General features: G+C 62.0%; 154 protein-coding genes (1 of these 154 only partly in view). 94 read left to right on the top strand and 60 right to left on the bottom strand.

Annotated elements, in window-relative coordinates; all coding sequences use genetic code 11:
• Window positions 1–110: 110 nt before the first annotated feature.
• The 9 genes from ACYVHT_RS07215 (at window position 111) to ACYVHT_RS07175 (ending at window position 7,048) form a co-directional block, all read left to right on the top strand.
• Window positions 111–1,025, top strand: a complete 915-nt coding sequence (locus ACYVHT_RS07215; RefSeq protein WP_460549483.1) for a helix-turn-helix domain-containing protein — start codon at window positions 111–113, stop codon at window positions 1,023–1,025.
• Window positions 1,026–1,094: 69 nt separating this feature from the next.
• On the top strand, window positions 1,095–1,556 hold the full coding sequence (locus tag ACYVHT_RS07210; protein WP_460549481.1) for a hypothetical protein: 462 nt from the start codon (window positions 1,095–1,097) through the stop codon (window positions 1,554–1,556).
• A 3-nt stretch (window positions 1,557–1,559) separates the two neighbouring features.
• Complete coding sequence (locus ACYVHT_RS07205; protein ID WP_460549479.1) at window positions 1,560–1,889, top strand: DUF3817 domain-containing protein; 330 nt, start codon at window positions 1,560–1,562, stop codon at window positions 1,887–1,889.
• Window positions 1,890–2,063: 174 nt separating this feature from the next.
• Window positions 2,064–2,921: an ABC transporter ATP-binding protein gene (locus ACYVHT_RS07200; RefSeq protein WP_460549477.1), complete on the top strand. Its 858-nt coding sequence runs from the start codon at window positions 2,064–2,066 to the stop codon at window positions 2,919–2,921.
• Window positions 2,905–3,672, top strand: a complete 768-nt coding sequence (locus tag ACYVHT_RS07195; RefSeq protein WP_460549474.1) for a hypothetical protein — start codon at window positions 2,905–2,907, stop codon at window positions 3,670–3,672. The genes ACYVHT_RS07200 and ACYVHT_RS07195 overlap by 17 nt, the downstream gene beginning before the upstream one ends.
• A 15-nt stretch (window positions 3,673–3,687) precedes the next feature.
• Window positions 3,688–4,077, top strand: a complete 390-nt coding sequence (locus tag ACYVHT_RS07190) for a GntR family transcriptional regulator (RefSeq protein WP_460549472.1) — start codon at window positions 3,688–3,690, stop codon at window positions 4,075–4,077.
• Window positions 4,077–4,793, top strand: coding sequence for a hypothetical protein (locus tag ACYVHT_RS07185; RefSeq protein WP_460549470.1), 717 nt, complete (start codon window positions 4,077–4,079; stop codon window positions 4,791–4,793). Before ACYVHT_RS07190 ends, ACYVHT_RS07185 begins: the two co-directional genes overlap by 1 nt.
• 105 nt (window positions 4,794–4,898) lie before the next feature.
• A complete protein-coding gene (locus ACYVHT_RS07180) occupies window positions 4,899–5,690 on the top strand; it encodes a DUF2490 domain-containing protein (RefSeq protein ID WP_460549468.1) in 792 nt (263 codons plus the stop codon).
• Window positions 5,691–5,788: 98 nt separating this feature from the next.
• Window positions 5,789–7,048: a hypothetical protein gene (locus ACYVHT_RS07175; protein ID WP_460549467.1), complete on the top strand. Its 1,260-nt coding sequence runs from the start codon at window positions 5,789–5,791 to the stop codon at window positions 7,046–7,048.
• A gap of 36 nt (window positions 7,049–7,084) precedes the next feature.
• Here ACYVHT_RS07175 and ACYVHT_RS07170 read toward each other — a convergent pair whose 3' ends face one another.
• Window positions 7,085–7,735 carry an outer membrane beta-barrel protein gene (locus ACYVHT_RS07170; protein WP_460549465.1) on the bottom strand — a complete coding sequence of 217 codons (651 nt, stop codon included), beginning with the start codon at window positions 7,733–7,735 and terminating at the stop codon, window positions 7,085–7,087.
• A gap of 229 nt (window positions 7,736–7,964) precedes the next feature.
• On the opposite strand from ACYVHT_RS07170, the gene poxB reads away from it, so the two are divergent.
• Window positions 7,965–9,689 carry a ubiquinone-dependent pyruvate dehydrogenase gene (poxB, locus tag ACYVHT_RS07165; RefSeq protein WP_460549463.1) on the top strand — a complete coding sequence of 575 codons (1,725 nt, stop codon included), beginning with the start codon at window positions 7,965–7,967 and terminating at the stop codon, window positions 9,687–9,689.
• 131 nt (window positions 9,690–9,820) lie between these two features.
• The gene (locus ACYVHT_RS07160; RefSeq protein WP_460549460.1) at window positions 9,821–10,654 is read left to right on the top strand and encodes a transglutaminase-like domain-containing protein; all 834 of its coding nucleotides are present in this window, start codon (window positions 9,821–9,823) and stop codon (window positions 10,652–10,654) included.
• Between the two features lie 69 nt (window positions 10,655–10,723).
• Here ACYVHT_RS07160 and ACYVHT_RS07155 read toward each other — a convergent pair whose 3' ends face one another.
• Together ACYVHT_RS07155 and ACYVHT_RS07150 are read right to left on the bottom strand one after the other, a co-directional pair.
• Entirely contained in the window at window positions 10,724–11,305 is a 582-nt protein-coding gene (locus tag ACYVHT_RS07155; protein ID WP_460549459.1) for a redoxin domain-containing protein, read from the bottom strand.
• A gap of 40 nt (window positions 11,306–11,345) precedes the next feature.
• On the bottom strand, window positions 11,346–12,020 hold the full coding sequence (locus ACYVHT_RS07150; protein WP_460549456.1) for a 4'-phosphopantetheinyl transferase superfamily protein: 675 nt from the start codon (window positions 12,018–12,020) through the stop codon (window positions 11,346–11,348).
• Between the two features lie 135 nt (window positions 12,021–12,155).
• Here ACYVHT_RS07150 and ACYVHT_RS07145 point away from each other — a divergent pair, with 135 nt between their 5' ends.
• The 4 genes from ACYVHT_RS07145 to ACYVHT_RS07130 all read left to right on the top strand — a co-directional run bounded on the left by ACYVHT_RS07145 (window position 12,156) and on the right by ACYVHT_RS07130 (window position 16,533).
• Window positions 12,156–13,127 (top strand): WD40 repeat domain-containing protein, encoded by a 972-nt coding sequence (locus tag ACYVHT_RS07145; protein ID WP_460549454.1) that lies wholly within the window; start codon window positions 12,156–12,158, stop codon window positions 13,125–13,127.
• A gap of 92 nt (window positions 13,128–13,219) precedes the next feature.
• A complete protein-coding gene (locus tag ACYVHT_RS07140) occupies window positions 13,220–14,275 on the top strand; it encodes a DivIVA domain-containing protein (protein WP_460549452.1) in 1,056 nt (351 codons plus the stop codon).
• A 191-nt stretch (window positions 14,276–14,466) separates the two neighbouring features.
• Window positions 14,467–15,462: an aldo/keto reductase gene (locus tag ACYVHT_RS07135; RefSeq protein WP_460549450.1), complete on the top strand. Its 996-nt coding sequence runs from the start codon at window positions 14,467–14,469 to the stop codon at window positions 15,460–15,462.
• Between the two features lie 156 nt (window positions 15,463–15,618).
• Window positions 15,619–16,533: a helix-turn-helix domain-containing protein gene (locus ACYVHT_RS07130; RefSeq protein WP_460549448.1), complete on the top strand. Its 915-nt coding sequence runs from the start codon at window positions 15,619–15,621 to the stop codon at window positions 16,531–16,533.
• Between the two features lie 121 nt (window positions 16,534–16,654).
• Here ACYVHT_RS07130 and ACYVHT_RS07125 read toward each other — a convergent pair whose 3' ends face one another.
• Window positions 16,655–17,704: an aldo/keto reductase gene (locus tag ACYVHT_RS07125; RefSeq protein ID WP_460549446.1), complete on the bottom strand. Its 1,050-nt coding sequence runs from the start codon at window positions 17,702–17,704 to the stop codon at window positions 16,655–16,657.
• Between the two features lie 166 nt (window positions 17,705–17,870).
• Here ACYVHT_RS07125 and folB point away from each other — a divergent pair, with 166 nt between their 5' ends.
• The 4 genes from folB (at window position 17,871) to ACYVHT_RS07105 (ending at window position 24,554) form a co-directional block, all read left to right on the top strand.
• Window positions 17,871–18,251 carry a dihydroneopterin aldolase gene (folB, locus tag ACYVHT_RS07120; RefSeq protein ID WP_460549444.1) on the top strand — a complete coding sequence of 127 codons (381 nt, stop codon included), beginning with the start codon at window positions 17,871–17,873 and terminating at the stop codon, window positions 18,249–18,251.
• Between the two features lie 162 nt (window positions 18,252–18,413).
• Window positions 18,414–18,839: a BlaI/MecI/CopY family transcriptional regulator gene (locus ACYVHT_RS07115; protein WP_460549442.1), complete on the top strand. Its 426-nt coding sequence runs from the start codon at window positions 18,414–18,416 to the stop codon at window positions 18,837–18,839.
• Window positions 18,826–21,687 (top strand): M56 family metallopeptidase, encoded by a 2,862-nt coding sequence (locus tag ACYVHT_RS07110; RefSeq protein ID WP_460549440.1) that lies wholly within the window; start codon window positions 18,826–18,828, stop codon window positions 21,685–21,687. The genes ACYVHT_RS07115 and ACYVHT_RS07110 overlap by 14 nt, the downstream gene beginning before the upstream one ends.
• 266 nt (window positions 21,688–21,953) lie before the next feature.
• Window positions 21,954–24,554 (top strand): DUF5916 domain-containing protein, encoded by a 2,601-nt coding sequence (locus ACYVHT_RS07105; protein WP_460549437.1) that lies wholly within the window; start codon window positions 21,954–21,956, stop codon window positions 24,552–24,554.
• A gap of 566 nt (window positions 24,555–25,120) precedes the next feature.
• Here the strand turns inward: ACYVHT_RS07105 and ACYVHT_RS07100 are convergent.
• Both ACYVHT_RS07100 and ACYVHT_RS07095 read right to left on the bottom strand, forming a co-directional pair.
• The gene (locus tag ACYVHT_RS07100) at window positions 25,121–25,705 is read right to left on the bottom strand and encodes a YdeI/OmpD-associated family protein (protein WP_460549435.1); all 585 of its coding nucleotides are present in this window, start codon (window positions 25,703–25,705) and stop codon (window positions 25,121–25,123) included.
• 93 nt (window positions 25,706–25,798) lie between these two features.
• Window positions 25,799–26,245: a VOC family protein gene (locus ACYVHT_RS07095; protein WP_460549433.1), complete on the bottom strand. Its 447-nt coding sequence runs from the start codon at window positions 26,243–26,245 to the stop codon at window positions 25,799–25,801.
• A gap of 275 nt (window positions 26,246–26,520) precedes the next feature.
• Here ACYVHT_RS07095 and ACYVHT_RS07090 point away from each other — a divergent pair, with 275 nt between their 5' ends.
• Window positions 26,521–27,762 (top strand): cation:proton antiporter, encoded by a 1,242-nt coding sequence (locus tag ACYVHT_RS07090; protein ID WP_460549430.1) that lies wholly within the window; start codon window positions 26,521–26,523, stop codon window positions 27,760–27,762.
• Between the two features lie 45 nt (window positions 27,763–27,807).
• Window positions 27,808–28,239: a hypothetical protein gene (locus ACYVHT_RS07085; RefSeq protein WP_460549428.1), complete on the top strand. Its 432-nt coding sequence runs from the start codon at window positions 27,808–27,810 to the stop codon at window positions 28,237–28,239.
• A 64-nt stretch (window positions 28,240–28,303) separates the two neighbouring features.
• On the opposite strand, the gene ACYVHT_RS07080 is transcribed toward ACYVHT_RS07085, so the two are convergent.
• A complete protein-coding gene (locus tag ACYVHT_RS07080) occupies window positions 28,304–29,917 on the bottom strand; it encodes a S8/S53 family peptidase (RefSeq protein WP_460549426.1) in 1,614 nt (537 codons plus the stop codon).
• Window positions 29,918–30,202: 285 nt separating this feature from the next.
• Between ACYVHT_RS07080 and ACYVHT_RS07075 the strand changes: the two genes are divergently transcribed.
• Window positions 30,203–30,661 carry a hypothetical protein gene (locus ACYVHT_RS07075; protein ID WP_460549424.1) on the top strand — a complete coding sequence of 153 codons (459 nt, stop codon included), beginning with the start codon at window positions 30,203–30,205 and terminating at the stop codon, window positions 30,659–30,661.
• A gap of 141 nt (window positions 30,662–30,802) precedes the next feature.
• Here the strand turns inward: ACYVHT_RS07075 and meaB are convergent, their stop codons facing one another.
• The gene (gene meaB / locus ACYVHT_RS07070) at window positions 30,803–31,783 is read right to left on the bottom strand and encodes an ArgK/MeaB family GTPase (protein WP_460549422.1); all 981 of its coding nucleotides are present in this window, start codon (window positions 31,781–31,783) and stop codon (window positions 30,803–30,805) included.
• A 216-nt stretch (window positions 31,784–31,999) separates the two neighbouring features.
• On the opposite strand from meaB, the gene ACYVHT_RS07065 reads away from it, so the two are divergent.
• The gene (locus ACYVHT_RS07065) at window positions 32,000–33,433 is read left to right on the top strand and encodes a DUF5723 family protein (RefSeq protein ID WP_460549421.1); all 1,434 of its coding nucleotides are present in this window, start codon (window positions 32,000–32,002) and stop codon (window positions 33,431–33,433) included.
• A 97-nt stretch (window positions 33,434–33,530) separates the two neighbouring features.
• On the opposite strand, the gene ACYVHT_RS07060 is transcribed toward ACYVHT_RS07065, so the two are convergent.
• The 3 genes from ACYVHT_RS07060 to ACYVHT_RS07050 all read right to left on the bottom strand — a co-directional run bounded on the left by ACYVHT_RS07060 (window position 33,531) and on the right by ACYVHT_RS07050 (window position 36,783).
• Window positions 33,531–34,625: a WD40 repeat domain-containing protein gene (locus ACYVHT_RS07060; protein WP_460549419.1), complete on the bottom strand. Its 1,095-nt coding sequence runs from the start codon at window positions 34,623–34,625 to the stop codon at window positions 33,531–33,533.
• A 65-nt stretch (window positions 34,626–34,690) separates the two neighbouring features.
• On the bottom strand, window positions 34,691–35,941 hold the full coding sequence (locus ACYVHT_RS07055) for a glycosyltransferase family 87 protein (RefSeq protein ID WP_460549417.1): 1,251 nt from the start codon (window positions 35,939–35,941) through the stop codon (window positions 34,691–34,693).
• A 92-nt stretch (window positions 35,942–36,033) separates the two neighbouring features.
• Window positions 36,034–36,783: a L,D-transpeptidase family protein gene (locus ACYVHT_RS07050; protein ID WP_460549415.1), complete on the bottom strand. Its 750-nt coding sequence runs from the start codon at window positions 36,781–36,783 to the stop codon at window positions 36,034–36,036.
• Between the two features lie 176 nt (window positions 36,784–36,959).
• On the opposite strand from ACYVHT_RS07050, the gene ACYVHT_RS07045 reads away from it, so the two are divergent.
• On the top strand, window positions 36,960–39,440 hold the full coding sequence (locus ACYVHT_RS07045) for an alkaline phosphatase family protein (RefSeq protein WP_460549413.1): 2,481 nt from the start codon (window positions 36,960–36,962) through the stop codon (window positions 39,438–39,440).
• Window positions 39,441–39,637: 197 nt separating this feature from the next.
• On the top strand, window positions 39,638–40,303 hold the full coding sequence (locus tag ACYVHT_RS07040; protein ID WP_460549411.1) for a DUF2461 domain-containing protein: 666 nt from the start codon (window positions 39,638–39,640) through the stop codon (window positions 40,301–40,303).
• A 25-nt stretch (window positions 40,304–40,328) separates the two neighbouring features.
• Here ACYVHT_RS07040 and ACYVHT_RS07035 read toward each other — a convergent pair whose 3' ends face one another.
• The 6 genes from ACYVHT_RS07035 to ACYVHT_RS07010 form a co-directional block, all read right to left on the bottom strand.
• Complete coding sequence (locus ACYVHT_RS07035) at window positions 40,329–40,832, bottom strand: DUF6702 family protein (RefSeq protein ID WP_460549409.1); 504 nt, start codon at window positions 40,830–40,832, stop codon at window positions 40,329–40,331.
• 164 nt (window positions 40,833–40,996) lie between these two features.
• A complete protein-coding gene (gene rseP, locus ACYVHT_RS07030; protein ID WP_460549407.1) occupies window positions 40,997–42,337 on the bottom strand; it encodes a M50 family metallopeptidase in 1,341 nt (446 codons plus the stop codon).
• Window positions 42,338–42,485: 148 nt separating this feature from the next.
• Complete coding sequence (locus ACYVHT_RS07025) at window positions 42,486–43,652, bottom strand: 1-deoxy-D-xylulose-5-phosphate reductoisomerase (protein ID WP_460549405.1); 1,167 nt, start codon at window positions 43,650–43,652, stop codon at window positions 42,486–42,488.
• Window positions 43,653–43,699: 47 nt separating this feature from the next.
• Window positions 43,700–44,410, bottom strand: a complete 711-nt coding sequence (locus ACYVHT_RS07020) for a GAF domain-containing protein (RefSeq protein WP_460549403.1) — start codon at window positions 44,408–44,410, stop codon at window positions 43,700–43,702.
• An 84-nt stretch (window positions 44,411–44,494) separates the two neighbouring features.
• Window positions 44,495–45,211 carry a GAF domain-containing protein gene (locus ACYVHT_RS07015; protein WP_460549401.1) on the bottom strand — a complete coding sequence of 239 codons (717 nt, stop codon included), beginning with the start codon at window positions 45,209–45,211 and terminating at the stop codon, window positions 44,495–44,497.
• A 96-nt stretch (window positions 45,212–45,307) separates the two neighbouring features.
• Window positions 45,308–45,535 (bottom strand): hypothetical protein, encoded by a 228-nt coding sequence (locus tag ACYVHT_RS07010; RefSeq protein ID WP_460549399.1) that lies wholly within the window; start codon window positions 45,533–45,535, stop codon window positions 45,308–45,310.
• A gap of 91 nt (window positions 45,536–45,626) precedes the next feature.
• Between ACYVHT_RS07010 and ACYVHT_RS07005 the strand changes: the two genes are divergently transcribed.
• The 6 genes from ACYVHT_RS07005 to ACYVHT_RS06980 all read left to right on the top strand — a co-directional run bounded on the left by ACYVHT_RS07005 (window position 45,627) and on the right by ACYVHT_RS06980 (window position 52,412).
• A complete protein-coding gene (locus ACYVHT_RS07005; protein ID WP_460549397.1) occupies window positions 45,627–46,784 on the top strand; it encodes a geranylgeranyl reductase family protein in 1,158 nt (385 codons plus the stop codon).
• Window positions 46,785–46,818: 34 nt separating this feature from the next.
• Window positions 46,819–47,577, top strand: coding sequence for a DUF6597 domain-containing transcriptional factor (locus tag ACYVHT_RS07000; RefSeq protein ID WP_460549394.1), 759 nt, complete (start codon window positions 46,819–46,821; stop codon window positions 47,575–47,577).
• Between the two features lie 32 nt (window positions 47,578–47,609).
• A complete protein-coding gene (locus ACYVHT_RS06995; protein ID WP_460549392.1) occupies window positions 47,610–48,782 on the top strand; it encodes an FAD-dependent oxidoreductase in 1,173 nt (390 codons plus the stop codon).
• A gap of 117 nt (window positions 48,783–48,899) precedes the next feature.
• Window positions 48,900–49,904 (top strand): SMP-30/gluconolactonase/LRE family protein, encoded by a 1,005-nt coding sequence (locus ACYVHT_RS06990; protein WP_460549390.1) that lies wholly within the window; start codon window positions 48,900–48,902, stop codon window positions 49,902–49,904.
• 223 nt (window positions 49,905–50,127) lie between these two features.
• Window positions 50,128–51,684, top strand: coding sequence for a SulP family inorganic anion transporter (locus tag ACYVHT_RS06985; protein ID WP_460549387.1), 1,557 nt, complete (start codon window positions 50,128–50,130; stop codon window positions 51,682–51,684).
• Window positions 51,685–51,869: 185 nt separating this feature from the next.
• Complete coding sequence (locus tag ACYVHT_RS06980; protein WP_460549386.1) at window positions 51,870–52,412, top strand: hypothetical protein; 543 nt, start codon at window positions 51,870–51,872, stop codon at window positions 52,410–52,412.
• A gap of 308 nt (window positions 52,413–52,720) precedes the next feature.
• Here ACYVHT_RS06980 and ACYVHT_RS06975 read toward each other — a convergent pair whose 3' ends face one another.
• The 4 genes from ACYVHT_RS06975 to gltB all read right to left on the bottom strand — a co-directional run bounded on the left by ACYVHT_RS06975 (window position 52,721) and on the right by gltB (window position 61,229).
• Window positions 52,721–53,944 carry a 5-(carboxyamino)imidazole ribonucleotide synthase gene (locus ACYVHT_RS06975; RefSeq protein WP_460549384.1) on the bottom strand — a complete coding sequence of 408 codons (1,224 nt, stop codon included), beginning with the start codon at window positions 53,942–53,944 and terminating at the stop codon, window positions 52,721–52,723.
• A 23-nt stretch (window positions 53,945–53,967) separates the two neighbouring features.
• A complete protein-coding gene (purE, locus tag ACYVHT_RS06970) occupies window positions 53,968–54,495 on the bottom strand; it encodes a 5-(carboxyamino)imidazole ribonucleotide mutase (protein WP_460549382.1) in 528 nt (175 codons plus the stop codon).
• A gap of 545 nt (window positions 54,496–55,040) precedes the next feature.
• The gene (locus ACYVHT_RS06965) at window positions 55,041–56,510 is read right to left on the bottom strand and encodes a glutamate synthase subunit beta (RefSeq protein WP_460549380.1); all 1,470 of its coding nucleotides are present in this window, start codon (window positions 56,508–56,510) and stop codon (window positions 55,041–55,043) included.
• A gap of 177 nt (window positions 56,511–56,687) precedes the next feature.
• Complete coding sequence (gene gltB, locus ACYVHT_RS06960; protein ID WP_460549378.1) at window positions 56,688–61,229, bottom strand: glutamate synthase large subunit; 4,542 nt, start codon at window positions 61,227–61,229, stop codon at window positions 56,688–56,690.
• 399 nt (window positions 61,230–61,628) lie between these two features.
• Between gltB and ACYVHT_RS06955 the strand changes: the two genes are divergently transcribed.
• Complete coding sequence (locus ACYVHT_RS06955) at window positions 61,629–62,231, top strand: urease accessory protein (protein ID WP_460549376.1); 603 nt, start codon at window positions 61,629–61,631, stop codon at window positions 62,229–62,231.
• Between the two features lie 171 nt (window positions 62,232–62,402).
• On the top strand, window positions 62,403–63,395 hold the full coding sequence (locus ACYVHT_RS06950) for a formylglycine-generating enzyme family protein (protein ID WP_460549374.1): 993 nt from the start codon (window positions 62,403–62,405) through the stop codon (window positions 63,393–63,395).
• A 12-nt stretch (window positions 63,396–63,407) separates the two neighbouring features.
• Here ACYVHT_RS06950 and ACYVHT_RS06945 read toward each other — a convergent pair whose 3' ends face one another.
• Together ACYVHT_RS06945 and ACYVHT_RS06940 are read right to left on the bottom strand one after the other, a co-directional pair.
• Window positions 63,408–64,361: a DUF4886 domain-containing protein gene (locus tag ACYVHT_RS06945; RefSeq protein ID WP_460549372.1), complete on the bottom strand. Its 954-nt coding sequence runs from the start codon at window positions 64,359–64,361 to the stop codon at window positions 63,408–63,410.
• Between the two features lie 58 nt (window positions 64,362–64,419).
• Window positions 64,420–68,445 (bottom strand): two-component regulator propeller domain-containing protein, encoded by a 4,026-nt coding sequence (locus ACYVHT_RS06940; protein ID WP_460549370.1) that lies wholly within the window; start codon window positions 68,443–68,445, stop codon window positions 64,420–64,422.
• 177 nt (window positions 68,446–68,622) lie between these two features.
• Here ACYVHT_RS06940 and ACYVHT_RS06935 point away from each other — a divergent pair, with 177 nt between their 5' ends.
• From ACYVHT_RS06935 to ureG, 11 genes are all read left to right on the top strand, one after another.
• Complete coding sequence (locus ACYVHT_RS06935) at window positions 68,623–70,335, top strand: arylsulfatase (RefSeq protein WP_460549368.1); 1,713 nt, start codon at window positions 68,623–68,625, stop codon at window positions 70,333–70,335.
• Window positions 70,336–70,486: 151 nt separating this feature from the next.
• On the top strand, window positions 70,487–73,567 hold the full coding sequence (locus tag ACYVHT_RS06930) for a SusC/RagA family TonB-linked outer membrane protein (protein WP_460549366.1): 3,081 nt from the start codon (window positions 70,487–70,489) through the stop codon (window positions 73,565–73,567).
• Window positions 73,568–73,579: 12 nt separating this feature from the next.
• On the top strand, window positions 73,580–75,055 hold the full coding sequence (locus ACYVHT_RS06925; RefSeq protein WP_460549363.1) for a RagB/SusD family nutrient uptake outer membrane protein: 1,476 nt from the start codon (window positions 73,580–73,582) through the stop codon (window positions 75,053–75,055).
• Between the two features lie 133 nt (window positions 75,056–75,188).
• Window positions 75,189–77,003, top strand: a complete 1,815-nt coding sequence (locus ACYVHT_RS06920; protein ID WP_460549361.1) for a glycoside hydrolase family protein — start codon at window positions 75,189–75,191, stop codon at window positions 77,001–77,003.
• 118 nt (window positions 77,004–77,121) lie between these two features.
• Complete coding sequence (locus ACYVHT_RS06915; RefSeq protein ID WP_460549359.1) at window positions 77,122–78,285, top strand: hypothetical protein; 1,164 nt, start codon at window positions 77,122–77,124, stop codon at window positions 78,283–78,285.
• A 353-nt stretch (window positions 78,286–78,638) separates the two neighbouring features.
• Window positions 78,639–80,216 carry a sulfatase family protein gene (locus tag ACYVHT_RS06910; RefSeq protein ID WP_460549357.1) on the top strand — a complete coding sequence of 526 codons (1,578 nt, stop codon included), beginning with the start codon at window positions 78,639–78,641 and terminating at the stop codon, window positions 80,214–80,216.
• 355 nt (window positions 80,217–80,571) lie between these two features.
• Window positions 80,572–81,330, top strand: coding sequence for an urease subunit gamma/beta (locus ACYVHT_RS06905; RefSeq protein ID WP_460549355.1), 759 nt, complete (start codon window positions 80,572–80,574; stop codon window positions 81,328–81,330).
• A 15-nt stretch (window positions 81,331–81,345) separates the two neighbouring features.
• The gene (locus ACYVHT_RS06900; protein ID WP_460549353.1) at window positions 81,346–81,603 is read left to right on the top strand and encodes a hypothetical protein; all 258 of its coding nucleotides are present in this window, start codon (window positions 81,346–81,348) and stop codon (window positions 81,601–81,603) included.
• A 1-nt stretch (window position 81,604) separates the two neighbouring features.
• Entirely contained in the window at window positions 81,605–83,320 is a 1,716-nt protein-coding gene (gene ureC, locus ACYVHT_RS06895) for an urease subunit alpha (protein WP_460549351.1), read from the top strand.
• Between the two features lie 71 nt (window positions 83,321–83,391).
• Window positions 83,392–84,063, top strand: coding sequence for an urease accessory protein UreF (locus ACYVHT_RS06890; RefSeq protein WP_460549349.1), 672 nt, complete (start codon window positions 83,392–83,394; stop codon window positions 84,061–84,063).
• Between the two features lie 102 nt (window positions 84,064–84,165).
• Window positions 84,166–84,918 (top strand): urease accessory protein UreG, encoded by a 753-nt coding sequence (gene ureG, locus ACYVHT_RS06885; RefSeq protein ID WP_460549346.1) that lies wholly within the window; start codon window positions 84,166–84,168, stop codon window positions 84,916–84,918.
• A gap of 27 nt (window positions 84,919–84,945) precedes the next feature.
• Here ureG and ACYVHT_RS06880 read toward each other — a convergent pair whose 3' ends face one another.
• Window positions 84,946–85,854, bottom strand: coding sequence for an urease accessory protein UreD (locus ACYVHT_RS06880; protein ID WP_460549344.1), 909 nt, complete (start codon window positions 85,852–85,854; stop codon window positions 84,946–84,948).
• 164 nt (window positions 85,855–86,018) lie between these two features.
• On the opposite strand from ACYVHT_RS06880, the gene ACYVHT_RS06875 reads away from it, so the two are divergent.
• Window positions 86,019–86,771, top strand: a complete 753-nt coding sequence (locus tag ACYVHT_RS06875; RefSeq protein ID WP_460549342.1) for a hypothetical protein — start codon at window positions 86,019–86,021, stop codon at window positions 86,769–86,771.
• A 117-nt stretch (window positions 86,772–86,888) separates the two neighbouring features.
• The gene (locus ACYVHT_RS06870; protein ID WP_460549340.1) at window positions 86,889–87,395 is read left to right on the top strand and encodes an ankyrin repeat domain-containing protein; all 507 of its coding nucleotides are present in this window, start codon (window positions 86,889–86,891) and stop codon (window positions 87,393–87,395) included.
• Between the two features lie 81 nt (window positions 87,396–87,476).
• Here the strand turns inward: ACYVHT_RS06870 and ACYVHT_RS06865 are convergent, their stop codons facing one another.
• Window positions 87,477–88,268 (bottom strand): SDR family NAD(P)-dependent oxidoreductase, encoded by a 792-nt coding sequence (locus tag ACYVHT_RS06865; protein WP_460549338.1) that lies wholly within the window; start codon window positions 88,266–88,268, stop codon window positions 87,477–87,479.
• A gap of 551 nt (window positions 88,269–88,819) precedes the next feature.
• Between ACYVHT_RS06865 and ACYVHT_RS06860 the strand changes: the two genes are divergently transcribed.
• A complete protein-coding gene (locus ACYVHT_RS06860; RefSeq protein ID WP_460549335.1) occupies window positions 88,820–89,563 on the top strand; it encodes a TonB family protein in 744 nt (247 codons plus the stop codon).
• A gap of 90 nt (window positions 89,564–89,653) precedes the next feature.
• Here the strand turns inward: ACYVHT_RS06860 and ACYVHT_RS06855 are convergent, their stop codons facing one another.
• From ACYVHT_RS06855 to ACYVHT_RS06825, 7 genes are all read right to left on the bottom strand, one after another.
• On the bottom strand, window positions 89,654–90,058 hold the full coding sequence (locus ACYVHT_RS06855; RefSeq protein ID WP_460549333.1) for a hypothetical protein: 405 nt from the start codon (window positions 90,056–90,058) through the stop codon (window positions 89,654–89,656).
• A gap of 48 nt (window positions 90,059–90,106) precedes the next feature.
• Window positions 90,107–90,469, bottom strand: a complete 363-nt coding sequence (locus ACYVHT_RS06850) for a DUF1304 domain-containing protein (protein ID WP_460549330.1) — start codon at window positions 90,467–90,469, stop codon at window positions 90,107–90,109.
• Window positions 90,470–90,479: 10 nt separating this feature from the next.
• Window positions 90,480–91,802: a Fic family protein gene (locus ACYVHT_RS06845; protein WP_460549328.1), complete on the bottom strand. Its 1,323-nt coding sequence runs from the start codon at window positions 91,800–91,802 to the stop codon at window positions 90,480–90,482.
• Window positions 91,803–91,915: 113 nt separating this feature from the next.
• A complete protein-coding gene (locus tag ACYVHT_RS06840) occupies window positions 91,916–92,887 on the bottom strand; it encodes a hypothetical protein (protein ID WP_460549327.1) in 972 nt (323 codons plus the stop codon).
• Between the two features lie 376 nt (window positions 92,888–93,263).
• Entirely contained in the window at window positions 93,264–94,091 is an 828-nt protein-coding gene (locus ACYVHT_RS06835) for a DUF6615 family protein (RefSeq protein ID WP_460549325.1), read from the bottom strand.
• 24 nt (window positions 94,092–94,115) lie between these two features.
• Window positions 94,116–96,362, bottom strand: coding sequence for a methylmalonyl-CoA mutase (gene scpA, locus ACYVHT_RS06830; protein WP_460549323.1), 2,247 nt, complete (start codon window positions 96,360–96,362; stop codon window positions 94,116–94,118).
• A 93-nt stretch (window positions 96,363–96,455) separates the two neighbouring features.
• Window positions 96,456–98,237, bottom strand: coding sequence for a methylmalonyl-CoA mutase family protein (locus tag ACYVHT_RS06825; protein ID WP_460549321.1), 1,782 nt, complete (start codon window positions 98,235–98,237; stop codon window positions 96,456–96,458).
• Between the two features lie 193 nt (window positions 98,238–98,430).
• Between ACYVHT_RS06825 and ACYVHT_RS06820 the strand changes: the two genes are divergently transcribed.
• From ACYVHT_RS06820 to dnaA, 4 genes are all read left to right on the top strand, one after another.
• Entirely contained in the window at window positions 98,431–99,744 is a 1,314-nt protein-coding gene (locus tag ACYVHT_RS06820; protein ID WP_460549319.1) for a porin family protein, read from the top strand.
• A gap of 16 nt (window positions 99,745–99,760) precedes the next feature.
• Window positions 99,761–100,522: a bifunctional UDP-sugar hydrolase/5'-nucleotidase gene (locus ACYVHT_RS06815; protein ID WP_460549317.1), complete on the top strand. Its 762-nt coding sequence runs from the start codon at window positions 99,761–99,763 to the stop codon at window positions 100,520–100,522.
• A 109-nt stretch (window positions 100,523–100,631) separates the two neighbouring features.
• Window positions 100,632–101,570 (top strand): bifunctional metallophosphatase/5'-nucleotidase, encoded by a 939-nt coding sequence (locus ACYVHT_RS06810; RefSeq protein WP_460549315.1) that lies wholly within the window; start codon window positions 100,632–100,634, stop codon window positions 101,568–101,570.
• Between the two features lie 343 nt (window positions 101,571–101,913).
• The gene (gene dnaA, locus ACYVHT_RS06805; protein WP_460549313.1) at window positions 101,914–103,482 is read left to right on the top strand and encodes a chromosomal replication initiator protein DnaA; all 1,569 of its coding nucleotides are present in this window, start codon (window positions 101,914–101,916) and stop codon (window positions 103,480–103,482) included.
• 75 nt (window positions 103,483–103,557) lie between these two features.
• Here dnaA and ACYVHT_RS06800 read toward each other — a convergent pair whose 3' ends face one another.
• Together ACYVHT_RS06800 and ACYVHT_RS06795 are read right to left on the bottom strand one after the other, a co-directional pair.
• Window positions 103,558–104,052 carry a hypothetical protein gene (locus ACYVHT_RS06800; RefSeq protein ID WP_460549312.1) on the bottom strand — a complete coding sequence of 165 codons (495 nt, stop codon included), beginning with the start codon at window positions 104,050–104,052 and terminating at the stop codon, window positions 103,558–103,560.
• Window positions 104,053–104,221: 169 nt separating this feature from the next.
• Entirely contained in the window at window positions 104,222–104,656 is a 435-nt protein-coding gene (locus ACYVHT_RS06795; RefSeq protein ID WP_460549310.1) for an OsmC family protein, read from the bottom strand.
• Window positions 104,657–104,829: 173 nt separating this feature from the next.
• On the opposite strand from ACYVHT_RS06795, the gene ACYVHT_RS06790 reads away from it, so the two are divergent.
• The 5 genes from ACYVHT_RS06790 (at window position 104,830) to ACYVHT_RS06770 (ending at window position 108,448) form a co-directional block, all read left to right on the top strand.
• Window positions 104,830–106,326 (top strand): GH3 domain-containing protein, encoded by a 1,497-nt coding sequence (locus ACYVHT_RS06790; RefSeq protein WP_460549308.1) that lies wholly within the window; start codon window positions 104,830–104,832, stop codon window positions 106,324–106,326.
• A gap of 178 nt (window positions 106,327–106,504) precedes the next feature.
• A complete protein-coding gene (locus ACYVHT_RS06785) occupies window positions 106,505–106,972 on the top strand; it encodes a nucleotidyltransferase (protein ID WP_460549306.1) in 468 nt (155 codons plus the stop codon).
• A gap of 7 nt (window positions 106,973–106,979) precedes the next feature.
• On the top strand, window positions 106,980–107,423 hold the full coding sequence (locus ACYVHT_RS06780; RefSeq protein WP_460549304.1) for an HAD family hydrolase: 444 nt from the start codon (window positions 106,980–106,982) through the stop codon (window positions 107,421–107,423).
• Between the two features lie 9 nt (window positions 107,424–107,432).
• A complete protein-coding gene (locus ACYVHT_RS06775; protein WP_460549302.1) occupies window positions 107,433–108,008 on the top strand; it encodes a hypothetical protein in 576 nt (191 codons plus the stop codon).
• Window positions 108,005–108,448, top strand: a complete 444-nt coding sequence (locus ACYVHT_RS06770; protein ID WP_460549300.1) for a 3-oxoacyl-ACP synthase — start codon at window positions 108,005–108,007, stop codon at window positions 108,446–108,448. The genes ACYVHT_RS06775 and ACYVHT_RS06770 overlap by 4 nt, the downstream gene beginning before the upstream one ends.
• A 2-nt stretch (window positions 108,449–108,450) precedes the next feature.
• Here the strand turns inward: ACYVHT_RS06770 and ACYVHT_RS06765 are convergent, their stop codons facing one another.
• A complete protein-coding gene (locus tag ACYVHT_RS06765; RefSeq protein ID WP_460549298.1) occupies window positions 108,451–110,595 on the bottom strand; it encodes an OmpA family protein in 2,145 nt (714 codons plus the stop codon).
• 300 nt (window positions 110,596–110,895) lie between these two features.
• Between ACYVHT_RS06765 and lon the strand changes: the two genes are divergently transcribed.
• From lon to hslU, 3 genes are all read left to right on the top strand, one after another.
• Entirely contained in the window at window positions 110,896–113,316 is a 2,421-nt protein-coding gene (gene lon, locus ACYVHT_RS06760) for an endopeptidase La (protein ID WP_460549296.1), read from the top strand.
• A 140-nt stretch (window positions 113,317–113,456) separates the two neighbouring features.
• A complete protein-coding gene (gene porQ / locus ACYVHT_RS06755; protein WP_460549294.1) occupies window positions 113,457–114,518 on the top strand; it encodes a type IX secretion system protein PorQ in 1,062 nt (353 codons plus the stop codon).
• A 157-nt stretch (window positions 114,519–114,675) separates the two neighbouring features.
• Window positions 114,676–116,082, top strand: coding sequence for an ATP-dependent protease ATPase subunit HslU (hslU, locus tag ACYVHT_RS06750; RefSeq protein WP_460549291.1), 1,407 nt, complete (start codon window positions 114,676–114,678; stop codon window positions 116,080–116,082).
• Window positions 116,083–116,155: 73 nt separating this feature from the next.
• Here hslU and ACYVHT_RS06745 read toward each other — a convergent pair whose 3' ends face one another.
• The 5 genes from ACYVHT_RS06745 to ACYVHT_RS06725 form a co-directional block, all read right to left on the bottom strand.
• Complete coding sequence (locus ACYVHT_RS06745; RefSeq protein ID WP_460549289.1) at window positions 116,156–117,787, bottom strand: RagB/SusD family nutrient uptake outer membrane protein; 1,632 nt, start codon at window positions 117,785–117,787, stop codon at window positions 116,156–116,158.
• Window positions 117,788–117,811: 24 nt separating this feature from the next.
• On the bottom strand, window positions 117,812–120,946 hold the full coding sequence (locus ACYVHT_RS06740) for a SusC/RagA family TonB-linked outer membrane protein (RefSeq protein WP_460549287.1): 3,135 nt from the start codon (window positions 120,944–120,946) through the stop codon (window positions 117,812–117,814).
• 303 nt (window positions 120,947–121,249) lie between these two features.
• Window positions 121,250–121,834: a hypothetical protein gene (locus ACYVHT_RS06735; RefSeq protein ID WP_460549285.1), complete on the bottom strand. Its 585-nt coding sequence runs from the start codon at window positions 121,832–121,834 to the stop codon at window positions 121,250–121,252.
• Between the two features lie 45 nt (window positions 121,835–121,879).
• A complete protein-coding gene (locus tag ACYVHT_RS06730; protein ID WP_460549283.1) occupies window positions 121,880–123,544 on the bottom strand; it encodes a RagB/SusD family nutrient uptake outer membrane protein in 1,665 nt (554 codons plus the stop codon).
• A gap of 24 nt (window positions 123,545–123,568) precedes the next feature.
• Entirely contained in the window at window positions 123,569–126,799 is a 3,231-nt protein-coding gene (locus ACYVHT_RS06725; protein ID WP_460549281.1) for a SusC/RagA family TonB-linked outer membrane protein, read from the bottom strand.
• 1,046 nt (window positions 126,800–127,845) lie between these two features.
• On the opposite strand from ACYVHT_RS06725, the gene ACYVHT_RS06720 reads away from it, so the two are divergent.
• On the top strand, window positions 127,846–131,097 hold the full coding sequence (locus ACYVHT_RS06720) for a SusC/RagA family TonB-linked outer membrane protein (RefSeq protein WP_460549279.1): 3,252 nt from the start codon (window positions 127,846–127,848) through the stop codon (window positions 131,095–131,097).
• 12 nt (window positions 131,098–131,109) lie between these two features.
• Window positions 131,110–132,843, top strand: coding sequence for a RagB/SusD family nutrient uptake outer membrane protein (locus ACYVHT_RS06715; RefSeq protein ID WP_460549277.1), 1,734 nt, complete (start codon window positions 131,110–131,112; stop codon window positions 132,841–132,843).
• Window positions 132,844–132,936: 93 nt separating this feature from the next.
• Here the strand turns inward: ACYVHT_RS06715 and prfB are convergent.
• Window positions 132,937–134,014 (bottom strand): peptide chain release factor 2 gene (prfB, locus tag ACYVHT_RS06710; RefSeq protein WP_460549275.1). Its coding sequence is split into 2 segments (ribosomal slippage): window positions 132,937–133,953 and window positions 133,955–134,014, totalling 1,077 coding nucleotides; the frame shifts between segments, so codons are not numbered across the junction.
• Window positions 134,015–134,228: 214 nt separating this feature from the next.
• Here prfB and ACYVHT_RS06705 point away from each other — a divergent pair.
• The 3 genes from ACYVHT_RS06705 to ACYVHT_RS06695 all read left to right on the top strand — a co-directional run bounded on the left by ACYVHT_RS06705 (window position 134,229) and on the right by ACYVHT_RS06695 (window position 136,698).
• Window positions 134,229–134,603, top strand: coding sequence for a CZB domain-containing protein (locus tag ACYVHT_RS06705; RefSeq protein ID WP_460549273.1), 375 nt, complete (start codon window positions 134,229–134,231; stop codon window positions 134,601–134,603).
• A 28-nt stretch (window positions 134,604–134,631) separates the two neighbouring features.
• Window positions 134,632–136,188, top strand: coding sequence for a sensor histidine kinase (locus tag ACYVHT_RS06700; protein WP_460549271.1), 1,557 nt, complete (start codon window positions 134,632–134,634; stop codon window positions 136,186–136,188).
• A gap of 66 nt (window positions 136,189–136,254) precedes the next feature.
• A complete protein-coding gene (locus ACYVHT_RS06695) occupies window positions 136,255–136,698 on the top strand; it encodes a response regulator (RefSeq protein WP_460549268.1) in 444 nt (147 codons plus the stop codon).
• A gap of 51 nt (window positions 136,699–136,749) precedes the next feature.
• Here the strand turns inward: ACYVHT_RS06695 and ACYVHT_RS06690 are convergent, their stop codons facing one another.
• Together ACYVHT_RS06690 and ACYVHT_RS06685 are read right to left on the bottom strand one after the other, a co-directional pair.
• Window positions 136,750–137,325: a ribonuclease HII gene (locus ACYVHT_RS06690; RefSeq protein WP_460549266.1), complete on the bottom strand. Its 576-nt coding sequence runs from the start codon at window positions 137,323–137,325 to the stop codon at window positions 136,750–136,752.
• 82 nt (window positions 137,326–137,407) lie between these two features.
• A complete protein-coding gene (locus ACYVHT_RS06685) occupies window positions 137,408–137,656 on the bottom strand; it encodes a hypothetical protein (RefSeq protein ID WP_460549264.1) in 249 nt (82 codons plus the stop codon).
• Between the two features lie 446 nt (window positions 137,657–138,102).
• On the opposite strand from ACYVHT_RS06685, the gene ACYVHT_RS06680 reads away from it, so the two are divergent.
• From ACYVHT_RS06680 to ACYVHT_RS06640, 9 genes are all read left to right on the top strand, one after another.
• Window positions 138,103–138,681, top strand: a complete 579-nt coding sequence (locus tag ACYVHT_RS06680) for an NUDIX hydrolase (RefSeq protein WP_460549262.1) — start codon at window positions 138,103–138,105, stop codon at window positions 138,679–138,681.
• A gap of 57 nt (window positions 138,682–138,738) precedes the next feature.
• Window positions 138,739–139,560, top strand: coding sequence for a lysophospholipid acyltransferase family protein (locus tag ACYVHT_RS06675; RefSeq protein ID WP_460549260.1), 822 nt, complete (start codon window positions 138,739–138,741; stop codon window positions 139,558–139,560).
• Window positions 139,561–139,587: 27 nt separating this feature from the next.
• Window positions 139,588–139,875, top strand: coding sequence for an Asp-tRNA(Asn)/Glu-tRNA(Gln) amidotransferase subunit GatC (gatC, locus tag ACYVHT_RS06670; protein WP_460549258.1), 288 nt, complete (start codon window positions 139,588–139,590; stop codon window positions 139,873–139,875).
• A gap of 3 nt (window positions 139,876–139,878) precedes the next feature.
• Window positions 139,879–142,659 carry a hypothetical protein gene (locus ACYVHT_RS06665; RefSeq protein ID WP_460549256.1) on the top strand — a complete coding sequence of 927 codons (2,781 nt, stop codon included), beginning with the start codon at window positions 139,879–139,881 and terminating at the stop codon, window positions 142,657–142,659.
• Between the two features lie 115 nt (window positions 142,660–142,774).
• Complete coding sequence (locus tag ACYVHT_RS06660) at window positions 142,775–143,494, top strand: ABC transporter ATP-binding protein (protein WP_460549254.1); 720 nt, start codon at window positions 142,775–142,777, stop codon at window positions 143,492–143,494.
• A gap of 77 nt (window positions 143,495–143,571) precedes the next feature.
• Window positions 143,572–144,120: an ATP:cob(I)alamin adenosyltransferase gene (locus tag ACYVHT_RS06655; protein ID WP_460549251.1), complete on the top strand. Its 549-nt coding sequence runs from the start codon at window positions 143,572–143,574 to the stop codon at window positions 144,118–144,120.
• Between the two features lie 177 nt (window positions 144,121–144,297).
• A complete protein-coding gene (locus tag ACYVHT_RS06650) occupies window positions 144,298–145,362 on the top strand; it encodes a branched-chain amino acid transaminase (protein ID WP_460549249.1) in 1,065 nt (354 codons plus the stop codon).
• A gap of 170 nt (window positions 145,363–145,532) precedes the next feature.
• On the top strand, window positions 145,533–146,636 hold the full coding sequence (gene gcvT / locus ACYVHT_RS06645) for a glycine cleavage system aminomethyltransferase GcvT (protein ID WP_460549247.1): 1,104 nt from the start codon (window positions 145,533–145,535) through the stop codon (window positions 146,634–146,636).
• Window positions 146,637–146,718: 82 nt separating this feature from the next.
• A complete protein-coding gene (locus ACYVHT_RS06640; protein WP_460549245.1) occupies window positions 146,719–147,438 on the top strand; it encodes a 2-phosphosulfolactate phosphatase in 720 nt (239 codons plus the stop codon).
• A 107-nt stretch (window positions 147,439–147,545) separates the two neighbouring features.
• Here the strand turns inward: ACYVHT_RS06640 and ACYVHT_RS06635 are convergent, their stop codons facing one another.
• Complete coding sequence (locus tag ACYVHT_RS06635) at window positions 147,546–147,872, bottom strand: nucleotide pyrophosphohydrolase (protein ID WP_460549242.1); 327 nt, start codon at window positions 147,870–147,872, stop codon at window positions 147,546–147,548.
• Between the two features lie 23 nt (window positions 147,873–147,895).
• Window positions 147,896–148,342 (bottom strand): D-aminoacyl-tRNA deacylase, encoded by a 447-nt coding sequence (dtd, locus tag ACYVHT_RS06630; protein ID WP_460549240.1) that lies wholly within the window; start codon window positions 148,340–148,342, stop codon window positions 147,896–147,898.
• Between the two features lie 82 nt (window positions 148,343–148,424).
• Between dtd and ACYVHT_RS06625 the strand changes: the two genes are divergently transcribed.
• On the top strand, window positions 148,425–149,930 hold the full coding sequence (locus tag ACYVHT_RS06625) for a hypothetical protein (RefSeq protein WP_460549238.1): 1,506 nt from the start codon (window positions 148,425–148,427) through the stop codon (window positions 149,928–149,930).
• Window positions 149,931–150,006: 76 nt separating this feature from the next.
• On the opposite strand, the gene ACYVHT_RS06620 is transcribed toward ACYVHT_RS06625, so the two are convergent.
• The 4 genes from ACYVHT_RS06620 to ACYVHT_RS06605 all read right to left on the bottom strand — a co-directional run bounded on the left by ACYVHT_RS06620 (window position 150,007) and on the right by ACYVHT_RS06605 (window position 155,545).
• Window positions 150,007–151,443 carry a hypothetical protein gene (locus tag ACYVHT_RS06620; RefSeq protein WP_460549236.1) on the bottom strand — a complete coding sequence of 479 codons (1,437 nt, stop codon included), beginning with the start codon at window positions 151,441–151,443 and terminating at the stop codon, window positions 150,007–150,009.
• Window positions 151,444–151,477: 34 nt separating this feature from the next.
• Window positions 151,478–152,722 (bottom strand): OmpP1/FadL family transporter, encoded by a 1,245-nt coding sequence (locus tag ACYVHT_RS06615; protein WP_460549233.1) that lies wholly within the window; start codon window positions 152,720–152,722, stop codon window positions 151,478–151,480.
• A 184-nt stretch (window positions 152,723–152,906) separates the two neighbouring features.
• The gene (gene mltG, locus ACYVHT_RS06610; protein WP_460549231.1) at window positions 152,907–153,956 is read right to left on the bottom strand and encodes an endolytic transglycosylase MltG; all 1,050 of its coding nucleotides are present in this window, start codon (window positions 153,954–153,956) and stop codon (window positions 152,907–152,909) included.
• A gap of 86 nt (window positions 153,957–154,042) precedes the next feature.
• A complete protein-coding gene (locus ACYVHT_RS06605; protein WP_460549229.1) occupies window positions 154,043–155,545 on the bottom strand; it encodes a helix-turn-helix domain-containing protein in 1,503 nt (500 codons plus the stop codon).
• A 274-nt stretch (window positions 155,546–155,819) separates the two neighbouring features.
• Between ACYVHT_RS06605 and aceB the strand changes: the two genes are divergently transcribed.
• On the top strand, window positions 155,820–157,445 hold the full coding sequence (gene aceB, locus ACYVHT_RS06600; RefSeq protein WP_460549227.1) for a malate synthase: 1,626 nt from the start codon (window positions 155,820–155,822) through the stop codon (window positions 157,443–157,445).
• A 123-nt stretch (window positions 157,446–157,568) separates the two neighbouring features.
• A complete protein-coding gene (gene aceA / locus ACYVHT_RS06595; protein WP_460549225.1) occupies window positions 157,569–158,852 on the top strand; it encodes an isocitrate lyase family protein in 1,284 nt (427 codons plus the stop codon).
• A 78-nt stretch (window positions 158,853–158,930) separates the two neighbouring features.
• Here aceA and ACYVHT_RS06590 read toward each other — a convergent pair whose 3' ends face one another.
• Together ACYVHT_RS06590 and ACYVHT_RS06585 are read right to left on the bottom strand one after the other, a co-directional pair.
• The gene (locus ACYVHT_RS06590; protein WP_460549223.1) at window positions 158,931–160,097 is read right to left on the bottom strand and encodes a ribonuclease D; all 1,167 of its coding nucleotides are present in this window, start codon (window positions 160,095–160,097) and stop codon (window positions 158,931–158,933) included.
• A gap of 106 nt (window positions 160,098–160,203) precedes the next feature.
• Complete coding sequence (locus ACYVHT_RS06585) at window positions 160,204–160,668, bottom strand: hypothetical protein (RefSeq protein WP_460549222.1); 465 nt, start codon at window positions 160,666–160,668, stop codon at window positions 160,204–160,206.
• Between the two features lie 151 nt (window positions 160,669–160,819).
• Between ACYVHT_RS06585 and ACYVHT_RS06580 the strand changes: the two genes are divergently transcribed.
• Window positions 160,820–161,056, top strand: coding sequence for a hypothetical protein (locus ACYVHT_RS06580; protein ID WP_460549220.1), 237 nt, complete (start codon window positions 160,820–160,822; stop codon window positions 161,054–161,056).
• An 81-nt stretch (window positions 161,057–161,137) separates the two neighbouring features.
• Here ACYVHT_RS06580 and ACYVHT_RS06575 read toward each other — a convergent pair whose 3' ends face one another.
• The 3 genes from ACYVHT_RS06575 to ACYVHT_RS06565 all read right to left on the bottom strand — a co-directional run bounded on the left by ACYVHT_RS06575 (window position 161,138) and on the right by ACYVHT_RS06565 (window position 163,615).
• Complete coding sequence (locus tag ACYVHT_RS06575) at window positions 161,138–161,446, bottom strand: hypothetical protein (protein ID WP_460549218.1); 309 nt, start codon at window positions 161,444–161,446, stop codon at window positions 161,138–161,140.
• A gap of 109 nt (window positions 161,447–161,555) precedes the next feature.
• Window positions 161,556–162,797: an S-adenosylmethionine:tRNA ribosyltransferase-isomerase gene (locus ACYVHT_RS06570; protein ID WP_460549216.1), complete on the bottom strand. Its 1,242-nt coding sequence runs from the start codon at window positions 162,795–162,797 to the stop codon at window positions 161,556–161,558.
• A gap of 20 nt (window positions 162,798–162,817) precedes the next feature.
• Window positions 162,818–163,615, bottom strand: coding sequence for a class I SAM-dependent methyltransferase (locus tag ACYVHT_RS06565; protein WP_460549214.1), 798 nt, complete (start codon window positions 163,613–163,615; stop codon window positions 162,818–162,820).
• 229 nt (window positions 163,616–163,844) lie between these two features.
• Here ACYVHT_RS06565 and ACYVHT_RS06560 point away from each other — a divergent pair, with 229 nt between their 5' ends.
• Window positions 163,845–164,456: a hypothetical protein gene (locus ACYVHT_RS06560; RefSeq protein WP_460549212.1), complete on the top strand. Its 612-nt coding sequence runs from the start codon at window positions 163,845–163,847 to the stop codon at window positions 164,454–164,456.
• An 81-nt stretch (window positions 164,457–164,537) separates the two neighbouring features.
• Here the strand turns inward: ACYVHT_RS06560 and priA are convergent, their stop codons facing one another.
• Entirely contained in the window at window positions 164,538–167,081 is a 2,544-nt protein-coding gene (gene priA, locus ACYVHT_RS06555) for a primosomal protein N' (RefSeq protein ID WP_460549210.1), read from the bottom strand.
• 308 nt (window positions 167,082–167,389) lie between these two features.
• Here priA and ACYVHT_RS06550 point away from each other — a divergent pair, with 308 nt between their 5' ends.
• Complete coding sequence (locus ACYVHT_RS06550; RefSeq protein WP_460549208.1) at window positions 167,390–172,354, top strand: fibronectin type III domain-containing protein; 4,965 nt, start codon at window positions 167,390–167,392, stop codon at window positions 172,352–172,354.
• Window positions 172,355–172,424: 70 nt separating this feature from the next.
• On the opposite strand, the gene ACYVHT_RS06545 is transcribed toward ACYVHT_RS06550, so the two are convergent.
• The 5 genes from ACYVHT_RS06545 to rpsF form a co-directional block, all read right to left on the bottom strand.
• A complete protein-coding gene (locus ACYVHT_RS06545; protein WP_460549206.1) occupies window positions 172,425–174,530 on the bottom strand; it encodes a thioredoxin domain-containing protein in 2,106 nt (701 codons plus the stop codon).
• A gap of 98 nt (window positions 174,531–174,628) precedes the next feature.
• Window positions 174,629–177,394: a GSCFA domain-containing protein gene (locus tag ACYVHT_RS06540; RefSeq protein WP_460549204.1), complete on the bottom strand. Its 2,766-nt coding sequence runs from the start codon at window positions 177,392–177,394 to the stop codon at window positions 174,629–174,631.
• A 103-nt stretch (window positions 177,395–177,497) separates the two neighbouring features.
• A complete protein-coding gene (gene rplI / locus ACYVHT_RS06535) occupies window positions 177,498–177,941 on the bottom strand; it encodes a bL9 family ribosomal protein (protein ID WP_460549202.1) in 444 nt (147 codons plus the stop codon).
• A 97-nt stretch (window positions 177,942–178,038) separates the two neighbouring features.
• Window positions 178,039–178,314 carry a 30S ribosomal protein S18 gene (gene rpsR / locus ACYVHT_RS06530; RefSeq protein WP_196286487.1) on the bottom strand — a complete coding sequence of 92 codons (276 nt, stop codon included), beginning with the start codon at window positions 178,312–178,314 and terminating at the stop codon, window positions 178,039–178,041.
• Window positions 178,315–178,326: 12 nt separating this feature from the next.
• Window positions 178,327–178,704 (bottom strand): 30S ribosomal protein S6, encoded by a 378-nt coding sequence (gene rpsF / locus ACYVHT_RS06525; RefSeq protein WP_460549198.1) that lies wholly within the window; start codon window positions 178,702–178,704, stop codon window positions 178,327–178,329.
• Window positions 178,705–179,116: 412 nt separating this feature from the next.
• On the opposite strand from rpsF, the gene ACYVHT_RS06520 reads away from it, so the two are divergent.
• From ACYVHT_RS06520 to ACYVHT_RS06450, 15 genes are all read left to right on the top strand, one after another.
• A complete protein-coding gene (locus tag ACYVHT_RS06520; RefSeq protein WP_460549196.1) occupies window positions 179,117–180,442 on the top strand; it encodes a cytochrome c3 family protein in 1,326 nt (441 codons plus the stop codon).
• A 101-nt stretch (window positions 180,443–180,543) separates the two neighbouring features.
• A complete protein-coding gene (locus ACYVHT_RS06515; RefSeq protein ID WP_460549194.1) occupies window positions 180,544–183,558 on the top strand; it encodes a Fe-S-cluster-containing hydrogenase in 3,015 nt (1,004 codons plus the stop codon).
• 10 nt (window positions 183,559–183,568) lie between these two features.
• The gene (gene nrfD / locus ACYVHT_RS06510) at window positions 183,569–185,026 is read left to right on the top strand and encodes an NrfD/PsrC family molybdoenzyme membrane anchor subunit (protein ID WP_236050241.1); all 1,458 of its coding nucleotides are present in this window, start codon (window positions 183,569–183,571) and stop codon (window positions 185,024–185,026) included.
• Complete coding sequence (locus ACYVHT_RS06505; RefSeq protein WP_460549192.1) at window positions 185,019–185,546, top strand: DUF3341 domain-containing protein; 528 nt, start codon at window positions 185,019–185,021, stop codon at window positions 185,544–185,546. The genes nrfD and ACYVHT_RS06505 overlap by 8 nt, the downstream gene beginning before the upstream one ends.
• Window positions 185,546–186,292 carry a c-type cytochrome gene (locus ACYVHT_RS06500; protein ID WP_460549190.1) on the top strand — a complete coding sequence of 249 codons (747 nt, stop codon included), beginning with the start codon at window positions 185,546–185,548 and terminating at the stop codon, window positions 186,290–186,292. The genes ACYVHT_RS06505 and ACYVHT_RS06500 overlap by 1 nt, the downstream gene beginning before the upstream one ends.
• 6 nt (window positions 186,293–186,298) lie before the next feature.
• Window positions 186,299–187,609 (top strand): quinol:cytochrome C oxidoreductase, encoded by a 1,311-nt coding sequence (locus ACYVHT_RS06495; protein WP_460549188.1) that lies wholly within the window; start codon window positions 186,299–186,301, stop codon window positions 187,607–187,609.
• A gap of 101 nt (window positions 187,610–187,710) precedes the next feature.
• Entirely contained in the window at window positions 187,711–188,784 is a 1,074-nt protein-coding gene (locus tag ACYVHT_RS06490) for a cytochrome c oxidase subunit II (protein WP_460549186.1), read from the top strand.
• Between the two features lie 22 nt (window positions 188,785–188,806).
• Entirely contained in the window at window positions 188,807–190,699 is a 1,893-nt protein-coding gene (locus ACYVHT_RS06485; RefSeq protein WP_460549185.1) for a cytochrome c oxidase subunit I, read from the top strand.
• Window positions 190,700–190,830: 131 nt separating this feature from the next.
• Window positions 190,831–191,955, top strand: coding sequence for a COX15/CtaA family protein (locus ACYVHT_RS06480; RefSeq protein WP_460549183.1), 1,125 nt, complete (start codon window positions 190,831–190,833; stop codon window positions 191,953–191,955).
• A gap of 66 nt (window positions 191,956–192,021) precedes the next feature.
• Window positions 192,022–192,876, top strand: coding sequence for a protoheme IX farnesyltransferase (gene cyoE, locus ACYVHT_RS06475; RefSeq protein ID WP_460549181.1), 855 nt, complete (start codon window positions 192,022–192,024; stop codon window positions 192,874–192,876).
• A gap of 87 nt (window positions 192,877–192,963) precedes the next feature.
• Window positions 192,964–193,548, top strand: a complete 585-nt coding sequence (locus tag ACYVHT_RS06470) for a cytochrome c oxidase subunit 3 (RefSeq protein ID WP_460549179.1) — start codon at window positions 192,964–192,966, stop codon at window positions 193,546–193,548.
• Between the two features lie 21 nt (window positions 193,549–193,569).
• Complete coding sequence (locus ACYVHT_RS06465; RefSeq protein ID WP_460549177.1) at window positions 193,570–194,343, top strand: cytochrome c oxidase subunit 3 family protein; 774 nt, start codon at window positions 193,570–193,572, stop codon at window positions 194,341–194,343.
• An 88-nt stretch (window positions 194,344–194,431) separates the two neighbouring features.
• Window positions 194,432–194,776 (top strand): cytochrome C oxidase subunit IV family protein, encoded by a 345-nt coding sequence (locus tag ACYVHT_RS06460; protein ID WP_460549174.1) that lies wholly within the window; start codon window positions 194,432–194,434, stop codon window positions 194,774–194,776.
• A gap of 3 nt (window positions 194,777–194,779) precedes the next feature.
• Complete coding sequence (locus ACYVHT_RS06455) at window positions 194,780–195,454, top strand: hypothetical protein (protein ID WP_460549172.1); 675 nt, start codon at window positions 194,780–194,782, stop codon at window positions 195,452–195,454.
• A protein-coding gene (locus ACYVHT_RS06450) for a DUF420 domain-containing protein (protein WP_460549171.1) crosses the window boundary here: on the top strand, window positions 195,438–195,779 show its 5' portion. Its footprint extends 237 nt past the window's final position; only the first 342 of its 579 coding nucleotides appear in the window; it begins with the start codon at window positions 195,438–195,440; its stop codon lies off the right edge, out of view. The genes ACYVHT_RS06455 and ACYVHT_RS06450 overlap by 17 nt, the downstream gene beginning before the upstream one ends.

Genomic DNA, 195,779 nt, shown 5'->3' with positions numbered 1-195,779 from the left:
CCCAATCCGCGCCCACTGCGCGTCGGTCAACAAATACTCCATGCTCAAACATAACTACTACTGTTAACGCTTCCTAATGTCTCACGTCTCATAGTCTCACCACTCCAAACATGATTCCGCCGCCCATCCCAACGCGCGATACCGAAGCCTTCCACCGCGCCCATGTGCGGCCCGAGCCGGCTTTGCAGGCGTTACTGCGGCCCGGCTTCGAGCGGTTTTTTGCGGTGCGGCTGGAGGAAATGTACCAGCTGATGCGGCTGCCGGTGCCGCCCACCCGCACCAGCTCGCACCTGCTGGTGTGCCTCACCGAAGGCGCGGGCCGTATGAGCGTGGGCAGCGAAACCTACGACCTGGCTCCCGGCGACTGCCTGCTGGTGCCGGCCGGGCAGGTGTTTGCCTTTGGCGAAGCGGGCCCGCACCAGGGCTACCTGTGCAGCTTCCATCCCGATTTCTTCCAGGGCCGCATCACAAACAGTGCCTTGCCGCTGGAGTTCGATTTTCTGCGCATCTGGGGCGTCCCGTTCTTCCGCTGCGAACCCGCCGTGGCCGAATCCGTCCGGGCGCTGCTGGAGCGGCTGTGCGCCGAGTACGCGGCCGGTGGGCTGGCTGCGCTGGGGCTGCTGCAAGCCTACCTGGCGGCCCTGCTCTGCGAGCTGAACCGGGTGTACCGGCCGGCAGTGAGTGGCGGCGGCAGTCGGGCCGCGCAGCTGGCCAACCAGTTTCGGGAGTTGCTGCTGATGCAGTTCCGCACCGAGCACCGCGTGGCCGAATACGCCGCCCAACTGCACGTTTCGCCCAATCACCTGAACAAAGCCGTGCGGGCAGCTACCGGCCAGCCGCCCACCCACTGGATTGCCGAAGCCCTGGTGCTGGAAGCCAAGGTGCTGTTGCACCAAAGCGCCCTTTCAGTAGGGGAGGTGGCGGCCGAAGTGGGTTTAGCCGATGCTTCCTATTTCAGTCGGCTTTTCAAGAAGCACGAGGGTTTCACACCGCTGGAATTCCGCCGCCGGATTGAAAAATCCTGAAACCGGCCGCATCCATCCTAACCCCTGCCGCGCCCGGGCCCGGACCTTTGCCGCATCCATTCCCAAACGATGTACGCAACGGTTCTTACGCTTCACTCGGCTTTCCGCTGGCTAGTGCTGGCCAGCTTGGTTTATGCCCTTCTTCGAGCATTTCAGGGTTATAATTCTCGCCAGCTCTGGACCAAAACCGACGATGCCGTGCGGCACTGGACGGCCACTATTTCCCACGTGCAGCTGCTGCTGGGCATGGCGCTCTACTTCAGCAGCCCAGTGGTGAAAGCCAATTTCGCCAGTCTGCGCGAAGCCGGTTTTACGCTGGATTCAGGCTTTTTCGCCCTGTTGCACCCGCTGCTGATGCTGGTTTCGGTGGTGCTTGTCACCATTGGCTCGGCGCTGGCCAAGCGGCGGCCGACTGCGGAGGCAAAGTTCAACACCATGCTGCGTTGGTACGGGGTGGCCCTGCTGAGCATTTTTTTATTCATTCCCTGGCCATTTTCGCCACTGGCGAGCCGGGCCCTTTTTCGCTTCTGATTTATGACAAGTTTTTTCCATGACAACGTGCGGCAACTGCGCCTGATTGGGCTGCTGGAAGGCATTTCGCTGCTGGTACTGCTCGGCGTAGCCGTGCCGATGAAACACCTGTACAACAATCCATCTCTGGTCCGCACGCTGGGGCCCATTCACGGGCTGTTGTTCCTGCTGTTCGTTGTCAAAACATTGAGCGTAGGCGTGGAGCAACGCTGGAAATTCTCGGAAACTACCTGGAAAGTGCTGCTGGCCTGCCTAGTACCATTCGGAACATTTTACATCGACAGCCGAATTCTGAGTAAGATTCCACCGCAGGCCGTGGAAGAGCGCAGGTGATGTTAAAGGAAAGCGCGTGATGCAGCAAGCACTGCCTGATGCGCTGATAAGCCGCCCCAATCGGGCGGCTTTTTTCATGCCCGAAAAAATATTTTCCCTCCTCACACGCAATACCAAAAAGCTTGCTTACGTTTGCAGTGTACTAGAACAATAATACACTAGAACGACACGCACATGGTCCGCATCCGCAACCTCCACTTTGGGTACTCCAAGAAGCGCCCGCTCTTCCAAAACCTCGACCTGACGCTGGAGCGCGGGCACATCTACGGCCTGCTGGGCAAGAACGGCGCGGGCAAGTCCACGCTGCTCAAGAACATGGTGGGGCTGGCGTTTCCGCAGGCGGGCACTTGTGAGGTGCTGGGGCAGCCGGCGGCCCGGCGCCTGCCCGCCACGCTGGCCGACTTGTTTTTCCTGCCCGAGGAAATTCATGTGCCGGCCGTGACGGCGGCAAGGTTTGTGGGCCACACGGCCGGCTTCTACCCCCGGTTCGACCACGGGGCGCTGGCGCACTACCTCAGCGAGTTTGAGGTGCCGGCCGGGGCGGTGCTCACGGCCCTGAGCTACGGGCAGCAGAAGAAGTTCATGATTGCCTTCGCGCTGGCCGCCAATACCAGTCTGCTGGTAATGGACGAGCCCACCAACGGCCTCGACATTCCGAGCAAGGCGCAGTTCCGCAAAATCGTGGCCACGGCCCTCACGGAGGAGCGCTGCCTGATTGTCTCGACCCACCAGGTGCGCGATTTGGAAAGCCTGATTGATACCGTGTTGGTGGTGCACGACCGCCGCATCGTGCTCAACGCCGACCTCGGCGACCTGGCCGAGCGCCTGACCTTCGCCACGGTGCCTGAAACCGACGGCCAGGAGCTGTACGCCGAGGAATCGGTGCGCGGGGCGCAGGTCATCCGGCCCAACCGCAGCGGCGTGCCGGGCCGCGTCGATTTGGAGCTGCTGTTCAATGCCCTGGTGGGCTCGGCCCCCGCCCTCACCCAATACCTCACTCAAAACCAACCTGCTCATGAGCCAGTCGTTTAGTCTTTCGCGTTTTGGGCGCTTGTTCAGCAAGCACACGGCCGAGTATGGCGGCGGCTACCTGCTGGCCACGGGCGTGCTGATTGGGGGCATTGCGCTGATACTGGGCTTTTTGGCCGTGATGACCTCAGGGCCGGTGCTGCCCGAGATGCAGGGCATCATTTTCATCATGGGGCTGATGGCGGCGGGGGCGTTTTTCACCAGCACGGTGTTTGCCCCGCTGGGCGACAAGCGGCAGGCCACGGCGATGCTGATGCTGCCGGCTTCGCATTGGGAGAAGTACCTGGTGGGCTGGGTTTACGCGGTGCCCATCTACCTGGCGGTGTACATTGGCTGCTTTTACCTGGTCGATGCGCTGGTGTTGCAGATAGAAGGCAAGTTTGGGCCGCAGGCACCGCTGGTGGAGCTGTTCTCGGTGCGCTATTCGCTGGTGGTGTATGCGGCGGTGAGCGCCGTGTTTTTGTGGGGCAGCGTGTTTTTTGCGAAGCAGCAGTTTGTGCGCACGGCCTTTGCCATTTTGGTGGGCGTGGTGGTGCTGGCGCTGCTGAACATGCAGCTGGTGCAGGCGCTGGTGGGCCGCGAGGTAAACAGCGTGGTGCCGTTGAGCGGCATGAGCTTCGTGGAAGGCAAGGAGTGGCACTCAGTCAACCTGTCGCCGGTGCAGAATGGCTGGTTTACGGAAGCGCTGCTGGGCGGGCTGCTGCTGCTCGGCTGGATTGGGGCCTACGTGCGCCTCACCGAAAAAGAAGTTTAACCGCGACGTATTTACATGGAATTCAAAGACAACGAAGCCATTTACCTGCAGATAGCCGGGTACGTGAGCGAGCTGATACTGCGCGGCAAGTGGCCGCCCGACAGCAAGATTCCGTCGGTGCGCGAGCTGGCCGGCGACCTGCAGGTGAACCCCAACACGGTGATGCGCACCTACGAGCTGCTGCAAAGCCAGGAAGTGCTGTACAACAAGCGCGGCATCGGCTTTTTTGTGGCCCCGGCGGCCGTGCAGCAGGTGCAGGCCGCCCGCCGCGAGCGGTTTCTGAGCCAGGAACTGCCGGAGGTATTCGGCACCATGCTGCTGCTCGGCATTGGGCTGCCCGAAGTGCAGCGCCGCTACGAAGAATTCAAGAATGCCCAACCGCAACCCATTCCCGCCGTTTCCTGATGAAAACCAGCAATAAACTGCTCGTAGCTGCCGTGGCCCTGGTGCTCGGCACCGTGGCAACCTACGACGTCGCGCTGCGCGCCGAGTACCTCACCGGCCGCTACAAAGACCCGCTGCAGCACTACACCAGGCAGCCGGGCGCCGGCTTTGATGCCGTGGAAGTGCCGGCCGGCCTGTACTTCAAAGTCAAAATCGAAGCCGGGCCGGCGGGCGTGTGGGTGAACAAGGAGGCCACTGAGTACGTGCGCCTTCGCCAGCACGGCCGCACCCTGGCCGTGACGCTTGTCAACCCCGACGAAGAGCACTACCTGAACGGTCAGGCTGCCGTGGTCATCCACTGCCCGCAGCTGCAGCAGCTCACCACGGATTCGCCCTACCCGGCGGCCCGGCGCAAGGCGCACCAGGGCCGTCCCGGCGGCGAGGTGCTGGTGCGCAACTTCAACCAGGACAGCCTGCGCCTGAACCAGCGCTGGGCCGGCACCGTGAAACTGGAAAGCAACAACCTGCGGCAGCTGCGGGCCGTGACCGGCGCTACTGCCGGCAGCACGCCCACGCTGGAGGTGGACCCCGACAACAACATCCAGGCCGCCGATGTGGCGGTAAACCATCAGGGCACGCTGAGCGTGAAGGCCCTGATTCCGCAACTGCGCTACCACGCTTCGGACAGCGCCACGGTGCTGTTTGCGGGCCGGATGGCGCAGCAGCTGCGGCGGTAGAAGGGCGCCCGTGTTACCATTGTGTTAAGGCAATGTTAAGCGTCGGCCGGGGCGGGTACCTTTGTTGCCCCGGCCGGCGCAAGGAACTGGCCGCCCGCTTTCTTCATGAACAAGCCTTTTCTGGCCGGCGTGCTGCTGGCTGCGGTGGCGGGCGCGGCACCGGCCGCCCACGCCCAAACGCCCCTCAACCCCGTGCAGCCCTGGGGCACCTGGTTTATTGCCACGGTGCAGCTGCCGGGCACGGCCGAGCATAAATGGGGTGCCTTTGCCGAGGCCCAGGCCCGCACCAATGGCCTGTTTAAAGAGTATTTCTACCACGAGCTGAAGGCCGGCGCGAGCTACGACATCGACCCCAACTTCACGTTGACCGTGGCCGGCGGGCGCTACTCCACCTCCGACTACAAGGACCTCGAAGCCGGCCCGCTGAACACCGAAAAGCGCCTCTGGGAGCAGCTGACGCTCACGCAGTATTCGCACCGCCTCAAGCTGGAGCACCGCTACCGCATCGAGCAGCGCTGGTTCAATTTTCGCGACGACAGCACGCAGTTTCGCCAGCGCTTCCGCTACCGCCTCAATGCCTTCCTGCCGCTGAACAAGAAGACCATTACCACCGGCACGGTCTTTCTGGCCGCCTACGACGAGATTTTTCTCAATCCCAAAGGCCCCGTCTTCGAGCGCAACCGCGTGTATGGCGGCGTGGGCTGCCAGCTCACCCCGCACATCGTCTTGCAGGTGGGCTACGTGAACCAGGCCAACTATAACTACACGGCCCGGCAGGGCCAGTTCATTCTGCAAAACACGGCGGCCAAGAACAACATCGTCATGGCTTTCACCTACAAGCTGGCCCACCGCGCCGTGCCGCCCGGCCAGGAGCAGCTGCCCACGCAGCAGGATTAGGCCGGGCGGCGCGCGGCGCAGCTGGCAACCGGGAATGTTGGGCCGGGCAAACTGTGCAAGGGCTACTTTCGTAGCTCGCTCTGCCTACGCCCGAAAAAATGAAAGAGGAAGATTTTAAGGGGATTATTCAGAAATACATTTGCCCAATTCTGGCAGGGTCGGTGATGACACCGGAGCTGCAATACGACGAGAAAAACCACGCCCACGAGCTGGCCGCGCTCACGGGCAACGGGCAAACGATGCACATCAGCGAATCCAAAAAGTCGCACGGCAAAATTGAGATAAAGCGCAACCAAAAATTCACGGGCGACGACGTGAAGCTGGTGAAGGCCATTGTAGCTCAGATTGTGGGGAATTTCGATAAGACGGATTCGCCGTATCAGGAGCGGGTGATTGGCTATGCCATTGAAGTCGGGATATGCAACTTTCTGTCGGAAACCGATGGGAGCCTGCTCGTAAGTATTCTGGATGCTTTTGAGGGGTGGTCGGCGCGCACCTACGAGGGCCGTAAGCCTACGTTTACCATTGTGGTCGATTTGAATAACAGCCAGCCGGTGCGGCACAATCACCCGCTGATTACCGATTTTCTGGAAGACGACTTTTTTGCGCCCCTGTCCAACGGCGTTGAAAGCGGCGTACTGGTTTCCTGCGCCGGGGCGCTGCTGGAGTACGTGGACTTTGCGATAAACAGCACCGACGACAACACGTTTGCGCCCGCCCGCTTTATCTCGGTGGCCAACTGTGCGGAAGAGAACAAAATCTGCCTCACGCTGACCAACAACGGCGAGGTTTTAATCTTCAAAGACCAGAAGCTTTTTTTTTCGAAGCGCAACGGAGAGTGGAATTACTACAACGATGATTCGACCCTGAAAACCATGCCCGGCGCTTCCGTTGAGGTGAAGAAGGCCATGTACGAAACCATCCTGGACGTGTCTTTTGCGCGTACCGGGGGGTGCCTGGTAGCCATTCCCTACGCCCGGCGCAAGGACCTCATCAAGGACGACGGCAACAGCGAAGAAAGCGTGGTGAAGCGGGCCGATATTCTGAGTAACCCTACTTCCGTCAAAAGCCGCGTCATCAGCCGACTGATTAGGGGCCGGAAATTTCAGGACCTGAGCCGGGCCATGCGCAAGGAGCTGGTGGGCATCGATGGGGCCACCATCATCCAGTACCAGGGCGAGATTCTGGCCGTCGGGGCCATCGTCAAAATCAGCGGGGGCAGCGTGGGCGGGGGGCGGCTTGCCGCCACCCGCACGCTGGCACCCTTCGGCACGGCCATCAAAATATCGGCCGATGGCATGGTGGCGGCTTTCAAGGCCGATGCCGACGGCGAAATCGAAGCGGTATTTAAGCTGTAGGGCGAACGGCCGTTCGTTCAGACCGGCCGGCTGCTTCTACTTATTCGCCTCGCGGAAGGTGTAATAAACGCCCACCGTGAACAGGTTGCCCAGCGTGTTGGCATTGAGGCCAAAGTCGGTGGTGGTGGTTTTGTAGTCGCTGTTTTCCTGTTTCGAGGTGGAGCGCTGAAAACCGAACGTGCCAAACGAGCCCACTACCGTGAAGCGCGTATTGAGGCCATAGGCGAAGCCGGCATTGAGGTTTGCGCCGAGGTCCAGGGTGTTGTAGCTGGTGGTCGTTGTGCCGGCTACGCCAGTGCTTTCCTGTTTGCTGTCGCCGGGCAGTACCGATGCATTTAGCCCCAGGAAGGGCCGAAAATTCCCTTCACCGAAGAAATAGCGGCTATACACCGTGCCGCCGTAGCGGTTGGTGGTACGGCTGCTATTGCCTTGAGCGAAAGGCGTTTCCTGTTTCGAGCCGCTGAACGTGAAGCCCACGCCGAGTTGCACCTGATTGCTGAGAAAAGTGCCGATTTCGGGAGAAAAGCTGTAGTTGTTGTCCTTGCGGGTGGTCGTGCTGGTGTTGCCGTTGTCGACCTCGGTGGTGCTGGAATTGAAGCCGGCCTGTCCGCCGATGTAGAACGAGCCTTTTTGGGCCTGCGCCGAAAATACACCCAACAGGAGTGCTGCCGTGAAGAGATGTTTCATTATAGAAATGGGTTTGAAATGGGGTGGGAGTAATGTCGTGTTCGTTTCGAGAGCCCGTACTGGTTTCGGGCGGGAAGCGTTGCCCCTCAGCGGTTCCCGATGAGAAATGCTCGGCCAAGGTATGCCGCTGCTGGCCGAAGCAGCCGGCACAGCAAGCGGGGAAAAAACAGATAAGTCCTGCCTGACCTCGTGTTTTTTCGTACACCCGCCCGACCAACCTTGTGAACCCATGCCTAAGAAATCCGTTGCTGAAATCATAGTTGATACCCTCCAGGCTGCCGGCGTCAGGCGCGTGTTTGGTGTGGTGGGCGATTCGCTCAATGGCATCACCGATGTCATCCGGACCCGCGAGGGCATTGAGTTTATTGGGGTGCGGCACGAGGAAGGCGGCGCCTTCGCCGCCGGGGCCGAGGCCCACCTCACCGGCGATTTGGCCGTGTGCGCCGGCTCGTGCGGGCCGGGCAATACCCATCTCATCAATGGCCTGTATGACTGCCACCGCAGCCGCGTGCCGGTGCTGGCCCTGGCTGCCCAAATCCCCAGCATGGAAATCGGGAGCAGCTTTTTTCAGGAAACGCACCCCGAGCGGCTGTTTCAGGAATGCAGCCACTATTGCGAGCTGATTTCGGTGCCCGAGCAGGCCGTGCGCGTCATTGAAAGCGCCGTGGCAGCCGCCCTGGGCCAGGGCGGCGTGGCCGTGGTGATAGTGCCCGGCGACGTGGCCTACCTCGAAACCGAGGCGCCCGAGGTGCGGCTGCCCACGCGCCGCCGCCAGGGCCTGCTGCGCCCCGCCGAGGCCGACATCCGGCAGGCTGCCCAACTGCTGAACGACTGCGGGAAGGTGACCATTCTGGCCGGCATTGGCTGCGCCGAAGCCCACGCCGAGCTGCTGCAGGCGGCCGAGGCCCTGCAGGCGCCCGTGGTGCACGCCCTGCGCGGCAAGGAGTTTGTGGAGCCCAACAACCCCTACGACGTGGGCATGAGCGGCCTGCTGGGCATGCCCGCCGGCTACCACGCCCTGATGGACGCCGACGCCATTCTCATGCTCGGCACCGATTTTCCGTACCGCCAGTTTTTCCCTGAGCAGGCCCGCGTGGTGCAGGTCGATACCCGACCGCAGAACATCGGCCGGCGCACCCGCGTCGAAATCGGCCTGAGCGGCGACGTGGCCGAAACCCTGCGCCTGCTGCTCCCGCACCTCAATGCCAAAGACGGCGACCACCTGAAAGAAGCCCGGGAGCGCCACCGCGCCGACGACGCCCACCTGGCCGAGCTGGCCACCGGCGAGGCCGGCGACACCAGCCTGCACCCGCCGCACGTAGCGCGCCTGCTGAACGAGCTGGCCGCCGAAAACGCCATTTTTACCTGCGACGTGGGCACGCCCACCATCTGGGCCTCGCGCTACCTGCGCATGAATGGCCGCCGGCGGCTGGTGGGCTCGTTTGTGCACGGCAGCATGGCCAACGCGCTGTCGCAGGCCTACGGCGCGGCCCTGGCCTTCCCCGACCAGCAGGTGGTGGCACTGTGCGGCGACGGCGGCTTTGCCATGCTGCTGAGCGAATTGCTGACCGTGCGCCAGCATAAAATCCCGGTCAAAATCATCATCTTCAACAATTCTGCCCTCAGCTTCGTGGAGCTGGAAATGAAGGCCGCCGGCATCATCGACTACGGCACCGAGCTGGACAACCCTGACTTCGGCGCCATGGCCAATGCCATCGGAATCAAAGGCTTCCGCGTGAGCGACCCGGCCAACCTGGAAAGCGTGCTGCGCGAGGCGCTGGCCCACCCCGGCCCGGTGGTGGTCGACGCCGTGGTGAAGCGGCAGGAGCTGAGCATGCCGCCCAGCATCGAGGCCAAGCAGGCGGCCGGCTTCAGCCTCTACGCCCTGAAAGCGTTGATGAACGGCAAAGGCAGCGAGCTGCTGGAAGTGGCGAAAACCAACCTGTTCCGGTAGGGCTTTGCTCACGCCTGCATTCAGGCTGGCGTGCTGTTTAAAAACGTCTGTGCTTGCATCTGCGAAACCCAAAAGGTCCTTCCGCGTGTTAAATTCGGCCCCGCAACCCTTGCGGTGGCCGTTTCGCATCCATGACCAACAAAGAAATCAAAGCCCTAATCTCGCTGCTCGACGACCCGGAAATCGCGCCGCAAATCCAGGATAAAATTCAGAATCTGGGGGAGAGCATTATTCCGTTTCTGGAGGAGTCGTGGGAAGAAACCCTCGATGGCCAGCAGCAGCAGCGCCTCGAAGACCTCATTCACCACCTGCAGTTTGAGGGCCTGCAGCAGCGCCTCAAAGTGTGGCGCGAGGCTGGGGCCACCGACCTGCTCGAAGGCATGTGGCTGCTGAACACCTATCAGTACCCCGATGCCGACCTGCAGGCCCTGAACCGTGCCATCGAGCAGCTCCGCTTCGAGGCCTGGACGGCCCTGCGCCCCGAAATGCACCCCGCCGACCAGGTGCAAACCCTGAACTACGTGATGTTTCGGCAGCACAAGTTCGCGGCCAATACCCAGCACTTCCACTCGCCAGCCAACTCCATGCTCCAGCGCGTGATTGAAACCAAGCGCGGCAATCCGCTCACGCTCTGCGTGATTTACCTGCTGGTGGCCCAGCGCCTCCACCTGCCCGTTTTTGGCGTGAACCTGCCCAACCTGTTTGTGCTCACCTTCCGCCCCGAGCTGAAAGGGGCCGAACCGTTCTACATCAACTGCTACAACCGGGGCTTGGTCCTTTCGCGCACCGACATTGAGCACTACGTGTCGCAGCTCAACATCAATTCCAACCCCATTTTCTACGAGCCCTGCACCAATCTCGACATCGTGCGCCGCGCCATGCGCAACCTGCAGCTCAGCTTCGAGAAGCTGCAGGAGCCGGTGAAGGCGGCCGAGGTAGCGGTGCTGCTGAGCATATTGGAATAGAGTAGCCTCAGTAGAAAAACAAGCGCGTCAGGCTGCCCGCAGCCTGACGCGCTTGTTTTTCTACTGAGGCTACCGCTTAATCAAACACCCGGCGGCGCGCTTATCGGCCACGCCGGCGGGCCGGCCGGCCAGCACGTTGTCCAGCACCTGCTTCAGGTAGGGCTGCTGCACGCTGCCGGCCACCTGCGGGTTGTCGTCAATCGCGCCCCGGTAGCGGATGGCAAAGCCCCCGGCGGCGGGCTCCAGCACCACGGCTTCGGCGGTTTTGCTCACGCCCAGCAGGCCGGCTACCTGCTGGCTGGCATCGGTGAGGGTGGGCAGTTCGACTTCGCCGGGGGCGGCGGTGCCGGGCGCGTCGAGGTTGATGGGCACGTTGATGAACAGAAACTGCACGCCCCGGCCCCGGTAGCTGCTGCTGAGCGAGGCCAGCCGCTCCTGGTAGAGGCGTGAGAAGGCGCAGGCGGGGTTCAGAAACACCACCACCACGGCCTTGCTGCCGGCGTAGCTTTTCAGCGACACGTCGGCGTTGGCGGCGGTTTTGAGGGTGAAATCGGTGACGGTGCCACCACCCTGGGCGCGAGCCGCGCCCACGGCCAGCGTGAGGGCCAGCAGCGCAACGGCGGCGACAATGGAGATGCGGCGGAATGACATGGCGGGAAGGTAAGGGAAAAGTAACGAAAGCAGCATGCGGCTACAGGGCGGGTTCGTGGCAGTAAGTGAGCACATAGCCGGGAGCCGGCTGAGAATAACAAATGGAGTGCCGCGTTTCGGCGCCATCCAAAACCAGCGTAGCCGGGATTTCGCCGGATGGCTGCGGGGCAAAGGCCCCCAGCAGCAGCTGGGTTTTGAAGATGATGCCGCGCTGCGCGGCCAGCTTATACAGCGTTTCCTTGGCGCTCCAGAGCAGGGTGTAGTGCGCGGGGCCATCGGCGGCGGCCTGGGCGGCGGCCCACTCGTCGGCCGCCAGAAACTTGCCGGCCAGCCGCTGCGCCTTGTCGCGGATGATTTCAATATCAATCCCCACCCGGCCGCCCTGGCTCAGCACCGCCGCCACCCAGGTGCCGGAGTGCGACAGCGACACCGCAACGTCGTGGCCGGCGCCCCACAGCCAGGGCCGGCCGGTGGCATCGTTGTGCACCACCGTAGCTGCTGAGCGCCAGGCGATTAGCTGCTGCAGCAGCGCGTGGATGAGCACCCGGCCGGCCAGCCACTGGGCTTTGCGGCCGGCATCGGCCGTGGCGGGCCGGAGCTCCCGGTACGCCGCCTTTTGCGGAAGCAGGGGCCACAGGTCGAGGGGCGTTTCGGTGAGCTGCCAGAGGCCCAGCACGGCGGTAGGAGAGAGGCGCTGGAGGGAGTGGAGGGGCATTTTCTGGTGGGTAATGACTAGCGGGTAGTGGTTAATAAACGTTGATTCGGGCTTACGCGGGTGCTGGCCTTGCTTATTGGAAAGGCGCTGTTGGGTTGCATCGGGCCATGAATCGGTAACCCTTGCTCCCTAACCATGAATCACGAAGCTACCTTTGCCGTTGCTTTTATGTCCGAAATCTTCCGCCCGCCCGTTACCCGAATTGCCACCCTCGCCGGCCACCGCGACGCGGTGTACGCCCTGACAGGCGGCGCGGGCAGCACCATTTACTCCGGCAGCGCCGATGGCATGGTGGTGGGCTGGGACGCCGCCGAGCCCGGGCGCGACGGCGAGCTGCTGGCCCGCGTCGAAAACTCGGTGTATGCCCTGCGGCACCTGCCAGGGCTGAATTTGCTGGTGCTGGGGCACAATTTTCAGGGCATTCAGGCCATTGATTTGGCGAAGCGGCAGCTGGCCCACGCCACGGCGCTGCCGCCGGTGGCCATCTTCGAAATCGTGGCTTCGGAGAGCCGGCAGCGGCTCTACGTGGCGCTGGGCGATGGCACGCTGGCCGTGCTGCGCCTGCCCGATTTCCGGCTGGAAAAGCTGCTGCGCCTCGCCGACAAAAGCCTGCGCTGCCTGGCCGTGCACGAAGGCCGGGGCGAACTGGCCGTGGGCAGTTCCGATACGTTCACGCGCATTCTGGACCTGGATTCGCTGGCCGTGAAATACACGCTGGGCGAGAGCACCAACTCGGTGTTCTCGGTGGCCTACTCCCCCGATGGCGCGCGGCTGCTCACGGCCGGGCGCGATGCCCAGATTCGGACCTGGGACGTGGCCGCCGGCTACGCGCTGGCGGGCCGGGTGCCGGCCCACCTGTACACCATCAACCACCTGGCCTTCAGCCCCGACGGCCACTACCTGGCCTCGTGCAGCCTCGACAAGAGCATCAAGCTCTGGGACGCGGCCACGCTCACGCTGCTGCGCGTGCTCGACCGCGCCCGCGCGGCCGGCCACGGCACTTCCGTCAACCGCCTGGTTTGGCCGGGCAACCAAAACCGGCTAGTTTCGTGTAGCGACGACCGCAGCCTGGCCGTTTGGCAATTGAGAATGGAGAATGAGGAATGAAGAATGAGGAATTAATCCAGTTTTGCGGATTTATTCATTCTTCTCCCCTGGGATAATTCTTCATTCCTCATCCTTCATTCCTCATTGAAATCATGAAACTCACCGCCCTCGATATCCGCCAGAAAACGTTTGAAAAATCCTTTCGCGGGGTTGACAAAGACGAGGTGCAGGCCTTCCTGACCACTATTTCGCAGCAGTGGGAGCGCATGGGCGACGAAAACCGCGAGCTGCGCCTCAAGCTGGAGCACGCCCAGCACGACGTGCAGAAGATGCGCGAAGTGGAAAGCAGCCTCTACCGCACCCTCAAAACCGCCGAAGACACCGGCAACAACATCACCGAGCAGGCCCAGCGCGATGCCGACCTGCGCATCCGCGAGGCCCAGTTTCAGGCCGAAAGCATCATCAGCGAAGCCCGCCAGCGGGCCCGCACCGTGGTGGACGAAGCCTACCAGCAGGCCGAGAAAACCGTGGCCGACATGCAGCGCGAAGTATCGGGCCTGGGCCAGGAGTGCCAGCGCCTGGAGCAGCAGCTCGACACGCTGGTGCGCGACCTGCACCACCTTGCCTCCGACGCCTTGGACAAGGTAGAGAAAGCCCGCAACCGGCCCAAGGGCGGCACGGCGGCCATCCTTTCGCGCGCCGCTCGCGTACAGGTAGAGCGGCCGAAAGAACCGGCCGCCGAACCCACCCCAGAGCCCACGCCCGCCATGCAAGTCACTACTTCCTCCGCTGTTTCGTCGGCCGCCGCCGTGGCCGCCGCCACGCCCGCTTCGTTTCATCAGTCGGCCCGGGGCCGTTCGGAAGAAGCCCTGGAGCGCACGCTGGAAACCACCGGCTACAACCCCAAGCCCGGCCAGCAGCCCGACCCCGGCGCTCCCGCCCAAAACCCGCACCCCGAAATTGAGCGGCCCGGCGCGCCCGCCGAAAACCCCGGCATCTCGCCCGCCCCGCACATCGACCCGCCCGCCCCTTCGCAGGTGCCCGAGCCGAACCCGCCCTACGTGCAGCCCGCCGCGCCCGATATTCAGCCCGTGACGCCCAACCACCCTGAGATTGTGCAGCCGGAACCCGCCATTCACCCCGGCCAGCCGGGGCTGGCAGCGGCCGCGCCGGCCGTGGCGGAAAAGTCGTTTTTTGATGAAATCTAGCCCGTGCATTCAACGGATTCAGGTTGCTGAGAAGCCCGCCATCCGGCGGGCTTTCTTTTTGCCGCAGGGGCGGGCCCTGCTTCCGCAGCGTTTTGTGTTGCAGAAGCGGCGGTTTGTATAGGTGGCGGGGTGGGCCCGGCCGGGACCTTTGTGGAGTAAATCAAGTAGTTCACTTACTTCCACAACTACACATGAGCACCATCAAAAAAGTAGCATTGGGCAATCAGGGCCTGCAGGTTTCCGTCGAAGGGCTGGGCTGCATGGGCATGACGGGCGGCATCAACGGCATGAGCGTGTACGGCGAGGCCGACGAGGCCGAAAGCATTGCCACCATTCACCGGGCGCTGGAGCTGGGCGTCGATATGCTGGACACGGCCGACCTCTACGGCCCCATGCTGAACGAGCGGCTGGTGGGCAAGGCCATTGCCGGCCGGCGCGACCAGTTCACCATTGCCACCAAATTCGGCTTCGAAATAGACGACCACGAGCAGTGGACCGGCGGCTACAACGGCCACCCCGCCTACGTGCGCAAGGCCATCGAACGCTCCCTGCGCAACCTCGGCACCGACTACGTGGACCTCTACTACCTGCACCGCCTCGACCCCCACGTGCCCATCGAAGACACCGTGGGCGCCATGAGCCGGCTGGTAGAGCAGGGGAAAGTCCGCTACCTGGGCCTGAGCGAAGTGCCGGCCGACATCCTGCGCCGGGCCTGCGCCGTGCACCCCATCTCGGCCCTGGAAACGGAGTATTCGCTGTTTGACCGCCGGGTGGAGGAGGAAGGCATTATGGAGGCCGCCCGGGCGCTGGGCATCGGGTTCGTGGCGTATTCGCCGCTGGGCCGGGGCTTCCTCTCGGGCGATATCAAGACGCCGGACGACTTCGAGCCCAACGACTCGCGCCGCTGGTTTCCGCGCTACCAGGGCGAGAATTTCTACCGGAACCTGGCCTTGGTCGACAAACTGAAGGCCCTGGCCCAAGCCAAAGGCGTGACCGCCGCGCAGCTGGCCCTGGCCTGGGTGCTGGCCCAGGACGTGGTGGTGATTCCGGGCACCAAGCGCCGCGTGTACCTCGAAGCCAACGTAGCCGCCGCCGCCATTGCGCTGAGCGCCGCCGAATTGGCGGCGCTGGATGCCATCATGCCGGTGGGCAGCGCGGCGGGGGCGGCATATCCGGAAGGGTTCTAGGGCGGCGAACCTGCCAAAACGGCCGTGCCCACCGGGCCGCCGCGCCGCCGAATCCGCGCTGCCGCGCAACTAATCCGAAGGCATGGGGTTGGTAGGGCGGTAGGAATGCTTCGGCGATGCGGCGGCCCGGTGGGCATGCCTTTCCGGTTGATACTTATGAAAACTCCCGCAAAAGACTTCCAGGTGCTGTCCACGGTGTCGGATTTTACCCGGCATTTTGGGTTTCCGGCCCCGGGGCACCCCTTGCTCACGGTCATCGACCTGGAAAAAACGCGGCACCTGCCGCCGCCCAGCGGCCCGGCCATCCGCGAGATGTACATCATTTCGCTGAAGAAGAACCTGAAAGGCCGCATTCACTACGGCCACCGCGACTACGACTTCAGCGAGGGCGTGCTGGCGTTTTACGCGCCCGGCCAGCTGTGCGAGAGCAACAGCTCCATTGATATTTCAGAGCTGACGGGCTGGATGCTGGTCTTCCATCCCGACCTCATCGGGAAGTACCCGCTGGGCAAGAAAATGGCCAGCTACGGCTTTTTTTCTTACCGGGTGAGCGAGGCGCTGCACCTCTCGGCCAAGGAGGAAAGCATGCTCGACGGCCTGATGGACAGCATGCGGCGCGAATACGAGCAGTCCATCGACGCCTTTAGCCAGGACGTGCTGGTGTCGCAGCTTGAGGTGCTGCTCAACTACGCCAACCGCTTCTACCACCGGCAGTTCCTCACCCGCCGCCCCGCCGGGCACGACCTGCTGACCCGCTTCGAAGAGCTGCTGACCGGCTACTTCGCGCAGGAGGCCGAAAAGCCGCTGCCCACCGTGCAGCACTTCGCCGATGCCCTGCACGTGTCGCCGGCCTACCTGAGCGACATGCTGCGCACCCTCACCGGCCAGAACACCCGGCAGCACATCCACCACGCCCTCATCGAGAAGGCCAAGCGCCTGCTGCTCAGCACCTCGCTCACCATCAACGAAACCGCGTTTCAGCTGGGGTTTGAGTACCCGCAGTATTTCACGCGTCTGTTTAAAAGCAAAACGGGCCTGACGCCGGCCGCCTTCCGGTTTTCGGCGCAGTAGGGCGTAAGGACAACAGCCAAGGGCAGCGGTGGAGCCCCATAAGCGGTTTTGCCGCTGCCCTTGGCGTTGTTATACTGGTCATGCAATGGCTGGCGAACATGGCGTCGGGATACACCAGCTGCTACTGCCAGCCCTGCACCGAATGCCCGCCAAAAATGCCTTGGTTCACCAGCGGGGTGAAGATGGGGTAGGGGAAAGCCGGTTCGAGGGCGCTGGCGTCGTCCAGCCGCTGAAGCTGCTCGGGCGTGAGGCGAACGGCGAGGGCGGCCAGGCTGTCGCGCAGCTGCGCCACCTGGCTGGCGCCGATGATGGGCGACGTCACGCCCGGCCGGGCCAGCACCCACGCCAGCGCCACTTGTGACAACGGCTGCCCGGCCTGCCCGGCCACGTCGCGCAGGGCATCCAGTATGCGCCAGTTGCGGTCGGTGAATAGCGTGTTGCCGAAAGGATTGGGGCCGCTGAGCCGGCCTTCGCCACTGGCACCGGCTTCGGTCCGCTGGTACTTGCCGGCGAGGAAGCCGGCCGCCAGCGGGCTCCAGGGCACAATGCCGAGGCCGCTCTCGCGGGCGGCGGGCACGTGCTCGCGCTCAATGCTGCGCTCTACCAGCGAGTAGGCCACCTGCAGGGCAACGGGGCCGGGCACGGCGTGCGCCCGGGCCAGCGCGGCGGCCTTGGCGGCATACCAGGCCGGCATGTCGGAAAAGCCGAAGTAGCGGATTTTGCCGGCCCGCACCAGGTCGCCCAGCGTTTGCAGCACCTCTTCCACGGGCGTCACCATGTCCCAGACGTGCAGCCAGTACAGGTCCACGTAGTCGGTGTGGAGGCGGCGCAGGGAGCCCTCGAGGGCGCGGTAGATGTTTTTGCGCCCGTTGCCGCCCCCGTTGGGGTTGCCGGGCTGGCCGCTGAAGCCGAATTTGGTGGCCAGCACCAGCTTATCGCGCAGGCTGCGGCTGGCCATGTACCGGCCCACCAGCTCCTCGCTGCGGCCGCCGGCGTACACGTCGGCGGTGTCGATGAAATTACCGCCGGCGTCTGCGTACTCGTTGAAAATGGCTTCGGAAACGTCATCGGGCGAGCCCCAGCGCGGGGTGCCAAACGTCATGGTGCCCAGGGCGAGCGGGCTGACAATGAGGCCGGAGCGGCCCAGGGTGCGGAAATTGGTCAGGGACATAAAAAAACGTGCGTGGTGGTTGGGCAAAGGTGCGGGCCCGGCGGGCCGCCGCTGCTATACAAACCGCTGGTTCTGCAACACAAAATGCGGCGGCCGTGCCGGGGCGCGCCGGCCGTGCGGCAAACCCGTACTTTTGCGCGCACCTCACCACCACACCGCCGCACGCATGGGCCAGATTGCACTCGAAGGAATGGAGTTTTTTGCCTTTCACGGCTACTACGACGAAGAGCAGAAAATCGGGAATAAGTACGGCGTCGACCTCTACATCAGCACCAACCTGCTGGCGGCCGGCGAGTCGGACAAGCTGACGCAGACGGTGAACTACGAGGTGCTCTACCGCCTGGTGGCGGAGGAAATGCGCGCCCCTGCCCGCCTGCTGGAGCACGTCGCCCACCGCGTGCTCGACCGCATCATGGCCGAACTGCCGCACGTGCGCAAGGTGCGCATCAGCGTGAGCAAGTTCAATCCGCCGCTGGGCGGCATCTGCCAGCGGGCCCGCGTGACGCTGGCCAAGCGGCGCCAGGCAAAAGCGGGAGTAGGGATATAGCGGTTTTATGAAAAAAATATTGTGCTGACACACAATATGTTGAATGCAAAATCAGGTTCAATACGAAATAATTCGTAGATAAATCTTGCAACTACGAATGGTTTCGTAACATCTTTGCCTCATCCTACGAAATAATTCGTAGTAGCCTCTCGTTTCACCAGCATGAGCAAAGCACCGCCCCCCAAACCTACGGATTCCGAGCTGGAAATCCTGCACGTGCTCTGGCAGCACGGGCCCGCCACGGTGCGGGCCATCAACGACCACCTCAGCCAGCGCCGCCAGGCGGAGGTGGGCTACACCACCACGCTCAAGATTTTGCAGCTGATGCTGGAAAAAGGGCTGGTGCGCCGCGACGATGCCGACCGCAGCCACGTGTACCGGGCCGCCGTGCGCGAGCAGGAAACCCAGAGCCTGCTCCTCGACAAGTTCGTGGACGCCACCTTCGGCGGCTCGGCCCTGAAGCTGGTGATGCAGGCCCTGGGCAGCCGCCAGACCTCGGCCGACGAGCTGGCGCAAATCCGCCGCCTGCTGAATGACATTGAAATCCAAAACTCCACCTCAACTTCCGACGACGATGACCACGCTTGAGCAGTTCGTTTCGCCCGCCCTGACGCGGGCTCTGGGTTGGACCTTGCTGCACTCGCTGTGGCAGGGCGCGCTGGTGGCGGCCGTGCTGGCCGGGGCGCTGCTGCTGCTGCGCCGGCAGCGGGCCGAAGTGCGCTACGTGGCCTCGGCCGGGGCGCTGGGCATGGTGGTGGCGCTGGCGGGCCTCACGTTCGGGCTGTATTTCAATTCGACGGCGGAGCGGGCCCCGCGTCTGGGTGCCGCCGCAGCAGGAGCCGCGCCGGCGGTGGGGCCGCCGGCTGCCGCTGCTCAAACGACGGTTTCGCTGGCTTCAGAAAGGACGGTTGCAGGCGCTGCTTCCCGGCAAAAGGTGCGGCATAAAAGCCACACGGCAGCGACAAGTACTTCAGGGGCTTCGGCAACATCATCGGACGCAAAATCGAGCTGGCTGGCCATTGGCCTGCGGTATTTCGACAACCACCTGCCGCTGCTGGTGCTGGCCTGGCTGCTGGGCCTGCTGGCCATGAGCCTGCGCATGCTGGGCGGCCTGCTGTATGTGCAGCGCCTGCGCAGCTACCGCGTGCGGCCGCTGAGCGCGGCCTGGCAGGAGCGGTTTGCCGCGCTGGCGGCGCGCAGCGGCGTGCGCCGCCCGGTGGCGCTGCTGGAGTCGGCGCTGGTGCAGGTGCCGCTGGTGGTGGGGCACTGGCGCCCCGTGATACTGCTGCCGCTGGGCACGGTGGCGGGCCTCACGCCGGCCTATCTGGAAGCCATTCTGGCCCATGAGCTGGCCCACGTGCTGCGCCGCGACTACCTCGTGAACCTGCTGCAAACCGTGGCCGAAGTGCTGTTTTTCTACCACCCGGCCGTGTGGTTTGTGGCCGGCTGCGTGCGGACTGAGCGCGAAAACTGCTGCGACGACACCGCCACCGCCCTCGTGGGCGGCGACCCGCTGCGGCTGGCCCGCGCCCTCACTGCCCTGGCCGAGTGGACGCAAAGCGCCGTGGTGCCTTCTGCCCCGCGCCTGGCGCTGGCCGCCATGGGCAAGCGCAACGCCCTGCTGAACCGCGTGCGCCGCCTGGTGACGCGCCGCCCCGCCGCGCCCACGCTGGCCGAGGGCATCATGGCCGGGGCGCTGGTGGTGGGCGGCCTGGGCCTGCTGGGCGGCAGCGTGGCGCTGGCCGTGCCGATGCCGGCGGCCGCTCCGACGCCGGTGGCCTTCGACTGGCAGGCCGGGCTCGCCCAGACGAATCCGAAACCAGCCGCTGCTTCGGACACCACGAAGCGGACGACGGCTACCACTAACACCACCACGACCACCACGACCACCGCGCCGCCCCTGCCCGCGCTGCCTGCGCCGCCGGAAATTCGCCGCGAAGTGGTTGTGAGGGATGGCTCCGATGCCAACGACGACAATACCGACCAGGACCGGCCCCGCCCGAAGCACAAGGTGCGCCGCGTCGTCGTGAACGGCCGGGAAATGGGCCCGGGGGCTTTCTCCGACCAGCCCGGCACGGTGGTTATCACGAAGGACAAAAAGGGCCGCGTGACCGACCTCGTGGTGAATGGCCAGCGCGTGGAAACGGAAACCGGCAAGGACAAAGGCAAAAAGGGCAAGGACCGCCAGCAGGTGGAAATCATTCAGCTGATGCCGGCATTCGCCCCCGAGGCGCGGGCTTTCGTGTTCCGCAGCGACGGCCTGAAACAGCGCGAATTAGAGCGCGACGTGCGGCGCGAAGCAACGCGTGAGCTCTGGCGCAATTCCGACCGCAGCTTCGATTTTCAGTTCGACTTTCCGAAGCAGAACATGCGGATGGACCAGCGCTTCCATGTGTCGCCCGACGTGCGGCTGGACCGTACCTACCGGCTGAAAACGCTTAACGGTAGCTCCGGCATCGATTCCCGCGAAGTGGCGCTTGAGGCCCTGCGCGGGGCCGAGCGCGGCCTGCGCACCGCCGCTTCGGCCAAGGGCCTGAGCACCGAGCAGCGCAAGCGCATCAGCAAGGAGCTGGAGAACGTGCGGACGCAGCTCCACAAGGCCGAAAGCGAGGCCTCGTCGCTGCACAAGCTGCGCAACGGCGGCGAGCTGGACGAGGAGCTGCGCGACCGCCAGCAGGAGCTGCAGGACCGTCAGCAGGAAATTCAGGAGCGCCGCCAGGAAATAAAGGAGCGGATTCGCGAGTCGCAGCAGGAGCTGCAGGACCTGGAACAGGGCCGTGCCCAGGCCGACCGCGACCGCCAGCGGGCCGAGCGTGACCGTGAGCGGGCCGAGCGTGACCGCGAGCGCGCCGAGCGCAGGCAGCAGCAGCACGATGCCCTGATTGACCAGCTGCAAAAAGATGGGCTGATTACGGACCGCGACAATTTCGAATACCGGCTCACGGCCAAAAGCCTGACGGTGAATGGTAAGGTCCAGTCGGCCAGGCTGCACCAGAAATACCTGAAGCTGTTTGAAGCCGACCGGGGCCACAAGATGAGCGACACCGGCGCCATGGTGATAACCCGCAACGGCAGCAGCAGCACCAGCAGCAGCAGCAACTTCGACCAGTCGGAAGGGCCCCGGCCACCGCGACCGCCCAAGGCTCCGCGTGCGCCGCTGGCGCCACTGGGCGCGGCCCCCATGGCGCCCATGCCGCCGGTGGCCCCGCCCGCGCCCCCGCTGCCACCCCAAATCGACACGGAAAGCCTGCGCGACGAGCTGCGCAAAGACGGCGTGATTGGGGCCGGCGAGAAGGACTTTCAGTTCCAGCTCAACGGCTCGGGCTTGACGGTGAACGGCAAGCGGCAGCCCGATGAGCTGGCGCAGAAGTACCGCAAAATGACGGGCCACGACAATGGCAAGAAGTTCAACGTGACGATTTCGACCCAGGAATAGGGGAGAGGTCAGGGTGCAGAAAGCCGGTTTTCTGGAGCAGGGAGCCGGCTTTTTTGTGCCCGAAAGCAGGGGTTGACTGGCGAAAATAAATCGGCGGTAAGCCGTAACGGAAAGCCGTTTGCGCGGTACTCAAGGCCGGAATGGCCCCGGCAGCTGCCGGTTTTTCTCAGGCATTCTCCGTGAAATACTCCCGCCCAACGCAACGGTCGGGCTCACTCATGCATCTCTTGGCCCCTCCGAAAGCCTTATTTATTCGGACAAACGCTATGCACCGTTTTCTACTGCTGGGTTGGTTGATGCTATTTGCCGGGGCTGCCCGGGGCCAGTCGCCCGCCACGGTATCGGCCCCGGCCGATGCCGCCAAAGCCGCGCCCAAGCGCAAGCTCCAGGCCACGCGCATCGGCACCGCCCCCAAGCTCGACGGCGCCCTCGACGAAGCCGTGTGGCAGGCCGCGCCCATCGCCACGCAGTTCTACGAGCTGGAGCCCACGCCCGGCCGCCTCGAAAAGCACCCCACCGAGGTGCGCGTGCTCTACGACGACAACGCCATCTACATCGGGGCCATCATGCACGATGTGGCCCAGGACTCCATTCTGCGCGAGCTCAGCGCCCGCGACAACATCGGCAACTCGGACTGGTTCGGGGTGTTTTTCGATACCTACAACGACCACCTCAACGCCTACGAGTTCATCGTGACGTCGGGCGGCGTGCAGTTCGACGCCCGGCAGTCGCCCACCAACGGCGAGGACGGCAACTGGAACGCCGTGTGGGACTCGCGCACCGCCCTGCGCGGCACCGACTGGGTGGCCGAAATCCGGATTCCCTACTCCGCCATTCGCTTCAGCAAGGCCGCCGAGCAGGTGTGGGGCCTGAATTTTGGCCGGCAGCGGCGCAGCTCGCGCCAGAAGTTTTTCTGGAACGAGGTGAAGCCCCAGGTGTCGGGCTTCGTGAACCAGTGGGGCGAGCTCACCGGCCTGCGCGACCTCAGGCCGCCGTTGCGCCTCTCGCTCACGCCCTACGTGAGTGCCTACGTCAACCACTACCCCTACAACGAGCAGGGCCGGCAAAACGCCACCACCAGCTTCAACGGCGGGGCCGACGTGAAGTGGGGCATCAACGAGAGCTTCACGCTGGATGCCACGCTGGTGCCCGACTTCGGCCAGGTGCAGAGCGACAACCAGGTGCTCAACCTCTCGCCCTTCGAGGTGCAGTACAACGAAAACCGCCAGTTTTTCACCGAAGGCACCGAGCTGTTCAACAAGGGCGGCCTGTTCTACTCCAGAAGGGTGGGGGCCACGCCGCTGGGCTTCGGCAACGTGAGCGGGCAGCTGCGCGCCGGCGCCCGCATGGCCGACGGCAAGCGCCAGGCCGGCGAGTTCATCGTGCAAAACCCCGGCGTGACGCGCCTGCTGAACGCCACCAAAGTATCGGGCCGCACCAGCAAGGGGCTGGGCGTGGGCGTGTTCAACGCCATCAGCAACGACGTGTACGCCACCGTGCAGGACAGCACCAGCGGCGCCCGCCGCGATGTGCTGACCCAGCCGCTGAGCAACTACAACATCGTGGTGCTCGACCAGAGCCTGAAAAACAATTCCTACGTCAGCCTCGTCAACACCAACGTGACGCGGGCCGGTGCCACCTACGACGCCAACGTGACCGGCGGCCTGTTTCGCTTTGCCAACAAGGCCAACTCCTACGCCCTCGACGGCCGCCTGGTGTACTCCAGCCGGCGCGGCAAAGCCTTCGGCTCCGAGGAAAAAGTTTCGGACCAGGACGGCTACAAGTACTACCTGAGCTTCAACAAAATCTCGGGCAAATTTACCTGGGGCTTCGACCACGGCATCGAGTCGCATACCTACAACCCCAACGACCTGGGCCTGCTCTTCGCCAACAACAACATTTCGCAGAGCCTTTACGCCAACTACAACATCTACAAGCCCTTCTGGAAGGTGAACAAGCTCAGCACCTACGCCAGCGCCTCGTACTCGCTGCTGGAGCAGCCGCGCCTCTACCAGGACCTGGGCTTTTATGCGGGCGGCAATACCACCTTCACCAAAAACTTTCTCACCACCGGCATTAACCTCGATGCCGCGCCGCTCACCCGCGACTACTTCGACCCGCGCCGCTACCCCATCGGCCAATACTACGTGCGCAAGCCCGCCAACTTCGGTGTGAACGGCTTTTTCTCGTCCGACTACCGCAAGAAATTTGCCTGGGACCTCAACTACGGGGCCCGCTTTTTCGTGGCCGACGGCGCCCGCACCGGCCGCCACACCTACGCCCTCACGCTGGGGCCGCGCTACCGCGTCAGCAACCAGCTCAGCTTTGTGTACGCCATCAGCTACGAGCTGCGCCGCAACCAGATTGGCTACGCCGGCGGCCTCAACGCGTCGGATTCGACGGATGCGCCCGTGCTGCGCCGCTTCGGCGGCGATGCCGGCGACGTGCTGCTGGGCCGCCGCGACGTCACCACGTTCACCAACACGGCCACGGCCACCTACACCTTCACCAACCGCATGTCGTTCAACATTCGCCTGCGGCACTACGTGAGCAACGTGCACTACCGCGACTTCTCGCGCCTGCACCCCGACGGCCTCGAAACCCCCGAGCCCGCCTACCAGCGCAACCGCGACAACACCTTCAACGCCTTCAACATCGACGCCGTTTATTCGTGGTGGTTTGCGCCCGGCTCGCAGGTGAGCATCGTCTGGAAAAACGCCGGGGCTTCCTTCTTCGAAGCCAACGCCGCCACCCCGCTCTACTTCGACAACCTGAGCAACACCATCAACACCCCGCACAATAACAACGTGTCGGTGAAGGTGCTTTATTATCTGGATTACCTGGCCCTGCGGCCAAGAAGGGGGTAGAAGAAGTTAATTATCCCAAAGCCTCTAGGGTTAGAGTCATTGAAGCTGTTTAGAAAGGCTGATTTGCCTGCACGTCTGTCATCCTGAGCGCAGCGAAGGACCTTCTCACATCAGCACAACGCCTATTCTAACGTGGTAAGGTCCTTCGCTGCGCTCAGGATGACAACGCTTTTGACTTGCTAAACAGCTTCATTAATTTGACAAGCGCATACACGATAATATGCGCAAACAAAACAATTGTACTGTAGAAAAGAACAGGTAATGAGCCGCCGTATTTAAAATTCTCTTTATCGGAGAATGTGTAAAGCACGAAAGAAGTATAAGCAAGAAAGATTGCCAGATTAACGATTGAGGCCTTTCGTTTTGTGAAGAAGGGCCTCAATAAAAAGTAGATAAATGCGCCGATGTAACAGCAGTAGAGCGCAGAGAATTCTTGGTCGGTCGGGAACATTCGATTCTTCGCGTAACTCCACTGTAGAAAAATGCAGCTTCGGGGCAATGCAACGTAGGGGCGGGGGCCGGCCCCGCCCCTGCACCGGTCCTGCACACCGACCTCATCATGACTGTCACGACTCGTTCAGCCCCTTCCCGCTCAGAATCGGCGGCACACATTTCTCAATCCGCGACTCCCGGGTCCTGGCCTGTTTAGGGGCCGCGAAATGGAGCAGATAAGCCCGTTGCCGGCCCGGCGTCAGGGCTTCGAAAGCGGCTTTCAGGGCCGGATTTTCCGCTAGCTTTTGTTGAAATTCTTCCGCCATGCGGAATTCAGCGGCGGGCTTCAGCGGAACTTTCAGGCCGAGTTTTTCGACCTCAATGGCCTCGAAGATGTAGGCTTTCAGCGTGGTTTCCAGCGCGGTAATTTCCGGTACGCTGGCAAACCGAATCTGCCGCTGCGACTGCGTGTTTTCCGTTTGCTGAATCAGGATGCCGGCCGCGTCCTGCAGCAAGGCACCTTTGAAGAACAGGACCGCGCAATATTCCTTGAAGGCATGGAGGAGCAGTACGTTGCGGTTCTGAAACGTGTAGCAGGGCACGCCCCATTTCAGCTCTTCAGGGAGCCCGCAGCCGAGCACAATCCTGCGCAGGGCAACTAGCTCTTGCTGCCACCTGGTGGCTTTGCTGAAATAGAAATCAACGTTGGGATTGGTCATGCGCTCGGAGGATGAGTGGCCTGCTTCGCGATAAAGCCGGCTGCCCGGAATTCCGGGTTTACGGGCGCGTTCGTCATCGGGGCAGGCGGCGGGCTAGTGGCTGCCGGGGCCGTCAACCGGCTCCCACAACTCAATCTTGTTGCCTTCCTCGTCCATGATATGAACGAATTTTCCGTAATCGTAAGTCGCAATGCTGTCGAGGATGGTGACGCCGTTGGCCTGGAGTCTGGCTACCAGGCCTTCAATGTTCCGGACCCGGTAATTAATCATGAAGTCCTTTTTGGAGGGAGAAAAATACGCATCTCCTGTCTTGAACGGGCTCCATTGCAGCGAATTCACCTCGTCTGGCTTGTTAATGTCCCTGGATTCAAAACCCGACGAACCCCAGGCGTTGAATTCCAGCCCCAGGTTTTTGGCATACCAGTCCTTCATTTCCTTCGGGTTGTCTGAAAAAAAGAAAATGCCGCCAATTCCGGTTACTTTGGGTGCCGAGTCGTTTGGGGCGTTGGTGGGGGTGGTTTGGCTGGTCTGGTCGTCCATATGGCTGGTTGTTCTGGTGTTAGCGTTACAGCTGGCAAGAAGCACGGCAAGCGAAGGCGAAAGCAGTGGCAGTAGTATTTTCATCCGGTCCCAATTTTGTGCCGTCACCCGGGCCGCTGCCATCGCCGGCTGCCGCTGCAGGCAAGATAAGCCCGCTGCGGCAATCCGGCCATTGCTGGCTGGAGTAGCGCCCAGGTTACGCCCGCTGCCGGGCCGGTTGGGTGCGGGCAGCAGCTAAAAAAAACCTTCCCTCTCCCCCCGCGTTTGCTACAAGCATGAGTTTATTTTCCTTTTCGGCCGCCCTGCTCACCCTGGCGGGCCTGTTTTCTTACCTCAATGCCCGGTTTTTTCGCCAGCCGGCGGGCATTATGTTTTTGTTGCTGGGGGTGCTGGCGGCGGTTTCGGTTTTGGGCGTGGGGCAGGTATTGCCGGGCTTTGCAGCCGAAGTGAAGGCCCTGCTGGTAGCCTTCGATTTTACGGAGTTTCTGATGGGTTCGGTGCTGAGCTTCCTGCTGTTTGCGGGCTCGCTGCACGTGCGGGCCGAGGCGTTGCGGGCGGTTTGGCGCAGCATTGCAGCCTATTCCACGCTGGGCGTGCTGCTGGCCACGGCGCTGGTGGGGCTGGGCACCTACGCACTGTTTCAGGTGGTGGGCACGCCGCTGCCGCTGCTGCCGTGCCTGCTGTTTGGGGCCCTCATTGCGCCCACCGACCCCATTGCCGTGCTCGGCATCCTGAAAACCACCCCGCTCGACCCCAAGATTGAAACCAACTTGGCCGGCGAGTCGCTGTTCAACGACGGCTTCGGGGTGGTCGTGTTCGTGACTTTGCTCGAAATTGCCACGCCCGGGGCAGCGCCCACGCCGGGCTCGGTGGGCCTGCTGCTGCTGCGCGAAGCCGGGGGCGGCCTGCTGGCCGGGGCCGTGCTGGGCTACATGGGCTACCGCCTCATCAAAACCATCGACCACTTTCAGACCGAGGTCATCCTCAGCCTGGCCCTCGTGATGGGGGGCTACGCGCTGTGCCACGCGCTGCACGTGTCGGGGCCGCTGGCCATGGTGGTGGCCGGCCTCATCATCGGCAATGTGAGCCGCAGCGGGGCCGTGTCGGACACGACGCGCGACTACCTCGAAAAATTCTGGGAGGCCCTCGACGAGGTGCTCAACGCCGTGCTGTTTGTGCTGATGGGGCTGGAGCTGGTGGTGGTGGGCGTGAGCCCGCTCTACCTCGGGTTGGGGCTGGTGGCGGCGGTGTTGGCGCTGCTGGTGCGCTACGTGGCCCTGGCCGTGCCCACGCGCCTGCTGGGCCTCACGCAGCAGCTGCCGCCGCGCACGCTGCTGGTCCTCACCTGGGGGGGGCTGCGGGGCGGCATCTCCCTGGCCCTGGCCCTGGGCCTGCCGCCGGCCATGCACCCCGATATCTTTGTGCCCATGACCTTTGCCGTGGTGCTGTTTTCAGCCGTAGCGCAGGGACTTACGTTAAAGAAGCTACTGGGCTGGCTCAACCTGCCCACCGCCTAAGCAGCAGCAGTGCGCTGGCTGGTTTTTTGGTTTTATTCTGGTTTCATGATTCCCACCCAACATTATTTTTCCAACGCTGTGGGCTCGGTGCTGTTCGTGCCCGGCTCTTTTGTGTACCTGCACTTTACGGGCGAGCCCCTGGGCAGTGTCGAGCTGCGCGCCCTCTATGTGCACGCCGCCAACCTGCTGGCCCGCCACTCGCTGGGCGGCATCCTGGCCGACCACCGCGCCATGCCCGAGGCTTTCGCGGCCGATGACCGGGACTGGCTCCTGACGCAGTGGCTGCCCAATACCATTGGCCCGCCCCCGCCGCCCGTGTTCTACGCCGTGCTGCCCAACGCTAATCCGGCCCGCCGCCTGCACACCGACGAGGTGCTCAGCGCCCTGCGCCGCTACGTCACGGTGGGTGTGTTTGACGACCTGGACCAAGCCGCCGATTGGCTGCACGTACAGGAAGGCGGCCCCTCGGCCAATTAGGCGCGGCCATTCCCCACGCCCGCAGGCGGGCCGAAAATTCCCCCTCTGCCTGTTGCCGCTGCTGCTACTTCGCCGCCATCTGCTGGTCGGCCAGCTTCACGGCCTCGTACAGGTTCACGATGCCCCCGGACTTCGAAAGCGTGGTGAAATCGACCAGCTTTTTGGTGCCGGGCTTCTGCACGTCCAGGTGGTACTGCGTGGCCGATTGCATGATAATCTGCTTGAGCTGGGCCGGCGTGAGCTGTGGATAATACGACTTGAGCACCGCCGCCACGCCCGCCACCACCGGCGCGGCCATGCTGGTGCCGCTGTAGGTGGCGTAGGTATTGCCCGGCGTGGCCGAATAGATATCCACGCCCGGCGCAAACACGTCCACCGTGGTCTGGCCGTAGTTCGAGAACCGGGCCGGCAGCTCCGGCGTGTTGAAGCGGCTGCTGGCCCCCACCGTAATCTGGTTCGGAATGTCCTGCCCGCCGAGGTAGCGGGCCGAGGGATAGTTCTCGTCCTTGTCGGTATCAAGGGCGCTGTTGCCGGCAGCGTGCACCAGCAGCACGCCCTTCTGGTCGGCATACTGCATGGCGGCATCCACGGCGGCTTTGTCCGGCGAAAAGTCCTTGCCGAAGCTCATGCTGATAATCTGGGCGCCATTGTCCACGGCGTAGCGAATGGCGTTGGCCACGTCCTTATCGCGCTCGTCGCCGCTGGGCGTCGAGCGCACGCTCATGATGCGGACGTTGGGCCCGGCCACGCCGTCGGCCCCCAGCTGGTTGCCGCGCACGCCCGCAATAATGCCCGCGCAGTGCGTGCCGTGGTGGGCATCGGGCCCCTGCGAGTCGGGGTTGCCGTAGCCGGTTTCGGCGAGGTTGCTCACGTCGTCGCCCACGATGGGGCGCGGGTTGTAGGCCGGGTTCAGGCTTTTTTCCACCCGGTCCTGCGAGCGGGTGAGGGCTTCGTTTAGCCGTTTCAGGGCATCGTCGGTATCGGCAAAGTTGCGGCGGCGCAAAAACGCGTACAGCGAAGCCGCGCTGGGCACATCAGGCCGCGAAACCATGGCCTGGTGCAGCATGGCCGTGTCGGCGGCCGTCACGTTCAGCGCTTTCTTCACCTGCTGAAACGAGTAGGTATTCTGCGCATAGGCGTCCTTCAGATACGCCAGCTGCTTGTTTTCCTCGTCCACGCCTTTCTCAAAAACCTTTCTGGCCCGCTCGTACATATCGAACTTGGCCTGGTCGGCCGCCGACAGCTTCTTGCGTTTCGCGCCCTCAAACTGCGCCCGGTACTGCGCCACAATGCGGGTTTGCTCCAGGGTTTCCACGGCAATGTTGCGGCCGTCCTTGCCGCCCAGAAAATTCCAGCCGCGCACGTCGTCCACGTAGCCGTTGTGGTCGTCGTCGAGGCCGTTGCCGGGGATTTCGGTGGCTTTGCGCCAGAGCACGGGCTTCAAATCGACGTGGGCCGAGTCGATGCCCGAATCGATGACGGCCACCAGCACGGGGGCCGCCTTGCGGCCGGCCAGCAGCTCGCGGTAGGCCTTGTCGGCACTGATGCCGGGCACGCCATCGGCTTTCAGGTCCAGGTGCTGCCAGCGGCGCACGGCCTCGGGCGAAGCCTGGGCGCTGACGGTGCGGGCGGAAAAAGCCAGAAGGCCCAGCAAAGCCAGGCGCGTCGAAACCAGCATAAAACAGTGAAAAGCGAGGTGGAAAAGGAAATGACCAGAATTGAAGCGACGAAGCTATTCACAACCGGACAACTGCCCAAAAGCGAACAGCTTATTGCTTTGCAAATCAATTGATTTTTCAGGTAATAACTTGAATGTTAGTTGATTACAAAATTGGCACGCCAATGGAATTACCCTATGCAGCCCGGGCAGGTAGCCGCTCAAATCCGGACACGCGCTGCTGCTGCGGGATTCTCATTCTCCCCATACACGGTCAATTTTCACCCCTTTTTTTCTGTTTTACTCATGAAAACGCTTTTCAACCCCCGCCTTGCTCAACGCGTGTCGCAAACAGCCGAAGCGGCCCGCCCCGTACTGCTGGGCGCGCTGGCGCTGCTCGGCAGTGCCTTTGCGCGGCCCGCCCGGGCCCAGCAGCCCGAGCCCGTGCGCATGACCCAGCCCACCGCCAGCAGCCTGCGCCTGCGCTTCGACAACCCCACCCAGCGCCCCGCCCGCCTCACCGTGCTCGACGTGGACCGCAACGTCTGCCTGCTCAACGAAGCCCACCGCGAGCCCGCCTACGGCACCCTGCTGAAGTTCGACACGCTGCCCACCGGCCGCTACGTGGTGGCCCTGCGCGTGGGGGCCAGCCGCTACCGCTACACGGTGCAGGTCGAAACCAAAGCGCCTGGTGCCACCACCATTGCCGTGCGCGAAACCACCACCCGCCGCGTAGAAAACGGCCTGGCCACGGCCGCGCTGTAAGTAGAATTGTAAGAACAATACTGTTACAAAGTAGGGTGCGGGGCCTGCCCCCGCCCGTCGTTGTTCAGAACTAGCGGTAGCTGAACAACGACGGGCGGGGGCAAGCCCCGCACCCTACTCCGTGAAGGGAATAGCCGGCCACTACCCCAGCAGCTGGCTGGCCGCCGCAAACGGCGTGAGCTGCCCGGCCGCCACCGCCGCCTGCAGGGCCGGCAGCTGCGCGCGCACCGTGGCATCGGCATAGAAGCGGCTTTCCAGCGCCTGCACGATGCTGTGGTGCAGCCATTGGAGCTGCTGCTGCTGCCGGCGCTGCGCGAAGTAGCCATTGTGCCGGGTGGCGGCGGCGTAGTTTTCGATGACCTCCCACACTTCGGGAATGCCGGTGCCGGCCACGGCCGAGGTAAGCAGCACCGGCGTGGCCTGGCCCGAGGGCGCGGCCGGAAACAGGTGCAAGGCGCTCTGGTAGTCGACGCGGGCGCGGCGGGCGGCCTGCTCGTTGCCGTGGTCGGCCTTGGTGATGCACAGGGCATCGGCCATTTCCATGATGCCGCGCTTCATGCCCTGCAGCTCGTCGCCGGCGCCGGCCAGCATCAGCAGCAGGAAAAAGTCGACCATGCCGTGCACGGTGGTTTCGGACTGGCCCACGCCCACGGTTTCGACAAAAATGACATCGTGGCCGGCGGCTTCGCATAATAATAACGCCTCGCGGGTGGCGCGGGCCACGCCGCCCAGGCTGCTGCCGGCCGGGGAGGGGCGAATGAAAGCAGCGGCGTGTGCCGCGAGCCAGGGCATGCGGGTTTTGTCGCCGAGAATGCTGCCGCCGCCGCGCTGGCTGCTGGGGTCCACGGCCAGCACGGCCAGCCGGCGGCCTTTTTCTTCGACCAGAAAGCGGCCCAGCGCTTCAATAAACGTGCTTTTGCCCACGCCCGGCACGCCCGTGATGCCCACGCGCAGGCTGCGCCCGGTGTGGGGCAGCACGGCCTGCAATACGTCCTGGGCCAGGGCCTGGTCGGCGGGCAGGGTGCTCTCGACCAGGGTGATGGCGCGGCCCAGCACCGTGCGGGACCCGGCCCGGATACCGGCGGCATATTCGGCAGCAGATAGGCGTTTGGGAGGAGGCAATATAAAAATATTGAAGAGGCGGCTTTAGCTTGCAGACGCAAAGAACGGGCGTTTCGGTAATCAAGGCCGGCAAGCGGGAGTGGGCGACGCAACTACGGCGTTGGCCGACTGCGGTTGGCGGTGCGGGCCGGGCGCGGGTTTCTTGTGTAGTATCTCGCCCTGCTCCGCGTCCCACCCGCCCGCTCCATCCGCCACCTTTTTCACGTGCCCTGCTGCATGAAAGCACCCTTCCACCCCTTCCTGCTGGCCGCCGGGCTGGCTTTGCCCACCGCGGCGCTCGCCCAAAACGAGCTGAGCAACTTCTCGGCCACCGGCCGGGGCGGCGTCATCAACACGTTTGCCTCCGACTACCAGGCCATTGGCATCAACCCCGCCAACCTGGGCCGCAACCCCAATTTCAAGGTGGCCTTCACCATTGGCGAGTTGGGGGCGGGCATCGGCTCGCAGTCGCTCAGCAAAACTACGTTCAAGCACATTCTCTACGACGGCAGCCAGACCATTGGGGCGGCCGAAAAAGCGACGCTGGTTAATCAGCTTTCGGGCGACAACGTGCTGAACCTGAACCTCGACACCAACCTGTTTGGCCTGGCCGTGACGCTGCCCAACGGCCTGGGCGGCATCGCCTTCAGCAGCCGGCAGCGCATTGCCGGCCACCTGGCCCTGAACCGCAACGCGGCCGATATCATCATCAACGGGCAGAACGCCGACATCATCCGGCAGTATTACCCCACGCCCAACAACACGGGCACGCCCACGCCCACCAACCCCAGCGCGCCGATGATTTCGACGGTGCTCGACGGCACCAGCATTCAGGCGGCCGTGACCAACGAGTTCAACATTGCCTACGGCGTGCAGGTGCTCGAAAAAACCGGCTTCAAGCTGTCGGCGGGCGTGGGCTACCGCTACATTCAGGGCATCGGCATTGCCGATATCCGCGCCACGGGCGGCAACCTGACGGCCTACACCTCGCTCTCGCCCATTTTCGACGTGAACTACGGCTCGCTGACCAGCAGCCCCACGTTCAACTACGAGTCGGGCTCGGGGCTGAACCCGGTGGGCAAGGGCAATGGCTTCGATTTTGGCCTGTCGGCCGAAGTAGGTAAAATCGTGCGCCTCGGGGCCTCGGTTACCGACGTGGGCTCGATGACCTGGACCGGCAACGTGCTGGAAGCCAGCGACCAGAAGCTCCAGCAAACCGCCTCCAACGGCGTGACGACCTATAACGTGCTCGAGGAAATCAGCAAGCAGTTCGACACCGACAGCAAAAACCTGTTCACCTACACCACCGCCAAGGAGCGCAAGGCCGACCTGCCCACCAAGCTGCGCCTGGGCGGCGGCGTTCGCATCAGCAAGTTTTTCGAGGCCGGCCTCGACGTGACTATGCCGCTCAACAAAGTGGCCGGCAACCTCACCACCACCTTCGTGGGCGTGGGCGTCGATTACCGCCCCATCAATTGGCTGAAGCTGAGCAGCGGCTTCACCGGCGGCGCGGGCTACGGCAAGAGCCTGCCGCTGGGCCTCACCTTCGTGACGCCCGTGTGGGAAGCCGGCATCAGCACCCGCGACGTGGTGGGCCTGTTCGACGAAAGCTCGCCCTACAGCTCGGTGGCCTTCGGCCTGCTCCGCTTCAAGATTGGCGGCGGGGAGTAGAACGCTTCGCTTAATGAAGAATGAAGAATGAAGAATGAAGAATTATCGTTGGTGTAATTCCTAATTCCTCATTCTTCATTCTTCATTAAGCGAAGCGTCAAGGTACTACCACAAACGTGGGCAGGCCCAGCTTGCTGCGGCGGCCGCCCAGCTTCAGGCCCTCGTCCACGTACTTGCAGTCTTTGCCGGGGGTGTTGGGGTTTTCGATGACGCCGAGGTTGGGGTTGTCTTCGCGGGCCACGTAGATGCGGCCGTCGGGACCGCGCTGCAGGGCGCCGATTTTGCGGTTGGCCGACTTGCCCACCAGCACCGGCGCGCTGGCTTTTTTGCTCAAATCGAACTGCCAGATTTGGGTTTCGCCGCCGCCCACGCCGTTGCAGGTGCCGTAGAGCAGCTTGCCATCGGGTGAAAACTCGACGCCGTAAGCCTCGGCGTAGGGGCCGAAGCTGCGCGGGTTGCTCACCTTGCCGGTGCTGCGGTCGAAGTCGTAGACTTCAAACTTGTTGGTTTCGCGCCAGAGGGCGGCGGCCAGGTGCTTGCCATCGGGCGAGAACTTGAGGGCGCCAATGGCGTTGCGGCCGGGGCCGGCGTTCATGCTGCCCACGTTGCTCATGATGGGCTTGCCGGCCACGCCGTCGGCCGTCACGAGGTAGCTCACGAAGGCGTTGGAGTTCCAGCGGTGGGCCAGCACCCACACGTCGCGGCCGTTGGCGTGGCGCACGGCGGCCAGCTTTTCGGCCACCGGCTGAATGAGCAGCGCATTCACGCGGGGCAGGTCGCCCATGCCATCGGCGCGGGTCATGTCCACGATGGAGTAGCGCAGGCCCTGGGGCGTGCCCTGGGGCGCCACGGTGAAAATGTAGAAAATATTGCCCGAGCCGGGGTCGGGCACGATGAGGGCCGACTGCGTGCTGCTGCCGCTGCCCATCAGCTTGGTGCCGTTGGGCATGGGCTTGTGCTCGCGGTTCCACACGGTTTCGCCGTTGGTGTAGAAGAGCAGCTCGCCGCGGGAGGTGGTGGCCACGGCCGAGCCCTCGTAGGTGCTCATCTTGCCGTCGTTCAGCGGCTTGGGCGTGCCATCGGCAAAGCTGAGGCCGGCCTGCTGGCCGAAATACCAGAGGTCGGTGGTGCGCTGGGCGCGGGCGGCGAAAGCCAGCAGCAGCGGCAGCAGCACGGGAAAAAGGCGTTTCATGGGCAATAAAAGCAGTTGGTAACGCCGGCTTAACGAAAAAACCGTGCCGGGTGGTGCGCCGGAGCTCAGCGGGACGGTGCTGCTGCTGCCCGAACGGGCGCGGCCAGCAGCAGCAGCAATATCCCCAGCAGCGAAACCGGCATCAGAAAATACACGAAGCGCAGGGCCACCGGGTTGCCCAGCGCCAGCGCAAGGCCATTGAGCGGCAGCAGCAGCGGGAGCAGCAACGCCAGCAGCAGCCACTGCTGGCGCCGCCGCAGCCGGGGGCCGAACGCGACCAGCGGCAGCAGCAGCACGGCATCGTAATACAGGTGATAGGTGGTGAGCAGGGTGAGCACACTGGCCAGCATAAAAATATACCAGCCGGCAAGCCGGCTGCCCGGCTGCCGCAGCCCAACCAGCCGCAGCAGGGTAGAAACCCACAGCGCCGCATGCAGCCACAGGTGCCAGGGCCAGCTGCTGGGCTGCAGCCATTCCAGCACGTTGCCCAGCTCCAGCCGCAGGGTCATGCCCTGGGTGAGGGGGTAGTCGGGGTCGGCGGGGTCGAAGGATTGGGCGCGCACCTGGGCCAGCAGGTGCTGGTAGGCAGGCAGCAGCTCGTGCGGAAACGCCGCCCAGCTCCATGCCACGGCGCTCAGCAGGGCCACCACGCCCGCCGCCACCAGCAGCGGCAGCCACTGCTTTTGCCACACAAACCACACCGCAAACGGCAGCAGCAGCGTCACCTTATACGCCGCCAGGCCCAGCAGCAAGCCCGCCAGCAGCTGCCGCGAAAGCCGGCGCTCCGCCTGCTGGCCCACGGCCAGCGCCCCCACGCCCAGCGCCAGCGCCGCAAACGTGGGCTGGCCCGTGAGCAAGGCCGGCACGGTGCCTTTCAGCGCCACCGCCGCCAGCAGAAACTGCCACCACGGCACGGAAAGCCCGTCTGGGTTGGGCAGCACCTTCGCCCACAGCCACGCCAGCAGCCCCAGGCTCAGCAGTGCCAAGCCGTACCACAGCGGCCACGCCACGGCATACGGCAGCTGGCCTATGCTCAGGCCAAACAGCGCCGCCGCCCACGGCGGGTACAGAAACGGCAGGTTGGGCAGGCCGGGCTGGGTGCGGCTTGGCAGCTTTTCGGCTTGCACGGTGCGCTGCCAGCCGGCTTTCAGCGTGGCATCCTCGTAGGGGTTCCCGCCCTGGCGCAGCACGGCCTGGCCCACGTAGCAGGTGCGGAAATCCATGGGCCGGTCGGCATCGGGGCGAGGCTCCCGCACCAGGCGGCTGAGGTTGAAGAGGGCGACGAGCGCCAGAAAAAGCAGGAAGAAACGCGGCACGGCCGCAAAGTAGCGCGAACTTTTAGTTCGCGTCCCGGCGCCATTGGGGCATCGTTTGGGTTTCCGTTGTGGACGCGAACTAAAAGTTCGCGCTACTTCGAAGCCAACTGCGCCGACTCCAGTGCCTCGTGGTGCTTTTCGAAATAAGCATAGCCCGGCATCAGCCCCCGCCAAAAGGCCTTGTGCGGGCTGCGGGCGTGCCTGGCCAGCTCGGCGTCCGTCATCGGAAACGGGAAAATGTGCACGGGAATGGTGCTTTGCCCACTGGCCCGCGCCATCACGGCCAGCAGGTACACTTCCTCGATGCCGGCATCGGTGATGGGCAGGCAGCCGATGCTGGCCGCGCCGCCGTGGATGAAAATGTCGCCGCCGGGGTTGGGCTCGCCCAGGGCCAGGTCGGCGGCGTTGGGGTAGTTGAGGCCCAGCGAGAGGTGGAAATTGCTCTTGGGGTTGAAGCGGTCGATTTCGTAGAAGCCTTCCGGCACCTGGTAGTCGCCGGCCCGGCGCTTGGGCCCGAGGCTGCCCGACGTGGCCGCCAGCGGGTAGGCGCGGAGCAGCTCAAACGGTCCGCCGCCCTGGTTGCGGGCCCACACCTCCACTTCGGCCCGGGTTTTAATCATGCGAATGAAGATTTCCAGCCGCCTGGGGTCGAGGTAGTGGGTGCGGAGGCGGTTGGCCACCACCGGGCCGGTAGCGGCCTCGGCCGCCCGCACGCGCGGAAACCGGCGCTGCTGCTGCCAGAACGCCGCCCCGCTCGTATCGGCTGACGGAGCACAGCCCTGGGCCAGCAGCTGGCAAACGGGCAACAGAAACAGGACGCAGCACGACAACCGACGCAGCATAAGCAACAACCAGCATGATGAGGAATGCAGCTACAACGGCATTCAGGAATTTCTATTTTGTGCTGCCGATAAAATTGTTGTCGGGCCAGGGGTAACGTCCGGATAATGGCCGCTGCGCGGTTGCAGGGCTACCTTCGTAGTGGCGGGCGAACGGTTGTTTCGTCCGGCCCTTGCCTATGTGCTTCGCAATCAGTTTCCGTCGTTTTGCGCCCGTGCTGCCGCTGCTGGCGCTGCTGGGCTGCTCCGGCAACCCCAGCACCAGGGCCACGCCCGACGCCCCCGGCGTGCTGCCCGGCCCCATTGCCGGCACCGCCCAAACCCAGCTTTCCAACGGCTGGAAGCTCAGCCCCGCCGGCACCGCCACCCCGCTGGGCGACTTCCCCCTCAACCTGCAAATCAGCCCCGACGGCCGCCTGGCCGCCGTGGTGAATGCCGGCTGGGGCGAAAACTCCGTGCAGCTGCTCGACGCCGCCACCGGCCAGGTGCTCGATACCCGCGTGGTGCCGGCGGCCTGGGCCGGCCTCGCTTTCGCGCCCGATGGCCGCACCCTCTATACTTCGGGCGGGCAGCACAACCGCATTCACAGCTTCCGGGTGGAGGGGCAAAAGCTGCGCCCCGACAGCGCCTTCGTGCTGGGCGTGAAGTGGCCGAAGCAGAAAATCGGCGTGGCCGGCCTGGCCGTGGACGGCCCGCGCCAGCAGCTCTACGCCGTGACGCGCGAAGACAACTCGCTCTACACCTGCGACCTGAAAACCCACCGCATCCTGCGCACGCTCCGGCTGCCGGCCGAAGCCTACGGCGTGGTGCTCAGCCCCGATGGAAGCCGCCTCTACATCAGCCTGTGGGGCGGGCACGCGGTGGCGGTGGTCGATGCGGACAAGCAGCAGCTCTTGCCGGGCATCACCGTCGAAAGCCACCCCAACGAGCTGGTGCTGAGCCGCGACGGCCGCCGCCTCTTCGTGGCCAATGCCAACAGCAACTCGGTATCGGTCATCGATACCCGCGCCGGGCAAGTCATCGAAACGCTCAATACGGCCCTGTTCCCGGCCTCGCCCGCCGGCAGCACCCCCGATGGCCTGGCCCTCAGCGCCGACGAAGCCCGGCTCTACATTGCCAACGCCGACAACAACTGCCTGGCCGTGTTCGACGTGCGCGAGCCGCGGGCGAGCAAGCCGCTGGGCTTCGTGCCCACCGGCTGGTACCCCACGGCGGTGCGCGTGGCCGGCAGCCAGCTGCTGGTGCTCAATGGCAAAGGCAGCACTTCCAAGCCCAACCCCAACGGCCCCAACCCCGTGCGCGACGACGGCGAAAAAGGCGCGGGCTACATCGGCGGGCTGCTGACGGGCTCGCTCTCGCGCCTGCCCGTGCCCGACGACAAGGCCCTGGCCACGTTCTCGGCCCAGGTGTACGCCAACACGCCCTTCACCAAAAACCGCGAAGCCAGCCCCGACGTGCCGGCCGGCAGCCCCGTGCCGCAGCGGGTGGGGGAGAAGTCGCCCATCAGGCACGTGTTCTACATCATCAAGGAAAACCGCACCTACGACCAGGTGCTCGGCGACCTGCCCGCCGGCAACGGCGATGCCCGCCTCTGCCTGTTTCCTGAGAAGGTGACGCCCAACCACCACGCCCTCACGCGAGAGTTTGTGCTGCTCGATAATTTCTATGTGGATGCCGAGGTGAGCGCCGACGGCCACAACTGGAGCACCGCCGCCTACGCCAACGACTACGTGGAAAAAAGCTGGCCCAGCAACTACAGCGGCCGGGGCGGCGAGTACGATTTTGAGGGCAAGCGGGGCGAAGTGGCCGAGCCCAAAGACGGCTTCCTGTGGGACTACTGCCGCCGCGCCGGCCGCAGCTACCGCTCCTACGGCGAGTTTGTGTACAAGGGCAAAGCCAGCCTGCCGGCCATTGAGGGCCACTTTTGCCAGGCCTACGCCGGCTTCGACCTGCAGGTGAAGGACGTGGACCGCGAGAAAATCTGGGAGCAGGATTTCGACCGCCTCGTGGCCGCCGGCCAGCTGCCCGACCTCAGCATCATCCGCCTGCCCAACGACCACACCTACGGCGCCCGCAAAGGCGAGCTCAGCCCGCTGAGCTACGCCGCCGACAACGACCTGGCCCTGGGCCGGCTCATTGAGCACCTCTCGCACAGCCCGGTCTGGAAAGAATCGGTGGTGATGATAGTGGAGGACGACGCCCAGAATGGCCCCGACCACATCGACGCGCACCGCTCCACGGCCTACCTGGTGGGGCCCTACATCCGGCGCAATGCCGTGGTGCACACGGCCTACACCACGTCGGGCATGCTGCGCACGCTGGAGCTCATCCTCGGCCTGCCGCCCATGAGCCAGTACGATGCCGCCGCCCCGCCGCTCTGGGCCTGCTTCACGGCCACGCCCAACTTCAAGCCCTACACCCTGCGCCCCGCCACCACGCCGCAGGACGTGCGCAATACCGCCTTCAACGCCCCCGCCCGCCGCGCCCTCAAGTTTGATATGAGCCGCGAAGACGCCGCGCCCGACTTGGCTTTCAACGAAAACATCTGGCAGGCCATCCGCGGCGAGCACAGCGTTATGCCCGCACCGCGCCGCGCCGCTTTTCTGCGCGAAGCGAAGACGGAGCGCGAAGAGGATGAAGAGGAGGGCGACGACGATTGAACGACAAACTCCCCTCCTTACCAAGGAGGGGACATTTTCACGAAGTGAAAATTGGGGCGGTTGCGGGCGTTGAACGAAGCTCGAACGAAACCCTGACGAAGCTGTTCAACGCCACAACCACCCCCGTTTCAGCTAAAGCTGAAACATCCCCTCCTTACCAAGGAGGAGAGTTTGCCCGCCCATATTGCCCACCCGCCATGCAGCTAAAGCCCCTTTTTACTTTCCTCACGGCCCTCGCCAAAAACAACGACCGGCCCTGGTTCCAGGAGCGCAAAGCCACCTACGACCAGCTGCGCAAGCAGTTTGAGGAAGATGCCGAGTTCTGGTTTCAGGAGCTGAAGAAGCTCGACCCCGCCATTGCCGGGCCGCTGGGCCGCAAAAGCATCTTCCGCATCTACCGCGACGTGCGCTTCAGCAACAACAAGGACCCGTATAAAACGCACTTCTCGGCCTACTTCACGGCCAGCGGCAAGGACATTGAAACGCCCGGCTACTACGTCCAGATTGGCCCGAACGGCAGCACGCTCATCGGCGGCGGCCTGTATATGCCCGACAAGACCCAGCTGGCCGCCATCCGCCAGGAAATCGACTACAATGCCGACCACCTGAAAGCCATTCTGGCCGCGCCCGACTTCCAGCGCTACTTCGGCGGCATGGGCGGCGAGAAGCTCAAAAAATCGCCTGCCGCCTACTCCATCGACCACCCCGAAATTGAGCTGCTCAAGCACAAGTCTTTCATCGCCTCGCACCAGCTGACCGATGCCGACGTGCTGAGCCACGAAGATTTCCGCGCGCACGTAGTCAACGTGTTTCGGGCCATGGTGCCGTTCAGCCAGTTTCTGCGCGGGGCGCTGGAGGCGTAGCGTGGGCTGGCGAGGGCGCGCTACCTCACCACTTCAGCACTTCCTGCTCGTGGCCGGCGCGGAACAGGGCGCTCTGCTTCTTGCCGTTGGCCTCGATGTTGACGATGTTCATCTGGTCGGGAAAGGCATCGAGCAGCATGGCCTGGCGCAGCCTGATGCCGGGCACCGGGCCGGGCAGCGTCGCTTTGCAATAGAACCAGTAGCCGTCGTTTTCGGCCTGCATGCCCAGCAGCTGCAAGGGCAGTCTGGCCCCGGCCAGGGTGCTGATTTGCAGCGTGCGCTGGAAATAGGCATCGGCCGTCACCAGCGGGCGCGGGCCGGCTTCGGTCAGGCTCACGGGCCTGGGCTGGCCCTGCGAGATGGCGCGCTCAAAGTCATCGGTGAAGACCTTGACCGATAATTCCAGCTGCTTTTTGGCCGCGTTGTAGCGCAGCTCCGTGATGGTGGAGTGGTAGGCGTGCAGCGCCGGCCCGGCCCCAATTAGCGGCAGCAATAGCAGGAGTGTGGCAAAAGCAGCAAGCAGGCGCATAAGAGCTGAAAAATGAAAGGCGAAAAAAGCAGAACGTCATGCTGAGCGGAGCCGAAGCATCTCGCGTGCCATAGTAAACCAATCGGTTGAATTACTACCACAAGCGAGATGCTTCGGCTCCGCTCAGCATGACGTTTTCTGCCGGCTCAGCAGTACGGTCAGCCTTAAAACAGCTTCATCACCTGCTTGATGACGATGACGTAGGCCATCAGGGCCAGAATGAGCACCGTGCCCACGCGCTGCGCGCCTTCCAGGAAGGCATCCGAAGGCTTGCGGCGCATAATCATCTCGTAGAGCAGAAACACGACGTGGCCGCCATCCAGCGCCGGCACGGGCAGCAGGTTCATAAACGCCAGCACCATGCTCAGAATGCCGGCCAGGCTCCAGAAGTGCTGCCAGTCCCAGGTGCTGCCAAACTGCTGCGCAATCTCGACCGGGCCGCCCAGGTTTTTGGCCGAGGCCTTGCCGGTGAAGATTTTGCCGAAAGCGCGGGCCTGCACCCACACAATGGAGAAGGCTTTTTTGGTGCCCACCGGCAGCGCCTCGGCCAGCGAGTAGTGGCGGGTGCCAAACGTGAGCGTCGATTTCCGCTCAAAACCGATGTGGCCATCCGAATCCACGGCCACGCTCAGGGGCAGGGGCTGGCCGGCGCGCTCCACGTCGAGGACAACGGTTTTGCCCTTGTTGGCCAGCAGGGCGCCCTGCAGCTCATCGAAGAACTGCACCGGCCGCCCGGCTACGGTCTTGATGACATCGCCCACCTGCAGGCCGGCTTTGGCGGCGTTGCCGCCGGGCGTCACGCGCTCCACGGCAAAGGGCTCGCGGGGGCGCAGCAGCACGCTGTCTTCGGTTTGCTTGCTGGAAAGGTCGAGGAAGTTGGCGGGCAGCTTCACGTCGGCCAGCTGGCCGTTGCGCTCCACCGTGAAGTAAGTATTGTCGCCGAGCAATACCTCGGGCTTGTAGATTTCGTCGAACTCGGTGAAGGGCCGGCCGTTGATTTTCACCACCTTGTCGCCGGCCTGGAAACCCACCTGACGGGCCAAGCCATTGGGCAGCACGCCGTATTTCACCGCCGAAGCCGGCAGGTAGGTTTCGCCGTAGTGGGCCGTCATCACCGTAAAAATGACGATGCCGAGAATGACGTTCATGATGATGCCGCCTAGCATCACCAGCAGGCGCTGCCAGGCGGGCTTGCCCCGGAACTCGTCGGGCTGCGGCGGGCCGGCCAGGGCCGAGGCGTCCTGCGTCTCGTCAATCATGCCGTGAATCTGCACGTAGCCGCCCAGCGGAAACCAGCCAATGCCGTATTCCGTCTCGCCGATTTTCTTCTTGACCAGCGCGAAATTCAGCACGCTGGGCATCGGAAACAGGAAGTCGAAGAAGATGTAGAACTTATCGACCCGAATTTTAAAGAGCTTGGCGAAGGCAAAATGGCCAAATTCGTGCAAGCCAACCAGAATGGAGAGGGCCAGCACCAGCTGGCCAATCATGGTGAGAATATCCAAGGGAGGAACTAAGGTTGGGGGTAAAAGGCGGTCATGCTGAGCGAAGTCGAAGCATCTCTACCGCGCAAGAAATTTATTTACTACTGCAGCAGAGATGCTTCGGCTTCGCTCAGCATGACCGCCACAATAAAAGCGATGACAATAATTTTTAGAAAAGCGTTGCTGCCACGCGGCGCGTTTCGGCATCGGTGGCCACCAGGTCGGCCAGCAATGGCTCTGCAAGGTACGATACCCGCGTCAGGCACTCGGCCACCACGTCCGACATTTGGCGGAAGCCCACCTGCTCCCGCAAAAATGCGGCCACGGCAATCTCATTGGCCGCGTTGAGCACGCAGGGAGCGTTGCCGCCCCGCCGCATGGCCCCAAAGGCCAGCTCCAGGTTGGGAAAGGCCACCCGGTCGGGCGCTTCGAAGGTAAGCGTGGGGTAGTCGAGAAACGAGAAGCGCGGGAAGGCATTGGCCAGGCGCTGCGGGTAGCCGAGGGCATACTGAATGGGCAGCTTCATGTCGGGCAGGCCCAGCTGGGCCTTCAGCGAGCCGTCCTCGAACTGCACCAGCGAGTGCACGATGCTTTGCGGGTGTACCACCACATCAATCTGCTCATTGGTCAATCCGAACAGCCACTTGGCCTCAATCACCTCCAGGCCCTTGTTCATGAGCGAGGCCGAGTCGATGGTGATTTTGGCGCCCATGTCCCAGTTGGGGTGCTTCAGGGCCTGGGCCTTGGTCACGGCCTCCATCTCGCGGGCCGAGCGGCCCCGAAACGGCCCGCCCGAAGCGGTGAGAATAATCTTCTCCACCGGGTTCTGCTCCTCGCCCACCAAGCACTGGAAAATGGCCGAGTGCTCCGAATCGACGGGCAGCAGGCGCACGCTGTGCTTTTTAATCAGGCCGGTAATCAGCTCGCCGGCCACCACCAGCGTTTCCTTGTTGGCCAGGGCAATGTCCTTGCCCGCCCGGATGGCGGCCACCGTGGGCAGCAGCCCGGCATAGCCCACCAGCGCGGTGAGCACCATGTCGATTTCGGGCCGCGTCACCACGTCGGCCAGGGCGGCCGGGCCGGCCATTACCTCGGTTTCGGGCTGGCTGGCGAGGGCGGCCTTCAGGGGCTCATAAAAGGCTTCATCGCCGATAACCACCACGGCGGGCCGGAATTCCCGGGCCTGCTGCGCCAGCAGCTCCCATTGCCGCTGGGCGCTCAGCACCGCCACGCCGAAACGGCCGGGCTGCTGCCGCACCACCTCCAGCGCCTGCGTGCCAATGGAGCCCGTAGCTCCGAGCAGCGCCAGCGTTTTTACTTCTTTCTTTTCAAGCATAAAGCGACAAACACAAAAACGGCGTAAAAGTACACCGCCCCCGCCCGCTACACCCGCCTGAGGGCGGCGGCCACAAACTGGTCGATGACGGCCACGATGGCGCCGGCCTCCTGCGCCACGGCGGGCGTCAGCTCCACGGGCTCGCCCGCCGGCGCGGTGCGCGCCACCAAAGCGGTGAGGCGGGCCAGCTGGGCCCCCACGGCCCGGTACACCGGCTCCCAGAGCACGGCGGTGGCTTCGGCGTGCGCCCCCAGCGTGCGGCGCAGCTCCAGCAGCTGCATCACCAGGCCGGCCAGCCTGGCCAGCAGCGCGCGCTCGGCGGCAGCGAACGAGCGGGAGCTGCCGTTGTAGAGGCACAGCGAGCCCAGGTTGAAGCCGTCGGCGGTGCGCAGGTTGTGGCCGGCGTAGAAGTTCAGGCCCAGCTGCTGCAGCAGTGAGATATCGACCCCGGGGGCGCTGGCCTCGCTGAGGTTTTCAAACACGGCCGTATCGTCCTGCAGAATGGTGGCCGAGCAGATGCTCTGATTGCGCGGCACTCGCTCCACGGCTACGGGCAGGTTGTAGGGCGCTTTCACCAGCACCTCGTCTTTTTCGATGATGGACAGCATGGCGTTGGACACGCCAAACAGGCGGGCCGTGGCGGCCACCACCTCATCCAGCACTTTTTCGCTGCGGGCATCCAGCAGCTGGTAGCCTTCGAGCGCGCGCAGGCGGTCGGCATCGTTGGCCGGAATCAGGGAAGTAGGAATTTCAGTCAAAATCAAAAGGGCGGGGCAGCCGGTAAGGCCAGGCTGCGGGCTCCGGTATGTACACCCGGCGGGCCCGAAGAGTTGCCTGCGGGCCTAGGCGCGCCGCAAAGTAGCCGCCACAAACTGGTCGAGGCTGGCCACGATGGCGCTGGCCTCGCGGGCCCCGGCAGGGGAGAGCTGGCGCAGCACCGCAGTGGGGGCGGCCTTTTCGGCCAGTGCCGTCAGCTGCGTCAGCTGTTCGCTCATGGCCTTGTAGATGGCACCCCACAGCATAGCCGTAAGGCCCGAATGAGGCCCCAGCGTGCGGCGCAGCTCCAGCAGATGCATTACCAGGCCGGCCAGCTGGCCCAGCAGCTCCCGCTCGGCGGGAGTGAACTGGCGGGGCAGGCCATCGAACAGGCACAGGGTGCCAATGTTGTGCCCATCGGCGGTGCGCAGGTTGTGGCCGGCGTAGAAATGCAGCCCCAGCTGCAGAATAAGCGAGATGTCAACACCCGGCGCGCAGTTTTTCTCAATGTCCTCGAACACCACCGCGTCGTTTTGCAGGATGGTGGCCGAACAAATGCTTTGGTTGCGGGGTATGCGTTCAATATCAACGCCTTCGGGCAGGTTGTGGGGGGCTTTCACCAGCACCTGGCTTTCCTCCACAATGGACAGCATGGCGTTGGACACCCGAAACAAGCGGGCCGTGGCGGCCACCACGTCGTCAAGAATTTTCTCGCGGCGGGCATCCAGCAGCTGGTAGCGTTCGAGGGCGCGCAGGCGGGCCGGGTCGTTGGCCGGAATCAGGAGGTGCGGTAGGGAGGTCAAGGCGAGGGTGGTTAAAGCGACGGATAAACAAATCTGGTCGGGGGGACAGCGCGGCCGCAGGCCGGCGTCGTCCCAGAATGGGAAAAGAAAAGTTCGCTAAAAAAAAGGAGCACCAATCGTTACTTTTTCGGGGACAGGGAATATTTTCTCTTGTTTTATTGCTGATGGAAAAGTGGCTTTTTCCGAACGACTCCCAACGAGCAGGCCCGGCGGTAGGAAATGACGTGGATGGAAGCCGCCATGCGGCGGCCACACTAAAATATAAGCATAATCAGTCCAATTGGTTGCTGCCTGAAAGGCCGGAAAGAAGCTGCTGCGCAGCACAGGACCCCGTCGTGCGGATGGCCTTCCCATTTTGAAACTGCGCGCGCCGTGTTTGCCGCTGGCTATGTGCGGAGGCCGCTACCTTTGGGCCATGTCAGCTGCTGCTATTTCCTACGATGTGGCCATTGTTGGGGCCGGCCCGGCCGGCACGGCCTGCGCCCTGGCCCTGCGCCACAGCGGCCTGCGCGTGGCGCTGCTGGACAAGGCGCAATTCCCGCGCGACAAAGTGTGCGGCGATGCCATTCCCGGCCACGCCCTCAAGGCCCTGCGCCAGCTCGACCCCGCCTTTGCCGACGGCCTCTGGCAGCTCCGGCCGCTCGATGCCGTGCGCCAGTCGCGCCTCGTGGCCCCAAACGGCGACAGCCTCTGGATGCGCTGGAAGCTGCCCAGCTTCAACAGCCCCCGCGCCACCTTCGATGCCGCGCTGCTGGCCCTGGTGCGCCAGCATTCGCCCACCGAAATCCTGGAAAATACCGGCCTCAAAGCCCTGCAAATCGAAGCGGGCCACGTCCGGCTGACGACTACCGGGGGCGAAGAAATTACCTGCCGGCTGGTCATCGGCTGCGACGGGGCCAACTCCGTGGTGCGCCGGCAGCTGCTGCCCGCCCCGCTCGACCGCGCCCACCACTGCGCCGGCGTGCGGGCCTATTTCGAAAACATCAAAGGAGCCGAGGCGGGCCTCACCGAATACTTTTTCACCAAAGACTACCTGCAGGGCTACCTCTGGATTTTTCCCGTCGGCCCGGGCCTGTACAACGTGGGCCTGGGCATGCTCTCCGAAACCGTGGCCCGGCACAAAGTCGATTTGAAGCAGGTGCTGCCCGAATTGCTGGCCCGGCATCCGGCGCTGGCCGGCCGCTTCGATGAGGCGCGGCAGCTGGGCAGTATTCAGGGCTTTGGGCTGCCGCTGGGCGGCGGGCGCACCGTGCCCATGAGCGGCCGGCGCTTCCTGCTGTGCGGCGACGCCGCTTCGCTCATCGACCCCATTCAGGGCCACGGCATCGACACGGCCATGCAGAGCGGCATTCTCGCTGCCGCGCAGGCCGTGGCAGCGTTTGAAAAGCAGGATTTCAGCGCGGAGCTTCTGCGGCAATACGACGCGCAGGTGGCCCACAAAATCAGCCGCAAGCTGGCCAAAAGCTACCGCCTGATGCGCTTTCTCAGCAACAAGCCGTGGCTGGTGAATGCGGGCGTGCGCCTGGCCCGCGTGCCGGGCCTGAAGCCCTGGGTGCAGAAGGCAATAGGGTAGGAGACAGTTGTTTATCAAAAACTCCGGACAGACAATGGCTTTCAGCGACATCGAATACCGGGAAGTGCCGCCGCCGGCCGCGCTGGCGGCTTTTGTCGAAAGCTTCTGGATGCTGGTCAACCACGCGGAAACGGCGCAGCCCATGGTGCTCATTCCCGATGGCCGCATTGATGTATTCTTTTCCCACTCCGCCACCCAGCCCTACCAGGTGACGCTGCGCGGGCTCGACACGCAGCCCAGCGCGCAGGTGGTGCCGCCGCGCCGGCCGGTGTTTGCCATCAGCTGGAAGCTGCTGGCCGTGGAGTACCTGCTGCCGGTGCGGGTGGCCAGCCTGCGGGAAAGCGGCTGCCCGCTGGCCGCCGATTTTCTGGGGATGAGCGCCGCCGACCTGCTCGATTTCGATGGCTTTTGTGCCAAGGCCTCGGCGCGCATTGAGGCGCTGCTGCCCGGTGAAGTCGATGCCCGCAAGCGCAGGCTCTTCGACCTGCTTTACGCCGCCAATGGAGCCCTCACGGTAGCGGCACTGGCCGCAGCGGCTGGCTGGAGCAGCCGGCAAATCAACCGGTATTTCACCAGCCGGTTTGGCCTTTCGCTGAAGGCGTATGGCACCATTCTGCGGTTTCGGGCCGCGCTGCCCCAACTCAAAGCCGGCCGGCTTTTCCCCGAAGAAAACTTCACCGACCAGGCCCATTTCATTCGGGAAATCAGGAAATACGCGGGCGTGGTGCCCAAAGTGCTGGCCCGCAATCAGGACGACCGATTTATACAATTATCCGCTTTGCCGAAGAAATAATTTTGCGCTGAATCTTACTTATTCAGCCAAATATGTTGCTTCAAAACAAACAGATAGCCATTGTGGGCGGTGGCCCCGGCGGCCTCACGCTGGCCCGCCTGCTCCAGCAGAACGGAGCCTCCGTAGCGGTGTATGAGCGCGACCTCAGCCGCCGGGTGCGCGTGCAGGGCGCCACCCTCGACCTGCACCACGAATCGGGCCTGGCCGCCCTGCGCGCGGCGGGCCTGCTCGACGAGTTCAGGGCCCGCTACCGCCCCGGGGCCGACCGGCTGCGCCTGACCGACCGGCACGCCACCGTGGTGCTCGACCAGCACGAAGAAGACCAGGCCGATACGTTCGGGGACGCCTCGTTCCGGCCCGAAATCGACCGTGGCCCGCTACGCGAACTCCTGCTGGATTCTCTGCAGCCCGGCACGGTGGTGTGGGACCGCCACTTGCGGGCGGTGCAGCCGGCGGCCGATGGCTGGCAGCTGGAATTTCACAACGGCACCACGGCCCGGGCCGATATCCTCATCGGGGCCGATGGGGCAAATTCCAAAGTCCGCCCGCTGCTCACGCCCATCCGGCCGTTCTACGCGGGCGTGACGGTGGTGGAGGGCACCGTGTACGACTCGGCACAACACGCGCCCCGCCTCCAAGCCCTGATGCAGGGCGGGAAAATCTTTGCCATGGATGACTCGAAAACCCTGATTGTGAGCTCAAAGGGCGATGGAAGTCTGGCTTTCTATACCGGCTGCAAAACCGCCGAAACCTGGGCCCGCGACAGCGGCATCGATTTCTCGAACGCCGCCGAAGTGCTGGCCTGGTTCCGACAGGAGTTTGCGGGCTGGGACGACTGCTGGCAGGAGCTGTTTGCCAGCGAGACGACGCACTGCGTGCCCCGCCCGCAATACTGCATGCCCCTCGACCAAACCTGGCCCGCCCGGCCCAGCCTCACCCTGCTCGGCGACGCCGCCCACCTCATGCCGCCCTACGCCGGCGAGGGCGTGAACATGGCCATGCTCGACGCGCTGGAGCTGAGCAACTGCCTGACCAGCGGCCAGTTCCCGGATGTGCAGGCCGCCATCGCGCACTACGAGAAGCACATGCGCCAACGCGCCTCGGCCGTAGCCGCCGAAACCCTGGAGCAGACGGAAACGCTGCATTCGCCGGGGGCGCTGGCGCACTTGGTGGGCCTGTTTAGCGGCGGCGAAACCGCCCGATAGCGGAGCCGCGCTGCAGTGATTTCGCAACTTTAACGCGGTTTTAATTCCTGTTTTCAGCGACTTCTTTTTGCCGACACGTACAAGCAGCTGGTTCAATGATTTCTAAACCTGCTTCTTATGCGCTTCTTCCTTTCGCCCCAAACCATGCCAGCCCGCTTTCCGCGCCTTCTTCGGCTGACTGCACTATCCGTTGGGCTCCTGGGCCTGCTGCCCGGCTGCTCCAAAGACGATGAGCCCGCTGCTCCTGCCGCCGCCAACCCCAGCCGCATCAGCGTGCCGCAGGCCGGCATCTTCCCCGAAGGCATTCAGTGGGACGAGGCCAATAAGCGCTTTTACGTGAGCTCGCGCGCCAAAGGCACCGTGGGCACCGTGCGCGACGACAGCACCTACGCCGAGTTCGGCCGGGATTCCCGGCTGATTTCCACCATCGGCCTCAACCTTGATGCCTCCCGCGCGCGCCTGCTGGCCGCCGTGTCCGACAACAACTTCAACCCCGGCGTGCAGAACCAGGCCACCTACCGCAAGCTGGCGGCCCTGGCCATCTTCAACGCCGGCACCGGCGCGCTGAGCAATTTCGTTGATTTGGGTGGCCTGCGCCCCGCGGGCATGCACTTCGCCAACGACATTGCCGTGGACGCGGCCGGCAACGCCTACATTACCGACAGCATGTCGCCCATCATCTACAAAGTTGATTTGCAGGGCAATGCCACGGTTTTTCTGGAAAATGCGCAGCTCAGCGGCGGCACCGGCTTCGGGCTGAATGGCATCGTGTACCATCCCGATGGCTACCTGCTCACGGCCAAAACCAGCGACGGCACCCTGTATAAAGTGCCCATCAGCAACCCGGCCGGCTTCACCACGGTGAGTAAAACCCAAAGCCTGGTAGGCGCCGACGGCCTGCTCCTTGCTGACAATAACACCCTGCTCGTGGTGTCCGGCAGCCAGAGCACCGTGTTCCGCATGACCACCGCCGATGCCTGGGCCAGCACCATAAGCACCGGTAGCTTCGCTACGGGCACCACCAGCGCCACCACCATCACCCGGCGCGGCGCCGATGCCTACGTGCTGTACCCGCTCGGTGCCACGGCCCCGCGGTTCCGGATTGTGAAGGTGACGTTCTGAGTGCCGGACCTCCCCTTCGGCCCCTCTCCAAAAGAGAGAGGCCGGGGGGGGAGGTTTTCCGGCTGCGTCGCCATGCCGTCCGTACCTTTGCGGGACGTGTTATCCTCCTTCCCCTTCATTCGCTTCCAACTCACTCCACCCTGAGAACAGGCCCGAAACCTTCGCGCCGCCGCTTCCCCGCCGGGAGCGTGCGGCTTTTCTTTTGCCTTTTTCTCAGTGATTTATGTTTGCCGTTTCTTCTTATTTAGCGCAGTACAAGCGCGACCCTAAAAACGAAATTCTTGCCGGCCTCACCACCGCGCTGGCCCTGGTGCCCGAGGTGGTGGCCTTCGCGCTGCTGGCCCACATCAGTCCGCTGGTGGGCATTGGGTCGGCGTTTGTTATCTGCCTTATCACGAGTGTATTCGGCGGCCGGCCGGGCATGATTTCGGGCGCGGCCGGCTCGGTAGCGGTGGTTATCGTTGCCTTGGTCGAGCAGCACGGGCCCGAATACCTGTTCCTGGCTGTGGCGCTGATGGGGCTGATTCAGGTGGCCATTGGCTTGCTCAAGCTGGGCAAGTTCATCCGGCTGGTGCCGCAGCCGGTGGTGTACGGCTTCGTGAATGGCCTGGCCGTCATCATTTTCATGGCGCAGCTGGAGCAGTTCAAGGTGCGCGACGCGGCCGGGGCCGAGCACTGGCTCACCGGCAATGCGCTGCTGCTGATGGCGGGGCTGGTGGCCCTCACCATGGCCATTGTGTACCTGCTGCCGCGCCTCACGAAGGCGGTGCCGGCTTCGCTGGTGGCCATTGTCGTCACGTCGGCACTGGTGATTTTCGGCGGGCTCCAAACCAAGGCGGTGGGCGATATTGCCTCCATCGCGGGCGGGCTGCCCACGCTGCACCTGCCGCAGGTGCCGCTGAGCTGGGCCACGCTGGCGCTGGTGCTGCCCTACGCCTTCATCATGGCGCTGGTGGGCCTCACCGAAAGCCTGCTCACCCTCACCGTGGTGGATGAAATGACCGATACCCGCGGCCACGGCAACCAGGACTGCGTGGCCCAGGGCCTGGCCAACATTGCTTCCGGCCTGACGGGCGGCATGGGCGGCTGCGCCATGATTGGCCAGACGATGGTCAACCTCGAATCCAGGGGGCGCGGGCGGCTGTCGGGCGTGGTGGCGGCGGTGGCGCTGGCCTTGTTCGTGGTGGTGGGCGCGCCGGTGATTGAGCGGCTGCCGCTGGCCGCGCTGGTGGGCGTGATGTTTATGGTGGTCATCGGCACGTTTGAGTGGGCCAGCTTGCGTATCCTGCGCCGCATGCCCCGCACCGACGTGGGGGTGATGCTGCTCGTGACGTTCGTCACGGCCATTTCGCAAAACCTGGCGCTGGCCGTGCTGCTGGGCGTCATCGTGTCGGCGCTGGCCTTTGCTTGGGAAAATGCCAAGCGCATCCGTGCCCGCCACCACCTCGACGCGGCCGGCGCCAAGCACTACGAAATCTACGGCCCGCTCTTCTTCGGTTCGGTGCAGGCCTTTGGCGAGAAGTTCGACGTGGCCACCGACCCGGCCGAAGTCATCATCGACTTCCGCGAAAGCCGCGTGGCCGACATGTCCGCCATCGACGCCCTCCACAAGCTGACCGAGCGCTACCACCGCGCCGGCAAAACCCTGCACCTGCGCCACCTCAGCCCCGATTGCCGCCAGCTGCTCAGCAACGCTGGGGCGCTTATTGATGTGAACGTGGAGGAAGACCCGCTGTACACCGTGGTGGGGGCGGAGCGGGCGGGTTGGGTTAATGAATAACTGGCGCGAGTTTAGCGCAGCGTAATTCGTGCCGGCTATCTGGGCGGGTCTGCACCTCGCAACAGAACGATGCCATAGGCTTAGCTTAGTGGCGCAACTCGTGCCTGTTCAAGAGAATTAAATCGAGGTATGGTCTATTCTTTTACAAGCAATAAAACCGCCGTGTTATGGGGCTATTTGATTTTTTGAAAAAGAAAGAACCTGATATCCTCCCAGAAAAGAAGGAATCTAGCGTGATGGTGCCCAAGCTTTGTCAAAGCGAAACGCCAGCTGAGGTTCTAGAGATGATAGCCAAGGTTAATTGGGCAGAGTTCGGCACTGCTTATGGCAATGCAGAGTATTCGGTTCCTATTTACCTGAAGAATATTTTCTGCACTGATGAAAGCGTGGCCTTATTGGCAGCCCATCAATTATGGTGCTCCATATGTCACCAAGGTGTTAATATGGCTGACGCGGCGTTGCCTTCTTACGAGATATTAAAAACAGGCCTAGTCACACTTAGTGGAAATTTAAAAATAGAGATACTAGATATTTTTACGGGTTTCGCTTTATGTATGAGTAAGGAATATATTACTTACCCAAACGAATTATCGGCTTGGGAGAAACAGGTTCAGCACAAATTAATGAGAGATAGAAGCTTATTCAATTCACTCATAGATAATCATAATGAAGCTATATCAGCTAGTGCAAAGCTGATTTGCGAATATTTAGACAATCAAAAAACATAGGAGATGGCAGCCCATTTTCAATAGCCTCAAAAACTCTACGCAAACATCCCCACCACATTCTTGCTCGGCAGCGCGGTCTTGCCGGTCAGCAGCAAATCCACTTGCCGGGCGGCTTCGCGGCCTTCCGAGATGGCTCAGATAACCAGCGACTGGCCGCGGCGCATGTCGCCAACCACGAAGACGTTGGGCTGATTATTTGTTTCGCAGCATCTATTTGACAGCCCGATTCTCCACGCTTAGCGCAGTGAATAGCTGTTAGGGTCTTTATTTCCTCCTTTCAAATGCTTGAACTGGTTTGAAAATAGCCCCTAGATGTCGTCCAGACCCGGCAAGGCTAATAGCTCAGCCGCGCGACGTGCTACGGCTCTGACACTAGCGACATCTGAGCCGGTAATGGTCAGGTGGCCCATCTTGCGGCCGGCGCGTGCGTCCAGCTTACCATACAGGTGCAAGTGCACGCCCGGCAAACTCAACACAGAGTACCAGGCCGGCTCCCGCAGCTGGCCGTCGGCGTCGAACCACACGTCGCCCAGCAGGTTGAGCATGATGGCCGGCGAATGCTGGCGGGGCTGCGGCAAGGGCAAGCTCGCCATGGCATGCACCTGTAGGTCAAATTGCGACGCGTCACAAGCGTCGATGGTATAGTGGCCGCTGTTGTGCGGGCGCGGGGCCATCTCGTTGACTACCAGGCCGCCGTGGTCGCTGCCGTCGTCCACCACAAAAAACTCGACGCACAGCACCCCTACATAGCCGAGATGGTGCGCGATGGCAATGGCCGCGTCGCGGGCCCTATCGGCCAGGGCTAAGGGCATGTTGCCTTCGTAGGCGTGGGTCACGGCCAAAATACCCCCGACGTGCACGTTGCGCTGCGGGGCGAAGCTGACCACCTGCCCGTTCCAGCCGCGTGCCACCAGCACCGAGCACTCGGCAGTTAGCGGCAGCATCTTTTCCAGCACGCAGGCCACGCCGCCGAGCTCCGCCCAGGCGGCGACCAACTCCGCAGTGGTCTTAACGCGGACCTGGCCCTTGCCGTCGTAGCCCATGCGCGCGGTTTTCAGAATGCCGGGCAGCAAATCCGCCCGGTCGTCCAGTACGGCCTGCAACTGGGCCGGCGTTTCCAGCACCGCATAGGGCGCGCAGGACACCCCCGAGACTTCTGCACAGGCGGTGAAATGCGCTTTTTCCTCGATTCGGTCTTGGGCAATGCCCACCACCGCCGCGCCCGGCGCCACGGGGCGAGTCTGCGCCAGTGTTTGCAGGGCCTGGGCCGGCACGTTTTCAAACTCGGTGGTGATGGCCTGGCACAGGGCCGCCAGCTTTGCCAGTCCGGTCGGGTCGTCGTAGCTGGTCTGGATGTGGTGGTGGCTCACCAGCCCGGCGGGGCTTTGCGCGTCGGGCTCCAGCACGGCGGTGAAGTAACCCAAGCGTTGGGCGGCGTGCACAAACATCCGGCCTAGCTGGCCGCCGCCCATCACGCCCAGCGTGGCCCGCTGGCCAGCGGCATCTACACTGCCCGGAAAAATGGGTGCCATGGGTGCAACGTGACTGGCGGTGCTCATATGGGCAGCGTCATGGCGCGAGCGGCTTCGGTTTGTTGGGCGCGAAACGCCTGCAGCTTGGTGGCCAAGTCCGGGTTGTGCAGGGCCAGCAGGCTGACTGCAAAAAGCGCGGCATTGGCTGCCCCGGCGGTGCCAATCGCAAACGTGGCTACTGGTATGCCTTTGGGCATCTGCACAATGCTGTGCAGCGAGTCTACCCCTTGCAAATGGCGACTAGCCACCGGCACCCCCAGCACGGGCACCGTGGTTTTGGCGGCCAGCATGCCCGGCAGGTGGGCGGCCCCGCCCGCGCCGGCAATGATGGCCTGCAAGCCGCGTGGGCCGGCTTGCTCCGCGTAGGCAAACAAGTCGTCGGGCATGCGGTGGGCCGATACGACACGCGCTTCGTGGGCCACGCCAAAGTCCGTGAGAATCTGCACGGCATGCTGCATGGTGTCCCAGTCGCTGCTGGAGCCCATGACAACGCCAATTAGTGGCTTATCGGGCGCGGCGCCGGGGGCGTCGGATGTGGAAGGGGGCGTCATGGGGAGCCTTGTCGTAAAGGGCGGAGCAGCCCTGGGTGGTCGAAAAACGGGGTTTTAGCAGCATGAACCTGGGTTTTGTTCCGCATTCATGCAGTCAGCTGCTGGGCTGAGCATTGTCCCATCAGGGAAACGGAAATCCGCTTCCCTGGCCACAAATTTACTATTGCCGCTCAGGCGGCATTCTAAAATTTGCTGCGAATGCCGAAAAAAGCCTCGACCCAGTTGAATCCCCTGCGCTGGAAAAGTGGTGTAGGGCCGAATAAGCGAGCTGCGGAGGTGTAGAAGCTGTTTAGAAAGTCTGATTTGCTTACACGTCTGTCATCCTGAGCGCAGCGAAGGACCTTATCACGTCAGAACAACGCCTATTCTGACATGGTAAGGTCCTTCGCTGCGCTCAGGATGACAACGATTTTGTTTTTCTAAACAGCTTCATAATCTGCTATTAAAAGGAGATAATAGCGTAATTGAAGTCGTGAAGGCCAGTAAAGCGGCAGGGGCCAGGTACGCTTCCTCCAAAGCCGCTCTGATACCGGTTTTGTAGGCATTTACGCGAACATCCCCACCGCATTCTTGCTCGGTAGCGCGGTCTTGCCGGTCAGCAGCAAATCGACTTGCCGGGCGGCCTCGCGGCCTTCCGAGATGGCCCAGACGACCAGCGACTGGCCGCGGCGCATGTCGCCGGCCACGAAGACGTTGGGCTGGTTCGTGACGAAGGTTTTGTCGTCGGCCAGCACGTTGCCGCGCGGGTCGAGGTCGATTTCCAGCTCGTTCAGCAGGCCCTCCACGCGGGGGCCGGTGAAGCCCAGGGCCAGCAGCACGCGCTGGCAGGGGATTTCGCGGTCGGAATCGGGCACCTCCTCGAAGCGGATGCGGCGGCCCATAACGTCGGTTTCCCAGGTCACGTCGCTCACGCGCAGGGCCCGGAGCCGGCCGGCCTCATCGGCCAGAAACGCTTTGGTGTTGATTCCCCAGTAGCGCTGGCAGCCTTCTTCGTGCGAGGTGCTGCTGCGGAAAATGTGCGGCTCCAGCGGCCAGGGCGTGTGGGCGGGACGCTCGGCGCCGGGCTGGTGCATGAGGGCAAACTGCGTGACGGACCGCGCCCGCTGGCGGTTGGCCGTGCCCACGCAGTCGGAGCCCGTGTCGCCACTGCCGATAACCACCACGTCCTCGCCTTCTACCCAGATTTCATCGTCCTCGATGCCCATTTCGCTCACCCGGCGGTTGTGCTGGGTGAGGTAGTCCATGGCGAAGTGGATGCCCGGCAGCTCGCGGCCGGGAATAGCAAGGTCGCGCGGCACGCTGGCCCCGCCGGCCAGCACCACGGCGTGGAAGTCGCGGGTGAGCTGGGCAAAGGACACATCGCGGCCGATTTCGGTGTTGCAGCGGAAGCTGATGCCGTCTTCTTTCAGCAAGTCGATGCGGCGGTCGATGACCCACTTATCGAGCTTGAAATCGGGGATGCCGTAGCGAAGCAGGCCGCCGGGCCGGTCGTCTCGCTCGAATACCGTGACAGTGTGGCCGGCCTTGGCCAGTTGCGCCGCCGCCGCCAGTCCCGCCGGGCCCGAGCCCACCACGGCCACCGTTTTACCCGATTTCAGGACCGGCGCCGTGGGCTGCACGTAGCCTTTGGCGAAGGCAATTTCAATAATGTGCTTCTCAATTTCCTCAATGGCCACCGGGCTGCTGTGGATGCTGAGCACGCACGCCGCCTCGCACGGTGCGGGGCAGATGCGGCCGGTGAACTCCGGGAAGTTGTTGGTGGCGCTGAGAATCTGGTAGGCGTCTTCCCATTTTTCCTCGCGCACAGCGTCGTTGAATTCGGGGATGATGTTGCCCAGTGGGCAGCCCGAGTGGCAGAACGGAATGCCGCAATCCATGCAGCGGGCCGCCTGCTGGGTGAGCTGCCCTTCAGAATAAGTGCCGACGAATTCGCGGTTGTGGGCCACGCGCTCCTGCGGCGCGGCCTTGGGCGGCAGCTCGCGGGCGAATTCTTTGAAACCGGTGGGGTTGGGCATTGGATTGATATTTATTTGGCTGGCAGCTGGCGCGCGTCTCCGACGCGTGCCGACTGGTTTCGAGCCTCTGGCTCGGGCATTGAACGACAATGTTGAAGGTTGTTCTGGCGGCTTTGTGGGCAGCGAGCCAGAGGCTCGAAACCAGTCGGCACGCGTCGGAGACGCGCGCCAGCCGCGTCACCCCACCTCCGCGTACCGGGCCTTTTGCAGCGCCTTCTTATACTCGCTCGGAAACACCTTCACGAACTTCCCGGCTTCCTCCTGCCAGTTGCCCAGCAGAAAAGCCGCTACCTGGCTGCCGGTCAGCTCCACGTGCTTTCGTAGCAGCTCCTGAATCTGGTCCTCGTCGTCGGCGTCGAGCGGGTCGAGTTCGACCATTTCGGGGTTGCAGTTTTGGGGGAACGTGCCGTTGGGGTCGTAGACCCAGGCGATGCCGCCGCTCATGCCGGCAGCGAAGTTGCGGCCCGTCTGGCCCAGGATGAGGGCTCGTCCTCCCGTCATGTATTCGCAGCCGTGGTCGCCCACGCCTTCGACCACCGCCGTGGCGCCGGAGTTGCGCACAGCGAACCGCTCGCCGGCCTGGCCGCGCACGAACAGCGCGCCGGAGGTGGCCCCGTACAGCGCCACGTTGCCGATGATGATGTTCTGCTCGGGCACGAAGTGGGCGGCGGGGGAGGGGAAAATGGCCAGCTGCGCCCCGCTCAGACCCTTGCCCACGTAGTCGTTGGCCTCGCCTTCGAGGGCGAAGGACAACCCCTTCACGCTGAATGCGCCGAAGCTCTGGCCCGCCGAGCCGCGGAATCGGAAGTTGATGGTATTAGCCGGCAGGCCGGCGGCGTGATAGCGCTTGGCAATCTCGTTGGAGAGCAGCGTGCCGATGGTGCGGTCAATGTTCTGCACTTCGAACTCGGCAAAAACGGGCGTCTGCTCATTCAGGGCCGGCTGGGCGTGGTCGAGCAGCTGCCAGTCCAGGATGCCGCGGATGCCGTGGTCCTGCGCCTCGCTGTGGTAGAGCGTGCCGCCGGAGATGTTCACGGCGGGGTGCAGCATGTCGGTCAGGTCGAGCTGGCGGGCTTTCCAATGGGTGATGCCCTCGCGCACTTTCAGGAATTCGGGGCGCCCCACCATCTCATTTATCGTGCGGAAACCCAGCTCGGCCATGATTTCGCGCAGTTCCTCGGCCAGGAAGCGGAACAGGTTCACAACGTGCTCGGGCTGGCCGGTGAAAAGCTTGCGCAGCTCGGGGTCCTGCGTCGCTACGCCCACAGGGCAGGTGTTGAGGTGGCATTTGCGCATCATTACGCAGCCGCCGGCTACCAGCGCGGCGGTGGCGACGCCCCATTCTTCGGCCCCCAAAAGCGCGGCTACGGCCAGGTCGCGGCCGGTTTTCAGCTGGCCGTCGGCTTGGAGCACCACGCGGCTGCGGAGCTGGTTGCGCACCAGGGTTTGGTGGGCTTCGGCGAGGCCCAGCTCCCAGGGCAGGCCGGCGTGCTTGATGGAGCTGATGGGCGAGGCGCCCGTGCCGCCGTCGTAGCCGGCAATGAGGATGACGTCGGCGTGGGCCTTGGCGACGCCGGCCGCGATGGTGCCCACGCCCGCCTTGCTCACCAGCTTCACGTTGATGCGGGCGGCGCGGTTGGCGTTTTTCAGGTCGAAGATGAGCTGGGCCAGGTCTTCGATGGAGTAGATATCGTGGTGGGGCGGGGGCGAAATCAGGCCGACGCCGGGGGTGGCGTGGCGCACTTTGGCAATCCATTCGTCCACCTTGTGGCCGGGGAGCTGCCCGCCCTCGCCGGGCTTGGCGCCCTGGGCCATCTTGATTTGCAGCTCGTCGGCGTTGGTGAGGTAGTGCGCAGTCACGCCGAAGCGGGCCGACGCCACCTGCTTAATGGCCGAGCGCATGGAGTCGCCGTTGGCCATTTTTTCATAGCGCAATGGGTCCTCGCCGCCCTCGCCGGTGTTGCTTTTGCCGCCGATGCGGTTCATGGCAATGGCCAGGGTGCTGTGCGCCTCGTGCGAAATCGAGCCAAACGACATGGCCCCGGTCGCAAACCGCCGCATAATGCCCTCGGCCGGCTCCACTTCGTCCAGGGAAATCGGGTCGCGATGATGCGCGAAATCCAGCAGGCCGCGCAGGGTGAACATGCGCTCCGGCTGCTCGTTGATGAGCTTGGCGTAGCGCTGGTAGGTGGCGTAGTTGTTCGTCCGCGTGGCCAGCTGCAGCAGGTGCACGGTTTCGGGGTTGAACATGTGCGCCTCGCCGCGCCGCCGCCAGTGGTAGAGGCCGCCGTCGGGCAGCAGGGTCTGCTCCTCGGGCGTGGTCGATTTGAAGCCTTGAAAGTGCTTGTAGAGCGTTTCGCGGGCAATTTCATCCAGCCCCAGCCCGCCGATGCGCGTCACGGCGCCACAGAAATAAGCATCCACCACGGCTTGATTGATGCCCAGAATCTCGAACACCTGCGCGCCGTGGTAACTCTGCAGCGTCGAAATTCCCATCTTCGAGAAAATCTTCAGCAGGCCGTCGCACACGGCTTTGATGTAGTTATAATTCAGCTGTTCATGGTCCAGATTGGTGTTGAACTGGTCCGCCTCGTGCATGGTCCGGATGGTGGCCAGCGCCAGATACGGGTTGATGGCCGTGGCCCCAAACGACAGCAAACAGGCAAAATGGTGCACTTCCCACACATCGCCGGCCTCCACCACCAGGCCCACCGTGCCCCGACAGCCGAGCTTGATAAGGTGGTGATGCACCGCCGAAACGGCCAGCAGCGACGGAATGGGCGCGTGCAGCGAATCCACGCCGCGGTCCGACAAAATCAGGACTTCGTAGCCGTCGTTCACCGCATCCTCGGCGTAGCGGCAGAGGCGGGCGAGGCCGCGTTCCAGCGCGCCGGGCTGCTCGTCGGCCTTGAAGTAAGTCAGCAAAGTCTTGGCGTTGAACAAGCCCGTATCAATGCTGCGCAGCTTTTCCAACTCCAGGTTGCTCAGGATGGGCTGGCGCAGCGCCACGCAATGGCAGTGGTGCTTGTCCTCGTCCAGAATGTTGCCGTTGTTGCCCAGGAAGGTTGCCAGGCTCATCACCAGCCGCTCCCGGATGGGGTCGATGGGCGGGTTGGTGACCTGCGCGAAAAATTGCTTGAAGTAGCTGCTCAGGTGCTGCGGCTGGTCGGAAAGCACGGCCAGCGGCACGTCCACGCCCATCGAGCCGATGGGTTCCTTGCCCTCCAGCGCCATGGGCGTGATGAGCACGTCGATGTCCTCGCGGGTGTAGCCGAACACCTGGTGGTACTTGAACACCGAATCGGCGGCCAACTCCGTGAATACCTGGCGCGGCTCGGGCAATTCTTCCAGCCGAATCTGGTACTCGTTCAGCCAGGCGCCGTAGGGCTGGCGGCCGGCGGCCTGGGCCTTCAATTCCTCGTCGGTGATGATGCGGCCGGCCACGGTGTCCACCAGCAGCATTTTGCCGGGCTGCAGGCGGCCTTTCTGCACCACGGTGGCGGGGTCGATGCCCAGCACACCGGCCTCGGAGGCCACCAGCACGCGGCCGTCGGTGGTTTCGAGGTAGCGCAGGGGGCGCAGGCCGTTGCGGTCAAGCATGGCCCCGATGAGCTTGCCGTCGGTGAAGAGCAGGGCGGCCGGGCCGTCCCAGGGCTCCATAAACGTGGCGTGGAACTCGTAGAAGGCCTTTTTGAGCGGGTCCATCTGGGTGTTGCCGTCCCAGGCTTCGGGCACCAGCATCATCATTACGTGCGGCAGCGGGCGGCCCGAGTGCAGCAGGATTTCCACCACGTTATCGAGGCAGGCCGAGTCCGACTGCCCGGCATCGACCACCGGCAGCAGCATGTCCATCTCCTCCGCCGAGAAGTACGGCGACACGTAGCTGCGCAGCCCCGCGTAGAACCAGTTCAGGTTGCCCCGCAGCGTATTAATCTCCCCATTGTGCGCCAGAAACCGGAACGGCTGGGCCAGCTTCCAGCTCGGAAATGTGTTGGTCGAAAACCGCGAATGCACCAGCCCAAACGCCGAGGTCACTCGCTCGTCGCTGAGGTCGGGGAAGTAACCGCGCACCTGGTAGGTGGTGAGCTGGCCCTTGTAGACAATGGTTTTGCACGAGAGCGAGGCGAAGTAGAACACGTCCATCGCGGCCGTCACCGTCTCGCGCACCGTCTTAAAAATCAGGCGGCGCAACACGTACAGCTTGCGCTCGAAATCATCGGGATTGGTAATGCCCGCCGGCCGGCCAAAAAACACCTGCTCCATCACCGGCTCGGCTGCCAGCGCCGTGGGGCCGATGCCGGTCGGGTTCACCGGCACGGGCCGGTAGCCCAGCAGCGGGAACCCCAGCCGCGCCGCCGCCCCGTTGATGACCTCGCGGCAGGCTTCGCGCAGCTTTTCATCCTTCGGCAAATAGGCAAAGCCCACGCCGTAGCTGCCCGGCTCGGGCAGGCGGATGTTCAGGGCCACGCACTCTTCCAGCAGAAACCAGTGCGGAATCTGGATGAGCAGGCCGGCTCCGTCGCCGGAGTCGGAATCGCAGCCGCAGGCGCCGCGGTGCTCCATGTTTTCGAGCATGGTCAGCGCGTCGGTGATGGTCTGGTGCGTTTTGCGGCCGTTGAGGTAGGTGATGAAACCGGTCCCGCAGGCATCGTGCTCAAATTCGGGGCGGTACAGGCCCTGCGGAGCGTCGGTGGATGGTATCGGGGCGTTGAAAGTCATAGGGGAGGGGCCGCGGTTTGGCGGAAACATTAGCAGGGGCCGGCGTAAAATCAGCCAACGGCACGCAGTCGTTTACAAGAAACGTCCTGCCGCTGGCGGGCAAAATGGCTGTAGCAGCAGCTTTACTATTTCCATTTCGCGTTATTGACTAGTAAATTATTGATGATTAGCAGGTTGTGTATATGGTTTGTACGATGTCAAAACCGGGTGCCAATACGCCGCATAGCGTTTGAATGCCCCTTGCCATACAGCACCGGATTCCAAGTTACGGGCGCCTTTTCCAGATTCAGCAGCTAATCCAAGAAGTTTGGGTTACTTTTTCGAAAAAATCCGACCTGCCCTGTAATATGGGTGCCCCAAACGTTTCCAATAACTATTTCCCCTCAAATACCCTTCTAAATGCAAGGCCTGTTGCCCATTTTGTTTGCTTCCGTGGCCGGAATGGGTCATGCTTTCGAACCCGACCACCTGCTGGCCGTGGGCAACCTCATTTCGCGCCGCGATACCCTCGCCGAAGCCTTGCGCGACGGCATCTACTGGGGCCTGGGCCACACCACCACGCTGGTCGTCGTGGGCGCCATCATCCTGCTGGGCCGCGTCACGTTCCTCACCTCCGGCTATTTCGAAGCAGCGGTGGGCCTCATGCTCATCGTCATGGGCATTAGCCGGCTGCTGGAGCAGCGCCGGCCGCCCGCCAGGGTGCGGCCCGGTGCCTCGCCTTCCCGCGCTGCCTACGCCGTGGGCCTGCTCCACGGCCTGGCCGGCAGCGGCGCGCTGGTGCTGCTGGTGATGAGCGAAATCCGCGACCCGTGGCTGAGCGTGGGGTATTTCGCGGTATTCGGCGCGGGCTCTATTCTGGGCATGTTCATCGTGGCGGGGCTGTGCAGCGTGCCGTTCACGAAGCGCATGAAAATCAGCCGGACGTTGAAATTTGGTACCGTCACCTTGTCGTCGCTGCTGTGCATCGGGTACGGCGGGTGGATGATTTATGGGAATATTTAATCAGGGGGATGCCTTGAAATGAGTCGGCGGCACAGAAAGTGCAGCCAATGGCCGATGGCACGCGGGGCTGGGTGGCGTAACTTGTCCCTCGGAACCGAAAAACAGCCCGGACCTTGTTTCAATCAAGTATCTGCGGATACTGGCTCTGGCAGCGCATCCTGATTCCTGCTCATGCAATACACGTCCTTGTTTCTAAGTGGATTGGTGCTGCTTGGCGCGGCCTGCCATTCAAAGCAAAGCCCGCCGGAGCAGCCGCAGGCGGCCACGCCGCCCGCAGTTGCCTCGTTTGCGTACTCGCCCACCACCACGGTATTGCGCACAGCGCCGCCCCCTGAAGGAGCGCCCATTGCCCAGGTGCCACCCGCCACGCTGCCGCCCGGCATGGTGTACGTTCCTGGCGGCTATACCCAGATTGGCTCCGAGGAAGGCATGGACCAGGAAAAACCCACGTTTTGGGTGCGGCTGAAACCGTTTCTGATGGACCGGCACGAGGTGACGGTAGGGCAGTTTCGGCAATTTGTGCAGGCCACGCATTTTCAGACCCAGGCCGAAAAGTTTGGTGATGGCGGCGTGTTCAACGATTCGACCAAGGCCTGGGGGCTCATGAAGGGGGCCACCTGGCAATTCCCCTACGGCCCCGCCGCCGGCAAAGCGGCCGATAATATGCCCGTGGCACAAGTGTCGTGGAACGATGCGCGGGCCTACGCCAAATGGGCCGGCAAGCGCCTGCCCACCGAGCTGGAATGGGAGCACGCCGCCCGCAACGGGACCAACAGCCGCACGCGCTACCCGTTTGGCAATGCGCTGACGGCCAATGGCAAGCCATTGGCCAATACCTGGAACGGCACCTTCCCCGACCACGACAACGTGACCGATGGCTACCATCGTGCCGCGCCGGTGGGCACCTTCGGCCAGTCGCCGGCCGGCCTGCAGGACATGGCCGGCAACCTCTGGGAGTGGTGCGAAAACGTGAAGCAGCCCTACGCCGACGTGCTGGCCGGCAAGGCCGCCGTGCCCACGCCCGAAACCGAGCGGGCGCAGCGCGGCGGCTCCTACCTCTGCGAGCCGGGCTGGTGCCACGGCTACCGCGTGTCGGGCCGCTCGGGCAGCAGCCCCGAAACGGCCCTCATGCACGTTGGCTTCCGTTGCGTGCAGGATTTGTAGGCAATCCAGGGCTTAATTCCCGGGCTGTGGGTGCGGCTGTTTAGCCGTCCGCACCTGCTCGTAGGCAATGCGCTGCAGGCTGGCGGCCTGCCCCGGCGTGAGGCCCAGGGCGGCGGCGGCCTGTTCGCCCGCACCCAGCTTCCGGGGGTCGTGGCCGGTGAGTTCGGCAAAGAGCACGCAGGCGTTGAGGTACGCCCCGTAGAAGCTGGGGTGGCGGCCATCGGGAGCCCACAGGTTGAGCTTGCCGGTTTCGGGGGCGTAGGGGTTGGGCATGGCTACGCCGGCCCGAATGGCGCGCAGCCAGGCATCGCCGGCCGGGGCTACCCCCGCAAAATGACCGTTTTGCCGATACAGCCCATAGTAGGCAGCGTGCAGGTCGTGGGTCATTGAATCGAGGGGCCGGCCGGCGTAGGTAGCACCGGGGGTGTAGGTAAGCTGGGCGTTGGCCCAGGTTTCATACAGGTAGAGGCGGGCCCTGGGACTGGCTTCGTGAATGGCCTGCTCCAGCCTGGTGCCGTAGGTGTAGAAGCGCGCCGGCTGGCCCCCGTGGCGGGCAGGCAGTGGCCCGGTGCTGTAGTCATGCATCACCACCGCATCCCATTTCGGCTGTTTGATGACGGCCAGCAGACTGTCGTAGTGAAACTGAAACGACTGGCCGCTAAGGGCTTCCAGATGCACTTCGTAGTTGAGCCCGGCTTCGTCGGTCATCTTCTTGAAAATGCCGGGAATGCCGCCCCAAGGGCCTGGCTCGCCCGCATATTGCCGGGTGCGCTGGCCCGGGTGCTGAGGCGGAAAGTTTTCGTCGGTAATGCTGGCCGCGTTGTAGTTGAGCACCGGCGGCCGGGCACCGTGAAAAAAGCTGTTGCCTACAAACAGAATTACAATCGGGCGTTGGGGTGGCTTGCCCGCCTGTGCTGCCCTGAAGCCAAGGGCGAGGGCCAGTATCAGCAGAAATGTATTGCGCATGGCGTAAAAAAGGGGATGTTGTCGGAAAAGTTTCGGCAAGCCGGCTGCCGGACGAGTGCTACCCTGCCTTGCTTGGCGTCACGCCATACTTTTTCTTGAAGGCCCGGCCGAAATAATTGGGGTCGTTGAATCCCGTTTCGAAGGCCGCCTCGCTCACGCTCAGCCCATTTTCCAGCAGCTGGCGGGCCACCGTGAGGCGGTAGTCGTTGAGGTATTCCTTGGTGCTGAAGCCGGTGAGGGCCTTGAGCTTGGTGTGCAGCTGCGAGCGGCTGCAGCTCATCTGCTGGGCCAGCCGGTCCACGTCCACGTCCTTATTCCTGAATTCCTGGCTGACCAGCGCGGCGAATTTCAACACGAATTCCTGCTCCTTGTTGCGGGTGGGCAGCGTGGTCAGGCGCGAATCGGTGAGCCCATCCACCAGCTTGTTCTTGAGCCGCGCAATGGCCCGCAGGTGATTGGCAATGAGCAGGTCCAGCTCGGGCAGGTTGAACGGCTTGCTCAGGTAGCCGTCGGCCCCGCTGTTGAGGCCGCTGAGGATGGTTTTATCGTCCTTGTCGCCCAGCAGCAGCAGCACCGGAATGGCCTGCGTCAGCGGATTGGCCTTCAGGGCGCTGCACAGCGAGCGGTTGTTTTTATCTACGATGGCGCTGTCGCAGAGCACGATTTCCGGTAGGCTGGTTTCGGCCTTTTTCAGCGCCTCGGCAAACGTGTTGGCCACCACAATGCGGTACTCGGCCTGGAAATGCCGCTTGAGAAACTGCATCAAATCCTGGCTTTGGTCGATGATGAGCAGGGTGGGGCGGGCGGCGGCCGGGCCGGCTTCGGCCGGCAGCGGAGCCGCGGCCTGGGGCAACGAGTCGTCGCTTGCTCGTACCAGCTGCGCGGAAAGGGAAGGGGCCTGCTTGGCTTGCGCAGCCCGGCCAAGCAGGCTTTTGCGAATGGGCAGCGTGATGGCCAGGGCCGATGCTTCGGGGGGGGCGTCGAACTCGGCCGTGCCGCCCAGGAGCTTCAGCAGGTTGAACGTCAGGTGCAAGCCAATGCTGGAGGCCTGGTCCTGCAGAAACAGCTCGTCGGGGTTTTCGGCTACCCGGTAGCTGTGCTGCAGCTGCGGCAGCAGCGTGGGCTGTGCGGGCAGCGCAAAGCGAAGCGTGAGCTGGCTCACCGGCTGCTGCGTCACGCTGGCAATGGCCACGGCCACAGCCAGCTCGCCATCCTCGGGCAGCTCGTGGGCCAGAAAAAACACGAGGTTGCCGAGTATCATTTCCAGCTTGCCCGCATCGAACGTCGCCGAGAGGTAGGGCTGCGAAAAGCGCAGCTTTTTCTCCAGCCGCCGGGCCTGCAGCAGCGGGTCGAAGGCCTGCACCGTGTCCTTGATGAAGGCCACGATGTCGGCATCGGTCAGCTCGAGCTTTTGCGGCTCGCGCTGGGTTTTGCGCAGCTGCGTAATCTGATTGATAAGGATTTGCAGGCGCTTCGCATTTTTTTTGATGACGCCGTAGTTGGTGGCCGCATCGGTGCGCCAGGCTTGGTTGGAGCGCACCAGCTCATCTACTTCGGCCATAATCAGGGTGATGGGCGTGTTGAACTCATTCGACAGAAAAGTGAAGAAATTCAGCTTCTGCTGGTTCAGCTCCTCGCTCTTTTCGCGCTCCACGCGCTCCACGCGCACAGCGGTTTTCTGCTCGTTCAGGAAGGTGATAAAGCGGCGGTAGAGCAGCAGCGCAGCAATGCCCAGCAGCAGGTAGAGCCCGTAGGCATAGCCGCTCCGCCAGAACGGCGGCCGCACCACCAGCGTCAGCCTGCGCTCGTGCGCCGACAGCTCCCCGTTGGGCCGGTAGGCCCGAACGTGAAATGTGTAGCTGCCCGGCGATAAATTGGTGTAAGTGCGCGAGTTGACGGTGGTTTTCGGGCTCCAGCCGTCTTCGAATCCTTCCAGGTAATACGTATAGTAATTGGTGCCCCGCGAGAAGTAATTGATGGCGACAAAATGCAGCGTAACAACGTTTTGCGAATACGCCAGCGTGATTTCCGGCGTGCTGTCCAGGTTTCGGGGCAGCACCGATTTGGGGCCCACTTTCACGGTTTTGTCGAACAGCTGGAGGTCGGTGAAATACACCGGCGGGTCGACTACCTGCCGCGCAATGGTGGCGGGCGTGAAATAGCACAGCCCGTCCACGCTGCCGAAATACAGCGTGCCCTGCGCGTCTTTAAAGGCCGATTTGAAGTTGAACTGCGTGGTTTGCAGGCCACTGCCTTTGTCGTAGGCCCGGTAGACATTGTGCGCGGGGGCGAAGGACAGGAGGCCGCGGTTGGTTGAAAACCAGTACGTGCCCCGGTCATCGAGCAGGGTGCCGTACACCGTTTGGCTGGGCAGGTGCTGGTTGATGGCGGTGCGCTGGAAGGCTTGCCGGGGCTTGTCCCAGCAGCACACACCACCGTCGAGCGTGCCGAACCATACCTTGCCCCGACTGTCTTCGTAGATGCTGATTACCTGGTTGCTACGCAGGCTGGGCGTATTGCTGGCATCGTAATGAAACAGCTGCTGCCGGCCCGCATCGTAGCGGTAGATGCCGGCAAACCGCGTCGCTATCCACAGCTGATTATCAGAATCTTCCCACACGGCGTAGATGAATTTCGTGCCCAGCTCGGCGGGTTGGAACAGCCGGAACCGCTGGGTTTGCTCGTCCAGAACGTTGAGGCCGCGCTGGGTGCCCACCCACAGCACCCGCCGGTGGTCGCGGAAAATGGCGTACACGCTGTTGTTCGACAGCGACGTGGAATCGCCCTCGCTGTGCGTGTACACCTGCACGGCGCCCGTGCGGGGATTCAGCCGGTTGAGGCCGCCCAGAAACGTGCCCACCCACACCCGGCTGTTCGATTCGGGCAGCAACGAATGCACGTTGTCGTCGCTCAGGCCGGTGCGCCGGTTGAAAGAGGTAAACTGCCCACCGGTGGGCTCGCGCACACTCACCCCACCGTCTTCGGTGCCAATCCAGAGCCGGTGCTGCTGGTCTTCCTGCAGCTGGCTAACGGCCTTGCCCATAATGCTATGCCCGTTGCCAGCCGCAAACAAGTGGCTGAACGAAACGCCGGCCGGCTTGGTGTAGTTGACGCCGCCGAAGTACGAGCTTAGCCACACCGTGCCGTCGGCACTCACGTAGCTGGAGTAGATGGACCGGTCGGTGAGCTGGTGCGGAGCGTCGGAAAACGACTGGTCGTAGCGCTGCACGCCGGTGCGCTCCTTATTGATTACCACTGCGCCCGCCTCGCTGCCCAGCCACAAATTGCCCGCCTGGTCCTCGCTGATGGTGCGGATAACCCGCATCGGCGTCGGAAACAGGCGCCGAAACCACTCCACGGACCGGAAAGTCATGGTGGCCTCATCCAGCCGCAGCAGTGTGCCGTTGGTGCCCAGCCAGGTCTGGCCCGCCTGGTCTTTGTAGAGCGTGTAGTTGCGAAACGACGACGACTCCTCGCTGCTCGTTGCCTCAATGGCAGGCGTCACCAGCGTTTCGCCTTCGGTGTTGACGACAAAAGCCTTGCCTCCCTGCAAAACCAGAAAAGCGCCGCGCCGGAACTCGCAAATGGCGTGGATGGATTGCCTGGGCAGGATGTGGCGCACCCGGACCTGGCGGTTAAGAACATGAATACCGTCCTCGCTGCCCACCCAGAGCTCGCCCGCCAGGCTTCGTCTGATGGTCTGCACGTTCACCCGGAGCTGCCCCAGATTTATCCGCCTAAAGGCATCCTCGTTGAAGTCGTACTGAAACAACCCGACGGCCGTTCCAACCCACAGCTCGTGCCCTACGGCATACACGCAGTTGATGCGGTTGGCCTCGACATCGGGGCTGCGAAGGTCGAAGTCGTAATTCCGGATAACCTGACTATCGTAGCGACTCAGGCCGTCGCGTGTGCCGAACCACATAAACCCCTTGTAGTCCTGCGCAATGCTGAAAACAGTATTGTGCGATAGTCCTTCTTCCGAAGTTATGCGGTTGAAGTAAGCCTGCTGGGAATTTGCCAGGCTGACAATTAGCAGGAAACAGCTAATTGTCAGTAGATAGGTGCGGAGAGAGTGCTTCATTGCACCGTGAAAGTAGCGTTAGCGTTCAGGACAAATAAACCTGATTCAAGATTAACGCGCAGCACTGGCCGCAAGCCGGCATAATTGGATATTTGTCTTGGTATTGCATGCAAAAATGCTGCTTGCCGGGTGGGGGGTTCTCTAAAATTGCAGAACCAATCCCACCCAACCATGCGAATGAAATTATCCAGCCGCCGGGCGTATTCGGTGGTGGCGGCCCTCGTTGGGCTTGTCGCTATATTGAGCACAAGTGCGCTCACCTTTGCCCCCGATAAGAGACCTAAAAAGCCCAACATCATCCTGATAATGGCCGACGACCTCGGCTATTCGGACCTCGGCTGCTACGGTGGCGAAATCAAGACGCCCAATCTCGACAAGCTGGCGCACGGCGGCCTGCGCTTCACAGCCTGCTACAATGCCGGGCGCTGCTGCCCCACCCGTGCTTCCATGCTGACGGGGCTGTATCCGCACCAGGCCGGCATCGGCAAAATGACTTTTGATGAGGGCGAGCCGGGCTACCTGGGCTCTTTGGGGCCAAATACGGTAACGATTGCAGAAGCCCTGAAGGCTTCGGGCTACCAGACGGGCATGGTGGGCAAGTGGCACATCTCCGAAACCGTGCCCCGCAAAGACAAAGCAGAGCAGCTGAAATGGCTGGCGCATCAGGCTGACTATGGCGACTTTGCCCAGCCGGATGATACGCCTGCTGCGCGTGGCTTCGAGAAATTCTATGGCACCATCTGGGGCGTGGTCGATTACTTCGACCCGTTTAGTCTGGTGCACGGCAGCCAGCCGGTGAAATCGGTACCAAAGGACTTTTACTACACCAATGCCATCGGCGACTCGGCGGTGTCGTTTGTGCGGCAGTTTGGCAAATCGGCAAAGCCGTTTTTTATGTACGTGGCGTACACGGCCCCGCACTGGCCCATTCAGGCACTACCGGAGGACATCCGGAAGTATGAAAACGTGTACAAAGACGGCTGGCAGGCCTTGCGCCAGCAGCGCTACCAACGCCTGCTCGACCTGAAGCTGATTGACAAGGCCACCACGCCGCTGCCGGAATTTATGTTTCCGGAGAAGGACTGGGCCAGCAACCCGCACCGCGACTGGGATGCCCACGCCATGGCCGTGCACGCTGCGATGGTCGACCGAATGGACCAGAATATCGGCCATCTGGTTGCCGAGCTGAAGCGCACAAACCAGTTGGACAACACCATCATCATGTTCTTGTCGGACAACGGCGCCAGCCCCGAAGACCCGACGGAGTTCGGGCCGGGCTTCGACCGGGCCGGCAGCACCCGCGACGGCCGGCTGGTGGCTTTTCCGAAAAACAAAGAGGTACTGCCGGGTGGCGAGCTGGTGCACGCCGGCATTGGCGAAGTGTGGGCGCATTGCATCAACACGCCCTACCGCTACTACAAGGCCAAGCAGCACGAGGGCGGCATTGCCACACCGTTTATCGTGCACTGGCCGCAGGGCGTGGCCCAACCCGACCGCGTGGTGCGCGAGCCCGTGCACGTCATCGACCTGATGAGCACCTTCCTTGACGTGGCGCAAGGGAAGTACCCCACCACGTTTGCGGGCCGCAGCATCACGCCCACGCCCGGCAAGAGCATTCTGCCACTGCTCACCAAAGCCACGCCGCCAGCTCAGCGCATTCACTCCGAGCTGTTCTGGGAGCATTTCGGCGCGGCGGCCCTGCGCGAGCAGGATTGGAAAATCGTGCGCCTGACGGCCGATGCGCCCTGGGAACTGTACGACCTCAAAAACAACCGCTCCGAAACTAAGAACCTCGCCGCCCAGGAACGGGCGCGGGTGGCCGCCATGCAGCAGCGTTGGCAAGCGCTGGCTACTGACTACAAGGCTTTTCCGAAGCCGGCGAAGCAGTAACAGGCCGTATTTCCACCGGTCCGACGCCGGAGGCGTCCGACCGGTTTCCGCCAGCACGAGGGCACAACAACGACAACCGGTCGGACGCCTCCGGCGTCGGACCGGCTTCATCCCCATAACAACTCAACTTTCTCACCACCAAAAAATTCCCATGAACAAACCCTTACTTTTTCAACCCGCCCGCGCCCGCACGGCGCTGCTGGTTCTGCTGGCCCTGGTGCTGGGCATCGGCGTCAGCTTCGGGCAGAATATTCCGGTTTCGGGCCGCATTGTTTCCGATAAGGGCGAAGCCATTCCGTCGGTGACGGTGCTGGTGAAGGGCACCAATATCGGCGCGGCCAGCAACCCGGACGGCAGCTTCAGTTTGAGCGTGCCGGGCACTTCCAGCGTGCTGGTGTTTAGCTCGATTGGCTTTACGAACAAGGAAGTGACTGTTGGCAGCCAACGGATTATCAACGTGGAACTCAGCGAAAACAGCCAGTCGCTCGACGATGTGGTGGTGGTGGGCTACGGCACGGTGAAGAAGAGCGACCTGACCGGCTCGGTGGGCTCGCTGAAGCAGAAGGAGCTGACGCCGGGTGCCATCGTGAACGTGCAGCAGGCCATTCAGGGCCGTGTGGCGGGTGTGCAGGTATACCAGAAAAGCGGCGAGCCGGGCAGCGCCATGAGCGTAAAAATCCGGGGCACGAGCTCCATCACGGCCGGCAACGACCCGCTGTACGTCATCGACGGCATGCCGGTGAACAACGACGCGCCCATCGGCGGCAACGGGGCCGGCTTCACGCCCACCAACCCGCGCAACCCGCTCAACAGCCTGAACCCGGCGGACATTGAGTCGATTGAGATTCTGAAAGACGCCTCGGCCACGGCTATTTACGGCTCGCGCGGCTCCAACGGCGTGGTGCTCATCACCACCAAGCGCGGCACCAGCGGCACCATGAGCCTGAACTACAGCGCTCAATACGGCCGCCAGTACGTGGCGCACAGCCCCAAAATGCTGACCGGCCAGCAGTACCACGACGTGCTGAACGCGCTGCAGGATGCCGGCGCGGCCGACGCCACCCAGCGCGTGCCCGACAACTACGTGAACACCGACTGGCAGCAGGAGCTGTACCAGAAAGCGCCTACCCAGACGCACGACCTGTCCTTCTCGGGCGGGGGCGGCAACACCAAATACTTCGCCTCGCTGGGCTATTTCGACCAGCAGGGCGTGCTGCAAAATTCGAGTAACCGCCGCTACTCAGCCCGCCTGAACGTGGAAAACCGCGTGGCCCAGAAGTACGCCTTCGGCCTGAACCTGGCCACGTCCTACATCAAGGATAAGCTGAACTCGGTGGGCCTGGGCATCAACGAAAACGCCAGCGCGCTGTACTCGGCCATCAGCTACGACCCCAGCGTGCCCATTTACAACCCCGATGGCAGCTACTTCCGCTCCACGGCCATGACCATCGACAACCCGGTGTCGCTCATCAACGGGCAATATGCTATCAGCGACTCGTATCGCACGTTCGGCACGGTGTACGGCGAGTATTTCCTCATGCCCTCGCTGTCGGCCAAAGTGCGGGTGGGCGGCGACATCAACACCAGCCAGCGCAACGAATGGCTCGACCCCACCACGCTGGCCGGCTCGCAGATTAACGGCCTGGGCACCATCCTGTCGGGCAACCGCAACTACTACATGGGCGAGTTCACGCTGAATTTCAATAAGGAGTTTGGCAAGCACAGCATCAGCGCGGTGGTGGGCACGACGTATGAGCACTTTGGCTCAAACAGCTTCTCGGCCAGCGCGCGGGGCTTCACCCTGCCCGACCTCACCTACAACGCCCTGGGCTCGGGCATCAGCACCCTCAACACGGTGGGCAGCGGCCGGGCCGAAACCCGGCTGGGCTCGGTGCTGGGCCGCGTGAACTACGCGTTTGCCGATAAGTACCTGGCCACGGTGTCGTTGCGGGCCGATGCTTCGTCGCGCTTCGGGCCGAATAACCAGACCGGCTACTTCCCGTCGGCGGCGCTGGCCTGGAAAATCAAGGAGGAGAATTTTTTGAAAGACTACAACTGGCTGACCGAGTTGAAGCTGCGCGCCAGCTACGGCGCCACCGGCAACCAGAACATCGGCAACTTTCTGTTCCTGACCACCTTCAACAACGGCATCGACATTGTGCAGGGCGGCGTGCGCGTGCCGTCCATTCAGCCCAGCCGCAGCCCCAACCCCGATTTGAAGTGGGAATCGGCCCGGCAGTTTGATGCCGGCATAGACTTCGCGCTGTTCGATGGCCGCGTGCAGGGCACCGTGGACTACTACAACCGCACCACCGCCGACCTGCTGCTGGGCGTGCCGCAGCCGCTGAGCACCGGCTTCACAGTGCAAACCCGCAACATCGGCAGCGTGCGCAGCTCGGGCTTCGAGTTTTCGGTGAACACGGGCGTGGTGCGGCAGACTGACTTTTCTTGGAACATCAACGCCAACCTGACCACGCTCAACAGCCGCATCATCACGCTGGGCGGCGGGCCGCCGATTTACGCCGGCACGGTGGGCAACATCACCAACGCCAGCATCATCACGCCGGGCGAGTCGCTGGGCAATTTCTACGGCTACCAGATTCTGGGCGTGTGGCAAATGACCGACGACCTGACCAAAGCGCCCGCCGGCGTGAAGCCCGGCGACACCAAATACAAGGACCAGAACGGCGATGGCCAAATCACCGACGCCGACCGCGTGATACTGGGCAAGTCGCTGCCCGATTTCACCTACGGCATCACCAATACCTTCAAGTACAAGGGTCTGAGCCTGGATGCTTTCATCGAGGGCGCGCGGGGCGGCAGCATCCTGAACAACAACGCGGTGGACACCTACTTTCCCTACAGCTTCCGCCGCAACCGCCTGGCCGAGCCGCTGCTGAACCGCTGGACGCCCCAGAACCCAACCAACGACTACCCCTCGTTCGTGAACCCAGTATCGCAGGGCTCGCGCACCGTGAACTCGACCACCGTGGAAAAGGCTGATTACCTGCGCCTGCAGTCGGTGCGCTTGTCTTATGCCGTGCCGCTGCCCACGGGCAAGGCCATCAAGTCGCTGGGCGTGTTCGTGACCGGTCAGAACCTGTTTACTCTCACCAAATACTCGGGCACCGACCCGGCCGTGAATGCCATCGGCAACGACCTCGTCAAAATCGACTACGCGTCTTACCCCCTCACCCGGACCTTCCTGGCCGGCCTCACCGCCCAATTCTAAGCTGATTTCCCGATGAAAATTCCCACTAAAATCGGCCTTAGCCTGGCGGCCGTGCTGGCCCTGGGCGGCTGCAAAGACCTGATTACGGTGACGCCGGCCGGCGAATTCGCCCCGTCCAACGTCCTCACCTCGCAGGCCGGCCTGCAGGCCGTGCTGTACTCGTCGTATGGCAACTTCCAGAACCAGCAGCAGTACCGCCAGGTCGTCAACGAATCGGAGGTGACTACCGACGTGGCCTTCAACTCCGGCGGGGCTGAAAACCTGTTTCTCAGCCAGTTCATCAATTTTACCTGGGACGCCGGGCAGGGCAGCTTCACGTCCGATACCTGGGGTCCGTACTACGCCTGCATCCGCGACGCCAACATTGTGCTCGATAACGTGGCCGGCGTGAGCGCCGCCGATGCCACCAAAAGCCGCTTCGTTGCGGAGGCGCGGTTTCTGCGGGCCTATTGCTACGCGCTGCTCTACAACTGGTATGGGCCCGTGCCGCTGCGCACCTCCAGCACTACGCCCAACAACCTGGCCCGCGCAACGGACGACGAGATGAAAACCTTCATCGAAACCGAGCTGACGCAGGCCCTGCCCGACCTGCCCGCGCCCGGTGCCGAAGTGGCCTTTGGCCGCGCTACCAAGGGCGCCGCGCTGGCCACGCTGGCCAAATTTTACCTCAATACCAAGCAGTGGCAGAAGGCCGCCGACGCCAGCAAGGCCGTCATTGACCTGAACTATTATAGCCTCTTTCCCTCGTTCACAGGCCTGTTTCGGGCTGAAAACGAGTTTCAGGTGAACTCCGCGAATAAGGAGATGATACTCGTGTCGCCGTGCCTGAACCAGGTGGGCTACGGCAACTGGTTTATGGACGGCGCGCTGCCGCCGGCCTTCAAATCGACGCCCCAGGTGCCGGGCTTTGTGTGGACGACGGCCATGGCCAACTTCGCCACGCAGTACCGCCTGCGCACGGCTTTTGTGAACACGCTGGACGCCGCCGACATCCGCAAGCAGCTGGTAGTCACGAGCTACATCAACACCTCGAACACCACCGTGAACCTGATGACGACGGTGGACAACGCCCGCAGCTTCAAGTACTGGGACAACGGCACGCTGGCCAACAACGGCAACTGCGACTACCCCATGCTGCGCTACGCCGACATGCTGCTCACCCGCGCCGAGGCCCTCAACGAGCTCAGCGGCCCCACGCCCGAAGCCCAGAGCCGCATCAACCAGGTGCGCACCCGCGCCGGCCTGCCCAACCTGGCGGGCGCCGACATTGCCTCGGCCAGCGCCTTCCGCGACGCTATTCTGCGCGAGCGGGGCTGGGAGTTCATTTCCGAAGGCAAGCGCCGCGAAGACCTCATCCGCCACGGCAAATTCATTTCGATGGCCCAGGCGCGCGGCGTCGCTATCGCCGACGCGCACCACCAGGTGTTCCCCATTCCGCAGTCGGAAATCGACGCTAACAAAGCGGCGGTGCAAAACCCTGGTTATTAGGCTGGATTAAAGTGTAGGGGCGGGGCCTGTCCCCGCCCAAATCGTTGAACGGCCCATGCTCGAATCGTTCAACGACGGGCGGGGGCAGGCCCCGCCCCTACGCCATAGCAACCAACAACGAATACCTACTTTGATGACTTCCTTCCGAAGAAAAGCGGCCGGCTGGCTGTTCCTGTGGCTTGTGGTGGGCACAGGGGCAGTAAGCGCGCAGCAACGCAACTACCACCCGTCGATGGACGAGGCCGCTGCAACGGCCCCGGCCGCCGACGCCCGGCCGGTCCGGCCGCTCTTCGATGCCGCGATGCAGGACGTGTACGTGCTGCCCCACGCGGGCACCTACTACCTCACCGGCACCACGCCCGGCGCGGGCATTCAGCTCTGGACCTCCCGCGACCGTCAGACCTGGCAGAAGGCCGGCAAGCTCTGGAATGAGGAAGCCGTGGCCCCGCAAATTCACTTCGTGAACGGCCGGTTTTACCTCGTGTACGGCAAGCCGGGCGGCGGTATTGTGCTGCTGTCGGCGGCCAGCATCGGGGGTAAGTTTCAGAAAGTGAGCCAGCTCACGAGTACCGGCACCGACCCTGGCCTGTTCATCGACGATGACGGCACTACCTACCTCTACTACGGTGCCGGGATGGTGGCCCCGCTCACCGCCGACCTCACGGCCCTGCGTGAGTCCGCCTTCCAGGTGAAGCCGCGCGTGGCCGCGCCCGACCAGGGCAATGAGTTTACGGTGCCCTTCACCTTCAAGCGCGAGCCGCCCGTGACGGACCGCGTGGGCAAGCGCGGCTTTTTCATCGCCAAACTCAACGGCCAGTACTGCTTCTTCGCCAATGAGGTGACCGGCCGCATGAACCAACCCACCGACGACGTGTACTACGTGACCGCCGAGCACCTGCGCGGCCCCTACAGCGACCGAAACCTGGTGATACCCAACGGCGGCCAGTCTTGCGTTTTCGCGGCTGATAACCGGATTTTCGCCACGTTCTACGGCAACGACCCGGCCGCCGCCATCTACCACAAGCCCGCCATTATTGAGCTTACCACCAACGACCTGCACCTGCTGCTGCCAGCGCCGAACGTGATTCTGGAAAAGGGCCCCGTGGCCCGCGCCCACTCCCTGCTGGGCTCCGAGCGCATGCGCGACCCCTCCGTGACGCTGGGCAACGACGGCTATTACTACGCCGTGGGCACCAAGGATTTCGGCTGGATTTACCCCGAGGGCGGCATCGAAATGTGGCGCTCGAAGGACCTGGCCTCCTGGGAGCCGCTGGGTTTCGTCTGGACGTTTGCCAGGGACGGCTCGGCCTGGATGCGCGACGCCATCCACCCGCGCGGCGACAAAAAGATGCTCTGGGCGCCCGAAGTGGCCTACCTCAAGGGCAACTACTGGATTACGACCTGCCTGAACGTGGGCAAAACCACCATTCTGAAAAGCACCACCGGCCAGCCCACCGGCCCCTACCGCGAAATCGAAACCGCCCCGCTGGCCGATGGCATCGACGGCTTCCTGTTTGAAGACACCGATAAGCAGGTGTACCTGGTATGGGGCGACGGCAACATTGCCCGCCTGAAGGACGACATGAGCGGCTTCGCCGAAGCCCCGCGCAAGCTCAAAACCGTGAACAATGAGCACGTGGGCTACGAGGGCAACTGCCTGTTCAAAGTGAATGGCAAGTACATCATGGCCGGGGCCGAGTGGAATGGCCCGCTCCGCACCGAAGGCACCTACGACATGATGTACGCCGTGGCCGACAACATCTACGGGCCCTATTCGGCGCGGCAGGTGGGCGTGCCGCACGGCGGCCACGGCACCGTTTTCATGGGCAGGAATGGGGAGTGGTATTCCACTTTTTTCGGCAACGACCGCACCGCGCCGTTCCGCCGCCGCCTGGGCATTGTGCCGCTGAGCATTTCGCCCGATTTCAGGATAACGCCGAAAGAGTAATCCCCGGTCCGACGCCGCAGGCGTCCGACCGGTTGCCGCCAGAACAATGCTCGTTCAAAAGCCCTCACGACAACCGGTCGGACGCCTGCGGCGTCGGACCGGCCCTATCCACCCACTCATGTCGCCATTCCAGAAAACCGCTGCCGTACTTGCTTTGCTCCTGGGTGGCCTGGGCGCCCAGGCCCAGACCATCGGCTACAACTTCAACCACAACGCCGAAATCCTGGACCTGGCCTACCTGAAAAAGACCAAAGCCAGCTGGATACGGGCCACGCCGCGCATCATCGACTACACCGACGGCACCCTGCACGTGGCAGGCGACCCCGCCAATGCCAGGCTGATAGCAGCCGGCAAGGCGGGCTACAAGCTGCTGCTGGGCTTTCGCTGGGACTTTCATTCGCACAAGATGCGCGTGCCCACGGCCGGCTCGGCTGAGGAAACCAAGCTGTTTGCGGCCGAACGCGAGCTGCTACAGCAGCTCGGGCCCTACGTGACCATGTTTGCCCTCGGCAACGAGCCCAACCTGGAAACGCTGGACGAGGACATGGTGCCCGACGCCGCCGGCAAGATTCCGCTGGTGGAGTTCACCCGGCGGCAGCTGGAGCAAGTGGTGGAGCCATATTTCCGGCAGCGCAAAGGCCAGGCCATGCCACCCATTTACCTGGGCTCGCTGCCCGCGCTGTTTGAGAAAAAGCAGCAGGAAATACCCGCCAACAACGCCCTGCTGCACTGGGCGCAGGACGACAAGCGTATTGCCGGCTTCGATTTGCACCTCCACATCAAGGACTTCCAGCAGGCCGAGGACGCGCTGAAATACGCCCGCGCCATCATGCCCGGCAAGCCCATCATCGTGACCGAATACTCGCTGCACCGCCTCTACCTGGCGCACCGCACCGACGCGCTGGGCGATACGCCCGCCGGCGTGGCCTTCGCTAAAAAATACGGCCGCGACCCCGCCAGCAAGCTCTACGAGTGGTGCAGCATTGCCAACTCGCAGGGCGTGAGCCCCGAGGAATGGGCCGCCCTGTTTGCCTCGCGCCCCTGGAATCTGGCGCACCACCTGATGCAGTTCGACGCGCTGTATCGGAAATACAACGTCACACTGTCCACGTACCCGCTGTTTCAGCAGTCGTGCCCCGAAAACATGAAGCCCGACTCGCCCATGTGGTTTATCAACCCGATTTTCCTGCAGAAGTCGCTGAAAAAGCAGCTCAACGGCGAGATTTCAGCCAATCCGCTGAGCTTCGACGATTTCCGCACCATTGCCAATCGGGGGAAGTAGCAGGCCAACGCAATAGCGCCTGCCCCGGTCTGACGCGGCAGGCGTCTGACCGGTCAATGATAGAACGAGAACGTAGCCAACGATAATCGGTCGGACGCCTGCGGCGTCGGACCGGGGCTACTCATCCAACAGCCTGGCCTTGGCTGTCGGTATAGTTTCATTTCGTTCTCCGCCGAAATAAGTCGGCCGGAGACCAGCGAGGGAGCGGGGCGAGGTGGGACTCCTCCTCTAACTCGCTGGCTACTTTTGCTCCGGCCTGACGCACGCGGGGCAGTAGAAGAATGAAATTGTGCCGGCAGCTAAGGCTGGGCTGACTTGTCCAGCGCTTTTATCCTGTTAAAACCAGTTTGCCCGTGACCCTACGCACTTTCCCGAACGCATCGCGCCGCCTGGCCGGGCTGCTAACCTTCTGCCTGCTGCTGGGCGGCCTGGCAAGCTGCCAGCAACGCAAGGCCAAAGAGAAAACCGCCGCCCCGCGCCCTAACATCCTCATCATCTACGCCGATGACCTGGGCTACGGGGACGTGAGCGCCAACGGTCCGGGCAGGATTTCGACGCCAAACATTGACGCGCTGGCCAGCAGCGGCGTGCGCTTCACCAACGGCTGTGCTACCTCGGCCACCTGCACGCCCAGCCGTTTCGGCCTGCTGACGGGCACGTACCCCTGGCGCAACAAAGCCGAGATTCTGCCCGGCGATGCGCCGCTGCTCATCGACACCGCCTCCTTCACGCTGGCCGATATGCTGCGCCGCCAGGGCTACGCCACCGGCGTGGTGGGCAAGTGGCACCTGGGCCTCGGCAACGGCCACCTCGACTGGAATCAGCCCATCAGCGAAACGCCCAACGACCTGGGGTTCGACTACTCCTTCATTATGGCCGCCACCGCCGACCGCGTGCCCACGGTGTTTGTGGAGAACCGCCGCGTAGCGGGCCTGCAGGCCTCCGACCCGCTCTACGTCAGCTACGAAAAGAATTTCCCCGGCCAGCCCACCGCCATTTCTAATCCGGAGCTGATGACCAAGATGAAGTGGCACCACGGCCACAACCAGAGCGTGCACAACGGCATCCCGCGCATCGGCTACATGAAGGGCGGCAAGGCGGCGCTGTGGAAAGATGAACAAATGGCTGAAGTGTTTCTGGGCAAGGCCGAAGCGTTTGTGGATGCCCACAAAGCCCAGCCGTTTTTCCTGTACTACGCCCTGCACGAGCCGCACGTACCGCGCGCGCCGGCCGCGCAGTTTGTGGGCAAATCGGGCCTCGGGCCGCGCGGCGACGCCGTGCTGGAAGCCGACTGGTGCGTGGGCGAAATCATGAAAAAGCTGAAAGCCGACGGCTTGCTCGCCAACACGTTGGTCATCTTTTCCAGCGACAACGGCCCGGTGCTGAACGACGGCTATTACGACGAGGCCGTGGAGAAAAACGGTGCCCACACGCCCGGCGGGCCGTTTCGGGGCGGCAAATACAGTTTGTTCGAAGCCGCGACGCGCGTGCCGTTCATCGTAAGCTGGCCGGGCCACACCAAGCCGGGCGCATCGGATGCGCTGGTGTGCCAGGTCGATTTGTTGGCCTCGCTGGCGGCGCTCACCGGCAGCCCCGTGCACACCGCCGACAGCCAGAACCTGCTGCCTGCCTTTCTGGGTCAGTCGGGCCAGGGCCGCGCCAGTCTGGTGCTGGAAGCCAGTGGCCGCCTGGCCTTCCGGGCCGGCGACTGGCTGCTGATTCCGCCTTACCCCGGCAAGCCGCTCAACGCCGAAGTCAACATCGAAACCGGCCTCAGCCCCGTGCCGCAGCTCTACAACCTGCGCGCCGACCCCGGCGAGCGCACCAATCTGGCCACCACCCAGCCCGCCCGGCTGGCCGGGATGCAGGCCGCCATGAAAACGGCCGTAGGCGACTACCAGGCCAATACCCGGGAGCTGCAGCTGCATTGAGGCCAGCGGCGGCCTGCCGGAAACAGGCCGCTGCGAGATAGGGGGTAGGGTGGGCGCGGCCTGGTGCTGCCTGCTACGGGAAATTTCACCGTTCCTGATGCAATGTGGGCGCGCTGGTACTACATTGCAACCGTTGGGTTTATCGTGTTGGCCGGTCGTCTGCTTCCCTACCACATGGCAAGTGCCTGCCTCCTGCTATCCTTCCGCGCTGATTTCGGAGAAGGGCCAGGGGAGAAGCGCGTGCGGCTGGAGAGGCAAAGCGTCACGAACCGGCACTGCTGCAGTTGGTAGCAGTGCCGGGCAGCAAGCTGCCGGTTGCCGCCCCACACCCGCCTGCCCTCATACCCTCGCACCCATGCACCTCTCCCCCAAAGACCTCGACAAGCTCGTTCTCCACCAGGCCGGTTTCGTGGCGCAGAAGCGCTACGCCCGCGGCCTGCTCCTGAACTACCCCGAAGCCCTGGCCCTCATCGCCACGCAGCTGCTGGAGTTCATCCGCGACGGCGAGCGGGTGGCCGTGCTCATGGACAAGGGCAAGCAGCTGCTGGGCCTGGCCGACGTGCTGCCCGGCGTGGCCGACATGCTTCACGAAGTCCAAATCGAAGGCACCTTCCCCGACGGCACTAAGCTCGTGACCGTGCACCACCCCATCTGCCGCGAAACCGGCGATGCCGCCCTGGCCCTCTACGGCTCCGGCCTGAGCAAAGCCCCGGCCCCTGGCGCCGCGCCCGCCAACGCCAGCCACCCCCAGCCCGGCGAATACCAGCTGCATCCGGCCGATATCATCCTCAACGAAAGCCGCGCCACGGTGGACGTGGACGTCGTGAACATGGGCGACCGGCCCGTGCAGGTCGGCTCGCACTATCCCTTCTTCGAAACCAACGCGGCGCTGCACTTCGACCGCGCCGCCGCCTACGGTTTCCGCCTCAACATCCCGGCCGGCACGGCGGTGCGCTTCGAGCCCGGCGAGCGCAAGCGCGTGCGCCTGGTGGCCCTGGCCGGCGAGCGCATCGTGTACGGCGGCAATGGGCTCATTGATGGGAAGCTGGATGATTCGACGGTGCGGGATGCATCTTTAGCAAAAGCTGAAGCAGCAAGCTACTCGAAGAAGTAGCGCTATTAGAATCTTATGAAAACGGTCAAATTGATTCTGTTGTCACTTGTCGCATTTGGCTTGTTAAATGCGCTGTTTTCCACTTTCGATGTATCGGATGGCTATTCCATGATTGGGTTTCCATTTCGTTATCTGAAACACACAAGCGGTAAATGTGATGGTTGTGATAATTGGTTTAAGCCGGGTTATTTGATTCTGGATTACTTACTGATTTTAGTTGCGTGCGCCATCGGTTGGCAGATTATATCTAGAAAAAGAGCCTTAACCAAATAATATGTCCCTCCCTATCTCCCGTCGCGCGTATGCCGACATGTACGGCCCCACCACCGGCGACCGGGTGCGCCTCGGCGATACCGGCCTGCTGATTGAAGTTGAACGCGACTACTGCGTGTACGGCGAGGAATGCAAGTTCGGCGGCGGCAAGGTGCTGCGCGACGGCATGGGCCAGGCCGCCGGCATCGGCCCGGCCAATGCGCTGGATTTGGTCATCACCAACGCGCTGGTAGTCGATTACACCGGCATTTTCAAGGCCGACATCGGCATCAAGGGCGGGCGCATCGTGGGCATCGGCAAGGCCGGCAACCCGCACATCATGCCCGGCGTCACGCCCGGCATGGTGGTGGGCGTCACCACCGAAGTCATTGCCGGCGAAGGCCAGCTGCTCACCGCCGGCGGCATCGACTGCCACATCCATTTCATCAGCCCCCAGCAGATTCCCGAGGCGCTGGCCTCGGGCGTCACGACCATGATTGGGGGCGGCACCGGGCCGGCGGCCGGCACCAACGCCACCACCTGCACGCCCGGCGCGTTCTACCTCGAAACCATGCTGAAAGCCACCGAGGCCTACCCGCTCAACTTCGGCTTTCTGGGCAAGGGCAACGCCTCCAAGCCCGAGGGCCTGCGCGAGCAGGCCGAGGCCGGGGCGCTGGGCTTCAAGCTGCACGAGGACTGGGGCACCACCCCGGCGGCCATCGACATGTGCCTGAGCATTGCCGAGGAATACGACGTGCAGGTCTGCATCCACACCGATACGCTGAACGAGAGCGGCTTCGTGGAAACCAGCACGGCCGCGTTTAAGGGCCGCACCATCCATTCCTACCACACCGAAGGCGCGGGCGGCGGCCACGCGCCCGACATCATCAAAATCTGCGGCGAGCCGAACGTCATCCCCTCCAGCACCAACCCTACGCGGCCCTTTACGGTGAACACCATCGACGAGCACCTCGACATGCTCATGGTCTGCCACCACCTCGACCGCAACATTCCCGAAGACGTGGCCTTCGCCGAAAGCCGCATCCGGGGCGAAACCATCGCCGCCGAAGACATCCTGCACGACCTGGGCGCGCTCAGCATCATCAGTTCCGATTCGCAGGCCATGGGCCGGGTGGGCGAGGTCATCACCCGCACCTGGCAAACGGCCCACAAAATGAAGCAGCAGCGCGGCCCCCTGCCCGAAGACGCCAACAGCGCCGCCGACAACTTCCGCGTGCGCCGCTACGTGGCCAAGTACACCATCAACCCGGCCCGCGCCCACGGCATCGCGCACGAAGTCGGCTCCGTCGAAATCGGCAAGCTGGCCGATTTGGTGCTCTGGAAACCCGCCTTTTTCGGCGCCCGCCCCGAGATGATAATTAAGGGCGGCATCATCGCGCAGTCGCAGATGGGCGACGCCAACGCCTCCATTCCCACGCCGCAGCCCTCGTTTTCGCGCCCCATGTTCGGCGCGCTGGGCGGGGCCATCGGCAAGAGTTCGATGGTGTTCGTATCGGCCGCCTCGGTTGAAAGAGTGCGAGCTGATTATGGCCTGACCAAGCAGGTAGTGGCCGTGAAGAACTGCCGGAATATTGGCAAGAAGGACATGGCGCTGAATGACTATTTGCCCAATATTTCCGTGGACCCGGAGACGTATCGCGTGATGGTGGACGGCGTGCATCTGACGTGCGAGCCGGCGGAGGTATTGCCGCTGGCGCAGCTGTATAACTTGTTTTAATGTAGCGCGGACTTTGTAGTCCGCGAGTCAATCAATCTCACTCGCGGACTACAAAGTCCGCGCTACAATCCATGCAATTCGCCCGCCTCCTGCACCTCGTCGATTCAGCCATTCCCACCGGCTCTTTCGCGTACTCCTACGGGCTGGAAAGCGGCATCACGTTCGGGCTGGTGAACACGCCATTTGCATTGCGGAATTACCTGTATTCCTACCTGCAGCAGGCCGGCAGCGCCGAATTGCCTTTCATCCATTCCACCTTCCACCTCACCGAAAAAAGCCCCGAATTCCAAACCGTTGCCGAAGAATACGATGCCCAGCTGCTCGTGCCCGGCCTGGCCAAAGCCAGCGCCGCGCAGGGCCGCAGCTGGCTGAAACTGCTGGCCACGTTCTACCCGGAAGCTGAGCTGGAAACCATTACGCAGTGGTTCAGCAGTCAAAATATCCCACCGCATTTCACGCTGGTATTCACGCTGGCTTTGCAGCGCGTCGGCTTCGGGCTGGAAGAGCTGCAGGCCATGTACCTGCACATGCTGCTGCGCGACCAACTCAGCGCTGCCATTCGCCTGGGGCTGCTGGGGCCGCTGGAGGGCCACCGGCTGCAGCACGATTTCTACGCCGTGTTCGAGCATATTCTGGCGGCGCAGGCGGGGAAAGGGTATGCCGGGGCCACTCGCTCGGCGTTTCTGCTGGAGGTGGCGCAGGTGCTGCACGAGGACATTTATTCCAAACTATTTCAGAACTAGTAGGGGCGGGGCTTGCCCCCGCCCGTCGTTGAACGGAGTCGTCAATTCAGTCCTAACGCCCGGGCGGGGGCAAGCCCCGCCCCTACACTCACCTTTACCCACATGGCTTTTGTCGAAAAACTCGCCCTGCTCCTCCACGGCCACCAGCACGAGGCGTACGAATCGCCCGGCGACTTTAATGAGCGCGAAACCCGCCGTCTGCCCAGCTACCGCAACTTCCGCAAGCGCGCCTTCACGGTGGGCATCGGCGGGCCGGTGGGCACGGGCAAAACGGCCCTGCTTAAGGCCCTGTGCGAGCGTATGCGCCACGAGTTTGGGCTGGGCGTGGTCACCAACGACATCTTCACCCGCGAAGACGCCGAATTCCTCATCCGCCACAGCGCGCTGGATGAAGACCGGATTGTGGGCGTCGAAACCGGCGGCTGCCCGCACGCGGCCATTCGGGAGGATATTTCCCTGAACATGGACGCCCTTGAAGGCCTCATGCAGCGCTTCGACAACCAGCTCGATTACTTGTTCGTGGAGAGCGGCGGCGACAACCTGGCCGCCCACTTCAGCCGCGAGCTGGTCGACTACTCCATCTACGTTATCGACGTGTCGGGCGGCGACAAAATCCCGCGCAAGGGCGGCCCCGGCATCACCCAGTCCGACCTGCTCATCATCAACAAAATCGACCTCAAAGACCTCATCAAAGCCGACCTCGGCGTGATGGAGCGCGACTCCAAGAAGATGCGCGGCGAAGGCCCGTTCCTGTTTGCGCGCGCCATCGACGGGCACGGCCTGGATGACATCATCGCTCACATCAAGGCCGCCAAGGCGCGGGCGCTGGCCGCCGTGCGCGAGGACCGGCGGTAGCCAGTAGCGCGGGCTTTGTAGGCCGCGCTACATTTTCCGCGCCAGCGGGTTGTAGCCCAGTAGTGGCCCGTCCGCCAGCGCCGTCAGCAATGCCTCGCACAGCGGCTGCAGCGCCATGCGGCTGTGCGCGGCGGCCCGCAGCACCCACACGTTCTCCCGCGCCTGGGCTACCGAAACCACGTATTCCTGGCTGCTGATGGTGAAGTGCGGCCCTGTGCTGCCGGGCATCTTTTGCCGGGCCAGCACCCCGGCCAGCTGCTGAAACCGGGCATCGGCAGGGCTGCCCACCAGAAATACCGAAAAGAAGGTTTGATACCCCGCGAAGTTGGCCGGCGACGTGGCAATGTGCTCGGCCGGCTCAAACCCAAACCTATCCAGCAGCACCAGCCGGCCGGCCACCCGCACCCGCAGCTCCGAATGCAGGGAGGTGAAGGCGAACCGTTCGCCCTGGTCCATGCGGCCGGAGTGGAACCAGTCGACCAGCAGCAGCAGCGCCGAGGGCTGCAGGTGCCACTCCTGCACCTGGCGGTAGCGGCTTTCGGCCTGCAGCACCACCGGGTCGGGGAAGATGACGGCCAGCGCGTTATCCTCCAGCTCGCCCGCCGTGTGCTGCTCGGCCACGGCCCCGTCGATGGAGCGGAAAATCCTCGTGCTGGCCTGCGTGCTGAGGACAAGCCGCGCCCCGGCCCGAACCTTTACCTGCAGCCGGATAACGTCGCCGGCCACCATGCCGCCGCCGTAGCTGCTCAGCACCACGTGGGCGGCGCGGCTGTGCGAGGCCGGCTGCAGCAGCTTCAGCGGCTGTATGTTCTGGCACGTCACCAGGCGCGAGCGGCCGCGCACGTCGGCTACGGTGAGCGTGCTCCAGGCGGGCGCGGGGCGGGGGGGCAGGGCAGTGGCAGTGGGCAGCGGAGTGAGGGCCAAATCAGTAATCATCGTGGTGCGAAGTACGGGCGGGGGCGGCGTGCATCGTGCACGGCCGGCCGGGCAATTTCCGGAGCCGCTGCCGGGCGTGTGGCCGGAGAAGCAATAGGCGGAGGCCTTGCCGCGTTTTGAAATAAGCCGGCTGCCTGTATTTTAGGGCCTTGCCGTGCTTCCTTATGCAGAATTACTATCGCCTGCTGGGTGTCGGGCCTACGGCCACCGCACAGGAAATCGTGCAGGGCTACCTGCGCCAGCGCACCCGCCTCAAGCGCCTCGCCGCCCACGACCCCGCCATGCGCGCCCGCCTGGCCGAGGTGGAGGCCGGCTACGGCATTCTGGCCCACCCGCGCCGCCGCCTGGCCTACGATGTGCTGCTGGCCGAAGAGCCCCCCGCGCCGCCCGCGCCTGCTGCCCGCCGCCCGGCCGATGCGCGCATGGCCCACTACGCCCAGTGGGCCCGTCGCCTCAACCTGGCCCTGCTGGCCGCCTGCCTGCTGCTGGTGCTCGACCGCGCCCTGCCCCAGCGCCAGTACCCGCACGAAACCGTGCGCAGCCGCTTTCCGGTGTCCGTGTCGGCCTCCCTCTCCGACCCGCAGCTGGCCTACCGCGTGCACACCGAGCACACCACCTTCCGGCTGCCCAGCGCCATCAGCCAGCGGGTGCGGGCAGGCCAGCACCTGGTGGTGTGGCAAACGCCGCTGCTGCGCGAGGTGCAGCGCATTGGCGTGACCGATGCCGGGGCCGACCCCACGCCGTTTCAGCCCTACGGCGGCACCATCTACGGCACTTTTTTTCTGCTGCCGCTGCTGATGGGGGCCGTGGCCGCCGTGGGCATTTGGCCCGGCCGCGCCCCCGAAACCGTGGTCAATACGGCCGCTGTGGGCACGCTGCTGGCCATTCTGGTGCTGGTCATTGTCCTCAGCTTTTGAGCAATCCGCCAACTCCTGGCCCGCTGCGCGGTTAAACGGGCGGCTGCCGGGCCCAACCATTCGCGCCCGGTTTCGAATACAGACCCATTTACGCCCGCTTACTTCCGCATCATTTTCATGGATTTTACTTCCGCCCGCCCCGAAGAATTATGGTTTGACGCCGCCCGCCGGGGCGATGTTGCCGCCCTCAAAGAGCTGCTGGCCAATGGCCTCAACGTAAACGCCGTCAATGGCAAAGGCTTTTCGGCGCTAGTGCTGGCCGGCTACGACGACCACCTCGATGCCACCAACTTCCTGCTCGAAGCCGGGGCCGACCCCAACCTCCCGGATGCCAGCGGCAACACCGCCCTGATGGGGGTGAGCTTCAAAGGCTACCCCGAAATTGCCCGCGCCCTCATTCGGCACGGGGCCGACCTCAACCGGCAAAACGGCAGCGGCGGCACCGCCCTTATGTTCGCCACCATGTTTGGCCGCAACGCGCTGGTGCGCCTGCTGCTCGAAGCCGGGGCCGATACCACCATCCGGGATGCCCGGGGCCTCAGCGCCCTGCACCTGGCCGGCCAGCAAGGCAACGCGGAAGCATGGGCCCTGCTGGGCGGCGCCCCCGCCGAAGCGGAAAAATAGCCGTCACGCAAAACCCAAAAAGCCGGTCAGGCAGCGCGAATCCGCGCCGCCTGGCCGGCTTTTTGGGTTTTGCCCTGCGCCCTACCCGATGCTGCGCACCACGCCGCCATCTACCCGCACCGAGGCGCCATTGGTAGCCGCTGCCAGCGGGCTGCACAGGTAGGCCACCATGTTGGCAATCTCGTCCGTGGTGATGAAGCGCTGGAGCAGCGACGACGGCCGGGCGTGCTGAAAGAAGTCGTGCTCGGCTTCTTCCTTCGACTTGCCCTCGGCCGCCAGCTTCCGGATGAACTCCTCCACGCCCTCGGAGGCCGTGGGGCCGGGCAGCACCGAGTTTACCGTTACGCCGGTGCCCTTCGTGAGCTCGGCCAGGCCGCGCGCCACGCCCAGCTGGGCCGTTTTGGTGGTGCCGTAGTGAATCATCTCCTGCGGAATCTGCAGCGCCGACTCGCTGCTGATGAACAGGATGCGGCCCCAGTCCTTCGCCAGCATCGGCGGGAAATACTGGCGCGCGAGGCGCACCCCGCTCAGCACGTTCACTTCAAAAAAGCGCACCCAGTCCTCGTCCGGAATCTCGGCGAAGGGCTTGGGCTCGAAAATGCCCACGTTGTTGACCAGAATATCCACCGTGGGCACCGCGCGCAGGAGGCGGGCCACTTCATCGGCCTTGCCGAAATCGACCGCTACGCCGCGCACCACGGCGGCCGGCGTTTCGGCCAGAATAGCGGCCGTGGCTTCGGCAATGCGGCCTTCGGTGCGGCCGGTGATGATGACGTGCGCGCCTTCGGCAGCCAGGCGGCGGGCAATGGCCAGGCCAATGCCCGCCGTGGAGCCCGTGACGAGGGCCAGTTTGTTTGCGATTTGGAGGTCCATAGAAAGTGGCGCTGTGGCGCGGGTGAGGTGAGTACCTAAACCGGCTCGGGCCGCAATTGTCTGCGCCGCTCCCGGCAAGGCGGGGCGGCGGGCAGCCGCCCCGCCCCACTGCCTGCCTGCGGCCCCGCGGGGCGGTGGCTGCGCTGCAACTCATGAAGCGGCCAAAAGTGGGTAGTTACTCACGTTGGAAAAGTGCAGTTAATGCATCAGGATTGTGATTGGTGAAAAATATATCGATTCACAGATGCTGGATGTGCTGTGGTTTGCTGAAAATGTTATTACTTGCGGCGTATTCTTCGGAATTGGTGCTGAAAACCGCTGTTGCATAACACCTGCTTTTAGTTGAAATTTAATGATTTATTGAACTTATCAAATAAATCAGATGGAATTTTCCAAACCGACTGGCTTTTCACTGGCATGGTAAATATCAATTTATTCCTGCTGTGGCCACTGCTTCCTGATTGCGGGTAATGGTTTCCTCACCCCGGTGCCACCCCTAGTGCCTGTCCTGTTGTCGCTTTCATTTCCTCCACCCCCAAACCCACCAACTTATGCTCCTATCCGCTACGCTCCTGCTTGTTGCCCATGCGCTGGCCGGCGGGCCACCTGCTGTCTTTGTATCTGTGCCAGCCGCCGCGCCGACGGCTGCGGCAGTGGCACCCGTGGTGGCCGGCCGGGTGCTCAATGAGCAGGGCCAGCCCCTGCCGGGCGTGGTAGTGGCCGTGCAGGGCTCGCCGCTGCTCACCAGCACCAACTCCGATGGCGACTTCCTGCTCACGCTGAACGCGCCGAAAACGGTGCTCATCTTCAAGTGCCAGGGCTACCGGGAACAGGCGCTGCCGGTGTCGGTGGGCAATGCCCTGACGGTAAAAATGTACTCGCTCAAAACAGCCGCGCCCTCCAGCCTGAGCTCCGATGCCGCCGAAGTCACCGCCGCTACCGCCGCCACCGAAATAGCGGCCAGCAAGCCCCAGGTGCTCAATTTTTCGGAAGTGCTGCCCAGCTTCCCCGGCGGCGATGCCGCCTACCGGGCCTACATGCGCCAGAATGCCCATTTCCCGGAAGAAGCCCAGGCCAAGCGCGCTTCCGGCACGGTGTACGTGGGGTTTGTGGTGGACGAGAAGGGCCGCATCGTCGATGCGGAGATTGTGCGGGGCGTGGGCTTCGGCTTCGACCAGGAGGCCCTGCGCCTCATCCGGCTCATGCCCTGGTGGGAGCCCGGCACTGTGGCCGGCAAGCCCGTGCGGGTGTCGCGCACGCTGGGCGTGCCCTTCGTGTTTCGGGAGCGCGACTAGGCGCGCAGGCACCTGCAAGAGGTCGGGAGTGGGCGCCAGCAGGTTGGGCGGCCACTCCCGGCCTCATTTTGCTTGCCGCAAGCGGGCGGGCTATGCCTGCCGCAGCCAGCCGTCGGCGGCGGCTTCGCTGTCGAAATACTGGTAGCTGAGGGTGGTTTGCTGGCCGGTGCCCACGGCGCGGGCCGCCAGCCGGCTCAGGGGCTTTTCGGCCTGCACAATGGCGCAGCGGCCGTAGCCCACGGTGGCCACGGCGCGCGGAATCCAGTCCTCGATGAGCCAGGCCTGCACGTCGGGCGGCATGGGCGGGCGCTGGTTGTGCACGGTCATGAGGGCCACGGCGCGGTGGTGGCGCATGGCCCGCAGCACGTGCTCGTAAATGGCCCGCAGCTCGGGCGGGCTCACGGCCGTGGGCTGCCAGTCGAGGCGCACGTAGCCGGCCGGCGCATAGGAAATAACGGCCGCCGCGTTGCGGAAGTAATGTTGCAGAGAAGACACGGCGCAAAAGTAGGCCCGGATGCCCTTCGCTGCATCAGGCATCAGGCATCAGGCCAGCCACACGGCGGCCAGGGCCAGCAGCGCCGGCACCGTTTGCACCAGCAGGATGCGCGGGCTGGCCGTGGCCGCGCCGTATAGCCCCGCCACGGCCACGCAGCCCAGAAAGAAGCTGGCCACGTGGCGCGCCCAGGCCGGGTCGCCAATCAGCAGGGCCCACACCAGGCCGGCGGCCAGAAAGCCGTTGTAGAGGCCCTGGTTGGCGGCCAGCGTTTTGGTGGGCTCAAACAGCTCGGGCCGCAGCGAGCGGAAGGTTTTGGGGCCGCGCGTGGTCCAGGCAAACATTTCCAGCCACACAATGTAGCCGTGGATGACGACGACGAAACCGATGAGCAATTGAGCGAACAGGGGCATGGCCAGGCGTTTAAGAAGCGGCGGCCTCGGCCGCCGCCAGCCGGGCGGCCACAAAATCGTAGAGGCGGGCGGCCAGCTGGTGGTTGATTTCGTGAAAGTGCGCGTAGTTGTAGGCCGGCAGGTAGGCCGAGCTGAAGACTTCCTCCTGCCAGAGGGCCTCGGGGCCGGTGGGGCTGTGCTGGCTGAACAGCGCGTGCTGCACCGTGAAATGGTCGGAATGAAAGCGAAACGCCACGCGCACGCCCACGTCGAAGCCGTTGTGCCGCTGCCGGAAGTGCAGCCACTTTTTGGCAAACTGCACCTCCTCCAGCGCCGCCCGCGTGCCGGCCACCGCCGCCAGCAGCTGCGCCTCGAAGCTGTGCCAGTCGCCCTCCTCGTCCAGCACCACGGGCGCCACGCCGCCGCTGTAGCCCCGGCTCATAAATAACTCGTCGAAGCCCTGGGTTTGCAGCTGCACATCGGCCAGCCAGGGGCGGAGCAGCACGTCGTACACGGTGGCCTGCAGCTCGGCGTTCCAGAGGGTGGCCACGGCGTCTTCGCGGGCCAGCACGCGCTGCCGCAGCCCCGCCAGCCGGGCCTGCAGGTCGTCGGGGGCGTAGGCGGGCTCGCCCCTGGCGGCGCGCAGCTGCTGGCGCAGGGCGGCGGCCACGGTTTCGGCCACCAGGGCCTGCAGGGCCGCCGGCTCGCCGGCATCGGCGGCGGCAAGGGCCGTTTGGTAGCGGTCCTCGTCGGCCGGGGCGATGACGGCCGCCGGGTAGCCGTGCTGCCGCAGCGCCAGCCCCAGCAGCAGGTGCGCCAGCCGGCCATTGCCCACGGCAAAGGGGCTGATGCGCAAAAACCGGTGGTGCAGCCCCGCCGCCCGCGCCACCGGGTGCTGCCCGGCCGCGCGGGCGTACCAGGCCAGCAGCTCGGCCAGGCGGGCGGGCACATCGGCGGGCTGGGTGTGGTAGCGCACGGTGCCGGCGGCGGTCAGCCCGTCGTTGGGGTGGGTTTTGTAGGGGCGGTGGGTGTCGGCGGGCAGGCCCAGCAGCCGGGCGTGCAGCGCGCCCAGCACCGCTTCGGTGAGGGGCTGGCCGCTGCTCACCACCGCTTCGAGATATTGCACGGCGGCGTGGTGCTGGCGCAGGGCCAGCTTCACGGCCAGCGGCTGGCCGGCCGCCGTGAGGCCGTGGAGCAGCAGCGCCTCGGTGTCGGGGCGGGTGAGGGCGTGGCCGGCCGGCGCACCGGCCGCAAACGTCCAGGCCACCTGCGCCTGGCCGAGCTGCTCGGCCGGCAGGGGTCCCAGCGCGTCGAGGTCGGCTTTGAGACGGGTGAGGGCGGCGAAATCGGGCATGGGTGGGAACGGCGGGACTGCAAAAGTGCGCAGAAAAATGCCCCGGCCCTACGCGGCACCAAAAAGCGGCCCGGAGTTTCCCCCAGGCCGCTTTCCCTGGCCGCCGGCTGGCCTCAGCCCCGCACCACGATTTCGACGCGCACCGGCGCGGGGCTGCTGTTTTGCACCAGCACGTACTGGCCGGCCGGGCCCAGGGCCTCGGCCGTGAGGTCTACCTCGCTGATGGCCGGCGTGAGGGTCACGTACGTCGTCAGCTTGTCGGCAGGGGCCCCGGCGCGGCCCACCACCGCCTCCTGCCCCGGCTGGGGCACGGCCAAGCGCAGGTGCAGCGGGGTGGTGGCCAGCAGGGGCGTGCGCAGCAGCACGCTGCCGGTTTCCTCCGGGGCCACGGTCAGCTCGTGGGTTTCGTGGGCCGGGGCGGCCGGCCCGGTCAGCCGAAACAGCCGGAGCGTGGCCGCGTCCTCGGCAAAGAGCACCTTGGCCGCCGCGCTCACCTCCTGGCCGTAGCCGTAGGCCAGGTTTTGGGTGGTCACGTAGTGGTCGCCTTCTTCGGTGTTGGTGCCTTTCTTAACTTCTTGGGTCGTATTCGTATCGGTGAGTTGTTCTACCAAGGCACCCAGCGCGGCCAGCATGGCGGGCGTATAGCCTTTGGTGGCCAGGGCGGTTTTGTCGCGGGTGGCGGAGGTGAAAGCCGTTTGCAGCAGCGCCCGCATCTTGTCGTGGTTGTCGCGGGCGGCATCGTAGGTGCTGCGGCCGTACGTGGCCAGCCGGCCGGCATTGTGCGGAAAGGCCCGGCCCACGAAATAAAACAGGCTTTGGATGGCGGCCTGGGCCTGAGCCATCGTGTTGCCCACTTCGGCGGTGTCCTCCTTCAGCTCGCCCACGCGCACGGCACCGGGGGGCGTGGTATCGGCGGTGTCGATGGCGGCCAGCCAATCGGTGCCAAACGCGGCATCAAACTCCGGGTTGAAGGTCTGGAACGCCGCTTGGTGGGTGAGGTAGTGTTGATACATCGTGCGCATGTCTTGGCGCATCGTTGCATCGGCTTCGCGGTAGTGCCGAAGCACGGTAGCAGCTCTTTTCATTTGGGTAAAAATGAAGAATGAATGGATGAGCGCCAAGGTATCGGATTAGTTCGATACTACCATGCTCGGGAACAGTTTCCTCGCCCTCGGGAACACCTTTCCCGACCTCGGGAACAGTGTTCCCGACCTCGGGGATACCGTTCGAAAGGTCGGGAAGGGTGTTCCCGAGCCCGGGAACACCGTTCGAAGGCTCGGGAAAGGTGTTCCCGAGGCCGGGAAGACTGTTCGAAGCCCCGCGCCAGGTGTTCGAAGGGGCGGGGACGGTGTTCGTAGCGGCGGGAAGGGTGTTCGAGCCGCCGGGTGCGGTGTTCGAAGGGTCGGGCAGGGGCTTCGGGCACGCAAAAGGCCCGCCGGGTGGGGCGGGCCTGGGGTTATTCTATTTAGATAAGTTTCTTAAATCGGTTATTAAGACTTTAGAACAGGCTGGAAAGGTAGCGTCTCGATTCAATGGGAAATCACCGGTTATTCCTGCTGATTTGCTAAGCACATCTGCTATATATGCAGGGAGTTGACTTCTAAAACCTGCGGTTGTACTCCCAGTAGCCTGTATATTATTGTTGACTTTGCTCGCTCCAAACTTTTTGAACAGAAAATTAGAAAAAGAGTCTGGAAGTGTAGTCGATACTCCTGAATTTAGATGGATAAGCTGGCAGCATAGCATACAGGAAAGAGGAATACACTTTTCAATGACTTTTGATGGCAGAATCTTCCTTCTTCTTGTTCTAACAAATTGACGATGTACTATATCTGCTGAGGTTATAAATACTCCTTCTGTTGTTTTTCGACTAGTGGGACAATTCGAATTTACTTCTAAAGAATAGAAAGCATAAAGAGCCGCAAAATCGTGCTTCTGTGCATAAGCTCTAAGCGTTTTGATTTGCAAATCAGGGGTTGGGCGCTTCTTTGTTGGTTTCGGACGGTGCGTTATACCATAATAATTATCCTTACTAGGGAATAATTTTTTTGCTTGTACAAGGGCTGAAAAAAAAACCGTGTGTGAAAGAATGAACCACCATTCCCAATCGGCCCCTGTAATATATGATTCTTCGTGTCGGTTAAATTGATGGTAAGATATAGCAGGCTCTTTAACTGATATATCATGCAAAAGCCAGTCGCTCATTGATTCTTCTTTAACCTCATATTGGTCATTGAACCATTGCCTGACGTATTTGGCGCTGTTATTAAGTTGATGACACAAGGGCATAATAGAGTTGTTTATGTTAGAATTCTATTGAAGCTTCGCCAGAATCTCCAGCGCCGCCGTGGCGATGACCGTACCCGGCCCGTACACGCCGGCCACGCCCGCATCATACAAAAACTGGTAGTCCTGGGCGGGGATGACGCCGCCGGCGATGACCAGAATATCCTCGCGGCCGAGCTGCCGGAGCTCCTGCAGCAGCTGGGGGAGCAGGGTTTTGTGGCCGGCGGCGAGACTGCTCACGCCCACGACGTGCACGTCGTTGTCGGCGGCCTGGCGGGCTACTTCGGCGGGGGTTTGGAAGAGGGGGGCGAGGTCGACGTCGAAGCCCACGTCGGCAAAGCTGGTGGCGATGATTTTGGCGCCGCGGTCGTGGCCGTCCTGGCCCATCTTGGCCACCAGCATGCGGGGGCGGCGGCCTTCGCGGGCGGCAAAGGCATCGGCGGCGGCGCGGGCCTGGGCGAAGGCTTCGTTGTGGCTCATTTCCTGCGAATAGACGCCGGCCACGGTGCGCGTGGTGGCCTGGTGCCGGCCAAACTGGGCTTCGAGGGCATCGGAGATTTCGCCGAGGGTGGCGCGGGCGCGGGCCGCCGTGATGGCGAGGGCCAGGAGGTTCACCTCACCCCCCCGGCCCCCCTCTCCTGCGGAGAGGGGGGAGCCTGACGACAAGTCAACGGAATCATTCGGCTCCCCCTCTCCGCGGGAGAGGGGGCCGGGGGGTGAGGTGTTCGTCAGGTCTTCAATCCGCACGCCGGCGGCTTCGGTGAGGGCGGCCAGGGCAACTTTCACGGCGACGGGGTCGCGGTCGGCGCGCACCTGCTTGAGGCGGGCAATCTGGCTTAGGCGCACGGCGTCGTTGTCGATGTCGAGCACTTCGACCTCGGTTTTCTCGGTGGTCTGGTACTTGTTCACGCCCACGATGATTTCCTTGCCGGAGTCGATGCGGGCCTGCTTGCGGGCGGCGGCTTCCTCGATGCGGAGCTTGGGCAGGCCGGTTTCGATGGCCCGGGCCATGCCGCCGAGGGCTTCGACCTCCTGAATGAGCGCCCAGGCCTTGTCGGCCAGCTCGTGGGTGAGGGTTTCGACGTAGTAGGAGCCGCCCCAGGGGTCGACTACTTTGGTGATGTCGGTTTCGTGCTGCAGGTAGAGCTGGGTGTTGCGGGCAATGCGGGCCGAGAAGTCGGTGGGCAGGGCAATGGCCTCGTCCAGCGCGTTGGTGTGCAGGCTCTGGGTGCCGCCCAGGGCCGCGGCCAGGGCCTCGATGGCCGTGCGGGCCACGTTGTTGTAGGGGTCCTGCTCGGTGAGGGAGTAGCCCGACGTCTGGCAGTGGGTGCGCAGGGCCAGGCTTTTGGGGTTGGTGGGGTTGAACTGGTTGATGAGCTTGGCCCAGAGCAGGCGGCCGGCCCGCAGCTTGGCAATCTCCATGAAGTGGTTCATGCCAATGGCCCAGAAGAAGCTCAGGCGCGGGGCAAACTCGTCAATCTTCATGCCGGCGGCCAGGCCGGCGCGCACGTACTCCAGGCCGTCGGCCAGGGTGTAGGCCAGCTCCAAATCGGCGGTGGCCCCGGCCTCCTGCATGTGGTAGCCCGAGATGGAAATGGAGTTGAACTTGGGCATGTGCGCCGCCGTGTAGCTGAAAATATCGGCGATGATGCGCATGCTCGGCGCGGGCGGGTAGATGTAGGTGTTGCGCACCATAAACTCCTTCAGAATGTCGTTCTGAATGGTGCCGGCCAGCTTGTCCGGCGTCACGCCCTGCTCCTCAGCCGCCACAATGTAGAAGGCCAGCACCGGCAGCACGGCCCCGTTCATGGTCATCGATACCGACATCTGGTCGAGCGGAATCTGGTCGAAGAGGATTTTCATGTCCTCCACCGAGTCGATGGCCACGCCGGCCTTGCCCACGTCGCCCTGCACGCGGGGGTGGTCGGAGTCGTAGCCCCGGTGGGTGGCCAGGTCGAAGGCCACGCTCAGCCCCTTCTGGCCGCCGGCCAGGTTGCGGCGGTAGAAGGCGTTCGACTCCTCGGCCGTGCTGAAGCCCGCGTACTGCCGGATGGTCCAGGGGTTCTGGGTGTACATCGAGGCATAAGGCCCGCGCAGGTAGGGCGCCTGCCCGGCGCCGAAGCTCAGGTGGTCGAGGTGGTCCACGTCGGCGGCCGTGTACACGGGCTTGATGGCAATGCCCTCGGGCGTGAGCGTGGCGGCCGTTTCGGCGGCGGCGGGCGCGGCCGGGGCCGCGGCGGCGTTGTAGGAAATCGAAGAGAAGTCGGGACGCATCTGAAAGTCAATGAGGAATGAAGAATGAGGAATGAGGAATTGTCGCCTGGGAATTCTTCATTCCTCATTCTTTATTCCTCATTAAGCGCAGCGTCACCGCCCTTGCAGGCGGGCCAGCACCTGCTCGGTGGTGTAGCCCTGCACCTTCATTTCCTTGAAGCCGAACACGCGCACGGCCTCGTGCAGCGTGGCCATGTCGGAGCTGAGCAGGGCCGGCGGGATGAAGTGCTGCTTCTCGGCCGGAATCTGGTAGATGAAGCGGGCGAATTTCTGGAACTGCTCGGGCGTGGCATACATCAGGGTGGCCTCCTCGGGCGAGGAGTAGAGCAGCGAGAGCGTGCCCGGCGGGTGGCTGGCCGCTATTTCGGGCCGCTCGTGGGGCTGCAGCAGCTGCAGGAAGTTTTCGAGAATAACCTGGTTGGTGTTGGAGCCCAGCAGCACCACGGCGGCGCGCTTGGTTTTCTTCTCGCGGCGCTCGAAGTGCATGGCCGTGGCCAGGCGCAGCACTTCGGTAGGGTAGGCGGCGCGCGTCACGTCGAACGCCGAAGAGCGCAGCAGCTTCTTGGGATGAAAGGGGAACTGCTCGGCGCGGTTCTGGAAGCGGTTGGTGCCCACCACCACCTGCTGGCCGGCGGCAATGCGCCGGAAGGTTTCGGTGGTCACGGCCTTGATATCTTCCAGGATTTTGCCGCGCACGGCGGGCAGCCCGCCCGCCGCCTCGGTTTCCTGAAACAGCGCCCAGGCCTCGCGGGCCAGCTGGTCGGTGAGGGTTTCGAGGTAGTAGGAGCCGGCGGCGGGGTCCTGCACCTGCCCCAGGCCGGCTTCTTCGCGCAGCAGCACGGAGAGGTTGCGCGCCAGCCGGCCCGAAAAGTCGTTGGCCTCGGCAAACAGCGCATCGAACGGGGCCACGCTCAGCGAATCGGCCCCGCCCAGCACGGCGCTCATGGCCTCGGTGGTGTGGCGCAGCAGGTTGGTGTGCGGGTCCAGCGTGGTCATCGTCCAGCTGGCCGTGGCCGCGTGGATGCGCAGCTTCCCGTTGAGCTCCGCCGGCAGGCCAAAGCCGTGCAGCAGCGTGGCCCACAGCCGGCGCAGGGCGCGCAGCTTGGCCATTTCGGGGAAGTAGCTGGGCGCGATGGCCACGTGCAGGTGCAGCGCGGCGGCTACCTCGGCGGCGGTGGTGTCGGCGTCGGGCAGCTCGGCCAGCAGGGCGGCGGCGGTGCTCAGGGTGTAGGCAATCTGCTGGGTGTTCGTCGCGCCCCGGTTGCCGAAAAAGGCCCCGTTCACGGCCAGCGCCCGAAAGTCGGGCATGGCCGTGGCCAGGCGCACGCAGCGGCGCAGGGCGGCGCGGTAGTCGGCCAGCTCGGCGCCTTCGGGCACGGGGCCGGGCGCAAAGCGCAGGAACCCGCGCAGGGCCGTGCCCGGCGCGGCATCCACCAGCTGGCCAAGCAGCACCTCCGGCTTGTCGGTGAGGGTGTAGCCGAGGAAGGTGCTCGCCAGCGGCAGGCGCGTGGCCAGGTACGGCACATCGAAGGCCGCGGCATCGGGCAGCACGAAGTGAATGCCATCGGCCCCGTTGGCGAGGGCAGCGGCGGCCTGGTCGATTTCGGCGCGGCCGTCGCCGGCGGGCACGTTCACCACGGGCATGTTCAGCCAGGGCGCGAGCGGGTGGGGCAGGGGAGCCGGGGCTCCGCCAAGGGCCGTCAGGGCTTCGCGGTGGTAGAAGGGTTCGAGCGTGAAGCCATCGGGCAGGGGCCAGCGCAGGGTGGCCGGGTCCTTGCCTTTGAGGTCGCGGGCGAGGCGGGCCTGCCACTCGGCCGTGGTCACGGGTGGGAATTCGGCGAAGGAAACGGGCGCAGCCGTAAGGGTGTCGGACATAGAGTAGTGGCCGTTCTGGGCGGCGGCGCGGGGGATTTAGCAGCAACTACGCGCCTTCGCCAAAACAGGCCGAAAGATACCGCCTGCTCCTCAAAGCCGCCGGCCCCGTGCGGGCATACCGGCCGACTTGCGCAGGCGCACTAGCTTTGTGGTTCCGATGCCGGTTTCCTTTTAAGCCCCGGCCTGTTTTAGGATGAATCAAAAGCTACGCTGCCTGTTATTGATAAGCCTTGGCTGGCTGGGCCGTGCTCTTACGGTGCAGGCCCAGGCTGATTTCCGGCCCGGCTACCTGGTGCCGCTCAGCGGCGATACCGTGCGCGGCCTGACAGACTACCGGGGCGGGGTGCGCAGTGCCGAGCTGTGCCGCTTTCGGCCCACCGCCGATGCTCCGGTGGTGGCCTACACGCCGGCCCAGCTGCGTGGCTACGGCTTCGCGAGTGGGCGCTACTACCGCACGCAGCTGCTCACCGCCATCGACAGCGTGCAGTACCAGGCCACGCCGCCGCCGCAGCCGGTGTTTATGGAAGTGCTGGCTTCGGGCCCGCTCAACCTGTACCAGCTGCGCAGCAAAACCGGGGTTGACCGTTTTTTTGTGGCCCCGGCCACGCAGGATGCCGCTCGTCCCGTTACCGAGCTTATTCCCAGCCGGCACCCCGGCTCCGACTACCTGACCCGCGCCTACCTGCGGGCCAATCTGTACCGGGGCGTGCTCACCGAACTGATGGTTGATTGTCCGGCCGTGCGGATAACGGTGGCCAGCGTGGCTTTTACCACCAGCGCCCTCACGGGCGTGGTGCAGCGCTACAATGCCTGCCGCGCGCCCGTGGCGGCCACGTCGGGAGCCGCCGCTACGGTGGGCGGCCGGTCGGCCGGCCGCGCCGGCGAGCGGGTGAAGCTGGGCGTAGTGGCAGGGGTTGAGCGCAGCCGTCTTTCGGTGAGTGGGCTGAGCCTCCTGGAAAACGGAAACTTTGCGAGCACCGTGCCGGTCGTTGGGCTGGGGCTCACCGTTCCATTTGCTTCCATTAGTGAAAAGCTGAGCTTGCGTTTTGAGGCGCTGGTAGAGCCTTTGCGCTACGCCGATACATTTCTGGCCGGTCCGGATTTTGGCAGTAGCTACGAGCAGATGCGGCTGAACCTTACCTACCTGCGAATGCCCTTGATGGTGCGCTACACCTATCCGACCGGCAAATTGCGGCCCTATGCGCAGCTTGGGGCAAGCTATGCCTACCGCCTCAAATTCGATATGTCGGTGCAGGAGGGGCGGGGCACTAGCTCCGGCACCGTTGCCTACGGCCCCTCCAGAACGCTGGAAAACCGGGATATTGGGGCCGTAAACTACGAAATCGGTTTGGCAGGCAGTGTGGGTGTGCAACTACCGTCGCTTGCAGGCCGCGCCCTCGCCTTCGAGCTGCGAGCCGAACGCAGCTCGGGCCTGATAGCCACAACGGGCATCGGGAGCACTCAGCAGCATTATTTTGCTTTGCTGAGCTATAATTTCACGAAATAACCAAAGGTCGATTTCTATGCCTATTCCCACTCAGCGGCTCGCAGTAGCCCTCGGCCTGTTTGCGCTGCTGCCGGCCTGCCAGCGCGCCGCCTACGTGCCCACGGCGCACTTTGTGCCCGTCACCAGCCAGCCGGTGGCCAAAACCCAGGCTGAAGACCCGGCCATTGCGGCCCTCATCGCGCCCTACCACGACAAGGTGACGGCCCAGATGACCGAAGTGCTGGGCACCGCTCCGGCCCCGCTCACCAAAGCGCCCGGCGAAAACCCGCTGTCCAACTTCGTGGCCGACCTGCAGCGCGAGCGTGCCAGCAAGGAGCTGAAAGCCCCCATGGACCTGGGCGTGATGACCAACGGCGGCCTGCGCGCCGGCTTCGCGGCCGGCCCCGTCACGCTGGGCTCGGTGTTTGAGCTCATGCCGTTTGAGAACGAGCTGGTGGTGCTCGACGCGCCCGGCCCGGTGGTGGAAGACTTGTTCGAATACGCCGCTCACATCAAAATGGCCGTGTCCGGCGCTACCTACACCGTCACCTTCGACGGCCAGCCCAAGGACATCCGCATCGGCGGCAAGCTATTCGACGTGAACGAAAACCGGACCTACACCATTGCCATTTCCGATTACCTCGCCACCGGCGGCGACAACCTGACCTTCTTCAAAGCCCTCACGCCCCGCCATACCAACGTGCTGCTCCGCACCGCCATCGCCGACCACATCCGCGACCTCACCAAAGCCGGCCAGCCCATCACGGCCCGGGTCGAGGGCCGGGTGAAAGCTAATTAAGAATTATGAATTAAAAATTATGAATTATCTGGTCGAGCGATTCCAGGCAGTTCATGCTTCAAAAAATCAATTCATAATTCATAATTTTTAATTCATAATTCTAAATATTATGCAGCGCCGCGAATTCCTCCGCAACTCTCTTCTGGGCACCGCCGGCCTCGCCGTGCTGGGCGGCCTGGCCAATACCGCCGAAGCCGCCAAGGCCCCGGTGAAGCTTACCATCCTGCACACCAACGACATGCACTCGCGCATCGAGCCCTTTCCCGACAACGGCGGGCAGTGGGCCGGGCTGGGCGGCATGGCGCGGCGCGCGGCCCTCATCAAGGACATCCGGGCCAAAGAAGCCAACGTGCTGCTGCTCGACTCGGGCGACATTTTTCAGGGCACGCCGTACTTCAACTTCTTCGGCGGTGAGCTCGAATACAAGCTCATGAGCCAGATGGGCTACGATGCCAGCACCCTCGGCAACCACGACTTCGACAACGGCCTCGAAGGCCTGCAGCGCCAGCTGCCGCACGCCACGTTCCCCTTCCTCATCGCCAACTACGACTTTTCGAAAACGCCGCTGGCCGGCCGCTTCGCGCCCTACAAAGTGTTCGAGAAGCAGGGCATCCGCATTGGCGTGTTCGGGCTGGGCATCGAGCTGGCCGGGCTGGTGGCCGATAAAAACTTCGGCCAGACCGTGTACCTCGACCCCGTGGCCAAGGCCAAAGAAATGGCTGCCCAGCTGCGCGGCCCCGAAAAGTGCGACCTCGTCATCTGCCTCTCGCACCTGGGGTATAAGTTCGACAGCTCCCCCAATAAGATTGAAGACCGCAAGCTGGCGGCCCAGGTAGCGGGCATCGACCTGATTCTGGGCGGCCACACCCACACATTCATGGATGCGCCGGAGCCCATTGCGGGGCCCGGCGGCCACACCACGCTCATCAACCAGGTGGGCTGGTCGGGCATCAACCTGGGCCGGCTCGATTTCGAGTTTGCGCACGGCACCCGGCGCGGTGGGCTGGCGCAGGCTTCGGTGCTGCCGGTGCGCGAAATAATTGGATAGACGGGAATCATTTTCGGTATCGGTTTACGTTAGAGGGCACTTCGGCAATTGGCCGCAGTGCCTTTTCTCTGCGTACCCTGCGGAGGGGCTGCCTGCCGGCAGGGGAGGGCTGCCAGCGGCATTCAACTATTCTTTCTTTCTGTTTGGCAGGCAAAAATTGGCATTGACCGATTGCAGTACAGTCCTGCTAGAACTAGCGAAAAAGCAAGGGCAAACGGGCTTTTTTTCTCGCTAAGTTTTCCACAATTTTGTCCCCCTCTAAAAAATAATGCGGCTCAGAAGCCGCAGTTTTCTTTCCTCTTTTTGTTACCGGTTCGTAGCCGGCTGTTGCTTAACTAGTCTCATGCTCAAGGATTTTCGTACGGTTTGGGCAGGCTGTTTGCGCAGCATCTCGGCGGAAATCGGGGAGCAGAGCTTTCGGACTTGGTTTCAGCCCATCGTGCCCGTCGAGCTGAAGGGCAACGTGCTCACCATTCAGGTGCCCAGCGCCTACTTCTACGACTGGCTGGAGGAGCATTACGTCGACGAGCTGCGCCGCGCCCTCTACCAGCAGCTCGGCCCCGAAGGCCGCCTCGAATACAGCGTGGTGGTGGACCAGGGCAACGAGCAGGCCCCGCCCCGTGCCCTGCACCTGCCGCCCACCCGCAAGCAGGCCGCTCCCGACCCGCGCGACGCGCCCCAGCCCATGCCCGCCGCCCCTTCGCCGGTAAGCAACCCGCTGGCCGGCAGCGCCCGCGCCGGCTCGGCACGCTACGTGAATTCCGGCGCGGTGCGGTCGGCCCAGCGCAGCAACTTCGGCACCAATACCCTGGCGGGCGTCGAAACCGTGGCCGCGCCCCGCAATCCCTTCGAGCAGGTGAAGCCGATGGACGGCAACCTGGTGCCTTCGCAGCTCAACGGCTCCTATACCTTCGACAACTACATTGAGGGCGACTGCAACCGCCTGGCCCGCTCGGCCGGCCTCGCGGTGGCCAACAAGCCCGGCACCACCAGCTTCAACCCCCTGATGGTGTACGGCGGCGTGGGCCTGGGCAAAACGCACCTCGTGCAGGCCATCGGCAACCACATCAAGGCCACTTCGCCGGAGCGGTTTGTGCTGTATGTGTCGGCCGAGAAGTTCACCAACCAGTTCATCGACAGCGTGCAGCGGGCGCAGGTGCAGGACTTTGCCAATTTCTACCTGCAGGTCGATGCCCTGATTCTGGACGACGTGCAGTTTCTGGCCAACAAGGGCAAGACGCAGGAGATGTTTTTCCACATCTTCAACCACCTGCACCAGTCGGGCAAGCAGATTGTGATGACGTCTGACCGGCCGCCCAAGGACCTGCAGGGCCTGGAAGACCGGCTGCTGAACCGCTTCAAGTGGGGCCTGACGGCCGACGTGCAAAGCCCCGACTTTGAGACGCGGGTGGCCATCATCCGCAACAAGATGGAGCAGGACGGCATCGACATTCCGCCGGACCACGTGGTGGACTACCTGGCCAACTCGGTGCACACCAACGTGCGCGAGCTGGAAGGCGTCATTGCCTCGCTGGTGGCCCAGAGCAGCCTGAGCCGCCGCGACATCGACCTGGAAATGGTGAAGCAGGCCCTGCGCCACATCATTGAGGAAGTGGAGGCCGAGGTGAACCTCGACTTCATTCAGAAGACCGTGGCCGCGTATTTCAACATTTCAGTTGATTTGCTGAAGGACAAAACCCGCAAGAAGGAAGTGGTGACGGCCCGGCAGGTGGCCATGTACTTCGCCAAGCACCACACCTCGCACACCCTGAAAACCATTGGCTTCCACTTCGGCGGCCGCGACCACACCACCGTGATGCACTCGGTGCAAACCGTGTCGGACCTGGTGGACTCGGACAAGAAATTCCGCGACCAGGTGGATGAGCTGCGGAAGAAGTTCGCCAAGAAATAGCGTACCGAAAGCCGTAAACGAACAATGCCCCGGAGCGAAGCTTCGGGGCATTGTTCGTTTTAATCGGGTCCGTCATTAAGCCGTTGCCGTTGGGCTGGTTTCCTGCAGAGGCAGGCGGTGCTTGGCCGCAAACTCGCGGATTTCCTCGCGGAAGCTCATTTTGCGGCGCTTGCCTTTGATTTCGCGCAGGTTGAGGGCGTAGATTTCGCCGTCTTTCTGGCGCACGCGCAGGGCCAGGGGCTTGAGTTCGAGCGTGGAAATGTTTTCGGCGGCAAACACCTGCTTGGGCCGGAACAGGCCGTTTTTGTGCACGATGTAGCCGGGCGTGAATTCCAGGTAGCTCTGGGTGCCAAAAATGGGCGCGTTGTTGACCAGCACATAGCCCAGAAACAACAACCCCAGCACCAGCACTACCCAGTGCACAAAGTAGAGCGGCCCCCGCAGCTGGTCGCGCTCCATGGCAAACAAGGCGTAGAGCACCCAGCCGCAGCTGACGGTGAGCTGACCCCAGAAATTGACGCGGGAGTTGTTGGCGGGACGGAGGCGGATGCGGGTGGTACCAGTGGGCATAGCGACAAATTTAGGACGAAGATTTTTCTGATAGGGCAAAAAGAACGTCATGCTCAGCGCCGCCGAAGCATCTCGCCTGCAGCAGCAATCCAGTCGATTGAATTACCACCCCAGGCGAGATGCTTCGGCGGCGCTCAGCATGACGTTTTGCGGTCAGACTCAGAGCGGCTTAGCCGACGAACTTCGCTTCGAGCGTCATTTTGGGCACGGCGCTCAGCACTTTCGAGACGGGGCAGTTTTCCTTGGCATCTTCGGCGTGCTTCTGGAAGTCGTCGGCGGTGATGTTGCCGCCCGTCACGTTGCCCTCGGTGCTGATGTGGATGTGTTCGATGACGGGATGGCCGTTGTTGGGGTTCATCGTCACGGTGCTGGTGGTGGTGATGGTGTTCACCGTGTGGCCGTGCTTGGTGAGCACGCTGGTGAGGTACATGGTGTAGCAGCCGGCGTGGGCGGCGCCAATGAGCTCTTCGGGGTTGGTGCCGGGCTTGCCTTCGAAGCGGCTGCCCACGGAATAAGGCGCGTTGAGGGCGCCGCTGTCGGTGGTGAGGGTGCCGCTGCCTTTGATGTCGCCGTTCCAGACGGCTTTGCCTGCATGGTCTGCCATGATGTGGGGAATTGGTGAAGTGGTGAAAATATGGGGTGAGGGTTAGCTTGCCGCCGTAACGGCCCGCCCCAAACCCTAACGGCGGCAGGCTGGCGAGGTTGCAGGGCCGGCCAACCCGCGCGTTCGGCCAACGTACCTTCGCAGCCCTTCCAACGGCCTTTAACTTCGGATTTATGGGATTGAAAGCTTCGCTGAGCCAGCCGCTGGCCCGCTACATCGCCCGGCGCTACCAGCGCTGGCAGCACCGCCCCGAAACCACCCAGCGCGAGCTGCTGGCCCAGCTGACTGCCACGGCGGCCGGCACCGCTTTCGGCCGGGCCCACGAGCTGGGCGGCATCCGCACGCCCGCCGACCTGGCCCGGCAGGTGCCCGTGCGCGACTACGAAGCCCTGAAACCCTGGTTCGACCGCACCCAGGCCGGCGAGGCCGACGTGCTCTGGCCCGGCCGGCCGCTGTACCTGGCCAAAACCAGCGGCACCACGTCGGGCACCAAGTACATTCCGATTACGAAAGACAGCATCCCGAACCACATCGACGGGGCCCGCGATGCGCTTTTATATTACATCTACCGCACCGGCCGCAGCCGGTTTCTCGATGGCAAGCTGATATTCCTGTCGGGCTCGCCGGCGCTGGAGCTGCACCACGGCATCCGCACGGGCCGGCTGTCGGGCATTGCCAACCACCACGTGCCGGCTTACCTGCGCCGCAACCAGCTGCCGAGCTACCAGACGAACATTATCGAAGACTGGGAAACCAAGCTCGAGCGCATCGTGGACGAGACGCTGGGCCAGCCCATGACGCTGATTTCGGGCATTCCGCCGTGGGTGCAGATGTATTTCGACCGCCTCACGGCCCGCACCGGCCGGCCCGTCAAGGACATTTTTCCGGACTTCAACCTGTTCGTGTACGGCGGCGTCAACTTCGAGCCCTACCGCGCCAAGCTCTTCGAGAGCATCGGCCGGCCGGTGGACAGCATCGAGCTGTTCCCCGCCTCCGAAGGCTTCCTGGCCTTTCAGGACGAGCCCGGCAACCCGGGGCTGCTGCTGCTGCTCAACAGCGGCATTTTCTTCGAATTTGTGCCCGCCGAGCGGTTCTTCGAACCCGATGCGCCCCGCCTCACCATTGCCGACGTGGAGCTGGACCGCAACTACGCCGTGGTGCTCACTTCCAACGCCGGCCTGTGGGGCTACAGCATCGGCGACACGGTGCGTTTTGTGAGCCTGCGCCCGCACCGCGTGGTGGTGACGGGCCGTATCAAGCACTTCCTCTCGGCCTTTGGCGAGCACGTGATAGGGGAGGAGGTGGAGCAGGCGCTGCGCGAAGCCATGCGCCAGTTCCCCGAGGTCGAAGTCACCGAATTCACCGTGGCCCCGCTCGTGAGCGACGACCCCGCCACGCCCTCACGCCACGAGTGGCTGGTTGAGTTTGCCCGCCCGCCGCAGGATGCAGCTGCCTTCGCCGCTGCGCTGGATATGGCCCTGCGCTGCCGCAATACCTATTACGACGACCTGCGCCGGGGCAATATTCTGGTGCCGCTTCAGCTCACGGCGCTGCCCGCCGGGGCCTTCCAGCGCTACATGAAAAGCCTGGGCCGCCTGGGCGGGCAGAACAAGGTGCCCAGGCTGGGGAATGATAGGGTGGTGGCGGAGGGGCTGACCAAAATGGCGTGAATCATCGTAACTTGTAACATGCTACGCCTCGACCGAACCGCTACTCGCAAGACCACGCTTCATGCCGACCAGGATGCTGACGACGTACTCTTTTGGTTGACCAAGACGCCTGATGAACGCATGGCGGCCGTTGAAATCTTACGTCAGCAAACCTTTGCTTTTCAGTTGAATTCCCGGAATGACAGCCAATCAGCTCAGCCCCGATTACAAAGAGTTTGTCGAGTTATTAAACGCCCACGCTGTTGAATACTTGGTGGTGGGGGCCTACGCGGCGGCCCGGTACGGAGTAGTGCGCAACACGGGCGACATTGACGTATGGGTGAATCCTACGCCTGAAAATGCCCGGCGGGTTGTGCAGGTATTGGCCGATTTTGGAGTAGCGGGTTTGGGCCATACAGCTGCTGATTTTACGGAGCCGGGCAATATTATTCAGATTGGCGTGAGCCCCATTCGGATAGATGTTTTAACTGAAATTGACGGGGTGAGCTTTGCCGAGTGCTATCCTGGCCGGCAAACGGCCGTTCTCGATGAGGTGCCCATTGCCGTCATCAGCATTCACGACCTGCGCCGCAACAAAGCCAGCACCGGCCGCCCCAAAGACCAAGAGGATTTACGCCTCCTGAATTTGAAGAACCCCGCCAGCTAGCCCGATAGTGCGCCTCGCCTTCGACCTCGACAATACCCTCATCCGCTGCGGCCACGACTTCCCCCTGGCCTCGCCCCAACGGCGCCTCTGGGCCCGGCTACTGGGCAACGAGCCGCTCCGCGAGGGCATTCAGGAGCTGGTGAACCACTGCCGCCAGCGCGGCTGGGAAGTGTGGGTCTACACCACGTCCTACCGCAGCGCGTGGCGCATCCGGCAGCTGTTCTGGCTGCACGGCATCCGGCTCGATGGCGTGGTGAACCAGCAGCGGCACGACCGCGAAGTGGCAGCCCGCTGCACCAAGCACCCGCCCAGCTTCGGCATCGATTTGCTGATTGACGACTCCGAAGGCGTGCGAATTGAAGGCGAGCGCCACGGCTTTCGCGTGCTGGTGGTAGCGCCGGAGGATGTGCAGTGGGCCGCGAAGGTGCAGGCCGCGCTGGATTCGTTTTAACTTAGCCCCATGCCCAAGCTTCTTCTGCTGCTCAGCTGCTGGCTCATTGCCTCGGGCAGCATCTGCCAAGCCCCGCCCGCTGATTTTCCTGATACGCCTATAATTACCGAAAGCTCGGTAGGGAAAGCGCGAATTGGGATGACAGTCGCTAAGCTGAAAGACGCTTATAAAGGCAGTACTTACACCCCTGTCTACTTGTATAAGTATGGCTTCGATGAAGGCAGTAATACTCCTAATGCCATGTTGGTTGCAAGCCGTGGTCAAAAGCTCTTCGTGTACTGGCAAGCCGATAAAAAAATAGCTGGCTTGATTGTACTCAATCCGACTTATCAAACCGCAAAAGGGATTCATGTTGGTTCTACTTCAGGCCAACTTAAAGCCGTATTCCCTACAGCAATGGCTGGACCCCATGAATTTATTGAGAGAATGGAATTGGCTTGGGCGGGCTATGGAGAAAAATCCGAACTGCTTTACGTTTTTCAGAAACAAAGCAGCATCCGCAAGGATAAGGATTCAGATGAACCATCTGAAATAGTCGGCACGAAGGCTAAAATTTCCTGGATATTGATTAAGCCGAACAGATGACCCCCAAACCCACGCTCCACGCCCTCTGCCACGCCTTTATCGAGCAGCGCATCGCCGCCGCCCGCACCGCCATGCAGGCGGCCCAGGAGTCGTCCAGCTCCGAAACCAAGAGCAGCGCCGGCGACAAGTATGAAACCGGCCGCGAAATGGCCAACGCCGAGCGCGACCGCAACGCCGCCCACATGCAGCAGGCCCAGCAGCTGCAGGCCGAGCTGGCCCGCATCAACCCCGACCTGGCCTGCGACACCGTGCGGCCCGGCGCGCTGGTGAGCACCAGCATGGGCCGGTTCTACATCAGCATCAGCGCCGGCAAGCTGGAAGGAACCGACGTATTCGCCGTTTCGCCGGCCGCGCCGGTGGCTGTAGCGCTGAAAGGGCTGCGGGCCGGGGAGGAAGCCGTTTTTAATGGGAAAACGGTGCGGGTAGTGACGGTAGAATAAGGCTACTTCCCAAAGCCCCCGCCATCGGCGGGCTGGTCGGCGGCTTCGGGCTTCATGAGCTTGAACTCGACGCGGCGGTTCACCTTGGCGTCGGCCTCGGTCACCTCGTCTTTGAGGGGATGGCTGGAGCCGTAGCCAAAGCTCTCGATGCGATTGGGCGCGAGCTTGCCCTTGCGCTCGATGTAGCGGCGAATGGCTTCGGCGCGGTCCTGCGAGAGTTTTTCGTTTACCTCCGGGTCGCCGCTGGTGTCGGTGTGGCCCGCGATGCTGAGCCGGAACGTGGGGTGGTCCACCATAAACAGGGCAATGCGGTCGAGGGTGGTTTGCATGGCGGGCAGCACGGCGGCTTTGCCCTGCTCAAACTCCAGGTTCTTGAAAATCAGCGGCAGTTTATAGTCGATGCTGTTGGTGAGCAGGGTCATCACCGTGTCGCCCTTCAGCTCAAACTGCTTCTCCACCGAGAAAAAGTCGTTGCTCTGAATGAGCATGGCGTAGTGCGAGCCCTCAATCAGCTCGAAGTCGAACGTACCATCGGGCCGGATGAATTTGCTGGCCACCTCAATGCCGTTATCGGTGTCGATAATGCTCACGATGCCTTTCAGCGGCTTCTGGCTCACCGAATCGACCAGCGTGCCCTCTACTTTGGTGGTGGCCAGCGGCTGCGCTTCCATGGGCAGCGGGAAAGAGTAGAGGTCGAGGTTGTTCAGCTCCGAGGCCTCCGAGCGGGCGTAGTAGAGGTTTTTGCTTTCGCGGTCGATGGTGAAGTAATACTCTGAACCCTTGCCGTTCACCAGCGGGCCAATGTTTTTGGGTTCCTGCCAGCGCCCGCCCACGCGGTAGGTTTTGTAGATGTCGAAGTCGCCAAAGTTCAGCAATTGGCCCCGCGAGCTGAAATACAGCACGTGGTAGAGCGGGTGGTAGAACGGGCTCACCTCGTTCTCGCGGGTGTTGATGACCGGGCCGGCGTTTTCGGCCGGGCTCCACTGCCCGTTTTTCAGCTTGTGGGTGAAATAGATGTCCGACAGGCCGAAGCCGCCCAGCCGGTCCGAGGCGAAATACAGCGTATCCTCGCCCTGCGAGAGCGTGGGCTGCGAGTCCCATTGCAGCGAGTTCACCAGCGGGCCCAGGCTTTTGGGCGTGCCCCACTTGCCGTCTTTGCCGCGCGTAGCGGTGTAGAGGTCGCAGTTGCCGTGGCAGGTGGCGCACTCGCAGCGGGCGAAGTAGATGGTTTTGCCGTCCTTGCTCAGGCAGGCCGAGCCCTCGTTGCTGGGCGAGTTGATGGGCTTGGGCAGCGGCTCGGCATCGGTCCAGCTGATGCCCTCGCGGCGGGAGGTGTACAGCTCCTCGTCCACCACGCCGGTGAGGCCGCGCCGCTTGCGCTTGCTGCTGAAAATCAGCAGCGAGTCGTTGCCGCCCAGCGCCGGCCCGTAGTCGGGCGCCTTGCTGTTGATGGCGTCGCCCATGCTCGTGTACACGCCCTTGGGCGGGTGGAAGGTGTTGAGGTTCTTGCGGTACTCCACCAGCTCGTAGTACGTTTTGAGGGGCACGTACAGCTCCTGGTTTTTCTCCTCCAGCGAGTCGTAGTACAGCTGCACCTTCTTGATGTCGGCGCGGCTGTGCTTGAGGGCCAGGCGGTAGTAGGCCTTGGCTTTCACCGTCTGGCTGTCGCGCTCCAGCAGCTGGCCCAGGCGCCAGAGCATGTCGGTGTTCTTTTCAAAATTGACCGGGCCGAACTTGGCCACGTAGTCCTCCAGCAGCAGCCGGGTCTGGTGGTACTGGCGGCGGCGCTCCGATTTGGCAATGGCCTTCAGCGCCTTTTTATCCTCGAAAAAAGGGTAGCGGTTGGTGAACACAAAGTCCGGCGTGCCGTCGGGCCGCAGGTGCAGCTTGCGGCTGATGCGGCTGTTGAGGCCCCGCACCCGGTAGGTGCCGGGCGCAATGGCCGGCTTGGCCGGCTCTTTTTTTGGCGCGGCCGAGGCCCCGCCGCTGGTGGTATCGGCCGAGGGCGAGGCGGCGGCCGGAATGCGCTTCACGGGCCGGCGCTGGGCCTGGGCCGCGGGCAGGGCCAGCAGCAAAAAGGCCGCACTCAGCACGAATAGCAGCAGGCGGCCGCGCAATAAAGCCGACATCGGTAGAGTTTTCAACATAAAATATTGCGCAAGTTGCCAACAATTTAGGGAAATAGCCAAGCCATGCCCGGTCCGAAGACCGTAGATGCGCCGCTTTGGCTGCTTTGAGCCCCTGGCACGGCCCTTGACGCGTAAACGCACCGGGATACCGTACCTTGTATCTTCCCACCTCAAAGGCCATGGCCTGCCAAACTGGCACCTGTGGCCTTGCCTTTGTTTTTACTTCCTTTCATGCATCTGGCACCTTTCTATTCTGCTGCTGCGACTTCCGTTCGCACACTAAGCGACTCTAGTTCTCAACCTGAAGCCATCGCCATTATGGCCGCCGACCCCGACCACCTCCTGCGCGGCGATGATGCCCCGCCCACGCTGCCCATTCTGCCCGTCCGCAACACCGTGCTGTTTCCCGGCGTGGTGCTGCCCGTGACCGTGACCCGCAAAAAAAGCGTGAAGCTGGTGCGTAAAGCCTATGCCGCCGACAAGCTGCTCGGCGTGGTGGCCCAGCTCAACCCCGACGCCGACGAGCCCGCCACTGACGAGCTGCACCCCGTGGGCACGCTGGCCCGCATCCTGAAGCTGCTGGAGCAGCCCGATGGCCAGATTACCATCATCCTGCAGGGGCAGGTGCGTTTTTCGGTGGAAGAGCAAATCAGCTTTACGCCGCTGGTGGCGCGGGTGAGCTACTTCCCGGAAGTGTCGCTGAACCCTGATATCCCCGGCGAGTTTGCCCTGCTGCAGGCCCTGCGCGAGGCCGCGACCAAGGTGCTGGAGCTCACGCCCGAAATCCCGATGGAAGCCCGGGCCATGCTCGATGGCATTCAGTCGCCGGCCTTCCTCACGCACTTTCTGTCGAGCAACGTGCAGCTCGACCTCGCCGCCAAGCAGAAGCTGCTGGAGCTGGCCGACCCCGAAGCCCAGGCCCGGCAGCTGCTCGAAGCCCTGCTCAGCCAGGCCGAGTTGCTCGAAATCAAGCAGGACATTCGCTCCAAAACCCACACCGGCATCGATGCCCAGCAGCGCGAGTATTTCCTGCGCCAGCAGCTCAAAACCCTGCAGGACGAGCTGGGCCAGGACGGCCCCGACGAGGACGTGCACCGCCTGCGCGCCCGCGCCGAAACCAAGCAATGGCCCGAGTCGGTGGCGCTTCACTTCAAGAAGGAGATGGAGAAGCTGGCCCGCACCAACCCCATGGCCCCCGATTTTTCGGTGAGCCTGAACTACGTGGAGTTCCTGCTCGACCTGCCGTGGAATGAGTTCACGAAGGACAAGTTCAACCTCAAGCAGACCAAAAAAATCCTCGACGCCGACCATTTCGGCCTGGAGAAAGTAAAGGAGCGCATCCTCGAACACTTGGCCGTGCTCAAGCTGAAGCAGGATTTGAAAGCGCCGATTCTGTGCCTCTACGGCCCGCCCGGCGTGGGCAAAACCTCGCTGGGCCGCAGCATTGCGGCAGCCATGGGCCGCAAGTACATTCGCATGAGCCTGGGCGGCGTGCGCGACGAAGCCGAGATTCGCGGGCACCGCAAAACCTACGTGGGCGCCATGCCCGGCCGCATTATCTCGCAGATTAAGAAGGTGGGCGTATCGAACCCGGTCATCATCCTCGATGAGATTGACAAGGTGAGCAGCGACTTCCGCGGCGACCCCAGCTCGGCCCTGCTCGAAGTGCTCGACCCCGAGCAGAACGCCACCTTCACCGACAACTACCTGGAGGTGGAATACGACCTGAGCAAGGTCCTGTTCATTGCCACGGCCAACTCGCTCGATACCATTCAGCCCGCCCTGCGCGACCGGATGGAAATCATCGACCTCACCGGCTACACGCAGGAGGAGAAGGTACAGATTGCGCGCAAGCACCTCTGGCCCAAGCAGCTCAAAGAGCACGGCCTGGGCGAAACGGAAGTGAAAATCACCGATTTGGCGCTGAACCGCGTGGCCGACGACTACACCCGCGAGAGCGGCGTGCGCGGCCTGGAGCGCAAGCTGGCCGCCGTGACCCGCAACCTGGCCCGCCGCAAGGCCGGCAAGGAAGCCTTGCCGGCCGTGATGGAGCCGGCCGAAATCCGCAAAATTCTCGGCGCGCCCATTTTCGACCGCGACCAGTACCAGGACAACGACACCGCCGGCGTGGTGACGGGCCTGGCCTGGACCTCGGTGGGCGGCGACATTCTCTTCGTGGAAAGCCTGCTGAGCCGCGGGCGCGGCAAGCTCACGCTGAGCGGCCAGCTTGGCGATGTGATGAAGGAATCGGCCATCACGGCGCTGAGCTACCTGCGCTCGCGGGCCGATGAAATCGGCATCGACTACCGCCTGTTTGAGCAGTACGACCTGCACATTCACTTCCCCGAAGGCGCCGTGCCGAAGGACGGGCCCAGCGCGGGCATTGCCATTTTCACCAGCATGGCTTCGGCCTTCACGCAGCGGCGCATCCGGGCCAAGCTGGCCATGACCGGCGAAATCACCCTGCGCGGCAAGGTGCTGCCGGTGGGCGGCATCAAGGAGAAGCTGCTGGCGGCCCGCCGCGCCGGGATGAAGGACATTATTCTCTGCCCCAAAAACCGCAAGGACATCGAGGAAATCCCCGAAGATTACCTCAAGGGCCTCACCATTCACTACGCCGACCGCGTGGACGACGTGCTGCGCGTGGCCCTGCTCGACGAGCTGGTGCCGCACCCACAAAAGCTGCCCGTGCGCGACGAGCCCGTGCCCGCCGCCGGCCCCAGCGTGGAGGTGCAGTAAGGCCGAAAGCAGGAACGTCAGGCGTTGGCTCCGCTCAGCACGACGTTCCTGCTTCATAAAAAGCAGCCTGGAAGTAATTTCCGGCCTCAGCCCTGCGTTGTCGGCTGAAAGGGGGTTTTCTTCTGCCGTATCTTAGCTATATGAAGCATTTTTCCGCTGGCCGGGCTGCCGGTTTTGGCCTTTTGTTGGGAGTGATGGGGCTGCGGCCTGCCGCCGCGCAGCAGCTGGGGGGGCGCACCGTGTTTCCGTTCTTGGACCTGCCGCCGAGCGCCCACCTGGCGGCGCTGGGCGGCATGAACGTTTCGACCCGCACCGACGACCCCACCATGCTGTTCGGCAATCCGGCCCTGATAAATCCGGACATGGACGGCCGCCTGGCCCTCAGCTACGTGGCCTACGTGGCCGACATCAAGCAGAGCACCGCTGCTTACGTCTTCAATACGAAGAAGGCCGGGCGCTTCGGCATCGGCGTCACTTACCTTAATTACGGCGATTTCGAGAGCTACGACCCGGCCGGCAACAGCCTCGGCACCTTCGGCGTGAACGAGTACACCGTAGGCGCTTCCGATGCTTTCACGAAGGGCAAGTTCACCTTCGCGGCCACGGCCAAGCTGGCCGTGAGCAGCATTGCGGGCAGCCGCTCGCTGGCCGGCGTGGGCGATGCCGGCGTGGTCTACAAGCACCCTACGGCCGACTTTACGGCCGGTTTGGCGGTAAAAAACGCTGGCTACCAGTTCATCACCTACCCCGGCACCGACCGGGGCCCGCTGCCGCTCGATGTGCAAATCGGGGCCACCGTGAAGCCCGAGCACATGCCCATCCGCTTCTCGCTCACGGCCCACCACCTGCAGCAGTGGGACATTCAGTACCTCGACCCCAACGCCCGCGGCGTGCTCGATGCCAGCGGCAACGAGAAAAAAGCCACCAAGAGCTTCGGCGATAACCTGGCCCGGCACTTCACCGTGGGCGCGGCGCTGGTGCTGGGCAAAGGCCTGCAGCTGCGCGTGGGCTACAACCACCTGCAGCGCCGCGAGCTGCGCCTCGACAACACCAGCGGCAGCGCCGGCCTTAGCTTCGGGGCCATGCTCAAAATCAGCACTTTCCAGATTGACTATACCCACGCCACCTTGCAGGCGGCCGGTTCCAGCGAGTATTTCACCATCTCCCGCAATCTGAACTCGCTGTTTAAGAAGAAGGAATAGCCCTTTATTACCGCAACCAACGTCTGTCATCCTGAGCGGAGCGAAGGACCTCATCACGCCCGGGCAGTTACTTGTTCAGGCGTGATACGGTCCTTCGCTCCGCTCAGGATGACAGCTTTCATACCCCCTCTGTCCTGTCAAACGCCGTACATCCCCTATGCTCAACCAAGATTTCCTGACCCCGGCCCAAATCGTGGCCGAACTCGATAAGTACATCATCGGCCAGCACGAGGCCAAGCGCCACGTGGCCATTGCCCTGCGCAACCGCTGGCGCCGCCTGCACGCTCCGGCCGAGATGCAGGCCGAAATTGTGCCCAACAACATTCTTATGATTGGGGCCACCGGCGTGGGCAAAACCGAAATTGCCCGCCGCCTGGCCCACCTCGCCGATGCCCCGTTTGTGAAAGTCGAAGCCAGCAAGTTCACGGAAGTGGGCTACGTGGGCCGCGACGTGGAAAGCATGGTGCGCGACCTGGCCGAGCAAAGCGTGAACCGCGTGAAAGCCCGCCGCCAGGAAGCCGTGAAAGCCCAGGCCGCCGACGCCGTGGAAGAAATCATTCTGGATGCCCTCATCCCCGCCATCAGCAAGCCCGCCGGGACCAAAACCGGCCTCGGTTTCGGCAGTGGGGGAGGCGACGACCTGCCGCAGTCCGACGCCGAGTTGAACGAGCGCACCCGCGAGCGGTTCCGTCAGAAAATCAAAAACGGCGAGCTCGAAGACCGCAAAATTGAAATTCAGGTAGCGCAGGCCGGGCCAAGCATCGGCATCATGGGCACCCCGCCCGGCATGGACGAAGGGGCGCTTTCGGGCCTGCAGGACATGCTGGGCAACATGATGCCTAAGAAAACCCGCAAGCGCAAAGTGACCGTGGCCGAAGCCCGTAAGCTGTTGCTGGACGAAGAAGCCGCCAAGCTCATCGACATGGACGAAGTGAAGGACGAAGCCATTCGTCAGGCCGAAAACGCCGGCATCATCTTCATCGACGAGATTGACAAAGTGGCCAGCAGCGGCGGCAAAAGCGGCGGCGGTGGCCCCGACGTGAGCCGCCAGGGCGTGCAGCGCGACCTGCTGCCCATCGTGGAAGGCTCGGCCGTGAACACCAAGTACGGCATCGTCAACACTGACCACATCCTGTTCATTGCCGCCGGCGCTTTCCACGTTTCCAAGCCTTCCGACCTCATTCCCGAGCTGCAGGGCCGCTTCCCCATCCGCGTCGAGCTGCAAAGCCTCAGCAAGGCTGATTTCTTCCGCATCCTCAAAGACCCCAAAAACGCCCTCACCAAGCAATACGAGGCCCTGCTCAAAGCCGAAGAAGTGGAGCTAACCTTCGATGACGCCGCGCTGGAGCGCGTGGCCGAAATTGCTTCTGAAGTCAATGCCGAAGTCGAAAACATCGGCGCCCGCCGCCTGCACACCGTTATGAGCCGCCTGCTCAACGACATCCTCTACGACGTGCCCGACAAGATTGGCGCCCACGCCCGCATCCTCATCACCGCCGAGCTGGTGAACGAGCGCCTCAGCGACATGGTGAAAAACCGGGACCTGAGCCAGTACATTCTCTGAGGCAGTTTCAGCCCGCACAAAAAAAGCCCCGGCCAGTCTGGTCGGGGCTTTTTTTATGCGGGCTGAAACTGCTTTAGTAGCCAGGGTTCTGCTGAGCAGCCAGCGTTGGGTTGACCTGGGTTTCCGTATTGGGAATGGGCCACAGGAACAGCGGATTGCTGTATGGAACTGCCGTAACCGAAAGTGTGGGGAAGCCCGTGGTGCTGCCGCAGGTGTAGCGAGCCAGTGTTACCTGCGTGCTCAAGAACTTGGCCGGAATGCCACCACCAGCAAGGGGGGAGTAGGTTGCCTCCGGCGAGAGGCGTGCAATGTCGCCCCACCGCAGGCCTTCGCCCACAAACTCGATGCGGCGCTCGTTCAGGATGGCTTGCACCAAGGCCGTGCCGGTAAGTGCGCCGGCTGCATACTGGTCGGCAGCTGCCACCGAGCGGTTACGCACGGCATTGAGCAGGGCCAGTGCCGGTGCGCTGCTGCCGGTGCGGGCAAGCGCTTCGGCCTGATTGAGCAATACTTCGGCGTAGCGCAGAATGGGGTTGTAGTCGGTGGAAGTGGCGGCATCCAGGTACTTTTTGAGCACATACGCCGTGCGGCCACCGGGACCATCCTGCTGCATCATCACCGTGCGGCGGGCATCGTTGCAAGTAAAGAATGGGGCGTTGTAAAGAATTGGGCTCACCGCCAGCAGGGCGCGGCCGCCGATACCACCGCTAGCCACCGAAACCGACGAACCAAAGACGTTGGCAATGGCACCATTTACGCCGGGGTTGTCGGTATTGCTGTTCTCAACCGAGAAAATGCTTTCCCCGGTCGTATTGGCGCCTACAAAAGCCGCGCGTTGCGTCGCCGTCAACGCATACCCGCCAATGGGGCTGGTGAAGGTAGTGGTGCCGCTTATCAGCTTGTTGCCCTCGGCAATGGCTGCTGCCCAGTTGCCCTGGTACAGGCGCAGGCGCTGCTTGAGGGCAATGGCAGCTCCTTTGGTGGCTCGGGTTTTGAGCGTATTGGTGGCCGCAATGTTGGCTTCAGCAAAATCCAGGTCCTCCAGCATCTTGGTGTAGTCGTCTGCTACGGTGCCCCGGCCCTGCGTATTGCCCTGCGCAATCGTTGTCGTCGAGTTGATTGCAAAGTTGCGGTAGGGTACCCCCAAGCTGCTGCCGTTGCCATCGGTGTAAGGCTTCGAGAAGTTTACCACCAGCTCCATGTGGGCAAGTGCCCGTAGGAAACGCAGCTCGCCCTCGTATGAGGCGGCCGTAGCTGCACTGATTACCCCCGCGGCGGCAGCTTGCTGCACCCCGGCAATGGTGATGTTGGCTTTATTGATAACGGAATAGCAGTTGGCCCACATATACACCACGTTGGGGCTGGCAGCCGTAAGCGCGTTGGTGTATACAATGCCAAAAAAACCCGCCATATCAACCACGTCTTCGCCGCGGGCATCGCCCAAATCGGAAGAAGCCGCCCCGAATGGATAGCCCCGCACCCCGGAAGCCGGCGTATTGCCGTTGTAGAAGCCCGATTGGGCGGCGTCGTACACCCCAGTCACGGCCAGGCCTATGCGTACAGCATCGCCGTATACCGCCGTATCAGAAATAGCATTCTGTGGTGTCACATCCGTGACGTTGCAGGCACCCAGCACCAGGCCCAGGCCAAGCATCGCTGTGAAAGCGCGCTGGCGGGCAGTGTTCAAAACGAATGAATTTTTCATATAGAGAAAAGTCAGAATCTGGAATTAGAAAGCAACGTTCAAACCGCCCGTGAACACCCGTTGCTGTGGGTTGCTGTTGTAGTCGAGGCCCGTTACCGTGTTGGAGGTGTAGGTCGTATTGACTTCGGGGTCAACGCCTTTGTATTTGGTGAACGTGTACAGGTTCTGCACCTGGCCATAAATCCGAATCCGGCTCAGGTTGAGCGGGCCGATGTAGCGAGTCGGCAGGGTATAACCCAGCGTAATGTTCTGCACCCGCACAAAGCTGCCACTCTCCACAAAGCGCGACGACGAGTTGCTGGTCGTGTTGATGAAGTCCGACTTGCTCAGCCACACCTTGGGCGTGTTGGTGTTGGTGTTGGTGGGCGTCCAGCGGTCCAGAATTTCTGCGCCGTTATTTACAAAATCCATGCGCAGCAACTGCTGGCGGGTGATGTTCATAACGGAGTTGCCGAAGTTGTAGCGCAGGAAAATGTCCAGGTCGAACCCCTTAAACGTAAAGGCGTTGTCGAAACCGCCAAATATTTTGGGGTTCGGCTGACCCAGAATAATTTTGTCGTTCGTGCTCAACGACGATACTGCGCCCAGTGTGCCGGGATTGTTCGAGTCGTAGGCGTAGTATGTGCTGTTCGTAATGTTGCCTTGCACCAGCGAGCCATCGGCCTTCTTATAGAGCGGGTTACCATTGGCCGGGTTCACGCCCTGGTAGTCGTAGCCCCACAGCGAGCCGATGGGCGAGCCCACCTGCGTGAGGCTGTAGGTACCACCCTGGTAAACACCGGGAATTGGTGCGCCGTTCTCACCCAAAGAGGTGACCATGTTGGCGTTGGTAGAGAAATTCAGGTTAGTCGTCCAGGTAAAATTCTCATTGCGCACGTTTTGCGTGGTGATGGACGCTTCAAAGCCTTTGTTATACATCCCGCCCACGTTGGCATTGTACGAGTTGTTGGGTACACCCAGCGAAGGCGGGGTGGGTACGGCCAGAATGAGGCCGTCGATGATGTTGCGGTAGTAATCGGCCGATACCACAATGCGGCCGCTTAGGAAACCGAGGTCAATGCCGTAATCCTCCTTCTTGGAAGTTTCCCACCGAAGGTCACCGTTGCCAAACTGGCTGTAGCTGATGCCGGATTGCGAGGCATACTGCGCCGGGCTGTAGATGCCGGCATAGGGGAAATAGCCAATGTTGGAGTTGCCCACCCGGGCATACGAAGCCCGCAGCTTGAAGTCGCTCCAGAAATTGGTGAGCGGAGAATTCTTAAAAAACTCTTCCTGCGATACCCGCCAGCCGATGGAGCCGCCCGGGAACCAGCCTTGCTGCTTGCCCGGCGCCAGCGCCGACAGCTTGTCCGAGCGCAGGGTGGCGCTGAGCAGGTACCGGTCTTTGAACGAATAGTTCAAGCGGCCGAAGTAAGACTGCAGACCGTTTTCCAGGAAATCGCCGCCAATGGTTTGCGAACCCAGCGTACCGCTCACAATGGCGTTTTGCCCCAACAAGCGGTCCGAAATGCCAGTGCCTTGTGCCGAGTAGTAGCTAACGGTCGTCTTCTGATATTCAACCCCTACCACCGCGTTGATTTTGTGGCTCTCACCAATGGTGCTGTTGTAAGTTGCGGTATTGGTGAAGTTCCAGCGGATGTTGGGGCTGAACGTTTGTAGCACCAGCCCGTTTACGCCGCGGCCGTCGCCTTGCCGTGGGTCGTAGTACAGGAAGTCGTCTTCCAGTTGGGTGTCGGTGCTGAGCTGCGTGCGCAGGCGCAGGTTTTTCACGGGCTCTACCTCCAGGTAACCGTTGCCCAGAATGCGGTAGCTAAGCGAGCGGTAAACGTTGTTGTCGAGCGCAAAAATGATGTTAGGATAAGAGAAGTCAATTGCCTTGGCATTGTTGCCCTGGCCTACCAGGCCAGTCGTGCCCACATACGGCGTACCATCGGGATTGCGGGCCGGCACGTTCGGGAAAAGCGAAAGCGCCGAAGCCACGTTGCCCGACAGGCCGTTGGTGCTGCTGTTGAGGCCAAGGGTTTGGGTGCGGCTCAGGCCCAGGTTCATGCCCACGCGCAGCCAGGGTTTCACTTCCGTATCCACGTTGGCCCGGAACGTGAAGCGCTGCAGCGAATTGCTCCGGATAACCCCTCTCTGGTCGGTGTAGCCGCCTGAGAAGAAATAGCTTGATTTATCGGTAGCGCCCGAAACCGTCAGCGCGTGGTTTTGCTGGAAGCCCGTGCGGAAAATCTCGTTCTGCCAGTCGGTGCTCACGGGGTTGCCGTTCACATCATTGTAAGCAGCGGCCAGGGGCGTCGTAACGCCGGCGTTGCTGTTTTTCTCGTTGCTGATGGTGATGAAATCAGCGGCATTCAACACATCATATCGCTTGAGCGTCTTCGCTACACCAAGGTACGTATCATACGTAACGTTCGCCTTGCCTTTACGACCGTGCTTGGTTGTGATAAGAATCACACCGTTAGCAGCCCGCGAGCCGTAGATGGCCGTTGCGGAGCCATCTTTCAGCACTTCGTAAGACTCGATATCGTTCGGGTTAATGTCCGCCAGACCGCTCGAAGCGTTGGCGTCAACGCCGCTGAGCTGCCCCGTAAAAATCGGCTGGCCATCTACCACCACCAGCGGATAGGAACCCGAGGAGATGGAGTTGGTGCCCCGAATCTGAATACGAGGTTGCTGGCCGAGCAAGCCCGTCGGCGTTTGTACGCTCACACCCGCTGCCCGGCCACCCAACTGCTGTGCAAAGCTCGGTGTGGCCAGATTGGCTACTGCTTCGCCCTGCACCGTGGCAATAGAGCCGGTCAGGTCGCGTCGCTCCTGCGTACCGTAGCCCGTCACAACCACTTCGCTGAGTTGCTTCACGTCGGCTACCAGCGCTACAGCGAAGGTGCTTTCGCTGCCGATAACGCGTTCCTGGCTGGCATACCCTACTGAGCTGAATACCAGTGTGCTACCTGAAGTCGGCACACTCAGTGAAAAAGCACCATCGGCATTGGTAGAGGCTCCGTTGGTGGTGCCTTTCACCAGTACCGTCACGCCAGGCAGTCCCTCGTTGGTCTTTTGGTCCGTCACCCGTCCCGAAACGGTGCGCGTTTGCGCCAGCGCTCCATGCAGGAAACTAAAGATGAGTACAATACTCATGAGTAAGGTTTTTTTCATGAAATGTGAGTTTGTGAGTAATGAGTAAAACGTAATCATATAAAGGTAACATTGGTAATAATAGAGTCAAAATTTGAATACAGTCAAATGATGTCAATTATTGCTGGAAAGGATTAAAAATTAATTAAAATACTCGTTGCTTAGGTGCCGAGATATAAGTCCGTTTTTTGATGTTATAATGATACTGACGGCAATAAGCCAAAAAAGCCCGCCCCTCTCGCCTTCATATGAAGACTGGAGGAGCGGGCTGGAACAGGCCGGACGATTCAACAATCGCCGGTAGATTACCGAAAACCTGTTTTCTTATTTGAAAACAGCAATTGCGGCCAGAGGGGCGTTAATCAGCGAGCTAGCAAGCAGCACGTTGTCAGATGAGACAGGGGTAAGTACAATACGACGACCATCTTTCATGATGTACTCGAAGGTAAATACAACTGCATCATTGCGAACAATGCGGTTAATGGCGTTAGCTGTACTGCCCAGCACGGCTACTGCGCCTGGGGCAGGAAGCAAATTTTCAAGCGCCTTTTGGCTATCGAGCGTGATAGTAGCCGGGAAACTGGTCAAATCTGCGTATTTCACCCGAGGACCGAACGTTGTTCCCCGGCGAAAGCTCTTGTACACCTCTACGGTTTGTAGCTCGCTGTAGCCTTGCGAGGGATTTACTACGAACTCAAACTGTGGTCGGGTAATGTTGTTGGCCGTGGCGTTGTTCACTGATACACTGCTCCGGGAGAAATCGAAATACGATTTGTCGGGATTTATCTCTGGGATAATCAGCGGAACGCTTTCGTTTTTGGGTTCAGGAAGCTTGCTGCTCTCGCGGCAGGATGACAAACTGACGGCTGCCGAAAGCAACATCAGAAAGCTGGCAACATATTTTTTCATGAATCTGTGAGAATAATGTCAGACGTTGAAGGAGAACACACTAGCCTACCGGTCCCAGAAAATGGGCGCGGTAACGTCGCGCTGCGAGCGCGGCGAATTGGGGTTCAGGGTCAGGTCGTTGGTGGGGTAGTAAAAGCGTAGCGGGAACGGGCCGTTAGCACGGGTTGAGCCATCGTCTACCAGCAGGCCGCTGTTGGGCGCGCTCAGATTTACTGCTTCCTGCGATACCCGGATTTTGGGATGTGCCGTACGACGGAAGTCGGTGTACACGTCTACCCCGTAGCCAAAGCTTGCTACATACTTCTCGTACATCACCACTTCCATTTTGTCTTCAATGGAGGCTGCGTTGTCAAACCGAGTAAGGGCCGCGTTTACGTAGGTTGCGATGCGAGCAGCCGAAATAAGGGGGCTGCCATCGGTGGCGGCAATATCGTTTACCTTATTGAACGACGCTTGCAAAGCATCGCTGAATGCGGTGCGGGCAGCGGGGATGTCGTTGTATACGGTGAGGCGCAGTTCGGCCTCGATGTACTTGCGGGCATAATAGGTAAGCAGCCGTTGTGGGGCTTCGGCTTTACCCGAAGTAGGACTGGTTTTGCCACCCAAGCCGTCATCGAATCGTCCACCTACCGGGTATAGACCTTGAACCGTCTGTACGCTCGCTGTCGTAGCAACGCTGGCATACTGGCTCGAGGAACCAGGGCGAACCGTCACGAATACAGAGTCTAACGGACTCACATAATCCTGCATGGTAAGCAGGGTAGTGGGGTGCTTAGGTATTTGATTAAAGAAGTAGTAGGGCTTACGAGGGTCATTTAAAGTAAGCATGCCCTCGTAGAAATAGCGCCCAATGCGGTTTTCCGGGTTGGCATTGTAGTCAGTAACGTAGCCAGGGTTACGGTTGTCTGGGTTGACTACATTGGCGTATTTAAGCTGGAAATCACAGTCGGTACATTCTTGGATTAATGGACCGGCGCTGCCATTTAGCAAAGGCTCCACCTGGCTGCGAACCGTGGCAGTCGTAGTCGTCTTCCGCAACTGATTGTAGAGCTTCAGCTTGAGTGTGCGACCGAAACGAGCCCACTTATCCAGGTCGCCTCCGTAAATAAGGTCAACCGAATTCAACGTAGGTTTAGTCGGAACCACGCCTGTTTTGGCTAGGTTGGCCAGTCCTTCGTCAATCAGCGAAAACAGCCCTTGAATACTGCCGTTGCCATTGTAGATGTCTTCATCCTTGTCAAAGCGCGGAGCCGAATTGACTTCACCCTTCAGCGCTTCGGAATAAGGAATGTCCCCCCATACATCAACCATCTGGCTATATACATAGGCTTTCTGCAATTGTGCGATGCCTACGTAATTCCAGCGCTGCTCAGCGGTGCCTTGCGTGATGATGCGTTCATTGTTGATGAGCATTCCGCGGTAGAGCGTCGCCCACTCTCCTGCGAATGAGTCGCCAGTTTGCTGGAAGTTGCCGATGCTACGCGTATTGTAAAGCTGTTGCATCAAAGCCATCGTGTACTGGCTCAAGCCGCCAATGTTATCGCCCAATGCTTCTGCCATGTTCACCTGGGTTACGGGCAGCAGCGAGTATAAGCCTACAGCAGTTGGCGTAAGCGGGTTGACGTTGACGTCGTAAAAGTCTTTGCAGCCAGGAGCTACTGCCAAGGCGCTGGCCGAAGCCAGTACCAGACAAATTTTAGAAATTTTCATGGATTGAAAAGCCGAAGTCAATGATTAAAAGTTCACCCGCAGGTTCACGCCGTAACGCTTGGTAGTTGGTGCGTTGGTGAATTCGTAGCCCTGCTGATTGCTGGCTCCATAGGTGCTGCTTTCAGGGTCGAAATTGCTGTGCTTGGGCAGATTGGGTGAATACCACCAAAGGTTGCGAGCCGATACCGAAATATTAATGAGGCTGAACGGCGTCTTGCCCAGCAGCCCTTTGGGCAGGTCATAGCCCAACGATACCTCACGCAAGCGCACAGTGGTGGCATCGTAGATGGACTGCTCGTCGTAACCGTTAGAGGCTGCCCCGCCGCCAATGCCGGCAGCGGAGAAATACAGGTCGTTGACGGTGATGGCGGTAGTGTTGCGCATCACGTTACCGTTTGCGTCAAGCTGAGCGCTACGGGTTGTCGGATTCCACCGTACTCCGTCAATTACGACCAAGCGGTTGCGGTCCTCAGTATCCTTGGTCACACCGCGGCCTAGCTCTTCTTGCAACGTAGTTGAGTACAGCGACCCCCCCTTACGGTAATCAACCAGTATGTTCATGGTGAGCCCTTTGTAGGTGAACTGGTTGATAAAGCCCATAATGAAGTCGGGGTTGGGGTTACCGATAACCTTAAGCTTAGGCGACGGAATCAGGCGGCCGTCCAATGGGTTAACATACAATTCACCATTGGCATCACGTAGAGCAGAGGTACCATAGAGCACGCCATAAGGCTGGCCGGGAATATGTACCGAACGGATACGGCCTACAAACGTGCTGCCCAACAGCAGGGTATCGCCGTTATCCGTAGTGCGGGCGATGATGTTGCGGTTGCGAGTGAAGTTGAATGTGCTGCTCCAACGGAAGCCAGCCGTTTCGACGGGCACAGCCGTGAAAGCAACTTCAAATCCTTTGTTAGTGATTTCTCCGAAGTTGGTTTGAGCCGCTCCATAGCCCGTGGCCGAAGGGTACGTTATTACCCCAATCTGATTGGTCGAACGCTTATCGTAGTACGTACCATTGAAAGAGATACGATTGCGGAAAAAGGTCAGTTCGGTGCCGACTTCAAGTTCATTAGTAAACTCCGGGGTGAGCCGGGCGTTGTTTACCACACCACTGATGCCAATGCCAGCTACGCCCCGGAAAGGCAGCGAGCCGCTGGGGTTGGTAACATAGCCCGTGGGACCGGAAGCATAAGGGTCAGCATCGCGGCCTACCCGGCCATAGGCAATGCGCACCTTCGCCAGGTCCAGCCAGCGGTAGTCCAGTTTGAAAGCCTCATTCAACACCAACGAAGCCGCCGCGCTTGAATAAAAGAACGAGCGGCCCGTGTTGCCAATGATGCCGTCCTTATTCAAGGTAGAGGAGAAGTCATTGCGTCCGGTTACCGTCAGGAAGGCGTAGTTTTTGTATCCTACGGTAGCGTTGCCGAGCAAGCCCATGAGATGCCGGTTCGAATAGGCATAGCCGTAGGTACTTTTTTCGGTGGTGTTCTCGATGTTATCGATGCCGAACGTGATGATGTTGGTGCCGAGGTACGACTTGCCTTCGAACTTGCGGGCGTTGATGTTTTGACCCACACTAGCCGTCAGGCTAATGTCTTCGGTCAGGTTCTTGTTGAAGTTCAGCAGAGCGGTTTGCTCGAATTCGGTGTTCTGAATGTTGTCCTCAATCACTTGGCTGATGCCGCGATTTGCCAGCGAGCCCGGGCGGATGGTGCTGGAACGAATATCGGTATAAGTATTGACCCCGCCGGTGTAGGTAAGGGTCAGCCAGTCTTTTATAGCATAGGAAAGGCCAACGCTGCCTACGACGCGGTCAACCCGCGACCGGTAGATAGCATTCTCTACCGACCACAGCGGGTTATCCGCTTGCGTAGTCAGCCAGGCAAACACAGGGCCTTTCGTTACCGGGTCTTGGTAGGGCAGGCCTTGAAGGTCGAGACTGCGGGTCAGGAACAGAGTACGGGCGAAAGCTGATGCACTTCCTGAGGCCGAGTTGTTAGAGCCCACAATAGGGCCCACTTGAGCAGTGTTGGTATAAGCAACGTTGCCACTTACTGTTAGCTTATTGAACCGACCTGAGCCGCCCGCACTAACGTTGGTACGCACGAAAGAGGAGTTCGGAATGGTCCCTTGCTGGTCAGCTCGCGACACGATGGTCGAGAAGGTTGAATTGTCCGAAGTTGAACTAAGCGATACCGAGTTTTCGTACAGATGCCCCGTGTTGAAGAAGTCCTTCACGTTATTGGGGTAAGCCTGATACGGAATGCGCGTGCCGGCCGGAATATTCGGGAAATCCGGGTTGCCAGCTTGTGGGTGCTCGATGGTAGTAGGCGCTCCTTGAATGGTATTGCCAAACTCGGGGCCCCACGAACCGTTAGCCGATGAGTTTACGAAGTTGGCACCTGCACCATACTTGTTCTGATAATCTGGCAGAGCGGCTACTTTCTCAATGGCATAGCCGGTTACGTATCCCACCTGAATGCCTTTGGCACCACGGCCGCCGCCGCCGGTTTTGGTCGTAATCACGATTACGCCCCCGGCAGCACGCGAGCCATAGAGTGCCGCTGCTGCTGCACCTTTCAGCACGTTGATAGAAGCGATGTTATTGGGGTCTACGTCAGAAGTCCGGCTGGAATAGGACGCCCCATTCACTAGCGGACTGTCTGATTCTGTTTGGGAGTTGTCGTAGGGAACGCCATCTACTACAAACAGCGGCTGGTTGTTACCGAAGAACGAAGTGTTTCCGCGAATGGTAATGCGCGAAGATGCACCAGGAACACCGCTTGAACTGAGAATATTCACCCCCGGAATCTTACCAGTGAGCGTGCGCAACAGGTCGGGCTCTGACTTCTGCACAATCTGTTCAGCTTTTACTTCCGAAACGGCAAAGCCCAGTGCCCGCTTCTCACGCGAGATGCCCAGCGCCGTCACCGTTACCTCGTCCAGCTGCTTACTGTCAAGAGCCAGCGAAATATTCACCACCTCGGTGGTGCCCACGGCCTGCTCTGCCGTCAGATAGCCCAGAAACTTGAATTGGAGTGTGGCATTGTTGCCCGATACGTTCAGAGCGTAGCGGCCGTCGGCATCGGTGGCAGTACCGGTGGTGGTGCCTTTCACGATAACGCTCACCCCAGGCAAGCCCTCATTCGTGCTCTTGTCAATCACGCGTCCCGAAACCGGATGGCTTTGGGCCCAGCTCTGCCCCACTAGTGTTAGTAGCAGAAGCAGGCTTAGTAGTAAGGTTCTCTTCATTGAGTTAAAAAAAGTGTTAGGTGTAAGAAAAGGGGGTAACTAAACAGGGGGGTGGTATTTTAAAAGGTGAAAGTACAGCATTTACCCAAAATTTCCGATTCTAAAGGCTGATTTTGATTAATTTTTATATCTATATGTACAATAGTTCAACCTCAATCTGCATAGTCAGCCAGCGCATCCCCATTGCATGATGCGTAATGGTAGCAGATTGCACATGCTGTCTGGAAACCAAAATGCCAGCAGAGTCATAACCGCCTCTCACGAGTGCCTGAGGGCATGTTCTGATGCGCTTACTGTCATGCTCACACTGGGGTGGCAAACTGGCAGAGCGGTAGCGAGCCCATTATATGATAGTCAGCAATGGGAGAGATTGGCAGGGTAGTAGACTGGCCTGCTGTGATGCAGGGCAGAGGCCGGATACCTCACCAAATGCCATTGCCGACGAATTCACAAGTCGGAAATCAGTAGCTGCAGCCAAGTAAATTATAGCCCCGATGCCCCTTAAAACGGCGTGTGTAAGCCTCAAGAGCCTGTTTTTGCCGTAGGTTATAACTTGAAGTACATCAAAAAATCATCCTGATAACTATTCCGTAACAAAAACTTGTAATACCTTGCCAAAGAATTAGGCCGGGCAAGCGATGCTTTTACCCGAATGTTTTGTAATAATTCCTGCGTTTTTGTATATTTATTTACTTGCGTATCCCTGTTTTCTTGCAATCATCATAAAGGGCCAGTCTATTGATAGTAGTATCTTACTATAAGCAGTAGATTGGGGATAGAAAGGGCGGTGATGTTTAAAACAGGCAGTAGAAACACCACAGTGTAGTGAGTCATCGCCATCAGCGTGCTGATTATTAGGTCTTCAGTGATAAGGATAATTACTGTTTCAACCTTTTCCTCACCAATATGACGGCGCAAAGTGGGAGGTATTAATTCTGCCTTGCTTAGAATTGCACTTTCGTTTATGATTTTTCTTTGAACCCACCTTTCGTTTTTTTTCCATTTTCACTCACCAACAACCAAGTCAAATGAAAAAACTCTTATGTATGGTCATGCTTCTAATGACCGGCCTGTTGCAGCAGGTCTATGCTCAAGACCGTTCCCTGTCTGGGCGGGTAACTGACCGGGCCACCGGCCAGGGCCTACCGGGCGCAACCGTTCTGGTGAAGGGCACTACCGTAGGTGCCTCTACGAATGCCGACGGTGGTTTCTCGCTCAGCGTACCGGCTACGGCTACTGCGCTGACCATTAGCTCGATTGGCTATGCTTCGGTGGAGCAGCCGATTGGCAATAACACTACCTTCAACGTGGCGCTCGCTTCGGATGTAAAGCAGTTGGGCGAAGTAGTGGTAACAGGTGCACTGGGTATCCAGCGTCAGCAGCAGCAGATTGGCTATGCCACTGCTACGCTCGACAGCAAGGAACTGACTCAGGCTCGCGTAACCAACGTAGCTAACGGTTTGGCTGGTAAAGTATCGGGCCTGCAGATTCAGACCCTGAACAACGGGGTTAACCCCAGCCCCCGTGTAACGCTGCGCGGCAGCCGCTCGCTGACTGGTAACAACGAAGCGCTTATCGTAATTGACGGTGTCATCTCGACGAACGATGTGCTGGGTGCTCTCAACCCCGACGACGTTGCTAGCGTTGACGTGTTGAAAGGTGCTAACGCTGCAGCGCTCTACGGCTCGCAGGCTTCGAACGGGGCTTTGATTATCACGACCAAAAAGGGCAGCAACAACAGCTCGCAGGTTACCTTCTCGCACACTTCGCAGTTCGAGTCGATTTCGTTTCTGCCCAAATTCCAGACGGAATTCGGTCCTGGCTCGCCCGACTGGTTCAACAACTCGGGTGCAACTCCTTTTACCCCGGACAACAGCATCGACGACTACTCGCACCAGTACCAGGGTTACGAAAACCAGCAGTATGGCCCGCGTTTCGACGGTTCTATCCGTCCTTTCGGCCAAGCCCTGGCCGATGGCTCTATCCAGTACCTGACTTACGAAGCCCGTCCCAACGAAAAGCGCAAGTTCTTCAACACGGGTTACCAGATGCAGAACGGCGTTACGTTCTCCGGCGGCAACGAAAAGACGAAATTCTTTACGTCTTACCAGAACCTGCATAACAATGGCATCGTTCCGAAAGACGTGTTTGACCGTAACAGCTTCCGTTTCAATGCCTCGCACGAAATCGGCCGTTTGACCGTCGGCTTCAACTTGGCTTATTCGCAGCAGAAAGCCAACGTTACCTCGAACCTAGACCGCAACACTTCGGTGTACTGGAACGTGTTCAACACCACGGTGATGGCTCCGCTGACTTCTTACAGCGACTACATCAACAACCCGTTTGCCGAGCAGAACTACGGCTACTACAACGCTTATTACTACAACCCCTACTTCATCCTCGACGCCAACCGTACCACGGACCGTCGCAACACCATCCAAGGCAACGTTGACCTGTCGTACAAAGTATTCGACTGGCTGAAAGTGCAGTACCGTCTGGGTACCACCAGCACCAACCAAGCTAACCTGACCACGCAGAATAAGTTCTCGCTGGCCCCCGGCTCGCCAAAGCAGATTGCCAGCTACCCCGGCTTCGTACAGGACCTGAGCAGCAACCTGACTCGTATCAACTCGGACCTGTTTGTGAGCATGGATAAGACGTTTGGTGATTTCAGCGTGCAAGCCATTCTGGGTAACAACGTGCAACAGCTGGACAGCCGCTATAACTTCGTTGCTTCGACTGCACTGGCTGTGCCGGTTGTGGGCGACAACTATAACCTGTCGAACCGCATTGGTAACCTCAACGGTGCTGATGCCCGTGCTCAGACCCGTCTGTATGCTTTCTATGCTGACGTGACCTTGGGCTACAAAGACTTCCTGTACGTACACGGCTCGGGCCGTAACGACAACATCTCCATCCTGGAGCCCGGCAACCGCAGCTTCTTCTACCCCGCAGTTGACGCATCGTTGGTGTTCACCAACGCCATTCCGGCATTGAAAGACCTGTCTTTCCTTGACTACGGTAAGATTCGCGGAGGTGTCTCGAAAGTGAGCCAAGTAAACCTGCCCAGCCTGACGGCTAACGGCGTGTATCAGACTGGCGGCGCTTACGCACTGGCTTCGACGTACTCGCTGGGTGCAGGCTTCCCCTTCGGCAACCTGGCTTCGTTCACCGCCAATGGCGGCGTTGTGCAGAAAGGCCTCAAGCCTGAAGACACCCGCTCGATTGAAACCGGTATCGAACTCAGCTTCCTGAAGCGCCGCGTATCGGCTGCTGCTACTTACTACAACCAGCGCAGCACCAACCAAACGGTTAGCACCAGCATCTCCGGTTCTACGGGTTACCAGACTTACCTGCTCAACGCCGGTGAAGTGGCCAACCGTGGTGTTGAACTGGACCTGAACATCACCCCCGTACGTTCGGCCACTGGCCTGACTTGGACTGTAGGTGGCAACTTCAACTACAACAACAACGAAGTAATTTCCCTGCCCAACGGCTTGCCGCAACTGGTGCTGACCGGCAGCGGTGTTTCGGGCCAGACCAGCAACGCAGACCTGTATGCTATTCCCGGCCAGCCTTTCCCTGTGCTGCAGGGTTCTTACTACGAGCGCACCGACGATGGCCGCGTGAAAATGATGCGCGTGAGCGACCCGAACGATGCCACCCTGGTACGTTACGCTCCCGTGAAAGCAACCGGTACCAAAATCTTCGGCAATACGCAGCCTAAATACAAATACGGCTTCAACACCAGCTTCACCTATAAAGGCATCACGCTGGCAGGCCAGGGTGAACTCCGCACCGGCTATGTGGTGTACAACACCATTGGTGAGAACCTCGACTTTACCGGCTCGGGCGAGCGTAGCGTACAATTTGGCCGTCAGGACTTCGTGTACCCGAACTCGTCTATTCCGCAAACTGACCCCACGACTGGTGCCATCACTTATGTGCCTAACACGGGCGGCCTGACCCCCGGTGGCTCGGAGTTCTGGGCTAACACTGCCAACTGGAACACTGGTGTAGCCGAGAACTATGTCACCTCGGGTAAATTCTTCAAGATTCGGGAAGTATCGTTGAGCTATGCTCTGCCGACGGCAATTGTTTCGAAACTAGGTCTGGTAAAAGGCGCTTCATTGAATCTTTTTGGTCGGAATATCTTTACGTGGGTACCGAAAGAAAATATCTACACCGACCCTGAGTTCAGCGGCACTTCCGTTGGCAGCAACGCTGTTGGTATCAACACGGTATTGCAAACCCCTCCTACCAAATTCTACGGGGCTACCCTCAACGTAACCCTCTAATCAGAACCACCCATGAAAGCACTTGTAAGAGTACTGCTTGCTGCAACGCTGACTACTGCAGCGACTGGTTGCGAGAAATTTCTCGATATTAATGAAAACCCCAACCAGCCTACTTCGGTAAACCCGGACGCACAGCTGGCTAACGCCCTGACGGTTACTGCCCAGAACTATTCGGCCGGTGTACAAAACGGTACGAGCTACAACACATATTCCAGCCTTGCCACGGGGTTCTGGACCAAATCGGGGGTGGTGAGCGGTTTTCCGGAAGAGCGTACGTACAATTATTCCAATGCTTATTACCAAGCACTGTGGAATAATACCTACGACAACCTGAATGATTATAACCTCATTCAGCAGAATGGTACCGCAAACGGTTATCCTTACCATGCTGCCATTGCTCGCATCATGAAGGCTTATAACTTCCTGTTGCTGGTAGATGAATACGGGGATATTCCTTACACGAATGCCCTGAAAGGTGCCGCTAACACGGCTCCTTCCTACGACAAAGCTGCCGACATCTACAAAGACTTGGTGGTTCAGTTGAAAGGTGCTGTTGCTGATATCAATGCCGCTGCTGCCATTCCCGGCGTGCGTGCAGTGACTACCGAAGACGTTGTGTTCAGCGGTAACATGACCAACTGGAAGCGTTTTGCCAACAGCCTGCGTCTGCGTATCCTGTTGCGCGAATCGTCGACCAATGACGGTGCTTTGAATTCCTATGTAGCAACGGAGATGACGGCTCTTCAAACGGAAGCCGCTACTACTGCCGGTGGTGGTTTCATCACGGCCGACGTTACGGTTAAGCCTGGTTACGCTTCGAACTCCAACCAGCAGAACCCCTTTTATAACCGTTACGGCTACTCGGTTGGTTTGGCTGCTACCACGGCTGAGTACAGCTACATCATGCCAACCAACTACATCATTAACCAGTATCAGCTGAACAGTGACCCGCGCATTGGGGAACTTTACACGTATGGTAAGCGGACGGTGAATGGTGCTCCGGTAACTAACATTTACGTTGGTTCTGATTTGGGCGATACTAGCCCTCCTCGTTTTGTTGCTACCGATGCCACGGTGGGTTCGCGTCTGAAATTGCCGACGACTGCTGCCGCTACTTACACCTATACACCCACTGGCTCGACAACGCCTGTAACCGTCGTTATCAACCCGGCTTATCCAAGCGGTGGTACGTTCCTGCGCAGCGCCAGCCAGCCCACGGTGTTGATGCTGCTTTCGGAGCACCTCTTCTCCAAATCGGAAGCTGAAGTTCGTGGCCTGTTCACCGGTGGTGATGCTGCTGCTAAAACGGACTTCCTGGCTGGTATCCGTGCTTCCTTCAACTACACGTTCAACAGCACTGCTGCTGGTCAGGCTCCTTACGATGCCTACATTGCGGCCAACGCTGCTAATGGTCTGGTAACCTGGGAAGTGGGCACGACGACCGTACGTGAAGGAACCGATTTGACGGCTCCTGCTACTACGCCGCTCACTACGCCCCGTACGGTAAGCAAGACCGACAAAATTCTCTACCAGAAGTATCTGGCTGAGAACACCGTGGCCAGCACCGAGGCTTGGGCTGATTACCGCCGTACGGCACAGCCAAAGTTCAAGCTTTCGCTGGAGCGTGGCTCCAACCCGCTGCCTTCGCGCCTGATTTATCCGCAGACGGAGGTTAGCACCAACCAGGCTAACATCCCTGGTGGCACAAACCAGTTCTCGAAACTGTTCTGGGATGTGATTGACTAGCCGCTAGTCAAACGCAAGCAAAAAAAGGGCTGCCCAATCGGGCAGCCCTTTTTTTGCTTGTGGCCAGCCTCAGCCAGCGAGGCCTGAACAACTTCAGCTCTGCATCAAAAAGCCCTTGATGTACTCGTCCAAGTCGCCATCCAGCACGTTCTGCACGTCGGTGCGCTCGATGCCGGTACGCAGGTCCTTGATGAGCTTGTAGGGATGAAGTACGTAGTTGCGAATCTGGGAGCCGAAGTCGATGCGCTTCTTAGTAGCTTCTACTTTGTCGCGCTCGGCGTGGCGCTTGTCCATCACAATCTGATAGAGGCGCGATTTGAGCATGCGCAGGGCGTGCTCCTTGTTCATGAGCTGGCTGCGCTCAATCTGGACGGCAATGATGATGCCGGACGGCGCGTGCGTGAGCCGTACGGCGGTTTCTACCTTGTTCACGTTCTGCCCACCTGCGCCGCCGGCCCGGAAGGTATCCCAGGAAATATCGGCCGGATTGATTTCGATGTTGATGGTGTCATCAATCACCGGATAGGCAAACACCGAGGCAAATGAGGTATGCCGTCGGCCGCTGCTGTCGAAGGGCGACATGCGTACGAGGCGATGCACACCGATTTCGCTTTTGAGGTAGCCATAAGCAAAGTCCCCGTCAATTTCCAGCGACGCAGACTTAATGCCCGCTCCCTCGCCGGGTTGGTAGCTGATTTGCTTCACCCCGAAGCCGTGGCTTTCGGCCCACATGATGTACATCCGCATCAGCATCTCGGCCCAGTCCTGGCTTTCGGTGCCACCGGCCCCAGGGTTGATGTCGATAATAGCCGACAGTTGGTCTTCTTCATCCGAAAGCATCCGCTTAAACTCCAGCGCCTCCACTTTTTTCAGGGTAGCATCGTAGTCGGCCTGCATTTCGGCTTCCGGCACGTCGCCTTCTTTATGGAAATCGAACAGCACTTCGGTATCGGCCAGCGCCTGCTGCACGGCTTCGTAGTCGTCGGTCCAGGTTTTGATGGCTTTGATTTCGCGCAGCGTGGTTTCGGCGGCTTTCGAGTCGTCCCAGAAGCCGGGTGCGGTAGTCTGGGCTTCCGCAGCGGCTATTTGTTCTTTGCGGGCATCGTAGTCAAAGATACCTCCTCAGGGCCTCGGCGCGGCCCTTCAAGTCCTTAATCTGGTCTTGGGTCATTGGTGGAAAAAAAGGCATGAACGGCAGGATGCCGGCTTTGCTGAATGCAGCAAAGCGCAAAATTACGCCATTCCGGTCCAGAAGCTGCCATGGTGGAACAATGTATCTTCGTAGCCGTTTGGGTTAGCTCGCCAAAGGCACTGTGCTGGAAAACGGGCCCGCTTGGCTTTGACCGGGCTGCGTAAACTTGCCAGACTCCCTTTTACCATGACTTATGACTTCAGAAGAGCTCAAGCGTGATTTCGAATCCGCGCTTATCAAGCATGTTCATTTTAAGAGCAGGCTGCGGTCATTTCTTTTCGGCAATGAGGGCAACGAAGGGCCCTTGCGTGACCCCGAGCAATGCAGCCTGGGTATCTGGATTGCCGAGCGGCTGCGCGGTACCGGGCCGTATGCCCACCTGCCCGAAGCCCCACTGTTTGACCGGCAACACGTTCTTATTCATCGGGAAGCTAACCGACTGATGGACATGTACCAAGCTGGCAAAACGGCCGAGGCAGGCGCTGGTTACCTGCCCCTCCAGGCAATTGCCGACTCGATGACAGGCTTATTGCAAACCATGGAGGCCAAGCTGCGTAGGGAGATTTGAACAATGCCCGAAGCACCTGCTGCCCTGAATGAAAATTACTCTTAAGACGAAGCTTTTTGCCGGTTTTGTACTGCTGCTGGCGCTTTTTGCAGTCGTGGTGCTGTTCTACTATCAACTGGCGGGGCAGGTGTTGCGCAACGCGCGGCAGGTGGAACGGTCGCAGCGTGTGTCGACGGAAGGGGTGACGCTGGTGCGTAACATCGTGGACATGGAAACCGGCTTCAGGGGCTACGTGCTGGTGGGCAACGAGCAGACGCTGGACGTGTACTATGAGGGTGAGCGCGAGATGATTGGGCGCTTCGGCGACCTGCGCAACATGGTAACTACGGTGCCCACCCAGGTGCAGTTGGTAGACCAGACACAACGCCTCTTTCAGCAATGGACGAGCTATAGCCACCTGCTGATTTCGGAAAAGCGGGAGGCCCGCCATCGGCACGCCGGCCAGCGTGGCCTGGATTTTATGCCGCACGGGTACCTGGCGGAAAATCTGACCGGCAAGCAGATAATGGACAATGTGCGCGACCGCATGGCGAAGTTTGAGCAGAACGAAGCCCATACCCGCGACCGGCTCCGCCAACAACTCGATGCCAGCATCCGGCGGGCCGAATGGCTTTCGGCCGGGCTGGGCCTGGCCGCGCTGCTGCTGGGGCTGGCCTGGGCGGTCTACATTGTGCGGCTGTTTTCGAAGCGCCTGAACGGTATGCTCGTGCTGGCCCAGCGCATGGCCGACGGCGACTACAGCACCCAGATTGTGGATACTGAGCAGGACGAAGTGAGCGAGCTAACGTCGGCGCTCAACGTGATGGCCCGCACGGTAGGCGCCAACGTCAGCCAGCTCGAAAACCGCAATCAGGAACTTGACCAGTTTGCCTACGTGGTTTCGCACGACCTGAAAGCACCGCTGCGCGGCATCGAAAGCGCATCGCGCTGGATTGAAGAAGACATGGGCAAGGACGAGCTGCCGCCGCACATCCGGGAGTTTCTGGGCATGATGCGGCAGCGTGTGCACCGTATGGAAAAGCTCATTACCGGCATTCTGGACCTGGCGCGCGTGGGCCGGGTGGCGCAGGCCGACGAAACCGTATTTGTGCGTACCCTGCTGCGGGAAGTCATCGATACCCTGAATCCGCCGCCGGGCTTTAAAATAGAGCTGCCGTTTTTCCTTCCCACGCTCACCACCAATGCCGTGCAGCTTCAGCAGGTGTTTACCAACCTCATCAGCAACGCGCTCAAATACCACGACCATCCGGCTACCGGTACTGTGCACATTGGCTGCGACGACGCAGGTGACTTCTACTCGTTTTCGGTCGAGGACGACGGGCCGGGCATTGACCCGGAATATCACGACCGGATTTTCATCATCTTCCAGACCCTGACCGAACGCGACACCTTCGAAAGCACGGGCGTAGGCCTGGCCATTGTGAAAAAGATTGTGGAGCGGCAGGGCGGGCGCATCGGGGTGAAATCGGCCGAAGGTCAGGGCGCTAAGTTTACCTTTACCTGGCCCAAGAAACCGATGAAGACCAAAACCTCGGCCACAACAATAGCCGCTGCGGCTGGTTCTGCCGTATCATTGCCTGCCTGACAGCGTCATTTTCCTGTCGGGCTCCTTTTTGCGGGTATTTTCCCGCTGTTGACAATTGCATAGCCTATGTCCGCCGACCATCCCACGCCCAGCATTTTGCTCGTGGAAGACGACCAGATGGACGTCATGAACGTGCAGCGCGAGCTGCGCCGCCAAAACATCAATGTTCCCATCATTCACGCGCGCAACGGCCGTGAAGCGCTCAAAATGCTCCGTGGCGAGGGTGGCGAACCCAAGATTGAAAAGCCGGATGTGGTGATGCTCGACATCAATATGCCCCGCATGAATGGCCTGGAGCTGTTGGAAGTTCTGCGCTCTGACCCGGAATTTGTGGGCCTGAACGTGTTTATCATGACTACTTCCGACCTGGAATCGGACCGGCTGAAGGCCCAGGAGCTGGCCGTGAGCGGCTACATCATCAAGCCCCTGAGCTTCGATACGTTTGGGGAGGGCGGCACCAGCGTAGATGGCTTCAGCCTGTTTCTGGACCTGCTAAAGCTGAAGCAGTAGGGGAGCAGCCCGGCAGCGCCAGGCTTAAACTTATAGCAGCACAAACGCCAGCTATAGCAACCGGAAGCCCATGCGATGATGCGGGCTGGGCCCATGCGCCCGAATTGCGGCCCGATGCGCCGCCGTTGGATAGCCTGCGTTCTGTTCCCACTTATACTCCGGAAATTCGGCCGCCAGGGCCAGCATGTGCTCGTCGCGCAAGGTTTTGGCCAGAATGGATGCCGCCGCAATGTTCCGGTAAAGCCCATCGCCGCCGATAATGCAGGTATGCTCGAAGCCGGCCAACGGACGAAAACGGTTGCCATCGACCAGCAAATGGGCCGGGATGACGGATAGCGCTGCCACCGCCCGGTGCATGGCCAGGTAGCTGGCCTGGGCGATGTTGAGGCTGGCAATTTCTGCTGTCGAAGCCTGGCCGACGGCCCAGGCTACTGCCGCACCGCAGATTTCGGGCCGCAGCGCTTCGCGCCGTTTGGCCGTTAGCTGCTTGGAATCGTTGAGAAAGCGCGGGGTGAAATCGGCGGGCAGGATGACGGCCGCCGCGAAAACCGGCCCGGCCAAACAGCCACGGCCAGCTTCGTCGAGGCCAGCTTCAAGCGCATGGCCGGTGTGAGTAGCAAGGAGCACAGCAGAGAATAAAAACGGGGAGTGAAGAAAGGCGCAAGTTCGGCGCAATTCTTCACTCCCCGCCTCAAAACGGTGCTATAGGCTAGTGGCGGCCAGCAGTGCTGCCTTCGTCGGTGGGGTCGGTTTCGCCCCGGCGCTGGCCCTGGCTGTCGCGCGGCCCTTCATCGATTTCAGAGTCTTCGTCGGTGGTCACGTATTCGTTGGTGACGGGGCCGAGGCCACCGGTATTGCGGGCGAGGTCGGCTTCGGCTTCGGCATGCTTGAGGTTGAAGAGGGGGTCGTGTTCTTCGGCGTTGGCGTTTTGCTTGGACTTGGAATTGGGCTGAGCCATGGGAAAAGGACCGGCCGGGATGTGGCAGCCGGAGTACTCGGTGGTACGGTCCCGCACACTTCAGGGTTGATGGCCCTACGCCGCTACGCCGCTTTACAGCATCAAACCACCTTTTTGGACACAAAAAAGGCCACCGCACAAGTGCGATGGCCTTAAAGTGGCGGGTCCGGCTTAGAGGTGTCTACCCCACCTTTTCAGCCAGAGCGCCGCCGCACGAGAGGTCCTTCCTTTCCACATTTCCAGCCCGTGCGGGGGTACTTATGGGTCAAAGCTACGAAAACTTGAAGGCGGAGCGCAAGTAATAATGGACAAACACCGGAAATTAGCCGGCCAATGGCGTACTATTCCCGGCGGATGGCGAACTATAGCCGACGAATGCCTAAGTATTAGCCGCAGGCACATCCGTAGTTTTACCAGAGTATTTAACAATCATTTTTTTAGAAACGATGCCATCATCCATTCCTCCAGCAGTTGATGAAGCCCACAACCCCTGGCAAACCCTCAGCACGGAAGTGAAATACCACAACCCCTGGATTTCGGTGCGCGAAGACCAGGTGCTGAATCCCGGCGGCGGCCGGGGCATCTACGGCGTGGTAACGATGAAAAACAAAGCCCTGGGCATTGTGCCCGTCGATGCCGAAGGCAATACCTGGCTGGTGGGCCAGTACCGCTACCCGCTGAATGAGTACAGCTGGGAAATTCCGATGGGCGGCGGCCCGGTAGAACTCGACTGCCTAGAATCGGCGCAGCGGGAGCTGAAGGAAGAAACCGGCATGACGGCCGCCCGCTGGACCTGCATTGCCCGGCTGCACACTTCCAACTCCGTGACCGACGAAGAGGGCTTTGTGTACCTAGCCGAAGACCTGACCGAAGGCGACGTCGAACCCGAAGAAACCGAGGACCTGCGCCTCTGGAAGCTGCCCCTGGCCCAGGCCATTCAGATGGTGATGGACGACCGCATTACGGACTGCGTGAGCGTGGCGGGCCTGCTGAAAGCGGAGAAGGTGCTGGCGGGCCGTCGATAACGGTGGGGGCTGCCGCGCCCGCGCCGTTCTTCCTATCCGGGCCGTAACTTTGCCGGTATGCGCCACTTGCTTCGCTACATCGGCCAGCGCCTATACACTACCTGGGCCACGTTCTGGTTTGTTCTGCCATTCGTGCTCACCTACCCGCTGCAATGGTACTTCAGCCGGCGGCCGGGCGGGCACAAGGTGGTGCACGCCATCAACCGGTGGTGGTCGTGGCTGTCGATTACGATGTGGGGCGTGCCCGTGGAAGTGGTGCGCGAAAGCGCTGGCCCCAACCCGCAGCCCTGCGTGTACGTGTCGAACCACGGCTCGTACATCGACATCATGATGCTGTTCAAGTACATCCCGGGTTTTCTGAACATGATGGGCAAGGCGTCATTGGCGAAAACGCCGGTGTGGGGGCCCATCTTCGGCCGCGTTTACATCACCGTGGACCGGGCCAGCGCCGTGAGCCGGGGCCGGGCCATGGTGGCGGCGCGCCGCAGCCTGGCCGAGGGCAAGAGCATTGCCATTTTTGCCGAGGGCCGCATTTCGCCCACGCCGGGCAAGGAGCTGCTGCCGTTTCTGGATGGTGCCTTTCAGCTGGCCATCGATGCTGGCGTGCCGATAGTGCCGGTGGGCCAGCCGCTCAACCACATGTTTATGCCCGACGTGGCCGGTAGCCTGCGGGTGCGCTACCATCGCCTCAAAATTGTTTTTCACCCGCCCATTTCCACCGCCGGCCTCACGCTGGCCGATGTGCCGGCGCTCAAGGAGCGCGTGGCGGCCCTGCTGGCCGGCGATTTCCTGCCCGAAGGCGCGGTGAAGCCCGGCCCGAGTACCTGGCGGGCTCCGGCAGACGTTACGTCTACTGAGAAACAGCCGGCCAACTCTTAACGCACAACTTTTAACTCATAACCATACATGAGCACCGACCTCGGAACCCTGCGCGGCCTGGCCCACCTGGCCCGCCTCGAATTTGACGAAACCCGCGAGAAGCAGATGCTCGGCGACCTGAACAACATTCTGGACTTTGTGGCCCAGCTCGAAAGCGTGGACACGGCCGGCGTGGAGCCGCTGGTGCATTTGTCGCAGGAAATCAACGTGCTGCGCGACGATGACGCCCGCAACACGGTGAGCCATCAGGAAGGGCTGCGCAATGCCCCACGCAAGGATTCGGACTATTTCCGGGTGCCCAAAGTGCTGGAATAGAGCGTGGCGCAACAACGTTCGAACCGCGCCGAGCGGCCCGGCTGGCTGGCAATCCTGGCCGCGCTGGCCGTGGGGCTCACTATTTTCTATTACTTCACCGGCGAAGCCAGCACCCTGCCCCTGCGCGAGGTGCCGCACCTGCAAGCCGTGCCGCTCACGCTGGACAGCGTGGCGGCCGGGCCGGTGCACCTGCCCGTGCAGGCCAGCGGCTTCATCGTGACGCTGACGCACGACGTGGCCGGGCCCTTCACGCAGCCGCTGGCCGCCGGCCTGTTCCTGCTGCTGCTGGCCGTGACGCTGGCCGGCTGGGTGGCGGTGGTAAGCACGCTGGCGCGGCCGGCTTTTGTGGCGGGCATGGTGCCCGTCATTTTCCTGCTGCTGTCGCTGAATACCGAGTCGCTGGGTATTTTCAACACCAGCGAGCGGTATTTTCTGTACCTCATGCTGGGCTTGGTTGGCGGCGGCGGCTTTGGCCTGCACGCTTTTGCCGAGAGCCTGGCTTTGCGCTGGCGGGCCGTGCTGATGGGGGCCGTAGTGGCGGGCCTGGCTGCATTGCTGTACGCCCAGAGCCTGCTGTCGGCCACCGAAACTACCTTGCAGCTGGCCGCCTATGCCACGCCCGGCGGAGCCGTGCTGGTGGCGCTGGTGGTGCTGTGGGTAGGGGTGGAGAACGTGCGGGCCCTGCTGTGGTTCAACACCCAGGCCGAGCAGGCGAGCGGGCGCTTTGGGCTGGTGCCCTTTGTGCTGGCGGCCGGGCTCTACGTGGGCGTGGTGATTTTGTATGTGTGGAACGGCGGCGTGCTGGAGCTGCTGCCGGGGGTGAACCTCGACCCGCTGGTGCTGCTGGTGCCGGCCGTGGTGGCCGGCTGGCTGGGCCTGCGCCTGCGGGCTCCCAGCTATGCCGAGTGGGTGCCCTATGCCCAGGGCGCGGCGCAGCTGTATCCGCTGGCGGTGCTGGGCGCGGCCGGGGCGCTGGGCTATGCCCTGGCTACGGCCAACACGCCCTTGCTGGTGGCGGCGCGCAGCTTCACGGGGCTGGCGCTGGCCACGGTGGGCGGAGCTTTCCTGCTGTATGTGCTCATGAATTTTGGGGGGCTGATAAAGCAGCGGCTGCGGGTGTACCGGGTGGTGTTTGAGCCGCGCCGGCTGCCGTTTTATCCGGTGTACATTCTGGCGCTGGGCATCATCATCATGGTGCAGTCGCGGATGGATTTTCCGCTGGCCGACCAGGTGCTGGCGGGCCAGTTCAACTACTTGGGCGACCTGACGCGCCAGCAAAGCGAAGCCGCCCCCGACGAGCTGGGCCTGGCCGGGCTGGCCGAGCGCTACTACGCCGAAAGCGGCGACGTGCGCTACCGGAGCAACCTGCACGCCGAGTTTGGCCGGGCGGCGCTCTACCGTTTCCGGCAGCAGCGCCAGAACGAGATTAATTCGCTGCGCCGGGCCCTGCTGCGCGGGCCCAATGAAAAGGTGTCGCTGCGGCTGGCCTCGCTCTACAACGCCCCGGAGGACCTGTTCGATGGCCTTGAGATTTTGCGGCGCGGCCTGAAAGCCCAGCCGCGCAGTGCCGCGCTGGCCGGTGATTTGGCGCAGCTGTTCACCCAGACCTCGCTGAGCGACTCCACGGCTTTTTACCTTGATAAAACCGAGCAGCTGGCCCCCGGCAGCTACGCCAGCCGCACCAACCAGCTGGCTTTCCTCCTGAGTCAGAATCTGCTGTCCGAAGCCCGCCAGCGCAGTGCTAAGCTGACGGTGAAAACCACCGAGCCGGCCCTGATGAGCAACTACGCGCTGCTGCAGCTGAGCACCAAAACGCCGCTGGAGCTGACGCCCACGGCCCCCGATGCCTCGGTGCGCGTGCTGGATGAGGCCAGCTTTGCCCAGCTCTACCACGCCGTATTGCTGTATGTGGCGCGGCATAAAAACCAGCTGACACCAGCACTATTCAAGCAGCTTAATCAGCTGACTGCGCAGCCGGCCAACGCGGATTATTACGAGCAGCTGCTGTTTCTGCAGGCGCTGGCCCGCCATGCGCTGGGGCAGGAGCAGGTGGCGCGGCAGCTGCTTCTGCCGCTGGCGGCCGGCACCTCGGCCACGGCCGCCTACTACCAGCAGCTGCTGGGGCTGTGGCAGCTGCAGCAGGGACAGTACGCCACGGCTGCCGACCAGCTGGGCTTTGCCGCCTCGCACGGTGCGCCGCAGGCCGCCGAAATGCGCGTTTACGCCCTGGCCCTGACGGGCAATGCGGACTCGGTGCGGGCAGCCACGGCCCGGCTGCTGGCCTCGGCCGATACGGCGCAGCAGCGGCAGGCGCGGCAGGCCCAACGGCTGCTGGCGGCCGGGCTTCCGGTTGCAACGCCGGACAGCTCGCGAATCGGAGCCGATTGGCTCAACGCGGCCCGCGCGGCCGAGCAGCAGGGCAACGTGGCGGCCGCCACCAAAAGCTACCAGCGCATCGTGCGCGAAGCACCGTTCAACGAAGCCGCTATTCTGGCGGCCGGGCGCTTCTTTACCAGCCGCCACGAGGCCACGGCTGCCTACGAAGCCCTGCGGGCCGGGCTGGACGAAAACCCGCAGTCGCTGCCGCTGCTGCGGGCCTACGTGCTGGCCGCCGCCGATGCCGGCCTCACCGACTACGCCGCCGACGCGCTGGCCCAGCTGCGCCGGCTGCTGCCCACGGCGGCGTATGCTACATTAGCAACCGAATACGCCGCCCGGCAGGCAGCCCGGGCGGCTGCCGCCGCGTCCTTCTCTGGTGCGCCGGCGGCTTCGCCCCAGCAATAAGCTTTCAAGTAACAAGACCCGAGTAATAAGTAGGATGACTTTTGCGATAGAGGTGTTCTACGAGTGGCGACGGTCCTGGGACTTGCTACTTGATTCCAACTACTGACTCAGCCCCATGAATTCAAACGTTATCGAAACCACGGACATCGCCAAATCCTATGTGATGGGCACGGAGGTGATTAATGCCCTGCGCTCGGTCACCATCCAGATTCCGCGGGGCGAGTACGTGGCGTTTATGGGGCCGTCGGGCTCGGGCAAATCGACGCTGATGAACATTGTGGGCTGCCTCGACACGCCCAGCAAAGGGCAGTACATTCTCAACGGCCAGGACGTGAGCCGCATGAGCGACAACCAGCTGGCCGAAGTGCGCAACAAGGAAATCGGCTTCGTTTTCCAGAGCTTTAACCTGTTGCCCCGCGCCACGGCCCTCGACAACGTGGCCCTGCCGCTCATCTACGCCGGCCTGAACAAGCGCGACCGCAGCGAGCGCGCCATGGAGTCGCTGCGCTCGGTGGGCCTGGCCGACCGCGCCTCGCACCGCCCCAACGAGCTTTCGGGCGGGCAGCGCCAGCGCGTGGCCATTGCCCGCGCCCTCGTCAACAACCCCAGCGTGCTGCTGGCCGACGAGCCCACCGGCGCCCTCGACTCCAAAACCAGCCACGAAATCATGGACCTGTTTGAGGCGCTGTATGCCAAAGGCAACACCATCATCATGGTGACGCACGAGGAGGACATTGCCCGCTATGCCCACCGCATTGTGCGCCTGCGCGATGGCCTGGTGGAGTCCGATGAAATCAACAACGACGTGATGAAACACGCCGTGGCGGGGCATTAAAAGGATGATTTGCTGCTATGGGCCGTCATGCTGAGCGGAGTCGAAGCATGACGTTTAAGATAGAACCAACCTGTTTCATGAAAATCTACACCAAGACCGGCGACAAAGGCCTCACGTCCCTCATCGGCGGCACGCGCGTGCCCAAGAGCAGCCTGCGCATCGAGTGCTACGGCACGGTGGATGAGCTGAACTCCCACATCGGGCTGGTGCGCGACCAGGACGTGAACGCCGGTCGCCGGCCGCTGCTCAAGGAAATTCAGGACCGCCTGTTCACCATCGGCTCGGCCCTGGCCGCCGACCCGGAGAAGTCGAAAATGAAGCTGCCCGACCTGCACGCCGCCGACGTGACGCTGCTGGAAGACGAAATGGACCGCCTCAACCTGGACCTGCCGGAACTGCGGGCCTTCATTTTGCCGGGCGGGCACCCGGCCGTGAGCCACGCGCACGTAGCCCGCTGCGTGTGCCGCCGGGCCGAGCGCCTGGTCATTCACCTGGCCGAAGATTCCTTCGTGGCCGACTTGGTTGTGGTTTACCTGAACCGCCTGTCCGACTTCCTGTTTGTGCTGAGCCGGGCCATGGCCCACGAGCTGGGCGTGGAAGAAGTGACCTGGCAGGCCCGCCTCTGAACCGAAACAGTATCGGCAAACGTCCTGTAGCGTGAGGGCCGGCTGCTGATGCGTTGGACGCCCGGGCGGGCTTCGTCAATTCCGTTTTACCGTTCTTTGCAGCGGCATCCAGCTTCCGTTGCCTACGCACTCCCTCCCCAAATCCCACCCACTTTCTTACCCTGAATTCGCATTCTTATGATTGATACGCTCCCAATCAACACGCAGCGCACCGCCGCTTCCCGGCTGGCCGAAGTCGACTTCGACCACCTCGAATTCGGCAAGGCTTTTTCTGACCACATGTTTGCCGTGGATTTTCACGACGGCGAGTGGCAGAATGCCCAGATAGTGCCCTACGGCGACATGGCCGTGAGCCCCGCCAATTCGGCTCTGCATTACGGTCAGGCCATTTTTGAGGGCATGAAGGCCTACCGCCAGGCCGATGGCGGTGTGGCCTTGTTTCGGCCCTTCGATAACTGGGCCCGTCTCAATTCCTCGGCCGAGCGCATGTGCATGCCCACCATTTCGGAGGAGCTGTTTATGCAAGGCCTGAGCGAGCTGATTCGCCTCGATGAGAAATGGGTGCCCAACGCGCCCGGCTACTCGCTCTACATCCGGCCCTTTATGTTTGCCACCGATGGTTTCATCGGCGTGCGGCCGTCGGATTCGTACCGGCTGATGATTTTCACCTGCCCGGTGGGCCTCTACTTCAACAAGCCGTTGCGCGTGCGCTTCGAGCAGAAGTACGTGCGCTCGGCCGAAGGCGGCGCGGGCTACGCCAAAAACGCCGGCAACTACGGCGCGGCCATGTACCCCACCAAGCTGGCCCAGACGGAAGGCTACAACCAGCTCATATGGACCGATGCCTCGGAGCACCAGTACGTGGAAGAATCGGGCACGATGAATGCCATATTCGTGATTGACGGCCGCGTGGTGACGCCCGCCCTCAGCACCAGCATCCTGAACGGCGTGACGCGCCGCAGCGTGCTGCAGCTGGCCCTCGACATGGGCCTGACCGTGGAAGAGCGCCGCGTGAGCAGCCGCGAAGTGATGGAGGCTCTGGCCGCCGGCAAGCTCAACGAAGCCTTCGGCGTGGGCACGGCCGCCACCATCGCGCCCATTGCCACCATCGGCTACCAGGGCCAGGACTACGACCTGCCCGCCACCGACTCCAAATCCTTCTCCAGCCGCGTGAGCGCGGCGCTGGATGCCATTCGCACCGGCCAGGGAGCCGATGTGCACAACTGGATGGTGCGGGTGTAATGTAGCGCGAACGTTGTAGTTCGCGTCCCCGCGCCGTGGTCGCGGTTTTCGTTCTGGGATGCGAACTACAACGTTCGCGCTATTGAAAAAGCCGCTTCAATCCGAAGCGGCTTTTCTTTTTTGTCCCACCTTTGCAGCCACAAACCCACCACCTGTCAAAACACCCGTTCATGACCGTTTCCCTGAAAACCGTTACCCTCAACGACACGCACCGCCAGCTGGGTGCCAAAATGGTGCCCTTTGCCGGCTACGACATGCCGGTGCGCTATTCCTCCGACCTCGACGAGCACCACACCGTGCGCCGGGCGGTGGGCATTTTCGACGTGTCGCACATGGGCGAGTTTCGGGTGCGCGGCCCGCAGGCGCTCGACCTGATTCAGCGCGTGACCAGCAACGACGCCAGCAAGCTCACCGATGGCAAAGCCCAGTACTCGTGCCTGCCCAACAACGACGGCGGCATCGTGGACGACCTGCTGGTGTACAAGCTGGCCGATGAGGATTACCTGCTGGTAGTGAATGCCTCAAACATCGAGAAAGACTGGAGCTGGATTCAGCAGCACAACACGCAGGGCGTGGAGATGGAAGATATTTCAGACCGTACCAGCCTCTTCGCTGTGCAGGGCCCGAAGGCTACGGCGGCGCTGCAGTCGCTCACGGACGTGGACCTGAGCAGCATTCCGTACTATTCCTTCGTGCAGGGCACCTTCGCCGGCGCGCCCGATGTCATCATCTCGGCCACCGGCTACACCGGCGCGGGCGGCTTTGAGCTGTACATTCCGAACGAAAGCGCGGCGGAAGTATGGGATAAGGTAATGCTGGCCGGCCAGCCCTACGGCATCAAGCCCATCGGCCTGGGCGCGCGCGACACGCTGCGCCTCGAAATGGGCTACTGCCTCTACGGCAACGACATCGACGACACGACCTCGCCCCTGGAAGCCGGCCTGGGCTGGATTACCAAGTTCACCAAGGACTTCACCAACTCCGAAAACCTCAAAAAGCAGAAAGAGGCCGGCGTGACCAAAAAGCTGGTCGGCTTCGTGATGGACGGCCCCGGCATCCCGCGCGGCCACTACGAGCTGGTGGATGCCGACGGCCAGAAAATCGGGGACGTGACGAGCGGCACGCAGTCGCCCTCGCTCAGCAAGGGCATCGGCCTGGGCTACGTGAAAACCGAGTTTGCTGCCCCCGGCACCCCGATTTTCGTGCAGATTCGCGGCAAAAACCTGCCCGCCACGGTGAGCAAGCTGCCGCTCACCAAAGGCACGGAGGAATAATTATTTAGTGGTTAATGATTAACGGTTAGTGGTTAACGGTTGGTCATTAACCACTAACCGTTAATCATTAACCACTAAATAAGTGCCCAAACTAGATATTTGCTTTTCTCCCGAGCTGCTGCCGCTCTACGACCTGCGCGGCAAGGTGGCCGTCATCGTTGATGTTCTGCGCGCTTCCAGCACCATTGTCACGGCGCTGGGGGAGGGCATCACCCACGTTTTCCCGGTGGCTTCGCTGGACGAATGCACGGCCTATGGCCAGGAGCACGGCTGCCTGACCGCCGCCGAGCGCGACGGCATTCAGGCCGATGGCGTCGACCTGGGCAATTCGCCCTTTGGCTTTCTGGCGGAAGGGCGCCCATTGCGGGGCCGCGCCCTCACCATCAGCACCACCAATGGGACTACGGCGCTGCGCCGCTCCCTGGCGGCGGCCGAAATCGTAGTTGGCTCCTTCCTGAACCTGGGCGCCGTAGCCGACTTTGCCCGGACGCAGCAGCGCGATGTGCTGGTGGTGTGCGCCGGCTGGAAAGGCCAGTTCTGCCTCGAAGACACGGTGTTCGGTGGCGCGTTGGCCGAGCGGCTGGCGGCGGATTTCGACGTGCGCAGCTCCGATGCGACGCTGGCGGCGCTGCACCTGTGGGAGCAGGCCAAGGCTGATTTATCGGCCTATCTGCTGCAGTCGTCGCACGTTCGGCGGCTCAACTCGCTGGAAGCCAGCAAGGATTTTGAGTTTTGCATCACGATTGACTCTTATGCCTCGGTTCTGCCCATCTGGCGTGAGGATAGGCTGGTGTTGGAGTAGAACCCTATTGGCTGTCATGCTGAACGCAGTGAAGCACCTTATTACGTTCGAACACTATTGTGCCGACGTGATAAGGTGCTTCACTGCGTTCAGCATGACGGGGATGCCTACTTCAGCTTCTCGTTGTTCTGGTGCCGCTGGCTGTCGCGCTGGGTTTTCTTGGCCAGGTTGCGGGTCATGGCTTCGGTGAGATTGACGCCGGTTTGGTTGGCCAGGCAGATGACGACGAACAGCACGTCGGCCAGCTCGTCGGCCAGCTCACGGCCTTTGTCCGATTCCTTGAAGGACTGCTCGCCGTACTGACGCGCGATGAGGCGGGCCACTTCGCCCACTTCCTCGGTGAGGATGGCCATGTTGGTCAGCTCGTTGAAATAGCGCACGCCGGTGGTGCTTATCCAGGTATCGACGGTTTTCTGGGCTTCTTCGAGGGTCATATCGGGAAAGAAAAGAATAAAGTTTACGCCGGCGAATCGAGCACAATCGTGACCGGGCCGTCGTTGAGCAGGCTCACCTGCATATCGGCCCCGAAGATGCCGGTGGGCACGGGCCGGCCCAGCTCGGCGGCTACCAGGGCCACAAACTGCTGGTACAGCGGCTCGGCCACGGCCGGCGGCGCGGCCCCGATGTAGCTGGGCCGGTTGCCCTTGCGCGCATCGGCCAGCAGCGTAAACTGGCTCACCACCAGCACCTGGCCGCCGATGTCCTGCACGCTGCGGTTCATCTGGCCGTTCTCGTCGCCGAAAATGCGCAGCTGCACCAGCTTGCGGCACATCCAGGTGAGAGAGGCGGTGTTGTCGGTAGGGGCGAAGCCGGCGAGCACCAGCAGGCCGGGCCCAATCTGGCCCGTAACCTGGGCTTCGACGGTAACCCGGGCTTCGCGAACGCGCTGAATGACGAGGCGCATAGAAATCAGAACAGTGGAGTGAGCGGTAAACATGTTGGTGCCGCAGTGCCGACCTTCGCGTTCTTCAACGCTTAGCCTGCTTATGCGCCCAACTGCTGCTGCAAATAACGCCCGCCCGGCGGCTCGCCGCATTTGGTGGCTGCTGGCGGCGCTGGTGCTGGTGGCAGGCATGCGGCTGTGGCGGCTGCCCGAAGCCGGCCCGCCCGACTACGACTCGGTGCGCAACTGGCAGGTAATTCAGGAGTTGGCGCAGGGCAACTGGGTGCATTTGTTCCACCACGGCAGCCCGGGGTTTTTGTTGCTCTACGTTCCGGTTGCGCTGCTTACGCGGCAGTTTCTGGTTTTCCAGACCCTGAATGCGCTGCTGGGCGTGGCCGGGTTGGGCACGTTTGCGGCGTGGGTGGCCCGGCAGGCGCGGCTGCGCGGCCCGGAGGCGGCGGGGCTGGCGCTGCTGGGGGGCACGTCGCTGCTGCTCACGTTTTCGGGGCGCGATTTTACCATGAGCTCCGCAAGTCTGCTGCTGATGACGGGACTGATGCGCAGCCATTTTGCTCGCTTGCAGCGGCCCACGCCCGCCGCGCTGGGGCAGGTGGCCGGCTGGCTGGCGCTGGGGCTTTGCTTCAACTACAAATTCCTGTTTGCGCTGCCCATTCTGGCGGTGCTGGAAGCGTGGCAGGCCGATGCGCTGTGGCGGCAGGCCTGGGGCCGGGTGCTGCTGCTGCTGGCCGCGCCCTATGCATTGTTTGGGGGCATTGGGGTGGCCGTGGGGCTGCCGTGGTACCGCTGGCTGGGTTTTTACGTGCGTACCGTGCTGCCCAAAACGGCCAATGCTGCCGGCCGCCACGCCACGCTGCACCTCGATTTGCTGTACTACATCCGCTATTTGCAGCGCTTCGAGTCGCCGCTGCTGCTGCTGGGCCTGCTGGGCGCGGGGTGGCTGGTGTGGCGCGCGCGGCGGCAGTGGCGGGCCCGGCCCATGCCGTTGTTTGCGTATCTGCTGGCATGGTCGGGCTGCTGGCTGGCGGGCATGTCGCTGCTGATAAAAGCCCCGCGCGGCCTGCTGTTTGCCTACCTGCCGCTGGCGGCGCTGGCCGTGCTGAGTGGCCGCCAGCTACTGCCCAAAGGAGTGGTAGTGGCAGTGCTGGTGGCCGCCGTGGGTTGGAATATGGTCCAAATCCAGCGGCAGCTTTACGCGCCGCTGCCCGCGCGCTACCCGCAAGTGGCCGCGTGGCTGCGGCAGCACGGCGCTACCAGCGTAGCCAGCACCGTAGGAGCCGGCCTCGCGCCCTATCTGGCCGCCAACCAGCAGCTTACCATCGTCACCGATGAGCGCCAGCTGGGCGAGTTGCGACGGCAGGGCTGCCAGTACGTGCTGCTCGACGGCTACTGGCGCGTGGCCGGCATCGCCAGATTCGACTCGCTGCGGCGGCAGGTGCCCGTGGCGGCGTGGCCCGCGCCGCAGCTGCAGCAGCAGCTGCTGTTGCTGGAGCATTCGGAGTTTACCGGGCTGGGGTTTGCCGAAACCCTGGCCGCCAGCCGCGCCGCCGCTGCCGACTCGCTGCCGCTGCGCCTGTACCGGCTGCGCTGATTACGCCCGCCCCCTAAAACGCAAAACGAGGCCCCCAACCTGCGTCGGAGGGCCTCGTTCTGTTTTGAGCGACTGCTTACTGCGCCGTGGTGGGCAGCTTGTTCACATCGATGGCCGGGATGTTGGTGCGGTAGGCCCGGTTGATGGCCGTGATGAAGGCATTGGCCAACAGGCCGTTGCCGCGCGGCGTGAGCGAGTAGTAGTCAACCGAAAAGAACCCGCCCCGAATGGGCTCGGCCGAATACTGCACGCCACCCACCGAAATGATTCCATCGACCTGCGAGAACAATGCGTCGTTCAGGTTGAGGGCACTTTCGTTGGTGGACGTTGTGATGACGGGCAGCTTGTAGGTTTTGGCCAGGGTTTCGAGGCCGGGGGCAGCCGGGGCCACGCCCGCGTTGTTGTTGTAGTTGCTGATGGCGGCCGTGAGCAGGTTCATCTCGGTGGTGCCATCCAGCACGTCGGCATTGCGGATGGGGTTGCGCACGTCGCGGCCGTAGGGCAGCATGAGGGTGGTGCTGCCCACCAGCACGGGGGTGGGCAGGCCAATGCGCGGAATGGCCGTGGCCAGCACGTAGTCGCTGCCCGTGATGGGCTGGCCGGTGCCGCTGCCCAGCGGGTCTTCGATGTAGAGCAGGGCGTTGTCGCCGAAGGCCGCCTGCAGGCGGGCCTGCAGCCGGTCGCCCTGGCCGAGGCTCAGCAGCGGAATGGTGGTGATGTTGGGCAGCTTGGCGATAACGCCCTGCCGCCCGCCCGCCGTCAGCACATCGAGAATGCGCTTGGCGTTAATTTTCATCGTGTTGGCAAACGTGGAAGTCGGCACCGAGCCGCAGGTGCCGCCGCTGCGGATGTAGGGCATCAGGTCGTCGAGCCCCTGAAAGAACGTGAAGAAGGTGGCCGAGCTGGCCGCCGTGGTCACGGCCTGCAGGTAGGTGCGGCTGTCGGCGGCCGGCAGCAGGCGCTCGAAGTACGGGTTGAAATTGCTGTTGCCCGGCGTGGCGTTCGACTGGTTGCCGAGGTTGGCGGTGGCAATCTGGCTCAGGAGCAGGCTCGGAATGCCCAGGTTCTGGGGCAGGGTGCCGGCCGAGGCGCTGCGCGTGAGCAGGCGCACGGTATCGGGCCCGATGCAGGCGCTGGGGTTGATGACCGTGCCGCGCACGGCCTGGCCGGCCACGCGGCGGGTCCGCACGTAGCCCACCGACGACACATCCAGGAAATTCAGGTAGCCCGAGCCCGTGCCGTCAATCACCGGCTGGGTGAAGGTGCCGCCCGAAAAAGCCTGGAATTGCTTGGCCAGCTGGTTGGGGAAGGAATATTCCTGGCTGTTGCGGGTGAGGCCGCCGGCGCTGATGCCCGCTGTGTAGGTGTCGCCCACGGCGAGGTAGCTGGCCACGTTCACGTTGGTGACGGGCGTGGGCGTGTCCTGGCCGGGAGCGCAGGCGGTGAGCAGCAGGGTGGTGGCGGCGGCAACAAAGCCCGCCGTGCGCCCCGAATTCAGGCAAAGATTCTTCATCACAAAAAAGGAAATCAGCTCGGGAGCAGATGATTTAGAAAGCCACGGCCACGCCTACCGAGGCCGTGCTGGTGGCGAGGCGGTAGGTGCCGCTCACGTTGGAAACCTGCTCGATGGTTTGGTTGGCGCGGGCCGTGCGCAGCTGGCCGTAGTCGAAGGAGTAGCCGCCTTCGAGGGCCAGGCGGGGCGTGAGCTGGTAGCTCAGGCCGGCCGAGATGCCGAGGCGGTTGGCATCAATAAACTCGGGGTTGATGTACTCGTCGCGGATGGGCGTTTCGTCGTAGCGAATGCCGCCTACCACGGTCAGCTTGGGGTTCACCACGTACTCGGCCCCCACGCGGAAGGCCAGCGCGTCTTCGTAGCGGCGGGCGGTGGCCACGCGGCGGGCGGGCGTGCTGCCGGTGGCGGCCACGTCGAGCTTCAGCGAGTCGGTGGTGCTCCAGCCGGTGAGGGTGAAGTCGAAGGTGAGCAGCAGGTTCTTGGTAATGTGGTTGGCCACGCCCACCGACAGCGAGCTGGGCATGTTGAACTCCGTGGTGAAACTGGTGGCGGCCGGAATCAAAGCGGCGTCGCGGGCGGGCACGCCGGTGGCCGAGGTGGTGCCGTTGTTCATGTTCAGCTTCACGCCGCTGCGGTAGCTGATGCCGAAGGCCAGGTTGTCGCCGGTGCGGCCGTAGAGGCCCACGTTGAAGCCCACGCCCGAGCCGCTGGCGCTGAGCTGGGTGCCGGCGTTGGGGTCGTCGTACTGGCCCAGGGCGCGGCGCTGGCTGTACTTGCCAAACGCGTAGATGAAGCCCACCCCGGCGCTGAAGTTGTCGTTGAGCCGGAAGCCCACCGTGGGCTGCACAAACACGGTATTGAGCTTGCTTTCCTGCACCACCGAGCGGCCTTCCCAGGTGTCGGGCCACTTGGTGTGGTAGCCGTAGGGCGTGTTCACGGCCAGGCCCAGGCTCACGCGCTTGCCCACGCCGTGGGTGGCGTAGAGGTAGCCGCCGGGCTGAATGGTCAGGTCCTGGTCGGTGCGCTGGAAAGTGCCCTGCCCGATGTAGGACGAGCGCCGCACCTGCCCGATGCCGCCGATGCTGACGCGGGTAAGCGAGTCGGCCCACTGGCCCAGCAGGCCGGGGTTGAGGCTCAGGCCCGCAATGCTGTTGATGTAGGCCGTGCTGGCCCCGCCCAGGCCCAGCAGGCGCGCGCCCTGCGGGCCATTATCAAATCCACCGGCCGAGGCCGTCAGTGCAGAGAATAAAGGAAGCAGTAAAAGAAGACGTTGGCGCATACGGGCGGTTTGACGGAAAATTGGGATACAAAAGTACGCAGCCCGACGCAAGCGCAAGCGGCCTCCGGCCCAGGCCCCGCCAAGGTTAACAATATGACCTCTCAAACAGGGCATTTCCGGGCTCCGCTGGGTTGGTGGCCGAAAAAAGCACGCTGCCGCAGGCCCGGCCCGGCCGAAACGCTCTTCAGCGTTTCACCCCCAGGCTGTCGAGGTGCTGCTGGTAGCGGCGGGCATTCGCCTTGTGCTGGGCGTAGGTTTCGGCAAAATCGGAAAAGCCGCTGCCATCGGGCCGGGCGCAGAAGAAGAGGTTTTTGTTGTGCGCGGGCCTGAGCACGGCGTTCAGCGAGCCGGGCAGGGGCGTGGTGATGGGGCCGGGCGGCAGGCCTTTGTGCCGATAGGTATTGTAGGGCGAATCGACTTTTTTGTCCACGTTCAGCACGCGCTTGCGGGAGCCCAGGCCGTGCAGGGGCCAGAGCAGGGTGGGGTCGGCTTGCAGGGGCTGGCCGTTGCGCAGGCGGTTGAGGTACACGGCGGCGATGAGCGGCTTGTCGGTGGGCTCGGCGGTTTCGCGCTGCACAATGCTGGCCAGCACGCTCACCTGGGTGCGCGTCATGCGCAGCGAGTCGGCCCGGGCCTGCCGCACTGGCGTCCAGAAGCGCCGGTAGCGCGCCGCCATCGAATCCAGAAAAGCCGGGGCGCTGGTGTTCCACAGCATGCGGTACTGGCCCGGAATAAACATCGTGCGAATGGTGCAGGTGTCGAGCCCGTAGCGGCGCTGCAGGCCGGCATTGTCGCCCAGCAGCAGCTCCAGCTTAAACGAATCGGTTTCGAGCAGGCCGCACACCTTGCGCGGCAGCCGGTCGATGTAATGAAAGGGCTTCAGCTCGAAGCGCACCGTGTCCTGCTGGCCGAACAGCAGCCTTTTTACCAGGTCCACGTTGCCCATGTCAGGGTCGAGGCGGTAGCGGCCGGGCTTCACGTGCGGCGGGTAGTCGTGGTGCTCGGCCACCCAGCGAAACGTGCCCACGTCCAGCAGCAGGTCATGCTTCTGCAGCGAATCGAGCACCGCCGCGTAGCCCGTGCCGGTGCGGATGTAGAGGTAGGCCGGGCCCTCGGCAAAGACCGTGACGTTGGGCCGGTACAGCAGTCGCCACACGGCGTAGCTGCCCACGCCCAGCAGGGCCAGCAGCAGCAGCAAGTAGGGAAGAAAGCGGCGGGAGGTGGGGTTGGGCATAGGCGAAGAAGCAGTAGCGCGAGCCTGGGGGCTCGCGTTTCCCGTCCCGTTAAAATTGTTCTGAGACGTGAAGGACAAAGTTCGCGCTACTTTCCTTGCACCAGCTCCGCCATTGCCGCCTCAAACGCGTCGCGTTCGGCCTGCCGCTGAATTTCGGTGGGGGCTGCTGCCCGCGACTCACAGTCGGGAATGGGGCAGCGCTCGCAGGTTTCGTTCACGATGCGGAAGGGCAGGGCCGGGTCGGCCAGGAAGCGGATTTGAGCCTTCAGGCTGTCGTCGCAGCGCAGGCCCACGGTCACGCTCAGGGCTACTTGCGTGGGCGTGCCGGCGCGGGCCAGCGTGAAGCAGAGGTACTCGTCGTCGGTGCCGAAGTAGCGGGACTTCTGGGCCCCGACCACCGTGACGGGCGCGGCGGCGGTGTCGGGCACGGGCAGGGCGCGGGCCTCGTTTATCAGGCGCAGGCTCACCCAGCGGCGGCAGTAATGCTCGTTCAGCTCGTTGCCGTGGGGGTTGTGCAGGCGGGCCAGGTGCAGCTCCTTGGTCAGCTCGAAGGGCGCGGCGGCGTCGGTTTGGTCGAAGCGCAGGAAGAACAGGCTTTGCAGCCCGAAATGGCGCGGCAGCAGCGTGGTGAGGCGCTGCATAAACATCTCGGGGCTCACGTCATACTGCGTCATGAGGTCGAGCAGCAGGTCCGGGTTCCACTTTTTGGCCCCGAACACCTTTTTCACGTCGCGCAGCAGGCTTTCCTCTTCCATCAGCAGCGCCCCGGCAAAGTACGAGGCCTTGAAATTGTTCAGCACCTCATCGAAGGTTCGCACCTGCGTGCTGCTGTTCACATACGGCCGCTCGCTCAGCTTCAGGTAGTTGAACGCCACCTCGCGGCCCAGCACAAACGCCTGCTGGCCCCGGCTCAGGCCCGGCCGCATCAGCAGGCGCCGGGTTTTGGGCTGAAACACGCTGCGCAGCCGCGCCTGGGTGGCCACGGCGTGCCGGCCCAGCGTCTCCCGGTCGATGGTGTAGCCGTATTCCTCCGTCAGCACGCGCTCCAGCTGGCTGAGGTCGAAGGGCGCGGCAGTGCTCAGCTGGTGGCTGCCCACGAAGGCCCGCACGTCCTGCTCCAGGTCCTCGAAGTAGTTGTCGTGCATTTCCTGAAACGAGCGCAGCGCGGCCAGAAACAGGTGCTCCTGGCGCATCTCATAGTTGCGCGCAATCTCGAAAATCGTGCTGATGAAGGCATTCATCCTTGCCGGCGCATTCGCAATCAGCTCAATGATGCGGGCCGGCTCCAGCCCGTACATCTCCAGCGGAAACTCCTTCAGCAGCTTGGAGTTGAGCAGCTCACCGATGGGCTCCAGCCGGCGCGGCAGCTCCAGCGAAGTCAGCTGGTCGTAGCGCACGTCCAGCGCCTTGCTCAGGCTCAGAATCTTGTCGGCCTTGGGGTACTTCTTGCCCTTCTCAATCTCATTCAGGTAGCTCACCGACACGTCGCACACCCGCGCCAGCTCGGCCGGGCTCAGGCTGCGCTCCTGCCGCAGCTCGCGCAGCTTCAAGCCAAAAATGAGGCGGACAACCTGACCGTGGTTCAACATAGCGGAAATAAAATTCTGGCATTGGCGGCAGCGGCAGTTCAGGGCAAAAACTGCCGCTGCTCGATGCAATTGCGTTTTTGACGAAGCTACGGCGACGCAGCTAAACACGGAGCTTTAGCGAATTTTATTTCATTAGCGAATTTTCGCTAATGAAATAAAATTCGCTTTGTATGTTTGCTTCCGGTCAGTGGTAAAATATGCCACTGACCGGCTGGTCACAGGGACTGGCAAAGCGAAAGGAATACTTCACTGCTCACTGCTCACTGACTACGCCATGGCATTCACCGACACCGCCCCAGCCCCGCTGCCCACCTTCCTCGCCCCCGAGCGGGTGAAGGTCATCGGCTCCTACTCGCCCGAGTATGCCGAAATCCTCACGCCCTCGGCCCTGGCCTTTGTGGCCGAGCTCCACCGCCGCTTCGACCCTACGCGCCAGGCGCTGCTGGGCCGCCGCCTCGAGCGCCAGACCGATTTCGAGGCCGGCATCCTGCCCGACTTTCTGCCCGACACCCGCCGCCTGCGCGAGCAGGACTGGACCGTGGCCCCGCTCCCGCCGGACCTGCTCGACCGCCGCGTCGAAATCACCGGCCCGGTAGAACGGAAGATGATTATCAACGCGCTGAACTCCGGGGCCAGCGTCTTCATGGCCGATTTGGAGGACTCCAACGCACCCACCTGGGACAATGTCCTCCAGGGGCAGATTAACCTGCGCGATGCCGTGCGGCGCACCATCTCGCTCAGCACGCCCACCAAGGAGTATAAGCTCAATGAAAAAACCGCCGTGCTCATGGTGCGCCCGCGCGGCTGGCACCTGGTCGAGAAGCACATTCTGGTCGATGGCGAGCCCATCAGCGCCGCGCTGCTCGATTTCGGCCTCTATTATTTCCACAATGCCCACGAGCTGTGCGCCCGCGGCACCGGCCCGTATTTCTACCTGCCCAAGCTGGAAAGCCACCTCGAAGCGCGCCTGTGGAACGACGTGTTCGGCTTCGCGCAATGGTCGCTGAAACAGCCCAAGTGCATCATCAAAGCCACCGTTTTGATTGAAACGCTGCCGGCCGCCTTCGAGCTGAATGAAATCCTGTACGAGCTGCGCGAGCACAGCGCCGGCCTCAATTGCGGGCGCTGGGACTACATTTTCAGCTACATCAAGCGGCTGGGCCTGAACCCGCAGTTCCGCCTGCCCAACCGCGCCGAGGTAACCATGACGGTGCCCTTCATGGCCGCCTACTCGGCGCTGGTCATCCAGACCTGCCACCGCCGGGGGGTGCACGCCATCGGCGGCATGGCCGCCCAGATTCCCATCAAGAACGACCCGGCGGCCAACGACGCGGCCCTGGAAAAAGTCCGGCAGGACAAAATCCGCGAAGCCACCAACGGCCACGACGGCACCTGGGTGGCCCACCCCGGCCTGGTGCCGGTGGCGCTGGATGTCTTCAACCGCCTCATGCCCGGCCCCAACCAAATCGAAAACAAGCGCCCTGACGTGCACGTCACGGCCGCCGACCTGGTGAAAGCGCCGGCAGGCAACATTACCGAAGACGGCCTGAAGCTGAACATCGACGTCGCCGTTCAATACCTCGCGTCGTGGCTGGGCGGCAACGGCTGCGTGCCGATTTACCACCTGATGGAGGACGCTGCCACGGCCGAAATCAGCCGGGCGCAGGTGTGGCAGTGGCTGCACACGCCCGGCACCGTGCTGGCCGACGGCCGCCCCGTAACCGCAGAGCTGTACCGCGCGCTGGTGCCCGGCCAGCTGGAAAAAATCAAAGCCCAGGTAGGGGAGGAGGCGTTTGCGAAAGGCCATTTCCTGAACGCCGCCCGGCTGTTCGACAAGCTGGTGATGAGCCGACAGTTCATCGAATTCCTGACCGTGCCGGCCTACGAGCAGCTGGCCTAAGATTCCCCACACTCCATTTCCTGAACTTCAACGAAAGCTGCCGGCCGGGCAGCCGGGCCTCGCCTTGCCCGTTCCCATCCTGCAAATCAGTACCCCAACCGTCCACCATTCAACCCCATTCCCATGAAAACCCAAGCCCAACGCGCCACCGAAATTGCCCAGGACTGGACCCACAATCCCCGCTGGATTGGCATTCAGCGCCCTTACTCGCCGGCCGATGTGGTGAAGCTGCAAGGCTCCGTCAGCATCGAATACTCGCTGGCCCGGCAGGGGGCCGAGCGGCTGTGGGAGCTGCTGCACGCGCAGGCATACGTGGCCGGCCTCGGGGCCCTCACCGGCAACCAGGCCGTGCAGGAGGTGCAGGCCGGCCTGCAGGCCATCTACCTCAGCGGCTGGCAGGTGGCGGCCGATGCCAACGGCGCCGGCCACATGTACCCCGACCAAAGCCTGTACCCCGTGGACAGCGTGCCGGCCGTGGTGCGCCGCATCAACAACGCCCTGCTGCGGGCCGACCAGATTCAGCACCTCGACGGGCGCTCGGATGTGCACTACCTCGCGCCCATCGTGGCCGATGCGGAGGCGGGTTTCGGGGGGAACCTCAATGCGTTTGAGCTGATGAAGATGATGATTGAGGCCGGTGCCGCCGGCGTGCATTTCGAAGACCAGCTTTCTTCGGCCAAGAAGTGCGGCCACCTGGGCGGCAAAGTGCTGGTGCCCACGCAGGAAGCCATCAACAAGCTGGTGGCTGCCCGCCTGGCCGCCGATGTACTGAACGTGCCCACGCTCATCGTGGCCCGCACCGATGCCGACGCGGCCGACCTGCTCACGGCCGACGTGGACCCGCGCGACCAGCCGTTCATCCTGCAGGAAGCCGAGCGCACCAGCGAGGGCTTCTACCGCATCCGCTGCGGAGTGGAGGCGGGCATTGCCCGGGGCCTGGCCTACGCGCCCTACGCCGATTTGATTTGGATGGAAACCTCGCACCCGGACCTGGGCGATGCCCGCAGGTTTGCCGAAGCCATTCATGCCCAATTCCCCGGCAAGCTGCTGGCTTACAACTGCTCACCTTCTTTCAACTGGGCCAGCAAACTGAGCGTGGAGCAGATGGAAACCTTCCGCGAGGAACTGGCTGCGCTGGGCTACAAGTTTCAGTTCATCACGCTGGCCGGCTTCCATGCCCTCAATACCAGCATGTTTGAGCTGGCCCAGGCCTACCGCCAGCGCGGCATGGCCGGCTATTCGGAATTGCAGGAGCGGGAATTTGCCCTGGCCAGGGACGGCTACCAGGCCGTGAAGCACCAGTCCTTCGTGGGCACCGGCTATTTCGATGCCGTGCAGAACGTGGTGACCAGCAACCAGACGAGCACCGCCGCGCTGGTGGGCAGCACGGAGGAGGCGCAGTTCTAGCGTAGCCGAACGGTCAGAAACCAGCCCGCCATGCTGAGCGCAGTCGAAGCATGGCGGGCTGGTTACGATGCCTGGTTCCTAAAAGGGCTCTGCCAGCGACGCGTAATCCTCGCCGTGCTTCCCAGCCGAATCCTTCAGCAATTGCTGCTGCCAGGGGCGCAGGGCGGCCGTCGCGCCCAGCTCGATAATGTCGGCAATGAGGCGGTTGCTGAGCACCATGTTGGCCAGGGTGGTGCCGTGGTCGGTGGCGAGGTGGCCTTTGAGGACGTTGAGCAGGGCTTCGCGGGCATCGGCGCGGGTGGCGGCGGGGCCGCTCAGGCGGCGCCGGAACGGAAACTTGCGCTGCTCGGGCGGCAGCGGCGCATCGGGCTCCAGGTCGGTGGTGCCAATGGCCAGGAGCTGCTCGGCGTAGGGCGAGCGTTTCAGCTCGGGGTGCAGGCCATTGGCGCCGCGCAGCTGCAGGGCGGTTTCGAGCGGGTTGCGGGTGAGCTCAGCCAGCCGGTCGTTGCTCAGCACGTGGTAGGGCGGGCGGTCGAGCTGCCGGGCCACGGCGTCGCGCAGCAGGTACAGCTCCCGGAAAACGGGCATTTCCTGCGGCGTGATTTTATACTTGGCCGCGTTGCGCGACCACGGGCGCGGGTCGTCGCGGCCGTAGCGCACGGCCTCCAGGGCCAGGTTTTCCTGGGCGGCCCAGTCGGCGCGGCCCAGCTCTTCGAGGCGGGCGCTGAGGTGGTCGGTGAGCTGAAACAGGTAGAGGACGTCGTTGGCGGCGTACTCCTTCTGGGCTTCGGTAAGCGGGCGCTTCAGCCAGTTCGATTTCTGTTCGCCCTTGTCCACCTCGAAGCCCAGCACGGCCTGAATGAGGCGGCCCAGCGAAATGTTGTTGTCTTCGGCGGCCAGCAGGGTAAACTGCACACTGGTGTCCACGATGTTGCGGCAGTTGACGCTGAATACCTCGTCGAGCAGTAGAATGTCCGACTTGCAGGAGTGGAACACCTTGGCCACGGCCGGGTCGCGGAGCACGGCAAACAGCGGCTCCAAATCGGCGGCCATGCTGGGCAGCGGCAGCGGGTCAATCAAATACACCTCCTGGCCGTCGAACACCTGAATCAGGGCCAGGTGGCGGCCGTAGCGGTGGCGCATGTCATCAAACTCCAAATCGATGCCGATGCGCGGCAGCGTGGCGAAATGCGCGGCGGCCGCTGCAATAGCGTCGGCCGTGGTGAGATAGTGAATAATGGGCATCGAAACAGAAAGGGAATCAGCACGGCCGGCCCGGCTGGGATTATCGGCGGTAAAGGTAGGGAAGGAAGCCGGGCGGTTCTTATTTAAAAAAGGATGGGCGTGGCGGCTACTCGTCCTCGTCGGTGCTGAAGTCCAGCGTGCGGGCCAGCGCCACGCCTTCGAAGGCAATTTCGTCCAGCAGCTCCGGCGCATCGGCCTCCAGGGTGCGGCCGAAGAGGTTGAGCAATTCTTCGCCTTCCTCGTTCACGTAGAGGTTTTCGTAGAGCCGGTCGAAGAGCTTGGCCTCGCGGCCGATGATGCGGTCGATGTCCTCCGGCGAGCGGGCTTCGGAGAGGGCGCGGTGCAGCACGTCGAGCACCTGGCGGCTCTCGTGGTGGTCGCCCAGCTCCGACACCAGCTTGAGCAGGCTCATGGCCAGGCCCAGGCGCACCTGCTCGAAGCGGAAGGAGCGCTGGGCCGGCGGCGCGGTGCGCAGCTGGTCGGCCGCGCGCAGGGCGGTGGGAGTAAGGTAATACTTCACGTCGTTGGGGGCGGTGAAGGCAAGGTGCAGCAGCTGTTCGTAAGGCGTCATGGAGATAAGGGGGCCGGAGCCGCAGCCGAAACCGGGCCGGGTAGGGTGCGTAAGCCAGAAAGCCGCAAGGTACGTGGTGCTGCCGGGTTGCAAGGGCTGCTGCCGTACCGCTGCTGCGCTTAGCTTTCCATCATTTAGCCTTTTCTTTCAGATGACGCACAAAACCAAATGGCTGTTTTTTGCCCCGTTGGGGCTGGTTACCATCGGCGCGGGGGCCAGCATGGTGCACTGGGCCGGCACCCTCAAAGACCGCAACGTGCCCACCCGGCAGTGGCTGGCGGCAGGCACGGCCGCGCTGGCGGTGCTCAATGCCGGCCTCAGCCTGTTTGGGCGCGGCGTGGTGGAGAAGGTGCTGCACGAAGTACGCGAAAAACCCGCTCAGGCGTAAAAAAAACAGCAACAAAAAGCCCCGGCCTTACGGGCCGGGGCTTTTGCTTGGAATGCAGAAAGGAACTAGTCTTGGAAAGGACTATTCGGTTTTGGCTTCCATTTTCTCGGTACCTTCGGCGGCCTTGCCGCTTACTTTATTGGCCGTGTGCTTCACGGCGTGGCCGGTTTTCTTGGCGCCGCGCTTGATGGCGTGGCCGGTTTTGGTGGCTACGTTGCCGGCGGCATCCTTCGTGTTGTCGAGGGCCTGGCCTACGTTGGTTTTACCGGTTTTGGTTACCACTTTGGTGGTGCCGTTGTCGCGCGTCTTCACTTCCGTAGTCGGAGTCGTTTGGGCGAAAGCGGTGGTGGCGAAGGTGGCAAGGGCGAGCAACAGGGTTACTTTTTTCATGGATTCAAAAGAAAGAAAAAGGGTGATGTGGGGCTTGTACGCGCCCCCATACCAAAGGTTGTGCCAGCAATCCGCTAGGATAAAATTGCAGTGCTCCGTACTGCCCGGACTAGCCCGGCAGCAGCAGCGAGCTGTCGCCGTAGCTCAGGAAGCGGTAGCCATGCGTCAGCGCGTGCTCATACACCGCCCGCCAGCCGGGGCCCAGCAGTGCGGCCACCAGCAGCAGCAGCGTGCTCTCGGGCTGATGAAAATTGGTGATGAGGCCGTCCGCGAGCCGAAACCGGTAGCCCGGCGCGATGAGCAGCCGCGTGCTGGCCTCCAGGGTATCGGTGCCGGTGGCGTCGAGGTGGTTGAGGAGCGCCGTGAGGGCCGTTTCGGGGCTTATTTGGTCAGCCACTTCGGCCATCTCGTACGGCTGCCACTGCGTTACCAGCAGCTCACGGGGGGCGTTTTCGAACTGCTGCAGCAGACCTACACCCAGCCAATACAGCGTTTCGAGGGTGCGCAGGCTGGTGGTGCCCACGGCAATGACCGGGCGCGGCCGGTGGGCCAGCAGCTGGCGCAGCAGCGCCGCCGTCACCAGAATGGGCTCGGTGTGCATGGGGTGGCCAGCCATGTGCTCGGCCTTCACCGGCTGGAAGGTGCCGGCCCCGACGTGCAGCGTAACGTGGCCCGTCGCGAAGCCTTTTTCCGTTAGCTCAGCCAGGATTTCGGGGGTGAAGTGCAGGCCGGCCGTGGGCGCGGCCACGGCTCCCTCGGCGGCGGCGTACACGGTCTGGTAGCGGATGGCATCGGCGGCCGTGTCGGGGCGGTCGATGTAGGGCGGCAGGGGCAGGTGGCCGGCGGCGCGCAGCACCTCGGCAAACGGCAGCCCGGCCGGCAGCCACCGAAAGTCAATCAATGCGGTGCCGGCTTCCTGCGCCTGGCGCTCGGCCCAGAGCGTGGCGGTCTGGCCGTCGGTGGTTTCAAAATCGAGGCTTACCGGGCCTTCTTTCCAACGGCGGCCGTTGCCCACCAGGCAGCGCCAGGTGCAGTGGCCGGTCTGCTGCAGGGCCAGCTCCAGGCTGCGGTGCGGGGCCACGGGCTCGAGGCAAAACAGCTCGACCTGCCCACCGGTGGGCCGCCGGGCCAGCAGCCGCGCCCGCACCACGCGGGTGTCATTAAAGACAAGAAGCGCGCCGGGCGGCAGCTCGCCGGGCAGGTCGCGGAACTTTTTATCGGAGATAACGCCGGCCCGGCTCACCAGCAGGCGGCTGGCGGCGCGGTCGGGCAGGGGCTCGGGCGCGATGCGCCCGGCGGGCAGCGGGTAGGTGAAATCGTGGATGGAAAGCTGGCGCGGGTCGGGGTTCATGCCCGCAAAGGTCGTAACGGCTACTTCTTAAACAGCAGCAGGTGCTGCTGCGGCAGCGTTTCGATGGAATCGGCCAGCGTGAGGCCGATGGCGGCCATTTCCTTGCGGGCCTGCGCCACGCTCATCTTGTGAATGCGCTTGATGGGCACGCTGGGGTCTTCGGCGCGGTACTCCACCAGCGCCAGGCGGCCGGTGCCGGGGCGCAGGGCCCGCCGAATGGCGCGGCCCATCTCGCGCGGGTGGTCGAACTCGTGGTAGGCATCCACGATGAGCACCAGGTCCACGCTGTCGCGGGGCAGGGCGGGGTTGGTGGTGGTGCCCAGCACGGGGCGCACGTTGCGAACCTTGAGCTTGCGCCTGTTGTCCTGCAGCGCGGTTATCATCTCGGGCTGAATATCCACGGCCAGCACCTCGCCCTGGGGCACGCGTTTGGCCAGCTGAAAGGAGAAAAAGCCCGTGCCCGCGCCAATGTCGGCCACCACGTCGGTGGGCTTCAGTCTCAGCTCGTTCAGCAGAATATCGGTGCCTTCTTCCTGCTTGCGGCCGTTGCGCTCCAGCCAGCTGGCGCCCTCGTGGCCCATGACGTGGGCAATCTGCCGGCCCAGGTAGTAGGTGCCAATGCCGTTGGGGTCGCGCGGCGAAGCGGTTTCGTAGCCCGTGGTGTCGGGCACGGCCACGGCCTGCATGCGCCGCTCCGAGAGGGCCGAAGGCCGGGTTTCGGCCGGCAGCTGGGTGCAGCTCAGCACCAATAAGCCAGCTCCCGTGCTCAGTCCCACAACCCCCGTTACCCGTTGCCAGGCTGAAACATAATACTTCATACGAATCGCAAGTAAGCACATTTGGGGTATTAACAGCAATTGCGGGAGCGGCGTTCAGCCAGACCGGACCGGGCCGACGCCGGGCCGGCGGCAACACGCTGAATAGCTGTCGGCTTGTTTCGGGGGCCAAGAAAAAAATATTGAGATAATCGCCCATTTGTTGTTTTGGCCGTAGAACGGGCATTATCGCCTGTTTTCCATTACCCGCTTACCCATTACCCGCTTACCCATGAAAAACCCATTCTCTGCATTCACCAAGCTTGTTGCCGTGGCGGCCTGCGCCCTCACCCTGGGCAGCTGCAACCGGGCCGAATATGCCATGCTGCCCAAAGGCGCCTCGTACCACGGCGTAGCCCGCGCCTCGACCCCCGTGCCTGCCGCGCCCAGCGCCGCCACGCCCGAAGCTGCTGCCCGTGAAGCCGTTGCCGCCGAGGCCGTAGCAGCAGCCCCTGCCGCCACGACCAATGCCGTTCCCACGCCCGCCAGGGCTCCGCAGAAAGCAGCTGCCAAGCCGGCTGAGCCAACGGTTGCTAAGGCGCTCAGCCCGGCGGCCGCTGCCGCTGCTCCCGAAGCGGCTCCCGCGCCCAAAGTAAATGCCCTGCAGCGCCTGGCGCTGAACAAAGTGACCCGCAAGCTCGACAAGGCCATGCACAAAGCCACTGCCCGCCAGCACGACAACACGGCTTCGACCGCGCGCGGCGGCATCGATGGCAATCTGCGCATCGGCCTTATCCTGCTGCTGGTGGGCCTGCTGCTGGGCCTCATCAATGGCCTGATTGGTTCCATCGTCGCCATCATCGGCCTGATTTTCATCGTGCTTTGGCTGCTCGACCAATTGTAAGTCCTGCCCGGTTTTCTTCAACATAAAAGGCCCGCTCAGTTCGCTGAGCGGGCCTTTTTCGTGAGCAGGCTGGGCCAGGAATTACATCGGGTCCACGTCGGCCACCAGGCGGGCCTGCTTGAACTCCTTCTGGTCGCGCACCACGTCCATGGCTTCGCAAATCATCTGTTTGGCGTGCTTGAGCACGGTGTGGGCGCGGTCGAGCTTAATGGTGATTTCCTGCAGGTAGAAGTTGCGAATGCGGAAGATGTAGGGCGCTTCGGGCCCCAGCACGGCGGCCCGGCCCAGGCGGTCCACCAGTTCCTGCGTGAGCAGAATGGCGGCGGCCTCACCCACGTTCTGGTCGATGTGCTTCACCGTCATCTTGATGACGCGCATGAAGGGCGGGTAGCCGTGCTCGTGCCGCTGCACGATTTCGTAGTTGTAGAACTCGATGTAGTCGTTGCGGATAACCTTGTCAAAAATCACCTGCGTGGGGTCGGCCGTCTGAATGATGACCTTGCCCTTTTTGCCCTTGCGCCCGGCCCGGCCGCTCACCTGCACAAACATCTGGTAGGCCCGCTCGTGGGCCCGGAAATCGGGGTAGTGGATGATGCTGTCGGCGTTGATTATGCCCACCAGACTCACGTTGGCAAAGTCGAGGCCCTTGGTCACCATCTGGGTGCCTACCAGCACGTTGGTGGTCTGCTTCTCGAAGTCGGCGATGATTTGCTGGTAGCTGTTTTTGGCGCGGGTGGTGTCCAGGTCCATGCGCTGCACGTTGGCCTGCGGCAGCATGATTTTGAGGTCGTCCTCAATCTTCTCGGTGCCGAAGCCCTGGGTTTTCACAGCCCGGGAGCCGCAGGCGGGGCACTTGCTCACCATGCTGTCGTGGTAGCCGCAGTAGTGGCAGCGCAGCTCGTGGCTGTGCTTGTGGTAGCTCAGGCTCACGGCGCAGTTGGTGCATTTCGGTATCCAGCCGCAGTCCTGGCAGGCCACCACCGGCGCGTAGCCGCGCCGGTTCTGAAACAGGATGACCTGCTCCTTCCGGCCCAGGGTGCGCTCCACCTCGCCCAGCAGGTCGGCGGTGAAGTGGTTGTGCATGGTCTTTTGCTCGCGGGCCTTGCGGGTGTCCACCAGCTCAATCTCCGGCATGCCGGCCTCGCCGAAGCGCTTGGTGAGGCTCACCAGGCCGTAGCGGCCCTGCTTGGCCTGGTAGTAGGTTTCGACGGCCGGCGTGGCCGAGCCGAGCAGGGTTTTGGCGCCCTGGAAATTGGCCATCATCAGGGCTACTTCGCGGGCGTTGTAGCGCGGGGCGGGGTCGTACTGCTTGTAGCTCGACTCGTGCTCCTCGTCCACGATTATCAGCGACAAGTTATCGAAGGGCAGAAACACCGCCGAGCGCACGCCTACTACCACCTGAAAGCGGCCCGAGAGCACGCCGTTCCACACTTCCACCCGCTCGTTGTCGGAGAATTTGGAGTGGTACACGCCCAGCCGCGAGCCGAACACGCGCATCAGGCGCGTCACAATCTGGGCCGTGAGGGCAATTTCGGGCAGCAGGTAGAGCACCTGCCCGCCGCTCTCCATGGCCTTGCGGATGAGGTCGATGTAAATCTCGGTTTTGCCCGCGCCGGTCACGCCGTGCAGCAGCACGATTTCCTTCTCGCCGAAGTGGGCCATGACTTCATCGCGCGCGGCGGTCTGGGCCTCGGTGAGGGAAAAATTCAGCTGGATGGCCCCGTCGTTATCCATCGGAAAACGGCTCACAATCACGTCAAACTGCTCCAGCACCCCGTTTTTGATGAGCGTGCTCACGGCCGAGGCCGACAGGTGCGGGCTGCTGGCCAGGTAGGCTTTCTCGATGCCGTTCTGGTTGGCGTGCTCGTTCTGGTACACGGGCACGCGCTGCAGGTATTTCATCAGCACATCGAGCTGCTTGGGCTTGCTGGTCAGGGTTTCGAACAGCTGTTCCAGCGAGGCTTCGGACACGAAATGGTGGGCCAGCCGCACCTTTTTCACCACTTTGGGCGCGTACTTGTCGGCCGTGTGCTCGAAGAGGAAAATCACGTCCTTGTGCATCAGCGACTTGATGACCTTGTGGAAGGACGTGATGCCGAGCAGGTCGCCTACTTCGGTAAACGTGAGGGCCTTGCCGTCCTCCACGGTGCCCAGCGCGTCCACAATCAGCTCTTCCTGCGGGGTGAGCGGGTACTCGTTTTCCTCGCGCGAAAAGCCGGGGTGCAGCTGAATGCGCGACTCGGAGCTGAGCTTGAGGGCCGAGGGCAGGGCCGCGTTGATGACCTCGCCGATGGTGCACATATAATAGTCGGCCATCCAGCGGAACAGCTGGAGCTGCGGCTGCGTGACCACGGGCGCATCGTCGATGAATTCGAGGATGTACTTGGCCTGGTAGTCTTTGGGCGCGGTTTCGTGCACGGCGGCCACGATGCAGCTGAGCGTCTTTTTGGCCCCAAACTGCACAATGACCCGGCCCCCGATAACCACGCTGTCGTTCAGCTCAAACGGCACCCGATAGGTGTAGAGCCGGGGCAGGGGCAGGGGCAGAATAACGTCGGCAAACAGGGTAACCCGTTCGGCAGCAGGCGCGGCGACGGGCGAAATGAAATCAAGCGTAAGACTCAAAGCGGCAAGTAGGGCAGGGGCGAATAGTAAAGATAAAGCCGCCGGCCCCCGTTGCCCAACCCCAAAGCCCCGGCATAAGTTGCCCGCCCCGGCCCACCAGTTTGCCTGACTTGGCTTTCGGGACCGGCCAGGTCCCGGGCCGCCAATACTCCTCTCCGCAGCCAGAATGCATTGAATGTATATTACTAAATATTGCGTTGATGGCTGGATTTTTGCTGGGAAATTTATAGCTTGGGCAGCATAGGCTCAGTCCCACGCGGCGCGCTGTTGATTTCCCTTTCCCCCACTTCTCTTCTTCTTTCTTTGTTATGAAGCAAAAACTACGGTTATTCATCCATCGGACCTCGCTGGTGTGGGCCTTGCTGCTGTTTCTGAGCGGCAGGGCCCATGCCCAGGTGGCCAACGACGACTGCGCCACCGCCGTCGGCCTTACCACGTCCAGCGTCTGTACCGTGCCCGTGAACGGCACCGTGGCCGCCGCCACCCAGAGCCTGGCGCCCACCACGGCCTGCGGCATTGGCCTCACTTCGGCGCTGGATGTGTGGTACAGCTTCACGGCCACCAGCACCACGCATCTGGTAACACTGGCCCCGCGCTTTGCGGCTATTCTGGATGTGCGCTCCGGCTCCTGCACTGCCTCGACCAGCGTTTTCTGCACCACCATTGCCAACAACAACACCGCCGCCGTGTCGGTGGGCGGGCTGGTGAGCGGGCAAACCTATTTTATTCGGGTCTATCCGGCCACCAACACGCCGCCCACGGGCATCAGCAGCACGTTTGCGCTGTGCATCGGGCAGGGAGCCTCGGGGCCGAACAACGACGACTGCGCCGGGGCCATCACGGTGCCGGTGAATACCAGCGGCACCTGCACCAGCACCGTAAGCGTCGATAACACCCTGGCCACGGCCAGCGCAGTGGGCTCGACGCCGACCTGCGCCAGCTACCAGGGCGGCGACGTGTGGTTTTCGGTGACGGTGCCCACCGGTGGGGCCGTGACCGTACAAACCGTGCCAGCCACCACCGGAACCGATATCGGCGACACGGGCATGGCCATGTATTCGGGCACATGCAGCAGCTTGGTTGAGCTGGGCTGCGACGACGACGCGGCGGGCAACCTCAAGTCGCTGCTGACCTTCTCGGGCCGCACCCCGGGCGAAGTGCTGTACGTGCGGGCGTGGGGCTACGGCGGCCGGGTGGGCACGCTGGCCGTGTGCGCCACGGCCCCGGCCCCGCTAACCAACGACAACTGCGCCGGCGCGGTGGCGCTGCCCGTCGCCACGGCCTGCACCACCCCGGTAGCCGGCACCGTGAACGGGGCCACGCAGTCGCTGCCCGTCACTGCCAACTGCGGCTTTGCCACCACGGCCAACGACGTGTGGTACAGCTTCACGGCCGGCGGCGCTACCCAGACGCTCACATTCACGGGCGGCTTTCAGGCCGTCGTTGACGTGCGCTCGGGCACCTGTGCCAGCTCAAACAGCCTGTTCTGCGGCACCACGTTCACGGGGCAGCCGCTCACCCTGACCGGCCTGACCAGCGGCCAGGCCTATTTCCTGCGGCTGTATCCTAACAACAATGCCGTGCCGCCGGCCAGCGCACAGTTCACGCTGTGCCTCACGGCCGGCCCCACGCCAGCCGCCAACGACGAGTGCGCCACTGCGGTGGCGCTGCCCGTCGCCACGGCCTGCACCACCCCGGTAGCCGGCACCGTGAACGGGGCTTCGCAGTCGTTGCCGGCCTCTGCTACCTGCGGCTTCACCACCACGGCCAACGATGTGTGGTACAGCTTCACGGCCGGCGGCGCCACCCAGACGCTCACATTCACGGGCGGCTTTCAGGCCGTCGTTGACGTGCGCTCGGGCACCTGCGCCAATACCACCAGCGTATTCTGCGGCACTACCTTCACCAACCAGCCGCTCACCATCAGCGGCCTGACCAATGGCCAGACGTATTACCTGCGGCTGTATGCCAATGCCACCATCCCGCCGCTGCCGGCCAACTCGGCCTTTACGCTCTGCCTCACGCCCGGCCCCACGCCGCCGGCCAACGACGAGTGTGCCGGCGCCATTGCCCTGACGGTGAGCACCGTGTGCACCCCGCAGGCCGGCTCGATAGCCGGCGCTTCGCAAAGCCTGCCGCCCACCACGGGCTGCGGCTTCGCTACCAACGCCAACGACGTGTGGTACAGCTTTACGGCCGGCGGCACCACGCAAACGCTGACCTTCACCGGCAACTTCGGCGCGGTGATTGACGTGCGCTCGGGCACCTGTGCCAGCACCAGCAGCATCTTCTGCGGCACCACGTTCACCAACCAGCCGCTCACCATCAGCGGCCTGACCAGCGGCCAGCCCTACTTCCTGCGGATTTTTGCCAACTCGACGGTGCCGCCGCTGCCGACCAACTCGGCCTTTACCGTTTGCCTCACGCCCGGGGCGGCCGCGGCCGCCAACGACGACTGCGCCGCCGCCGTGGCCGTAGCCGTGGTGCAGAACTGCGCCAACTCGACCAACGGCACGGTGGTAGGGGCTTCGCAGTCGCTGCCGCCGTCGGCTTCCTGCGGCACCGTGACCACGGCGGCCGATGTGTGGTATAGCTTCGTGGCCGGCAGCGCAACCCAGCAAATCACTCTCAATCCGCGCTTTGCAGCGGTGCTGGATGTGCGCTCGGGCACCTGTGCCAGCTCTGCCAGCGTGTTCTGCACCACGGTTTTTGCCGGCAATACCGCCGGCACGGTGGTGGGTGGCCTTACCAGCGGCCAAACGTATTTCATCCGCATCTACGCCAATGGCCCGGTTCAGCCTCTGCCGGCCAACGCCACGTTTACGCTGTGCGTGAGCCCGGCCCCCACGCCGCCGGCCAACGACGAATGCGCCGGCGCGGTAGCCCTGACAGTGGGCGCAGCCTGCACGGCCCCGGTAAACGGCACGGTCGAAGCGGCCTCGCAATCGTTGCCCGTTACCCTGAGCTGTGGCTTTGCCACTACCGCCGGTGATGTCTGGTATCGTTTTGTGGCAAGCAGCACGGCCCAGCTCGTCACGCTCAACGCACGCTTCGCGGCGGTAATTGATGTGCGCTCGGGCACCTGCGCCAACTCGACCAGCGCTGCCTGCCTCACCGTGCTGCCCAACACCACGACGGGGACCAGCATTGGCGGCCTCACCGTGGGCCAGACGTATTACCTGCGCATTTATGCCAATGCTACCGTGCAGCCCACGGCGGCCAATGCTACCTTCAGCATCTGCCTGACCACGCCGCCGCCGCCGCCCGCGAACGACGACTGCGCGGGGGCCATCAACATCCCGGTGCAGTTCGGCACCACCTGCATCAGCCAGACCAGCGCCGACAATACCGATGCCACCGGCAGCACCGGCGCACCGGCTCCCACCTGTGCCAATTACCTGGGCCGCGACCTGTGGTTTTCGGTCACGGTACCCGCCTCCGGCACCGTGACGGTGCGTACCGTGGTGCCCACCACGGGCACCGACGTGGGCGACACGGGCATGAGCATCTACTCGGGTTCCTGCACGGCGCTGACGGCACTTGGCTGCGATGACGACGGCGCCGGCAGCCTCAAATCCCTGCTGACGCTCACCGGCCGCACGCCCGGTGAGGTGCTCTACGTTCGGGTGTGGGCCTACGGCGGTCAGCGGCTGGGTACGCTGGCCGTGTGCGCCACGTCGCCCACCAACTGCGCCACGCCCACCACGCCGGCCGCCGCCAGTGTCACGGCCACCACTGCCCAGCTGAGCTGGCAGCCCGGCGGTACGCCGGCCGCTGGCACTACCTACACGGTAGAGTATGGCTTGCAGGGTTTTGCGGTGGGCACCGGCACGGTAGTGACCGGCCTCACCACGGCCGGCACGCAGCTCACCAGCCTGCAGCCCGGCACGGCCTACTGCTTCTACGTGCGCCAGGACTGCCCCGGCGGCAACGGCAGCAGCGCCTACGCCGGCCCGGTCTGCTTCACCACGCCCTGCGCCGTGCCCACCGGCCTGGCGGCCACCGCCGTTACTACTTCCACCGCCAACCTGAGCTGGCAAACGGCCGGCACCCCGCCCACCGGCACTACCTATACCGTGCAGTATGGCCCCCAGGGCTTTGTATTGGGTACCGGCACGGTCATTTCCGGGGCTACTGCCACGAGCTTCCAGCTTACGGGCTTGCAGCCCGGCACGGCCTATTGCTTCTATGTGCGGCAGGACTGCCCCGGCTCGACCGGCAGCGGCGCGTATGCCGGGCCCACCTGCTTCACCACGACTGCGGCCTCGGGCAACTGCGCCAACCCAACCGGCCTCACCGCTACGCCCACGGCTGCCAGTGCGCAGCTGGTTTGGCAGCCCGGCGGCACGCCTGCTGCGGGCACTACCTACACGGTGCAGTATGGCCTTCAGGGCTTTGTGCTGGGCACGGGCATCACAGTCGGCAGCATTGGCAGCCCCAACTACCTGCTTACGGGCCTGGCAGCGGCTACCGGCTACTGCTTCTACGTGCGGCAGGACTGCCCCGGCACGGCTGGCAGCAGCGCGTTTGTGGGCCCAATCTGCTTCCAGACGCTGACCACCGGCGGCAGCCTGACCAACGACGACCCCTGCGGCGCGCTCACGCTGGTGCTCACGCCCAGCGGCAGCCCCCTGCAGCCCATCTCGGGCACCAACGTGGGAGCTACCACCAGCGTCCAGCCGGGCATTGGCGCCCCCACCTGCTCGCCCTCCACTGCACCGCGCGACGTATGGTTTGCCATGACGCCGGCGGCCGGCGTCACCTCGGTCACGCTCACCCTGACGGGCGCACCGGCCGGCATGGTGCGCGTATTCACCGCGCCCAACTGCACCAGCGGGCCCTTCACCCTGATTTCCTGCCGCAGCAGCGGGGCCAACAACACCAGCCTGGGCACCATCACCCTCACAGGCCTCACGCCGGGCACCCGCTACCTGCTGGCCGTGAGCGGCTATGGCACGGCCGATGCGCAGGGGGGCTTCACCATCAGCGGGGCCGTGCCCACGGCTGCCCGCGCGCAGGTCGATACCAATGCGCTGCTGGTGTACCCCAACCCGAGCAGCACCGGCCAGCTCACCCTCAAGTTGAGCAATGCCACGGCGCGGCCTTCCACCATCAGCCTGATTAATGCGCTGGGGCAGGTGGTGCGTACCGCCACGCTGGCCGGCGGCACCACCGAGCACACGCTGACCACCCGCGACCTGGCCACCGGCCTCTACACGGTGCGGGTAGTAAGCGGCGCCGATGTATTCACGCGAAAAGTGACGCTGGAATAGCCGTTGCAGTCTCAACCAAAAAAAGGCTCCGGGCATTGTCCGGAGCCTTTTTTTATGGGTAGACGAAGGCTTACGCCTGGGCCAGCGCCGCGCGCGCGCCGGCCGGGCTGAACACCGGGGCCAGACAGGCTGAATTGCGGCAGACATGCACGGCCGTGCGGTGCTGCGGGTCCGGCTTCAGCAGCTTCAGCAGCGGCAGGGCCGAGGAATGCTCGGTGCCACTCAGCACGGTATCGAACAGGAACTGCCGGCTTATTTCCTCCCGAAACTCATCGGCCTGCGGCCCGATGATGGATACCTCGGCCCCTGGCCGCAGCAGCGCCGCATACAGCGAAGCCCAGTTGGTGAGGTGCTGCGGCTCTTTCACCACCAGGTGCCGGACCTGGGCCAGCATTGCCGCCGCCAGGTCCACGTATTGCGCCTTTTCGAGGTGGCGGCCCAGGCGGCGGAGGTTGTGCGCCATGATGGAGTTCGAGGCCGGAATGACGTTATCGAACAGCTCTTTTTTGCGCACGATGAGCGGCTCGGCGCTGCTGTCGGTATAGAAAAACTGCGTTTCGGCCGGGTCGAAAAAATTGCTGAGCACGTATTCCGTCAGCTTTTCAGCCTCGCGCAGCCATTTTTCCCCGAAGCTCACCTCGTATAAGCTGACGTAGGCCTGAATAACCAGCGCATAGTCTTCCAGAAAGCCGCTGATGCTGGCCCGGCCGTTCTTGCAGGTGCGAAACAGCCGCTCTCCCTCGCGCAGATTGGCCTCAATGAAGCGGGCGTTGTGCTCGGCCATGGTCAGAAATTCGGGCTCGCCGAAGGCGCGGTAGGCATCCGTCAGGCCCTGCAGCATCAGGGCATTCCAGCCGGTCAGCACCTTGTCGTCGAGGCCCGGGCGCGTACGGGTCGCCCGCACGGCCATTATTTTCTGCTTCCAGCCCGCCACCAATTCCGGCACCACGCCGGGAGCCAGCTGGTGGGCCGTGGCGAAGGCTTCGTCGGTTTCGCGGCGGTGCAGAATGTTGCGGCCGTGCTCCCAGTTGCCCAGCGCCGTGCAGTTGTAGTAGTCCGAAAACAGCGGCTCCTCGTCGCCCAGAATATCGCGCAGCTCTTCTTTGGTAAAGACGTAAAACTTGCCTTCTTCGCCCTCGCTGTCGGCATCGAGCGACGAGTAGAAGCCGCCCTCGTCATTGGTCAGCTCCAGCCGCACAAACTCGATGGTGTCGTACACCGTTTCCCGAAACAGCTCATCCTGCGTGAGTTGGAAGGCTTCGCTGTACAGGCTCACCAGTTGGCCGTTGTCGTACAGCATTTTCTCGAAATGCGGGGCCAGCCATTCGCCATCCACCGAATAGCGCGCGAAGCCGCCGTGGGCCTGGTCATAAATACCGCCCCAGGCCATTTCGCGCAGCGTAAGCACTGCCTGGTCCAGCACGGCCCGGCTGCCGCTGATGGCGTGGGCCCGCAGCAGAAACCGCCAGATGCTGGGCATCGGAAACTTCGGGGCGCGGTTCATGCCGCCGTGCTCCCGGTCGAATTGCACCCCCAGGTTATACACCAGCAGCTTGAATTCTTCCTCCGAAACCCCCGCCGGGCCGGTTTCCGGCGCCACGCCAATGGCCTGCAAAGCCGAGTAATCGGCTTCCTGGGCCGCGTTGCGGTTGTGGGCCCCGTACTTGGTCAGCTCACTCGTGCCAATCACCTCCATAAACCGCTCGGCCGACTGCTCCAGCTCGGCGCGGTGCTCGCCCGCGTAGGCCTCGCCAATGTTAGTCAGCAGCTTCACCCAGTTCCCTTTCGGGAAATACGTGCCGCCGTAAAACGGCTTCGCCTCGGCCGTCAGAAACACGTTCAGCGGCCAGCCGCCCTGCAGGCCCATGGCATGGAGCGCATCCATGTAAATCTGGTCCACGTCGGGCCGCTCCTCCCGGTCCACCTTGATGCACACAAAATGCGTGTTCATCACCGCCGCTACAGCTTCATTTTCAAACGATTCGCGCTCCATGACGTGGCACCAGTGGCAGGCCGCGTACCCGATGCTCACCAGAATCGGTTTCTGCTCGGCTTTGGCGCGCCCCAGCGCCTCCGGCCCCCACGGGTACCAATCCACCGGATTGTGGGCGTGCTGTTGCAGGTAAGGACTGGTTTCCTCGGCGAGGCGGTTGGTGTGCGATGCTGCGTGGGCCATGGTGAATGGGGTAGGAGAGGGACTGAAACACCAAACCCGGCGAAAAGGGCCGGGTTTGGGAAAATTTTACCGAAGAAAATCAAAAACCGATGCACCCGTTACGATGCTGACTTCCGGGGTGATTTGGGCTTCGCAGGCGTTGTTTTAGTGGCCGCTGCTTTGGGCGTCTTCACTTTCGCCGGAGGTGCTGCAGCGGCCGGCTCATCAATGGCCGGCTTGGCCGCGGGCTTCCTGGTGCTGGCTTTGGCCACTGGCCTGGCCGCTTCGGCCGGGGCGGAAGCCGCAGCGGGAAGCGCTGCTTTCGCTGGCGCTTTGGCTGCTTTTTTCACGGCGGCTTTGGCCGTGGGTTTCGGCTCCGCCTGCGCTGGTTCGGCTGGGCTTGCCGGTGCTTTGGGCTGGGTAGAAGCTTTGGTTTTCGACGCTGCCCTGGCTTTGGGCTCGGCTGCCGCTACCGCCGGGGCCACTGGCAGCAGGGGTGCAGCTGCTGCTTCGGCTTTCACTGCCGCCTTCTTTTTTGCCGACGCTTTGGCTGTCGGTTCCTGCTTTGCTGCTGCTTTAGGGGCCATTTTGGCGGCCGGTACCCCCGGCTCTACCAGCGAAGCCGAGGAACCCATGAGGCGGCCCGCGGCCACCTGCGTTCGCACGGCGGCTGGGTCCGGCACGGGCACTACCGGGGTATCAACTGCCGGCTTCTCCGCCCGCGCTCCGCTGATGGCGCGGCTTTTATTGCGCCGCGCCGGCTTGGCAGTGGTAGTAGCCGGGTTTTCTGCCGCTACGGCAGTTGCCGCCTGCCCATCCCTGGGTAGCGCGGCCACTGGCAGCGCCTCCCGGCGGGTATCCGCGCGCACCGGTTCTGGTGTCGGGGAAGCCGGCCCGGAGAGCTGGGCAGCCGTTGCCAGAGGCAAGTCGGAAACCGTGGGCGAAGGCAAGGCAGACGCGCCGATTTCCGCACTGTTTTCGGACAGCCCGGCATTTGCGGATTTTTTCTTCTTGCGGTTCCGGCTGTTGCGCGAAGAGGCCGCTGTGGGCTCACTGGCTGTCTCGCTGCCCGTTGCTTCGGGCAGCGCAACGGCTGGTGTGGCAGCTACGGGCACAATGGCCGGCGGCGTCGGCAGTTCCGCATCGGCCGGCTGAGGTTCCGCCACGGCTTCACCGGGCGGCGCCGCAAACAGCGCGACGCGGGGCACCCGGCCTGCTTCGTTGCGCCGTCCGCCGCGTTTCACGGGTTGCGATTTCACGATAACGCTCGATTTCTGCGTTTCCGGCCGTGCAGCTGGTGCTTCTGCTTCCAAAGCCGGGGCTCCCTCCAAGGCCGTGCCGGATGCAGGCTGCTGGTCTTCAGGCAGGCCCATTTCGGCCGCCAGCCGCAAGGCGTGCTTGCGGGCCGTGCGCTTGGCCCCGCCGCGTGAGCGGCGCTTCTTTTTCTTGGCGGGCTCCGGTGCGGTAGCCATTTCCGCGCCGGTAATGGCAGGGGTTGGCTCCAGCTGCGCTTCCAGTCCGGCCTCAATGGCAGCCAGTGCCTCGGCCGCCGCCGCCGGAACCAGCGTTGGGGCTGCCACGGGTTCGCCGCTAAGCGCCGCCGTTTGAAACTGCTCGTTCTCGGTTTGCGATTCCCGCTGGCCTTTGCCGCGTCCGTCGCGCCGCCCGCGCTCCGGCCGGGCCGCCCGTTGCGCCCGAAACTCCTCCGGCGACAAGCGCGGTGTCCGCGCCGGAGCCGCTGCCGACTGGCCCAGTGTGGCCGCCAGCGTAGCATCGGCCGCATCCGCCACTTCCGAATCCGGCGGAATTACCCGCGTCACCGTCGAAACGGCTGCGTATTCCCCGATGTCAATCCGCTCTTCGTCGTCTTCCAACTCCACCACCGGCTCTGGCTGGCGTGGCTCCGGCAGTGCGGCAAGGCGCGTTTGCACCGTGCGCAGCTCATCGGCCACATCCACTTTGCGCAGGCTCAACTGCTCCAGCTTCTCGCGGGTGCTTTCCAGAAATTGCCGGTGCTCGGGCGCGCCTTCGTGCAGCGGCCGGTGGCTCAGCGACTGCCGCACCGCCGCCCATTCCTTACGGAACCGGCCAAAATCCGCATCGAAATACGCCCGGGCAAACTTCTCCCAGATGTAATCCTCCGCCACTTCCGACGGATGCAGCATATCGGACGCATAAAAGCGGTAGTCGCGCAAGTCGTCCACCAGCAGCTCATAAGCCGGGAAATACGCCACACCCGGCAGCAGGTCGCTCACAATGTGCGTGGCCAGCCGCAGTACCGATTTGCTCACCGCATTCAGCTGCAGCGTGTCTTTCAGATGCCGCACCGGGCTCACCGTCAGCACAAAGCGCAAATCCGGGTTGATGCGCCGCAGGAAAGCGTGCGTTTCGGCCAGCGCGTTGATGATTTCATCCGGCGTCAGCAGCTCGCGCACAAACAGGTCGGCCGGCTGCTTGTGGCAATTGCTCACCAGCTCGCCGGTTTCGCGCAGGCGGTAGGCCCAAGCGGTGCCCAGCGTGAGCATCACCACATCGGCCGTGCGCAAAAAGTCGCCCGTTTGCCGCACCACTTCCTGAATGTATTGCAGCAGCTCCACCGGCGAATCGGCCCCCACGCTGCCGTGCAGGTCGTAGCTCTGCCAGCGGCCGCGCGCCTGCACCAGGTGGCGCTGCCAATCCACGTCTTCGCCCGCCGCTGCCCGCAGCAGCCGGGCCAGCGCCAGCGGCTGAAACACCGTGCCAAACGGATTCACCCGCGTTTCTACCTTATTGGCCACCAGCCGGGTGCCGATGCTGTCGGCAAAGCACGAGCCCATGGTCAGCACTCGTGCCGTGCGTGCCAGCTGGCCAGCGGCCGGGGCAATTGTCAGTTCAGTTCTAAACATTAAAGCAAAAATAGCCCGCCGCCGGACTCTGGCCCGAAAAGCGGAATAAAAAAAGCCCCACCGGCAGGCAGGGCTTTTTCAGGATGGCGAAGAGAAGCCGATACTACTCGGCTACCACGCGGAAATTCACCGTGTGCTTCACTTCTTTGTGCAGGTTGGCCGTAGCGGTGTAGTCGCCAGCCGAAGCCGGCTCCTGGTCGAACGACAAACGCTTGCGGTCCACGTCCACGCCCTTGGCTTTCAGCGCGTCGGCCAATTGCAGGGTGGTTACGCGACCGAAGATTTTGCCGCTCTCGCCCACCTTGGCAGGAATTTCCAGCACCATGTCACCAATCTGGTCGGCAATGGCCTGGGCGTCACCTTTGATTTTGTCGGCTTTGTGAGCGGCCTGGCGCACGTTCTCGGCCGTGATTTTTTTGTTGGTCTTGTCGGCCAGCATGGCCAGGCCCTGCGGCAGCAGGAAATTACGGCCGTAGCCCGATTTCACGGTCACGATGTCGTTCTTGTACCCGAGGCCCTTAACGTCGTCTTTGAGGATGATTTCCATTTCTTGATGAGATGTGAGACACGAGACATGAGACCTGAGAAAAGGGGCGAACCCAACCTTGCTCAAATTCTAATGTCTAACGTCTCATGTCTAAAGTCTATTTCAGGGCGTCGGCTACGTACGGCATCAGGGCGAGGTGACGGGCCTTGGCGATGGCCTGGGTCACTTTGCGCTGGAATTTCAGGCTGGTGCCGGTGAGGCGACGGGGCAGCACGCGGCCCTGCTCGTTCACGAACTTCAGCAGGAAGTTCGGGTCTTTGTAGTCCACGTACTTAATGCCGTTCTTTTTGAAGCGGCAGTATTTCTTGCGGTTGTCCTGGGGCTTGTTCGTAGCGCCGCGGTCGTTGTTGCGGTTGAATGCGGGAGATGCCATGTCGTTGCTAAATTATTGGGCTACGGCTTCGGTTTCTTTGGCAGCCTTCTGCTGATTCATTTCGCCGTTGCGGCGGCGGTTGTTGTACTCCACGGCGTGCTTGTCGAGCACCGTCGTGAGGAAGCGGATGATGCGCTCGTCGCGGCGGAACGCCAACTCGAGTACGTCCACCAGGTTGCCTTCGCCAGAGAAGGTCAGGCAGAAGTAGTAGCCTGTGCTTTTCTTTTGAATCGGGTACGCCAGCTTGCGCAGGCCCCAGGCTTCGGTGGATACAATGGCGGCGCTATTTTCCTTAAGCACCTGGGTGAACTTCTCGACCGTTTCTTGCACCTGGCTCTCGTTCAACACGGGAGTTACGATGAAGACCGTCTCGTAATTTCTAACTTCCATTACGATGGGGGTGAATGTGGGGTGAAAAAATTAATTGGGGTGCAAAGGTACTGACTTTCGGACACATTGCCAAGCAGGCGCTGATGTATTTGCGCTGAGCATATATAGCTAAGGTGATGGCCTGAAGCGGAAACCCCTCCGCCAGGCTGTTCGCGGCAGTGCAGGTGGCCGTGCAAGCTTATAGTCCGGGTAGGGCCGCTATAGCGCGGGCAGCCGGGCACAGCCCGGCTGCCACTATCAGCAAGCATTTCAGGAAGATGCAATAAACTGCTATTTAGGATGATTCTAAATAAGCGCCGGAAGCCCAAACAGCGGCCAAAAATGCCTTCCCGGTTTTTGCCGCCTACGATTCCTGACCTACATTTGTGGCCTTGAAATGCCCCTAGCGTTTCGTTTTACCGTCTATTTTCGTATGAATAGCATTCGACTCCGTTCGTTACCTCATCTGTTGCTGGCGCTTGTGCTCACGTTTGCCGGTATCCAGCAAACTGCCGCCCAGGATGCCGCCGGCGCTAACAAACAAGGGGTAACACCCGGTGCTACTGCCGCTGCTACGCCCGCGACGGCAACTGCTCCCGCCGCTGGCGGCGGCGATGCCGCTGCAATTGCCGCCGGTGATGCCCTCTTTAAAGGCAACTGCGCCCAGTGCCACGCCGTGAACGAGCAAGTAGTTGGTCCGGCACTCGCTGGCATCACCAAGCGCCGTCCCATTTCCTGGCTTATTCCGTGGGTGAAAAACTCCAGCAAAGTAGTGGCCAGCGGCGACGACTACGCGGTGGCCCTGTTCAACAAGTTCAACAAGCAGCAGATGCCTTCCTTCGCCCTGTCGGACAAGGAAATCACCTCGATTGTTGCTTACGTGACTTCGCAGGAAGGTAAAGGTGGCCCAACTGCACAGCCTCCAGGTGGAGTAACTGCTGAAAATGCTACTGCTGCAAATGGAACTGACGCAGGTGCGGGTAAGTACGTTGACATTCTCCTCATCGTCCTTGTAGTAGTGCTGATTGTGCTGGTGGTAACGCTGGTCATCATTGGCAACTTGATGAAAGACGTGCTGCGTGGCCGCAAGGACCTCGACGGCCGTGACGTTGAAATCCTGGAGCAGCGTTTCGACTGGAGCAAGTTTTACCGCTCGCCCGTGATGCGCGGTATTGTAGGGACGGTTTTCGCCCTGGTTTTACTTTATGAAGGCGTACAAAGCGTGATGGCCGTGGGCCTGACCCAGGGCTACCAGCCCACGCAGCCCATCGCCTTCTCGCACAAGCTGCACGCCGGCGACCATCAGATTAACTGCGCTTACTGCCACACCTCGGTGTACAAGAGCAAGTCGGCCAACATTCCTTCGGCCAACATCTGTATGAACTGCCACTCGCAGATTAAAACCGAGTCGCCCGAAATCAAGAAAATCTACCGGGCCATCGAGCGCAAGCAGCCCATCCAGTGGGTGCGTATCCACAACCTGCCCGACTTGGCTTACTTCAACCACTCGCAGCACACGCAGGTGGCCGGCCTCCAGTGCCAGACCTGCCACGGTCCCATCCAGAACATGGAAGTGGTGTACCAGTATTCGGCCCTCACCATGGGCTGGTGCATCAACTGCCACCGCGAAATGCCCCTCAACACGAAGGATAACAAATACTACGACAACCTTGTGAAGCTGCACGACACCAAGAATGCCGGCGCTCCCTTCACGGTATCGTCGAACGGCGGCACTGAGTGCTCGAAGTGCCACTACTAACCCAAATTTGATTGTAGTAGTCAGTACTGGGTAGTCAGTATTGTGAACTACTGGTTATTGATTACTGACTACCCAATACCGATTACTGATTACCATTTCAAATGAAGTACTGGAAAGGAATTGAGGAACTGGAAAGCGCTCCGGAATTCATGCAATCGGCATTTGCCGAGTTCATGCCGGTCAAGGAAAGCCACGAGAGCAGCGATGCCACCTCGGCTCCCCGTCGCGATTTCCTCAAACTAATGGGTTTCGGCGTAGGCGCCGCCGTGTTGGCATCGTGCGAAACGCCGGTGAAAAAGGCGATTCCCTACCTCAACAAGCCCGAAGAAGTTGACCCGGCTATCTCCAACTTCTACGCCTCCACTTACTTCACGGGTTCGGATTACAACGCCGTGCTGGTGAAAGCCCGCGACGGTCGCCCGATTAAGCTGGAGGGCAACCCTGAGTCGCCCATCACCAAAGGTGGCCTCTCGGCCCGCGCCCAGGCAGCCGTTCTGAGCCTATACGACGGTGGTCGCCTGCAAAACTTCGCCATCAAAGGCCAGAAGGCAGACGTGAAGCAGGTTGACCAAGAAATCCGCTCGAAGCTGGCGGCTACTACCGGTCGCATTGCCATCGTATCGCCGACTATCATCAGCCCCAGCACGAAAAAGGCCATCGCCGAGTTCGCTGCCCGCTATCCCAGCACCACGCACGTTATGTACGACGCGCAGTCGGCCACCGGCCTGCTGCAGGCCAACGGCGGCGTAGTGCCTGGCTACGACTTCAGCAAGGCTACCGTAATCGTGAGCCTCGGTGCTGACTTCCTGGGTACCTGGATTTCGCCGGTTGAATACGCGAAGCAATACGTGGTAAACCGCAAGGTGAGCACGGACAAGCGTACCATGTCGCGCCACTTCCAGTTCGAAACGGCGATGTCGCTCACCGGCTCCAATGCCGACGTGCGTGTCCCGATTAAGCCCTCGGAGATGGGCGCTACTGCCTTGGCGCTGTACAACGCAGTAGTAGGCGGTGCTGGCGCTGACCCCAAAACCAAGCTGGGCATGGCTGCGGCCGAGTTGAAAGCTGCCGGTAGCACCGGTCTGGTCGTGTCGGGCTCGAACGACCCGGCTGTGCAGTCGCTGGTAACCGCCATTAACCAGGCGCTGGGTAATGCCGGCACCACGATTGGTACCGCTTCCAGCAACGTGCGTCAGGGTGATGATGCCCGCATGGCCGCGCTGGTGGAAGAGATGAACAACGGCAGCGTGGGTGCCGTAATTTTCTACAATGCCAACCCGGTGTTCAACCATCCGCTGGGTGGTAAGGTGAAATCGGGCATCGCCAAAGTGCCGCTGACCATTTCGCTGAATGACCGTCTGGACGAAACCGGCAGCCTCTGCCAGTATGCCGCTCCCGACAACCACTGGCTGGAATCCTGGAACGACTTCGAGCCCAAAGCGGGCTACCTTAGCTTGTCGCAGCCGGTTATCACGCCGCTGTTCACCACTCGCCAGGCCCAGGAAAGCCTGTTGAAATGGGCTGGCAACAACACGACCTACTATAAATACCTGCGTGCCAACTGGCGTGGCATCACCCCGACGGATGCTGCCTGGGACAAAGCAGTCCATGACGGCGTTGCTACCGGTACTGCTCTCCCTGCTGCTCCGGCCATGACGCCCATGAGCGCTGCCGCCGCTGCCTCGCAGCTTGGTGGCGGTGCCAAAGGAACCGGCGTTGAGCTGGCGCTCTACGAAAAAGTAGGTTTGAGCGCTGACGGCAGCGGAGCCAATAACCCCTTCCTGCAAGAGCTGCCCGACCCGATTTCGAAAGCAACCTGGGGTAACTACATTGCGGTGCCCCGCGCAATGGCGGTTGCCAACAAGTGGGAGCAGAACGATGTAGTAAAGGTGACCGCCAACGGCTACAGCATCGAGCTGCCCGTGCTGATTCAGCCTGGGCAAACCAATGGCACGGTCAGCATCGCCCTCGGCTACGGCCGCACGCTGGCCGGCAAGGCTGGTGATAAGGTAGGGGAGAACGCCGCGCCCCTGGCAATGACAGCAAACGGTATTCAGTACATGAATACCGTAACGCTTGAGAAAACCAGTTCGACTTCGCCCATCGCGCAGACCCAGACGCACCAGACGCTGATGGACCGCCGCCCGGTAGTGCAGGAAAACTCGCTGGCCAACTACAAAAAAGACCCCAAGAAGGTAACCGAGTACGAGAAAATTTCCACGCCCGATGGCATGGAGGCGCCCGAAAAGGTTTCGCTGTGGCAGGACTACCAATACAACAACCACCACTGGGGCATGGCCGTGGACCTCAACTCGTGCATCGGCTGCGGCTCGTGCGTGGTTGGGTGCCAGACCGAGAACAACACCGCCGTGGTGGGCAAGCAGCAGGTTATCAACCGCCGCGAAATGCACTGGATGCGCATCGACCGCTACTATAGCTCGGATACGCACAAAGATTCGTTCGAGACGAAAGGCAAGCTGTCTACTTACGCGGCCATGGAAGACCCTTCGGAGAACCCGCAGGTGATTCACCAGCCGATGATGTGCCAGCACTGCAACCACGCGCCTTGCGAAACGGTATGCCCGGTATTGGCCACTACGCACAGCTCGGAAGGTCTCAACCAGATGACCTACAACCGTTGCATCGGCACCCGTTACTGCGCCAACAACTGCCCGTACAAGGTTCGTCGTTTCAACTGGTTCTCGTACTATTCGAACGACAAGTTTGAAATCGTAAACGGCCACATGTTCACCGACCTCGGCCGTATGGTGCTGAACCCGGACGTAACCGTCCGCGCCCGTGGGGTGATGGAGAAATGCTCGTTCTGCGTGCAGCGCATCCAGCTCGGCAAGCTCGAAGCCAAAAAGCAGAAGCGCCGCCCGATTGATGGCGAGATTGTAACCGCCTGCGCCCAGTCGTGCCCCACCGATGCCATCGTGTTCGGTGACATGAAAGACCCCAACAGCCGCATCAGCAAGCTCCTCCGTCGTGAGGACGGCGAGCGTGCTTTCCACTCGCTCTCGTCCATCAACGTGCAGCCGAACGTGACCTACCTGACGAAGATTCGCAATTCCGAGTCGGAGTTCTTTGCCCCCGAAGTAGAAGAAAAAGCTTAATTATCCTCCTATGCAGCACGTATCAGCATTACGCGAGCCGCTCGTAACCGGCGGTAAGACGTTACACGACGTCACGCAAGACATCTGCTATCAGGTCGAAGCCAAACCCAACTTGCGTTGGATGGCGGCCCTGAGTGTAGCCTTGTTTTTCCTGGGGATTTTCTTCTACTCTGTGTACCGCACCCTGTGGTACGGCATCGGGGAGTGGGGCCTGAACAAAACCGTTAACTGGGCTTGGGACATCACCAACTTCGTATGGTGGGTAGGCATCGGCCACGCCGGTACGCTGATTTCGGCCGTACTGCTGCTGTTCCGTCAGAAATGGCGGAGCTCCATCAACCGGGCTGCCGAGGCCATGACCATCTTCGCCGTAATCTGCGCGGCCATGTTCCCGGTACTGCACATGGGCCGTCCGTGGCTGGCATTCTACGTTTTCCCGCTGCAAAACACGCTGGGTTCGCTGTGGGCTAACTTCAATTCGCCGCTGCTCTGGGACGTATTTGCCATCTCGACTTACTTCACGGTATCGCTGGTATTCTGGTATATCGGTCTGATTCCGGACTTCGCTTCGATTCGTGACCGCGCCAAAGGCCCCATTGCCCGCTTCAGCTATTCCATGCTGAGCTTCGGCTGGAAAGGCTCGGCCAAAGCCTGGTCGCGCTACGAAACCGTTTCGCTGATTCTGGCCGGTGTTTCGACCCCGCTCGTACTCTCGGTACACACCATTGTATCGATGGACTTTGCAACCTCGGTGGTTCCGGGCTGGCACACGACCATCTTCCCGCCCTACTTCGTGGCCGGTGCTATCTTCTCGGGTTTCGCCATGGTGCTTACCTTGATGCTGATTACCCGCGTGGTGTTCCGCCTCGAAGACTACATCACGCTGGAGCACATTGCGCTGATGAACAAAATCATGATGGTAACCGGCTCCATCGTGGGTGTGGCTTACATCACGGAGTTCTTCATTGCCTGGTACTCGCAGGTTGAATTCGAAGGTTACGCCTTCATCAACCGCGCAACCGGTCCTTACTGGTGGGCTTACGCGTCGATGATGACCTGCAACGTGATTACGCCGCAGCTCGTGTGGTTCCGCCGCGTGCGCTACAGCATTCCGCTCACGTTCATCCTGTCCATCATCGTGAACATCGGGATGTGGTTCGAGCGCTTCGTAATCATTGTGACCTCGCTGCACCGCGACTACCTGCCGTCGAGCTGGGCTATGTTCTCGCCTTCCATCATCGACATCGGCATCTATGTAGGTACGCTGGGCTTGTTCTTCACGCTGTTCCTGCTCTTCGCCAAGTTTTTCCCCGTGATTAACATGGCCGAAGTGAAAACCATCCTGAAGTACACCGTTGACAACGGCCCGACTTACAACCCCGAGAAGGCCCACGCCGCTCACGCTCATCACCCTGCCACCCACGGAGCCCCGGCTTCGGCACCCGTAACTTATAACAAGCATGACTAAGCGCTTTGCCCTCGGCATCTTTGATGACGAAGACGTGCTGCTGCACGCCATTGATAACATTCGCGCGGCGGGTGTGAAGGTATACGACGTGTTTTCACCTTACCCGGTTCACGGCATTGATGATGCCCTCGGAATTGAGCGCTCGCGCCTGCCCATCGCGGCCTTCTTCTTCGGCCTGACGGGTTTGTCCTTCGCGCTGTGGATGCAGATTTACATGCTGGGCTTTGACTGGCCGATGATTATCGGTGGCAAGCCTCACATCGCGTTGCCCGCCTTCGTGCCGGTTGCCTTCGAATTGACGGTGTTCTTCACCTGCCACGGCATGGCACTGACGTTCTTCACCATCACGGGCCTGTACCCGCGCTTTAAAGTGCCGGTAATGGACGTGCGGGCTACCGATGACAAGTTTGTAATGGCCATCGAGCTGGATGAGACCAGTTCGCAATTGCCCCGGCTGACCCAACTGCTCCGTGAAAACGGCGCTTCGGAAGTCAACCAAAAAGAAATGACCAAGAACTAATGACGCATCCGCTGAACCTGAGCCTGCGCGTTTCGGCGCTGCTGCTGTCCCTGGGGCTGGCCACCACGGCCTGTACTCACGACGGAAATGACCCCGGTGTGGAATACGCCCCGGAGATGTACGAGTCGATTCCTTACGACCCGCTGAGCCAGACCCACTTCAACCCGGTCAACTCTTTCGGTATCAACGAACGCACTCCTGCCAACGGTACTGTGCCCCGTGGCAAGCTGAGCTACTACGACCACATCCCGAAAGACAGCGTTCGGATGGCTGAGCGGTTGCTTCACAATCCTTTCGCTTACACCAAAGCCAATCTGGAAGAAGGCAAAGCACTGTACACGCGCAACTGCCTGCATTGCCACGGTGAGCAGGGTGATGGCCAGGGCTTGGTTGGGGTGAAGTTCAAAGGTGTGCCGAACTACTCAACCGGCGCTTATAAAACCATGAACGACGGGCATATTTACCACGTCATCGAATGGGGCCGCAACCGCATGATGCCGCATGGCTCGCAGGTTAACCCCGAGGAGCGTTGGAAAATTGCGATGTATGTGCGGGTGCTGCAACGCGGCGAAGGCCCCGATGGCTTGAGCAAGCTGATTGCCAAAGGCCCCACCAGCACAGCTAACGACTCGACTGAAACGAAAGACCCAGCCAATACGGCTCCAACCGGCCAGGCACAGGCTAACACCGGTTCGGAAACTCCCGGCGAAGGCAAAACCCAAGCAACTAACGGCTCCGCTAACTAACGCACTATGGCAACTCTGACGCACCACGAAAGCGCCACGGCTGAACAGCTCGTCGTTACGGATGGCGCCCGTAAAACTTTCATTGCCATCCTCGTCGCCGGGGTGGTAATTCTTGTCCTTGGTATTCTGGCTCAGGTATTGGGCTGGGGTGCCGCTGAGCACCACGAAGCTACCGGTCACGCTGCCGCCGCTCATGGTGCCGCTCACGAAGAAGGGCATTCCGTGCTAATCAAGCGCGTATTGGTTAGCCTTTGGCACAGTAACCTTTTCTTCCTTGGGGTATCGACGGTTGGTACCGTATTCATGGCCATTAACTACGTAGCCTACGCCGGCTGGTCGGTAATGGTGAAGCGCATTGCGGAGGCACTCAGCGCCTGGGTAATCCCCGGGGGCGTAATCATGCTGCTCGTGTTTGTAATCGGACGCCAGGATATTTTTCACTGGACGCACGACGGCATCATGGACAAGGCCAGCCCTCACTACGATGAAATCATCGCTGGCAAGAGCGGCTTCCTGAACCTGCCTTTCTACGTTATCCGCATGGTGAGCTACCTGGTTATCTGGGCTGCTTTCAGCTGGAAACTGCGTCAGCTCTCCGTACAGGAGGATTTGAATGGTGGTACCTATTGGTTCCACAAGAGCATCACGGCTTCGGCCCTGTTCCTTGTGCTGTATGCCGTAACGTCTTCGATGGCTGCCTGGGACTGGGTGATGTCGGTTGACACGCACTGGTTCAGCACCATGTTTGGCTGGTATGTTTTTGCTTCCTGGTGGGTGTCGGGCATCGCAGCCATCGCACTCACTGCCATTTTCCTGAAACAAGCTGGCTACCTGAAGGCTTTAAGCTCGAGCCATATCCACGACCTGGGCAAGCTCATGTTTGGCTTCAGCATCTTCTGGACCTACGTGTGGTTCGCGCAGTTCATGCTGATTTGGTATGCCAACCTGCCCGAAGAAGCAGTGTACTTCAATCAGCGTCTGGGTGGCTTTGAAGGTCGCTACACGGGGATGTTCTACTTCAACATTGCTATCAACTTCGTGTTTCCCTTCCTTGGCCTGATGACCCGCGACGCGAAACGCCAGATGATTATCATGAAAATTGTGGCCATCGCCATTCTGTGTGGCCACTGGTCCGACTTTTATTTGATGCTCATGCCGGGCACTTTGCGCGGCGAGAACGGGTTCCTGATTGAGATTGGCATTGCAGCTATCTTCCTCGGCGCTTTCCTGATTCTGTTCACGCGCCGCCTGGCCTCGGCCTCGCTTGTTCCGGTTAACCATCCCTTCCTGGACGAAAGCATTCACCACACTACTTAATTTATTTAGAACTGAGATTTTGGAACTCAGAACTCCGACTGCAAAGTCCGAGGTCCTGACCGGGTTCTAAGCTCTAAGCTCTCGACTCTAATATCTAACAAATGACTGCTCTGACCATTTTGCTGGTGTTGGTGTTGCTGTTGGTCGTATTCGGCCTGCTGTTCCGCCTGCAAATTTTTACTTCTATTTTCTCGGGCACCTTTACCCGTGACATTGGCATGAGCAACAGCGTAAATGCTGTATTGATGCTGGTGTTTCTGGTTGGCGGTGGTGCCTGGTTCGCGTATTCCTTCGTTGAGAATTTCAACAAGATGAATCCGCCGATTGCCTCGGTGCACGGCCATAAAATGGAGACCATGTTCTGGACAACGATGGCTGTGATTGGGGTGGCCTTTGTCATCACGCAAACGCTGCTTTTCGTTTACGCTTACAAGTATCAGCATAAGGAGGGCCGTCGTGCTTACTTCTTCTCGCACAACAACACGATTGAAGTTGTCTGGACGATTATTCCGGCTATTGTGATGGCTTCGTTGATTTTTGCCGGTTGGAAGGCCTGGACCCGCATCACGGGCCCGGCTCCGAAAGAGTCTGTGGTTCTCGAAGTAATGGGCAAGCAGTTCAACTGGCTTGTTCGCTATCCCGGCCGTGACATGAAGCTCGGTGTGGTGAACTACCGCATGATTGATGCCGTGAACGAATTCGGTTTCGACCTGAGCGATAAGTCGGCACTAGACGACTTCACGACCAACGAAATCCACGTTCCCAAAGGTGTGCCCGTGCTGATTAAGATTCGCTCGCGCGACGTCCTGCACGCTGTGTACATGCCGCATTTCCGCGTGCAGATGTACGCGGTGCCTGGTATGCCGACCCGTTTCTGGTTCACGCCTACCATTTCGACTGATGAGATGCGCGCCAAGCTTGGCAATCCCAAGTTCAACTACGAGTTGGCTTGCAACCAGCTGTGCGGCGGCAGCCACTTTGCTATGAAAGCTACGGTGATTGTGGACGAGCCGGACGACTATCAGAACTGGTATGCGTCGCAGCAGTCTTTCTCGCAGAAAAACCCCGACGTGCTGGCAGCTTTCAAAGAGAAAGGTAAAACGATGGTTGCGCCCGTAGCGGCTGCTGCCGAGGAGAAAGAGGCAGCTCCTATGCCCCTGGCAGCTTCTAACTAATAACATCTAACGGTATCCCGCTATGTCAGACATGACACCCAAGCCCAATCTTTCGCCCGACGTGCAAGCGCAGGGCGGCATTGGTACCGCCCCGGTGCCGGCCACCGAACACGGCGACCACGCACACCACGATGACCACGACCACGACCACCACGACCAGCATTGGCTGTGGAAGTACGTGTTCAGCCAGGACCATAAAGTAATTGCCAAGCAATTCCTGATTACCGGTATTTTCTGGGCAGTTCTGGGTGGCACCCTGTCCAGCTTGTTCCGCCTGCAGCTCGGCTGGCCCGAAAGCTCGCTGGAGTGGCTGAAGCCGGTCCTTGGTGGCTGGATTCAGGCTGGTAAGCTGAATCCCGAGTTCTACCTCGCGCTGGTGACGATGCACGGGACCATCATGGTATTCTTTGTGCTGACGGCTGGTTTGTCGGGTACGTTCTCCAACTTCCTGATTCCGCTGCAGGTAGGGGCCCGTGATATGGCCTCAGGCTTCATGAACATGCTCTCGTACTGGTTTTTCTTCCTGTCGGGCCTTATCATGTTCTCGTCGCTCTTTATCGAAACCGGCCCTGCTGCTGCTGGCTGGACAATCTACCCGCCGCTGAGTGCACTGCCGCAAGCTATTCCAGGCTCGGGCTCGGGCATGACGCTGTGGCTGGTGAGCATGGTGTTCTTCATCGTATCGCAGCTGCTGGGTGGTGTTAACTACGTGACGACGGTTATCAACCTGCGTACTCGGGGCATGAGCATGAGCAAACTGCCGCTCACTATCTGGGCTTTCTTCCTGACCGCCATCCTCGGCATCCTGTCATTCCCGGTACTGTTCTCGGCTGCTCTGCTGCTGGTGTTTGACCGTTCGTTTGGTACCTCGTTCTTCCTTTCGGATATCTATATCGCTGGTCAGGCCCTGAGCAACCAGGGTGGTTCGCCGGTGTTGTTCCAGCACTTGTTCTGGTTCTTGGGCCACCCCGAGGTATATATCGTAATCATGCCTGCCATGGGTATGGTATCGGAGGTGTTGGCTACGAATGCCCGTAAGCCCATCTTCGGCTACCGCGCCATGATTGGCTCGCTGATTGGTATTTCGCTGTTGTCATTCGTGGTGTGGGCGCACCACATGTTCGTGACGGGCATGAACCCCTTCCTGGGTTCGGTCTTCATGTTCCTGACGCTGATTATTGCCGTGCCATCGGGTGTGAAAGTGTTCAACTGGCTGGCTACGCTCTGGCGTGGTAACATCCGCTTCACCGCTGCCATGTTGTTCGCCATCGGCTTCGTGTCGCTGTTCATCTCGGGCGGTCTGACCGGTATTATCCTCGGTAACGCGACCCTCGATATTCAGATGCACAACACGTACTTCGTGGTAGCTCACTTCCACCTGGTAATGGGCAGCTCGGCCTTCTTTGGTCTGTTCTGCGGCGTTTATCACTGGTTCCCGAAAATGTTCGGTCGGATGATGGACGAGAAGCTGGGCTACATTCACTTCTGGCTGACATTTGCCGGTGTGTACCTAGTATTCATGCCGATGCACTACGTTGGCATTGCCGGTTTCCCCCGTCGTTACTACGCCTGGACTGGCTTTGATGCCTTCTCGCAGTTCGCTGACATGAACAAGTTCATCTCGATTGCGGCCATTATTGCTTTCCTCGGCCAGTTCATTTTCATCTTCAACTTCTTCTACAGCATCTTCCGCGGCCGTCGCGCCACCCAGAACCCCTGGAACTCGACTACGCTGGAGTGGACCACGCCGGTTATTCCGGGCCACGGCAACTGGCCCGGCGAGATTCCTGCCGTGTACCGCTGGCCCTACGACTACAGCAAACCCGGCGCGGAAACGGACTTCATTCCTCAGAACGTGCCGTACTCGCAAACTCAGTCGTCGAACCTGCCCTATGAGCAGGAACTGGCCGACTAAGCAGCAAGTCGATAAAGTCCCGAAGCGGGCCGCCCAATCGGCGGCCCGCTTTTTTTATTACTTCTTTAATTGAATCAGCTGGACAACCTGAACTGAATGCAGCTTGGCCAGTTGAGAGCAGTGAGTGAGTTATGGAAAGTTTACAAGTCAGCTCTTCTTTGAGCAGGTTCCGGTCGTTTGGCATTCTGACCGTAGTGGCCGTGTACCTGCTGATTTTGGTGGGTGGCGTGGTGCGCAGCACGGGAAGCGGCATGGGCTGCCCCGACTGGCCCAAGTGTTTTGGCAGCTGGGTACCCCCGACCAAGGCTAGCCAACTGCCGGCCAATTACAAGGAGATTTATACGGCCCAGCGCGTTGCCAAAAACCAAAAGCTGGCCCGCACGCTCCAACGCCTGGGCTTTGCGCAGGTGGCCGGAAGCATTTTCGCTCATCCCACGCAGTACATCGAAACAGATTTCAATCCCGTAAAAACATGGATTGAATATGTGAACCGACTGCTGGGCGCTTTGATTGGGATATTTGTTTTCCTGACGGTGGTTTTTGCGATGCCGTACTGGCGGCGCGACCGGCCCGTTTTCTGGCTGGCATTGGCTTCGTTTTTACTAACCGGGGTGCAAGGGTATTTGGGCTCACTGGTGGTGTCAACCAACCTGCTTCCAGTGATGGTGACCGTGCACATGGCCCTGGCGCTGGTGATTGTGGCACTGCTGCTCTATGCCGTGGACCGGGCGCAGTGGGGGAGGGGTGGCACTACCCTGCCGGCAGCTGCACCGGCTGCCGGAGCGCGCCCTGGTACATCGCTGCAATTATGGCTGTGGGTTGCGCTGGCGCTCACTTTCTGGCAAATTATGCTGGGAACTCAGGTGCGTGAGCAGGTGGATATCGTATCGGCCGCGGCCGGTTACATAGGGCGCGAAGCCTGGGTCTCAAAACTGGGCCGCGTGTTCAGTATTCACCGCACAATTTCAGCGGCAGTGCTATTGCTGAATGTGTACGTTGGATATGAGTTATGGCAGTTGGCGCAGTTTCGCCTGAATCGATTGGTGACGGCCACACTGGTCGTTATTGGACTGGAAATTCTGGCGGGCATCGTACTGGCCTCATTTGCACTGCCGGCGGCCGTGCAGCCCGTGCACCTTACGCTCGCCACGGTTTTATTCGGAATTCAGTTTCTAGCCTTGTTGGAAGTGGCCCGTATCCGAAAAAGCCCAGAAACTATTGCGCCTGCAGATGCCGCCCGGCAGGTTGTTGCGTAACTTTGCGGCCCCGTTTGGTATTGGCGAAATAAGGGAAGCCAGCCAACGAAATTAGACGAAGGATTGATGGTCAAGGCCCGTGCCTATTTTCAACTGCTCAAGTTCCGGCTTTCGCTCACGGTGGCGTTTTCCAGCGCCATTGGGTACCTGCTGGGGGCGCATGAGCTGAACTGGGGCCGGGCACTACTGGTGCTGCTGGGTGGCCTGCTCGTAACTGGTTCAGCCAATATTATCAACCAAGTTCACGAGCGGGAACTCGACAAGCTGATGACGCGCACCGCCAAGCGTCCATTGCCGCTCGGCATCATCTCGCCGGCCGAAGCGTGGGTCTTCTGCGTGTTTCTGGGCATAGCCGGGTTTGCATTGCTCTGGTACTACTTCAACCCCCTAACGGCTGGGCTTTCGCTGCTGTCGCTGATTCTCTACGGCTTCATTTACACGCCCCTCAAAACCATATCGCCCATTTGCGTAGCGGTGGGGGCTATTCCAGGCGGGCTGCCGCCGCTTATCGGCTGGGTTGCCGCTACCGGCTATATCGGGGTAGAAGCCTGGGTGCTTTTCGGTATTCAGTTCATGTGGCAGTTTCCCCACTTCTGGGCCATTGCCTGGGTGGCCGATGACGACTACAAGCGGGCAGGATTTAAGATGCTGCCCACGCCCGGCAACCGTGACCTGCGCACGGCCTTTCAGATAATGACGTACACGCTGCTGCTGATTCCGCTCAGCCTCCTGCCGCTGGAGTTCAACATTGCCGGCCGCATTTCAGCGTTGGTAGCGGTGGTGTGCGGAGTGCTTTTCCTGTTGCTCACGGTGCAGCTCATGCGTACGCAGTCGCGCAAAGCGGCACTTCGCATCATGTTTGCCTCTTTTCTGTACCTGCCCATCGTGCAAATCGCGCTGGTATTGGACAAAATCCAGTAGCTGATGGTTAATGATTAACGGCGAATGGTTGATTCCCATTTGTCTGTTCATCGACCATTCGCCGTTAATCATTAACCATTAACTATTATGACTCCCGAGATTTTATCCGAAAAGGAAACCGGGCTGGGCTGGCACCCGAAACGCGTGCTGCTCATCCTGCTCATTTTTAGCATTGTCATGATGTTCGCCGCCTTCACCAGCGGTTACATCGTACGGCGCGACGAGGGCAACTGGCGCGAGTTCGACCTACCGGCTTCGCTGCTGATTAACTCCATCATCATCGCCCTGAGCAGTGCCAGTATGCAATGGGCTTATTTCTCAGCCCGTAAGGATGAAATCAGCCGGGTTAAGACGGGATTGATGATTACGCTGGCGCTGGGCTTCGCCTTTCTGGTTGGGCAGTACCATAGCTTCGGCGATTTGGTGGCGGGCAATACCTATTTCGGCGGAGCCGATGCCAATCCTTCCGGCTCGTTCGTATATGTTCTCATGGGCGTACACGCTTTTCACTTGGTTACGGGGCTTATTTTTCTGGCCGTAGTGCTCAAGCGGACGCTTAATTATCAGGTGCATTCGCGTGCGATGCTCTCCATTAGCAATGCGACCTTGTACTGGCACTTCCTGGGCGGGCTTTGGCTGTACCTGTATTTGTTCTTACTTTTGAACCACTAAAACGACGTTACGCTGTCCGCTATGGCCCAACCGACCACTTTGCAGCATCCCGCTGCTTCCGCTACCCACGACGCCCCGCGCACCGGCAACTGGGATGGCGGCAACGAACCCTTCAAAGCGAGCTACGGCAAGCTGATGATGTGGTTCTTTCTGCTGTCTGACGCATTCACCTTCGCTGCCTTCCTCACCACTTATGGCATGATTCGCCACAAGCACGAGGTGTTTACCGGCGAGGCCAAAGACTTCGTCTTCAGCACCCGGTGGTGGCCCATTCCCGACCACGTATTCAACGCCTTCCCCGGCATGGGCGAGGCCAACGTTCCCCTCGGTTTCGTGGCTCTTATGACCATGATTCTGATTCTGAGCTCGGTAACCATGGTGCTGGCGGTAGAGGCCGGCCACCGCATGGACAAAGCCGATGTGCAGAAGTGGCTGTTGTGGACCATTCTTTTCGGCTCAACCTTCCTGGCCAGCCAAGCTTGGGAATGGACGCACTTCATCCACGGCCATGCCGAACCGACGATAATGGCTGACGGCACCAAGTTCTTCGGCGCCAACCTGCACATGAACCAGTACGGCCCCGTGCTCTTCGCCGATTTGTTCTTCTTCATCACCGGCTTCCACGGCACGCACGTATTCTCGGGCGTTTGCCTGCTGATTTGGTGCTTCATTGCCACCACCAACGGCACTTTCGAGAAGCGCGGCCACTACGAGATGATTGAGAAAATCGGCCTCTACTGGCACTTTGTAGATTTGGTGTGGGTATTCGTATTCACGTTCTTCTACCTTGTTTAAAAGAGTGTTGAACGCTGAATGCTGAGTGCTGAATTATCAGCTCGGCCGAGCATTCAACCCTTAACACTCAATATTCAAAATTTCACAAATGGCTTCTCACGCAACCACTGAACATACGCTGGCTCCCGGCGAAATCGCCAAGCCGAACACCGGCTGGATTTGGAAAACCTTTGGCGTACTGGTCGCCATCACGGCCGTTGAGTTCGTTTTCGTATTCCTGATGCACCCGAGCACGCTGCGCAACAGCATTTTCATTGTGCTCACGATTCTCAAAGCCTTCTTCATCGTGGCCGAGTTCATGCACCTGAAGCACGAAACCAAAGGGCTTATCTGGACCATTCTGGTGCCGGTATCGCTGCTGATTTGGCTGTTGGTGGCCCTGATTACCGAAGGCTCGTTCATCGGCGAAGTCCTGCAAAACATGTTTAAATAGCGGATGCGGCCCCGCCAAACCCTCTTGCTGGGGCTGCTGCTATTGGTGCCGGTACTGGCATTTTTGTTCCTCTACCGCTTCGGCTCCAACCGTTACGCGCTGCCAACCTACCTGCCCGACCGCGTAGATTCTACGCAGGTTGGCGGGGGCTGGCAGCGCGATACTGTTTTCCACCAAATCAGGCCATTTCGTTTTCCGGCATCTTCCGGCCGCACGGTGAGCAGCCAGGAATTGGGCCAGGGGCTCTACATCGCCCAGTTTTATGGCCCTGATGAGGCCAGCGCCAAAGTGGCCCGCCAACTGCTGCGGGTACAGGAAAAATTCCGCAAAGTGCCACAGGTACGTCTCGCTACCTTCGTGTTGAGTGGCGACCCGCAACAGTCGACCGCCCTTACGCATCTTGCCGAGCAGTATGGGACCATCGCCGGCAAGTGGTTTTTTCTGACTGCGCCCGCCGATACCCTGCAGCAGCTCATCCGGCACGAGTTTCGGCTGACTACCGACCCCAAGCGCCTGCCGGGGTCCGAATACACGGCCAACATCCCGGCCGGCCGTTTGTTATTGGTTGACAATCAGCGCCGCGTGCGCGGTATCTACGATGGGACCGATGGCCGCGAAATAGACCGCTTACTGACGGAAATTACCGTGCAGCTTTACGATTATGAACACCCCCACTGAACAACTGCACCCGCCGGTGATGGCCCCCGGCGACTATACCCGCTACAAAATCATCATGGTCACGCTGGGAACCGTGGTTCCGCTGCTGGTGGCCGTGCTGTTTTATTTCAAAGGAGTTTTTAAAATTCCCGGCGCAGCACCCTATTTACATGCGCTGCCGGCGGTCAATGCGGTCTTGAATTCGCTGACTGCTGTGGCATTGCTGATTGGCTTTTACTTTATCAGGCAGCAGAATGTGCTGGCGCACCGCACCGCAATGGGCACTGCCTTTGCGTTGGGCGGGCTGTTTCTGCTTTCCTATGTAGCCTACCATTCGCAGGTAGAT

It is taken from the genome of Hymenobacter daeguensis (assembly GCF_054780555.1).
This window is presented reverse-complemented; position numbering and strand designations above follow the sequence as displayed.

Bases quoted from the DNA above. Each gene is read 5' to 3' on its own strand.
- ACYVHT_RS07110 (WP_460549440.1), top strand. From the start codon at position 18,826: ATGACCACGCTTGAGCAGTTCGTTTCGCCCGCCCTGACGCGGGCTCTG.
- ACYVHT_RS07125 (WP_460549446.1), bottom strand. From the start codon at position 17,704: ATGTCCCTGACCAATTTCCGCACCCTGGGCCGCTCCGGCCTCATTGTC.
- ACYVHT_RS07040 (WP_460549411.1), top strand. From the start codon at position 39,638: ATGCAGCTAAAGCCCCTTTTTACTTTCCTCACGGCCCTCGCCAAAAAC.
- ACYVHT_RS07065 (WP_460549421.1), top strand. From the start codon at position 32,000: ATGAAAGCACCCTTCCACCCCTTCCTGCTGGCCGCCGGGCTGGCTTTG.
- ACYVHT_RS07000 (WP_460549394.1), top strand. From the start codon at position 46,819: ATGGCTTTCAGCGACATCGAATACCGGGAAGTGCCGCCGCCGGCCGCG.
- ACYVHT_RS07175 (WP_460549467.1), top strand. From the start codon at position 5,789: ATGAAAGAGGAAGATTTTAAGGGGATTATTCAGAAATACATTTGCCCA.
- ACYVHT_RS06715 (WP_460549277.1), top strand. From the start codon at position 131,110: ATGAAAGCACTTGTAAGAGTACTGCTTGCTGCAACGCTGACTACTGCA.
- ACYVHT_RS06950 (WP_460549374.1), top strand. From the start codon at position 62,403: ATGCAATACACGTCCTTGTTTCTAAGTGGATTGGTGCTGCTTGGCGCG.
- ACYVHT_RS07205 (WP_460549479.1), top strand. From the start codon at position 1,560: ATGACAAGTTTTTTCCATGACAACGTGCGGCAACTGCGCCTGATTGGG.
- ACYVHT_RS06820 (WP_460549319.1), top strand. From the start codon at position 98,431: ATGAATCAAAAGCTACGCTGCCTGTTATTGATAAGCCTTGGCTGGCTG.
- ACYVHT_RS06930 (WP_460549366.1), top strand. From the start codon at position 70,487: ATGAACAAACCCTTACTTTTTCAACCCGCCCGCGCCCGCACGGCGCTG.
- ACYVHT_RS06745 (WP_460549289.1), bottom strand. From the start codon at position 117,787: ATGAAAAATTCATTCGTTTTGAACACTGCCCGCCAGCGCGCTTTCACA.
- ACYVHT_RS06585 (WP_460549222.1), bottom strand. From the start codon at position 160,668: ATGACGCCTTACGAACAGCTGCTGCACCTTGCCTTCACCGCCCCCAAC.
- ACYVHT_RS06580 (WP_460549220.1), top strand. From the start codon at position 160,820: ATGACGCACAAAACCAAATGGCTGTTTTTTGCCCCGTTGGGGCTGGTT.
- ACYVHT_RS06825 (WP_460549321.1), bottom strand. From the start codon at position 98,237: ATGTCCGACACCCTTACGGCTGCGCCCGTTTCCTTCGCCGAATTCCCA.
- dtd (WP_460549240.1), bottom strand. From the start codon at position 148,342: ATGCGCCTCGTCATTCAGCGCGTTCGCGAAGCCCGGGTTACCGTCGAA.
- ACYVHT_RS06940 (WP_460549370.1), bottom strand. From the start codon at position 68,445: ATGAAGCACTCTCTCCGCACCTATCTACTGACAATTAGCTGTTTCCTG.
- ACYVHT_RS07160 (WP_460549460.1), top strand. From the start codon at position 9,821: ATGACCAACAAAGAAATCAAAGCCCTAATCTCGCTGCTCGACGACCCG.
- ACYVHT_RS06975 (WP_460549384.1), bottom strand. From the start codon at position 53,944: ATGGCACCCATTTTTCCGGGCAGTGTAGATGCCGCTGGCCAGCGGGCC.
- ACYVHT_RS06770 (WP_460549300.1), top strand. From the start codon at position 108,005: ATGACCCCCAAACCCACGCTCCACGCCCTCTGCCACGCCTTTATCGAG.
- ACYVHT_RS06935 (WP_460549368.1), top strand. From the start codon at position 68,623: ATGAAATTATCCAGCCGCCGGGCGTATTCGGTGGTGGCGGCCCTCGTT.
- ACYVHT_RS06700 (WP_460549271.1), top strand. From the start codon at position 134,632: ATGAAAATTACTCTTAAGACGAAGCTTTTTGCCGGTTTTGTACTGCTG.
- ACYVHT_RS06695 (WP_460549268.1), top strand. From the start codon at position 136,255: ATGTCCGCCGACCATCCCACGCCCAGCATTTTGCTCGTGGAAGACGAC.
- ACYVHT_RS06815 (WP_460549317.1), top strand. From the start codon at position 99,761: ATGCCTATTCCCACTCAGCGGCTCGCAGTAGCCCTCGGCCTGTTTGCG.
- ACYVHT_RS07045 (WP_460549413.1), top strand. From the start codon at position 36,960: ATGTGCTTCGCAATCAGTTTCCGTCGTTTTGCGCCCGTGCTGCCGCTG.
- ACYVHT_RS06625 (WP_460549238.1), top strand. From the start codon at position 148,425: ATGCGCCCAACTGCTGCTGCAAATAACGCCCGCCCGGCGGCTCGCCGC.
- ACYVHT_RS06660 (WP_460549254.1), top strand. From the start codon at position 142,775: ATGAATTCAAACGTTATCGAAACCACGGACATCGCCAAATCCTATGTG.
- ACYVHT_RS07145 (WP_460549454.1), top strand. From the start codon at position 12,156: ATGAATCACGAAGCTACCTTTGCCGTTGCTTTTATGTCCGAAATCTTC.
- ACYVHT_RS06605 (WP_460549229.1), bottom strand. From the start codon at position 155,545: ATGTTGAACCACGGTCAGGTTGTCCGCCTCATTTTTGGCTTGAAGCTG.
- ACYVHT_RS07215 (WP_460549483.1), top strand. From the start codon at position 111: ATGATTCCGCCGCCCATCCCAACGCGCGATACCGAAGCCTTCCACCGC.
- ACYVHT_RS06905 (WP_460549355.1), top strand. From the start codon at position 80,572: ATGCACCTCTCCCCCAAAGACCTCGACAAGCTCGTTCTCCACCAGGCC.
- ACYVHT_RS07185 (WP_460549470.1), top strand. From the start codon at position 4,077: ATGAAAACCAGCAATAAACTGCTCGTAGCTGCCGTGGCCCTGGTGCTC.
- ACYVHT_RS07150 (WP_460549456.1), bottom strand. From the start codon at position 12,020: ATGCCCCTCCACTCCCTCCAGCGCCTCTCTCCTACCGCCGTGCTGGGC.
- scpA (WP_460549323.1), bottom strand. From the start codon at position 96,362: ATGCGTCCCGACTTCTCTTCGATTTCCTACAACGCCGCCGCGGCCCCG.
- ACYVHT_RS07140 (WP_460549452.1), top strand. From the start codon at position 13,220: ATGAAACTCACCGCCCTCGATATCCGCCAGAAAACGTTTGAAAAATCC.
- ACYVHT_RS07180 (WP_460549468.1), top strand. From the start codon at position 4,899: ATGAACAAGCCTTTTCTGGCCGGCGTGCTGCTGGCTGCGGTGGCGGGC.
- ACYVHT_RS06785 (WP_460549306.1), top strand. From the start codon at position 106,505: ATGACAGCCAATCAGCTCAGCCCCGATTACAAAGAGTTTGTCGAGTTA.
- ACYVHT_RS06890 (WP_460549349.1), top strand. From the start codon at position 83,392: ATGCAATTCGCCCGCCTCCTGCACCTCGTCGATTCAGCCATTCCCACC.
- ACYVHT_RS06790 (WP_460549308.1), top strand. From the start codon at position 104,830: ATGGGATTGAAAGCTTCGCTGAGCCAGCCGCTGGCCCGCTACATCGCC.
- ACYVHT_RS06965 (WP_460549380.1), bottom strand. From the start codon at position 56,510: ATGCCCAACCCCACCGGTTTCAAAGAATTCGCCCGCGAGCTGCCGCCC.
- ACYVHT_RS06550 (WP_460549208.1), top strand. From the start codon at position 167,390: ATGAAGCAAAAACTACGGTTATTCATCCATCGGACCTCGCTGGTGTGG.
- ACYVHT_RS06795 (WP_460549310.1), bottom strand. From the start codon at position 104,656: ATGGCAGACCATGCAGGCAAAGCCGTCTGGAACGGCGACATCAAAGGC.
- mltG (WP_460549231.1), bottom strand. From the start codon at position 153,956: ATGCCCAACCCCACCTCCCGCCGCTTTCTTCCCTACTTGCTGCTGCTG.
- ACYVHT_RS06730 (WP_460549283.1), bottom strand. From the start codon at position 123,544: ATGAAAATTTCTAAAATTTGTCTGGTACTGGCTTCGGCCAGCGCCTTG.
- ACYVHT_RS06985 (WP_460549387.1), top strand. From the start codon at position 50,128: ATGTTTGCCGTTTCTTCTTATTTAGCGCAGTACAAGCGCGACCCTAAA.
- ACYVHT_RS07050 (WP_460549415.1), bottom strand. From the start codon at position 36,783: ATGCTGCGTCGGTTGTCGTGCTGCGTCCTGTTTCTGTTGCCCGTTTGC.
- ACYVHT_RS06775 (WP_460549302.1), top strand. From the start codon at position 107,433: ATGCCCAAGCTTCTTCTGCTGCTCAGCTGCTGGCTCATTGCCTCGGGC.
- rplI (WP_460549202.1), bottom strand. From the start codon at position 177,941: ATGGAAATCATCCTCAAAGACGACGTTAAGGGCCTCGGGTACAAGAAC.
- nrfD (WP_236050241.1), top strand. From the start codon at position 183,569: ATGCAGCACGTATCAGCATTACGCGAGCCGCTCGTAACCGGCGGTAAG.
- ACYVHT_RS06945 (WP_460549372.1), bottom strand. From the start codon at position 64,361: ATGCGCAATACATTTCTGCTGATACTGGCCCTCGCCCTTGGCTTCAGG.
- ureG (WP_460549346.1), top strand. From the start codon at position 84,166: ATGGCTTTTGTCGAAAAACTCGCCCTGCTCCTCCACGGCCACCAGCAC.
- ACYVHT_RS06650 (WP_460549249.1), top strand. From the start codon at position 144,298: ATGATTGATACGCTCCCAATCAACACGCAGCGCACCGCCGCTTCCCGG.
- ACYVHT_RS06915 (WP_460549359.1), top strand. From the start codon at position 77,122: ATGTCGCCATTCCAGAAAACCGCTGCCGTACTTGCTTTGCTCCTGGGT.
- ACYVHT_RS07200 (WP_460549477.1), top strand. From the start codon at position 2,064: ATGGTCCGCATCCGCAACCTCCACTTTGGGTACTCCAAGAAGCGCCCG.
- ACYVHT_RS06810 (WP_460549315.1), top strand. From the start codon at position 100,632: ATGCAGCGCCGCGAATTCCTCCGCAACTCTCTTCTGGGCACCGCCGGC.
- ACYVHT_RS07005 (WP_460549397.1), top strand. From the start codon at position 45,627: ATGTCAGCTGCTGCTATTTCCTACGATGTGGCCATTGTTGGGGCCGGC.
- ACYVHT_RS06470 (WP_460549179.1), top strand. From the start codon at position 192,964: ATGACTCCCGAGATTTTATCCGAAAAGGAAACCGGGCTGGGCTGGCAC.
- ACYVHT_RS06680 (WP_460549262.1), top strand. From the start codon at position 138,103: ATGCCATCATCCATTCCTCCAGCAGTTGATGAAGCCCACAACCCCTGG.
- ACYVHT_RS07095 (WP_460549433.1), bottom strand. From the start codon at position 26,245: ATGGACGACCAGACCAGCCAAACCACCCCCACCAACGCCCCAAACGAC.
- ACYVHT_RS06615 (WP_460549233.1), bottom strand. From the start codon at position 152,722: ATGCGCCAACGTCTTCTTTTACTGCTTCCTTTATTCTCTGCACTGACG.
- ACYVHT_RS06495 (WP_460549188.1), top strand. From the start codon at position 186,299: ATGGCAACTCTGACGCACCACGAAAGCGCCACGGCTGAACAGCTCGTC.
- ACYVHT_RS06545 (WP_460549206.1), bottom strand. From the start codon at position 174,530: ATGGCCCACGCAGCATCGCACACCAACCGCCTCGCCGAGGAAACCAGT.
- ACYVHT_RS06800 (WP_460549312.1), bottom strand. From the start codon at position 104,052: ATGCCCACTGGTACCACCCGCATCCGCCTCCGTCCCGCCAACAACTCC.
- ACYVHT_RS06725 (WP_460549281.1), bottom strand. From the start codon at position 126,799: ATGAAGAGAACCTTACTACTAAGCCTGCTTCTGCTACTAACACTAGTG.
- ACYVHT_RS06515 (WP_460549194.1), top strand. From the start codon at position 180,544: ATGAAGTACTGGAAAGGAATTGAGGAACTGGAAAGCGCTCCGGAATTC.
- aceA (WP_460549225.1), top strand. From the start codon at position 157,569: ATGAAAACCCAAGCCCAACGCGCCACCGAAATTGCCCAGGACTGGACC.
- rpsF (WP_460549198.1), bottom strand. From the start codon at position 178,704: ATGGAAGTTAGAAATTACGAGACGGTCTTCATCGTAACTCCCGTGTTG.
- lon (WP_460549296.1), top strand. From the start codon at position 110,896: ATGGCCGCCGACCCCGACCACCTCCTGCGCGGCGATGATGCCCCGCCC.
- ACYVHT_RS07210 (WP_460549481.1), top strand. From the start codon at position 1,095: ATGTACGCAACGGTTCTTACGCTTCACTCGGCTTTCCGCTGGCTAGTG.
- ACYVHT_RS06685 (WP_460549264.1), bottom strand. From the start codon at position 137,656: ATGGCTCAGCCCAATTCCAAGTCCAAGCAAAACGCCAACGCCGAAGAA.
- ACYVHT_RS06655 (WP_460549251.1), top strand. From the start codon at position 143,572: ATGAAAATCTACACCAAGACCGGCGACAAAGGCCTCACGTCCCTCATC.
- ACYVHT_RS06920 (WP_460549361.1), top strand. From the start codon at position 75,189: ATGACTTCCTTCCGAAGAAAAGCGGCCGGCTGGCTGTTCCTGTGGCTT.
- ACYVHT_RS06900 (WP_460549353.1), top strand. From the start codon at position 81,346: ATGAAAACGGTCAAATTGATTCTGTTGTCACTTGTCGCATTTGGCTTG.
- ACYVHT_RS06765 (WP_460549298.1), bottom strand. From the start codon at position 110,595: ATGTTGAAAACTCTACCGATGTCGGCTTTATTGCGCGGCCGCCTGCTG.
- ACYVHT_RS06575 (WP_460549218.1), bottom strand. From the start codon at position 161,446: ATGAAAAAAGTAACCCTGTTGCTCGCCCTTGCCACCTTCGCCACCACC.
- ACYVHT_RS07190 (WP_460549472.1), top strand. From the start codon at position 3,688: ATGGAATTCAAAGACAACGAAGCCATTTACCTGCAGATAGCCGGGTAC.
- ACYVHT_RS07060 (WP_460549419.1), bottom strand. From the start codon at position 34,625: ATGAAACGCCTTTTTCCCGTGCTGCTGCCGCTGCTGCTGGCTTTCGCC.
- ACYVHT_RS06740 (WP_460549287.1), bottom strand. From the start codon at position 120,946: ATGAAAAAAACCTTACTCATGAGTATTGTACTCATCTTTAGTTTCCTG.
- folB (WP_460549444.1), top strand. From the start codon at position 17,871: ATGGGCCAGATTGCACTCGAAGGAATGGAGTTTTTTGCCTTTCACGGC.
- gltB (WP_460549378.1), bottom strand. From the start codon at position 61,229: ATGACTTTCAACGCCCCGATACCATCCACCGACGCTCCGCAGGGCCTG.
- ACYVHT_RS06840 (WP_460549327.1), bottom strand. From the start codon at position 92,887: ATGAAAAGAGCTGCTACCGTGCTTCGGCACTACCGCGAAGCCGATGCA.
- hslU (WP_460549291.1), top strand. From the start codon at position 114,676: ATGCTCAACCAAGATTTCCTGACCCCGGCCCAAATCGTGGCCGAACTC.
- ACYVHT_RS06835 (WP_460549325.1), bottom strand. From the start codon at position 94,091: ATGCCCTTGTGTCATCAACTTAATAACAGCGCCAAATACGTCAGGCAA.
- ACYVHT_RS06505 (WP_460549192.1), top strand. From the start codon at position 185,019: ATGACTAAGCGCTTTGCCCTCGGCATCTTTGATGACGAAGACGTGCTG.
- ACYVHT_RS06925 (WP_460549363.1), top strand. From the start codon at position 73,580: ATGAAAATTCCCACTAAAATCGGCCTTAGCCTGGCGGCCGTGCTGGCC.
- ACYVHT_RS07170 (WP_460549465.1), bottom strand. From the start codon at position 7,735: ATGAAACATCTCTTCACGGCAGCACTCCTGTTGGGTGTATTTTCGGCG.
- ACYVHT_RS06865 (WP_460549338.1), bottom strand. From the start codon at position 88,268: ATGGACCTCCAAATCGCAAACAAACTGGCCCTCGTCACGGGCTCCACG.
- ACYVHT_RS06845 (WP_460549328.1), bottom strand. From the start codon at position 91,802: ATGCCCGATTTCGCCGCCCTCACCCGTCTCAAAGCCGACCTCGACGCG.
- dnaA (WP_460549313.1), top strand. From the start codon at position 101,914: ATGCTCAAGGATTTTCGTACGGTTTGGGCAGGCTGTTTGCGCAGCATC.
- aceB (WP_460549227.1), top strand. From the start codon at position 155,820: ATGGCATTCACCGACACCGCCCCAGCCCCGCTGCCCACCTTCCTCGCC.
- ACYVHT_RS07080 (WP_460549426.1), bottom strand. From the start codon at position 29,917: ATGCTGGTTTCGACGCGCCTGGCTTTGCTGGGCCTTCTGGCTTTTTCC.
- ACYVHT_RS06620 (WP_460549236.1), bottom strand. From the start codon at position 151,443: ATGAAGAATCTTTGCCTGAATTCGGGGCGCACGGCGGGCTTTGTTGCC.
- ACYVHT_RS06500 (WP_460549190.1), top strand. From the start codon at position 185,546: ATGACGCATCCGCTGAACCTGAGCCTGCGCGTTTCGGCGCTGCTGCTG.
- ACYVHT_RS07085 (WP_460549428.1), top strand. From the start codon at position 27,808: ATGATTCCCACCCAACATTATTTTTCCAACGCTGTGGGCTCGGTGCTG.
- ACYVHT_RS06955 (WP_460549376.1), top strand. From the start codon at position 61,629: ATGCAAGGCCTGTTGCCCATTTTGTTTGCTTCCGTGGCCGGAATGGGT.
- ACYVHT_RS06635 (WP_460549242.1), bottom strand. From the start codon at position 147,872: ATGACCCTCGAAGAAGCCCAGAAAACCGTCGATACCTGGATAAGCACC.
- ACYVHT_RS06485 (WP_460549185.1), top strand. From the start codon at position 188,807: ATGTCAGACATGACACCCAAGCCCAATCTTTCGCCCGACGTGCAAGCG.
- ACYVHT_RS06590 (WP_460549223.1), bottom strand. From the start codon at position 160,097: ATGCCCATTATTCACTATCTCACCACGGCCGACGCTATTGCAGCGGCC.
- ACYVHT_RS06520 (WP_460549196.1), top strand. From the start codon at position 179,117: ATGAATAGCATTCGACTCCGTTCGTTACCTCATCTGTTGCTGGCGCTT.
- ACYVHT_RS06570 (WP_460549216.1), bottom strand. From the start codon at position 162,797: ATGAACCCCGACCCGCGCCAGCTTTCCATCCACGATTTCACCTACCCG.
- ACYVHT_RS06875 (WP_460549342.1), top strand. From the start codon at position 86,019: ATGCAGAATTACTATCGCCTGCTGGGTGTCGGGCCTACGGCCACCGCA.
- ACYVHT_RS06560 (WP_460549212.1), top strand. From the start codon at position 163,845: ATGAAAAACCCATTCTCTGCATTCACCAAGCTTGTTGCCGTGGCGGCC.
- purE (WP_460549382.1), bottom strand. From the start codon at position 54,495: ATGACGCCCCCTTCCACATCCGACGCCCCCGGCGCCGCGCCCGATAAG.
- ACYVHT_RS06850 (WP_460549330.1), bottom strand. From the start codon at position 90,469: ATGCCCCTGTTCGCTCAATTGCTCATCGGTTTCGTCGTCGTCATCCAC.
- ACYVHT_RS07195 (WP_460549474.1), top strand. From the start codon at position 2,905: ATGAGCCAGTCGTTTAGTCTTTCGCGTTTTGGGCGCTTGTTCAGCAAG.
- ACYVHT_RS06465 (WP_460549177.1), top strand. From the start codon at position 193,570: ATGGCCCAACCGACCACTTTGCAGCATCCCGCTGCTTCCGCTACCCAC.
- ACYVHT_RS06490 (WP_460549186.1), top strand. From the start codon at position 187,711: ATGACTGCTCTGACCATTTTGCTGGTGTTGGTGTTGCTGTTGGTCGTA.
- ACYVHT_RS06990 (WP_460549390.1), top strand. From the start codon at position 48,900: ATGCGCTTCTTCCTTTCGCCCCAAACCATGCCAGCCCGCTTTCCGCGC.
- ureC (WP_460549351.1), top strand. From the start codon at position 81,605: ATGTCCCTCCCTATCTCCCGTCGCGCGTATGCCGACATGTACGGCCCC.
- ACYVHT_RS06565 (WP_460549214.1), bottom strand. From the start codon at position 163,615: ATGAAGTATTATGTTTCAGCCTGGCAACGGGTAACGGGGGTTGTGGGA.
- ACYVHT_RS06540 (WP_460549204.1), bottom strand. From the start codon at position 177,394: ATGTTTAGAACTGAACTGACAATTGCCCCGGCCGCTGGCCAGCTGGCA.
- ACYVHT_RS07090 (WP_460549430.1), top strand. From the start codon at position 26,521: ATGAGTTTATTTTCCTTTTCGGCCGCCCTGCTCACCCTGGCGGGCCTG.
- gatC (WP_460549258.1), top strand. From the start codon at position 139,588: ATGAGCACCGACCTCGGAACCCTGCGCGGCCTGGCCCACCTGGCCCGC.
- ACYVHT_RS07130 (WP_460549448.1), top strand. From the start codon at position 15,619: ATGAAAACTCCCGCAAAAGACTTCCAGGTGCTGTCCACGGTGTCGGAT.
- porQ (WP_460549294.1), top strand. From the start codon at position 113,457: ATGAAGCATTTTTCCGCTGGCCGGGCTGCCGGTTTTGGCCTTTTGTTG.
- poxB (WP_460549463.1), top strand. From the start codon at position 7,965: ATGCCTAAGAAATCCGTTGCTGAAATCATAGTTGATACCCTCCAGGCT.
- ACYVHT_RS06705 (WP_460549273.1), top strand. From the start codon at position 134,229: ATGACTTCAGAAGAGCTCAAGCGTGATTTCGAATCCGCGCTTATCAAG.
- ACYVHT_RS07035 (WP_460549409.1), bottom strand. From the start codon at position 40,832: ATGCGCCTGCTTGCTGCTTTTGCCACACTCCTGCTATTGCTGCCGCTA.
- ACYVHT_RS06880 (WP_460549344.1), bottom strand. From the start codon at position 85,854: ATGATTACTGATTTGGCCCTCACTCCGCTGCCCACTGCCACTGCCCTG.
- ACYVHT_RS06480 (WP_460549183.1), top strand. From the start codon at position 190,831: ATGGAAAGTTTACAAGTCAGCTCTTCTTTGAGCAGGTTCCGGTCGTTT.
- ACYVHT_RS06860 (WP_460549335.1), top strand. From the start codon at position 88,820: ATGCTCCTATCCGCTACGCTCCTGCTTGTTGCCCATGCGCTGGCCGGC.
- ACYVHT_RS06995 (WP_460549392.1), top strand. From the start codon at position 47,610: ATGTTGCTTCAAAACAAACAGATAGCCATTGTGGGCGGTGGCCCCGGC.
- ACYVHT_RS07100 (WP_460549435.1), bottom strand. From the start codon at position 25,705: ATGACCAATCCCAACGTTGATTTCTATTTCAGCAAAGCCACCAGGTGG.
- ACYVHT_RS06460 (WP_460549174.1), top strand. From the start codon at position 194,432: ATGGCTTCTCACGCAACCACTGAACATACGCTGGCTCCCGGCGAAATC.
- ACYVHT_RS07115 (WP_460549442.1), top strand. From the start codon at position 18,414: ATGAGCAAAGCACCGCCCCCCAAACCTACGGATTCCGAGCTGGAAATC.
- cyoE (WP_460549181.1), top strand. From the start codon at position 192,022: ATGGTCAAGGCCCGTGCCTATTTTCAACTGCTCAAGTTCCGGCTTTCG.
- ACYVHT_RS06735 (WP_460549285.1), bottom strand. From the start codon at position 121,834: ATGAAAAAATATGTTGCCAGCTTTCTGATGTTGCTTTCGGCAGCCGTC.
- gcvT (WP_460549247.1), top strand. From the start codon at position 145,533: ATGACCGTTTCCCTGAAAACCGTTACCCTCAACGACACGCACCGCCAG.
- ACYVHT_RS06870 (WP_460549340.1), top strand. From the start codon at position 86,889: ATGGATTTTACTTCCGCCCGCCCCGAAGAATTATGGTTTGACGCCGCC.
- rpsR (WP_196286487.1), bottom strand. From the start codon at position 178,314: ATGGCATCTCCCGCATTCAACCGCAACAACGACCGCGGCGCTACGAAC.
- ACYVHT_RS06720 (WP_460549279.1), top strand. From the start codon at position 127,846: ATGGTCATGCTTCTAATGACCGGCCTGTTGCAGCAGGTCTATGCTCAA.
- ACYVHT_RS06455 (WP_460549172.1), top strand. From the start codon at position 194,780: ATGCGGCCCCGCCAAACCCTCTTGCTGGGGCTGCTGCTATTGGTGCCG.
- ACYVHT_RS07025 (WP_460549405.1), bottom strand. From the start codon at position 43,652: ATGCTTGAAAAGAAAGAAGTAAAAACGCTGGCGCTGCTCGGAGCTACG.
- ACYVHT_RS07075 (WP_460549424.1), top strand. From the start codon at position 30,203: ATGAAAACGCTTTTCAACCCCCGCCTTGCTCAACGCGTGTCGCAAACA.
- ACYVHT_RS07155 (WP_460549459.1), bottom strand. From the start codon at position 11,305: ATGTCATTCCGCCGCATCTCCATTGTCGCCGCCGTTGCGCTGCTGGCC.
- ACYVHT_RS06675 (WP_460549260.1), top strand. From the start codon at position 138,739: ATGCGCCACTTGCTTCGCTACATCGGCCAGCGCCTATACACTACCTGG.
- ACYVHT_RS07105 (WP_460549437.1), top strand. From the start codon at position 21,954: ATGCACCGTTTTCTACTGCTGGGTTGGTTGATGCTATTTGCCGGGGCT.
- ACYVHT_RS07135 (WP_460549450.1), top strand. From the start codon at position 14,467: ATGAGCACCATCAAAAAAGTAGCATTGGGCAATCAGGGCCTGCAGGTT.